This is a genomic window from Candidatus Pedobacter colombiensis, from assembly GCA_029202485.1.
GTDB lineage: Bacteria > Bacteroidota > Bacteroidia > Sphingobacteriales > Sphingobacteriaceae > Pedobacter > Pedobacter colombiensis.
Genome location: CP119313.1, coordinates 57,672 through 288,357, shown reverse-complemented (window position 1 = coordinate 288,357; position 230,686 = coordinate 57,672). Strand labels below are relative to the sequence as shown.

The following is a 230,686-nucleotide window of genomic DNA, read 5'->3' as shown; positions in this document are numbered from 1 at the left end:
GCAAAGCCATAGCAAAAACAGGGAAGATATTATAGGCTAAAGCATAAAACAATGCTCCGCAGACCCCTCCTGTCAGATATACAAAATGAAACTGACGTGGTTTTAAGAAATCAAGAAAAATATTCCCTAGCCAGAACAGCCATAGCATGTTAAAAAGCACATGAAGCAATCCGGCATGAAAAAACTGATAAGTAATTATTGTATAAAATCTGTATGGCAACTTATCCAGTGAGGCTGGAAAGCCAAAATATTCTCTGATCAGACTATCATATGCAATACCACCTTTACCTGATAAAAAGAAAGGAATATTTAAGAGTGCAAAAACAACAAAAATAAGGACATTGATCCCTATATAGAAAAATACAGGATTGCCAGATTGAAATACTTTATACTTTAAGTCTTTTAAGAGGTTATTATTCATAGTAGGTATAAAATCTATCGTTATTTTTATCTCCCCAAAGCTTCACAAGGATGAAGCCAATTAATGCACCACCAAGATGCGCATAGTGGGCTACTGAATCCCCAGGCCTGTTTGCCACCCCCATAAACAATTCAAAAAGAATATACAATGGAATGAAATATTTTGCCTTAACAGGAATGGGTATAAACATAATGTATAGTTCTGTATTCGGATATAACATACCGAAGGCAACCAGCAATCCGAATATCGCACCCGACGCACCAATCATTGGGGAACCATAAATGCCAAATAAGGTCATCTGATCAGCCTGTGATAAGTTTACAGGCATTTGAACATGATTTGCCGCCATGTCAATCATAACCGGGTTGTGCAAAATTGACCCCGTAATGTGATAAACCTCATAAGCCTGTACGCCCATTTGCAGGGCTACTGCTCCCAGACCTGTAATCAAGTAAAAATTAATAAACCTTTTTGCCCCCCATCTTGCTTCTAATACACCCCCAAACATGAATAACCCAAACATGTTAAATGCGATATGCCAAAAATCTCCGTGCATAAACATGTAAGTGACCAATTGCCATACTTTAAAGTATTGCGAGTCAAAATAAAAAGCGCCTAACAGCTGATCCAAATCTATGTTTGCATTTCTAAGCACATATTTTGCAGCAAAAAACAGTGCATTAATGATCAACAAATTCTTTACTACAGGAGGTATATGGATATTATTCATTTATCTATTTGTCAAATTTTTTATCTAGCTCGGCCAAACCAATGGTTTGGATAACAGGTTTGCCACTAATACTAAAGTTAGGACTTTTGCAGGCAAAAAGCTGTTCAATCAATGTGTTCATCTCTTCCTGCCCCAAAACTGTACCATTTTTTATAGCACTGTTTCTAGCCATGCTTCTAGCCAGTGCATCTCTTTTATCTAATTTCAGTTCTTGCTGTGAGTTCTTAAAACCTTCTATTAAATGCTCAAAAAGCTGTGTTTCGTTCACATTCCCCCCTCCCAAATCAACAGGGATACCTTCAATTACAAGGGTGTTTTTGCCAAACTCTCTGACTTCAAACCCCAAACTTTTGATATCTTCCAGTAAACTTTTTGCCAGCTCGTAATCATTTGGACTTAAAGTAACTGTTTGCGGAAACAAACTTTGCTGCGATGCACCCTTTCTATCTTCCAGATGTACGGTAAAACGTTCATATAAAATCCGTTCATGTGCTGCTTGCTGATCAATAACCATCAAACCAGATTTAATTTGGGAAATGATATAACGGTTATGCAATTGCATCAATTGCTTTTGTACTGGACTAAACTGGTGCTCCTTCTCGTCTGCCGGTAAATCAAGTGCGGATTGCTCTGCCGGAGCATGATTGGCAATCTCATACAGTGATCCCCAGTTTTTTGTGCTGGGTGACATATTTCCACCACCGCCATAGCTTTTTGGGAAGCTTGCATAAGCAGATTCTCTTGTAGCTACCGGTTTATCTCCCGAAAAAGGGTTAAAATCAGGATTAAAGCTGATACTTGGCGGCACAATTTCTTCCGGTGCTTTATGGGTAATCATCCCACTAAAACCTGTTTCCTGATCAAAGTCTATCGTTGGACTGATGTTAAATCTACCTAATGATCTTTTTACTGCTGAATGTAATATAGCATAAATTGACTTCTCATCTAAATACTTGATCTCTGTTTTAGTAGGGTGTACATTTACATCAATATTGGCCGGATCTATGTCTATAAACAGCACATACATTGGATAATGATCTTCTGCCAGCAACTCTTCATAAGCTTTGCTTAGGGCATGATTTAAATAAGCGTCTTTTATAAAACGGTTATTTACAAAAAAGAACTGCTCTCCCCTCGTTTTCTTGGCAAATTGCGGCTTTCCAATATATCCTTTTAAATTGATGATGCTGGTTTCTTCTTCTACCGGTATCAAACGCTCATTGTAATTATTGCCAAACAGATGGACAATGCGCTGTTTTAAAACAGATGATGGTAAACGGTAAATCTCGACCCCATCATGATGAAGTGTAAAAGCAATAGATGGATGTGCAAGCGATACCCGCTGAAACTCGTCGAGAATATGACGCATTTCGGCCGGATTACTTTTCAGGAAATTACGTCTTGCCGGTGTGTTGTAAAACAGATTTTTAATACTGATACTGGTACCTTCTGAAGTAGCAACAGGCTCCTGCTTTAGAAAAACGGAACCTTCTATTTCTATAACAGTCCCAAGCTCTTCGTCATGTTTACGGGTTTTCATTTCAACCTGTGCAATGGCAGCAATAGAGGCCATTGCCTCTCCTCTGAACCCCATCGTCCGGATAGCGAACAAATCCTCTGCCTTGCGTACTTTAGAAGTAGCATGGCGTTCAAAGCACATTCTGGCATCGGTTACACTCATTCCGCTACCATTATCTATGACTTGTATCAAAGCCTTTCCGGCATCTTTAACAATCAATTGAATTTTATTTGCCCCCGCATCTATCGCGTTCTCCAATAACTCTTTTACTGCCGATGCCGGCCGTTGTACCACCTCACCTGCGGCGATTTGGTTGGCTACACTATCGGGTAGAAGCTGTATAATATCTGACATCTATATATCTTCGGTAAAGCTGCTAATTTAGGCAAAATAAGCCTCATCCTTTGTTTCATTCCAGAATATTTTGTCGTTGAATGGTTAAAAAATTACCACACACTTATTTACCGTCCTTTATATCCTTTTCCTATCTTTAACCTTATGAATAAATTGATCATAAGTCTGCTTATTTTGTGCTCATTCAATGCATGTGCACAAGACCATAAACAAAACGAACAACAACTTGCCATATCCAATGGCATTAGCAAGAATACTGTTCTGCTAAATAATCAAGATGCTATTGTCCCCTTGTTGAAACTCGACAAAAGAACGATCGCAAGTGTCTCATTAGGCTACAACTACCAGACAGCCTTTGATAGCCTATTAAATAAATACGCAAAAATAACCAGCTATTCCTCAACGCAATACAAAGGTGATGCTACACTAGACAATCTGGAAGATGACCTTAAATATTTTAACACAGTTATTATTACCGTGCCATCTACTGAAGCAGAAAGTGTAAGGAATATTGATTTTATTTTAAGCCTTTCAAAAAGCAAACAGGTTATCGTGGCTCTTTTTGGTGACAAAGGAGCGATTCCGGTTTTTAACCCGCTTACCTGTCCATTAATCTGGACCGAACAAAACACACCAGCTGCTGCTACTGTTATTGCGCAGGCTATATTTGGGGGCATCGGTTTAAATAAAACATTAGCCACTACACTATCAGCAAAATACACAGCAGGCTCAGGTTTCAGCACCAGTAGTACCCGATTAAAATATACTGTACCGGAAGACGCCGGAGTGAACACCAATAACCTAAAGGAAATTGATGCCATTGCCAAAGAAGCTATTGATGCTCATGCTACCCCGGGCCTTGTAGTCCTGGTTGCTAAAGATGGAAAGGTAATATTTAACAAAGCTTATGGAAATCATACATATAGCAATGAAGCTCCCGACAAGCTAACCGATATTTTCGATCTGGCTTCCTTAACCAAAACTACTGCTACCACTCCTACAGTAATGCGACTGGTTGAGGAAAAAAAGCTAAACCTTGATACCAATATCGGCGCTTATATCCCGAAGGCCAGAATGTCGCCAATGAACAACATTAAGGTCCGTGAAGTAATGCTTCATCAGGCAGGCTTTATCCCCTATATCCCTTTCCACAATTTTATACAACCGGGCGACTACAGTCGTGATTCGAGTGCAGCATACCCGACCAAAGTAGCGGACAACTATTACATCAAAAAAAATTATTTTAAAGATGTGATGTGGCCAAAAATGCTAAACTCACCGATAAAAACAAGGGGGACTTATGTATATAGTGACATCAGCATGTATGTAATGAAGGAAATTGTAGAACGTATTACCGGCACTCCGTTGGATCAATATGTACAGGAGAATTTTTATAAACCACTGGGTATGCAAACAGCCGGTTTTTTACCTAGAAACAGATTTCCAAAGGATCAGATTGTCCCTACGGAGGAAGATACTTACTTCAGAAAAACATTACTGCAGGGCTATGTTCATGATCAGGGAGCTGCACTCGCAGGCGGTGTATCTGGTCATGCAGGCTTATTCGCCAGTGCGAATGACGTGGGTATCATTTATCAAATGCTATTAAATAAAGGCAGCTATGGCGGCGAACAGTACTTTACACCACAAATTGTAGATATGTTTACCGCTAAGCAATCCAATGTGAGCAGAAGAGGTTTGGGTTTTGATAGATGGGACCCTGATTTGACAAAAAAATATCCTTCAGAAACCGCATCCCCACAAACTTACGGACATACAGGCTATACCGGAACCTGTGTTTGGGTTGATCCATCAAGAGGATTGGTATATGTATTCCTATCCAACCGCGTTTACCCTTCGGTAACAGATAAACTAAGCACCCTAAAGATCAGAGGACGCATACAGGATGTAATCAATAAGGCTATTGACCAGAAATAATCTTCATGCCCTTCCGGAGGCTATTTTGCTTTAAGAAGGGCATGATCTATTTACAATTGATTACGGGTGACTTTACCTTTTATCAAAAACATCTTTTGAATAGAAGCTCTGTCAATCACAGTATCTCCCTTGAAATTAGGATTTGAGGAACGAAGGATAATCTTTTTTTGATCGGGATGCTCAAAAATCAATTTCACTGTAGTCATATGATTAGCACGTTCATCAGCGACTACCAGGTAGGCCTCTCCCCATTGAAGCACATTAAAGTTTGTAATCTCCCGGATGGCAATAATTTCACCACTTGCATATTTGGGATACATACTATCCCCATATATCGGCAAATAGGCATCACAGTCATTGAACGGCCTGAAGTTAACGTAATATTCGGGAGCTTCACCCAACACGCCATAAGTACCAAAGGATATTTCGGACAGGTTTACATTAAAGAAAGGAACACCTTTCTCTTCTGGTTCAACAACCAACCCCACTTCAGCAGCCTGAGTTTCAACAAACACCTCTCCCTTACCTGTTCGTATCCATTCCGGATTAATATGATAATAGTCCGAGACCTCTTTTATTAGTCTTGGACCAATTGACCGTTTACCATGTTCAATGGCCACATAATTACTGACATTCCGATTAAGTGGACTATAATACTCCTTTGGGCCTTTCCCTGTAAGCTCACGCAGCTCTTTTAAACGCAGGCCAATTTTAATCGACTGAGGATCAAGTTCTTTCAAAATAATATTATCTTTAATAGTCTTTTGACTTCTTTATATAGTCAAAAGACTGTAAGTTTGTTTTATTAGTTGCGGCAAGATACAAAACTTACTATAAGTAAAATACTAACCAAATCCAGATTATGAATTACGGCCAATTTTGTTGTTATGGGAATCATGTTAGCTCGCTAACAAAACAGGAAATCAAAAATCCACTATCCGTACTTGAAGCTATATACAAGAAAAGAGGCCTGAAAAGCTTTAAGGAAAACCTATGGCATTTTTTCCAGAGCATCTACAATGACCAGCAATGGAGAAAAGCCGGAGCAGCTAATTTTAACCGGATCTATATCGATTTAATCAGACTAATAGATGCTCTATGGTTGATTAAGACTTACCAGCCCGAGCTTTGTGTTGCCCTCCATACCCCTCATTTATCAATCAAAACATCCGGCGGGTTAATGAACAATTTTAACACCATGCTTAACTGCAGACAAAGCATTCATAAAGTCCCAGCAAAAAACAATGTAAAATCCTTCTACAAGTCCAGATCGCTATCCTTTATTAAATACAATATTCAGGGTTATCTGCAACTGGCCTTAAATGCATCCTATATGAGTGGTAATAAGTTTACCTATTTTACTTTACCCGAATATAATGTAGTGGATGATTTTCTGAAGCTTGAATGCTTAATCGAACATGGGTCAAGTATTTACATTAACCATTCAAATCAAAAATCCAGGCATTGCAAGGCTATTAAATTCGCGACTAACACGGATCATACCACAACACTAAGTAAGGAATCTATTGCAAACCCGGCTGCTTACATTAGAGGCTTATATTTCTATGATCTCAGGTTTGAGCGAGTATACGAAAGTGTAAAAATATTGGAGAAGAGTTTTTATGATAAAAACTTTTGGGTTAAAGCTGACAATCCTGGCAACATTCTCTTTTTCACTGAGTGTTTAAAGCAGTTAATTGATTGCATCTGGCTTTTGACACGAAAGGATGAAATTGAAACTGCCGCTAAGAAGAGAGCACTAAGCAATGGCAAGAAAAGACGAATCGTAACCTTAAATAAACAGGAGCTTAATCATCCATTTTTAGCCATAAGTAACTTTTTCGAGCATAAAAAAATGCATGAATGGAAAAAACAAGTTGATGAATGGACAGCGATCTGTTTAAGCTCAACAAAAACCATTAAAGCAAAAAACAAGATGGAGACATCTGAAAATCTCAAACATCTTTTAAAGTTCATCGAGGCTTCACACCTATTAACATGTTAAAACTTAAAATCTAAACAAAGTATGGAGAACCGGAAACGCTAGTTACCAGAATTGGGCAAATATTGAACGCTGCCAATATCCTATGCCCAAAAAAACTTACACTCATGAAGCAAGGCAGCATACCACATACTCCATAGCCCTATGGATAGGTGGCCCTACATATACCTATAGAAAATCCCACCGCTTGCTTGTAAGAAAAAAAGAGTGCCCATTGCGGGCACTCTTTTTTAATATTATTTCTTAAGACCGATCTCTCTTAACCGTTCATCCAAATATTCACCGGCAGTCATATCTGCATATACTTTCGGATGTTCAGCATCAATACAAGATGACAAACTTGTTAAATCCATATCGCTTCTTGGATGTAAAAAGAAAGGTACAGAGAATCTTGAAGTTTTCATCAACTCGCGTGGGGGGTTTACAACCCTGTGGGTAGTTGAACGTAATTTGTTATTGGTTAAGCGTTGCAGCATATCACCTACATTCACCACAATATCTGTATGATGAGCCTTAATTGGCAACCATTCATTACTTCTGGTCAATACTTCTAAACCATCAGCACTGGCACCAATCAACAAAGTGATTAAGTTAATGTCTTCATGCGCACCGGCACGAACCGCATCATCAGGTAAAGCTTCAGGATGTTCAATAGGGAAATAATGAATACCTCTTAATATAGAGTTCCCATTGTGAACATGCTTATCAAAATAATCAATCGGTAAGTTTAAATAAGTAGCGATAGCACGAAGTAAATGTTTACCGTTACCTTCCAAACGCTGATAAATCTCTCTTGTTACCGCATTAAATTCAGGAATTTCTTCCAGATATTCATTATCCGGATACTGCGCTTTTATCGGATCATTATCCATTACTTCCTGACCAATCTGCCAAAACTCTTTTAAATCAGCAGTTTTTGCTCCTTTTGCAGTTTCTTTACCTGGACTGGTATATCCGCGCTGTCCTGCAAGTTCAACTTTTTCGTATTTCTTTTTTTGTTCAGGAGAAAGACCAAATGCAGCTTGTATATTTTGATACAGCTTATCGATCAACTCCTGACTCACGCCATGATTGGTAATCGTTACGAAGCCGGAATCATTGAACGCTCTGCCCAATTCATCAGAGAATTTTTTACGCTGTGATTCATTTCCATCGATGTACGAACCCAGGTCTAAACAGGGAATATAAGGTGTAGACATAATCTTTAATTTATATAGCTAATAACCACTAATTTAAGAAACAATTGTTAATAAACATTAAATATACAAATGCAACCCACATAAAGAACTGCAAATAAAAAACTTAAGTTACTAACACTTCAAGCTTGAAATCCATAAATTATCAGCAGATTGTAAAGTTAGCCATGTATTTACAGACAAAAAAACTAAAAGCCCTTGTCTTGCGTAACTTTATAGGAGGGATAAATCTCATTTTATTCATTACGGTTATGAAGTATTTATCAATTATGATTATAGTTCTCTTATCAGCATTTGGTGCAGATGCACAGTCTAAGAATTTACAGAAAGCAACTTTTGGAATGGGTTGTTTCTGGTGTTCGGAAGCTTTATTCCAAAAACTTAATGGCGTCGTGAATGTACGGTCAGGATATGAAGGTGGCCATGTAGCCAATCCATCTTATGAAGATGTATGTACCGGAACCACCGGCCATGCTGAAGTGATAGAAGTTACATATGATCCGCTCAAAATCAAGTATGATGAGCTACTCGAGGTTTTTTGGAAAAGCCACGACCCTACTACCTTAAATCGTCAGGGTGCTGATGTAGGCACACAGTACCGTTCCGTAATATTTTATCACAATGATGAACAAAGGCGAATTGCTGAAAATTATAAAAAAGAGTTGAATGACACCAAGGCTTTTGACAGGCCTATCGTGACCGAAATCAGTAAAGCTGGCCCATTTTATGTAGCAGAAAGTTATCATCAGGATTATTTCAACAAAAACAGGAACCAACCCTATTGCCGCCTGGTGATTTTACCAAAGATGGAAAAGTTAGAGAAGTTGTTTAAATCCAAGTTAAAGCACTAAAATAAAACTTATAAACCATTATTTTGTTTTCATAATCGGGTTGTAATCTGGCAACCTCGCTAGTATATGATCATGGAAAAGATCCTGCAAAAACAATGGGAAGAAAAGGATAAAAAGCTCTATAAAGTTGTCATTTTTAAAGATTTTGAAGAGGCTTTTAGTTTTATGGTTCGCGTAGCCTTTTTAGCAGAGAAGCACAACCATCATCCTAAGTGGACCAACGAATGGAACAAGGTAGAGATCTGGTTATCGACCCACGATGCCGGAGATGTAGTTACGGAAAAGGACCGAAGCCTTGCAACAGAAATAGATAAGCTACTTGGTGTAGATTAACCAACACTCATAAAAAATGCCCCAAAAAGTGTCTAACTTTTTGGGGCATGTCCACAATTGATGAAATTGCGGACTTTTTATGTTAAGGATATTTAACTCCTCTATACCTGGTAACATCTACAATTGGAATACTTGAACCATATTTAGCGTTAATGGCCGAAATAAAAGCATTAGCTGTTATCGCATAGCCCAGTGGTGTTAAGTGTATCCCATCCAATGAGAAAAGATTGCCCTGAATAAATGCCCCGCTAATCGGAATACCATTCACCTCTCTACCTTTAGCGTATTCATTTAACAAAGCATAGGCATCCATTATCGCCAGGCCTTTTGCATTAGCTATACTCTTAATGGTATTGTTGTAAGACGCGATGTAATCATTTACAATCAGTACCTCGCCCATATCCAGCACATATTTACTTTCCACCGGATTGCGTGGGTCCAGACCATAAGGTATGCCTAAACCATTTGGCACACCTATTACACCAGCAGAACTTAACGGTAAAATAAACAAGTCACCAGCCGTAGCAGCTCTGGGTGTGCCCACGCCTGGCTGAATATAAATATCTTTTACATTTGCGCCTGCCGGAGTAGCATTAATAGCAGCAAGCAGAGTTTGTAAAGTAACCGTATTAAAATATGCCGTTGAGGTAACATTGGGAATAGTAGCTACCACCCCTTTAGCTCCTGTTGAAGTCAGTTTATCGATTACTGCATTGTACTCACGCGTAAATAAAGCCTTATCTGTTGGTGGCGTCCCTGTTGCTCCTGCAGAAGCATAACCCAGGATATCATTGTTACCTAGCCAATTGCTAAAAAATGTCCATGGCTTAGCTGTTGCAAAGTCAAGATAAGCTGTAGGATTAGTACCATACGCTCCAGTTAGCAACCGTTCATAAAGACCGTTTGCATTCGCATATCCGGGTGTCCTGGCATCGACCAATCTAATCCCTGGCACACCATAATTGTTAATCTCACCTGTATACTTGGTATATAACGTTACCGCCCCCACTTGTCCAACTATGGCCAAATTAGATGTTTCCGTGGTAATAGTAGGTACTCCATTAACTAATGCCGTTAATTTAAGATAACCTGTACCATTTGCTTTATCGGCAGGAAAGAAGGGCGTACTAAAACTACCGCCACCAACAGCTTTCATTTGCTCGGCAATCATCCCCGGAAAAGAATTCTGTTGTCCTTCCAGATATAAGCCGCCATCTGCATAGCCGGCAGTAAGTGAATTTCCAATTGCAATATAACGTGTAAAATCAGCGGTTCCCTTACTTGGTGTAAAGGTCTCAATGCTAGGTTTGCAGGATGCCAATCCCAGAATGGCTAGTGCCAGCGCACTTTTATAAAAGTATGTTGAGTTCATGATATTTCTATTTGAAAATTAGAATTTATAAGATAATGCCACACCAGGGATGTAGGCCACAGTTTTAAATGTGCCGCTAAGTTTGGTTTCGAAATTGGTTTCGGTTCTGGATTTTACGTTCTCGTATAAGAAAGAAAAATCAACACCAAATCTTTCTGATGGTTTTAAACCAACACCGGCACTTAATAAAACACGGTTGGCATCAGGTACTTCAGGTGTAACATAGCCTTTGCTAACTGGGGATAATGCGTAGCCAACACCTGCCCTAAGTGTTAAAAAAGAACTCGTTTCATTCTGTATACCTAGTCTAAAAGTTGCAGCATCATGATAATTACGTGCTGATATTGTAGAATTACCATTGTTATAATAAAAGGCCAGATCTTTATAAGTATGCCACCATACCCAATTCACATCGAGTGCCATGGTAGTCTTTTCAGAGGGATAAAAACCAAAACCCACAGTACTGGTAGCAGGCAATGGTAAAGTTGCATTAAATGTTGCCGGCAGCAATGGTTGTACAGAAGAAGGTATGTTAGCAAAGGTTGCATCTCCGTTCTCTACTTTTGCTGATACCTGAGAGCGGTGAGTAACACCGATTGACACTCCGGAAATTGTTTTAATAAAGATACCTGCATTCCAGCCAAAATCTTTCGAAGTGCCTTCAAGTCGCACAGTCCCCTGCTGCCCATTATTGCTATATGGAACAGCCATTCTAAGATCTACTTTCCCTAAAGCATACACCAAACCACCACCAATACCAATTCCATCCGTAATCTTTAAACTCACCGTTGGCTGAATATAGATCGCCCGCAAATCGAGAGAGGTTACAGTAAACTTTCCCGTCCAATCTTCCTTCCAGTGCATCGCACCCCCAAATGGAGTATAGACACCAAGGCCAAATCTTAAACGGCTTTCCGGAGAACCAAAAACGGCATAGGCTGCAAAAGGGGTAGGCACCTTATTTTTATTATATTCAGTAATTGGGGAGCCGGTTTCATTAAAAGCCGTTTTAAGCCAGATACCATTGATACCGGCCTGTACTCCATTTTTTTTGAGGAACGAAACTGCTCCCGGATTAAAAAACACAGCAGCTTCGTCTAAGGCTAGTCCAGCGCCGGCACCGCCCATGGCAGTTTGCTTCTGCCCCTGAAGGTTAACCTGAAATGACTGTGAAAATCCCAATACAGGAATAGCCAGTAAAAAACTTAATAAAATCTTTTTCATTGGTATTTGATTTTTAGGGTTGATGATTTGGTTAGTTGTTTTGTTATCAAAATTCTTGTCGTTTTAATTCATAACAATCCTTGATGAATGTAAGTTTTAGCTAATATATAACTATGCATGCATAATAAAAAGACATTCTTCATTTAAAAGTCAAAACCTCTTGATTTTTTTTACAGAATTTATAACATCAGTACATTTGCTAACACTGTTATTTTTTTAAGGTAAAAAAAAAGCAGCACCCTGATAAAATTTGATTTAACTATTAGAATATGAGCTTAATAGAAGCATTAAACTGGCGTTATGCCACAAAAAAAATGAATGGTGAGAAAGTTTCTCAAGACAAAGTTGACCAGATTCTTGCTGCAGCACGTCTTGCCCCTACATCATCTGGATTGCAGCCATTTAAAATCATTGTGGTAACCAACCCTGAATTAAAGGAAAAAATTAAAGCTGTAGCTTATGGCCAACAGCAAATTACAGATTCATCACATGTATTGATCTTTGCTGCATGGGACAACTATACTGAAGAACGCATCAGATCTGTCTTTGCCTATACTAATAATGAGAGGGGTGTGCCTGATTCTGCAACCGCAGATTATGTAAACAATCTAATTGGAATATACACCAACAGAACGACTGAAGAGAATTTTCACCATGCTGCTAAGCAAGCTTACATCGCTTTTGGTGTAGCGCTTGCAGAAGCTGCGATTTTAAAAGTTGATGCTACACCAATGGAAGGATTTGAACCTGAGAAATTAGACGAATTACTCGGTTTAAAGCAACTTGGTTTACGTAGTACCACCATATTACCACTTGGCTATAGAGATGAAGCCGGTGACTGGTTGGTAAACATGAAAAAAGTCAGGACTCCTTTGGAAAACTTCATAATCGAGTTTAAGTAAAAAATTTTTCAAAGAAGAGGCCGTCTCATAACCAGTTTATGAGGCGGCTTCTTTTTTACTTCACCTCCCAACTGTCAAAAAATGTTAAACATGTGTGGTTGTTAACCTATTCAGTTCATAAATGAATATATTAGCAATATTAATTAGCATACAACCATATTGATGAGATTTATAAAATTTGCGATTGCCCTAATATTACTTTCAACTGCGGTGCAGTTTTCAGCCTTTGCACAGCAGGACAGTATCGTTTTAGATAACATTTTAAAGAAAACTAAAAAGTTAAATGACGAACGGCCAATAGAAAAGGTATACCTGCATTTCGACAAGCCATATTATAGCGTTGCAGATACCATGTGGTTTAAAGCTTATTTAACAATGGAACAAAATCTTCCCTCTTTGTTAAGTAAAATAGTATACGTTGATGTCATCAACAACAAAGACTCACTGGTACAAACGATAAAACTTCCTGTAGTTGGTGGCGTAGCTAGTGGAAACATTCCACTCACTCCCGGCACTTATCAACAAGGCAATTACTATGTTAAAGCTTATACGGTATGGATGCTAAACTTTAGTGAGGATTATTTCTTTAGTAAAACGATTCCTATTGGAGAGGCTATTGAAAAGCAAGTCAACACACTACTTAGTTACAAAACTACAGAAACTGATAAAACCCAGGTTATTGATGCTGTCATACAGTTTAAAAACCGCGACAATGTGATTCAAGCTAATAAAACAGTAAACTGGAGAGTTTTATCAAATTACGACGTGGTAGCTAAGGGCAAGGGAACTACTGATCTAAATGGTTTTTTAAGGATAAAAATAGACCCACGAAAAAGCGACAAAATTAAAGAGGGGGAATTGATTACAGATATTAACATGACGGATAAGGATATCGTCACTTCTTCTTTTAAACTTAAACCGACTACTGCCGCGGCTTATGATGTTCAGTTTTTTCCGGAAGGGGGTGAACTAGTTGCCGGAATTGCATCTCGTATTGGCTTCAAAGCCATTAATGGGAATGGCGCAGGTATTGACTTGAAAGGCTCGATAGTTGACAACAATGGCACTAAACTAATTGATTTTAGCTCTACTCACCTGGGTATGGGGTCCTTTTATATGAATGCTGAAACGGGAAAGGCTTATAAAGCCAATGTCACTTTTAATGATGGTACCACTAAAAGTTTTGACCTGCCAAAAACACTTGAATCCGGAATAGTTGCCCAGGTTAACAATACTGATTCACTAACATTCAACTTAAAAATAGTGGCTAATGGTCCTTATTTTGAGGCCAATAAAAATAAAAACTTATTTATAGTAGCCACGAATGGAACAATGGTCTATTATGCTGCTAAAACAAAATTAATTAATCAGGTAACCGCAGCAAAAATTCCTAAAGACAAATTTCCGGAAGGCATTGTTCAAATCACACTATTCTCTGAAACGGGCGAACCTATAAGTGAAAGGCTTGCTTTTAACTATCAGCCAAATGGGATAAAGCTTTCATTAAAAACTGATCTCCCAACCTACAAGCCACGCCAAAAAGTTAAACTGGCAGTAACCGCTAAGAATGCTACTCAATTTGCAGATGGGAATTTCTCCATCGCAGTAACTGATGAACAAAAGGTGCCGGTAGATGAAAATTCGGAAATTACAATCTTAAGCTCATTATTACTTACTTCGGACTTAAAGGGTTATGTAGAAAAGCCTAATTATTATTTTAATAAAACCAACGCTAAAAAACTAGCGGACTTAGATGTTTTGCTACTTACACAGGGCTTTCGCAGATATGCTTATAAAGAGATTATTGAAGGTAAATTTCCTCCGGTTAGCTTTATACCTGAACAGAGTATGGTACTAACCGGAACTTTAAGAGACCGTACAGGTATGCCTGTAAGAAAGGGTAATTTACGCTTAACTGTTCCCGGCACAAGAATTGGGGTTGAAACCATCACCAGCCCATCCGGAATTTTCGCTTTTCAAAACCTTAATTTTCCTGATTCATCAGAAGTGGTTATCAGTGCAAAATATAATCCTAATGGGAATAACCTGATGGTTTTATTGGATGGACAGCCTTCTCCACAGATCACCAAAAACCCTTATCCTGCCCAAGAGGTAACCAATATCGACAGTACTTTATCTGCATATCTAAACAACAGTAAAAGACAGTACAGCTATTTACGTCAGCTTAAGGAAGTAAAAATTGAGGGTGCTAAAGCGAAAAGACCAAGTCACGCTGATTATCCGGCTCTTGCAGGTTTAAGCTCCATTTCGGGTACATTAATAGAAGGCGATCGCTTTAAGGATTGTAATATGCTAACCATGTGTCTCCAAACTATGGCTACCGGACTTATTTTTTACGAGAACAACTTCTATGTAAACCGAGATTACCAGCAAGGTAGCCGCGTACCAGTACAAATTTTTCTAAATGGTATGCCAATAGATTATTTTGGGCTTGCCAGTGTACAATCAGCTGATGTAGAAAACGTAGAGGTATTTACCAAAGATGAGTTGGGTACTGTAAACAGAATGTACAATACCAATGGAGTATTGGTAATTAATACCAAAAAAGCACCTAAAGGTACCAAAATGAGCATGGAAGAGTTTAAAAAATTAATTCCGGATCCAAGTGTGCTTAAGATTAGACCTAAAGGCTTTAGTAAGCAACGTGAATTCTACTCACCTAAATATGTTAATGCTGCGGCAACTTATAACTTTAACGATTTACGCAGTACTATTTATTGGAATCCTAACGTAATCACAACTGCTGCTGGTGGATTATCATTAGAATACTATAATGCGGATGGGAAGGGCACTTACAAAGCTGTCATTGAAGGGGTAGACAAGAACGGAAACATTGGCCGCTTTGTCTACCGCTATACAGTGAAATAGACTTATTCTTCCTCGTTGTCCTTTTTGAGTGTTTTTACACATTCCAATCCATCTTCTGTCATGATCCATTTGGTCATTTTATCACCAGAAGCTTTTTCGTCACATCGCCAGTAATTGTGACTGGCGATGGACCATTCAAACTCTCTTTGGATCTTCAATTGAGTCCCTACCGGTACTTTAAGCACCAGTTCTACCCGCTGATTTCGCCAATTAGCATTTTGAAGAAATTGTAACCGTGGACTAAAAGTAAGTAGTGAATCCTGCTGCAGAAAATCGTAATGTATATTCTGAGCGTTCTTTAATGCAATTTCGAAAGTTTTCCCATCTGACCTATAATTTTGGCTCAAGGATACGGTCTTATTATCACTCTTCTCTATTCTTAGTCTAATATTTGCAGGCATGTCAAAAGCCCCTCTCGTCTTATTTAAGATTTTCTTCCCCCTGTAATTCTTAGGATCGATTTGAAAATTAAGACTATCTTCTTTGGTAAAAAACCTGGATCTGTTGATTTCGAGGGTATAGGCTGGATAAGCTTTAAAGTTACTTACCTGAGTAAACTCAGCTGTTTCTTTGAATTCAGACGATATTTTTGCGATATAAAAAATGCTAAAAAACACTCCGACAAGCCAAACAATTAACATTCCAAAAGAGAATGCCTTAGAAATCGCTTTACCATTAAAAGCAACTCTTACAGAAAACAGAACAAGGGCAAAAACAGGAATACCGAAGACAACAAAAAAGGCGATTACGATTGCAGGAATGGAACCCCGGTCTACCATGCTTAAAGGGAAATAAGTAAAGATATTACCATCCCAAAAACCAAATAAAGCTGCTATGGCAACAATGAATGCCAGTAACAACAGCGAGCCAAAAAGTGCAATCCCACCGGCTATAGTTTTAAGGATTATTTTACCGGCACCTTGAAGAAAGTTTCCAATCACCTCAAAAAACTCAGCTAAAAATCCACGAGAATGCTTTACAAGTGGATGGAAATGACTATTGGCAAATCCGCGCAGGGTAGGTTCCTCACCATACATAGCCATTTTTTCAAATCTGGTTTTTGCTTTGGGTACCATAATCCAGAAGATGATATAAATCAACACTCCAGATCCGAACAGAAAAATGGTAAGGAGCGTGAATAATCTTACCCATTTAGCATCAATGTCCAGATAATGCCCCAAACCTGCACAAACACCTGCCACCATAGCTTGGTCTGTATCTCTGTATAATTTTTTAATCGGATCATATTCAGGGACCGATATGTTTTCTTCTCCAGATCCTTCCAACGTTTCAAAATCCCTTACAGAGCCCATCTGTTGCATAACAGATTGAACATCTTCCATATTGATTACTTGTTTTTGTTGGGCAGAAAGCTTTTCTGCAAACATTTCTGCAATCCGGTTCTCAATGTCTGTTACAATTTCAAAGTCATCTGCATTTTTTGAAAAATGCTGTTTCACCTCATTTAAATAAACGGTGAGCATTTCGTAAGCATCCTCTTCAATGTGAATGATTGAGTTGCCGATATTTATGTTGTGAGTCTTCTTCATAATTCGGTTTGATTAGTTGGTCTTTTAGATTCCTGATCTGCTACTTTTCTGGAAGTAGTAATGGCATAAGCCAATTCTTCCCATGTAGTATCAAGTTGTTTTAAAATAGTTTTCCCATCTTCAGTAAGTACATAATACTTACGTGGTGGTCCTGAAGTTGATTCTACCCAATTATAGCTCAACAAACCGTTGTTCTTTAAACGGGTAAGCAATGGGTAGAGCGTCCCCTCTACCACAAGCAATTTTGCCTGTTTTAATTCCGCGATAATATCTGAAGCATAGATCTCGCCTCTCGATATAATAAGCAGCACACAGTATTCAAGTATGCCCTTTCGCATTTGCGTTTGCGTATTTTCTGCTATCATAATACAAAGTTATATGTTTTATATAGTAATATGCAATACATAGTACTATAAAAAGAACAAATAAAACTTTATCAATCTGATTATCAATACAATAATTTATTTACAATTTGAGGATTAAAAGAGAAAATTAACAGAAAAGAAGAAAAAATGAAAGTTATTAACAATTCCACATTTTCTAACAATCATGGCGCACAGTTTGCCTATTTATAGAGACATCTACAAATTACATTACCTATGTTAATCAAATTGAGTTCAATTCTTCACACTTTTGCCAGGCAAAAAGAAGAAAAAGCAGAAAGGCCTTTAACCAGAAAAGAATGGATTAATATAGATCGTATTGTTATGATCATACTGTTCCTAAGCGTCATAATCGGTGCAATTATTTTCTCTTAAAGCTTATTTTAAAGTAGTAGCGTATCTATCCGATGTGCCTGAACCCGGCGTTGTTCTGAAGACCAGGTATAAATGGTAAAATGTCCATCTTGCGAAGCCACAAGCGCAGTAGCATCTCTCTGGTCATGAACAAACTGGGCAGCCGAAAGATGCCTGGTGCCTCCTACTTTTGCAGGATGCATTACAACGGCCGAACCTCCATAAATTGGCTCTGAAAACGACAGCTCATCAATATTCTCTTTTCCCTTGGCCCGACCTATTTTGGCTCCAAAAGCCAGCAATTCATATTCATTGCTGATAATGGTTGCACCATCCACTGCCGTTAATCCGGCGAGATGTTCAACTTCTCGTTTTAATGCTGTTTGCCAAAAAATCTGACTGGCTTCTTTCCTGTCTTGTTGCAATAATTTAGATAAGCCCGTAAATGATGGCTGTATACCATATTGGATCGGCTTTATAATAGATTGGAGCCAGTTTCTTGTTTCAGTTGGGACAACCAACAGGGTTCCTCCTCTGCCATGTGCTCTCATTGAGACTGCCAGCTGTATCAATACATTAACAGAGTCATTCCAATAAGATGGTACGGTAAGATCAAGAAGTGACATGAGCATTGGCGGACAATCGGGTACATTGGTATGATTCCCATCTACCATTTTTACCTGATCGCCCTTAAGTACTGCAATATTTGTAAACTTTCCGAAGCCGTAAATTCTACGGTGTTTAATCACCAATAATGCCGGCTCAGAAACATCCAGTACGAAACAAAAATTAGGGATACTCACCGTAGTTCCCCATACATATAATTCACCTTCCTCTATCCAAATCCCCAGGTGGATACCTGCACGTTCTACTCCAGGAGCAATTTTGGTAAGTGTACCAGGATTTAAAGGTAACCGATGCTTAAAAAGCAAGGGATTACCGGCTTGTTCGGGTGGCAAAAAGGCAAGAGATATTTTTGGAGAGTGCCCCTCCTCTTTGCGTAAACTTGCCCAAAAAGTAGCATCAATAATTGCCTCAACAACATTTGCAGTAGGCAGTGGTGCAAGATCTTCTTCACCGCTCTCGGTAGCAGCAGCAAGGTGTTGTGCAAAAATCGCTTCCACTTTCGGAGCGATAATTTTTGCTGCCTGATACGTTGTACGGTAAATCATGCCATAAAGTTAATTGATTTCCAGAAACATATTAAAAACTATTTATCTAAGTTTGCAGGATGCTATCTTATACAGAAGAAAACTATTTAAAAGCGTTATTAATGCTCAGCTTTCAAAACGAAGAAAAACCGGAAGTCGGCACCAACGAAATGGCAGCCTATTTAGGTGTAAAACCTGCTACAGCTACTGATATGCTTAAAAAGCTGAAAGAAAAAGAGCTGGTTATTTACCAGAAATATGGTAAAATTTCACTCTCCGAGCTAGGTAGAAAGAAAGCAACTGCTATATTGAGAAAACATAGACTTTGGGAAACCTTCTTATACAAAAAACTAGATTTTAGCTGGGATGAGGTACATGAGGTAGCGGAACAACTGGAGCATATTCAATCTGAAAAACTGGTCAACAGGTTGGAAGAATTTCTTGATTTCCCGGAGTTTGATCCACATGGAGACCCAATTCCGAAAGCCAATGGCGAGATTCCTTCCATCGACAAAACTTTATTATCAGCAGTAACAATTGGCGAGGTATGCAAGGTTGTTGCTGTTAAGGATACCTCTACCCCATTTCTTCAATATCTTGAAAAACTAAGCATCACCATCGGCACCAAAATCAAAGTATTAGAAGTGATAGACTTTGATGGCTCACTAAATATCCAAATTGAAGAGGAAGAACCAAGAAGTGTGTCCATGAAATTTGCAGAAAGCTTGTTTGTAAAGAGATAGTAGTAGATTTGTACTGCTCCATTAAACTCCAATACCCCAAAATATGTCTACAGAAATAAAATGCCCTAATTGTGCCCACACTTTTCCAATTGAAGAAGTAATGGCCGAGGAGTATAAAAAAGATCTTCGTGAGAAGATGGTTTCTTTTACCAAGCAAAAGGATGAGGAATACAATAAAAAGCTTACTGAATTTGCGCAACAGCAAAAGCTGCAAGAGCAGACTTTTGAACTTCAAAAAAAGGAGCAGGCCAAAGCTTTTGAACTAAAACTTGAAGAAGAGAAAAAGCAGTTACAGGGTGTATTGGAAGAAAACTTACGTAAAAGCATCTCTTCTGACTTTGAGAATAAGTTGCAAATGCTCGATAATGCCAATAAAGAAAATGAAGAGAAACTGAAATTGGCGCGATCTAAAGAACTGGACTTTATGAAAAAAGAACAGGCTATGAAGGACAAGGAAGCAGAATTGGAGCTCGAAATCCAACGTAAGTTACAAGAACAACGTGCGGAGATGACGGAGCAAATCCGTAAACAGGAAGCTGAAAAAACAAATTTAAAAGACACGGAACATCAGCTAAGGGTAAAAGAGCTAGAAAAACAACTTGACGATCAGAAGAAACTCGCAGAAGAAATGAAGCGTAAGGCAGAACAGGGATCTATGCAACTTCAGGGTGAAGTGCAAGAACTGATTCTGGAAGAGCTATTGCGGAATGCCTTTCCTTTTGACCTGGTTAGCGAAGTTGGAAAGGGGGTGCGTGGAGCTGACTGCGTTCATCACATCAGAAACCAATTTGGCCAGGATTGCGGTAAAATCATTTACGAGAGCAAGCGTACCAAGGATTTCTCTATGGAATGGATTGAGAAGCTGAAAAAAGACATGCGCAGTATGGGGGTTGATGTGGCTGTAATTGTAACTCAGGCCTATCCAAAAGGAATGGACTCTTTTGGGGAAAAGGACGGGGTATGGATTTGTTCATTTGAAGAAGTGAAAGCTGTTTCTTATATCCTTAGAGATGGTATCGTTAAACTATTCAGCGCAACGAAATCTCAGGAAAACCGCGGCGATAAAATGTATATGCTTTATGATTATCTAACCAGCAATGAATTTTCCGAGCAGTGGAAAGCCATTAGGGAAGGGTTTATGAGCATGAAACTATCCATACAGCGGGAACGCGATGCAATGGAGAAATTGTGGAAGGCCAGAGAAAAACAACTGGAAAAAGTGATGCTCAATGCAACACACATCAGGGGATCTATTGAAGGCATAGCCGGTACAGATAGCATCCAGCTAAGCCTTACAGATGACGATGATGAACCTTTATTACTGGAATAAATATTTTCTATTATTGGGCAAGATACCCACCATCAGCAACATAATAAGCTCCTGTAACAAAAGAAGCCTTATCAGAGGCTAACCACAATACGAGCTCTGCAATTTCCTGCGCTTCGCCTAAACGCCCTATTGGATGTAATTTCACCAATCCCTCCATCTGTTCTGGGCTAAGGTGTTCCTCTAGCAAAGGCGTTTTAATATAGCCCGGACCGACAGAATTAATGCGGATTTTCTGATCGGCATATTCAAGTGCAGCAGATTTAGTTAAGCCCACTACACCGTGTTTAGCTGCCACATAAGCAGGAGAGAATTTTGTACCAACCTGTCCCAAAATAGACGCCATATTAATAATGCTACCACCTCCGCTTTTCAAAATGGCAGGGATCTGATAACGCAAACCATAAAATACACCACTCAGATTAATTCCAATTACTTTATCCCAGCTTTCAACAGGATATTCACCTGTAGGCGCTGCTTCTCCCCCAATTCCGGCATTGTTTACACTAATGTGTAAAGCTCCATAATGGGCTACAGCCTTCTTTACCAAACTATCATTATCAATTGCTTTGGAAGTATCCGCTTTTATAAATACCGCCTCACCACCTTTTTGTTTGATCTCCACTACCACAGCGTTTCCATGCTCCTCATTAATATCCGAAACAACAACTTTTGCACCTTTAGCAGCAAAGATAAAGGCAACAGCTTTACCAATACCAGAACCAGCTCCGGTAACAACAGCAACTTTATTCTCTAAACTTTTCATATGACATATTTTATGATAATGGTCAGTCTTTAAAAAGGCCTAACCTTCTTTAAACATATAATTACAACGCATCATTAATCAATAATGTTTGTAAATCAAATGTCAGTTCTACAGCTAATCATATTGGATTTGAACTTTGAGCTGCGTTACTTTGTATTGTCAAATTAAAAAAATGATCTACGCCAAAAAGAAAATACAGAACAATGCAAACCTTGCCGCACAAACCGCAAAGATCATTGCCAATGTAAATGAACTGGAGCAAAAGAATTTAGTAAAGATTGAAGGGAATGAGGTTTTTCTTTATCCGGAAATCTGGAAAGATAAAGCCACTGCCTTAAACTGGATAAAATGCCTGCATTTATACTGCATGGTAAAAAAACGCTTTAAGGAAAGTGACACGCTTAATTTTAAGCATTTTGTTACCGGAGAACTGATCGGCACTTTTAAAAACAAAAAGGCAAGCGTAAGTATTTTCTAGTGGCGCCATTTTTCTTTCTCAGCGGCATTCAGATAGGTCCAGGCTACAAAACGGCTGATCTTCTGTCCTTGTGCCATTTCAACCGTTTTAACTTCTACCACTCCTGCGCTTTGCAATGCCTTATAAATAAATGGCAAATTACCGCTTTTTGAAACCAGACTAGAAAACCACAAACATTGATCGGCTATATCCGCGCTTTCATTGATCATATTCCTGATAAAAGACACCTCTCCACCTTCACACCAAAGCTCAGTATTTTGTCCGCCAAAATTCAACACTCCGTGACTTGCCTTACCTTTACCAAGATTACGGGTTTTCTTCTTTGAGCCCGCAGCGGCTTCTGCAGCTGAAGCATGAAAAGGTGGATTGCAAATCGTAAAATCGAATAACTCACCCGGTTTAACAATCCCTTTAAAAATATGAGCTTTATGTAGTTGATGTTTTAAGGTTATCGCATCTGACAAAGGCTTATTAGCCGCTACAATGGTTTTTGCCGCTTTAATAGCTAGAGAATCAATATCCGACCCAACAAAACTCCATCCGTACTCCTGATGCCCTATAATTGGGTAAATACAATTAGCACCCACACCTATATCCAGCCCTTTCACCATTTTTCCTTTTGGAACAACACCACCGTTGTTTTGCGCAAGCAAGTCAGCTATATAATGAATATAATCGGCCCTGCCTGGTATTGGTGGACATAAATAGTTTGCCGGTATATCCCAATGATCAATCCCATAAAAATGCTTCAACAAAGCTTTATTTAACATTTTTACGGCAACAGGGTCAGCAAAATCTATCGATTGATCTCCATAAACATTTACAGCAACAAATGGAGCTAAGCCAGGCAAGCTTTTAATCAATTCAGGAAAATCGTACCTGGAGCGGTGTTTATTTCGGGGATGAAGGATATTTTTTTCTACCATGAAAACAAAAAAGCCGGATATTAATCCGGCTTTGTGGGAGATACTGGGTTCGAACCAGTGACCCCCTGCTTGTAAGGCAGGTGCTCTGAACCAGCTGAGCTAATCTCCCCTTGGTTCTACTCTTTTTGTTTTAAAACAGCTGAGTTGCTGTTTTTGGTGGGAGATACTGGGTTCGAACCAGTGACCCCCTGCTTGTAAGGCAGGTGCTCTGAACCAGCTGAGCTAATCTCCCCTTGGTTCTACTCTTTTGTTATAAAAACCAGCCGAGTTAAGCTGTAACATTCGATCAAGGATCCCCTCGATTTGGGATTGCAAATATACACCCTAAAATCATTTTTGCAAAAAAAGATGTGTTTTTTTTATGAAAGGACATCTTCTAATACTTGATGAGATCGAATATCCCCAAAAGAGGCTGTATGTAATGTATAGTAAACCAGTATTTTATCCAAAATCAATCGCCGGGTCTGATTCTCAATATTTATTTCATTTATTTTTTCAAAAGGCAAAGAAAATAAAGAAATGAATAACGAAGCTTCAGATTTATGGAGAAAATTAGGATGCACAGGAATAGAGGATCTGAATTCGCCCTCCTGCAAATCAAAATAACTTTGGTCACTTTTAGTTTCTGTACTTGGTGCAAATCCTAAAAAACGGGACAGCTTCAACAAAAAAGCAAGGTGAAAATTTACGTTCATCTCTTCCGCTTCGTCGAACCAGCTCACTGCACTAAATATAAAATCAAACAAATACTCATCGGTGGTTTGCTGCCTGATGCTTTTGTATAAAACTTCATTTAAAAAAAGAACAATGGTACTCTTAATAATGTCGTAAGGAATACTGCGAAAAACTGGAGATGGCCTAAGTTCAGAAACACGTTGTATACTCGTGTTCACTTTATGATAAACCACCATATCTACCAGGTGCAGTGGCTGCAACATATTCATACTTATTTTGGCTCTCGGCTTCTTTACACCATTGATCATATAAGACTGAATACCAAATTTTTCCGTAAAAATCTGCACAATTACACTGCTTTCGCTATACAATGTAGTTTTTAAAACTATGCCTCTGGTTTTATGTAGCACAGTTAAATATTTTGGGAACAAAGATGATCAAACCAATAATTACAGCGGCAATAGCTATCATAAGTACAGCAGCAGCAGCAGCATCTTTAATGATCTTAGCTTTGGGGTGAATTTCAGGAGAAACCAGATCAACCAATACTTCTATAGCCGTATTGAACAATTCTGCCATCAATACCAATCCACTCGCTGCAATGATCCAAAGCCATTCGCTGACCGACAGCTTAAACCACCAGCCTGCGATACTTACTACAACCAAGGCAAAAACATGTATTTTAAAATTGAATTGGCTCTTAAAACTATAGCCCAATCCGGAAAATGCGTAGCCAAAACTTTTTATAAACCTACCCATACTTATCATTCTGTATCAATTACAAATATACAAAGTAAGTTAGGATTGCAGCGTGGGGGTTACCCACGCTCTACTACACATTGCGGTTCATGTTTAATTGGAAAATTACAGGAATTAGCAATAAAACACATCTTATGTGCCTGATCGTGCAGTGCATTTGCCTTTTCAATATGTTTCTCATCTGTAATCACTACAACCGGATTAAGCACAACCTCGTTAAAATGGCCACTTCCATCAGAATTTTCAGTCATCTTACCTATTGGATTGTCCTTGTAATCCATTACAATAATTTCATTTTGCGAGCATAAGTGCAAATACCATAGCATGTGGCAGGACGATAAAGAAGCTAATAAAAGATCCTCGGGGTTATGTTTTGTTTTATCACCAAGAAATGCGGAGTCAGAAGATCCAAATATATCAGGCTTATTGTCAATCGAGATAATATAATTTCTGTCGTAAGACCTATAATCCATTGTTCCCGAGCCTTTATTGCCCGCCCATGTAAGTTTCGCTTGATATTGATGTTCTTTAGCCATAACTAATCTCTTTTATTGTTTCTACCAATTTAAACAAACTTATTTATCATTAGTAAATAATCTAAACAATTCCACCCATCACCGGATCACTAAAGCCGGCAAGTCCGTCTTCAACTCTTCCGGCATATCTTTGCTCAAAACGCTCTGCTCCTGCAACCATGAGAATAAAATCATACCAGCTATGACTCTGTTTTAAATCCAGCACCAACTCCTGACTACTTCCTGCAGCTACTTTCTTTCTAACATCATTTTTATGATAGCCAACATCTTTAATAGTTACCTCATAATCCTTCGAAGCATCTGTATTCACCAGCTTCAACAACACATTACCCGTTGGCTTACCGTTTGCCACATTGCGTTCGTAGGTGCAAAATACATTGAGTCGCGGATTATTAACAGTTCCCTTAAATTCCCGATAGTAACCATTAGGCCCATTTACCCTAAGGTGATACTTCCCGTCCTCAAAAGCATCAAGCGGCCAACTGTAAGCTAAAATATCACCTGCTTTAACTGCAAATGACCAGTTTCTACAAACCTGAGTACCTATATTATCCGAAGTATCAGTAAACTTCTCCGGTGCATAAACCGTAAATGGAGCACCTGCAGCATTTTTGCCAAAAACAGCGTCTCCAGCTTTTAGTTTTATTTCAAAATGCTGCTTATTATCCTGCAATTTACCATCGGTATACAATTCATACGGCAAAGCACAAGAAGGACGAATACCTTTCTCCTGCGTCGACATTAACCCACTAGCCTGTGGATTTGCTCCATACCTACCTAAGTCCGCATCCGTTATCTTTTTAAATCCGGACGGATCAGCTTTAAACCTGGCATTATAAATTGTTTCAACAGTATTATTGCGGTCAAGGAAATTGATTTTATCCACCTTCTCCCCATTAAAAGGAGTAAATACCGAGGTCAGATCGCCACATATCGTTCTACGCCATTCACTAATGTTATCGATTCTTATATTTTTATTGAGTTTCTTACTAAAAAACACTTCCAGAAATTGCAAGGTAGAGGTATGATCAAAAACCTCTGAGCAAACCCGACCACCTCTACTCCATGGCGAAGCAATCAGCATAGGCACTCTAAAGCCCAATCCAATAGGCGCTTCCCGTGCTGCCTTTTCGGGAATTCCTTGTTTCAATTCATTAGCAAGCCTGACATACTCTATCTCTGTATCAATTCCTTTTGAGACCAAACCTGTTGCCGGAATTTTAGCATCCGGAATAGAGAACGGGGGGACATGGTCAAAGTAGCCATCATTCTCATCATAAGTCGTGATAAAGATTGTCTTTTTCCATACTTCAGGGTTTTTGGTCAGAATATCCAGAACTTCCGAAACATACCATGCGCCATACCATGGTGCACTTGGGTGATCAGAAAAATTCTGAGGACCCGCCAGCCAGGAAACAGCAGGCAGTTTACCCGTATTTACATCTTTTCTGAATTGATACAATACATCCCCTTTAGGCACAGTCACCTCCCGCTTAGTATTACCCTCTTCATAAGTCAACGTCGTAATATCCCTGAAATCAGGATCACCGGAATTGATCACAAAAGCCCTTTTAAACAGAGACTTTTGCTGATCTGTTAATTTATCATATGCTTCCTTGCTCCATTTTTTTAATTCTGAAGCCGCATTATCCAGTGCTTCCAGTTTATTTTTCAGATCAGCTTTTATTTTCCTGGCGGCAGCATCACTTGAAGGGCTCGCTTCCTGCAGTTTATTTATTTCACCCGGAAGGGTTTCTACCAGTTTTTGCAGGTTTTTAATATATCTTGATGAAAACTTCACATTATAAGCAGCAAAAAACTCTAACAAGTTACAGCCAAAATTGCTTAACCAGGCACGTTCTTCGCCTTTATATCCACCCCCACAACTCAAATCATTCTGATAAAAGCCCCATGTCACATTGTTTTCTTCGAGTACTTCCGGGAAAGCTTTCCAGGGTAGTTTTCCATAACTAAAATCATCATTTCTGATGTTTACTTTTTGCAATCCATCCAAATCATAACTAATCTTACCCGTCCAAAAGAAAGAGCGGTTAGGTGTGGTACTCGTCATGCCTGAACAAAAGTTCTGATCGCATACCGTAAAAGCATCTGCCATGGCATAATTAAAAGGCAAATCTTCACGGGTATAATGCCCTAGAGTTAAAGGCATGTCACTATACTTTTTATTCCCTGATCTTTTCGCTGTCAACCATTGATCATATTTTCCATTATGATAAGCATCAACCTGACTAGCCCGCGAATGCGGCAAATCACCCATCCAGGTAACTTTAGAATCTTTAATATTTAAACGAAATGGGACGTAAGTATCTCCAAGCGCATTGGTTTGCATCCATACCGGTTTTTGGTTTGGAAGTGTTATGGCCCGAGGATCATTAAACCCCCTTACACCTTGCAGGGTACCAAAGCAATGGTCAAACGACCTGTTTTCCTGCATTAAAATGACAATATGTTCAGCGTCAAGAAAGCTACTCCCCAATTTTGGGTCAATAGCCAGTGCCCGCTGTATCGATGCCGGAAGCATGGTCGACAGTCCGGCAGCACCAGACAATAACAATGATTTTTTAATAAATGCTCTTCTTGATTCCATAATTGAAACTTGTGTGTATCGGTAACCTAATGTATTTAATCAGGCTTCGAATTTCAAGTTTTTAAATTACGAATTCGGGCATTCAATATGAAATCCTTGTTAATTATTTAAGCTGGTATGCCATTACCGTCTTTTTATAAAAAGTAGGAATGTATAAAATCTTTTTTACCGGATCATACCCAAGATCGGCAGTATTCTTTTTCTCTAAATGTGTATCCAGCATCAAGTCATATTTACCATCCGCATACACATAATATACATAGCCTGCCCAGCTGGTAAACAAGAAGTCGCCATTTCCAACAGGTTCTAATCCATCACCTCCATTTGGTAATTCTGCAATTCTAGTCATCTTCTTTTGTGCATCAGCTTTCCATATTGTTTTCCCGCCCACAATAAATAGATCAGTACCAATAGCCTTTAGCCCATTTACACCACCAATATTTTCCATGTATACGGAAGGCTTACCATTTTCTATTTTGTGAATACGTTTGGTTTTCGAGTCCGAAACATATACAATTCCCTTATCACTAACCGTAATATCATTCAAAAACTTCGCGCTATCTATCGGTATTATCCGTGTCACTTTACCTTTTGCAATATCTATCACCACCACATCAGATAAATCTGCAGCATACATCACGTTACCAATCCTGCCCAACCCTTTTGGCGAGTTTAATCCCGTTATCCAGTTCAGGTCAATTATTTTTCCATCCATTCCAATTTTAGCTACCCCTCCTATCCCGTCCTTATCATTAGGATTATTACCCATTTGTGAAGCATACAGTATTTTATTTTTTGTATCAGGCAACACCGACTCGGGCAGATCAACCACACTGTCAGTTTCCCAAAGCTTTACAAGGCTATGTTGCGCCTTCGCACTTACAGATAAAGCAATTATAAAAACCAAACCAAGATACTTCTTCATAATGTTAATTTTAAGATTAAGGTTAACACACTAATTTACTCATGCAATTGAATAATAATCAACTAAAAAATACTGTTCCAATTTAGCTAAGTTCTAAGCGATTTTACCATTAACACCAAATTATGGCTCAAAATGCCACAATGCAGCTCTACCAGCGATCCGCACATTTTTAAAGCATCAAATAAAAGCTAACTTTAATTACACAATCAACCAAATAAAAGCTTATTTACGAAGCCATAATTATGAACAAAAACTATATTTTAGGTATAGCCTGTCTTGCATCCACCATCATGGTAACAGGGCAAGGCGACCTTTACGCTCAATCTAAGGATGCTGATTTAAAAAACTGGCCAAAGGGTGCTTCACCAAAAGAAATTGGGACAAAAGTAGCTGACCATTTTATTGAAACCCCGCATACCAATTTTAACAGACCTGGTCCACCAAAGGTGATCACCTACCCTGAAACCTGTACCTGGTACGGTGCATTAACTTTTGCTAAAGAAAGTAAAAACGGTAAACTCTTAGAAAAACTGAAAGAACGTTTTGAACCATTATTTGGCGTCGAAGCTAAAATGATCCCTGTACCTGATCATGTAGATTACAGCGTATTTGGTTCTGTTCCATTGGAATTGTATATGCAAACCAAAGACAAAAAATACCTGGATTTAGGCATTTCAATAGCCGACAAGCAATGGGGACCACCCGAAGGGCCTAGAGTGGTAAAAGAATCGCAAGGGTTTTACGATCAAGGTTATACCTGGCAAACCCGTTTATGGATTGATGATATGTTTATGATTACCGCTTTACAAGCGCAAGCCTACAGAGCCACCGGCGATCAGAAATATATAGACCGTGCAGCTAAGGAAATGGTATTTTATCTGGATCAATTGCAAAGACCTAACGGATTGTTTTATCATGCTCCTGATGTTCCTTATTATTGGGGACGTGGAGACGGATGGATGGCTGTGGGAATGGCCGAACTATTGAGGTCTGTACCAAAAACAAATCCTAATTACGCCAGAATCATGAAAGGCTATAAAGATATGATGGCTTCACTCCTAAAATATCAGGCAGAGGATGGCATGTGGCGCCAGTTAATTGATCATCCGGAATCCTGGCCGGAAACTTCAGCCACAGGAATGTTTACTTTCGCCATGATTACCGGTGTCAAAAATGGCTGGTTAGATAAGGAGATATATGGCAAGGCCGCACGTAAAGCCTGGCTTAAGCTGATCACTTATATCAATGAGAACAACGATATTACTGAAGTATGTGAAGGTACAAACAAGAAAAACGATTTACAGTACTACTTAGACCGTAAAAGAAATGTTGGCGATTTACATGGACAAGCGCCTATCCTTTGGTGTGCAACTGCTTTATTACGTTAACTAATGAGAAAGTCGGAATAGAAATGGTATTTTTAAGTAGTCAATTATAAAATTATTCCGGCATCTTAACTTTTTTAAATAAACAACTGATGAAAAAAATACTGTTAATACCTGTTTTACTTAGCGCGCTGGTGTTTTTCACATTATATGCATTTAAGGACATATCCACTCTCGGCGGCCCTAAATCTGATGCAGACAATGCAGGTTTAAAACTCACTGAAGGATTCGGTGCTCTAAAGGTTGCTGATATAGGTGCAAAAGCAAGACATCTTGTGGTTACACCTCAAGGCACCATCTATGTAAAACTGGCCAAAGTAAAAGATGATAAGGGGATCATTGTACTTAAAGAAAATAGTGACGGCAAGGCCCAGATCACCGGAGGATTTGGCAACTATGGTGGCACTGGCATCTACATGAAAGATGGGTATTTGTATGCTTCTTCAAACAAAGAAGTATTTAGATATAAGCTAAACGATAAGAATGAAGTAATTGATCCAAATAATCCTGAAACCATCGTTAAAGGTTTAAAAATGGGTCGCCAACACGAAACTAAATCACTTGTACTGGACAACGATGGGAACCTGTATGTAAACATAGGTGCACCTTCAAACTCTTGCCAGCAACAAGATCGCGGTTTAAGATCACCCGGTATTCCAGGATGCCCTCTATTAGACTCCGCAGCTGGAATCTGGCAATTTAAAAAAGATAAACTGAATCAAAGCTATAGTGAAGGTGTACGTTATGTTACCGGAATGAGGAATGTAGTGGGCCTTGACTGGAACCAACAAAACAACCAATTATTTGTAATGCAACATGGCCGGGATAACCTGAACAGCTCATGGCCGGAAATTTACAACGAAAAAGAATCTGCAGAGTTACCGGCAGAGTGCTTATATGCCCTAAAAAAGGGAGACAATGCAGGCTGGCCTTTCATGTACTATGATGGCTTACAACACAAAAAAATTGTAGCTCCGGAATATGGTGGCGATGGTAAAAAAGAAGCTGATGCCAAATACCTGGATCCGATTGTTGCTTACCCTGCACACATGGCTCCTAATGGACTATTGTTTTATACTGGTAAAATGTTTCCTGAAAAATATAAAAATGGTGCTTTCATCGCTTTCCATGGCTCATGGAATCGCGCGCCTGAGCCCCAAAAAGGTTTCTTTGTAGTATTCCAGCCATTTAAAAATGGCAAACCATCTGGCAATTGGGAAGTCTTTGCTGACAACTTTGCAGGCACACCAGAAAAAGCAGCGATGGGCAGAGCGGATCACCGTCCATGTGGACTAGCACAAGGTGCTGACGGTTCTCTTTACGTAACGGACGATCTGAAAGGAACCATCTATCGTATTGTTTACAACAAAAAATAACAAATAGAATGAAAAGATTCTTAATGATCTTAATGATCTTAACGGCGGGAGGGATAAGGTTATCTGCTCAAACAAAAGGGAAAAAGGCCACTGTAACGAAGCCTAAAGTGACTACAGGTGCAATAATGGCCAATGGAAAAAAAATTTATGGCCAGCAGTGTTTAGTATGCCATATGGCAGATGGTGGTGGGGTTCCAAACATGAATCCTCCGCTTATTAAAACATCTTATGTATTGGGTGATAAGACAAGGTTGATCAATGTAATCCTTAAAGGACTTACTAACGGTGAGGAAATAGACGGAGAGACTTATACCAATATTATGCCTGCGCATAATTTCTTGAGTGACCAGGAAATTGCAGATGTATTAACATTCGTTAGAAATAGCTTTGGAAATAAGGCTGAGGGCATTTCCGTAGCAGAGGTAAAAGCAGAAAGGAATAAAAAATAGCTTCTTAAATAAACATTTTAAAACCTGCCTTACCCGGTAGGTTTTTTTATGCCCTAAATTTATCCTCATGCGGTAAACACATGGTAATATAAACCCGATATGCAAGTCATAAACTTAATTATTTTTATATTTGGAAGATGATGAAGGTATCTGAGGATTTTTTGGTTAAGGCAGATGAGAAGGCCTTTGATTTAGGGCATCGCACAACTATTAATTATAATATCGGCAAGTATAATACTGCCGTTGAGCGTGGCTTATCTAAATTCGAAAACCTGGAGAACTCCAAAAAGAAGGCTCATGTGATTAAATGGCGGGTAATGGAGAACCTGGATAAATATTTACCTGAGTTCGAATCCAACTTCCAGCGTAGAGGAGGTAAAGTAATATGGGCCAATACGACCGAAGAAGCGCAAAAAGAAATCCTCAACATCATCAACAAAAGTGGTGGCAAAACAGTAATTAAATCAAAATCTATGACTACCGAAGAGATTCACCTCAATGAATTTCTGGGAGAACATGGGATAGAATCATTGGAAAGTGATCTGGGAGAATATATTGTTCAGCTACTTGGACAACCTCCGTATCACATTGTAACGCCTGCAATGCACCTCAATAAAGAGGACATTGCAAAACTGTTTCATGAGAAATTTGGTACTCCACTAGACTATACGCCACAACAACTTACCCAAAAAGCACGTGAGCTTTTAAGAGAAAAATACCTCAATGCAGATATTGGTATCAGCGGTGGAAACTTTCTGATTGCCGACACCGGAAGCATTGCACTAACTGAAAACGAGGGAAATGCAAGACTTTGTACGACCTTCCCTAAAATTCATATTGCTATTGTTGGTATTGAAAAGATCATTCCTTCAATGGCCGACCTTGATTTGTTCTGGCCACTTCTTGCCAGTCACGGCACCGGACAAAACCTTACTGTATACAATACCATATTAAGCGGCCCTAAACGTGGTGAAGAAACCGATGGCCCTGAAGAAATGTATGTGATCCTGCTAGACAATGGCCGCACCAATTTATTGGCACAGAAAGACCAGCGTCAGGGCCTGTATTGCATCAGATGCGGGGCCTGCTTAAATGCCTGTCCTGTTTACAAAAACATTGGTGGGCATACCTACAACACTACTTATAGCGGCCCGATTGGTTCCATCATCACTCCCCACTTAAAAGGGATGAAGGAGTTTAAACATTTGAGCTATGCCTCCAGCTTATGTGGAAAATGTTCTGAAGTGTGTCCAGTTAAAATCGACATTCACAAAATGCTTTTGCTAAACCGAAGGGATGCCGCTGCAACGCATCAGAATACAAAAACAGAAGAAATTGGCTGGAAGCTTTGGAAAACCGGTATGCTAAAAAGGTCAAGAATGGACAGCTTTGGCGGAAAATTCAAGAATTTCCTGCTTAAATTCCTCTTTAAAAAAATATGGGGAAAATATCGCGAAATGCCTACCGTTGCTCCTAAATCTTTTGCTAAATTATACGAAGAAAAAAATAAGGGAAATCAAGACCTCTAACCATGACCTTCGACAGAAAAGACAAGGATAATGCAACGCTGCTAAATTTATATTTACGTTTACTTTATCCTCGAATGGTTGAGGAAAAGATGCTTATTCTACTTCGTCAGGGTCGTATAGGGAAATGGTTTTCAGGTATTGGACAAGAAGCGATTGCAGTAGGCAGTACACTGGCAATGCAAAATGAAGAATACATCCTCCCAATGCACAGAAACCTGGGTGTTTTTACTTCCAGAAATATTCCGCTAACAAAATTAATGGCCCAGTGGCAGGGTAAGATCAGCGGCTTTACCAAGGGCAGAGACCGCTCTTTTCATTTTGGCACACAAGAACACCGGATTATCGGGATGATCTCTCATCTTGGCCCTCAAATGGCCCTTGCCGACGGCATTGCACTGGCCGATCTGATTGGAAATAAGAAACAGGCAACTTTAGTTTTTACAGGCGAGGGAGCTACCAGCGAAGGTGATTTTCATGAAGCCATAAATGTTGCCGCGGTATGGAACCTTCCGGTCATCTTCTTAATAGAAAATAATGGTTATGGACTTTCCACACCGATCAGCGAACAGTTTAAATGCAAAGATCTGGTTGATAAAGCCATTGGCTATGGAATTGAAGGCTTTCAGGTAGATGGCAACAACATCCTTGAGGTTTATGACCTGATTGATCAGGTTGCAACAAAAATGAGGGAAAACCCTAAACCTGTACTCATCGAATGTTTAACATTCAGAATGCGTGGCCATGAAGAAGCCTCTGGAACAAAATATGTACCTCAGGAGCTATTTGAAGAGTGGTTCGCCAAAGACCCTGTCAATAATTTTGAGCAATACCTTAAGGAACAGCGCATTCTCAGCACCGAGTCCATAGCGGAAATAAAAGCCAGGTTTAAAAGCCAGATTGAACAGGATGTGGAAAATGCTTTTAACGAAGATGAGCCTGAGGCGAATACAGAAAGGGAGGTTAACGATATGTATTTTCCTTATGTTTCGACAGCCATCCCAGCTACCGGAGCAACAATTGAAATGCGATATCTAGATGCCATATCTGATGGGCTTAAAGTTGCCATGCACAAGCACAACAACCTGGTATTAATGGGTCAGGATATTGCTGAATATGGAGGTGCTTTTAAAATTACCGATGGTTTTGTACAGGAATTTGGAAAAGAAAGGGTACGCAATACCCCAATCTGCGAATCGGCAATTGTTGGAGCAGCCTTAGGCCTATCTATCAATGGCTATAAAGCCATGATGGAAATGCAATTTGCTGATTTTGCTACCTGTGGGTTCAATCAAATCGTAAATAACCTTGCCAAGACCCATTACCGATGGGGTGAAAAAGCCGATGTTGTTATTCGTATGCCTACCGGTGCAGGTACAGGTGCCGGCCCCTTTCATTCACAAAGTAATGAAGCCTGGTTTACAAAAACACCCGGCTTAAAGGTGGTATATCCTGCTTTCCCTAATGATGCCAAAGGTCTTTTACTAGCTGCAATTGAAGATCCAAATCCAGTCCTATATTTTGAACATAAATTCTTATATAGAAGCCTGAGTGGCCCTGTTCCACAAGGATTTTACACCCTGGAAATCGGCAAGGCAAATGTTTTAAAACAAGGCGAACAATTTTGCATCATCACATACGGCTTAGGTGTGCATTGGGCTTTATCTTATTTGACTGAAAACCCTGACCTTTCGGCCACTTTAGTAGATTTAAGAAGCTTGCAGCCATGGGATAAAGAAGCTGTCGCCAATGCCGTTAAAACAACAGGAAGGACTCTTATTTTACATGAGGACACCTTGAGTTCTGGATTTGGTGCCGAACTTGCTGCCTGGATCTCTGAGCATTGCTTTCAATATCTGGACGCCCCGGTAATGCGTTGTGCCAGCATTGATACGGCAATTCCGATGAGCAAAGTTTTAGAAGACGATTTTCTCGCAAAAAGCCGTCTGCAAGACACCATTAAACGACTATTGGCTTATTAACAATTAAGTCCCTGTAGCCTCTAATGTAACCTCTGCAAGCGGATTAAATAAGTAGATGTTCCCATTATCCAGACAAACACAGCGGTACCTTTTTCTCAGCTTTTCACCCTTCTTAAACTGACGCCCATCTTTAATGGTAAAAACAGCATGTAAGGGTAGCTCTTCCAGCCTTGAAACATCAAGCAGCTCATCGTATTTTTTTAAGGCTCGTGACAACTTTAAATCTGTGCAGCTGGCGGCAGTAGGATTATTTAAATAACTAATGATGGCCAGCTTAACATCTTCAGGAAAAATGCTTTGCTCCAAAAAAGGAACCATCATTCTTTTAAAATTATACTTCCACTCATTTCCATGAGGTTTCACCTTATTCTTATGATCGTTCCAGGTGAGTAAGTGTGCAAATTCATGAACTGTAGTCACCAGAAATGCATAAGCATTGAGGTTATTGTTCACAGAAATTTTATGCCCGGCTCCTTTATAAGGATGCCTGTAATCACCCAGCTTTGTTGCCCTTCCTTTAGCTATTTTAAATTCACATTGAAAATAATCGATCCATTTAGCTATGACCGGTGCCGCACCTGCAGGCATATATTGTGATAATATTTGCTCCTTTTCCACAATCACAATATAGCTAAATTACTTTAAAAGCTGATAAGCGATCAAACTTGCTACATAAGCCAGGGAGGTCATATAAACCAACTGCGTAACCGGCCATCTCCATGATTTTGTTTCCCTATAAACTACGGCCACTGTACTCATGCACTGCATGGCGAAAGCATAAAATAACATTAAAGAAAACGCCGTTGCAAATGTAAACACAGGCAATCCTGTTTCTGCATTCTTTGCGCCTCTCATTTTATTTCTTATCGTAGCTACACCATCTCCTCCATCAACACTATAAATAGTAGCCATAGTACCCACAAAAGCCTCTCTGGCTGCAAATGAGGTGATCAGGGCAATCCCGATCTTCCAGTCGAATCCCAATGGTTTAATCACAGGCTCGATTGCATGCCCCAATATTCCGGCATAAGAGTTTTCAAGCTTTTCAGCAGATTTATCCCTTTCCAGCGTCCTGATTTGCACACTATCCTTCTGTGCCTCTATCGCTGCATATTTTTTTTCTATTTCCTCAAAACGCTTAGAAGGTCCGTAAGTAGCCAATACCCACAGAATAATCGAAATGGCGATAATTACTTTACCAGCTTCAAAAACAAATGTTTTAGACTTCTCGTACATCGTATACAGCACGTTGCTCCAACGTGGTTTCCGATACACCGGAAGTTCCATAATGAAATAAGATTTCTCCTTCGCCTTGATTAAAAAGTTCATCACAAATGCCACCAGGATTGCCGTAACAATACTGATCACATACATACCCATCAATGTTAAGCCCTGCAAATTGATAAAGCCCCAAACCATTTTCTCAGGCACTACCAATCCAATCAACAAAGTATATACCGGTAATCTGGCCGAACAACTTACCAGGGGAGAAACCATAATGGTAATGATCCTGTCTTTCCAGCTTTCGATATTCCTTGCACTCATGATAGAAGGAACGGCACAGGCCAAACTACCTATCATAGGCACTACAGATTTACCGCTCAATCCAAACCTCCGCATAACCTTATCCATCATAAAAGTAACCCGGGCCATGTAGCCTGTATCTTCCAGAATAGAAATAAATGCAAAAAGAATAGCAATTTGCGGAATAAAGATCACTACTCCCCCTAAACCCGCAACAACCCCATCCAACAATAGGTTGGTCAATATCCCATCAGGAAGATGCTGATGACCATATTCTGTAAGCCAGACAAAAGTATACTCAATCAACTCCATAGGGTACGAAGACCAGGAGAAAATGGAATTGAAAATAAAAAATAATATGCCTATGAAAATAAAGAAGCCCCAAAAACGATTGGTCAGCACAGCATCAATTTTATCGCTAAAGACAAACTTTTTCGCTGCGCCTGTATCTTTTACGATGCCAGTTAGTATCGTTCCGAGATAGCGATAACGGGCTATGGTTTCTGCAGCCTGTAATTTTGACGATTCAAAATGATGTTCCTTCTTAATCTGAGCAAATACCTCTTTGTCTTCGGCAGAAAAAACATCAAGCGTTTCATATTGATGAAGCACTTGCAATGCAAAATAATCGTTGTTTGTTTTTAACTGTTTTTTGGCTAGGTCTATTGCTTCAGGTGCAAGTACATGTACATCAGTACCCTCAACCTGTGTCGGGATAGCGGTTGTATTAGCAATCGCTTCCTTCAGCTCAAGCAAGCCTGAATTACTTCTGGCAGATATAGCAACAACCTGAACCCCCAATCTTTGCGAGAGCTTATCTACATCTACTTCTATCCCCTCCTTTTTCGCCATGTCTGTCATGTTCAAAGCCAGGACAACAGGAAGTTTCAAATCAGCTACCTGCAAATAAAGCAGTAAATTTCTTCTGAGATTGGTAGCATCAGCGACCAGCACAACTACATCGGGATGGCTTGAATTACTTTGATCTGCCAATACCTGAAAAACAATACTCTCGTCTCTACTTTTTGGATATAAACTATAAGTTCCCGGCAAATCTATTACCTGAGCTTGTTTATCACTGCTCAACTTGCAGTAACCTACTTTTTTATCTACTGTAATCCCCGGAAAGTTTCCAATCTTCTGATTTAATCCTGTAAGGAGATTAAAAAGTGTAGATTTTCCGGTATTGGGATTACCAACTAAAGCAATTTTTATATCTCTTCCCAAATCACTATTGTATTATAATAACAGATGCTTCGCTTTTACGCAAACAAAGCTGATAGCCGGCCACCCGAATTGCAATCGGACAACCAAGCGGTGCAAACCGTTCAACTTCTACAATCTCGCCAGGCAAGCAACCCATTTCCATTAATTTTACAGACATTTCTAAATCTGTAAATGCTACAATAGTTCCTTGTTCTCCCGGATTAAGCTGTGAAAGTTTCATCTATATTAAGGTTTGTATAAATCAACCATTGAGCTTCATTTTTAACGGAAAAATCCATTGATTTACTTAATGGTATGATACGGGCGCAATTTAGAGTTAATTTATAATAATTCCAAATAAAGACGGTATAGGAAAGTGATCCTATACCGTCTTTATTTAGTCATTTTATGCAGACTTGCTGTGAAGCTATAGCGTGAACTACCGCTGAGGATAATTGTTATAACTCACCTTTGGACATTTGCAGCCTCCTTTAAAAACACTACAACTGCCTATCAGGCAAACCAACAGCAATATGCCTAATTTAATAACCAGTCTTTTCATTTATAATTTGATTTATGCAGCAGCACAAAACTGAATACCCCCATAAATACACCAATCATATCACAACCAAAATCCCACCATTCGGCAGACCGGTAAGTGAATACCTTCCATTGTAACAATTCTATTCCGCCGCCCAAAACAGCAGTAATTACAATAATTTTAAAGATGGTTAAGGAGCTAAAACTATAATTGTGCTGATAATTAATCTTGCCGTAAAACAAGAGTATGGTTAGTACATAAAAGAATCCCAGATGGACAACTTTATCAAAGCCTTCAAAAAAGAAGCCTCCACCAGCGCCGGAAGGCATCCTCATGAAACACATCGCAACGATGATAATCGTCCATATCACGGCCCAGATCTGATATTTTAATTGTCCAAATATGTTCATCTGCTAGGCGCCTACAAGGGCTTTATAAGCATCAGCGCTTAACAAACCATCTACTTGAGACGCATCTGCAACAGCAACTTTTACCATCCACCCCTGACCATAAGGATCAGAGTTTACCAATTCAGGATTATCATTTAAAGCAGCATTGATTTCCAATACGGTTCCAGTTACCGGCATAAATAAATCAGAAACAGTTTTAACTGCTTCTACAGTACCAAATACATCATCTTTACCTACTTCATCACCTACAGTATTGATGTCAATATATACAATGTCACCTAACTCACGCTGTGCAAAATCAGTAATGCCAATATAAGCTTCATTACCTTCAACTCTAACCCATTCGTGGTCTTTTGTGTACTTTAATTCTGATGGAAAATTCATTTTTTTATTTTATTTGTTAGTTGCTATATTAAAACAAAATCAGGTAAGCTTATACCAAATCCGCATCAAAGGTAATTAAAACTCATCATTTAAAACAACTCTAATTCAGCGTAATCCTTAAGCTAAAACCAAAGTTACTAAACGAAGTATTAAACGTTTGAGAGGTGTATGGCTTGGTAACATTTGAATCATAAAATACCTTCACATTAAATCGTTGATTTAAGATATAATCAACACTTGGTCGTAAGGTAATGTTTTTAGCACCCGAAGAAACCTCAGCTTCGGCAACATCAGCCCTATAAATAACCGTCTTATTATCCCTTATAGCTACATCCAGCTTAAAGTCCATATTGTTATCCGTTTTCAAGCCTTTAAACAACCCAAAAGGGAACCTGAATTTTGTTGTACGGTATCCCAGGCCAAAAACCATATTATTTTCAGACAATTGCGCAAGTTGGCTATTCGCCAGACTCAGTCCTAACATCCGTGTTCTGCCAAGTTCAAAGTTAGCTGTCATGTTGTTTTTTAACCGTGTATCTACACCGATCAGTGGAGAAAACTGCTCGGCAATCGTAACCTGGGCATACTGATAGTAAGGCAAGAAGTTTTTGTTTTCATCCCTGCTCACTACATAACCATTATCTTCCTTATAACGAATCAAGGAATTAAAGCCATTGATGCTGTATACTGATCGGTATGAATGCCTGATGTCTATTGAACTGAATTCTTCTGCAAGGAAAGAAATTCTGGTAAGGCCCCTATAATTCAACCGCCAGTTTGGCAATGGAATCTTTGGCTGAGAATTTAAATTAATTGTTGACGCGCTCTTCCCGCTATAAGCAGCCAAAAAAGCGGAGACAATCACATCCTGCGAATTCTTATCATAACCGTCTGCATAACCCGATGATGAACTACCAACAGAGTTGACATTCTGCTCTCCCAAACGCTGAGAAATCACCTGCCTGTTGGACATAAACTGGTTAAATAATTTAGAGACTACACTGCCTTGTTTTTCGGAAAATGCTGTCCCAATAGAAATGTAGGAAATGCTATAATCTCCGGTTGTAAAAGGGCTCAGGTTTTGAAAATCCCGGATTGTCTGATCATACCTAAAATTAGTAGAATAATTTAATGTCCTGTTTTTATTTGCCGTAAGCGTAATACTCAAATCCTTTATTGGCTCAACTAAACCTGTTACACTTAAATCCTCTCTTAAGGTATTGATGTAAAGTTGTGTCTGCAAAGTGTCTCGGGTAATCCATCCATGACTTAAAGCCATTTCTCTGATATCACGCTGACTTCCAAATACAAAGCCCAGACCCGGAGCTCCGGTAACGTCGTCCAGACCAAAATAACTTGTCCTCGGTAGATAACCGGGTAAAAATGTACCCTTGGTTTGAGTAAAGGCCGCATTTACATTCTTTATACTGGTTAACAAACCAACAAAAAAAGAACCGCTGGTTTGGCTATCCCCACCTGCATTTGCCCGTCTGATAAAACCGAACTTATTGTACAAACCAGCAAGGTTAAAAGTTGGATTCAATTGTATCGTCCTGGAGTTCTGTATGGTATTACCTAAATTAATCAATGGATCTCTTAAGGTCGATAAAGCTTCAGTCTGCCAGTTAAAATTAGTCCCATATCTGGTTGCCACAGTTACCCAATCCATGCCCGGAATCTTATTGAATGGCAGAGAATAAGTAATATTCATATTGTGGTTATAGTCCGTCGTTCTACCCAGTTGCTTTAAATTTTGCCATACAGTATCTCGCTTCAATCCCTCAATCTTACCATCAGGTTCATCAATAATGGAATAGTTTGTGGCATCAAAATCCAATGTTAATGATCTCGTTAGGTTCCAGGAAATACCATAAACCCGGGTAATCAAAAAATTCTTATTATAAGTTGTATTGATAGGAATGTAATTATTAGGGTCGTTATTTCTTAATGTGTTTTCCGAATAATAACGATCCACATCAACTCTGAAGTTTAAGGCATTTGGCAATACATTTACGTTAAAATCCTTTAACAAAGCAAGCGTATTTGTCTTGATGATTTTCGCAAAAGGTTCAACAGTTTTCGACTGTCCCGAATAATTATACCCCAGGGATCCTCTGTAAGTCTGCTGGATATTCTTTTCGTTTATAAAATCACGGTGTGCAAACTTCGTATAAGCATAACTTACATTAAAGTTCTCAATATCCCATACCTGAGGTTTCTTATCAGGATTAGTCCGTTCCTTACGTACATTGGTGAAGTTGATACTGTTCCTTGTAGTATAATCCTGAGCATACTCTAAAATCGCTTTCTTCTCAGATTTAGATGCATTATCCAAAGCATTACTCAATTCAATATCAGGTGTTTTAGGATCATACTGAGGCGTGCTCACCTGGCTCGAATAACTCACAAACATAGGAATCTTAATTCCTGTTTTTTGAGGGAAGAACTTTCCAAGTTCCATACTTGATGAAACATCAAAAAACACATTATCTGCACGGTTCCTTTCACTAACCCGTTTTTCTAATGATCCAAAACCTATTGTCGATTTACTACCCGATATATTCACATCTGCAAAATCAGCCAGTTTAGCATTCATCCTTGCTGTAGCTGCCCAACCACCACGTTCATCAAACTCGGTTAGCCTCATTTCATTAAACCAGACCTGCGCATTCTTCTCCAGCCCATCATCATTGATACCATTTGCACTATTCCGGTATGGATTCAGGATCCCAAGCATATATACCCGCACCTTGCTCATATCAGGTTGTCCCTTTACAACAATCGTTCTCCCGTCCACCACATACTTAAAAGGCTTACTAATGTTCCATGGAGATCCATCTACATCAAGTGCCTTGTTCCTGGCTAATTTTGCTTTCTGGAACAGCTCCAGCTCAATGTCCATTTTATTCTGATCCGGCCATATCGCATAAGGATCACTTGTACCCGGTCTGGTAACTTTCAAAGGCAATGAATATTCGTAATAGTTATCCTGATTATCCGTTCCAATCCTTAAAAAAGCATTCAGGTCATTGTCATTTAATATCGAATTGCCCAATGCCTCCAGGTGAATAAATAGCTCCAGGTGCTTGTACGACCTAAAGTCGTTTAATGCCGTTTTAAATGTTGCCCTTCCATAACCATCACGTAGGTTCTTTATCGTTACAGCCAGTGATTGCTCATTCTGTCTCGTGTCCCCACGGTAATTGCTAAAATCACGTTCACGCTCAATACCCGGTGGCACTACATAAGGGATAGGAGTTCTTTTACCATTCTCCTCAATATTTACAGTTGATACTTCAATAGTTGAATTATCCGGTCCTAAATTTTGTAATGGCGGATCAAGAATAACCTGTGCGGCCTCATTATTTGCATTGTACTGCCTCCATTCTCCTCTTACCAGCTGAATCTTTGCAAATCTCAAAACTGTAGTATCCGCATAATTTGTCAGAAACATTCTGATAAATCGAATAGATTTAAAATCCTGAATGCTTCCGATTTTTTGCTGGTACTGCGCCAATGGGATACGGATCTGATACCAGGTTACAGGTTGTGTTTGACCATTAGCCAGTTTAACCTGTGAAGTAACCTTGTCTGTAACAAAATTCTGCCCAACCATTAAATCCCCTGGACGCATAGAAACTTTATACTGAAAATACTCATCAGTCTGGTTCATGTTGTTGTCCCTATTGATATCCTCCCCGTCGGGCAAAGAGGTAGATGCCGAATTGTCCACACCAAAGTCTTCCATCGATTGTTGCGAGGTCTTCGAATTTCCTTCAGTACCATTATACTTCTCATAGCGTTTTAAGATACCAGCATTAATCTGATCCTGTTGTCTGCCTCTAAAGTATACATAGTCATCTGATGAAGGATCATTGTCAAACTCAGCCGCTGCATCAGGATTTAACTGCCCTTTAATCTGACTAATCAGTTTAGCAAACTTTACCCGCTCATCCGCATTTGCCAATCCATCCAGTCCCACATCCTGTGCTTTTCTGGCAGCAGGGTCATTATCAAATGCCTGTACTACGGGTTGCAGCTTCGGTACCCTACCCCAGTTGGTTTCATCATAAGCATTTGGATCGCCATTTGCAGGCAAACCATTTTCCAACGATTTACGCCCATCTTTTAAGATATCTTCTGAAATGTTTCCAAGGTTAAAATATAAATCACCACCAGTCGAATTTGGCTTATAAATATTTGGGTCCATTACCCAAAGTTCAAGATACTCAATATTTAATGCTTGGAAATCGGTGGTTTCAATTTTCCTGAACAAACCGCCCCATCTTGATTTAGGGTTGGTTAATGTTCCGTTGGCATTAAATCCAGTAGTTGTATAATTATAAGGACCTCGGATATTAGGATAAAATGCGACATCAAGCGTTGGCAAGGTATAGGCCTGCCCGGTACTTGTTTCTTTAAAAGGAAAAACCTCTTGTTCAATAATCTCACGCACATAATGATTAGAACGCTCATTTATGTTATTCCTTAAACTTGCAGGAATATCTGTAGAATTCCGATTATAAAAAATAGGATCTATATTATAAAATGCAATTCTAGCCCGGTTAAAACCGTAGCTCAAGTCATCCATTCTGCTCGCTTCCGGAAAAAGCTGCGGAGTTCCCGATATCTGCCAGGCAACAGCACTTTTTAAATCTATCACCGAACGTGTGGCCTCAAAATCATCCAGATAACTTATCCCGCCTTTCTGACCACCAAAATTCAGTGCACTTGGATGTCCCGGAATCAATTGCGCAAACTCCCCCGAAAAAGTAATGTTAGATGGTGCTTTGGTAGATATGAACGGTAGCTTGTCCACAAGTTTAGTCAGAAATCTTGACGGCGAACTGTAGTTCATATCCAATCCCCACATTGTATTCGAAATAGGTTCCTCACCAATATTTACCTTAGGGGTAAGGGGTTTCTCTGTAAGGTTCATAAAAGTACCCCCCAGATTCAGTTTATTGTTAACCCTATAATCAAGTCGAGTACCAAATAAAGACCGCTGCTGTAATCCAAACAACTCATTGTTTTCTGTAGTTATTCTTATTGGTTGCCCGGAACTTAACAAGGCCGGATTGATAATCCTTACCCTGCCACCCTGATAGTCTACGGTAAAGTCAATGCCTTCCTGCAAAGGAATGGTTCCGGCAAATACTTTCACTGATCTCTCTGGAACATTGATTGCGTTTAAACTAAACTCTGAAGCAATTTCCGACTGGTAAGCTCCTTTAATGATGTACCTATTTTGATTACTAAACAATTGTTGAGCAACAACCTTAGTGGAATCATAAAGCGCAGTAAAAGTATATTTATCGATGAGCGATTGTTCCGTAGGTAAAAACTGATTGGCAAGATCCTTACCAAAAGGTTCAATAACAGGGAATATAATACGTCCATTTAATGGATCTATCGTGATGTAACCATTGATCGTGTTCGTAGAGAAATTTACCAGGCTATTAGTAGATCCGCTAACGTTGCCTGCATTACCAAATGAAGCATTCTGGCCATTACTTCCATTAGAGCCAAATGGTTTGTTCTCTGTCTGGAAATCAAATACCCCATCCGGTTTACGTTCATTTTGCTGGTTCAACCTGTCAAGCCCCGTTACTTGAATCCACTGCTTGCCATTAAGTGGCTTACGATCAGCGTCCAGTTTCTCACCTTCTTGTATCAATGGTTTTTCAACGCCAGTTTTCTCATCGATCCTAAAAATATCCAATTTAAAATTCTGCGGACTAATCTGATAACCACCAATAGAATAGATGTTTTTCATCATCAATCCCCATGTAGGCAAATTGGTCTTTATTGTCTCATTTTTCAATAATTTGGTATATAAGACTTTTGGGGTTACCGGATCAAAAGGAACATCTGTTGCAAACTCTCCGACCTGATACTCCACACCATTATAGGTATATCGGAACGCCACGGTAAGTACCTCATCACCATTCAAGGCATTATTTAAGGATAGATAGCCCAACTGAGGATGAAAACTATATTCTCTCTCTGATAGCTTTCGGGCATAAGTTAATTTTGCATAGTTATCTGTAGCACCACTACCTGCAAAAAAAGAAATGATTTCATTAGAGTTTGTGAGCCTCGAATTTTGTGGAATTTTCGTCAACAGGTCATTAGAGTTTCTTGGGAATACAGGGTTGGTAAAACCTGATGGGAGTACAGAAGTCCCGCCGGCGATACCGGAGTTAAAAGGTTTATTTTCACCAAGGTCAATAAAACCCAATACATCTCTGGAATCCAGCGTACTCCCGGCCCTATTCGTAATCCATACCTCGATTTTAGTGATCAACACACCTGAGGTGATGGTTGGCGGATTAGATTGTGATTTATTGTAATTATCTCTGAAATACTGAGCTAGAAAATAATGCTTATTTGCTTCATAATTATCTGCACTTAACCTAAACTCATTTTGCTGCGCACCATTGTTGATCTGTATTTGACGCGATTGCGACTTTTGTTGCGTAAAAACAGTAGCGACATTCAATTTGCCAAACTTCAACTGCGTTTTTATCCCAAAAAGGGCCTGTGTACCATTTATCAGCGTTGTATTTAGCGGCAAACTTACATTACCGGCTTCTATTTTTTGTATAATATCGTCTTCACCACCAGTGTAATCCAGTTTAACCTGATTTTCAAAATCAAACTGAGCTTCGGTATTGTAGTTCATGTTGACCTTTAAATTGGTACCAATATTACCAATCACATCCATCTGTATCCGTTGGTTAAAATCGAAGTTCCCTTGTACCCGCTGACGCTGGTTAAATAAAGGGTTTTCGTTTTTATTGATTCTACCTAAAAAGGTAAGTTCAGCTTCACCACGGGGCTGAATATCAATCGTTGTGCCACCAAATATCCGTTCAAAAGCCTTACTGTTAATTTTCAAACTGGGAATAATCCCGGTTTTTCTTACATCATTTACTTCCTGATCAGAAAGCACGCGCCAGTTATCGCGCTTAATTTCACTGTTTACTAAACGAAGGTACTCCTCTACGGTCAGGTATTGTACCGGACCAAAAGACTTATCGCCGATCAGCTCCTGAATTACATATCTTTTATTTACAGCGTCGTACTCAACTTTTCTATGCACATTATCCGGCAGTGGTGAAAAGGAATTGGACATAGACCTGATGCCAAGCCTCTGTTTCTCTTTCAACCCGAAAGAATTTTTTATAGTATCTTGTTTCGTTTTCTTAGGTGCAACCTGTGAAAAAGCTTGTTGTCCACCAAAACAAATAGTCAGGAAGAGAAATAGCGTCAATAAAGTTTTCAATGGCAGGTCTTATAAATTCTTCAATGCTATTTTTATCATTTGTTCAACAGACAAGTCCTGTCCACCAACTTTCACCGCATTGTCTATTGCCTTTTCGGAAGCAGGCTTAGCAAATCCAAGCATCATTAATGCCGATAGCGCCTCTTCTCTTGTTGTATTGTTCAGTGGAGCGGCCATTAATGAGCCCGACCCCTCTTTCTTCAATTTATCTTGTAATTCAAGTACCAGCCGTTGTGCAGATTTAGCACCAATCCCTTTAATTCTTTGGATCAGTGCCAGATCAGCATTTACAATTGCTGTTTGAATTTCTACAGGTGTTATAGACGACAACATCATCCGTCCTGTATTCGGCCCTATCCCGGAAACCGAAATTAAATGTAAAAAAAGCCTGCGCTCCCCTTCATCGGCAAAGCCATAAAGGGTATGCGCATCTTCTTTTATGTGCAACCAGGTATAAATCTTACACCTTTCAGTATTCGCCAGATTGCTATAAGTATTTAAAGATATATTGAGATGATAGCCAACACCACCAGCCTCCACAACAATATAGGTAGGGCATTTAAATGCTAACTTACCATCAATATATTCGAACATAATTATTTCTTAGCTATTCTTTTTAATAAACCGCCTGTTTTGGCATTTGCTTCTTGTTCCTTGCCCTGAACATCTAAAACAGCTAAGGTAATCATATTTACGATTTCCCTTACAGAACTACCAAGTTGAACAATATGAACAGGCTTATTTAAGCCTAGCAAAATTGGTCCTATAGCCTCCGCTTCGCCCAATTCTTGTAATAACTTGTACGCGATATTACCCGATTCCAGATTAGGGAATATCAGCGTATTTGCCGGTCCATCTATCAGTCTGCTAAAAGGGAAATTATCCTTCAGCAGTTCATGATTCATTGCAAAATTACCCTGCATTTCACCATCAACTACAATATGAGGGTGTTTCTCATGTAATATTTTCACCGCTTTTCTTACTTTCTCAGGGATCACTCCCTCATTAGAACCAAAGTTAGAATATGATAACAAAGCAACACGTGGATGAATATTGAACTTACTAACCGATTGCTCTATAAGCAAAGTTAAATCAACAAGTTCCTCAGCAGTAGGGTCTACATTTACTGTTGTATCTCCAAAAAACACAGGCCCTTTTTTGGTCATCATCATATACATACCCGCAACACGGTTTATTCCGGGAGCAGTACCAATCACCTGCAAAGCAGGTTTAATGGTCGAAACATAGTTTCTTGTCAAGCCTGAAATCATTGCATCAGCCTCACCAAACTCCACCATTGATGCACCAAAGTAATTTCTGTCCCGCATTAACTTAGTAGCTTCGAATAGTGTTAAACCTCTACGTTGTCTTTTTTCGTACAAGAACTGACCATATTTTCGCATCAACTCTGGCTCTTTAAACGGATCAATGATGGTCACACCTTCCAAATCCAGCGCACTTTCTTCAATAATACGTTCAATTACCTCTCTATTTCCAAGCAAAATTGGGATCGCAATGTTCTCATCTTTAACAATCTGAGCAGCCTTTAAAATTTTATAATGGTCAGCTTCTGCAAAAACAACCCGCTTAGGGTCAGATTTAGCCTTATTCGTAATTGCACGCATAATGGCATCATCCATACCTAATCTGTGTTTCAGTTCCTCTTCATAAGCATCCCAATCAGTAATGATCTTACGCGCAATGCCTGAATCAATTGCAGCCTTGGCCACAGCACTAGACACATTGGTCATCAACCTTATGTCCATTGGCTTTGGAATGATATATTCCTTACCAAACTTAATATTTTTCTCGTTATAGGCCATATTTACAGCCTCGGGAACAGATTTTTTAGCTAGCTCGGCAATGGCTCTAACTGCAGCAATCTTCATTTCTTCATTGATCGCAGTCGCCCTTACATCAAGTGCTCCCCTAAAAATGTATGGGAAACCCAATACATTGTTCACCTGATTAGGATAATCAGAACGGCCAGTAGCCATAATGATATCCTTACGGGACTTAATCGCCAGGTCGTAAGCAATTTCCGGGTTAGGATTAGCCATTGCAAATACAATTGGATTTTTGGCCATTGATTTCAACATATCCTCTGTTACACAATCTGCAGAGGATAAACCAATAAACACATCCGAATCCTTCATCGCTTCTTCCAGCGTATTCAGTTTTCTTGAAGTAGCAAACTCTGCTTTTATAGCATCCAGATTCGCCCTATCAGATCTGATTACGCCCGAACGATCGCACATCACAATGTTTTCTTTCTTTGCACCTAAAGAAACATATAAACGGGAGCAGGAAATTGCCGCAGCACCTGCACCATTTACCACGATTTTAATCTTATCCATTTTCTTTTTCTGCAGCTCGCAGGCATTTAACAATGCTGCGGCAGAAATAATGGCGGTACCATGCTGATCGTCGTGCATTACAGGAATATTCATTTCCTCTTTCAAACGGCGTTCAATTTCAAAGCACTCAGGTGCTTTAATATCTTCTAAATTGACCCCACCAAAAGTAGGTTCCAATGCTTTTACTATTTTAACAAAATCATCAACGTTTGTGGCATCCAGTTCAAGATCAAAAACGTCAATATCTGCAAATATTTTAAACAGTAGCCCTTTTCCTTCCATTACCGGCTTACCCGCCTCGGGGCCAATATTGCCCAGTCCTAAAACTGCTGTACCATTACTAATTACAGCTACCAGATTACCTTTGGCTGTATATTTATAAACGTCTTCTTTATTTTCTGCTATGCTTAAACAAGGCTCCGCAACCCCTGGCGAATAGGCAAGTGTCAGATCCCTTTGGGAATTTGTTGGCTTGGTTGGTATCACCTCAATTTTTCCCGGCCGCCCTTGAGAGTGGTAGTCTAATGCATCCTGCTTTCTATTAATCTTACTCATAAAATGATCCTATGTGAAGGGTCAAAGTTACAATTCTTTTGATAAGCCATAAATAAAAAAAGATCAGAAAAAAATTAGCCTCTCATTGGGCTAGCAGCGATGTGCTTCCCTTCACTATGAGGATAAATTTTTAACCGTTGCCCGGGAACAATTGCGGATCCCTTTAAATTATTCCAGACCTTCAAGTCTTGTACCTCAACATTATATTTGTTGGCTATGGTACTCAAATTCTGTCCAGAGGCAACCCTATGGTATAAAACAGAAGATTTATTTGCAACGGCCTTAGCTTTTCGCTTTGTACTGCCATCATTAGCGGCCAACACAATATGCCTATCCACTTCCAACTCCTCTTCATTCAGCAATTGGTATACCCGTGTAAAACTAGGAAGATCCACCTTGGGTAAGATCACGCGCTTAGGCGAATGTGTCGTACCATTTATAATCTTCTTCTTATAAGAAGGATTTAAACTCCATAATTCTTCTACATCAATGTTCAGGGCTTCAGCCAATGACGGAAGGGAAACAAAACGATTTACCTGGATGGTGTCTGTACTCTTAAGAAAAGGTGACCGCTGAGCCTTAATCTGATGATTGCCCGAATAATTCATCACATAGACTGCAGCAATGAAAGCAGGAACATAATTGCGCGTTTCTGTAGGAAGGAATCTTCTTATCTCCCAAAAATCTCTGGAATCAGCTTTGGCAATAGCCCGGTTTACATTGCCCATTCCGCAATTATAAGCAGCTATAGCTAGCAACCAGTCACCCAGCTCTTCATAAGCATCTCTAAAATAGGCGGCAGCAGCATAACTGGCCTGTATAGGATCTTTACGTTCATCCACAAAATTATCCATGTTCAAACCGTAATCCTTCGCTGTCGCAAACATAAATTGCCATAAGCCTGTAGCCCCAACCCGGGAAACCGCATGGGGATTCATAGAAGACTCTATAATTGGGAGATATTTAATCTCTTCCGGAATATTATAACTTTTAAGCGCCTTTTCAAAAATCGGGAAGTAATAACCAGAGAGGCCGAGCATCTTCCCCATCATGTCTTTACGACTGGCATAAATATCTATATAGTTCTGAACAAACTCGTTATAACTAAGTGGTACAGTTTTCTGAATAGAGTCCAGTCTGGCCTTATAAATATAATTATGGTTATGAAAAGTTGGCGTTTCTTCTACAACAGGTACATAGGTTGTGTCGGTTACATTGAGCTTTTGCGGCTGTTGTGCTGCTGCAGAAAAGCCGGTAAAGGCTAAAGCACATACAAAGCATACTAATATCTTCATAGGCATATTATTTCCTTTTTATAGGTTAATAAAATCTATTTCAGGCTGTAATTAAAAGCGGTGATGGTTTAGTTCGCCTGGTTGGTTAATTGCTCAACATTTTTTCTGCTTAAAAAAGCATGGGATAGAGACAACAGTTCCTGTTCCCCGAAGTGTCTGGCCATCAACTGTATACTTAACGGCAAACCGTTTGCATTATTGCCCAAAGGAATAGCAATTGCCGGAATTCCAGTTAAAGATGCCAATACGGTAAATATATCAGCCATATACATGACCAGGGGATCATCAATATTTTCACCAATCTTAAAAGCCGGTGTTGGTGTTACAGGACTAATTATGACATCAAAACTGCTCAGCATTTCTTCCATCTTCTCCCTGATCAGCCTTCTTACCTGCTGCGCTTTCTGGTAATAAGCATCATAGTAGCCGGCACTCAAAACAAATGTTCCCAGCAAAATACGACGTTTTACTTCCTCGCCAAAACCTTCGGCTCTGGATAGTTTGTAGAGTTCATTTAGACTGGATGCTTCCAGATTACGGTGTCCGTAATGCACTCCATCATAGCGAGACAAGTTAGAAGAAGCCTCAGCCGTAGTCAGTACATAATAAGCCGGCACTAAGTAATCAAGTAAATCAAAAGAAACGTATTCTACCGTATGACCCTGACTTTTAAGCTCCTCAATAGCTTTTAATATAGCTTCCTTTATATCTACATCAAGCGCTTCACTTTCCAGCGTCTCTTTCAAAACAGCAATCCTTTTAGGTGTACTATTTTTCAATCCACTTAAATACTCAGGAACTGCATGTTTAGAAACTGTACTGTCATGGTCATCCGCTCCTGCTAATACCTCCAGTAAAACTGCTGCATCGCTAACAGAAGAAGTAATGGTACCCACCTGATCAAACGACGAAGCATAAGCAATAACCCCATATCTTGAAATCCTGCCATAAGTAGGCTTTAAACCAATGCAACCGCAAAAAGCAGCGGGCTGTCTTACTGAACCACCTGTATCAGTGCCTAGAGCAGACAAGCATAAATCAGCCTGCACAGCGACAGCCGAACCACCGGAAGAGCCACCAGCTACCTTTTCATGATCAGCTGCGTTTTTAACCGCTCCATAATAAGAAGTTTCATTAGAGCCCCCCATAGCAAATTCATCACAGTTGAGCCTACCAATAATTATGGCATCCTCACTGATTAGTCTTTCTACGACAGTAGCAGAGTAAGGAGAGACAAAACCTTCCAGCATTTTAGACGAAGCACTTACCTGATGATCTTTATAGCAGATGTTATCTTTTATGCCAATCACCATCCCCGCCAACTTACCTGCTGTCCCTGCATCTATCTTTTCCTGTACAAGTTTAGCCTGAGTAGCCGCAGAATAAAAAAACACCTCATTAAACGCATTGAGGTGTTCATGTTTTTCTATTTGCTTAAAATAATAGTCTAATAACTCTGGCAAACTAAGCTTTTTATGCTCAATAAGAGTTTGTATCTCTTTTAGGGAGTTATACTTCTTCAAACTTCAAGAATACATTAAATTAAAAAATCGGGTTCGTAAACCTACAATGGTTTGTTTTGGTTATTACGGTTCTGTCCAACAGAATCATCATTACCATCTTTTCCATCTTTAAATTCTTTAATCCCTTTTCCAAGGCCATGCATTAATTCAGGAATTTTTTTACCGCCAAAAAGTAGCAATACTACTACTACTATGACAGCAATCTCTCCGCCGCCTAATCCAAAAGCTAATAATGATGTGTTAAACATGATATTTTAATTAAATTTTAGTTTTATCTGTGTGTTCGCTATCTGCAGTCGGCTCAATGTGCGTTGCAGACTCAATCTTTTCGCTGGTATTCTCCTCAGGTTTATATTCATAAGGATGATGTCTGCTGTTATCAGCATCGTTAATGGCAGACTTAAAATCATTAATCTCGTCGGTGATACCTACTGAATTTATATTCCTGTGAATTTCACGCTTGACTCCTTCAGATGCGTCTTTAAAATCTCTCAAACCTTTTCCTAGTCCGCGGGCCAATTCTGGTAATTTTTTACCTCCAAATAACAAAAGTACCACTACCAGGATCAGCATAATCTCGCCGCCCCCCATATTTAAAAACTCTATTAATGTCCCTGTATACATCTTAATCTCTATTTTTACTTCTTTAAAACAAATATAAACAATTAATTGCAATAGTTTATTTAGCGATCCACGATGCAGGATTTTGCGCAACAGCTCCTCGGTAAATTTGGAACTGCAGTTCTGGCATATCGCCCGACGAAGCAACCGTCCCAATATTCTGTTTTGTACTTACATCATCACCGGCACTTACGCTTACGGTCCTTAAATTCTGATACACAGTAAAGAACTGACCATGCTTAATCAGCACATAATATCTACCCAATGCATTTCCTACTTTAGTTACCTTGCCATTAAACACCGCTCTTACTCCTGCACCGTCCGCAGTTTGAATCGTAACCCCGGCATTATCGTAACTTGCCTGTCCTTCCTTATGTTTTCCGAAACTTTCAGTAATTGATCCTGATGCTACAGGCCAAGGTAAAGAACCCCTATTGCTTTCGAATGCAGCCGACAATTTTGCGGCTTCGGGCGTTGCGGCCAAATACTCACTGTTACTTGCCTTTGGCTTTGCAGCAGCTACAGGAGCTGGTGCAGGTGGTGCTGGTTTATTTTCAGCCTTCGCTTTCGCAGCGGCAGCAGCAGCGGCGATGGAAGCAGCTCTTGCCGCTTTTGCTGCAGCAACCCTTGCGGCTTCCTCAGCACGTTTTCGCTCCAGTTCAATCTCACGAACAATCGCTGCTCTGATGCTCCGGTCAAGCTGGGCCTGTTGCTTTTTACGGGTAGCAATATCCTGACGGAATTGTTTTTCCTCCTTACTATATCTATTCAACACAGCAGATTGCTCTGTCTTATTCTTACCCAGCTTATCTTTTTCATTCTCCTGCTCATGCAAAAGATTACTTTTTTCTTTCAGATTCTTATCTAAAATAACAATTTTATAATTCAGATCTTTCTGTGTCCCTTGTATATATCCAGCCTGTTTTTTGCGGTACTGTCCAAATTGTTGCAAATATTTAATCCGTTTGTAAGCCTGATTGAAATCCTTTGCTGCAAAAACAAACATCATCTTATCATAGGCATTTTTATTTCTCTGGGCAAATCTGATCATCCCGGCATAGTCCTTTTTCAGCTGCCCCAATTGTCCTTTAAGGATAATTACAGTATTGGTATTTTCATGGATCTGATTGTCCAGGTTCTTGATTTCAGAATTGATTACCGTAATCTTATCTTGCATTAATTTGATTTTGGCATTTAATGCATTGATTTGGCTTAAGGTTAACTTTTTATTATTGGCCGTTTTATTCAGGTTTCGCTGCAACAGCTCAATCTCTCTTTGTATAGCCTCTTTTTTTCTTTTAAGTTCCGAGCTACTTTGGGCAAAGGCAACCGATGCGGATAATATAAATAGTAGGAGGAAAAGAAATTTGCTTAGCTTCATTGGGTCAAAAGTATAAAAAAAATCAGTTTATTACTTCATACTTCCCAGGAACACTAAACGGGAAATCAAGTGGGACATTGCGTTCTACATTGTAGTATTCCAGTTCAATGTTTACAATTTTATTTCCTGTCATCGAATTTATCGTGAGCCCACTGGGAAACAATGAGCCGCCCAAATCCTGATAAGCGCCACTATACAGCACCTTTAAAGCTTGCCCGGCAGTTACATCATTAACAGTGCTTTCACTAACCTTCATCACACCGTCAAAAAGCACCTTATAAACCAGTGCTTCTTTTTCACCCTGCAATATCCACTGGCCATTTAACTGCTCAATTTTTGCCTCATCATTAAAAAAATACGGGATTGTATTACCTGATAAAATAGATTCCAGCCAATCAAAACTCACCTGCTCATTGGTAAATTTATGAATGTAATCAAATGGCTGCTTCAAGTATACATTCTGAAAGTTGTTCCGCACTTTAATGCTATCTGGTGTAATCAAAGCTCTTGCCACCTCAATACCTGCCAATGCAGTTATGCTCACCCAAATCCGGCGGCCTTTCTCCATCCGGATATTCATCGTAGCATTGTTCTTACTGCCTCCAAGGTCTAACTTAGCCTTTGCCTTAACAGACAATGTACTAAAAACCAAATCCTTAGACTTCAACAATTGAATATTTTCGGCATTTTCACTACTTAACTCTTTTACTATCGCTGGTGGTGATGCCACAACTACAGCTTTCTTAATTTTACAAGCCAACAAGGTTGCCGACAGCAAACCTGCCCACAATAAATTATTCCAAATATTTCCGCTCATTGATCTTTCTAGTTAATTTTTCTGAACCATTTCCTGCTGCTTTAGCTTTCTTCCACTGTACCAAGGCTAATGCTGTATCGCCCCGAACAAACAAAACATCACCGTACAACTCCAAATAAATTCCATTATCAGCATCCAACTCCAAAGCCGACTTAACATTCGTAAGCGCCAAATCATATTGATGGTCCTGATGTAATGCCAACGCCATAAAGTAATATAAGATGGCCTGATTGGGATAAATAGCCAGTGCTGCATCTGCAGTTTTTATAGCATCTTTATACTGCTTGAGAAGCAGTTGTATATTTAAAGCTTGCTCCCAGGCTCTGTAAGGATGTTCATCGCCCTGCAACACCAGCTTAAACTGAGCCAGTGCCCCATTTAAATCACCTTTTTTATATAAACTTTCAGCAAGTTGCATCCCCTGTTCAGCTACAGCAGGCTCAACACCAGACTTTCCGTCATCATGTTTACGCCCCTCTTCGCCTGAGATGTTCACCGGACCTCCAGACACAACCCGTCTTCTTGCACGAGTAAGCTCATCGGATGGGCCAAACTTTTTTTCCAACTCATCATACCCCTTCATCGCCTCAGGGATTTTACCAGCCATCAAATAAGCATTGGATCTGTCGAAATAATAATCACGTTTATCTGGCGAAAGTCTGATCAACTGATTCAAAACCCCTGCCATAGCATTCATATCGCCTTTACGTTTATACAGTTCGGCCATCAGCATCCAGTACCAGGTGTTATTAGCTTCTAGCGCTGTAGCTTTTTTAATAGCCATTTCAGCTTCATAAAGATTATTCTGCCGATAATTTACAATAGCAATTTCATAATAAACGGCAGCATTCTTAACATCCAACTGAAGTATTTTGTTAAAACTCTCGTTCGCCCTACTGTAATCTTCATTCAGCTTATCGCGCAAACCAGCAAAAAAAAGTACTTTTACCATGGCTGTATCTGCCAATAGCGCCATAGGCCTTTGAGCAAACAACGTAGGGACATAGCCCAAAAACACCAATAAAAGTACTTTAAACTTCTTCATTTATTTACCGGTATGTCCATAACCGCCTGCACCGCGAGCGGTATCACTTAATTCTTCAACTGCATTCCAGACAATGGTCTCATGCTTTGCAATCACCATTTGAGCTATCCTATCTCCATTATTCACTACAAAGTCGGTATCCGATAAATTAACCAATAACACTTTAATCTCCCCGCGATAATCCGCGTCGATAGTACCCGGTGAATTCACAATACTGATGCCATGTTTATAAGCCAAACCACTACGCGGACGTATCTGCGCTTCAAAACCAACTGGAAGTTCAATGTATAAACCAGTTGGAACCAATACCCGTTGCAAAGGTTTAATGGTGATTTCGGTTTCTATAAAAGCCCGCATATCCATACCTGCTGCATGTGCCGTTTCATATTGTGGCAATGGATGTCCAGAATTGTTAATGATATTTACGTTCATCGTTTCTTCAATATAAGTTTCAATTGATCCTTTTCAAAATAAACCACACCTGCCAAAAAGGTCAATAGCAAGGCATTACCAATATAAATATTCCTATTAAATACCCAAAAAGAAAGCACGACCAGGATAACCGAAGCAAACAGGTAAATCAGCATCCTTTTCAAATCATAAGGTATAGGATAATGTTTTTGTCCAAGCACGTATGAAATCAACATCATCACAAGATAAGCTAACATAGATACCCATGCTGAGCCCATATAACCATATTTCGGCACAAGAACAATGTTCAACACAATGGTGGTTATTGCGCCGACAACAGAAATATACAACCCAAATTTTGTTTGATCTGACAATTTATACCAGATAGACAGGTTTACATAAATCCCTAAGAATACATAGCCGAGCAGTAAAAAAGGCACAGCGTTTAATCCCACCCAATATTCTCTGGCGATAAAATGCTTAAGGATATCAATATTTGCGATCAGACCAACAAAAATAACCGCTAAGGCGATGACAAAATAATTCAAAATCGTAGCATAAGTCTGTTTCGCATTTACATTTTTAGCATGACTGAAAAAGAAAGGTTCTGCACCTAATCTGAATGCTGTAATAAACAAACTTAAAAACACTGCAATTTTGCAAACAGCACCATAAATCCCTAGATTATATTCAGAAACCCCCAATTGGTTAATAATCATTTTATCCAGATTTTCATTAACTACAAAAGAAAGGTTAGCGACTAAAACAGGCCATGAATAGGATACCATTTTACTAAAAAGTTCTTTGTCAAACTTAAGCTGCAGCTTTATCAGTTCGGGAAGGAGCAAGATCAAAGTCAGCACACTTGCAATCAGATTTGAAATGAACACATATCCTACCCAACCGGTCCTGTACCATGATTCAAACCATTGTCCTACCGGACCGCCAAATTTAATAATTGCAGGAATAACAAATAAAAAGAACAAGTTGAAGCCAATAAAACTGCCAATGTTCAGAAATTTGATCAAGCTAAACCTCATCGGACGTTCATCAGCCCTAACTTTTGCAAATGGAATTACGCAAATCGCATCTATAAAAAGTAACCATACAAAATAGTGCACATACTTTACATAATCAGCCATTTCTTCTGGTCCATTGGCAAAATAAGCTGCTATTGGTGACGAGAAAACAATACCTGAGATTAAAAAGAGTGTGGAGATAAGCGCTACACAGAAAAATGTATTGTTATAAACCTCTTGTTTTTTATCTTCATGCTTATTCAGGTATCTGAAAAATGTACTTTCCATACCAAAAGCAAGAATGGCATTGATCAATGATGCAGAAGCATACATCTTCGTAAAGATCGCATAAACGCCGGGTTGAAATACCCCCGTAAACAACGGTGTAAGTATAAAATTAAATAGCCTTGAAATTACCGTTGTAACCCCGTAAATAGCTGTCTGTCCAAGAAATTTCTTTATTGCCGACATCTACTTCTTAATGATTTCAAAATTCTGATAGTTTTTAAGTTCTCCCGGGGTAACCTCGACATTTTCAATCTTGGCCCGATCTGTCCCCTCATTACACCAATCCATAAAAACTTCCAGTAAAGTATCGTCTCCTTCAGCTTCTATATAAACGCTGCCGTCCTTTTCATTTCTGATCATCCCCCTAATCCCCATTTGGTCGGCCACAACTTTCGTAACAGCCCTGAAAGATACGCCCTGTACTTTCCCGGTAATCTTAATTTTTATATGTTTTATTTCCATGTGTACTTTTATAATTTTATCAATGCAATCCGCTCTTTCTCCCGCAAAAACTCTTCCCAAACCGATGCCAATATATCAGCAGCAGGTCTTATCTCTTTCAGCATTGCTGAGACCTGTCCAATTTCCAGTTCTCCCTGCTCAATATCGCCCTCAAACATACCTAATTTAGCACGCGCTCTGCCTAAAATTCTCACCAGTGTATCCTTATCTGCTCCTTCAGCCTCTGCTTGTGCTATTGCATCAGCAAATTCATTTTTAAGTAAACGAACGGGAACAACCTTCTTCATGCTCAATTTTGTATCCCCTTCTGCTGCATGTATAATCTTGTTTTTAAACTGAGGGTGTGCCGAAGATTCCTCAGCAACAGCAAATGCTGAGCCGATCTGAACTCCTTCAGCCCCCAGAGCCATTGCGGCCAACATTGCTCTACCGCTCCCAATCCCACCAGCAGCAATCACAGGTATTTTAACTGCATCACATACCATAGGGATCAGACACATCGTAGTGGTTTCTTCTCGTCCATTGTGGCCACCAGCCTCAAAACCTTCGGCAACGATAGCATCTACTCCACAAGCTTCTGCCTTCAATGCAAATTTCGTATTGGCAATTACATGCACAACAGTGATACCTTTCTCTTTTAAAAAGCTTGTCCATATGGCCGGATTACCCGCAGATGTAAACACAATACGAACCCCTTCATCAATAATGATCTTCATCACATTCTCCACATTCGGATAAAGCAAGGGCACATTTACCGCAAAAGGATTTTTGGTAGCCGCTTTACACTTCCTAACATGCTCCAGCAAAACATCAGGATACATAGAACCCGCACCAATAATACCCAAACCTCCTGCATTGGAAACAGCCGAAGCCAATCTCCAACCACTACACCATACCATTCCAGCCTGGATGATCGGGTATTTCACTCCAAATAGTTCAGTAATTCTATTCGCCATATTGCTGATCACCTTTCATTAAAACAACCGTTTTACAACATCTCCTAAAATCACTTTACCATCCCTTTCCGCAAACTCAATCAGGTTTATGCCCGGCTGCTTCCCCAGTTCAAAACTGCCAAAACGCCGATCAATTTCCAAAAATTCGGCTCCATTAAGGGTACCCCATTTCAACAACTCTTCAGTAGGGACATCAAAGCGTTCCTGCAACAAATTCATCTCAGCAAGAATACTTAAGCCATCATTACTAGCCAGGCTATCTGTTCCCAGGGTAATTCTTAAGCCCGCAGCCCTCATCATATTTACATCAGGCAGCATATTCTCTATATATAAATTTGCATGTGGGCACAAGCACCAATATAAATTGGGGTGAATGCCGGTAGCGTAAGCTACATCTGCAGCTGAAGTATAGGTATTGTGCACCAGTAAAGTTTTTAAATCCGGTGATAACAAGGGTAAATAGGTCTGTAGAGAAGTTTTTCCTGACGGCTTAAAGAAACTGATATCCTGTCCTAAAAATTTAAAGAGTTCTAAAAACCCACCGGTTTTTTGCTCAAAGAAAGCATTTTCATCTGCTGTTTCCTGATTATGTATCGTCACCGGCCCATCTTGGTATTCGGCATATGCATTAAGCTCATGAAACAATTCAGGAGATACTGAATAAGGAGCGTGGGGAACAATAGAAACCGGCAAAGGACTCAGCTCATCTTTAAACTGCTTGGCCCTTTTCATCGCTTCCTTAGCCAGATCAGGATTAAAGCCCATGATCTCTAAAAAGGTATGATAATAAACCGGGGTATTTACTTTCATGATCTTTGATATGAGCTGGTTGCAGATGTCACCAACTGCCACAATTCCATTCTCATACATTTCAACATCCGCCTTTAACATAGCGAGATTTAGCTCATACTCATCAGAGGTACGCAATTTAATTACCGACTTCACAAAGTCGGGCAATCCGGTGTGCTTCGGAATTAAGCCCTTGAGATTCGATAACTCAATATGGCAATGTGTATTTACAAAACCAGGGACCAACAAACCGTCATGATATTCAATATCATTTAATTGTCTTTCTTCCGCTTCCTCGGGTGTATAGATACCCTTAATAGTACCTATCGAATCAATCGAAAGAACTCCATTTTTTATTGGTGCGCCTACTACCGGATAAACATACGTTGCTGAGATATGAGAAATCATACGCAAATAAAAGATTTTTCCACCTAAAAACTACTATCACACACTTGCTCCCAACGGTATTATTACTTTCAAACCTTATTGCCTACTAAGATTATTAGCAGCAGATGGATTATATTTGTGCTAACAACAACCTGTAAACTCAAATGAACCGAATAGACCGGCTTTTTGGCATTCTTCTATTGCTACAAACCAAAAAATATGTTTCTGCTGATAAAATAGCAGCTCAATATGAGATCAGTACGCGAACCGTATATCGGGATATTAAAGCATTGATAGAACAAGGCATTCCGATTAGCTTCGAACAACCAAAGGGTTATTTCATTGTACAAGGTTATTTTTTGCCTCCCGTTTCTTTTAATTCTGAGGAAGCCAATGCTTTATTAATTATGGAAAGACTGGTTGCGGGTTTTGCTGATAAATCCATTTCTACGCACTATAATACCGCCTTAAACAAAGTCAAAGCCGTACTAAAACATTCGCAAAAAGAAAAGCTGGAGTTTTTAAACAACAACATCAAATTGCAGCTGCCAGAGTCTATTAAAAATGAGTTTGATCATTTATCGGCCCTGCAAAATGCCATTTCGGTGCAATCCATTATTGAAATAGCTTATACCAACCAAAACAGCGACAGCAGTAAGCGCGAAGTTGAGCCTATTGGATTGATCTTTTATGCATTTAACTGGCACTTGATTGCCTGGTGCCATCTGCGCAGTGAATACCGCGATTTCAGGGTATCGAGAATCGATCAAATCAGAATACTGGATATTCCTTTCAAAAAAACTGCTCACATGTCACTCAATGAGTACATGAAATTGCTGCCGGTAAACTATTAATAAACTTTTCTACCAAAGTCTATGTTATGTCCATGTTTTCCAGATAAAAGAACTTATTTATACTTTTTAAATACAGACTGACATAAGGTTGTCAGTACCTCCTATTTTCTTTGTGCTATTAAACAATAATAAGCTATGAATAGAATAAACATGTACTTAAAAGAGTTAGAGCAAGAAGCACTAACTACCCGCAAAATGTTAGAAAGAATTCCAACTGATAAATTTGACTGGCAACCACATCCAAAAAGCATGAGCATTAAAAAGCTTGCTACACATATTGCCGAATTACCAACCTGGATTACAATGGCCATTACTACAGATGGACTTGATTTCGCAAACAATCCTTATACACCTGAGGATATCAACAGCACAGAAGAATTACTGGCTTATTTTGAGCGTTCGCTGGCTGATGGCAGGACGGAACTAAAACCTGAAAATGAAGCAGTGCTGGATAAAATATGGACCTTAAGAGAGGGTGAGCAGATTTACACTGCAGAACCAAAAGCTGACATTATACGCATGACCATCAACCAGATCATTCATCACAGAGCACAGTTGGGGGTATATTTGCGATTGCTAAACATCCCTATTCCGGGTAGTTATGGACCGAGCGCCGATGAAATGTAAGCTTAAATAACAAAGCTTTAAAATATTTTGATAGTTTATATGGGTATAAATTGATTTCTTTGTAAATAATTTCAATTTATACCCATATCCATGTCTGACTCTACCGTACGGTTAAATAAATACATTAGTGAAAGTGGCTTATGCTCAAGAAGAGCGGCCGACAGATATATTGAGCAAGGAAATGTATATATCAATGGCAAAAAAGCCAAAGTAGGTGACAAGGTGTTTTTTGGTGACATCATCACTGTTAACGGACAGACTATAGAACCAAAGGAGGTTGAAAACTCAATTTTAATAGCCTATAATAAACCTGTGGGAATAACCAGCACAACTGAAGCTGGTGTCAAAAGTAATATTGTAGACCATGTGAACCATAGCGAAAGGGTATTCCCAATCGGACGCTTGGATAAAGATTCACAGGGGTTGATCTTCCTGACCAACAATGGCGATCTGGTAAATAAAATCTTAAGAGCCGGCAATAATCACGAAAAAGAATACTTGGTAACGGTAAATAAACCTCTTACTGAATCCTTTATAGCTGGTATGGCTAAAGGCGTTCCGGTATTGGGGGTGATGACAAAAAAATGTAAGGTAAAGCAAGAGAGCACTTTTGTATTTAGAATTATATTGGTTCAGGGTCTAAACCGACAGATCAGAAGAATGTGTGAGCATTTTGGATTTGAGGTTACAAAACTTGAACGGGTAAGGATCATGAATATTAGCCTGAAGGGTATCCCTGTAGGCGAATGGCGGGAACTTACACCGGAAGAGCAAACAGAGATATTTAATCTGGTTGCGAAATCAAGCGCATTGGAAGCGGCTTCGGCTCCTAAACGGGTAAATAAAAAACCTAAGACATATGCTGAGGAAGATTTCTCAGAAAATGTTACCCCGGGAAGATCAAGAGGTGCAGCGCCTAAGGCTCCGGGAAAAAGACCGGCGAAGAAAGCTCCAGGTTCTGTAAGCAGAGAAGACCGTCCGGCTGGCGGAAAGGGTAAATCTTTTGGTAAAGTTCCGGCAAGCAAATCAAGAGGTGGTGCTGCCAGCAATGATTGGTTTAAAGCAGGTGGCCCTAGCAAACGACCTGTTAAACCGGGCAACGGAAGATCGGGTACCCCGGGTGCTAAAACCAAAAGTCCTAAACGATAGCCTTTTATACCTTTACCCCGCGATTACAATCCGTATTGCAATTTTTTGGTAACTTTGCATTTAAATGCCTGCTACAAATAGAATAGATATCCGTTCATTAGACCTTACTCAGCTTCAACAGCACTTTACTGCGATGAAGGAACCTGCCTATAGGGCAAAACAGGTTTATCAGTGGCTTTGGGAAAAATCGGCACGTTCGTTTGCCGAAATGAGCAACCTTTCCAAAGACCTTAGAAATAAGCTTGATGAACACTATGCCATCAATGTTGTAGCCGTAAACAATTCGCAGTTCAGCAACGACCATACCATCAAAAATGCCTTTAGACTTTATGATGGTAATATTGTGGAGGGCGTTTTGATTCCAATGGATGACCGTATGACGGCTTGTGTAAGTTCACAAGTAGGCTGCAGTTTAACCTGTAAGTTTTGTGCTACCGGCTATATGGATCGTAAAAGGAATCTAAATGCAGACGAGATTTATGATCAGGTTGTGCTTATCGATCAGCAGGCCAAGCAAAACTACAATGCCCCACTTACCAATATCGTTTATATGGGTATGGGCGAACCATTGCTCAATTATGCCAATGTGATGAAATCTATTGAGCGCATTACTGCTCCTGATGGATTAAACATGTCGTACAAACGTATCACCGTTTCTACAGCCGGCATCTCTAAGATGATAAAAAAGCTTGCCGATGATGGGGCTAAATTTAACCTGGCCTTATCACTTCATGCGGCGAATGACAAAAAACGCAATGAGATTATGCCTATTAATGAGCACAATTCATTAAAGGCACTTTCAGAATCGTTAAGATATTATTTTGCCAAAACCAAAAATCCGGTAACCTACGAGTATATCGTTTTCAACAACTTTAATGATGAAATTGAGGATGCAATGGAGCTGGCGAAGTTCTGTAAGCACATCCCATGTAAAGTAAATCTGATTGAATACAACCCTATCCAATTTGCTGATTTCATTAATGCTGAAGGCGATAAGATAGACGCATTTTCGAATTACCTGAAAAGTCAGGGCATCAACACAAATATCAGACGCAGCCGCGGTAAGGATATTGATGCTGCTTGTGGACAGTTGGCCGTTAAAGAACAAAATTAACTTCTTTTTAACCAGCATAAGCTTAAAACAAATTAGATTGACAGCATGATGCTGTTTAAACGTTTTTTAAGCGATCTGGTAGCCCTCTTGTTTCCCAACCTATGTTGTGGGTGTAGTACTTCTTTATATCATGGCGAGGAACAGCTGTGTACAAAATGTATATACTACCTTCCCTATACCGATCATCATCTGCATACAGAGAATGCGGCCGCACGACAGTTGTGGGGCCGTTTACCTTGTCATGCCGTCATGTCCTTACTTTATTTTAAAAAGGGAGCCCGCACACAAAATATCATTCACAATTTAAAGTACAGGGGACGCAAAGACCTGGGGATAAAACTGGGCAACATGATTGCTCAAAAGCTATTGTTGAGCACAGCTTACGATGGCATTGACTTGATCGTTCCTGTACCTTTACATCGGCGTAGGGAACACCAAAGAGGGTACAACCAAAGTTTATGCATAGCGCAAGGGATTTCATCGGTATTAAAAGTCCCGGTAAACACGTATTGCTTATTGCGCAAACGCTCAACCACAACTCAAACTAAAAAAGGAAGATACAATCGGTTTGAGAATATGCTGGGGGTATTTTCAATTACAGATCCAACAATGCTTAAAGGCAAACACATTTTACTGGTTGACGATGTCATTACAACAGGCGCTACATTGGAAGCTTGTGGGATAGTTTTGTTTGAAGCTAAAATCAGTAAACTCAGCATTGCCACGGTCGCTTTTGCAAAGTAAGCATTCGTTAAAAAAATTAGCATTCATAAAACAAATCGCCACGCTTATCGTTTATACAATCGAGAGCGTTAATTTAGATGGTAAGGGTCGATATTTTCTACACAGAAATATCGGCCCTTTACTTATTAAAGGCAGTTTTTCACGAAAAAACAATTATTTGACAAAAAAATCTACCGAGATATTTGGCAATTCAAAAATAATTCCCACCTTTGTTGCGAGAGCGTTAATTTAAGGGTCGATAAACTCATCTCTGAGTTATCGGCCCTTTATCTTTTACCCAAAAAAGAGAGTTAAAGCGCCCTATTTCAGATCAATGCCAGAAGTTCCGGAGCTGGATGTATTTTTTATTTTTAGCCAATTCAAAATTACCAATCAAACAGGTAGCTACTTATAATTTATAGTGAGACGGTGTATTATTACGTCTGCTCCGCTACTGCTATTCGACTGCTATTCGACTGGTATTGGACTGGTATGATACTGCTTTTACCAGTTTATACGCAATTTTATAGCAGTCTTATTTTAGCTTCTATAAAAAACGAGGAACAGTTGATTTTCCCTGAGAAAATTACTGATACAAATGCAAGGAAAGCAATTCTCTGATTTCTTCAGGTTTGAATGGCTTTAAGATATGTCCATTCATCCCGGATTCTTTAAACTTGCTGTATTCGTTATGAAGAGTTGAGGCCGTTAAAGCGATAATTGGAACCATTTTAAAATAATCCTCAGGCAAACCCCGAATGATTCTTGTGGTTTCAAAACCGTCTATTCCGGGCATTTTAATATCCATGAAGACCAGGTCATAAGTCTGTTCCTTAATCTTAAGTATGGCTTCATCTCCATTAAAAGCAAAATCAATATGCAATCCGAATTTACCCAGGATTCTTCTAGCAATTAACAGATTGATTTCATTATCGTCAACGATAAGTATCTTTTTACCTGTAAACACTTCAGGTTGAACAATCAGATTATCTGTATTAGCAAGTGCAGGAGATTTTGAAAAATTCAAGGTAAAAGAAAAACATGTCCCTTCCCCTTCTACACTTTTAACCTCGATTTCAGAATTATATAACTGCAATAACTTTTTGGTAATGGCTAACCCTAAGCCTGTACCGCCATATTTTCTTGAAATATCAGTTTTGGCTTGGGTGAAGGTTTCAAAGATATAATTGAGTTTATCCTCAGGAATGCCTATTCCATCGTCATTTACCTCAAAGTAAATCCCTACATTTTCCTGATCATTTGCTATAAGTTTAAGGAGCAAGATTATTTTACCATGATCGGTAAACTTAATGGCATTGCCCAATAAATTCATCAGGATCTGGTAAAGCCTGGTCTTATCTCCCGAAACAAGCTCCGGGATTTCATCATCGTAAAGCAGTACCAGTTCATTGCCCCTCTTGCTGGCATTGACACTTAAAGAGGTAACAATATCAGTTGTTAACGCCTTCATACAAAACGGTACCGACTCAAGGTGCAAGTTCCCTGTTTCTATTTTTGTGAAGTCGAGGATATCATTAATGATGTTCAGCAGATTTTCCCCTGAAAACTTCAGGATATTCAAATCTTCAATTTGTGATGGTTTAGGATCATTATCCATCAAGAGATGAGTCATTCCTATTACGGCATTGAGTGGAGTTCTGATCTCGTGGCTCATTACAGAAAGAAACATTTCTTTAGCTTCACTAAGTCGCAACGCTTGCTCTTTGGCCTCTATTATCTCCCGCTCTACCTGCTTGCGTTGGGTAATATCTGTGATCAGATCAATCTGCCGTTCCAATTTACCCGCATCACCCACAATAGGTGTAGTGGCTACAGAAAGCCAAACCATTGTTCCATCTTTTTTCTTTGCCTGAACTTCTATGGAATAAGGTTGTTTATTTTGTGCCTTTTCTCTCGATTCATTAATTAGCTGGTACTGAACAGTATCACTCTGTGCACAAAGCACATCTCCAAGTTTAAGCCCTTGCAGTTCGAGGGCTGTATAGCCTGTTAATCGCTCCAAAGAATGATTAACCCAGGTCGTGTAGCAGTTTGCGTCAGAAATATTTACACCCGTATTGGTTTCACTGGCAACTAAAGACAATACCTGCAGCTCCTCTTCGGCATTTTTCTTGTCGGTAATATCTATAATGATCTCGACTTCTGTTTCCACCTTTCCCTCTTCATTAAATACTACAGTATTATAAATAGAGATCCAAATGGGCTGTTTATCTTTACGATAAGCCAGAAGATCAACCGTAAAAGATTGGTTTCTTTTAGTGAGGGCTCTTGCTTTTTCCAACAGCTCCATATCCGTTTTCGGACCGGCAATTAAATCTCCAAGACGTTTCCCTTTTAGGTCATCCAGGTTAAAGCCGGTAATTTTTTCGAAAGCTTCATTTACCCATGTCACATGGTTGTCGGCATCATTTATAACAACTGCATTGTTTACCTTACTGGCAACAAAGGAAAGTTTTACCAACTCCTGCTCTACCTTTTTATTTTCAGTAATGTCTCTACCATAAGCATACCATCGCTCATTTTTGACAACCATAGTCCAGCTTATCCAGCGAATCAAACCGCTTTTGCTGACAACCCTAAAATCAATAGCGAATTGTTTAATTCCTTTCCCAAGCCCATCCTCAATAGTTTTCACAACCCTATTGAGATCATCTCTATGGCAAAAACCCCAAATATTTAGTCCTAAAGCTTCATTAACGCTATATTCCAACAGATTGGTAATGGCATCGTTAATAAACAAAACGGTTCCCATCTTGTCCAGAATGCAATGTATTTCGGGAGATACTGCAGAGATATTAAGCAGTTCTTCAAAGCGTTGGGTATTGGCGGCAAGTTCCTCACTTTTCCTCTGTAGGGATATGTGAGTCATGACTTCCTTTGCCAGGGTCTCCAATCCTTCTTTCTGCGTGTCGGCAAATTGCCGGGGCACGGTATCAAAAACGCAAACTGCACCTAACTTAAAACCGTTCTCATCTATTAAAGGAGCGCCAGCATAAGCTCTGATATGGGGTTCTTCTATTACGAAGGGATGATCTTTAAACCTGTCATCCAGCAGCGCATTATGTACTTCAAAAACATCATTCCTTTCATTAAGGATGGTGTGATCACAAAAAGATATTCGGCGAGGAACCTCATTAAAAGGGATGCCTATTGAAGATTTAAACCAGACCCTTCCTTCATCAACTAATGCAATTAATGCAATAGGCGCATTACATACGAGTGATGCAAGCCTGGCGATATTATCGAACTGATACTCATTCGGTGTATCAAGAATATTATAGCCATGCAGCGCGTTAACGCGATTACCTTCATTAGTTGATGAATGCTGGTCTTTAGATAACATTTAGCTTTTTGTAAAGCCGTTATTTATACAATGGAAAACGACTTACTAAATTTATCACTTTTTCCTTTACTTGCATTAAATTACTTTCATCTTCTGCATTTGTCAATACCTGATCAATCAGATCAACAATTTCTTCCATTTCGGTTTCCTTAAAACCTCTGGTTGTGATGGCTGCAGTACCAACCCTAATTCCTGAGGTTACAAATGGAGATTTGTCATCAAAAGGAACCATGTTTTTATTTACAGTGATCTCTGCTTTTTCCAATGCACTTTCGGCAAGTTTACCGGTGATGTTTTTATTGCGTAGATCGATCAGCATTAAATGGTTATCGGTACCACCTGAAATGATTCCATATCCTTTAGCCACAAAAGCTTTAGCCATTGCCTGTGCGTTTGCTTGTACTTGTTTTACATAAGCTAAATACTCATCACTTAGAGCTTCACCAAAAGCGATGGCTTTAGCAGCAATAATATGTTCTAACGGACCACCCTGAGTACCCGGGAAAACTGCCATATCTAAAACTGATGACATCATCCTTGTCTCTCCTTTTGGAGTTTTTAATCCGAACGGGTTTTCAAAATCTTTACCCATCATGATCATACCACCACGAGGGCCACGTAAAGTTTTATGGGTAGTTGTAGTAACGATATGGCAATGTGGAAGTGGGTTTTGTAATAATCCACGAGCAATTAAGCCCGCCGGGTGAGAAATATCGGCCATTACCAATGCACCAATTTTATCAGCCACGCTGCGTACGAATGCATAATCCCATTCTCTGGAATAAGCCGAAGCACCAACGATAATTAATTTAGGACGTTCTGCAAGGGCTACTTCTTCCAACTTTGCATAATCGATCCTACCATCTTCTTTTGATACACCGTAAAATAAAGGGTGATACAATTTTCCTGAAAAGTTAACCGGAGAACCATGTGTTAAGTGTCCGCCATGTGAAAGATCAAAACCAAGAATTTTATCACCTGGCTTAATCACCGCAAGCATTACTGCAGCATTTGCCTGTGCTCCTGAATGTGGTTGTACGTTTACCCATTCTGCACCAAAAAGTTTTTTAGCACGCTCAATAGCTAAGCTTTCTATTTTATCAACCACCTGGCATCCACCATAATACCTTTTACCTGGTAGTCCTTCAGCATATTTATTGGTTAAGCAAGAACCTGCAGCCTCCATCACCTGTTTGCTCACAAAGTTTTCAGACGCGATCAGTTCCAAACCATTTTCCTGACGGGCCAATTCTTTGTCAATCAAATCAAAAATTAATGTATCTCTAGTCATTTATCAATGTATTTTTTTGTAAAATTAGCGATTTTCCTTCTTAGTTTAATAACAAAATACCTTACTTTGTACTTTCTATTCTATAAAGCCTGCATGGAAGATATTAACGGTCCGTTTTTACCCAACATAAATTATCCTGCTGATTTAAAGCGGTATAAAGAACAAGATTTAGAGCAAATAGCCCAGGAACTTCGCCAATACATCATTGATGTAGTAAGCGTAAACGGGGGACATTTTTCATCCAGTCTTGGTGTTGTGGAACTAACGGTTGCTTTACATTATGTATTAAACACCCCTTACGATAAGCTGGTTTGGGATGTTGGTCACCAAGCCTATGGTCATAAAATATTGACCGGAAGAAAGTCTGTATTTCATACAAACCGAATCATTAATGGAATCAGTGGGTTCCCTAAAATAAGTGAAAGTGAATACGATACGTTTGGCGTAGGCCACTCTTCTACCTCGATCTCTGCTGCATTAGGTATGGCTGTCGCTTCGCATTACAAAGGCGAAACAGATCGTCAGCATGTTGCGGTTATTGGCGATGGCGCTATGACTGCAGGACTTGCTTTTGAGGGACTAAATCACGCGGGTATTGAAAATTCTAACCTACTGGTGATTTTGAACGACAATTGCATGTCAATTGATCCTAATGTTGGTGCTTTAAAAGAATATTTAACGAACATTACCACTTCGAAATCTTATAACCGCTTTAGGGATGACATTTCGCAAGTGTTGATTAAACTTTCAGAGCTTGGGCCAAATGCGCACAAGTTTGTAAAGAAAATAGAAAAAAGCATTAAAGGTACTTTGCTTAAACAAAGCAATTTATTTGAAGCACTAAACTTCAGGTACTTTGGTCCGGTCGACGGGCATGATGTGCAACGTTTGGTGCAGGTGATCAGGGATTTAAAAGATATCCCTGGGCCTAAGCTTTTACATATTGTGACTTTAAAAGGCAAAGGCTTTGCTTTGGCCGAGAAAGACCAGACCAAATGGCATGCACCGGGTTTGTTCGATAAAATCACTGGTGAAATCAAGAAATCGGTATCCGATAAACCTCAACCACCAAAATACCAGGATGTTTTTGGACATACGCTGGTAGAACTTGCTGAGGCTAATAAAAACATTGTTGGGATTACCCCTGCTATGCCTTCTGGCTCATCGATGAATATCATGATGAAAGCTATGCCAAACCGTGCATTTGACGTGGGTATTGCAGAACAACACGCCGTAACATTTTCTGCGGGTTTAGCTACACAAGGGCTTGTTCCTTTTTGTAACATCTACTCTAGCTTTATGCAAAGGGCTTATGATCAGGTGATACATGATGTAGCCATCCAGAACCTGAATGTGGTATTTTGTTTAGACCGTGCCGGTCTTGCCGGATCAGACGGTGCTACGCATCACGGAGCTTATGATCTTGCCTATATGCGTTGCATCCCGAACATGACCGTTGCAGCTCCAATGAATGAAGAAGAGCTCCGTAACCTAATGTACACCGCTCAGCTCGAAAATGCAGGTCCTTTCTCCATTCGTTACCCGAGAGGAAACGGAGTGATGCCCGATTGGAAACGTCCATTTAAAACTATTGAGGTGGGTAAAGGCCGAAAGATATGTGACGGCGAGGATGTTGCTATATTAACGATTGGCCATGTTGGCAACTTTGCCGTTGAAGCTTGTAAGGAGCTCAACAGTGAAGGCATACATCCCGCACATTACGATATGCGTTTTGTGAAGCCTTTGGACGAAGTCATACTACATGACGTGTTTAAGCGCTATAAGTATGTAGTAACAGTTGAGGATGGTTGCCTGCAAGGTGGAATGGGAAGTGCTGTGCTAGAGTTTATGGCAGATCATAATTACAATGGTCAGGTGATTAGATTGGGTATTCCTGATGAGTTTATAGAACATGGTGAACAACCAGAATTATGGGCTCTTTGTGGCTATGACACCAATGCAATCATTACAACCATAAAGAAAATTGCTGTTGGCAGAACCACTGCCACGATCGCATCATAATTAACAAATTATACGATAAAAAAGCGCCCAAACTGTGAAGTTTGTGCGCTTTTTTTATATGCTAAAATTTCGTAAATGGGTCGCTCAACACCAAAAAAATCATCAATCAGCAAATCAACAGGTTAAGCAAAAACAGCCTTGTAATGACATTAAGCTGACATTTTTAATTCTTTTAAGGCTAATTTTGCGGCCTTATTATTCAAAAAATCAAACACTGATGAAAAAATTATTACTATCATTAAGCGTTGCTATGTTAGGTTTAGCAGCACAAGCACAAAATTTCAAACCTGTTAAAGGTGACGTTACTACTGAGTTCGGTTTAACAGGTGGTATCAACAACACAAACTTCAATTTAAATGATGGCGCTGGTTTATTGCGTTTCCGTTATTTCCAAAAAAACGATGTTGCTTTCCGTTTAGGATTCAACGTTGGTAGCACTAACAAAACAAACAATGTTTATGGAACAGGTGCTAATGAAGGTAAAGAAGGATTTGGAAAACTTAAAGCAACTGAAATCCTGATCAACTTAGGTATCGAGAAACACTTCGCTGGCACAGACCGCCTGTCTCCATACGTAGGAGCAGATATCCTTTTCGGAACATCAACTAGCAAAGCAAATTTAGAAAATGCTACAGGAACTGTTCAATTACCTGTTTTTACAGATGGTACTAACATTGAAACTAAATTCCCAAGTACAACATCAATTGGCTTACGTGGCGTAGTTGGTGCTGATTACTATATCGCTAAACGCTTATTCTTAGGCGTTGAAGCTGGTTTAGGTTTCGCTTATAAAACTAAAGGTAAGTCTGAGCAAACTACAACTATTAACAACGTTAGCGTTACTACTAAACATAAATCAGCTGGAAACAGCTACGAAATTAACCCAAGTGTAATCACTGGTGTTCGTGTTGGTTTTGCATTCTAATAAAGCGCTGATTTAACCAGCAATTATTATAAAAAAGCTGAGCATCTGCTCAGCTTTTTTTATGTCTAAAATTAACTATAAGGAAGCCCTTAAGGTTAAATGAAATGGAACCTCCAGATGTTCTTTAGAGTTCTCCAATATAAGCTTAGCCGTCATCTCTCCCATCTGTCTGAAATCTGTAGAGATTGTTGTTATTCCATTTAAAATGATCTTCTTTAGTGGCGTTTCATTGTAGGAAATCACGCCTACATCTTTACCTAATTTCAATTTCATATTGATGAGCCTTTCAATCAGGATTACCAGATCATCCTCCATCAGGTTGATATAAACCTCTCCTTCCGCAATGTCTTCTGTAAGGATTTGATTGATCACTTTCGGTGTAAAGGCATATTGCTGACAAAAGCGATAAAACCCTTTCAGAATTTCAACAGGATAATAACTTCGATTAGGCATGATCATCTTAATCGTATGATACTTCTCTAAATGCCCCCTGGCCTGATCCAGCGCATTATAGATATCATTCTCAAAATTTTCATACACCGCAGCATATTCACCACTCACCCCCGGAACCAACTTGTCCAATATCACTAGTTTTTCTTTGGGAATCAGGTTAATCACTTCATGCACATGATCATGCCCTTCCATAAAATGTGGGATAATCACATAATGAGAATAATCTTCTTTTCTATTGGAAATGAGTTTTTTAAAGAGGTTAAAATCGTTGTTATAAATATAAAAATCTACAGCAACATGATCCCCCAATGCCTTTATAAAAGCATCGTAGATGATCTTTTTATGCGAGCTGAGTTTATTGAAAAGTAAAAATATTTTAAGCGTCCGTCTAAAATCGGTACTGATGATGTAGTAGCCTTTGCCGGGCACAGAGCCTACTACACCAATCTTTTTAAGGTACTTATACCCCTTTTCTGCAGTATCTCTGGAAATCTCCAGTTCGTAACTCAACTCATTAATAGAGGGCAGCAGGTAATCTTTCTGAATCTTCCCGGATTCTATAGCACTCAAAATAGAATTGGTTAACTGTAAGTACTTTGGCGTTGAAGAATACTCATCAACATGGATATAGTCAAAAAATTTCACCGGCTTCATCAGGTTAAGATAGTACTATTTAATGCAAAACAGTCCCTCCCGCATAATATTTTAATTCAATAATATCGTTAGGTAAAGGTTTTGTATTCCATGATTTATGTATCGCAAGCGCAGCCCCAACAGCAGTTGCCTGAGCCATATAGGCAGCAAACACCTCCAACTCCGGAAAAGCGGCAGCCAGTAAATTCATAAATATCACATTCTTACTAAATCCACCATCTACAAATATGCGTTTTACGGTCGTTCCATGCAGTACTCTGCCCGTCGAAATGTATTGCTGGTTTACCAGATCAAAGATCAACTGGTGATAAGCCATCACATCGGTAGGATAATCATGGAGATCGCGTTTAGAGAAAGGAGATTCTTTCAAACCTTTAGTTGTGTCCGCTTCAAGATTGGCTCCTTTATCCATTTGCTGTAATTCCTCTATTATTTTAGGATCGAATGGAACTGAGCGGTAAGCGATTACATCCGTGCCAAAATGGGCTGCAATGCGCTTTACTTGTTGCTCATGCTCATAGCCTGCAAAAAGACGTGAAGCCTTAACAGGCTTTCCTTCGTACTGTAAATAGCAAAGGCAATCGTTTTCAAGTTCTTCTGTCGTAAGTGGAGTAGAATTGAATGGATTTAAGCTGATACACCAGGTCCCTGTAGACAGCAATATAAAGGGTTCATGGAAATTAACCAAATAAGGCACCAATGCTGCTGAGCTATCATGAAAACCCGGACCTACCGCATAATTGTTCCCCGGAAAAGCAGCAGGAAGCACACTATCCGAAGGAACGATAGGCGCAAGCTTATCAATTATACCCTCTTTCCGTACCCATTCGTGGTAATCATTTTTAGTAAAATCCCACAAATTGGTGTGACAGCCTATACTGGTAATGTCCGAGTAAGCTTCACCTGAAATCAAGTAGCTTAAATATTGTGGCAGGTGAAGCGCGTACTTAATTTGCTCAAACAATTCAGGTTTCTCATACTTGATGCGGTAAAGTTGCATCCCCGAGTTTAGACTTCCTAAAACCGGAGAAGCAGTACGATTAGAAAACTCTTCCATCCCCCCATAAGTATTGTAAAACTGATCTTTTAAAGCTTCTGGGTACTCTTTAAGGTAATTGTATAAAGGAGCCAATGGATTTCCATTGGCATCAATATATACAAAACTTGCTCCATAAGTAGCAAAATTGATGGATTTCACTTCGAAAGCCGGATTTTTAAACACTTCTCTTAGCGAATCAAAAATAGAGAGCCTTAAGCTTTCCAGATTTTCGCAGGGATCTCCATCCTCATCAACAGTCTCCAGAAACCTGGCTGATCTTTCGAAAACAATTTTATACTGTTCATCAAAAAGGAACAATTTTTTATTTGTCTTACCTACATCAAACACAGCTATTACAGGAGTTGCCTTCATTTTTAATCCCATTAATTATAATCCAGTTGCTACAGTTTTTAAACCACGGCTTTTAATCAACTCTTGTCTAACATTACTTGCTCTAAACAATTCAAGCGGAGCCAAAGCTGCACCGGCACGTAAACGAGCTTCAGCTACGAGCGGACGCAAATCTGTACGGAAGGCCTGCTGCAAGATTTCCTGCGCACGGGCTACATCATTTTCGTCCTGTGCCTTTTGTAAAGCTCCACGGTCTACAGATAAGGCCTGTGCGTAAGCCAGCATAATCGCTTCCACTGATTGTAAAAGATCTTCAAGCGGATCTTTAACGTTATGCGAGGCATCAATCATCCAGGCTAAATCTTCTCTGTGGTTCATACCACGTGCATCCATTCCTTCAACCAGTTCATTAAAGATCAGGAACAACTGATAAGGCTTCATGCTGCCCGCAGTTAAATCGTCATCTCCGTATTTTGAATCATTGAAGTGGAATCCACCCAACTTCCCTTCCATCAGCAATAAAGAAACAATTTGCTCGATATTCGCATTTGGCAGGTGGTGACCAAGGTCGACCAGCGTAAAGGCTTTAGGGCCCAGCTTGTTTGCATATAATAAAGACTGACCCCAATCTCCTACCGTTGTAGAATAGAAATTTGGTTCGAAAGCTTTGTATTCTACAAACACTTTCCAATCGGCCGGCAAAGCGGCATATATTTCCTGTAAACTTTCCAATGTGTTTTGGAAAGCTTTTCTAAAGTTTAATTGTCCCGGGAAGCATGATCCATCGGCCAGCCATACGGTTAATGCTTTAGACCCCAACTCAACTCCTTGACGGATTACTTCAATATTGTGTTCAATGGCTTGTTTTCTTACTGCTTTATTTACATGCTGCAAAGAACCGAACTTATAGCTATGTGCCGAACCAGCCTGATCCTGAAAAGTATTGGAGTTCATCGCATCAAATGTTAAACCATGCTGCGCAACCAGTGCTTTTATAGCAGGTACATTTTCTGCGGTATCCCATGGAATATGCAGCGAAATTGCACCACTTGCTGCATTTAACTTATGCAACAAGCCTATATCTTCGATCTTTTCTTCAATGTTACGAGGCTCTCCACCTGAAGAAAAACGTCCGAAACGTGTTCCCCCTGTACCTAAAGCCCAACTTGGAATTCCGATCTGAAAATCGATCAACTTTTGTATGATACCTTCTGCATTTGCAACTTCATCTTTGACAAAAGCAAGCTTACGCTGATGTTTAGGCAAAAGCTCGCTATTATGTGATTCAATCTGATAATTTTCTAAGTTCATAGTTTTAGTTTTTTAACGGACAAAGGCGTTAGCTACGCCGCCATCCACATTTAATACATTCCCGGTTGATTTGTTCAACAATCCGCCCACAAAAGCAAAACAAGCATTGGCAATATCATCCGGTAAAATTATTTCATTTAGCAAGGTACGTTTTGCATAGTAAGCAGGCAACTCTGCAACAGTAATTCCATAAGCTTTTGCACGGCCTTCAGCCCATCCACCAGCCCAGATATTGCTATCACTGATTACTGCATCCGGGTTAACTACGTTTACACGGATACCATCAACACCCAGTTCAGCAGCATTTAATCTGCTCAAATGTAGCTGAGCAGCTTTAGCGCTACCATAACCTGCATTGTTTGGTCCACTAACCAGCGCATTTTTACTCACAATATTCAAAATATCACCCCCGATTTCTTGCTTCTGCATCGTTACCACTGCAGCCTGGGTAATAAAAAACTGGCCTTTTACCAATACATCATACAGCAGGTCCCAATCTTTTTCGGTATGATCGGCTATCGTTTTTGAGATGGAAAGACCAGCATTGTTGATCACAATATCTACTCCCCCAAAAGCAAGTGCAGCAATGTCAAATGCACCAGCAATTTCTTCAGCATTGGTTACATTTAATACTGCTGTAGCATAGCTGTCCTTACCAAATTTACTTTCAAACTCATCGACAGCACCTTGCAAACGCTCGGCATTCATATCATTTAGCACTACTACAGCACCTTCCTCAACAAACTTACGAGCAATAGCCTTTCCAATACCGCCAGCACTACCGGTAATCAAGGCAATTCTTCCTGAAAGCGGTTTAGGCTTAGGCATTCTTTGCAGTTTTGCTTCTTCCAACAACCAGTATTCAATGTTAAACGCTTCCTGTCTCGGTAAAGAAGTGTATTCAGAAATGGCTTCTGCGCCTTTCATCACATTGATGGCATTGGTGTAAAACTCGGCAGCTACTCTTGCGGTTTGTTTATCTTTTGAGAAAGAGAACATTCCGATACCAGGATAAAGGATAATTACCGGATTGGCATCACGTATTGCAGGGCTATTGCTGTGTTTGCATGAATTGTAGTATTCAGCATACATTTTTCTGTAAGCTTCGAATTCAGGCGCTAATCTTTCTTTCAGCGATTTAACATCACTAAGATCTTCAGTAGGCTCCAGTTTCAGTACCAGCGGACTGATCTTGGTGCGTAAAAAGTGGTCAGGACAGCTTGTACCCAATGGTGCCAAGCGATCAAGATCATTCGAGTTGATGAACTCCAAAACTCTTGCATCATCTGTAAAATGTCCTACCATGTGTCTTTCGCTAGAACAGAAGCCTCTCAATACAGGAGCAATTGCTGCAGCCTGTCTAGTACGTTGCTCTTTTTCTGCACTTCCTATTTTCTGTCCGCCAAATACCGGACCTTTTTTACCATAATTTTCTTCCAGGTACTCAGCACACCTTTCAATTACCTCAAGGGTATTCATATAGCTTTCATATGCTGTATCACCCCAGGTAAATAATCCATGCGAACCTAACATGATCCCCCTGATGCCCGGATTTTCATCTAAACATTTGCGCAGCATTAAGCCCAACTCAAAGCCTGGCTTTTGCCATGGCACCCAGCCAATTGTTCCATTAAACAGCTCTTTGGTAATGCGCTCACCATCTTTAGCTGCCGCTAAGGCAATTGCTGCATCAGGATGCAAGTGATCGATATGCGCAAAAGGCAGGAAGCCATGCAAAGGCGTATCAATAGATGGCGCTTTAGAGTTCAGGTCGTAGATGCAGTGGTTAAAAAGCTCAACCATTTCATCTTCGTGCGCCAAACCTCTGTAAATATTTTTAAGATCACGCAGACGGTCTACATACAAAGCTGCAAGACCACTGCTTTTTAAAGTACCCAAATCTCCACCAGATCCCTTGACCCACATGATTTCTGTTTCCTGCCCTGTTAATGGATCTTTAGCAATAGCCTTACATGAAGTATTGCCACCTCCATAGTTGGTTAAGCGCAAATCTGCACCTAATAAATTTGAACGGTAGATTAACAGTGCAACTTCATCACCGGCCATTTCAGCAGCCTTTGCATCATCCCACAAATAGCTTACATGTTTAAAATCGGTTGTTCGAGTACTCATAAAAATATTTAAATTAATTGTTTTTGTTTTTTATTTGATTGAATTTCCATAGCCCACAATGAGTATGGATAGAATAAGGATTACAATTCCGCTGATTACGGTTCCAAAAGTTTTCTTTTTTACACCACTCCATTCCTTAAAGAACAGGCCCCATCCATTAGCAACCAGAATGATACAGGCCATGTGTAAGATCCATCCACTTGCTCCGTTACCCAGCTTACTTTCGCCCATTCCGTAAAAGAAGAACTGTAAAAACCAGGTGGTACCGGCAAGGGCACAGAAGATATAATTTTTAAGTAAAGGCGCTTTTTTATCTGTATAATCACCAAAAGTTTTATTGCGGGAGTTCAGCAGCATACACCAGAATAAATTGGTAGTTAAGCCCCCCCATAAAATAACTACATAGGTTACATTGTTTTGAAAAAGAAACTCTCCCTGTTCAGGATTAAGAACCTTCCAGGCTTCGTTAGCATGATGTGCCATGTCTTTACCGGCATCAATACCAAAAGCAAAACAGGCACTTAAAATACCTGATATAATAGATACAACGAGTCCAATTCCCAGCTTATATTCTTTATTAGAAGGATCTGCCTTTCCCGAAGCTACAAGATCTTTCTCTTTCATGTTACCGGCTAACCCGCATACGATGATACCGATTACACTAACCAGCAATCCAAGCAAGACCATTTGTCCCCAATGACTACCAGCCATATCAGATAAACTATCTTTACCTGGGGTTGGATTAAAATCATAATAAAGAGAAGGAATCAAAGCACCGAATACCGAGCAAAGTCCCAGAATGATGGTACTACCTAACGATATACCGAGATAGCGTACCCCCAAACCATAGGTTAACCCACCAATCCCCCACAACAAACCAAAGAAATAAGTCAGCAATAAAATTTTACCATCCGTCTGGGTAATGATATCCATAAAGCCAGGAATAGTTAACCAGGCAGCCAATGGCGGAACGATTAACCACGAAAACAATCCACCAATGATCCAATAAGTTTCCCAGGACCAGCTTTTTACTTTTTTGAAAGGGATGTAAAAACTACCGGAGGCAAAGCCCCCGATGAAATGAAAAATAACTCCGAAAAGAATGTGCATGTTTTAGGTTTTTAAATTTGGTTCGCCTAAAATAGAGCAATCACAGTACACTTCTGTCATGTACTGTCATGCCTAAGCCTATCCCAAATTTTTTATATTACCTTATTATATAGCAGACCTTAAAAAAGCGCTTTATTTTTGAAAGGATAGTGGCCTATCATTTTATATAACCCTCCACTGCAAATAAAATCCTGAAGTGCTTTTAAATGCTTTTGATGATGCAAGTCTGTCCCTGCAAAATCGTAGTAATGTTTTTTTAAAAGATATCCTGCTGCCAATTTCACCTCAGGCCCATAATACCCGCTTAATGCCAATAAATTTAATTGAAATAAAACACCCATATCTTTTAACCTTTCATACCGTTCTGGCTTTTTATGGTAAAAAAAATAGCGTTCGGGGTGCGCAAGAATCACTTTAAACCCAGCCAGCTGAAGATCAAAAATAACCTGTTCAATTTGTGGCATTTCTGATAAGTATGACATTTCAATCAGGATATGCTGCCCGGGTAAGCACAATAAATTTTTAGTTAACTTAAATGTTTCGTCTACCATATATTCTGCAGCGGCATTCACTTCAACATTTAATTCCGTTTTAGCCAAAGCAGCTTTAACATCCATTAAAGCCTGTGTAATGGTTTCGGTGGTATTGGGATACAACTCTGTAAAAATATGTGGTGTGCATATAAATTTATGGAAGCCCAGCTCATTCAATGCTTTGATAAAACTGATAGATTGTACAATATCTATAGCCCCATCATCAATACCGGGCAATAAATGATTATGCACATCAACACCTAGCCACTCCACTTCACTTATATTTTTTTTTGTACTAAAAAACGAAATCATGATCTGCTCATTAACCTGTTAAACTGCCCTACCTTCCTTAACGGTTTTAACACAAGACTTAGGAATGGCATATTTATATGATTATTGGTCATTGCTCTAAAATCACATTTCCAGGCTTTAATTCGATTTATAAAATTCCGGTTACTTACTCCCCCCATGGTCATATTAACTATTACTTTATTTAAGTAAAAAACCTTAGCCTTATTTAAGTACATAAAACGGAGCATTAGTTCATAATCAGCAGCAGTACCGTACCCGGAATTATACAAACCCAGATGCTCAAACATTTCTCTTTTTGCGTAAAAAGTTGGATGTGGTGGCATCCAGCCCCAATTAAATTTACGATGCAAATAATTGCCAGATCTCCACCTGCGCATTACCTTGCCGTTTTGGTTTACATAATCCAAATCGGCATACAAAAGATCGGCATTATTTTGCGAAAAAGACGCAGCTATTTCACTTACTACATTATTGTTAGCAAAATAGTCATCTGCATTTAGCAGTCCTACCACATCTCCTGTCGCTTGTATAATTCCTTTATTCATGGCATCATAAATCCCATCATCTTCCTCTGATTTAAAATAGTGAATATGCGCCTTATTTTTAAGGATAACATCCCGGGTGCCGTCGCTAGAATTACCGTCAATAATGATGTATTCAACGTTTTTATAGGTTTGGCTTGCGACAGAATCAATGCATTGTTGTATTGTTTTTACCGAATTATACGATATTGTAACTAACGAAACTTTTACATTAACCATAGCAACGAATTTAATAATTAATCACATTTTTTTATAATTAATATGTACTTTTGGCACTTCGGCATATTGCTATGGGAATCAAGGTAGGTTTTTAATATGGGTTTTGTCAAAAAAATCATCAATTTATTGATCGTTATGAGCATCCTATTTGCTAGTTTTTCTTGCTCAAACAGACAAAAACAGGCGCTTTTCGAAAATAAATCAGCTATTAATACCACCCAAAATAACGGCTACAATCCTCCGGATTATCTGATAAAACCTGAGGATCTGCTACAGATAAAAAACTTACAAAACAGAAACCTAATTGTTAATGAACCCATTACAAAAGAAAAAGAGGGGTCAAATAACAACACTGGACAAACTTACCGGGTTGAACAAGATAGTACGATTGGGCTACCTATACTGGGACGTGTAAAGGTTGGGGGACTAACCCGCAGGGGGGCAGCAAATCAGATAGAAATGCTTTACCGGAGGGAACTGAAAGACCCAATCATTGAATTGAAAATTATTAACTTAAAAGTAACTTTACTAGGAGAAGTCAAAAATCAGGGCACCTACAACCTCTTAAAAGACCATACTTCTTTGGTTGAAGTTATTGGAGAGGCAGGGGGACTTACCGATAAAGCGAATAGTAAAAATATAAAAATAATCCGGGGCGGGATGCAAACCCAACAAGTAATAGACCTCGACCTTACCGACCTCCGCACACTTTCTGATTCCAGAACTATGTTGCAAAATAATGACATCATTTATGTGGCCCAAAATAAGCGGGCCATACGATCTGAAAAATTACAAACCATGTCAGCCATTTTACAGCCGGTTATTGCCTTATTAAACACAGCATTGCTCATCTATACAATTACCCGTTGATGCAGGAAATGGAAAAAGTTCAAAAAAGAGGCAGCGTCAGGGAAATTGACTATTTAAAAATAGCCCGGATATTACTTAGTCGTTGGTATTTACTGGTTGCATCAATTTTAACAGCTCTATTAATTGCCTATGCTTATTTATGGTATACACCAAAAACTTATGCCACATCAGGTATTCTAAAGTTTGAGGAAAAAAAATCAGAACTATCCGATCTTGTCAATGCGATGAGCAGCTCGGGCCGGAGCCCCGCTAATTTACAAAGTGAAAAATTCATATTACAGAGTAGAAACTTACTGTTGAGTGCCATTAAGCAACTAGACTACAACATTAGCTTTTACATTTCGGGCCGGATGCGCAATTATGATTTGTATCCACAAAAGCCACTTCAGATCATGATATCTAAGTTTGACAGTCTGAATTTTTATCCGGGCCTCATTACATTTAAACCAATAGATCGAAAAACATTCAGCCTTAGCTGGAATGCCTCCGGTAAGGAGATGCAAAAGACCTGCACTTACAATACCCCGCTAAACATTGGGCATGTAGGATTTACCATTAAATACGCCGGGCTAATACCCCCCAATATTGTTTACTTGTTTAGGTTTAACACGCCAGAAACTCTTCTGGAAAGAGTCAACGAGGGCTTAAGGACGAGTGAAGCCGCCAAGAACTCCAATATCGTCAACTTGCAACAAACAGACTCCAATCCTCGCTTTGCAGCAGATATATTGAACGCCATCATGACCGGTTATCTGAGTTATGACCGGAATCAAAAAGCGCAGTCAGCCACCCAAATGATCCGCTTTATCAACGAACAGCAGGAATACCTTTCTTCAAAGGTAAAAAGCTCCGAAAGCTCTTTAGAAAAATACAAACAGCGTTCGGGCATCATGAACGTCAACTCATCCGCAGGTATTGCCTTATCAAAAGTGAGCGATCTGGAGTCACAACGTTCCCTATTAAAAATACAACTGATGGCCATTGATCAGTTAAAAAAGCAAGTCACAGATGATAAGCACCATGCAAGTCTAAATTTCAACCTGGAAGGCAATATAGATCCCCTGCTGGGGATGTTGATCAGTAAGCTGAATGATCTGCTTAATGATAAAAATATATTGCTAAAAACATACAACAGCACATCCGAGACTGTAGAAGAGGTAAACCGTCAGATTACTCAGGTCAAAAATGCCGCATTACAAAATATTAGTGCCTCAAACCAGCGAATTCAAAAGAATATAGCCTATATCAATACGCAGCTATCACAGGCTGACCGGCAAGTATCCGCTTTTCCCGCTGCCGAAAAAGACATGATCAGTTTACTTCGCGACTTCGAAATCAATGAAAAGGTGTATTCCTTTTTATCTGAGAAAAAGCTTGAAGCACAAATCAACAGGTCTGCAATTCTTCCGGGTGCAACAATTATTGAACCTGCACAGGTTAACTACACTCCAATATCGCCTAATGTGGCAAAGATTTACCGCAGCGCCATTATTCTTGGATTGTTGATGGGATTGGGAATCATCGTGTTCGTCAGAGTCTTAAATCCATTTATCTATGATAAAGAATCTGTTGAAAATATGACTACAATACCTATTGTAGGTATGATCAGAAAATTTCCGGACCCAATCGATGAAGACAGTTCACAAATCCTGGCTTTAACAAAGCCCAGGTCTATTTTTGCCGAATCGGTACGATCGGTACGTACCAATCTTAATTTTTTGGCTTCGGAAAAGATGAGCAAAGTGATCTGTATTACTTCGGACGTTGCCGGAGAAGGGAAGTCCTTTGTTGCCCTTAACCTCTCCAGCACACTTGCCCTGATCGATAAAAAGGTAATATTGATCGGTGCCGATCTGCGACGTCCAAAATTACACCGGGCTATAGGCGGCACTAATGACAAAGGGCTCAGCAATTACCTCGTCAACCAAAGTACGATTGATGAGATTATTCAGCATACGGACCATAAAAATCTTGATTTTATCAGCTCTGGACCAATTCCGCCTAATCCGGCAGAATTACTACACAACGAACGGCTTACAGATTTGCTTGCTGAGCTTAAAAAACGATATGAAGTTATCATGATTGATACTGCACCTGTTGGTTTGGTATCTGACTCCATTCCGCTGATATGCAGGAGCGACATCAACCTTTTTGTGATCCGGTATGGAAAATCCAGACACAATTCGGCTATGATACCACAGGCCCTGGCACAGGAATACAATTTAAACAATATGGCGATTGTACTGAATGCCTTTGAAGAGAACATTCTGCAATCGGGTTATTATAAGCACAACACCAGCCAGGGCAGGCTTCAATATTATGCTGATTACAATGGCTATCAGGGTTCAGGTTATTTCGAGGACGAAAAAAAACTAAAATGGTGGAGCATCAGAAGATAAAGAAATGGCTGCCGGTTTACACCAGCTCGCGCGCTGAAAAGAAAGCGTACCAAGCTTTATTGGGCAAAGATATTGAAGCCTACCTGCCGCTTCACCGTCAACTAAAGCAGTGGAGTGACAGAAAAAAGTGGGTTGATGAGCCATTGATCAAATCATACTTATTTGTTCGTATTGCTCCGGAACAGCAAACAGATGTGCTCATGACCAAAGGCATTTCCCGCTTCATTTATTTTTCGGGAAAGATTGCGACTATGCCCGACAAGCAAATTGAAGACCTTAAATTACTACTGGCCAGCCCTTATGAACTGGAAATTACGGAAGAACGGTTGCAACCGGGCGAAAAAATAGAGATTAAAGCTGGTCCTTTAAAAGGGATTAGAGGAGAAATCATAGCATACAGATCTCAACGGCAATTGCTTTTGAGATTGGGAGACCTACAGCATTCCATCATTGTGAATGTTGCAGCATCCTTAATTGAAAGAATACCTTAAAACTTAAACGCAGTTACAAAGGCGTTTAGCATCTGAAAAACATAAAACGGCAATAAGTCAACGAAAATGTGACTTAAGGAGCGAAGCTATGGGTTAACCGCAGCTTCGGGGGATAATGTTATGCCGAAAAGAATACTCTTCTTAACACTGGAAACATTCAGCGCAGCTGGTGGCATCCAAAGCATGAACCGGACTTTGGCATATTCATTACATGAGCTATGTAAAAAAAATAACTGGGACATTAACTTATATTGTTTAAATGATCTTTCTTCCGATGTGATGTCACAATATTTACCATCTGTTTGTTTTAAAGGATTCGGCAAAAACAAGACCATATTTGCTTTAAACAGCATAATGAATGGAATGAACACAGACCTTGTGCTGCTGAGTCACGTTAATAGCGCTGTAATTGGCCTTGTTATACGCTTACTCAATCCCAAATGCAAGATATGGTTGGTGGCACATGGCATAGAGGTTTGGCAGCCTTTAAGGGGATGGAAGAATAAAATCTGGAAAACTGCAGACCGATTTATATGCGTAAGCCGATTTACAAAATCGAAAATCATAAGCCTACACCATGCAAATCCATCGCAATGCCTCGTTTTAAACAATGCATTAGATCCTTTTATAAAACTGCCTGAAAATTTCGACAAGCCTGCATACCTTTTAGGACGGTATGGACTCAGGGCCGAAGATCGGGTGCTTTTTACGTTAACACGTATCGCTTCCACAGAAAAATTTAAAGGTTATGAGCAGGTAATAGCTGCTGTTGGTCGGATTAAACAACGCATTCCAACGATCAAATACATTTTGGCAGGGCCATGTGAGCTCACTGAAAAAAGGCGTTTGGAAAAATTGGCGGCAGACCAGGGGCTCAGTGATCATTTTATCCTAACCGGATATATTGAAGAAAAAGAACTTGGGGATCATTACCTACTGGCAGACCTGTTTGTATTGCCCAGTAAAAAGGAAGGTTTCGGAATTGTGTTTATAGAAGCGATGGCATTTGGTCTGCCGGTTATTTGCGGCAATGTGGATGGCAGTGTTGATGCAGTCCGCCATGAAGATATGGGACTGGCTATCGATCCGGACGATATTGAAGCGTTAGAAATGGCCATCATTCAGAAATTAAGCCTGAGTTTAACAATTGATAACAGGAAAAGTATTCAGAGCCAATGCTTAAAACACTTTAATGAACCGGATTACAGGCGTGTTTTAGCACAATTGATAAAAGATGAAACCTTTGATTGAAGAAAATTGGGATATTGAGATTAAACCAGCAAACAACCTGCTGGACCTAAAACTGAAAGATGTCTGGCATTACCGTGATTTGCTATGGTTATTGGTAAAACGGGATTTCGTGTCGTTTTACAAACAGACGATATTAGGGCCGTTGTGGTTTCTTATACAGCCCATTTTTACCATGCTCATTTATACCTTTATTTTCGGCAACCTGGCCGGGATCTCCACGGATGGTCTCCCCCAGCCGCTATTTTATATGGCCGGAATTACCACCTGGAACTATTTTTCAGAATGCCTGAATAAGACCAGTACCGTATTTAAAGACAATGCAAACCTGTTCGGAAAAGTTTATTTCCCAAGACTAATCATGCCTTTAAGCATTGTAGCCTCCAACTTAGTTCGCTTTGGTGTGCAGATGCTGCTATTTATCCTGATGATGTTGTTTTACCTAAGTACAGACGTGCATTTTAGTCCAAACCGGTATCTTCTCCTATTTCCCTTTCTTGTTATTTTAATGGCATGTTTAGGTTTGGGCTTAGGGATGATCATCTCGGCCATGACGACTAAATATCGCGACCTTTCATTTCTGGTCACCTTTGGCGTCCAATTATTGATGTATGCCACAACAGTAATTTATCCTTTATCTACGGCTTTGGATAAATACCCCACCTATGCCTGGGTCATTGAATACAACCCAATGACCCCAATTATTGAAACCTTCAGGTACGGCTTTTTGGGCAAAGGCGGCTTCAGCTGGCAAAGTCTGGGCTATTGTACGGGCATAACCTTCTTAATTACGGTTATAGGTGTGATCATTTTTAATAAAGTAGAGAAAACATTTGTGGATACGGTTTAATGTTGGTTTGGCCAATTGATTTATGAATAATATCGCCATCAAAGTAGAAAATCTTTCAAAAGCCTATCAATTGGGCGAAATAGGAACGGGCACGATATCCCGCGATCTGGAACGCTGGTGGGCAAAACTACGTGGTAAAGATGATCCGTTTTTGCGCATTGGCGAAATAAACCGCACTAGAGATAAGGGTAAAAGTGACATCATTTGGAGTCTAAAAGATCTTCATTTCGAGGTTGAACAAGGGGATGCTGTCGGCATTATTGGTCGTAATGGCGCAGGAAAAAGCACCTTATTAAAAATATTGAGTAGAGTAACGGCTCCTACCACAGGCCTGGCGAAGATTAAAGGCCGCATTGCCAGTCTACTGGAAGTTGGCACAGGCTTCCATCCTGAGCTTACAGGGCGAGAGAATATCTTTTTAAATGGCGCTATCCTCGGAATGCGAAAAGCGGAGATTAAACGGAAGTTTGAAGAGATTGTTGATTTTGCAGGTGTAGAAAGATATATCGATACACCGGTAAAGCGATACTCCTCGGGCATGTATGTGCGACTTGCCTTTGCGGTAGCCGCACACCTGGAATCTGAAATCCTGATTGTTGATGAAGTCCTGGCAGTTGGCGATGCGGAGTTTCAGAAAAAGTGTCTGGGGAAAATGGGCGCGGTGAGCAAGGGAGAAGGAAGGACGGTGCTGTTTGTAAGTCATAATATGGCAAGCATACACGCACTTTGTAAAAAAGGCATCGTACTAAACAATGGTGTCTCAACCCCCGTTCTTTCGATTAAAGAAGCCATTGATTCCTACACACAGCTATTAAACAAGGTAGTGATCAACGATATGGAATTTGCCGGAAACCTTAAAGATCGCATCATATTTAACCAGGTCCTTGTTAATGAGCGTTCAGGCCATAACAACACATTAAACCCATCCGATCCCATCTCTTTCACAGTAAAGGGTATCTCAAAAACTAATTTTAAAAGAATCGTTTTTATAATAGGCCTGTCCCATAATGGTATCAGGCTGTTTACCCTTCCTGAGCATATTAATGGGCGGACATTAACTGCTGGCGATTTTAAGGTAATCTTTAACCTCAGTGCCGGCTTTTTACGTCCCGGCAAATACACCATAGCAATAGGTGCCTGGGGCGAAACTGATCATGATTGGATATGGGGTCCGGACTTATCCATGTTCGAAATAGGAGAAATGTGGACTGAACATATTAGAAAACAAGATGAAGGCATTATAAATGGTGATTTTTTACGCATTAAATAAAATTGAAAATACTTTTTATACTTCCTGAATATCTTCCACACTCAGGTGGTGGAATATCCACTTATTACCAGCATTATATTCAGGCTATGAAGCCTCATTGCGAAAAAATAAGTGTGATTGTAGGCAGTGGTTACTTGCAGTCTTATGATCATTTTGATGATGATGGCGTAGCCGTTGAATACCTTAGGCCGGATTTATTTCTTCAATATTCAACTCAGTTTAGCAAGTACGATTTATTGCCTGATTTTAAAAACAATATAGCCGCTGCCTGGGCGATGTGGCAACAAGCCCGGCAGGGAGATGATTTTGACATCATCGAATGTACTGACTTTGGTTTAGGTTTTATTCCTTGGGCTATTCATCACCAAAAACCTGTAATTACTCGCTTACACGGAAGCTCAGGGCAAATTGCCTTGCATGAACATCCCATTAACGGGGGACTGGTGGCCGAGATGTATCGGCAAACCGAATTGGCTTTGTTGCCATTAAGTGATAGCCTGATTACCTATAGCCAGGCCAATCAAACTTTCTGGAACCAGATGCTGACTTCAAAATCCGTCCATCATTTCCACCCCATTTACACAGTTTCCAATCCTATCCTACCTTATAAAGAACGTGAAAACTTTGGTTTGGTTACCGCCAGGATGCAGCAATGGAAAGGCCCTGTACAACTATCTGCAGCATTACAGCTCATGGAAAACCCACCATTAATTAAATGGATTGGACGCGATATGCCTTTTAATGATGAATTGGGGACCGATGCTTACCTGAAAGCAAAGTTCCCAGGCATTTGGGGCAAAAAAATCATCCCGCAGCGGCCCCTAGCAAATGAAGAGATAAAGCCCTTACAGCAGCAGGCAAAATTTGGCATTGTTCCCTCCTCCTGGGATATGTTTAATTTCAGTTGTCTGGAATTTTTAGCCGCAGGCACCCCTGTAATTTGCGCTGAAGAGGCCGGGGTATCCGAATTGATTGAACATGGTAAAAACGGATTTAAATACCCTGCAAATGATCTTGAAGCGCTGGCTCAATGCATCCAAACAATAACTGAATCAGATGAAGAATCGTACCATCAAATCGCCTTGTCGGGATTGGAGACCATCAGTACTTTGCTTTCGGCAACAATGCTAATTCCCGGTTACCTCGAACATTACCAATCCGTTGTCAGTAATTTCAATCCAGGCTCATCTAATGTGTTTTTAAATGAATCCTACAGCCCCTCAGCTCATGAATACCCCATTGCCTCTATCCTTGACAAACAGTCCTTAAAAAAACTGATGATTTACATTTACAACAGGCTAAAATCAAAGTTTTTGTAGCAACGATCATGAACACGCTTGCGCTTTGCATACCTGCCTACAACGCAGAAGAATACCTTCCCAGGTTGCTTACATCGGCCAATCATCAACAAATCCCTTTTGATGAAATCCTTGTATATGATGATTGCAGCACGGATAAAACGGCCGAAATAGCTGCGCAATACGGTGCAAAAGTAATTTCGGGTACCATCAATAAGGGATGCTCTTTTGGCAAAAATGCTTTAGCAAAACACACAACCTGTACCTGGATACATTTCCACGATGCAGATGATGATTTATTACCCAACTTCAGTACAAAGGTCCATCAATGGATCAATGATTATGGCAATAACTATGAGGTGTTATTGCTTAACTTTAAATACATAGATGCAGCATCCGGGGAATTATTGGGCTCTGCCAATTATGACATTAAAGCATTACAGGAGGATCCACTTAAATATGCTATAAAAACCAAGATTGTAAATTTCGGAGTATACAAACGGGAAGCTTTTCTTAATGCAGGCGGTTTTGACCTTGATCCTGATGTGCTTTACAACGAAGACAATGCCCTGCACCAGCAACTGGCTAAACATGGTTTAAAGTTCGATTACCTACCGGAGCTGACCTGCATCAATTATAGAAACCACAATAGCATGTCGCAAGCCAACCGATTAAAATGTGCCCGAGCCAATTACCATGTCCTGAAAAAAACAGCCATAAGTCATGGCAGCATTTATCCCCGCTTGTTGTCGGATCAACTATACAACTGCATTGCCATTTTAGCTTCAGTAGAAGATTGGATCTACGTTAAAAAAGCACTGCAACTTTGTAAGGCTTTGGGCCATTCACACAGTACAAATGGAAATAAAAGCTTCAATTTCTTAACAAGGATACATCCTTACCTGGCGGTTTGGTTAAGAGAAAAAATGATACGTGTGTTTAAACCTCAATTACGCAAATGACGATGCCCTTAATTTCGATATGTATGCCCGTGTATAATGCGGCCAGCTACATTAAAGATTCCATACAATCCCTATTGGTTCAGACTTATACCAAATGGGAGTTAATTGTTGTAAATGACGGCTCTACAGATGGTACAGACCTAATCCTTAGCGCATTTATAGATGAAAGAATAAAAGTATTTCATCAAAAAAACAAAGGTCAGAGTGCAGCTGCCAACCAGGCCTTTAACCTATCACAGGGTGACTATATAAAGTTCTTTGATGCAGATGATCTATTGTCGCCAAAATTTTTAGCGTCACAGGTTAACCGGATAACAAAAAATCCGGACTGTATAGTTTCAGCACAATGGGGACGTTTCTACGATGACAATATCAACACTTTTAAATTAAATCCTGAACCAGTCTGGATGGATATGCCACCCGACGAATGGCTGGTGACGGCCTGGATGAATGCACAACCCATGATGCAATGTGCTTTATGGCTAATCCCACGAAATACATTGCGCTTGTCGGGATTATGGGATGAAAAATTATCCTTGATTAATGATTTTGAGTTTTTCACCAGGGTATTGCTCAACAGTAAAAAGGTATTATTTGAGCCTGAAGCCACACTATATTACAGATCAGGCTTAACAGGGAGCATATCAGGGGCTAAGACAAGAGCTGCCTACGAATCCGCTTTTTATGCGATAAAGGGTGCCTGCGACAGGCTCTTAAATTACAGAAACGATACTAAAGCACAACTGGCCTGTTCAAACATCTGGCAAAACTTTATCTATGAGATTTACCCCAAGCATACTGATTTAATTACGAGTGCCAAAACAAACATAGGCCAATTGATAAAACCAACCCTTAGCTATCCTTGCGGGGGATGTACCAAAATAGCTAAGCAATTAATTGGCTGGAAGGCCACCAAAAGATTAAAAAATAAAATTGAAAATAGCCATCACCGCTGACCCTCAAATTCCAGTACCTCCGGTTTATTATGGTGGTATAGAACGAATAATACACCTCTTAGTAACTGAACTTTGCAATCAGGGGCATGAGGTTACCCTATTTGCACATTCCGATTCAAAAGTGTGCGCCAAATTGATTGGTTACCCAAGTCCAGGCGGTAATGGCAGAATTGATCATCTACAAAACAGCTGGACTATTAACAAAACAATACTCAGCAAGAAGTTCGACCTGATCCACAGCTTTGGGAGGCTGAGTTACCTATTACCGATGTTACCCTTAAGCATCCCCAAACTCATGAGCTACCAACGTGAGCCAACCATTAGCCAGATCAAAAAAGCGACTTATCTTTCTCAAAAAAACAGCTTATGGTTTACCGGCTGCAGCAATTATATTACTGATAAAATTAAGCCACATGCACCTGCTTATGCCATATACAATGCAGTGGAAATGAACAAGTACATTCCGCAGTTTGAATTACCTGCAAATGCACCATTGGTATTTTTAGGCCGTATCGAGCCCATCAAAGGCACACATATCGCCATTCAAGCCGCCATAAAGACTGGTAAAACGCTGGTGATTGCGGGCAATATCTCCCCTGAACATCAGGATTACTTTGATCAAAAAATAAAACCATTTTTAAATGCATCCATCACTTATATCGGCCCCGTCAATGATCATCAAAAAAACGAGCTACTTAGAAATTCGTCAGCTTTATTAATGCCCATTGAATGGGATGAACCTTTCGGAATCGTTATGGCAGAGGCTTTAGCTTGTGGAACACCTGTAATAGGCTTTAAAAGAGGCGCTGTGCCCGAAATCGTAAAACATGGGATAAATGGCTTCATCTGTTCCACAGTAGATGAAATGGCAGTTTTTATCAACCGGCTACCCGAAATAAACAGGATAGCAGTCAGGATGGATGCAGAGGCTCGTTTTTCGTCCGAAGTTATGGTTAGCCAATACCTAAAAATTTATGCAAATCTTATTAATTACAAGCGGTCAGCCTTCCTTAAACCCTAGACTGGTAAAAGAGGCCGATGCATTGAGCTCCGCAGGACATGATGTGAAGGTACTTTATGCCTACCGTAATGAATGGGGGACTAAATTTGACGAGGCCTTGTTAAAATCTAGAAAATGGAAAGCCATACGGGTTGGCGGGGCACCTAAACAAAATAGAGCAACCTATTTTCTCAGCAGGCTTATACATAAATTAGCAACGATAGGGGCTAAAAAAGTAAGCATCCCCTTTTTTGCAGAAACAGCCATTGCAAGAGCTAGCTTTATGCTTACAAAAGCAGCAATAAAGCATCAGGCCGACCTTTATATTGCGCATAACCTGGGTGCACTTCCCGCTGCTGTAAGGGCCGCAGCATACCATCTTAAACCTTGCGGATTTGATGCAGAAGATTTCCATAGAAATGAAGTGAGTAATGATCCAAATAGTTTTGATGTACGATTAAAAACCTATATAGAGCAAAAGTACTTCCCTAAAGCCAACTATTTAACTGCAAGCAGTCCACAAATTACGGCTGCTTATCAAGCCTTATTCCCATCCAAAGACATCCTGACCATCCTGAATGTTTTTAATCAGACATCTGCAATCAACACCGCTAAAACAGGCCCTACTTCAGCTGTAAAACTCTTTTGGTTCTCTCAAACAATTGGCACCCGGCGTGGCATTGAAGAGGTAATTAAAGCACTAAACATTTTACCTCCCGGGAATTTTGAATTGCACCTACTGGGCGATTTCCAGTATCAAACCAGCAAGGAATATTTTGAAAAATTAGTAAGCCCAAACTTATATCCCTTGCATTTTCATCCGCCTGTTGCGCCTGATGAGTTGATTACTTTTTCAGCTCAATTTGATATCGGACTGGCCCTTGAACCTTCATTTTGCAAAAACAACGACATTGCCCTTACGAATAAGATCTTCACGTACCTACAAGCGGGATTAGCGGTAATTGCCAGCAATACCACTGCGCAGTGTAGCCTTTTAACCACCCATCCGGAATTTGGGTACTTATACGAAACCGGCAATACGCAATCTCTTTCTAAAGCGCTTTTACACTATGCCAAAAACCGGGGTCAGCTTGATCAAGCCAAACAAGCATCCCTAACACTTGCAGGTACAAAGTTGAACTGGGAAACTGAACAGGTAAAATTCTTAACGCTCATTCAACAGACATCCACATTTTGAACCGAAAAGTCCTTATCATTTCGCCTTACTTTGCCCCCTCCAATGCCGCAGATACACATCGGATACGAATGAGCTTGCCTTATTTTGCACAAAACGGCTGGGACGCGGAAGTCGTTATCGTGAACCAGGAGCATTCGGAACTGATGAAAGATGAATTGCTAATGCAAAGCATTCCTGCAGGTATCAAAATTCATACGGTAACAGCTTTTAATAAAAAATGGACCTCCAAATTGGGTTTAGGAAGTCTGGCTTTAAGGTCAATATGGTTCTACAAACAAAAGGTCGATCAATTACTCAAAGCGCAGCAATACGACCTGATCTATTTTTCAACAACCCAATTTCCGCTTTGCATTTTAGGCGCCTACTGGAAGAAACGTTTTGGAATTCCTTATGTGATCGATATGCAGGACCCCTGGCATTCTGACTATTACCAAAATAAGCCCAAACACCATCAACCTCCTAAATATTGGTTTTCCTATCGCTTAAACAAGTACATGGAACCACTGGCTATGAAATATGTGGATGGCCTGATTAGTGTTTCCGCAGCTTACCTCAGTACTTTACAAAACCGCTATGCCCGTATTGCCAGCATTCCTTCTGCAATGATTACATTCGGGGTGCTTGAAACAGATTTTGTGATCGCAAAATCCAATAAGCATCAATTTAAAGAACTGCTGAACCCCGGAAAAGTTAACATTCTGTACGTCGGGCGTGGAGGAGCAGATATGCAAACTGCAATAAGCCTGGTGTTTGAAGCTTTACAAAAAGGCTTACAGCAAGAGCCCAGCTTGTTTAACCAGCTTCATTTTTACTTTATTGGAACCAGTTATGCACCTTCCGGACAAGGCGTATCCACGATATTGCCTATCGCTAAAACATACCAGGTCCAGGATCATGTGACAGAAATCACCGATAGAATCAGTTTTTACCATACCTTGCTCAGTCTTCAGCAGGCAGATGCGCTGTTTATCCCAGGTTCCGACGATCCGCAATATACGGCTTCGAAGATATATCCATATCTGCTCAGCAAAAAGCCACTATTGGCCATATTTCATCAAAATTCCAGCGCTATTGATATTATCAATGAGTGCACAACCAATACCGCTTTAATTAAATTTTCTGATGAGGGCATCCACAGCAAATTGACCGGGATTTTAAGCGACTGGGCAAACCTGTCTTTAGCGCCACTTAAGCTTACGGAACACATAAAAAAATATAGCGCAGCCCACATCACTTTGCAGCAAACCGAGTTGTTTAACAGGGTTATCCATCAACAGTGAAGAAACTAGCCATCATTACTACACACCCTATACAATATTACGCCCCGGTTTTTAAACTGCTGGCTACAGGTGGGCAATTGAACATTAAAGTCTATTATACCAGAGGCGAAGAAACGACGCAACAATTCGACCCAGGTTTTGGCAAAGTCATCAGCTGGGACATTCCCTTACTTGAGGGTTATTCCTACCAATGGGCACAACACCATAATTTAACAACACAGCTAGCCACCTGGCAACCGGATGCCATACTGGTATATGGCTGGGCCTTTAAGGGGCATTTGAAATGCCTGCGTTATTTCAAGAACAAGATCCCGGTATATTTTAGAGGTGACTCGACGCTATTGAATGAGCCTGCTGGCTTAAAAAAGCTATTGAAAAAGCTGTACCTAAGCTGGGTATACAGACACGTAGATCATGCTTTTTATGTTGGAACGAGCAACAAGGCTTATTTTAAAAGGTACGGCTTAAAGGATCATCAGCTCAGCTTTGCACCGCATGCAATAGATAACGAACGTTTCGGGGCAAACCATGAGATCGCAGCACAAGAATTAAGACTTTCCCTTAACGTTGGTAAGAACGACATATTGATCTTATATGCGGGAAAATTTGAGCCTATAAAACAGCTCATGTTACTGCTATCCGCATTTATTGCGCTTCGTAAACCCCATGTCCACCTCTTGCTGGCCGGGAATGGCATTGAAGAAGCCGATCTTAAACATAAAGCTCAGCAAAATGCCTTATCAGCAAATATTCACTTCTTAACATTCCAGAACCAATCCCGCATGCCAATACTTTACCAGGCGGCTGATTTATTTTGTCTGCCCTCCATAAGCGAAACCTGGGGGCTCGCAATAAACGAAGCCATGGCTTGCGCTAAGGCAGTTTTAGTATCTGATAAAGTAGGCTGCGCTGTTGATTTGGTAAAAGACGGCTATAATGGACGCATTTTTAAAGCCCAATCTTTAGCCGATTTAGTCTGGCATTTAGAACTATTGGTAAATAGCGGTAAAAACGGCTTGGCACAAATGGGTATGCATTCAAAACAAATCATCAACCATTGGACCTTTCAAAAGCAAGTTGCTTCGATTAAAGCCACAATAACACATGGATAATCGATTGTCTATCGAACGATACATCATTCTATTTATTCCCTGGATATTGGCATTGCTATTTATGGATCACGATATATTATCCTATTTGCTAGCCTGGTCGGGATCCTTTTTTATCTTCTACCTGACTTTAACCGGGCGGATAAAACCCTTGCCCGACGACCGCTCCATAGCAGAACAACTGATGCGGCCAATTTTTCTGGTACAGCTCATTTTTGCCGGATATATGTGCTGCACCTCTATATTCTATTTCTTTGACGTGCTGGGCTATGTTGATTTTAATAAAATAAGTGATTCCTTTTTCGTCGACCCGGAAAAGTTAAAGCTTACCGCTCAATGCCAGCGGTACTATTGCCTTGCACATGCTTCCTTCGTGAGTGGGTTACTTATTTTTATGGATGCCTCCATCAAGCCAAGGTACACGTACAACCGATCCAACCTGAGTAGACTGATCTTTGCCATTGCCTTAATTACCCTTACCTTATCCTATTCACTCACCCTTTTTGATGGGTTATCCCAATTTTCTCATCAACTCAATACATTGAGCTTTATTGCAGGTACTTTGGCGCTTGCTTTTGCCATCCCAGAAAGAAAAATATGGAGCACCTGCTTTTGCCTGCTCATCTATGGGTTCAATGCTTACCAAGCATTGATTTCCGGCTTTAAAGAGCCTATAATTCTAAGTGTCCTCATATTGGGTATTTTTTTATACCCCAATTATAAAAGATTCGTGTTCTTCACTTTTGTCCCTTTATTGCTCCTGCTTTTTATCCTGTTACCGACCTATAATCGCATTTTTCGGGAGCAGGCCTGGTCGGCTAATGTTGCTGCAGATCAAGCAGGAATGCTTGCACTTGAAGCTACGCTTGACCAGGATGACACAGATGGCAACTGGTCCTTTTTCACTTCCCGCTTAAGCGAAATTGAGATGTTTACCAGATATGTTCAATCCACACCAGCTCACATTGATTACTACGGATTTGACCTGGTTCAGCAATCTTTGCTATCTGTGATCCCTCGTGTGCTCTGGCCATCGAAACCCATTACTGAACAGGTGGTGATGGAGCGTGTTTATAAGGCAGGCGTCATACATCGTGGTTCAAAAGCATCTGCCAAACCGGCCTTTATCGTAGATGCTTACCTCTCTGGCGGTGTAATTGGCATTTTCATCTGCCTGTTCATCTACGGTGCCGTATGCCAGCTGATCTCCAACAAAGCTGAAACCTTATTTGGGGGCTATATTTTGGGCACAGCCCTCTTGTTTACAGGATTATTTCAAATTTTCTGGCGTGGACAAAGCTTTGAATTTTTAATCAACTCCGTGTTCTGGAGTTACCTGAGCATGCTCTTGTTTTTTTGGGCATTCCGCTTTACAAATATCTTAAAACCTATCTATTGATGAACATTTTACAAATTAATGCATCTTACAAACCCGCTTACATTTACGGCGGACCAACCATGTCTGTGTCCAAACTTTGTGAACAGCTGGTTAAAAATGGTTGTGCAGTTCAAGTATTTAGTACAACAGCCAACGGACCTACAGAATTGCAGGTTGTTAGCGGCATTCCACAAAATGTGGAGGGTGTTTTTGTGCGGTATTTTAAACGAATCACTAAAGACCATAGCCATTTCTCTCCTCAACTACTCCTTACCCTCTGGAGAGAAGTCCGCAGCTTTGATGTCGTCCATATCCATGCCTGGTGGAACCTCGTTTCTATATTTTCATGTTGCATTGCCCTATTGCGAAAAGTACCGGTGATCTTATCGCCGCGTGGTACCCTGAGCGACTATTCCTTTACAAACCGGAATATTCCTATAAAAAAACTATTCCATACAACTGCAGGCAGGTTTTTGCTCAATCGCTGCCATTTACATACCACTTCGGAAAGGGAGCAAGAAACCATTGAGCGACTGATTAAACCCAAAAGCATTTTTACCATACACAATGCGGTAAGCCTGCCTGTTTACATTCCTATTGCTGTTCAGGATTACAGGGTGATGAAACTGCTCTTTCTTTCCCGGATTGAGCGAAAAAAGGGACTTGAGTTGTTGTTTGGGGCATTGGCTGAGCTCAGCATCCCATATCAACTGACCATAGCAGGAAGTGGTGAAACCACCTATATCGAAAAGCTAAAAGAACTCAGTCGACAATACCGGATCCATAATAACATCGATTGGGTTGGTTTTAAAAGCAAAGATAAATTTGAACTCATTGCTCAGCATCATCTGCTAGTCCTTCCCTCCTATGATGAAAACTTTGGCAATGTGGTGATCGAAAGCCTATGTGTCGGCACAGCAGTCTTAGTTAGCGGAGCCGTCGGATTGGCTAAATATGTAACCAAAAACAACTTAGGCTGGGTTTGCGACACCAATGTAAACTCAATTAAAGAGCAGCTCCATAAAATATACCACAGTCAAGGTATGCTTGCGGTTATCAGAGAATTTGCCCCTGTCATTATTGTCAATGAATTTAATGGGGATAAGCTTATCGGGCAGTACCTTAAAATGTATCAGCAAATAGTTAACCCAACCTTACAGCTCCATGGTTAATCCTCATTTCACCTTCATTATCTTAACCTATAATGAAGAACGGCATCTGCCCCGCTTATTGAGCTCTATTTACAGCCTTCGGGCCATAGTTTATGTATTGGACTCCGGGAGCACCGATCAAACCGTAAGCATCGCCAAACGATATGGCGCCAAGGTTAAGGAGCATCCATTCTTAAATCATCCGCACCAGTGGCATTATGCACTCAAAGTTTTCGATATTAAAACTCCATGGGTTATTGGTCTTGATGCCGATCAGATTGTATCTGCTGAGCTCAAACAACGATTGCTGGAATTTAAGGATGAAGACCACCCCAATATAGATGGGATCTATTTTAACCGTAAGAATTATTTTAAAAGTAAATGGATTAAGTATGGCGGACTATATCCCTTTTACCTGTTAAAAATGTTTAGGTACAACACAGGGTACTCCGATCTGAATGAGTTGATGGACCACCGTTTTATTGTGCCCGGAAAAACGGTTATCTGGAAAGATGGACACCTGGTGGAAGAAAACTTAAAGGAAAACAGCATTAGCTTCTGGATAGAGAAACATAACGTTTACAGCGACCTATTGGCAAGGGAAGAGGTAGAGCGCAGAAAACTGCTAAGGGCACAAACGGTAAAGCCCTTATTTTGGGGTAGCCCGGATCAAAGAACGGCATGGCTTAAAAAACTGTGGTGGCGAATGCCCTTATTCATTAGGCCGGCTATGTACTTCATGTATCGTTATATTTTCAGATTGGGAATTCTTGACGGCTACCAAGGCTTTCTTTTCCACTTCTTACAGGCCTTTTGGTTTCGTTTGATGGTGGATGTCAAAATAAAAGAAATCATAGATACGGATGAGAAAGACTGATCTTTCACTGTACAACAACTCATCTTATGACCCGGGAGGAAGCATTGCCAAGCGAATATTATGGTATTACATCAATGCGTTTTTGTTTAAAACATCTTTTATTCCATCAAGCTTATTAAAAGTATGGTTATTGCGTTTATTTGGCGCCTCTGTGGGTAAAGGTGTAGTGATCAAACCCTGTGTAAATATTAAATATCCCTGGTTACTTCAAATCGGTGATCATTCCTGGGTTGGCGAAAACGTTTGGATAGATAACCTGGTTAGCGTACATATTAACAACCATGTCTGCATTTCACAAGGTGCTTTGTTACTCACAGGAAGCCACAATTACAAAGACCCCGCTTTTGGCTTAACTACAGGAAGTATCATTTTAGAAGACGGGGTATGGATTGGCGCAAAGGCTATAATAACCCATGGGGTCACGGTAGGGGCTCATGCAGTACTCTGTGCCGGATCTGTAGCCACAAAAAATTTAATAGCCTTTGCTATTTATCAGGGAAATCCGGCAACGGAAATCAGACACCGATCAATTGATCTATCATGACCTTGTATTTTTTTATCTTGATTACCTCTACTTTGATTACCTTACTGATCATCCCTTCAATTATCCATGTTGCAAGGACGCGACATCTATATGATGATTTGGGTCACCTCAGGAAGATTCATAACCCAGGTATTCCACGTTTAGGCGGTGTAGCTATATTTATGAGCTTTACCATCACTTTATTGCTTTTTGGCAGTACAAATCCTGAATTACCGGTCAATTATCTACTTATAGCCTGTATGATGCTTTTTGCCATAGGCATTAAGGATGATCTGGCTGGCGTAGGTCATCGCAGCAAATTTTTTATAGAGTTTATTGCCGGATTGATTCTTGTTATTCCGGGTGATATCCGCCTCAGCAACTTGCATAACTTATTCGGCATACATGAATTGTCTTATTTCCCCAGCGTGGTTTTATCTGTGCTGATTATCATGTTTATCATCAATGCCTTTAATCTGATTGATGGAATTGACGGCTTAGCAGCCATTACAGGAATTATCGTAAATAGCGTGTTTTCAGCGTTGTTCATCAATCTCCATCAATATGAACTGGCGATGGTTTCTTTAACGCTTGTTGGTGCAATTTTAGGATTTCTGAAGTTTAACATTACGCCAGCCAAAATATTTATGGGTGATACAGGCTCCTTATTAATCGGATTGATATCCGCTGTAATGGCATTAAAGTTTATTCAGGTAACTGATGCTTTAGAAATTGAATCTACTTCGCAGGTACCTTCATCTTTAGGGATTGTGTTGGCAATATTGATTGGACCCATTTCTGATACATTGAGGGTATTTATCATTAGGCTTGCAAAAGGGAAATCTCCATTTGTGGGAGATCGGAACCACATTCACCACCAGATGCTAGAATTGGGTTTTACGCATTTGCAAACCACGCTTATTTTAACCTTATTGAATGGAGTTATTATTTTGTTTGCATTCGCACTTTCTGATTATGGGAATACAGCAATAGTATCAGTTGTTACAATATCCTTATTTATATTTAACCAAATGCTGACTGGCTTTGTAAATGCTAAAAACCGAAAGCTCGCGAGTAAATGACATAACCAGCTACCCCTTACAAGGCTTCAATCTCTTCAATAGAGAGTTCAGTGTAAACTGAAATTTTCTCAACAGGTTCATTAAACCCCTTCATTTTGCGGGCCATTTCAACAACTTTTTCTTGTTTGCCTTTGGTTATCCCTTTTGCCTCAGCTGTTTCAACAGCATAATCCAATACGTTTTTATTGTCCCACTTGTATTTTAAACTTGCATTATACATATCTCTTTCTCCCTTAGTTAGGTTGGCATATTTAGCCAGGTTAAACAATTGATCAAATTCCGGTCCGGACAAATACTCAGGACGTATATCAAACTCTGTTAAATGCTTCAATGCATATAACCACTTGTCCAATTCTGTAACGAGTTCGTCCTGCTTCTTCACAAAGTTAAGCATCTCGATGAAAATAAAGCCCAGCTTATCATAGAATATTTCCCCTGTATACCTGTTAGCCAAACAGATATCCTGCACATACTCAGATCTGGAACTATCCGGCAGATTAAAGTTCTCCAGAAATACAACCTGGTAAACCTCTGTTAAATTGTATGCCCAATCTTTTCTACTTCCTTTTGGGGCTTGTTCACTAATAACCCTTGAAGTATAGAACAAAGCCCGCTCTTTAAAGTATTTCTGATAGCTCCTCTGGACTTCAATTATGAATTTATTCTCATCAGCATCCGTGCAGATTACATCAAACACAACACCACCTTCGTCATTAATTTCTCCAGGATGCTCATTTTTGCCGTATTGAATGGCAGCAATGTATTTTCTTCCTTTAAGCACCTGATTCAGAAACCCTATCAAGATGGGTTTACTTTCATCAGTAGCAAATAGCCGCTTAAAGGCGAAATCTACAAAAGGATCGATATAAGTTGCCTTAGCCATTGCCTGGTGAATTCTAATAGCAAAACTAGACAGATCACAATTGTGAACCCCAACTTATCTGAAATTCAGTGAAAACTGTCGAATTACATGATCTAACACAATAAAATACGGTTGAGTGGCATACTCATAAGAAAAGTTATAAGTATACTTATAACTTTCACCAAAAAAGGCAAAAATTATAAGTATGATTATAATTCTTATACATTATCGGCTTGAAAATGTAGGGTAATTAAAAATCCTGATACAGGTTTCTGAACGTACTCCGTAAGCCAAAAGTAAACAATGCAGTATTTGTGTTCCCAATTACATTTGTTTCCTTTCTCCATATCCCCCCTACCTCTAAGCGCAAATTATATTTTGGATTGATCAGATAAGCGACTTTTCCTTCTGCAAAATAAAGGTTAGTACCTATCCCCTGACCAATATGACTGCCATACTCTACAGATCTAGTAGCGTAGCTCTTAAAAATATCTTTGCCATAATTCATACCATCCGGATCAAGACCATATCTGGCATACATCAGCTGCCCCTGCAGATCAAATCTTTTATAGCTATAATTTAAAATCCCCAATACTTCTCTAAAATTCGCGCCCATTGGATGCGCCAATGGTTGATTCATCTCAGCATAATTAGACACTCTATCAAAATGGGCATATGTATAAGGTCTTGCCGTATTGAACTCTGCCAGATAATTCAGGTTTTCTACTTTAAACAAATCTGATCCCCTAAAACCAAGTTGCAACGCCCATTTATTTGCCCAATAACCTTTATTGCTAAAAAACTCCTTAGCCGTAAATTCATCAATCATAAACTGGCTATATACCGTTGTTTTATTCAGAACCTCATATTTGGTATTGATTCCTAAACGCATTTTGTCAGGAGAGGTGGTATTGGCACCTTCTACCGACCTTAAGAAGATGAATGGGTGGACATAGTTAAAATCAAACCCTCGCTTGCCTTCAGGCTCCGCATCAGCCCAGGTTACGGCCTGAAAAAAGCCAATAGAAAAGCGATTGGTAGCATTCCAATCTACATAATGCATGGCTGCCCATTTACCCCTATCACCTAAGCGTCTATCTTCGGTCAGTCTTTCTGCTCCGGGGTCCAGCATATAACCAAATATAGTCTGGTACTGCACGTTACCCAAAGTAGCTCGTACCCTTAAAAAAGAATAGTTAGCTGCTAAATCAGACAACAACATCGAACGATACCCATCACCAATAAAGTTTTTATCGTATCCTAAAGCAATATTCAAATGCTTATTAGGTGTATAAGACAACAAAGCAGTTACATAGGCCCAATCTTTTGTTTTCTTATCCAACTTACCAGTCATCTCACTAGGCACTACACCATTGGCATTGATAAAATCAGTAATGTAATTCGCAAACACACCCTGATTTTCAAAACCATTGGTATAAAAAGAGAATTTATCTCCAACTGTGCCTCCTATCTGAAAGCCACGAGTGTTTTTCCACACAGTCGTATTGTTCTTAAAATCGCGACCTATCAACAAGTCAGGGAGATAATCTGCATAAACTGTATAATCATCCCCTTTAAAATTCAACAAATGTTCTTCAGTGAGTTTTCTACGAACCCATGAACGTTTGTTTAAGGAATCTACTCCCATTTGCATTAAATCCTGGTACCGGTTTACCAGCAAAGAGTCATCGGCATAAAAACCTTTAATAGCAGAATGTGAACGGTTGTTTACATCATATACTGATTTATTCAGCTTCTGATAAAATTGATAAGAATAAGGGATGTTTACATTAGGTGTCTGGGCCTTTAAACCATTAAAAGCTAAAGCTAGCGCACCTAGCAATAAGTATTTCTTCATTTTTAGGGATTTTCCTCTACCTGTACCGGGGCATCTAATTCTTCATAAATAGAATTATTACTGATAAACTCTGGTACAATAACTTTCATTTGTTTAACCACCTGTCTTGTATTATTCGAGGCAGCATGAACTAGCAATTGGTAGATTTGGGCTTCAATATCATTAAATATATATTCTCTTACCTGTCCAATCATAATTTTCTCATGATGGGTAGGTATAGTATTCTCACTATCGTTTAGCAGTTCTTCAAACAATTTTTCCCCAGGTCTTAAACCGGAATAAGAAATTTTGATATCCTGATTAGGTACCAAACCTGCTAAACGGATCATTTTCTTGGCCAACTCAACAATCTTTACGGATTTACCCATATCGAAGATGTAAATCTCTCCACCTTTCCCCATACAGCCTGCCTCAAGCACCAAGCGACAAGCTTCAGGTATAGTCATAAAATAACGCGTAATTTCAGGATGCGTTACGGTGACCGGCCCACCATTTTCTATCTGCTGCTTAAAGCGAGGGATTACAGAACCATTGGAACCCAATACATTTCCAAACCTTGTAGTGATGAATTTCGTTATTGGTTTTACATTGTTATCATTTAAATAACTTAGACCATTGGTAAAGATCAAATCCGGATTATTTAATGAATTGTTCAATGATTGTACATAAATCTCTGCAATTCGCTTAGATGCGCCCATAACATTGGTCGGATTTACTGCTTTATCTGTAGATATCATCACGAACTTTTGCACACCATATTTAACGGATAAATCAGCGATGGTCTTAGTGCCCATCACATTCGTTTTTATGGCTTCTGCAGGATTACCTTCCATCAAAGGAACATGCTTATAGGCAGCGGCATGATAAACATAATGTGGTTTATAAGTATCAAACAAATGCTGCATACGTTTCTGATCTTTAACATCGCCAACAAAAGCATGGAAATTGGCTTTTGTATGGTGCTCCTCCAGCTCAAGATAAATATGATGCAGGGCAGTTTCACTCTGATCACAAAGGATAATCAATCCACTTTCGAATTTCAATAGTTGCCTTACAATCTCGCTACCAATAGAACCAGCGGCCCCCGTTATTAAAATCCGTTTACCTTTCAACTGATTTTGAATACCCTCAATATCAATCTCAATGGTCTTTCTATTGAGCAGATCTTCAATATTAATATTCTGAATTTGTGCTGTTGTTACCTCACCTCTAGCCCAAACCTCTGGTGATGGAATATTTAAAATCTTAACTTCATTTTCCAGACAAACATCTACCACCTGGTTTTTACGCTCCAAAGGGATCGTGTACGAAGCAAAGATGATTTCATCTACTTCATGTTTCACAATCAGATGCTCCAGTTGATTTGCATCTAGTATTCTTACCCCATCAATTGTTTTTCCAACTTTACGCAAATCATCATCTACAAAAGCGATAATTGTTTTATTGACTTTTGCATCATGGTCAAAAGTTCGTTTTGTAGCCACTCCTGCTTCACCAGCGCCATAAATGATAATTCTTCGCTTATCCAGATTGGCATTCTTAATGTACATAAAAAAGTACTTTACAATTACTCTATAGGTAATCAGTAACAGAAAACTAAATAAAGTATATATAACGATAACCACATTGCTCACCACATGCTCACCAGTTATTACAATAGCAATTGCATGTGCAAAAAATAGAATTAAAGAGCTAAGAATTACTGCAAATAGAATTCGAAATGAATCCTGGGCTGAAGTATATCTTACAATGCCAGCAAATGTTTTCACACTATAAAATACCAGTGAGTTGATAATCACCACCATCACCACTGCTTTATAAAAAGCAAGGAAATCTATCCCATCGATTTTAAAATTGTGCTGCAAAATAATTGAAAATAGCAGCGCGAAGATGCTTAAGCAAATATCAATGGTAAAAATAATCCAGCGAGATACAATTTGTAGTTTTGTAAACATACACATTACGTTAAAATGGCCTCAACAAAACTAACAATAATTAAACCAAAAAGGAATCTATGTTTTTATTGGTCACCTAATAAAAACACAGATCGCTTGTTAATCAATCTTAAACATCAATTTTGGCTTCAAATAAATATAAACCAGCGCCAAAGGCACCGTAGTTAATAGAAATAAAAACCCAAAATTAAGTGGCACTAAAACAACTATAATCACAATAACCAGTTGTATCACTGCATAAATTGATGAAACCCAAATATGTTCCCAATTTTGGTCGTTGGCCAGAATCTGGTAAAAATGCAGACGATGCGCTTCAAATATATTCTCTTTAAGCATCAATCGATGAATAATGGTAAAGACTGCATCAACACCATACACCGTAAGGAACAGAATGTAAGTATAATTTCCTGTTTGGATGATGAGCTTTAAAAGCAGGAAAACAATCCAAAATGCAATGGTTACACTTCCAACATCTCCAGCAAAACACTTTGCCTTTCTGCGGAAGTTAAAAAACAAAAAGACCAAACTAGCAAGAATCGGTAACCAGATCATATCTGACTCAATAAATTCGACAATATTATAATTTACATATTGCAATCCTCCTAGTACAACCAGGCTATATACACCAGTAATCCCATTAATTCCATCCATGAAATTATAGGCATTGATAATTCCAATAACAAAGATGTAAAGAATTATACTCATCCAAATTGGGAAGATCTGAAATATATTTAAAAAGATAAAGAGCAAAGTAACAGCAGTCAAATGGAAAAAAAATCTGATTTTATTGGATAAGGAAATCCTATCGTCAATAAAACTGATGGTTCCGATGAGCAGCATCCCGAGAACAGGCAACCAGAATTCAGTATGAAGTATCACTGCAAGCAATCCCGCAAAAACATAAATGATTCCTCCTCCCCGAATCGTAATTTCAGTATGTGAACTTCTCTCATTGGGATGGTCAATGATATTATAATGATCTGCAATGCGGAAATAAATCAGCATAACTGCAAATAATGAAATTGTAATTATAAGTGTTAGGAATATTGACATAAAAAAATTAAACCATATAATAAATTAACATTGAATTTTAAACCCGTTTAAAACCGGTGTTGGATTCCATTGAAAAGATTCGACAGCTTTCGTATCGTCAAATGTTAAATCACTAGTGATCTTAACTAATTTATTACTATTTATTGGAGCATTTTTTCCTAATATATCTCCAATTCTTGCCAAACCTTGTGCCATCCATAACGGTATATTAAATGGTTTTGATTTCCCCAATTGATTAGATATACTTTCTGATAATTCTGAAAAGCTAGGATGACATCGATCTGTTAAATTATAAATACCTCCAATTTTAGCAACCAAAGTTATAATAGATGCAACATCTTCTGCAAGAACAACACTTTTTCGAGCTTTTCCGCCAGCAATATCAAAGTAATATCCTTTAGCAATCCCCCTTATCATGGATCTCAAATTTCCAGGAGGATTTGATCCTGCGAGTAATGGAAGGCGGAGAACTGTACAAATTATATTATGTTGATTACACCAGTCCTGGATGGTTCGCTCAGCTAAAATCTTGCTTAATCCATAAGCATCCTTTGCTAGAAGAGCGGATTCTTCATTGATTAAATTTGCTGTTACTCTCCCATATACCGCTACTGTGCTTATAAACACGAAATATTTAGGTCTCGATCTCATTAGCTCAAGGGCTTTTAAAAGATTTTTCGTACCTGTAACGTTAACGTGAAAGAAAGACTCCTCATCTTTGGTCGTTTTAGGTACAATATGGGCCTTTCCGCTACAATGAATTATGCAACTGAAATCATCCTTTAGTTCAGGAATACTCAATGACAGATCACAAAGAATATCATTTTTTATGCCCCGACCTAAAGTTCTTACAAAACAATCACTTGAAGTTAATGACCTTATGATAAACTTTCCTAAAAAACCAGTAGCTCCTGTTAGTAAAACCATACTTAATAGTTCTGCAATATGTTATTGTATTGTTCCAAGACTAAACTCTTTGTGAATTTATTTTCTACCACTAATCGGGCATGAATGCCCTTTTCTTTAATCTGATCAATATCCGACATATTAAGATTTTTCAAGAACAACTCTATTTTATCTAAATCGTCCCAAGTAAAAGCCCACCCTATTTTATGCTCGGTTATATACCGAGATACTTCCGAATTGTAATCTCCAATATACAATACGGGTTTTCCAGCTGCAAAAATGTTATAAACTTTTGAAGGAACCCCTAATCCATACATTCCCTCGCTTAATGTAACTAAACCAATATCACATGCGTTCAGAAATCTATTTTGTTCAGACCTAGGCTTTGAATCAATAAATTTTACTGAAGCTCTGTAATTTTCAGGTTTCATTTCCAATAATTTATCTTTAAAGGCACCATCTCCAATGATAACGAATGCCAATAAAGGGTGATCCACTTTTAAAAAGACCTCCATAAATCGATCTAATCCCTGAACCCGCCCAATATTTCCTGCAAATTCCAAAACAATTTTATTTGCAAAATTCTCTTCAAAATACTCATCTCTATCTATAGATTGAGGATAAACATCCTTATGATCAGCCCAATTTGTTATCACCGAAATCGGCATAGATGACCTAACTTTTGAGGTGAATATGTCTTTCATGTCACTACCACATGCAATTAGATGATCAGCCTGGTTGTAACAACAATTAAATAATTTCAACAACACCTTATATAAAAAAGAATTTCGGCTAATAATTCCAGTGACAGCTAGGTTCTCAGGAAAGATGTCATGTAGAATTATAAACATTCTAAATCTTTTTATCTTTTTAATCATTGCAACCAAAATGACTAAAGTTGGAGGATTAGTAACAAGGATTATCGTATCATCTTTTTTAACTTTAAATAGAATCTTCCAAGATAAACTTATCGTGACAATGACAAAGCCCAAAATCCGAAGAAATAAGTTGTTTTTATTCCAACTAGGGGAATTAACTCTGTGAATCTTAATCCTTTCATCTATCTCGAGAGCATTGGAAAGTGCTTCAGAGTGATAAGAAGCTGAGCCGCAAATTACATTTACCTCACCAATATTTAAAATTTGCTCCGCTATCTTGGTCATAACAAATCCTGTTGAGGTTTCATCGGGATAAAACAACTGAGATACAATCCAATATTTTCTTGGAGCTGAATTCATAATTACAATTTAAAACTTATAATGTGAGTATAAATCATTGAATTTTAACATCCACTCTTTCATTTCTTCTATCATCAATTCGTAAGACGGCACGAAGTGTTTGAAGGTATCATCGGTTTTGAGTAGTGATTTATCTACTTTATAATCGTCATACGGCTCGATTGTGATATCATTTTTGTGAAAAACAATCCTGAATATATTAGTTAGATCATATTTATTGATTTTCATTCCATTCACAAGGTGATGTAGCCCGGTTAAATTCTGATTAATAGCAGCCACAATAGCTTTGGCTAATTGAATTGTGGTAACTCCTGTCCAGAAAGCCTGTCGATAGCCTTTTATTTGTCCACTCTGTTGCATAAACCAATTAAACAATCCGATACCATCAGATTTCAGCTCAGGCCCTATAATTGAGGTTCTTATTGTTAGATTATTTCCATAGGCTATTTCGCCAAGAGCTTTGCTCTGTGCATAAAATCCAATTCCATCCTTTTCACTTGTTTCATCATATCCCCCCTTTTTTCCATTAAATACACAATCAGTGCTGATATGAATTACTCTAAATCTTAATTCATTGCCACATTTAGCCAAAAAATGAGGAAAATAACTGTTGAGCAGAACAGCTTTATCTGGATGATCTTCCGCATCCTTATTTAAAACACCAATACAATTAATTACATAGTTAGGTCTCTCTTTTTCAAAAACTTTGCTCAATGCAAAGAAGTCTGTTATATCCAATTCATAATTGGGGATATGGAATTCAGATCTACGTGCGATGTCAATAACATCAAATGCCGTATTAATTTTTAGAAAATTATAAATGACATGCCCAGCCATCCCCTTTGATCCAATGATCAATACTTTTTTCACTTGTTCCATGTAACGCGGTTGACAATTGAGGTATAACTTTGAATGGCTCTAACCACTCGGTCAGATGTATTTATCACTTTGTATTCCCATGGCAGGTCGGGTTGATCATGCTGAGTTCCCTTTACAAGCTCGATTGATTGTAAAATCTGGTCAGGTGTAATACCGCCAAGCACAATTGTCCCTGCGTCAATGGCCTCTGGCCGCTCTGTGCTGGTCCTAATACTAATGGCAGGGAAATTCATCATTGCAGACTCTTCACTTATTGTTCCGCTATCTGATAGAACTATAAAAGAATCTTGTTGAAGTCTCACATAGTCAAAAAAACCTAATGGTGCCACATTAAAGATCAATTTATTAAACTTAATATTTTTTTCCCGAATTCTTTTTTGAGTCCTTGGATGGGTAGAAAAAATTACCGACATTTGATATTTTTCGGCGACCATATTCAAACTATTAGCAAGGGCTTCAAAATGGTCTTTAAGATCAATATTTTCCTCGCGATGAGCACTGACCACAATGTACTTACCCTTTTGCAAGGATAATTTATTCAAAACATCAGAAGATTCAATCTGGATAGTATACCTAGACAATACTTCTCTTAATGGAGATCCTGTTACGAAAACATGATCTTTTCTGAAACCTTCACTTAAAAGATATCGTCGACTATGTTCAGTATACGTTAAATTGATGTCACTAATATGATCAGAAATTTTTCTATTAATCTCCTCAGGTACATTTTGATCAAAACACCTATTCCCAGCCTCCATATGAAATATTGGAATTTTTAAGCGCTTTGCAGATATTGTGCATAAAACACTATTTGTATCCCCCAATACGAGCAGGGCATCTGGCATCTCATCTTTAAGCACCTCATATGATTTTGCTATAACATTCCCAATCGTTTCACCAAGATGTTTCCCAGCAACATCCAAAAAGTAATCTGGTTTTCTTAACTCCAAATCCTCAAAAAATATTTCATTGAGCTCATAATCATAGTTTTGACCAGTATGTATTAAAATGTGATCGAAAAAAGAATCACACTTTTTAATACACTCAGCTAACCTGATTATTTCAGGTCTTGTGCCCACTATGGTTGCTACTTTTATTTTTTTCATATTGCAAATAATAGGAATTTATTCCTTATTAAATTATTACCATTTATACCATAAACTCTTATCGAATCTAAAATCATCATTTCTTGACTCTTCTAAAGAAAAATCGGAAAAACAATCATTTTTGAATTCGGCTCAACCGCATTAAAGCCTGAAACATAGCCACCAGGCAAGCAAATTATTTTATTTTCTTTCTCGCTTAAGATAAATTCATGATAAGGGAGTTTAACTGAGGGGTTCAGCCAATTATCAGGTTGTATAAATACGAATTTAAAAGAGCCTGAAGTTACAAAAAACCACTTTCGTTCTCTCTGATGTCCCTGCCAGGCTCCTACAACCGATACATCATGATGTGCAATGCTATAAATACGCTTTACACTCTCTAAATCAAATTCATTAAAATGACTTACTTTACCTCTAAAATCCTCATGCGTCTTTCCTTTTATAACATTTATCTCTACCATATCCTGTAAATGACAATATCCTATCCGAAATATTGATTAACATCTATTTCCCCGAAAATTTCCTTTCTAATATATGGTAATTTAGTAAGCAACAGTTTCATACCCTCAATGTCCTTTTGCTGGGTATTGTGCGAATGATAGTCTTCAACTTTGGACATATCCTGTTCTCCTTCTGAAAAATATTGATTATAGTTTAAATCCCTATTATCGGCAGGAATACGGTAAAACTCTCCCATATCTTCCGCTTTAAGCATTTCCTCCCTGGTGCATAATGTTTCATATAATTTTTCACCATGACGGGTACCAATAATTTTAATTTCGTTAGTTGATCCACAAAGTTCTTTTAAAGCTTGAGCTAAATCTCCAATCGTTCCGGCAGGAGCTTTATTTACAAATAAATCTCCTTGCCCACCATGTTCAAATGCAAATAGAACGAGATCTACAGCTTCGTCCAGTGACATTAAGAATCTAGTCATTCGAGGATCTGTAATTGTAATGCTTTCCCCGCTTTTTATTTGCTGTAAAAATAATGGAATAACAGATCCTCTCGAAGCCATTACATTTCCATATCGTGTAAGACATACCGTTGTAGCATTAGCAGTAATATTTCTCGAAGCGGCAATAGCAACTTTTTCCATTAGTGCTTTTGAAATTCCCATGGCATTAATAGGATATGCGGCCTTGTCAGTACTTAAGCAAATCACTTTAGTCACCTTATTAACTACGGCTGCATCTATAACGTTTTGAGTTCCAAAAACGTTTGTTTTAGTCGCTTCTAAGGGAAAGAATTCACAAGATGGAACTTGTTTTAATGCTGCCGCATGAAAAACATAATCCACACCACGCATTGCCTGCTCAATACTGGTATAATCCCTAACATCACCAATATAAAATTTCAATTTAGGATTATTAAGAGCCACACGCATGTCATGCTGTTTTTTTTCATCTCTTGAAAAAATTCGAATTTCTTTAAAATGATCGGTATTCAGGAATCTACTTAAAACCGCATTTCCAAAAGACCCAGTACCTCCGGTAATTAATAGAATTTTATTTTTGAGCATATATTTTTTTCTTTGTTTTACTATATAACAAATAATTAATAAATAGGCCTAATAACACTTGAAAAACCGTCACTAAGCTAAAAAAGAAGTCTGTAAATACGCACAAGGCAAGCGCATAAAACAAACATGAAAAAGCCAACATACTTCCAATTTCAAATTGGCGTGCAGAAAAAAAAAATCTCAATATGATGACCTGAATAATTCCACCTATTATTAATGCACCGTATATTCCAAAATCTTTTAAATAATTAGCAAAGTAACTTGACACGTTAAAAGCTTCATCATACAATTCAACTGAATATTTTTCGTCTTCCTGCACATAGATTCGATCCCGGATCACAGAAGGGATTAAGCTCGCAGTTGTATATCTTAAATTATACTTAGGTTCAACTTTATCTATATTCCAAACGATGTTGTTAATTGGTGTCGTTAAATACAAATATACCCAAACAAATCCCGTTGGGATATAATCAGAGACATCTTTATACTCATCCTTTATGAAATTGTCAGTAAATTTAGTTTCGGAGACTTCTCCCCTGTTATCTCCTATAAAGCCAAATATGTATATAAAAGCAAATACATAACCTACTGTTTTTAAAATCCTTGTAAGGTTTAACTTAAAAAAAATCAAATAAATACAAAAAACTTCTATCAAGGCCCAAAGTATTAGAGCTCTCGACATTAACAGAACTGGCCATAGCAAAAAAACTACTATATAAAGCAGGTATTTTCTTCTCTTTTCGCTATAATAGAGGATTGCATAAGAAGATACAATTGTTAAATAACAAGCGTTTAAAAATCCATGTACTGTTGGCAATCCAAACGCTTTATAATCTAAATCATATTGGCCTAATATAACAACTGATATTAATGGAATACCTTTAAAATAAACTATTTCAAAAAAAGTAAAAATGAGCCATATTGTTGTAAGTATTCGGATAATATTTTTAAAATAATCAATCTTGGAAGCCGGATTTTTTTGCGGGAAGGGCATTTTTAAGTTGCTTACAACATTAGATCCAAATAATCCTTGTATAGACATGTAAAGATAAATCATCCATATACTTAGAACAGAACCAGATATTAATACTATAGTCTTTTCATTTAGTCCAATAATGTTATTAGTAAACTCTAAAGAATAAAGGATAAAGCTAAATATCCACAATAATGTATATATTATTGTGGGATTCGCTAAATCAATCTTAAAATTTGAAAAATAACCCTTTCGTCCCATATCACGTTCTGTTCCTAAATTTTAAATGAACTAAATCCCATAAACGTTTGGGCGTTAAAGTTAAAAGAGTTAGAGCAAAATAACTCTTACTAACAAAACTTGTTGGCACCATCATTTTAAAAGCTTTAAACTTCTGGTTGCTAGAAATCAGCCACCGTGTATCGTAGTAATTTGCCCGGGCATAGGCCTCCTGAAAGCCTTTTTTATGTTCCGATAGTAATTCAGGGTTATTTTTAAGAATTCGATTTAAGGTATAGCGTCTTTCATAACCAAGCTTGTGCAGACTTTTTGATGTCAGAGAATTTTCATGTACCCTATACTTGGCCAAAATCGCTTTTATAACACCTATTTCATAAATACTTGCAAGTTGCATAAATAAGCAGTATTCCTCTGAAGCAGTTATTTCGGAATCAAATTTCAGTCCAGACTCCCTTAATAGAGGCATACTAATCATACTTGTTAATATATTCACATCATATTGAAAGAGTAATTGATCTAAAATAAAGCCGCTATCATATTTATTTAATACATTTCTGAAATGCTGACCATTTAAAAAAACTTCCTCAATACTACCGTAGCATAATATGTATTGTGGATTCCTTTCCATCAGATCAACCTGCATTTCCAATTTATCATTTAACCATATATCATCACAGTCAATAAAGCATATATATTTCCCCTCTGCCTTTTCGACAGCATAATTTCTCGCTTGTCCAAGTGGTTTGTTCTCTTCTGCCTTATAGTATTTTAGCTTTTCTCCATAGGAGGTTGCGATTTGGGCACTATAATCCGTCGAACAATTATCCCAAAAAATAATTTCCCAGTTAGTATAAGTTTGAGAAAATACAGAATCAATTGCTTCCTTTAAATATTCTTCGCCATTGTAACAATTAATAATTACGCTAACCAATGGTAATTTGTTATTTACTCCAGTCATATTTTATTAAACTTGTATCCAGAGGTAAATTCTCTGATTCTCCATAAAAATGAGTTTGGTCAATTATATTTGCCAATAAAGCAAAATTCTTAGATACACATTTAAAACTATACCACAGACCAGGAGGCATGCTTAAAAGAGAATAATTTAAATCATCGTTCAAAATAATTTCATCTATACAACCCTCGCTAACCGACCCTGCCCTATTGTCATATATCACTAATTTTATCGCGCCATACGGTACGCAAAAATTTTGATACACGCTTCTATGCAACTTCCATCCCTTAATAACGCCTTCATTTATTTTAGAATAATAGGCTTCTCCAAAGCCTTTAAAAGAAGGGTCCGTCGATCGCAAGTAATGAAATACAGCTCCCCGTTCGTCACGAATCTGTTTTAAACCGGAAATGATTAAACCGTCAATTGTCAATCCTTTATCCATTATTTCAATGCCCAGAGAATATTCTGTTCCTTCGCCTTTTTTGTATAAAAATTTATTTGCTCGTTGGTATATTCAAAAACATTTAAACCTTTTTGATAGAAATTCAAATACCATTCTGTAGTAAATTCAATCGTTTCTTCAAATCCCATCGTAGGATACCATTTTAACATGATATTAGCTTTATCACAGCTAAGCTTTAACAGATTCGATTCCTTCTTCCCGTCATCCACATTTTCGTTAATCCAACCTGGAGAATTAACCCAAAGTTCTTTCATCTCATCGAGTAATTCACCAACATTTTTGTTAACATGTGAATCAGGCCCAAAATTAAACGCCTGATTGCGATATGATGAACTCTCGTTATATAATTCCGCTCCCAGACATAAATATCCGCTTAGAGGCTCTAAAACATGCTGCCATGGTCTGGTACTATTAGGGTTCCTGATTTCAACTGTTATATTTTCAGACCAGGAACGAACAATGTCTGGTACAATCCTATCTTTAGCCCAATCTCCTCCACCTATTACATTACCAGCTCTCGCCGTAGCAATATTAGGATATCCGGATTTAAAAAAAGAATGCATGTAAGACTTAGAGATTAATTCTGCAGCTCCTTTAGATCCACTATACGGATCTTCCCCGCCTAATTTATCATCTTCCCGATAACCATATACCCATTCTACATTGTCGTAACATTTGTCGCTAGTAATAATAACCCCTACTTTTATGACATCCTTCATTTGCTTAATGACTTCCAAAACATTAAGGGTACCCAACATGTTTACCTCGAAAGTTTCCTTGGGATCCGAATATGACTCTCTTACCAGAGGTTGAGCGGCAAGATGAAAGATAAACTCCGGCCTAAATTCATCACAAACTTTCTTAAAGCTGTCGTAATCACGTATATCCCCCAAATAATGCTTAATCTTCGTATCAAGTCCTAGCTCTTCAAAATGCGAAGGTGAGCTAGGTAAGCCAACAGAATAACCTGCTACATCAGCTTCAAGATTTAAAAGCCATGTTGTCAGCCATGATCCTTTAAATCCTGTATGACCTGTAATTAATACTTTTTTATTTTTATATATTTCTCCAAACATTATCTACCATTTTTTCCAAGGAGCTGTCTTTTCAGCCCAAATTTCATTCAAATTATCTCTATCTCTTATTGTATCCATGCAGTGCCAAAAACCATCGTGTCTATACGCCACTAACTCATTATCCTTCGACAGGTTTTCTAAAGGATCTCTTTCTAAAATTGTCTGATCATCTTTCAAATAGTCAAACACCCTATAATCAAAAACAAAATACCCTCCATTAATCCATCCCTCTCCAACCTGAGGTTTCTCTTTGAACTCCAAAATATGTCCTGAATCTTCCATCAGTATAGACCCAAAGCGAGCCGGTGGCCGTACGGCTGTCAAGGTAGCGATTTTCCCATGAGACTTATGAAAATCGACTAGTTTTGAAATGTCTATATCTGCTACACCATCCCCGTAAGTAAGCATGAAAGTCTCACCTGGCTGGAAAAGTTTTTTAAGATTGAGCAACCGACCACCAGTCATACTATTTGCCCCTGTTTCATGTAACCCAACGGTCCAGTCCTCTGATTGATCATTTTCAAATTTTAAATCACCTGTTTTCAAACTGACGATCATATCGCTTTTATGGAGCTTATAATTGAGGAAAAATTCTTTAATAACATCTCCTTTATAACCCAGGGCAACAGCAAAATCATTAAAACCATATGCCGCATAAGTTTTCATAATATGCCATAAAATAGGCATACCACCAATCTCAACCATTGGTTTTGGTTTTAAGGTAGTTTCTTCGCTTAAACGAGTCCCAAGACCTCCAGCTAACAAAATTGTTTTCATTTATTAGTTAAGTAATTATTTATAATTAAGCATATTTCCTGTACATCTGCTGAATCCAATTCAGGGTGCAAAGGCAATGTAAGGATCTCACCGTATAATTTTTCAGTAACAGGTAGTTTTACACCTGAATTATCATAAAATGATAACAAGTGGTTCGGCTTATAATGAACTCCAGTTTGTATTTGGATACTTTCAAGATGTTGCTTTAAATCATCTCTTTTTCCATCCAAAACCCTTATACAAAAAATATGAGGGATAATATCAGAAGTATCAAGGAAACTTTGTAGTACAATATTACGATTACCTGAGAGTAGGCTGCGATATTCGGCAAATAATTTTCTCCGTTTTGGAGCAAACTCAGCCTCAAACCTGTTTAATTGAACCCGACCAATTGCAGCAAAAATATTGCTCATATGATACCTATACCCCTGCCTTTTAACATCAAAGTCCCAACTCCGTTGACCAGCATATCTCTTAGCCGAATCGTTTTCTATTCCAAGCAGGCGCGCATCTTTAACTATTGAAAGAACTTCTTTATCCGATGTAATCAGAGCTCCTCCTTCTCCTGAAGTAATGTTTTTTATTCCATCAAAAGAAAAGCATACAATATCACCAAAAGAACCGATTTTTTTTGACTTGTAAGTACAGCCAAAAGCATGTGCCGCATCTTCAATAACCCTTAGCCCCTTTTCTTTCGCAAAATTATATATGTTATCAAGATTAGCTGGATTACTGGCGTAGTGAACTGCCATTATAGCTTTAGTTTTTGGAGTTATTCTCTTTTCCGCATCCTCTAAATCCAATGTAAAAGTATCTTCATATATATCACATGAAACTGGAATAATCCCTGAAGCAGAGATAGCTTGATAAGACGCTAAAAATGTAAACGAGGGGACTAAAATTTCATCTCCTCTTTCCATTATAGATTCAACAGCAAGATGCAGTGCGGATGTTCCCGTATTTACGCAAACTACATTTCCCACTGGAATTTCTAAGTAATCTGCTATATCCTTTTCAAAAAAACCTACTTCCGCTCCCATGCCCAAATAGCCATCCTCAACAATTATTTTTGAAACGGCCTCTGCTTCTTTAATACCTACTACTGATTTTGACAATCGTTTTATCATCTTATACCTTATAATATCGCTTTTGAAATTTCTTTAAATATAATAAATAAAGCCTCCTTATAACACTCAGGCTTTTAAGGTCTGCTGGTATTTCAGTGTAATAATAATGGTTATTTTTAATCAATTCTATTAGTTTTGCTGTAATCTTCTCCACCGAATGATTTTTCATATAATATTCTAATACCTCATTTGATTTTATCAAATAATGATATTTCATTTCAAAAATCATATTCTTTAAAGAAACGTTATCTGGCACAAAATCAATCGCAGTAATTGGATGCCCTAAATCAAATCCGGTGGCATGTTGTAGATAGCGGAAGTTGTAATCACCAACAATTTTCGAATAGGAATAATCCAACAACACAACAGGAAGCCCTAACCTTGCTCCATCTAAAGCCGAAGTTCCCATAGCAAATAAGCAATGTATATTCTTTTCCAAATATAGATCAACATCCGCTTTTGAAAGGGACCCAATATTTTTCAGACAGAAGAACTCATTGTCACCATCAAATTCAATTGAATTTCCATATTCGCCATCTCCTATAATATGAAAATTTATCCGGAGCCCCTCATTAGTTGCAATCTGTTTTATCTTTTTTATGCTGTAATTCAAAATGCTGATTTTAAAATCGGCAATTCTTCCTAGCCAAGCAATTTCCATGCATTGTTTAACTTCTTGGCTTTTTCCTTTTAATCTTTCAGCATTATATAATGAATTTCCAGTTCCTAAATTAGGCAGATATACAGGTTTGACATTCTGTGAGCCACCTAAATATTTCTGCGTAGTTTTAAATATAATCTCTGTCATGAAGGCTATAGCCCCCCTTGAAATTAGTTCTTCGGTCCATTTTGAAAGTATTATATTTTTTTTATAATCAAATACCCTAAGCAAATTATAGATTACACTACTTTTCTCCTGCAAGCGCCGAACAGCGCCAATTCTTGATAAATTGGGCACCAAATTATATTCAAAAGCTGCCCACTCAAATATCCTCACGGATTTCCCTATTTTAAGCTCATTCCTAAGCTTATACGGTAGTCCTGCCTGTAATATCAGAAATGTATCTAAATCTAAATTACAAGGCTCAAAATCTTTAAATTCTATAAAATTAAGGTTGTCATGCTTTATGCAACTCCTTATTAAAGCTCCGTCTTTATAATCAATAATATTGACTTTAATGTCCGTTGTGCTCAGTAAATAGTTTGCAACATTTGAAAACAGAACCGGAATTCCACTTATATATGGATAGGGGAAGAAAAAAGTTATGTTCATTTTGTTAATCGAGCATGTGAAGTCAGACATTCATATTTATACAACAAATATTAATTCCCTAACAGAGCGTTTCTTAATTCAAGTATTACTGTGTCAATATCTTCTTGTTTCATTGGAACAAATAGCGGGATAATAATGCTATTATCAGACGCGTTTTCCGAAATGGGGAGAGATAGATTGCTACATTTTTCATGATAAGCAACTTCCCTATGTATAGTCATTACACCTCGTCTAGTTGCAATCCCTTTATCAAGCAAACACTGCATTAATTCATTACGAGCTATCAAGCAATTATCTTTCAAATAAATGCTAAAAGATTGATAGTTGCTAAAAAACCCGTCTTGTTCATATGGAAGCCTAATTGATTCAATATCCTTAAAGGCTTCTAAATATTGAAAGGCAATTTCTCTCCTTTGACTAACAATATCATCTAATTTTTCCAACTGTTTAATTCCTACAGCGGCTTGAATATCAGTTAACCGATAATTATACGCTAATTCTACGTGTTCTTCAAAAAGAACATTTTTAGACTCATGCCTAACCCGATCATTTATTGACATTCCATGCTGACGTAACAATTTAAGGCGATCGTAATAATCTTTTCTATTTGTAGTTATCATACCCCCATCTCCGGTAGTAATAACTTTTCTAGGATGGAAAGAAAAACAAACTAGTTCGGAATGACTTCCTATTTTTTCCCCTTTATAAGCCGATCCAATAGCACAAGCCGCATCTTCAATCAACTTTAAATTATACTTTTCGCATAACTCTTTAAAAGCATCAATATCAACAGGCAGTCCTATTTGATGAACAATTAAAACAGCTTTGGTTTTAGGAGTAATTTTACGTTCAACATCCTTAACATCAATATTATAAGTTAATGGATCAACTTCTGCGAAAACAGGTATAGCTCCAACATATTGAATGCAATTGGCTGAAGCTATATAGCTCAACGAAGGACAAATAACTTCATCTCCCTTTTCCACTCCCGCTACAATCATTGATAAGTGAAGAGCTGTCGTACAATTTGATACCGCTACTGCATACTTTGCATTGGTATATTTTGCAAATTTCTCCTCAAAATCCAGAACTTTTGGCCCCTGAGTAATCCAGCCTGTTAAAATGGTATCGTAAGCGGATTGAGCTTCTTCGACTGTTAAATATGGTTTTGCTATAGGTATCATATTAATTCCAATTTGTATCTTTTACCTCCGATAGAAGGTTTTTATTTACCGATAATTCGCTATAATATTTAATTGTGTTCACTAATCCCTCTTTGAAGGAAAATTTGGGGGTATAATTTACCAATTGCTTGAACTTAGTGTTATTAACCCATAACCTCGGAACATCTGCAGGCCTGTCGGGCAAAAATCTTATACCTAAACTTTCCTTATCCATTTCCAAAAGTAATTGTTCAATCAATTCCTTCATTGAAATTTCCTCTCCGGTCCCAATATTCATCGTAACACCTATAAGGTTATCCCTTAATGGAATTAGAGATGCCAGAGTAGCAGCTGTATCTTTTACATAATAGAAATCCCTTGTGATATTACCAACACCAAAAACTATAGGTTGCTCATTATTTAATATCCGTACTATTGAGCGTGGTATAACCTCTCCTGCATCTCCTTCATAATGGGCCCTTGGCCCATAATTATTAAAAATCCTTAAAACAGTTGAGTTAAGCCCAAAGCATTCTCTATAAGAATGCGCGTAATGCTCACCAACAAGTTTAGAAGAGCCATATACTGTAAGTGGTATAGTAGCCGAATTCTCATTTATGGGAAAACTAGTTGTTTTTCCGTAAATCTCTGATGTTGAAATATAAAAGAAATGCTGAACTTTATTAACCGATGCTGCCTGTAGCATATTTAATGTGCCTTCGGCATTAACCCTGTGGTTTTCAAATGGACTATGCAAAGAATGACGGACACCCAAACATGCCAAATGAAATACATAATCTACCCCTTCACAAGCCTTTTCACAACTTTCCTGAGAAAGAATATCCCCATTAATGAAATTAAATTTTTCACTTTCAAACGCATTTTTAAGATTATCCAGTTTACCGTTTGCTAAGTTATCAACAACTGTCACAAAATAGCCAAGGTCAATCAAATGATCTACCAAATGAGATCCTATAAAACCAGCGCCTCCTGTAACAAGTATATGTTCCATTTTTTTCATATTAATTTTATTAAAAATAAAGTTATTCAATTAAACGAGCTGGATTACCTACAGCTTTGGATTTTACATCTAGGGACCTAATTACATTACTTCCCATTCCGATTAGTGTTTGAGCACCAATATTAACATTGTTAATGATACTTGTTCCACTTCCAATATAACACGAATCCCCTATTTTAGTATTGCCGGCAATTGTAACATTAGAACCAATCAATGAGTAATTTCCAATTGAAGAATCATGATGTATCACTGTATTTGGCAATACACACACATGATTGCCAATAGCAGCATTACTTGTAATAACAACTCCGGCCATTAAAAGAACGTTGAAGCCTATACTCGAAAGTTTAGACACACTTGCGCCTGGATGTATAACCCTCGCAAATCTATCTGATCTGATTTTAAGGGATTTAATTATTCTTTCCCTCTCGCTATAACTGGTAGGACTCCCAGGAACGGCTAATACAAATGCTTCGGGATACTTGTCAATAAGTTCTCTTGAATAAACTTTAAAATACTGATTCTCGATACCCTGTTTTTCTTTCAGATCATCAGCAAACCCTATTAATTCATATTGCCCTTGAATGCAGTCTAGTGCTTCAAGCCCGTTCCCATTAAAGGGAAATATGATCAGTTTATCCATTATAACTATTTACAACTTCTATCACCTTTAAAACATCTTCATCTGTTAGTTCTGCAAACATCGGAAGCGAGACGCAGTGACTTGCTAAATACTCTGAATTAGGAAAATCACCCTCCTTGTAGTCCAAATTGCTGTAAGCTTTTTGCAGATGACAAGGAACAGGATAATGGAAAGCCGCATCAATACCATTAACATCTAAATGCTTAACAAATTTATCTTTATTTTCTGTCGTGACAACAAAAATATGGTAAACGCCATCAGCCCATTCGGGCTTCAACTGCATTTTTATTTTAGGGTTATTAATACCTTGTTGATATTTTGTGGCGACTTCCCTTCTTCTATTATTCCACTCGTCAAGGTATTTTAACTTTACAGACAAGGAAGCACCTTCAAGTCCTCCCATTCTAAAATTATATCCTATTTCATCATGATAATACCGCACTGAACAGCCATGATTTCTTAGTGAGTGTAAATGTGTTTTGTAAGCCTGGTTATTAGTAGTAATACCTCCAGCCTCTCCACATGCTCCTAAATTTTTTCCCGGATAAAAGCTGTAGCAGGCTATATCCCCAAAAGTTCCTACAGTTTTTCCTTTGTACCAGGCTCCCTGAGCCTGGGCTGCATCTTCAACTAAAAAAATATTATGTTTATCACAGATTGCTTTTACCGCGTCAATATCAAAAGGCTGTCCATACAGGTGTACACCAATTACCGCTTTAGTTTTCGACGTAATTGCTTCTTCTATCTTGCTGGCATCAATTTCCCAGGTATCCGCATCACAATCAACAAAGACAGGAGTTGCCCCAACATGTGATGCCCCCCATGCAGTTGCAATAAAAGTATTAGCCGGCATAATGACCTCATCACCAGGTCCAATATTTAGTGTTAACATAGCCAACTGCAATGCAGTAGTGCCATTACTCACTCCTATAGCATATTCCGCACCGATATAAGTAGCAAATAAATCTTCAAATTCCTGAACAAATGGTCCTCCAGAAAATGCCGTTTTAGCATAAACTTTTTCAAATGCTTCAAAGATTTCACTTTTTATTTTTTGATGTTGACCTTGAAGATCAAGACAAGGGATTCTTTTCATCTCTTTATTCTAAATTTCTTTAATAATTTTAGCGGGATTTCCAGCTACAACAGAGTTAGCTGGTACATCACGAACTACAACGGCGCCAGCTCCGACCAGTGAATTTTCGCCTATCGTGATTCCACATAGTATAGTAGCATTACTACCTATTGATGCCCCCTTTTTTACAAATGTTTCTATTAAATTCCAATCCGTTTCGGATTGTGGTGTTCCATCTGAATTTGTTGCTCGTGGAAATAGGTCATTTGTAAACATCACACCATGTCCTATAAAGCAATTATCTTCTATATGCACGCCTTCACAGATAAAACTATGACTAGAAATCTTACAATTTTTTCCAATAGAAGCTCCTTTTTGGATTTCCACGAAGGCTCCAACCTTTGTCCCATCAGCAATGCTACATCCGTATGCATTAACAAAATTGAAAATTTTAACATCTTTTCCAACTTTGACATTATTTAAACTCTGTTTATCGTTATTCAGGGTTAAGTTTTCCATTCTAAAATTATTAGATTAATATTTCCTTGCCGCCGTTTTTAAGAGATTTATCAGATGCTTCAAGAATCTTCACTACATCAAGACCAATATTAAAATTTGATATAGGCGTACCGTTCTTTTCTATCGCAGCAACAAAGTCAAGGGCCATGTTTTGAAGTGCTTCAGTTGTACTTAACTTAGGAACAAAAATATCTCCTGATCGATAGTCTACCATAATTCGGTTTTTATCTTCATCTGTTTTATGTTCGTAACCAGTATCATAGATTTTGATTTTTTCAGTTGGCTCTAAGTCATTATAAACAACCATTTTTTCATCTCCTCCAATAAGCATAAGCCTTACCTTAACGGGAGATGACCAAGAGCAATTAAAATGTGCAATAAATCCAGATGAATAATTTAACGTCAGATAAGCAATATTCTCAATTCCATTATTTGTATGCGTAACACCTGTTGCATTTACACTAATCGGTTTTTCATCTATTAAAAAATTAAGGATAGATATATCATGAGGAGCAAGGTCCCATAGTACATTTATATCTGGTTGAAATAAGCCCAGGTTGATTCTTGTAGAATCTAAATATTTAATTTTACCTAAGCCCTGCGAAGTAACCAAATCTTTCAACTTACGCACTGCTCCAGTATAAAGAAATGTATGATCTACCATTATTAGTAAATTCCACCTAGCTGCAAGATCTATCAGTTCCTGCGCTTCAGATACAGAAGCCGTCATTGGTTTCTCAATAAGTACATGTTTGCCATTTTCCAATGCCTTTTTAGCAATGGCATAATGGGTAAAAACAGGTGTAGCAATAATAACCGCATCTATCCCTGGGCTGGTTAGCACATCGTGTGCATCCGTTACGCACTCGACATTTGGATGCGATTTACTTATTAATTGTAACCGCTCAATTCTTGAGTCAGCTACCATTTTTACTTCACAATTATTCAGATTTGAAAAATTCCTTAAAAGATTCGGTCCCCAGTAGCCATAACCGATCAGCGCTATTTTAATCATTAATTACTATTTATCATAATTTATAAAAACTCATTTTAATCATATTGGCAAATATAACTTTTAATGAGTTACATTATCCATTTCGATTTCCACCAGGTGGTTATCATTCATAATAGCATTGCTCGCCTAACACTTTTTCAATATGAGCAATGCCATCCATATTATTACTACTTTTCCAGAGACCTATATTCTTCATGGAAAGTTCCGGTTTAAAAAACCGGCCTTTATTATTATGTACTTCTTTTGTTTCCCCTAAAAAAGCATATATTTTTTCTAGAACAGACTCATAATTTAATACGATATCTTCAAATCTTAACCGTAAAATATTAATGTCACTTCCAGCAACAACATGATTGTAACAAACCAGTTGTTGTTCACAAAAACGATCCAGGTCATTAACGACAAGCATACTCTGCTTTAGTTTCCAATGTTTCGAAGTTTCAAATTTTGGAACATACCCACCATGATTATTTGTCACACTTGCATAAATATCCCTGGGGTCTCGCTGAACTACAATTAATTTAGAATTTGAAAAAAAATTCATTGCCGAAACTGGATTGTAGGGTTCAAATGCATTATGCATTACCACCGCAGTATCTCCTGGGTTTTTAATCGCATCAAACAAAGACGACAAATAATTTTGTGTCTCTAAAATAAATTGCACTTTATTAAGTGAGGTAACGCTAATTTCAGTTAGATGCTGTGATTTAAATTTAAGCTTAGTTTGCAATCGGGCCACAAACTGTTTTAAGGGTGGATCATCTATCAATTTATAGGGCCACTCACTTATATATTTGTAATTAACAATTCTTTCTAAATATTGTTGACTTATTTCGGTAAACATACCATTGAAGGCCGCATCATAATTCATACCATTAGCATAAAAAAGAGTGTGGGGTTTTCTTATGTTTGCACTTGGCCCAATCCTCCTTATTAATTTCTCAAATCTTCTGATGGCTGAATCCGATCTTATGGGTGACCAATTATCTATTAACGCATGTTGCAAATCAATAAGTCCTCCCTGCAATCGTAATAAATTAAACTCAAAGTTATAATGGGGTACATTGTACCCTTTAAACTCCTTTAAGAGATCTGTTACAACGCTTTTTCCAGAATGTCCAAAACCAGAAATATCAACAAATTTCATAATTATGGCTTTTTACAGGTAATCATCATATGCGAACTTAGGCCTGCGTTTGCAATGAACAACTGCATTTCATCCTGTTCATCTTGTGTGGCATACTTAAAATAATTCTGCCAAAAATTATCTTTTATAAACTGAGTATTATTCTTCAAAATATCTACATCAAGTTTACCTGGTGTTTTCGCTTCAAGTACGTTAAAACCAACTTTCTCTAATAGTTTAGAAACAGACTTGGGATTAAGAAAATTTAAATGATGAGGAGGAGAAATGGCTTTAGCATGTTCACCCAAAATCTGAATATCAAGCCCCATTCCACTCAATGTAGTAAAAATAAATAAATCATCTTTTTGCATCCCTTCCAATACATTTTTTAAAAAAACCTCGGGATCATACAGATGCTCAAAAAGTTCGAAACTCACAAAACACTTTCTACCATCTGGCAGTTCGTTTGGCAAGATATCTTCCATGAATTTTTCTATAACTACTAATCCTTTGTCCCTACAAATTTGAGCTAAATGCATAGAAGGCTCAATAACAATGGCGTTAATATTCATTATTTTCTTTAGTTCCTCATCAAATACACCGTAACCACCACCAATATCTATTACCGTATTGATTTTTGAACTAACCTGGTTCTTTTCAATTATATCCTTAACCATCTGGGCCTTTGGTTTCCACAATTTCTCCCTTCTTGCAGCCTCAGTAACCTTATAAAAAGTTGTAGCCCAGTATTTAGTAGATGGGGAATCAGTATAATATGCATCAAAAGCATCCCTGGCCGGCCTAGGGCTAACATAAATAGAAATGCAATCATTACATTCTCGGTAAGAAAAACCAGACTTTGTTGCCCAGATCTTACCGGTACCGCCACAAGCGGGACATACAATTTCACTTGTCGGGACATTTGAAAAATAAGTAACAACGTCCTTATTTGTTAATTCCAAATACTCGGCAAAGATCTTTTCCGGCCTGATTTCTTCTTCTGTTACTTTCATCTAATTTTCAAATAAATTGTCTTTTCCTAAAATACCATTCGGGTCAAAATGTCTTTTCACAGATTTCATAAATTGAACATTTGGATCGCCAAACATATAGATTAAATATTTCTTTTTTAATTTACCCGTTCCATGCTCGGCTGAAAATGTTCCCTCTCTCTTAATTGCCTCCAAACACAGGTAATCATATATTTTTTTGCTCTCGACCATTTGCGATGGGTTAGACGGCAGCATATTCAGATGTAAATGGGAATTGCCAAAATGGCCAAATGCGACATATTCAATTTCTTCAGCTTCGACTTGTCTTATTGCCATTTTATAAAAATTCTTAAATTCACTGTCTGGAATAGCAATATCTGTACCTAGTTTTCGAATTCCCCTTGAAGCGATCAAATCATTAATAATTATTGGTAAATAATGCCTCATACCTACAATCTTAAGTCTGTCACTTTCATCCGCACCAAGCCATATATTCTCCAATTTACTGATGAAGTTACTTAAAAATGCCTCCCATAAATCTAATAATTCATTGTACTCTTGCCCATTATTACACTCTTGTTCGATCCAATAGGCCGCCTTAGCCTCTTCCGGAATATCAAGGAACTTTGTCCTTAATAACTTTAAAGCCTGTTGATCATAAAATTCGATTACACGCGCAGCAATTTTAACCTCATATCCAATTGCTTCACTTCTCGACATTTCTCTTACTTTATCTAAAAAATCAAAGCTTAAGTCAAAGTCATCGAAAAACACAACGAGTGAAATGCAGTGGACAGGTATTGCAGCCAACTTTAATCTTAATCTTGTTATTATCCCCAAGGTTCCCTCAGCCCCAATAAATAAATCCAATGGGTCCATGTTCTCTTTTAAATAATACCCCACGTTATTTTTTACTTCAGGTAGGATATAAGATTCGGGGATTTTAAAATCAATAGCTTCATTATGATTGATATCAAGCGTAAACTGCCTTCCATCGATGGAATTTCCTCTTTTTAATACGATTGTTTGTCCCTGAGGAAGAGTTATTTCCAGTTGCGTTACAAATTCCCTTACAGCCCCGTACTTAAACGATCGGGCGCCTGAAGCATTTGTACTTATCATACCTCCAACAAAACAAGAATCCTCTGTCGGGTCCGGAGGAAAAAATAAATTATGTTCTTTTAATGCTAGTTGCAGGTCCTTTAATGTAACCCCCGGTTCCAAATCAACGTAGCGTTCTTCTACATTAATTTCAATTATCCGATTGAGTTTTTCTGTAGAAATTACCCATCCTGTTGATGGTAGCGACGCTCCGGTTAAGCTGGTATGATTACCACAAACCGTAACCGGAATATTTAAGAGATTTGCTTCAACAAGTATTTCAGAAACCTCAAAGCTATTTTCAACTATTATCACTTTATCACAATCTCCAACCAAATTTGCCTGGTCTCTAAGATATTGCTGGATCTCATCCTTTGCCGTCTTAATTACCATATTTAATTAGCATTAAATAAAGCAACAACATTACAAGGCACACCATCTGCCCCACTGATCAGTAAAGGGGAAACAATCACCATATCAGGACATTCATCTAAACCATCTAATTTCATATCTTCAATAATGAGTATATCATTCTCAATCAGAAACTGGATATGCGCTTCTTTTCCCTCAGCCCTATCCAACTTGCTGGTTAAAGAAATCATATCAAAACCAAATGCCCTAAGATTTGAAAATCTGCATCTAAACAGATCAGCAAACCCGGCCTTAATAACAGGCTGTTGCTCCCAATATTCTTCGAACTCTCTTTTTGAGCCAAATCCTGTTTTTAAAATCAAAAGCTCAATTTCGCCAGGTAAGTTAACAATAGCCTCTTCAATTTTGTCTACCGAACATTTAATAAAACCGATACGCTTAAAAATCCAAAAAGAAGGATCATAATCTTCACATTTCTTACCATCATTGGAAAAATGATATGGAAAATCTATATGTGTTCCAGCGTGATTTGGAAATGAAATTTGCAAGTTATTAGCAGTATCTCCATTATTTATACTCGTTACTTGTTTAATTTCAATAACATCTTTTCGTCCACCATATACTGGTGTATCCTTGTTAAGGAAATATGAAAGGCCAATTATTTCCATGGATCTAATTATCAATACTGTTGACTATAATCTAATAATGATGTTTTAAATGCATCATCCATCTCCATAAAGCACTTCTTCATTTTGCCTGGGCCCTCAGTTAAGATACAACCAAGTTTTGCACCTACATTCTTTTTATCTTTAGAGAGTGCTCCACAATAGATGTCAATATTATCATTTGTAATCTTAAATTCAGGCATATTTAATTTAAGCAGTTCATACATCTTCAGAAAGACTTCTTTTGTAATCATACCTTTTTCTAAAGAGAAATAATTCGCAATATTCATACCTATAGAAACAGCCTGTCCGTGCGGAATTGCATAATTAGTTATGGCTTCTATTGCATGGCCAAAAGTATGCCCGTAATTAAAAATATGTCTGATGTTTGTGTCAAACTCATCAATTTCAATAATGGCCTTTTTCACTAATAAACTCTCTTTTATAAAGGGAACAATTATACTGACATCCTTTAAAATTTCCTGATGAACGGCCATTAATCTTTCTGCTTTTTCCAGATCATCATTTAAAAAATAATGCATAATTTCCCCAATACCTGACCTGATTTCACTTTCCGACAATGATTTTAAAAATACAGGGTAGATGTAAATATGGTTCGGGGGATTAAATGTACCGAGAAGATTTTTGTATTTTTTAAAGTTAATTGAACTTTTGCTACCAATACAACTATCAGCTTGTGCTAACAAAGTAGTTGGATAAAAAACCCAATTTACCCCCCTAAAAATAATGCTGGAAATAAACGCAACGATATCTTGTGTAATTCCACCACCAATAGCAACCAGAGTATCAGTTTTTCGTACTGTACAGTCCAGTAACTTTTCAATTATCTCTTGCGCATAATCAACTGTTTTTGCCGATTCCTCAGGTGCCAAAAAAACAGTTCTGAACTTTTCAGTTACGGCAGACAATTCATTTTTATAAATAGCATAAACATGTGAGTCTATCACTAAAACAGCACTTTCATCAAAGTTATTTAGCAGATGGTCTGTTAAATCATAAATAAATTCAACATCATATTCCTTAAACTTTGATTTAATTACAATCTTATCAGACATTAACAAATCCTCCATCAACTATAATATTTTGCCCAGTAATATATGAATTCAGGTCACTTGCTAAAAATGCCACCACATTGGATATATCTTCCACCTTACCCATTCTTTTAGCGGGAATCTGCGATGCAAGCTGTTCAATTTCTTCCGGACTTAGATTAGCGCGTGTCATATCAGTCATAATAAAGCCTGGTGACACAGTATTTACGAGTATATTATACCTGGATAGATCATTGGCTACAGCTAAAGTTAATCCGTTTATACCAAATTTAGTTGTGGTGTAGCAAGTTCTTCTTTCTTTACCAATTTTACTAAATATAGAAGCAATATTAATAATTCTGCCATAGGCATTATTAATCATTCGCGGACTAATATCTCTGATAAGCTTAAAAGGAGCCGTTACATTCACAGCCATCATATCATTCCATTCTTCGGTAATAATATCCTCAACACTATTATGTTTATTAAGTCCTGCGTTATTAACTAAAATATCAATTTTAGGAAATTTTTTCAGGTTCAAAAGGAAATTATCGATGCTTATGTCCGACCTTAAATCCACACAAAAATAATGCTTTCTCTCTCCAGCCTCCAGGGCTGTTTTATTCAAAGCTTCTATTTGCTCTTCGTGGGTCCCTGTAATAATCAAGGTTCCTCCAAGCTTATGAAGATCATCTGCAATTTGCTTGCCGATGCCCCTGGTAGCTCCAGTAACCAGAATTATTTTATCTTCAAAATTTAAGTTCATATTGTTCCATCTTCCTTCATGATATGGAATTGCATCCAGGTAACGATAATATGATTGATAATCAAATGAATATCTTCAACAGGTGCATATTCCCCCTTAGGCGTAGTCACTACCAGCGGAATTTGTGCGATTTCACTTAATTTACCACCATCAAACCCTAACCAGCCCATTACAATTCCGCCTTTTTCTTTAAACCATTGAGCCGCTTTAACTAAATTAGGAGAGTTTCCACTTGCTGAAATCACTATTAATTTATCACCCTTTCTGTAATGTACTTTAAGTTGATCAAGAAATATATCATCGTAAGAACTATCATTTCCTATAGCAGAAATTACCGAAATATTATCCGTTAATGCTAAAGCTCTGTAAGATTTGTTGTTTGGATTTGTAGTTTTTTTAAGCACAGCAAGTCCAAAATCATTTCCGATATGAGATGCTGTTGCCGCCGATCCACCATTACCAATTACAAAAATTGTATTTGAATTTTGTCTGGCTTCTTCAAGTTGCTCGATGCATTCAGCAATCCGTTTAGTATCTAATTGTTGTAATAGGGTGATTAAATAATTAGTGTACCCATTAATAAACGCCTCTGTTTGAAAGCCGCTGTCCGTATAAAGTTTGTCTAAATTGTTCATTGTTGTTATATATTGGGATTTAAAATATTATACTTATTACTCCATTCGGTATCACTGAAATAGATACTATATACCAGCTTCATCGTTTCCAATGCATCATTACTAGTACCAGATTCTATTGGTTTGTCTTCGAGGATTGCGGTAGTAAATTCGAATATCTCATCTCTCCAGGAATTATCCTGTAAAAACTTAATAGTTCTACATTCCATCTGGCCATTGTCCGAGTCTTCATCACGATAGCCTAAAACTATTTTTTCTTCACCATAGCTTTTTGAGCCGGATAAAATCCCATGCAATTCGATATAGCCTTTCGACAACGAGATCTCTAATGCAAATTTATGTTGCCATTGCGTAGCAGAAGAATTCAACATTGCAACGCAATGCTTACTTTTTAACAATGCATAAGCATTATCCTCCACATCATGTTTCCAGTAATCATTTGAAATAAAGCTTTTGACTTCGCTAAACTCGCCACAAAAAAGCCGCATTAAATCTAGCATATGGATACCCTGATCTAACAAAATCCCACCACCAGCTAATTCTCTTTCAGATCTCCAGCCACCTGAAAAGGGTATGATTCTACTTTTTCCATATACCCCCCTAAGATTTATAATTTCCCCTAACTCTTTAGTTTTTAAGATACGTAAAGCCTCTCTTACAGAGTCATGATAACGATGGTTGAAACCATACTTTAATTTTAGTTTAGGATATTTAGATTCTACAGCAATAACATTTCGAATATCTTCAACGGTCCTACCAGGAGGTTTTTCACAAAAAACATGTAACCCCCGTTCTAATCCAGCAATTGTTACTTCCGCTGCTATATTGTTGGGTAAACAAACAAATAAAATATCTAAATCTTTTGTTTCTAATAATTTATGATAGTTTGTATAACAATGAACATTTCCATCGACGAAGTCATGGTCATAGTTTTGGTCACAAACGGCCACAACCTCCAGATTAGGATGCTGATCTATATAATGGTGTCGTCTTTTACCTACAATCCCGTAACCAGCGATTGCAACTTTTAATTTATTCATTATTCAGTAGTTTATTTCTATAGTTTAATAAGTGATCAATCGCCGACAAGCCCATTGCAACAACAGCTTCATAAGAATTGCCCCCAGTGTGGGGCGTACAGATTAAATTTTCCAGCTGGAGTAATTCTCTATCATTTGGTGGCTCAATTTCAAAAACATCCAGTGCAGCACCTGCAATTATTCCATTAGAAAGTGCATGCTTTAGATCGTTCTCGTTTACTATCCCACCTCTTGCAGTATTAATTAAAAAAGCAGTTTTTTTCATCATTTCAAAAACTTCGGCATCAAATAAATTTCGCGTATCATTATTTAATGGCGTATGCACTGAAATGATATCAGCCTCTTTAAAAAGGTATTCTTTATCAACTACATCTAAGTTGTTTTCCAAAGCATAATCACTTATATCTAAGATGTCGTTTATCAAAACCCTGCATTTAAACGGCTTTAATAAATTAATTAATGTCTTACCTATATGGCCAACACCAATTATTCCAATAGTTTTACCTACTAATTGCGAGCCTCCGTTTTTGTTCCAGGTACCACTTTTAAGTTGATTTGAAGTTACATAAAGATTTCTGCTTAAGGCCAGCATAAACCCAACCACCATTTCTGCAACAGAATCCTTATTTACCCCACCTGTCCATCCTATTTTCACCCCGCGCTCTTCACAGGCAGGGATATCAATGTTGTCCAGGCCAACTCCATACTTTGCAATAGCACGTAAATTGGGCAGTTGATCTAAAACTTCAGGTGTGATCAACTCCAATCCAACAATGGCAGCATCAGCATCAGAAAAATAATCAATTAACTCCCTATCAAGATATCTTTTCCCTTCAATATTAATAACCGCATCCGGGAAAAAGGTTTTAAGCTTTTCCACCAAAAATTGATTTTTCGAAAAGGCAACATTTGAAACTTTTACCTTCATTAATTTTTATATTTTGTAAAAAGACGATCAGTAGCCATTTTCAAATCCACCCGAACTAAATCTTCAGGAGTATCTACAGAGTCAGCCTCAAAATTTGTAATTGCCGATTGTATTGGCACTCCATGCTCCAAAAACCTATTCATATCTACCGACTCTATAACCTCTAAGGGTGTTGGTTCCAGGGACACAAATTGCAAAAGAGCTTCCTTAGTAAAAGCGATCAATCCTAATTGCCTGAATGCATCAATTTTACCATTGTATTTTTGTTTGGAAGGAATAGCCTCTCTAGATAAGTATAAAATCCTACCGTTAAAATCTTTTGCAACTTTAACATTGTTTGAATTGTCCCTTTCCTGTTGCGTTGGGAGTGCTGCAATTAAATTAGAAACGGGAATCGGATTAGCAATCATGGGCTGTAATACCTCTTTGATCATTTCAGGATAAATTAAAGGTTCATCGCCCTGAATCATTACAACGATATCAAATTTTTGACCAGTTAATTTTTCTATGTTTAGCAATGCTTCGGCCGAGCGTTCAGTAGCTCTTTCATGTACATCAGATGTCATAATAGCCTTACCTCCTATGCCTTCAACATAATCTTTTATTTCCTCATCACATGTAGCTACATATACCTCATCCAGTAAATCACACATTTTACTCCTTAGGTAACAATGTCCAATCATAGGAATACCTTGAATTATAGCTAAAGGTTTATTTGGGAAACGTGTAGCGGCCATCCTTGCTGGCAAAACTCCTAAAATTCGCATATTATTTTTTCCTTTTTGATAATTCTTTTCTTATGCTGTTGCCTAAAAAGTAGGCGTCAAAACTAAAAGCAATAAAATTGTAACCTGCAGCAATTTTATCTTCGACCAAATTAAATTCAGGTTGCACAACATGATATCCGATCCACTTATTGTATTTCTTTGCTATTAATTCGTAACTGGCAAGTGCTTCTAAAACATCTTTGTCATTATATTCTCCAGGTTTGCCCATGGAACCAGATAGGTCATATGGTCCAATAAATGTTCCATCAATGCCTTCTGTACTAATAATTGCATCCAATTCTTTAATCGCGTTAATATGCTCAATCTGAACAATCAATTTTATCTCTTTTGACGTAATATCTCTGTAATTCTCAAAATCAAATCCATACCCCTGGGCCCTTGCCAGGCCAACTCCACGTTTTCCCATTGGCGGGTACTTAACTGAATCTACAGCTAATTTCGCCTCTACAGCAGAATTAACAGAAGGCACTATAATTCCATCCGCACCAGCATCTAACACACGCTTAATTATTCTGGCATTGTTATTACCAACCCTAACATAAGCTTTTAACCCCTTACTTTGAATTGCCATTATTAAGAGTTGTGCTTCAGAATAATCCGTTACCGAATGTTCCATATCTATGCATAACCAATCAAAACCAGTATCAGCCATTATCTCTGCAATAGATGGATGATTTAAGGTTATCCAAGAACCTAAAAGTATTTTCGAGTTAATCATATATTGTTAATTAAAAAATGTCTCCAAATGTTCTATTTTATAGTCAAGATTCTATTGATAGTTAACCGTTCATTGTTGGTTAACCAAAATTTATATAGCAAAAACAATGTTAAAAAAAACATAGCAATGGACCACATTAAACTATCAAAAAAATAGGGGTAAAAATTAAATGCAAATAAAATTAAAACTAGCGCTAATGTCGGTATAGCTAAACGCCTCCACTCTAGACTAACTTTAAAAAATCGAGATGAGAATAAAAAAATCAAGGTAGTTGTCAACAAATAAGTGAACATAGTTCCATAAGCAGCAGCCTTGTAACCGAAGATTGGAATAAATGTATAATTTACGACCACATTAAAAATAATTCCTATAATTGAAGTAATAATATAATAATGTAGTTTTTTGTAATAATTAATTCCAAAATCTAGAATATTTTGCAGTCCAAAAAGGAAGATGCCAATTATTATAATAGGGACTATCTGAACTGATTCTTGGAATTCTTTCTTTTTAAAAAAAATAGGCATCAAATTCCTACTAAATAGCATTGCCATTAAAATAATAATAAAGCCAGTAATAAAAAAGTAAGAAGTAACCTTAACCATTAAGATTCTAGTCGCATTGAGATTATTTGCATTTTTCATCCTCATAGGTGCCCAGATTAATCCAAAGGGCATAATTAACACAACATTGATTAACGACCCTATTTTATAACCTAGAGAATAAATCCCTACAGATGCTGTGCTCAATAAACTCTTTATTATAAATCTGTCAGCTAGGTCCAATATATAGAATAACAATCCAGAAATTAAGGTTGGTATCCCAAATTTCAATAACACTTTTAAGTATTTCAAATTAAGGTTAAATGAAAGGTACTTGCGGATGTATAAAGACAATAATAAAAAACAAGTAACATTTGCACTCAAGAACCCAATTAACGGGGCCTTGATCCCATAATCATACTTAGCTAATAATATAAAAGTTATAAGGAAGTTAAGTACTACACCAAATATTGAGATCATAAAAAATATCCTAGACAGATTATCATACCGCAACACTAAAGTTAGAAGATTTAAGAGAAATGTAAAAGCGACTCCATAAAAAGCCAATCGAACATGTAAAGAATAAACTTCTGTGTTAAATGCAATAGATGATATATAGTCGGAGAATAATGTTGACAGTACTATTAATAATATTGCACCAAAGCCCGTAATCTGAATAGCAGAGGAGATGATATCTCCTCTATATTTTTGACTATCTTCTTCGTAATAATAGCGTCCAAGCGCTGAGGATGCCCCTAAATAAAATACAGCACTTGCAAAAGATCCCATGATTAACAACAAACTATACACTCCAAACTCTTCTGTTGTATAATAACTAGTTAAAATTGGTAATAGTATGAATCCTAAAAGACTTTGCAAAGAAGATGTTAAACCATAAATCAATCCATGCTTTAGTATTTGATTAATTTTTTTTGCTATTGAAACTTCCATTGATATACTTAAATACAATTAACGATTGATAGCATTGATAAAAAATCGCCTAAAGCATAAAATAAAGATTGAAACAATAGAGAAACACATAAAAAAAACAAGAAAATAGCCAATACGCGAGGTAGTTTCTTGTTTTAAAGGGAAAACGGGCTGATCCACAATTTGTATTAAAGGAGCCTCTTTTAACAAACTCATTTTTGACATTTCAAGATTCTTAACTAACTCTGTTAGAACTGCTTTATTTGCTTCTGCTAAGAATTGGGACCGTTGAATTGGGGCTATTCTCTGAGTTTGTCTTGTTGGATTTAGATTAGGGGTAGCATCAGCCACTTCTGCGGCCTTATAGATAGCACCACTCATCCCGGCACGAACCGAATCAGCTTTCCCTTGTAAAATAGATATGTTTTCTAACGATTTCTTAGTCTTCGTTTGTATATAAAAATCGTTTACATTTTTAACTATTTGATCATCAAAAGCCTTTGCAAAATATTCATCTTTTGATTTAACTTCAACCTTTATAAGGCTTAGTTTTCGATCTGGTTTGACTACACTCAGATAGTTTTTATTTATGTCATTAACTATTAAACCTATAATACTATCCTTTAAGCGAGTATGCTTAATACCCTCGTTATCTTTTTTAATAAACTGAATATTTTTCAATTCAGGCACTTCAGACCACTTTTCTCTAAATCCATTAAAATCTAAATACCTATCTATAAGTAATTGACTCTTACTCTCAAACTCAATGGTTGTTAATAAAGTTTTTTCAATCATCGTCCTCGATTTATACAACTCAAGAATATTATCACCTTGAAAAATCCCACCACTATTGCCACCCACATCAATTCCAACCATAGAAGCCAATCCACCCAGATTACCTATTCCGTTCCCGCCTGAACCTCCATCTTCCAAAACAAAAGTTGTTGTTGCCGTGTAAATTGTTTTTTTTAAAGACGCATAACCAAATCCTAAAAGCCCACCTACGATACCACAGAATAAAATGATTAGCCATTTCGACAGCAAAAACCGCCACCATCCCCTGACCTTAAGGAGAAGTTCTTTTAATGAAATCTCACTAAAATCATTTTGATCATTAATTATATTTTCTGGATTCATTTTTGTACAAAAGTGATTCAACTTAAACTATCTCAACAAACTAACTATAATCGCCCCCAAAGAAGCAACTGCAGTCCCTAATCCAACCCATGCCTGCGCACTCATCCGCTCTCTCTCGGCTCTCTTCGGCACCAAAATCTCCGCCCCAGGTTTCACCTTAGGATAATTGCTAAAAAACAAAAACTTACTACCTGCTTCAACAGAACCATTGGCATATTTAATATATGCACCTCTTTTCAAAGCACTTGAAGTAAACCCTCCAGCACCATTCACATACTGCTTAAAGCTTTTACCAGGTAAGTAAACAATGCTATTCGGATTTAAAACTTCTCCGGTCACTTTAACCGTTTGCAACTGCCTTGGCACACGAATCACATCACCATCCTCTACAATCAAATCATATCTTGAATAAGGCTTATGTAAAATATGTTCTAAGCTAATCCCAACCAGATCAGATTGGATCAACTTCTGCTCAATATCCGCTTTAATCGTATCCTTAACACCAGCCTCCTGTGCACGTTTTAAATTTAAAAGCTTCTTATTTTCCTCCTCCTTATTGTCAATTGCGTTCTTATCATTCGGATTTACTTTTTCAGCCCCCGGTCTTTTTAATGAAGCCCCTTCCGCATAAGCATAGGGGGTTAGCCCACCCGCTCTTTTAATCAAATCAGAGATCCGCTCATCCTTTGAGTTAATCGTATAAATACCTGGATAAAGTACCTCTCCTTCCAACTTAACCTGCTTCTGTGCTGAATAACCAGCCGAATTACGAACGGTAACAATATCATAAGGTTTAAGGATAAAATCACCTCCCTGCAGCTTTAAATTCGGGTCTACATTAACGGTGAACAACTCCGCGGTAATAGCCGATTTCGATAAAGAATCACTATTCTTTACTCTCCTGGAAATTTCAATCCGATTTGGTGTCGCTCCTTCTTTAAAACCACCTGCCATTTGTATAATATCTGATAGCGTCATATTATCCGCATATTCAAAAGTACCCGGTTCCCTCACTTCTCCCTGAATGCTCAGCTTATACTCATCTCTTAAATCAAACAAAGAAGAAATAGTTACCTTATCTTCTCTTTGCAGTGCGACATCACTATCCTTTCCAGCCAATACTTTCGCCACATCAAAGGAGATTAATGCAAGTGTATTATCAGGATTTAAACGATTGATATAGCCACGATTTAAAAATGCATCTTCTCTTAATCCATCAGCTTTAGCAATTAAGCCTTTTAAAGTTAAGCCCTTATCCAACTCAAACTTACCGGGACGAAAAACCGCTCCTGATATCTCTACCCTATTTTCAAAGCGATTCAAAATGGTTTCTACAATATATTTATCACCATTTAAGGGACCATAAGTCGCGAATTGCTCGGCACCAACATCAACGATTTTGCGTTCTCTATTCGTATTCCGTAAAACCTTGATCTGTGCCGTATAAGCCAGATTGGTAAAACCACCAGCAAACCGGATCACATCCTGCAAACTTTCACGACTTAAAACCTCAAACAAGGCCGGACGTTTAACCTCACCTACTATTTCTACCCGGCTTTGGTAAACCGGAACATTAATCACATCCTGATCCTGCAAGCGAATGTTATTTTGCTGAATTCCATTCAAGAGAAAATCATAAACATCAATGGTAGATACAACTTTATTACCCCTGATCACTTGAATCTTACGGAATGACCCATTAGTATTCGGTCCTCCGGATGCATTTAGTGCATTGAAAACAGTCGACAATGACGACAAAGTATAAGAGCCTGGTTTTACCACCTCTCCCACCAATGTAATTTTAATGCTTCTGATGTTTCCTAAATTAACAGCCAAACTGGTACGTCCGCTTTTTAAAGATGGATAAGTACCGGCTAATTTTGTGCGTATTTTTGTAATTGCCTGTTCTATAGATAGCCCCCCAACCGAAACCGGGCCGGCATACTGCAAATTAATAATACCCTCAGGACTAACCTTTAACTTATAATTGGCCTCATTATCGCCACTCAGATCAATCAACAATTCATCATCCGGACCAATCACATAACTCTTTGGTGTTGCCATTCTTAAATTCGGTTCAAAAGTAATGTTGCTGTTCGCGAACAATTCTGCACCAAACACTTTAGGACGCAAATCCTCAAATACATCCACCCTTTTTACTAATGAGCTATCTCTTTTGTTATTTTTAGCACCTTCAACTTGTCTTTCTTTAGGTTGGTCATCTACCCTGACAGATTCTCCACCAGTGCTTTTTCTTACTTTCTCTACCCTGGCACGCAATTTCACAACCTCCTCAGGCTTCATCCCCTGCGCTTTCGCCATTTGTTCTAACTGAGCATCATTATATCCTATCGACTCTGCCTTTTTAATCATTTGCAAAATCTGAGCATCAGACAACTCGTCAACGTTTACATTGGAATAGTTGGTTTGTGAAAAAGCTATTTGTGTGATCAAAACAGCAAATACAAATAATATTGCTGTGATCGTTCTTTTAAAATTCATATATTGTGTGGAGAGGTCAATGTTTATGTGCTAAAATTTCGCCCTAAAAAAGCTTAGAATCGGCATGATAATTTAAGAATTGAGAGGTCATCGCATAAAATATTGGTCAACTTAACTTTCATAGGGCAGATGTAGGTTTAGTGTTCGGTGCAAATATATCAATTTAATTGAATTGTGATGAAAGTATGACATGAAGAATCCATTATCTGTTACTCCCTATATTCACCTGAATTCCAATCGACACAGGAGTCAACAAAAACTCTGTCTTATTGTACTTATTAAAAGTCCTGGTACTACTAATATCGTCCGCAACAGTCTCCTGACGCTCATAAGAATAAAAAAAGTCGAGACTTCCCTCTGCGAACAGGGTGACTTGTGGTATTGGATTGATCTTAATGCCAATTACCGGTGAGGCAACAAACCCGGACTTACTGGCCTCAACACTATTGGGTTCCATAATAGAAGTCGCTCGCGCAACCGCTAAACTCTTGGAAACCATTGTGCCCAGAAATTTATTATACCGATACCCGATATCAAACCCAAAATATGGTTGTATTGTAGAGAAATTAAGGTTCTTCTCAAACCCAATCTTGAAACTATAATCAGTCATTTTCCCATTAGCTACATCACAATTCTCGCAATTATTGATCACCGACACATCTTTTTTAAGATAACTACCACTCAGCCTATAGCTAATCTGCTTGTCGTTAAATTTTAGCATACCACTTTGAAAAGCAGTTCCAATAAACCTTCCGCCCCCAACCTGATTTAAAACCTTAGGCATCTGCATCAGGCTATAGCCCCTAACAGCAATACTGTAATTATAGTCATCACTTGACTGTGAAAACACTGAATTATAAAGTAAAAGAGAGAGCACAATTAGTAGATATTTTTTCATTTATCGTTCTTTTGGGCTTATTTTATTTCTAATCAAATGTAAAATAATAAAATGCAATTTCAATTAAATCTCAATATTCATTCTTATTCATTTTCTGTGCCACACTATTAGAAACACCTTGTCTTTTTATAAAAAATAAAACTTAACCAAACATGTGGTTTCTTAATTGGCTTTTCAATATCTTATAAAGAAAATGACATGAACGAAATAAGTAAAAACATTAAGAAGCTTCGCAAGCAAAAAGGTTGGAGCCAAAGGCAAGCCGCTGAGCAGTTAGCAATCTCAGTGCCTGCTTTTTCCAAAATCGAAACCGGCACAACAGACCTAAATATCTCCAGGTTAAATCAAATTGCCCGGCTATTCAAAGTAACCCCAATGGAACTCATGGCAAGCGAAGAAGCAAACCCGCAGGTATTACATACCTTAAAAGTAGGGCAGTTAAAAAAACAACTTGCAAAAAAAGAAGCGGAGGTGATTCAACTTCAGGATGAAATCATTGATCTTTTTGAGAGAATAAGAGCGAAGAAAAAGGGCCATTAAGAAAAACTTCTTAAACTGTTGTATTTACTCAAATACGACAGTTTTATTCTTATAGACAAATACGCGATCATTCAACACTAAATGCAGCGCCTTTGCAAGCACAGATGTCTCAATCTCCTTTCCCGATTTTACCATATCAGTAGCTGTAAAAGAATGGTTTACAGGAATAATCTGTTGTGCAATAATCGGCCCTTCATCCAAATCATCCGTCACAAAATGGGCAGTTGCTCCGATGAGCTTAACCCCTCTTTCAAATGCTTGTTTATAAGGACTGGCACCTGCAAATGCAGGTAAAAAAGAATGATGAATATTAATTACCTTATTAGGGAAGTTGGCTACAAACTGGGGAGAAAGGATACGCATAAACTTAGCCAGCACCACATAATCCGGATTATATGCTTTGATTTTAAGAACAATATCCCGTTCGGACACCGCTTTGTCCTCATGATAAGGAATCAAGAAGAATGGGATATCAAACCGATCACAAATCTTTTGAAGAACGCTATGATTGCCGATTACACAAAGCACTGTAGCCCCCAGTGTACCGAAATTATTCCGAACCAGAATATCGGCCAGACAGTGATACTCCTTCGTAACCATCACTACAATCTTTTTATCAGGAACAGGGTTAACCCGGATAATTGCTCCCTCAGGCAAAATCTGTTGCATCTTTAGCTCAAGAGCAGTTTCATCTGCAAGCCCATCCACTTCCAAACGCATGAAAAAGCAGTCTTCAACCTTATCTACATGTTCCCGCATAGAAACAATATTAAGCTGGGCTTCCGATAAAATTCTGGAAATATCTGCAACCAGGCCCACCCGGTCTTTGCATTGTATAATAACGATCATTTCCTGCTATTCGAAATAATTTAGGGTTCTAAAACCACCCTGTTTCAGGTACTCGTCCTTTTTCATCAGATGCAAGTCCGACTGAATCATATCTTGCACCAATGCTGGCAAATCATACTTAGGTTTCCAGCCCAATTTGGTATTGGCCTTAGTTGGATCACCCAATAAAAGATCCACCTCGGTAGGGCGGAAATATTTCTCGTCTACCTGTACCACAACAGTACCTGGCTTTAGGTTCGTATCGTTCAGGCCAAGCTTTGCAACCATATCCTGATCAACATCAATGATTACTCCACGCTCGTGCTCATCCTTACCACTAAACTCAACCTCTATGCCCAGCTCTGCAAAGCTCATCTTTACAAAATCTCTAACAGTGGTGGTTATTCCGGTGGCGATCACATAATCTTCAGGCTGCTCTTGTTGAAGAATCAACCACATTGCTTCAATATAATCCTTAGCATGTCCCCAGTCCCTTTGTGCAGATAGGTTCCCTAGATATAAGCAATTTTGCAGTCCCAAAGCAATTTTACAGGCTGCCCTGGTAATTTTACGCGTTACAAAGGTTTCTCCCCTAAGCGGACTTTCGTGGTTAAACAAAATCCCGTTGCAGGCATACATTTGATAAGCTTCTCTATAGTTTACCGTAATCCAATACCCATACATTTTGGCCACCGCATAAGGTGAGCGTGGGTAAAACGGCGTAGTTTCACTTTGTGGAACCGCCTGTACCAATCCGTATAACTCGGAAGTGGAGGCCTGATAAACCTTTGTTTTTTTCTCCATACCCAAAATCCGTATGGCTTCCAATAACCTTAAAGTACCAATACCATCAGCATTGGCAGTATACTCAGGCATTTCAAAGCTCACATGAACGTGGCTCATAGCCGCAAGGTTATAGATTTCATCCGGTTGAGTTTCCTGGATAATTCGAATTAAATTGGTGGAGTCAGTTAGATCACCGTAATGCAATTTGAATTTAACACCTTGCTCGTGTTGATCCTGATACAAATGATCAATCCGCTCGGTATTAAATGATGAAGCTCTTCTTTTTATACCATGTACAAAATATCCCTTTTTAAGCAAGAACTCTGCTAAATACGCACCATCCTGTCCTGTAACACCGGTTATTAAAGCTACTTTCATCAATTTAAATCTTTTAATTTGTAGCCGTAAACATACGAAATTATTTAATTCCGCTACAGCCTCGCGTCGGCAAACCTACGATCAATGAAGGATTTCGTATCGAAGATAATCGCTCCATTTTGCTTATATGCAGCATAATCCAGATTCAGGAATTCATTATGCGCAACCGCGATAATAATGGCCTTATAATCTTTTTCATCTAAGTTCTGCTCCAGCATAATGCCATACTCTTCCTGCACTTCATCAGCAATGGCCCATGGATCATAAACATGAACTTCCATACCAAACTGCTGCAGCTCAGTATAAATATCTATGACTTTAGTATTCCTGACATCCGGACAATTCTCCTTAAAGGCAAAACCCAAAATAAGCGCCTTCTCCCCCTTTACAGAAGAGCCCTTGGCAATCAGCATTTTTACGACTTTACTCGCCACAAAAACACCCATATTTTCGTTCACTCTCCTACCAGATAAGATAACCTGTGGACTATAGCCCAGTGCATTTGATTTATAGGCAAGATAATAAGGGTCAACGCCGATGCAATGTCCCCCTACCAATCCGGGTTTATATTTTAAAAAGTTCCATTTCGTTCCGGCTGCAGCGATTACATCAGCTGTATCAATATCCATTTTATCGAAAATCAATGCTAACTCATTTACAAAAGAGATATTCACATCGCGCTGCGCATTTTCTATAGCCTTTGATGCTTCTGCAACTTTTATACTTGGTGCTTTGTGGGTACCTGCAGTAATGATGCTCGAATACAGTCCATCAATCCAATCTGCCACTTCAGGAGTAGAACCCGAAGTCACTTTCATGATTTTTGTCAGCGTATTTACCTTATCGCCAGGATTGATCCTTTCCGGTGAATAACCACAGTAAAAATCTATGTTATATTTTAGACCGGAATATTTTTCCAGTACCGGAACACAATCCTCTTCGGTACAGCCTGGATAAACGGTAGATTCGTAAATCACAATATCGCCTTTAGACAGGTGCTTTGCCAGCATTTCTGTAGCCCCTAAAAGTGGCTTTAAGTCGGGAGCTTTATACTGATCAATCGGTGTAGGAACCGTAACAATATAAACATTACAATCTTTCAATAAGCTGACATCAGAAGAAAGGGTAAGTCCCTTACCAAGCACTTCCTGCAATGCAGTTAAATCTGCTTCTTTGGTAATATCCTTATTTTCAGAAAGATCTTTTATCCGGGTTTCATTGATATCAAAACCAAGTACTTGATATTGCTTGGCAAACTCGATGGCTAAAGGTAACCCAACGTACCCTAAACCGATGATGGCAATGTGTGGCTTTTTTGCTGCTGACATGGCCGCAAACTTACGAAATAATTTAAATTAATACTTTGGAGGGCGGCGGTTCCCTACTCCTAATACCTTACCTATTCCATCAATATTATATTGCTCCAGGTTCTCCATAAAGAAATAACTTTATGTGCGGTTAAATACGATCCTATTTGCAGCCTTTTTATATAGAATTATAATCCTGTATTTATTAAATAAGATAATTTATTATTTTATTAGTGAAAAAAATTAGTTTTACAGCTTAAACCAAATTTTAATTCACATAAGAATTATATGAAGAAACAACTACTTTTTTTACTGGTTTTTTCCTTTATTTTTTTATCATTCGTAAAGGTTAATCCTCCGGGAGTTAATTTATCGACTTCCCCGATTTTACATTTTTCAAACACTTCAGGACTAGGCGATCACATCATCAACGATGGCGATGCCGGATCCACCCTAATTAATGATCTCGACTTACAAATTTATCCGATTAATAATACTGGGACAATGTTAACCGCAGCGCCACTTGAATACCATGATGGTACACAAAGCAACTGGTTTGGTTATCCACCAATAATTACTTATGGCACAGTATCTAACTACGGCTGGACAATTAAATCTACCGGAGGCACCAATTTTTCACTAAAATCCTTAAACTTCCTCGATTGGGGATATGCGGATGGCAGGCAATATACCATTGAATGTTTTAATGGAGGTATTTCCAGAGGATCATTTGTATTTAATGGAAATATAGGTGCGAGCTATTTAGCCTTATCCCAAACCAGCGCAGTTACCGCATTAAAACTCCCTCCTGCATTTGGGAATGTTGATGAAGTGAGAATCTCTTCAAAAAACGGTGACAGTTATATCACACTCAACGACATTCAGGTTGCTCCCGCCGTTTTCTCAGGGTATGATTTTGAGAACATTACACCTAACGCTCAGGCATTCACTCATGCCGGCCATCAATTTACCCTGACAGGTGATTTTGTAGGTCAAATTGTTTCCAGCTACGGATCTGCAAGCCCTCCTTCCAACGGATATAGCGACACTGGAAATGGTACAAGATCCGGCAATGTAGGTGGGATCAAAACAGCAAATGGTGAAACATTTCGCTTGGTTTCTTTAGATATCTGGCCTTCTGCCAACGGAGGAAGTAATGTTCTGCCCTATGGTGCTCAGGTTAAAGTAATAGGAAAAAAGAATGGCGTACAAGTCGCTGCAGGCACATTTACCTCAACGACTTTTAATCAAACCCCTATTGCAACCGGAGGAGCATGGCACAGATTAACCATTAGTGGAGTACTGGCCACCACCGATATTGATGCTTTTGAAATTGAATTGCAAGGCACTCAAAATTACATGGCTATCGATCAATTTGATTATAGCAATTTTACGACAGCTCCTGTAACTCCTGCTCCCGCTATCACAAGTCAACGGCAACACTTACGCTCACCGGAACAACAACCGGCATGAATGGTTATCTATATCGCTGTGTAGCAACAGGAACCACAGCCCCCGCTGCTACTTCAAATACTGTGACACTTACTATAACCACCCCCGTTGCCATCGCAAGTCCGGCTTCTCCAACAATCAATAGTGGGACCACAACAAGCATTGCACTCACTTCAACCCCAACAGGAGCCACCTTCGCATGGATAGCCGCCACCGTAAGCGGAACAGTAAATGGAGCTTCTGCTAATTCTGGCACTTCAATTGCGCAAACACTTACAGGCTCAGGCGTAGTGAACTATACTGTAACACCAACCCTCAATGGTTGCACCGGCAGTCCAATCACTGTAACTGTTAAAATTAATGCTATCCCAACAGATATTACGCTTTCCTCTAATACCATAAATAGCGGAGTCCCTGCAAACTCAGTTGTTGGAAATTTAAGCACGACAGATGCTGATGTTTCAGACACCTTCACCTACAGCCTTATTGCCGGAACTGGCAGTATAGACAATGCCTCATTTATAATTACCGGTAACCAACTAAAGATCTTGGCCATTCCGAATTATAGTACAAAATCAAGCTATAGCGTCAGAATTCGAACCACGGACAGCAATGGTGCAACCTTTGATAAAGCATTTACCATTGGTGTAAATGACATTACTCCACCTACAGTTGTTTCCCTGAACCGCAATAGCAGTACACCAACAAATGCTACTGTTATTTCTTACACCTTAACTTTCTCCAAAAACGTTACAGGTGTAGACATCACTGACTTTACCATAATTTCAACGGGCAGCAGTTCTGGATTTATTAGCAGTATTTCCGGTACAGGAAATAGCTATCAGATTACAATACAAGGTGTTTCAGGAAACGGAACCATCGGGCTTAATTTAAACAATTCCGGTACAGGAATCATGGATACTTCATCAAACCCACTTACGGGTGGTTTTACGGGACAAGAATATACCATAGAACAAGTTGTTCCAACAATTACTTCAACAGGCACATTAACGGCACTAACCACTGCTTACGGTACCGCATCAAACTCTACAAGCTTTACGGTTGCAGCTTCAAACATGACTAGCGGGGTATTAGTTACAGCTCCTACCGGTTTTGAGGTTAGTATTGATAATGTAAATTTTGGGAACTCCGTAACTCTGGGTACATCCGGATCCATATCAGGCACCATTTACGCTCGATTGAAAAGCTCAAGCAATGCCGACAATTACTTCGGAAACATCCAGTTAGCAAGTCCAGGAGCTACAACACTTAATGTGGCTATACCATTAAGTAACGTAAATACAGCTCCATTAACCATTAGGGCCGATAACCAAACCAAAGTATATGGGGCAAGTATGCCTACGTTAACCGCCAGCTACAATGGTTTTGTAAATGGAGATACACAAGCCAGCTTAATCACGCAACCAATACTGACCACAACAGCAACTTCAGCTTCATCAGTTGCAGGTAGCCCATATACAATCATAGCAAGTGGCGCAGTAAGTAGTAACTACACCATTAGCTACATTCCAGGCAATTTGTCAATTACCGCAGCGCCTTTAACCATTACTGCGGATAACCAAACCAAAGTATATGGTGCAGCTGTGCCTATATTAACTGCCAGTTATTCCGCTTTTGTTAACGGTGATACACAAGCCAGCTTAATTACACAACCAATACTGACCACAACAGCAACCTCAGCTTCATCAGTTGCAGGTAGCCCATATACAATTACGGCAAGTGGCGCAGTAAGTAGTAACTATGCCATCAGCTACATTCCAGGCAATTTGTCAATTACCGCAGCGCCATTAACCATTAGGGCTGATAACCAAACCAAAGTATATGGGGCAAGTATGCCTACGTTAACGGCCAGCTACAATGGTTTTGCAAATGGAGATACACGAGCCAGCTTAATCACGCAACCAACGCTAAGTACAACAGCAACTGCAGCCTCTCCAGTTGCGGGTAGCCCGTACCTGATTATCGCAAGTGGCGCAGCAAGTAACAACTACACCATTAGCTATGTCCCTGGTGCTTTATCAGTTACCGCAGCACCTTTAACCATTAAGGCGGATAACCAAACTAAAGTATATGGTGCAAATGTGCCTACATTAACTGCTAGTTATTCCGGTTTTATAAATGGAGATACACAAGCCAGCTTAATTACACAACCAATACTGACCACAACAGCAACTTCAGCTTCTTCGGTTGCAGCAAGCCCATATACAATTACAGCAAATGGTGCAGTAAGTAGTAACTATACCATCAGCTATGCGCCAGGTGTTTTATCAGTTACTGCAGCACCTTTAACCATTACCGTAGATAACCAAACTAAGGAATATGGCGCAGCTGTACCTACATTAACTGCTAGTTATTCCGCTTTTGTTAACGGTGATACACAAGCCAGCTTAACCACGCAACCAATACTGACCACAACAGCAACCTCAGCTTCTTCGGTTGCAGGTAGCCCATATACAATTACCGCAAGTGGTGCAGTAAGTAGTAACTATGCCATCAGCTATGCGCCCGGTGCTTTATCGGTTACTGCAGCACCATTAACCATTAAGGCAGATAACCAAACTAAAGTATATGGCGCAGCTGTGCCTACATTAACTGCTAGTTATTCCGGTTTTGTAAATGGAGATACACAAGCAAGTTTAACCACGCAACCCACACTAAGTACAACAGCTACCATAGTTTCTTCGGTTGCAAGTAGCCCATATACAATTACAGCAAGCGGTGCAGTAAGTAGCAACTACACCATTAGCTATGCACCCGGTGCACTATCTGTTACTGCAGCACCATTAACCATTACAGCAGACAATCAGGAAAAATTTGTCGGAGCAGCCAATCCTACATTAACCCCAAGCTATAGCGGTTTTGCACTAGGCGAAACCAGTGCAGTAGTTAGCACCAAACCAGTGTTGACCACTACGGCAACAACAAGCAGTCCTATTGGCAATTACCCAATTAAAGCTGCCGGTGCAATAGCGGCCAACTACACCATTAGTTATGTAGAAGGGGTTTTAAAAATAAAACCTGGTGCACCAACCAGTATTACATTAGCTGCAATACCACTATTTGAAAATAGGCCAATAGGAACCAATGCAGGTACTCTGAGTAGTACTTCTGATGATCCTTCTGCAACTTTTACTTATACCATCGTTGCAGGAGCCGGAGATACTGACAATGCTTTATTTACCATTAGCAATGACAAAGTCAACACCAATGCGATCCTTGATTATGAAACCAAGGCCATTTACAGCATCCGCGTAAGGAGTACAACTCAATATGGCCAGAGTCTGGAGAAAGTCTTTACCATCGCTGTAATTGATGTAAACGAAGCGCCAACATTGGCAACAATCAACAATCAAAATATCTGCTACACTACAGCAACGCAATCAATAGCCTTAACTGGCATCAGTGCCGGTCCTGAGACTTGGCAAACGACCATGCTAAGTGTAAGCAGCAACAATGCCGGCTTATTTGAAAGCTTAACAGTAACCGGTACCGGTGCTACAGGTATAGTCAACTATAAAGCTAAAACCGGCACATCAGGAACAGCTTCAGTTACAGTAACTGTTAAAGATAATGGCGGAACAGCTAACGGTGGTATAGATACCTACAGCAGAACTTTTGTGATCACCATAAATGCGCTGCCGGTTGTGTCTATCAACAGCGAAAAAGGAGCTCAAATCAGTAAAGGTGAAAAAGCACTGCTAAGCGCTACCGGTGGAGCTACCTATCAATGGACACCTAATAACAGCATCCAAAATGGTCAAAGCACAGCCACTATTGAGGTAAGACCAAAAGAAACCACAACCTATACGGTAACAGTGACCAATGCAAGTGGATGTACGGAGACTAAATCCTTTACTTTAACGGTACTCCATGATCTGGTTAAAATTAAGGCCAACAACATCCTCTCGCCAAATGGTGATGGGTATAACGATAAATGGGTGATTGACAACATTGACATGTACCCGAATAACGAGGTTAAGATCTTTGACAAGTCTGGTCGCTTTATCTATGGTAAAAAAGGCTATGACAATAGCTGGGATGCCACACTCAATGGCTTGCCATTAGCTGAAGGAACCTATTATTACATTATTGATTTTGGAACCGACAGGCGTATATTCAAAGGTTACATCACTGTAACAAGATCAGAACAAACCCGTTAAACATCACTTAAGAATTAAATAAATGAAACCAATATATAAGACACTGGCACTAATCGCTTTTACTGTCATTGGTAGTTCCGTTAGGGCACAATTAAACCCCTTATCGTCACAATACTATACCAATCAATATTTGATCAACCCGGCCTTTGCCGGTGCGGGACAAGGTCTAAAATTAAACGGCGCTTACCGCAAACTATGGAGCAATGTTCCAGGTTCTCCACTAACCCAAAACCTTACAGCAGATTATGGTTTTAACAAAGTAGGATTAGGGCTATCAGTGAACAACGAAAGTGCTGGTCTGCAAAGACAAACACGCGTGGTAGGTAGTTACGCCTATCACCTGCCATTAAATAGCGAAGGTCAGCAATTACACTTTGGGGTATCGTTTGGCTTCATGACCCAACGTTTAGAGAATGCAGATATTTACGGCAATCCCAATGATCCTAGCGTAGGACAATACAATGATCGTAAAACTTACCTCGATGGTGATTTTGGTGTAGCTTATACCTCTGGTAAGCTAAATGTACAGGCTGCAATTCCTAACCTTAAAAGCGTGTTAAAAAAAGATGTGATTCAATTGGCTGATGTCGCTACTTTTTACACGGCAGCCAGTTACCAAATCAACATCAGCGAAGGTGCCGAAGGTATGGATCTGGAACCTAAAGTAGCTTACCGTGGCGTGAAAGGATTTGACAACATCTGGGATGCAGGAACGCAGTTGAGCATTGCCAATAAACAAGTGATGTTGTTGGCCATGTACCACAGTACAAAAAACACCACTTTCGGTTTGGGTATGGATTATAAAAAGAAATACCTGATCAGCGGAACTTACACCACACAAACCTCGGCTTTGAGTAGTTATACCAATGGTAGTTTTGAATTGAACCTTAGGTTAAATCTGAGCAAGTAACAAAGACAGCCCCTTACACTTATTACAATAAGCTCGAGGGGCTGTTCCTACTCTTTTTTTATCTCTAGCATTTATTTTGATTCTGACATCAAACTAAATTCATTCTGTTGTTTACAATAAGCTTGAGGGCTTAGTCCAACGCTCTTTTTAAACTCTGTAAAAAAGGAGCTGTTTGAGGCGAAACCTGCGTCGCTTCCCAGGCCATGTAGACTGTATTGTTTTAAGCAATCCTGATTTTCCAATTTGCTCAACACAAAATTAATACGATAGGTATTTACAAACTGATTAAAGTTTTTCTTAAAATAAAAACTCAAGAGATGCGACATAGTATGTGCGCGAACGCCGAATTGATCCGCAAGCTGCAACAGTGTAAGTTTCTTTTGTAAGAAGGGCTGTTCACGCTCCATATAAATTTCAATACCGCCCTTTGTCAGCTCAACATTTTTAGACAGCTGTTGGCTAACGATCTTTTTAAGGGTATTGATTTTGATATTCAGAAAAGAGGCTGTTAGCTCTAAGGGTATACGAGGCGCATGATCAGGATAGGCATTTAGAAAAAAATCATATTTATCAGTCGCCGTTCCTATCCTAAAAAACACAGAACGATGGTGAGCTAGTTTATAATGTAATTCCATCACCTTTCGCATAATGATATTCATTTCAGGATAATCCCTTATAACTTGATCCAGATCATCCACATGCAGACCAATAAGTAAAGCAGACTCTTCTACTTTGATATCCTCAGTAGCGGGACAAACACCATATAAACCCTCAATTGCGGTCACTAATTCTCCTTTTACAGAAATGAAGCTGGTAATCGCCTTACCATTTAAGGTAGCTACACCGGTAACAATCCCCTCCATAATAAAATAAACATAATGACTGTAATCTCCTGCCCTTAAGAGATACTCCCCTTTATTCATTTCAAACTCAAAACAACGCTTATCAAATTCAATTTTGACTCCTTCACTCATGGGATAAAAAAGATCCAGGCATTCAAAAATGGCTTGTAAATTTTTCGGATCTGCCTTTCTGCGAAGAACGTTACTCAAAGTCATAAATTAAGAATATCCAATTTGGAAACAATTTTACCCATCAATCTATACAGGATTATATCATTGCATTATTCAACGCTACATTTTACACAAAAACTAAACTATTTTTGAGACAAAAAACATTAAAATCACAATGGTGTGGCTAATCTAATACATTAACACCAAATACTTACCAGATTTCGATAGAATTTCATTCCAGCAAAACCAAATCAAATTTAAAAATGAAAAAACTACTACTCTTTTTTAACTTAATGTTAAGGAAAGGTATGATCGCATTTGCGTTATTATTTTTCACCTTAGCGGTAAACACAGCGGCGAAGGCCTCTGGTGACATTGATCCTCCGGCACCCCTGATTTCAAAAGTAAAAGCTGTTCCAGAACCAATAACAACATCCCCTGCAACAAATATTGGTGCAGTAAGTGCAAGGTTAGGGGGCACTACAACTAATAATTTTCTTTCTTTCTTTGAAGAAAGAGGTATAGTCTGGTCATTGACTGCCGATCCAACGGTTAATGACCACAAAACACAGATCGGAATTGGACCGGGGATTTTCAGTGCTGTGATTACAAATTTACCAAGTGGCACCCTCATTCACTTCAGATCGTATGCGTTTGAACAATTCAATCCAGATATACCCGTTTATGGAGATGATTTAACTTTTACCACAGGTCCTGTGCTGTCAGCAAGTCCGGACTCACAAACGAATATAGCTTGTAACGGCGGCAATACTGGCTCAGCAGCTGTTTTTGTAACTGGTGGTTTAGGACCCTATACTTATTCGTGGTCGCCTTTAGGGGGAACGGGGGCGTTGGCTTCCGGATTAACGGCAGGCACTTATACTTGTACCGTTACAGATAGTGAAAATAACACAAAACAAGTAACCTTCAATCTGGTGCAACCTTCTGCTCCCATAACGGCTTCTACGGCTCAGTCGAATGTTGCTTGTAATGGTGGTTCAAACGGTTCCGCTTCCGTTTCCAATGTATCCGGTGGTACTGGTTCATACACTTATTCATGGTCACCTTCAGGAGGTACAGCTGCAACTGCTTCTGGTTTAACAGCAGGTACCTATACTTGTACAATTACAGATGCGAACCTATGTTCAACCACCAAAACATTCACGATCACGCAACCTTCTGCTCCCATAACAGCTTCTACGGCTCAGTCGAATGTTGCTTGTAATGGTGGTTCAAACGGTTCCGCTTCCGTTTCCAATGTATCCGGTGGTACTGGTTCATACACTTATTCATGGTCACCTTCAGGAGGTACAGCTGCAACTGCTTCTGGTTTAACAGCAGGTACCTATACTTGTACAATTACAGATGCGAACCTATGTTCAACCACCAAAACATTCACGATCACGCAACCTTCTGCTCCCATAACAGCTTCTACGGCTCAGTCGAATGTTGCTTGTAATGGTGGTTCAAACGGTTCCGCTTCCGTTTCCAATGTATCCGGTGGTACTGGTTCATACACTTATTCATGGTCACCTTCAGGAGGTACAGCTGCAACTGCTTCTGGTTTAACAGCAGGTACCTATACTTGTACAATTACAGATGCGAACCTATGTTCAACCACCAAAACATTCACGATCACGCAACCTTCTGCTCCCATAACAGCTTCTACGGCTCAGTCGAATGTTGCTTGTAATGGTGGTTCAAACGGTTCCGCTTCCGTTTCCAATGTATCCGGTGGTACTGGTTCATACACTTATTCATGGTCACCTTCAGGAGGTACAGCTGCAACTGCTTCTGGTTTAACAGCAGGTACCTATACTTGTACAATTACAGATGCGAACCTATGTTCAACCACCAAAACATTCACGATCACGCAACCTTCTGCTCCCATAACAGCTTCTACGGCTCAGTCGAATGTTGCTTGTAATGGTGGTTCAAACGGTTCCGCTTCCGTTTCCAATGTATCCGGTGGTACTGGTTCATACACTTATTCATGGTCACCTTCAGGAGGTACAGCTGCAACTGCTTCTGGTTTAACAGCAGGTACCTATACTTGTACAATTACAGATGCGAACCTATGTTCAACCACCAAAACATTCACGATCACGCAACCTTCTGCTCCCATAACAGCTTCTACAGCTCAGTTGAATGTTGCTTGTAATGGTGGTTCAAACGGTTCCGCTTCCGTTTCCAATGTATCCGGTGGTACTGGTTCATACACTTATTCATGGTCACCTTCAGGAGGTACAGCTGCAACTGCTTCTGGTTTAACAGCAGGTACCTATACTTGTACAATTACAGATGCGAACCTATGTTCAACCACCAAAACATTCACGATCACGCAACCTTCTGCTCCCATAACAGCTTCTACAGCTCAGTTGAATGTTGCTTGTAATGGTGGTTCAAACGGTTCCGCTTCCGTTTCCAATGTATCCGGTGGTACTGGTTCATACACTTATTCATGGTCACCTTCAGGAGGTACAGCTGCAACTGCTTCTGGTTTAACAGCAGGTACCTATACTTGTACAATTACAGATGCGAACCTATGTTCAACCACCAAAACATTCACGATCACGCAACCTTCTGCTCCCATAACAGCTTCTATGGCTCAGTCGAATGTTGCTTGTAATGGTGGTTCAAACGGTTCCGCTTCCGTTTCCAATGTATCCGGTGGTACTGGTTCATACACTTATTCATGGTCACCTTCAGGAGGTACAGCTGCAACTGCTTCTGGTTTAACAGCAGGTACCTATACTTGTACAATTACAGATGCGAACGGATGTACGTCAGCCAAAAGCTTTACAATAACTCAACCTTCTGCTCCCATAACAGCTTCTATGGCTCAGTCGAATGTAACTACAGCGGGAGGTGCTAATGGTTCGGCTACTGTTACTGTAACAGGGGGAACTGGCAGTTATCTTTATTCATGGTCGCCTTCAGGCGGCACTGCAGCTACAGCTTCTGGTTTAACAGCTGGTTCATATACCTGTACCATTACTGATGCAAACCTATGTTCAACCACCAAAACTTTCAGTATTATCCAGCCAGCAGCATTGACTGGATTCCAGAACATCAATAAAAATTATGGTGATCCTACATTTCCACTTACTAAACCTAACAGTGCCAGCACTGGTGCATTCAGCTATAGCAGCAGCAACAGCAGCATCGCATCTGTAAGTGGAGCAAATGTAACTATACTTACACCAGGTACTGTAACCATTACTGCAACACAAGCTGCCAGTGGCACTTATAATATCAGCACAACTACAGCAACATTAACTGTTGCAAAAAAAGACATCAGTCTAACTTTAAATCCAGCCCCTGCAATTAGCAAAACTTACGATGGAAACACCAACATTACATTGGTTCCAGCGAACTATAGCTTAACTGGCCTGGTAACTGGAGATATTTTATCAGTAACCTCCACTACTACCTATCAGAATAGCAATGCTGGTGCCGGAAAAACGATAACAGCAAGTAACTTCGTGCTTAACGGTACGCAAAAAGATTATTACAACCTTACTACAGCCACTGCAAATGTTACAGGTTCCATTACTCCAAAAACACTTACGGCTACAGCCGCAACAGTGACTAAAGTTTACGATGGAACTGATGTTGCTATTGTTACCTTTAATCCATTAACTGGAATCATAAGCGGTGATATTGTAACCCTGACTCAGGGTACAGCGGTATATGACAATAAGAATGTAGGCGTCGCTAAGCCAATCACAGCAAACGGACTAACACTAAACGGCTCTAGCGCTGCCAATTACACCCTAGCTCCTGTTAGCTTAACAGGTACGATTACGTCTAAACCATTAACGATCACTGCCGACAATAAGGATAAATTTGTGGGCACTGCAAATCCAACATTCACTGCAAGTTATACAGGATTTGTTCCGGGAGAAAGCAGCTCAGTATTGACCACTCAACCAGTGTTAACTACCTCGGCTAACTTAAGTAGTCCAATTGGCACTTACGACATCAATATTGCTGGTGCTGCTGCTGCCAATTACAACATTCAATATGCAAAAGGAACCTTGACTGTAAAACCAGGTGCACCAAAAAGCATTGCGCTTGCCGGAGTAACCTTGTTTGAATACAGTCCGATAGGAACCAATGCGGGAACCCTTACCAGTACTTCTGATGATCCACAAGCGATCTTCACTTATAGCTTAGTACCTGGCATTGGTGACACCGACAATTCCTCTTTTAGCATCGTTGGCAATAACATCCAGACCGCAAAAAGCCTGAGTATGATCACCAAAACCAATTACAGTGTATTGGTAAGAAGCACCACACAACATGGTTTGAGTCTGGAAAAATTCTTCACCATTAATTTAACTACAACTGCACCTAAAGCAACCAATATCATGTCACCAAATGGTGATGGAGTGAACGATAAATGGGTGATTGACGATCTTCAACTGTATCCGAACAATGAAGTGAAAATCTTTGACAAAACAGGAAGAACAGTGTATAGTAAGAAAGGATATGACAACAGCTGGGAAGGTACACTTAATGGTGCACCATTAGCTGAAGGCACTTACTTTTATGTGATCGACTTTGGTCCTGGCAAACCTAAAACCAAAGGTTATATAACCATTACCAGATCGAAATAGTACAACACGCGATCGTTTAAAAAATATAATCATCAAAAAAGATAAATGAAAACCATATACAAAACAGCCCTGCTACTTGCTTTTTCAGCAACTATAGGTTCGGTAAAAGCACAATTAAACCCGCTATCAGCACAGTACTTTACCAATCAATACCTGATCAATCCGGCTTTTGCCGGTGCCGGACAAGGTTTAAAATTAAACGGCGCGTACCGCAAACTATGGAGCAATGTTCCGGGATCACCCTTAACCCAAAACCTTACAGCAGATTATGGTTTTAATAAAGTAGGCTTGGGTCTATCAGTAAACAACGAAAGTGCTGGTCTGCAAAGACAAACACGCGTAGTGGGTACTTACGCCTATCACCTGCCATTAAATAGCGAAGGTCAGCAATTACACTTTGGGGTATCGTTAGGCTTCATGACCCAACGTTTAGAGAATGCGGATATTTATGGCAATCCCAATGATCCCAGCGTAGGACAATACAATGATCGTAAAACTTACCTCGATGGTGATTTTGGTGTAGCTTATACCTCCGGCAAGTTAAATGTACAGGCTGCAATTCCTAACCTTAAGAGCGTATTAAAAAAGGATGTGATTCAATTGGCTGATGTGGCTACTTTTTATACTGCGGCAAGTTACCAAATCAACATCAGCGAAGGTGCCGAAGGTATGGACCTGGAACCTAAAGTAGCTTACCGTGGCGTGAAAGGATTTGACAACATCTGGGATGCAGGAACGCAGTTGAGCATTGCCAACAAACAAGTGATGTTACTGGCCATGTACCACAGTACAAAAAACACCACTTTCGGTCTGGGTATGGACTACAAAAAGAAATACCTGATCAGTGGCACTTACACCACGCAAACCTCAGCTTTGAGCAGTTATACCAATGGTAGTTTTGAGTTGAACCTGAGGTTAAATCTGAGTAAATAAAGACCTCCGAATATCATATAAAAAGGTCCCTGCGAAATCTTTTCACAGGGACCTTTTATAATTATAATCTACCACAACACCTTCAATCAGCATTTGCTGATTTTTAACTTGCATTTTTTTTCCTGCCGGAACGCAAACCAAGACTACAGATTGCTGAGCAGGAATAGCCACTTTAGCACCTTTAGCTAAATTACGCGCAACAAACCGTTGCGCAACCGCATCATAAACATCTGTTTTTCCTTTAGCCTCCTTTGGCACCCTAAACAAAATTGTTTTAGCCGAGGAATAAGGGTTATAAAACAAATAAGTTGGATAAGCCTTTTGGCGATAAAAATCAGTGGCAAGTAAGTCTAAACCGAGTATTCCTTTAACCGCTGTCTCTTTCGCAATCCCTCCAAAAATACCGGCGTGGGCACTACCATATACACTAAACTGCGATACTTCAGGGTTTTTACCGGGCACCCATTTTGGTCCATCACCCTGCGCTACCGGTGCTTTTAAAGATTGGTATAGCGTGTCAAAAGTAGAAGCTTTTGCAAAACCTTCGTAAGCAATTACGCCCTTTGTTACCGAGGCAAACTGGGGTATAGTTTGATGGGCGGCAGCCATATACTGCGGATAAAACAACCGGGAGGCATTGACTGCATTCAACATCCATTTACCTATCGCATTGGCATATTCCATTTTATACCTAACCATGGGTACCAATGGCCAGGCAGCATCAAACGTATTCATTAAAAAAGCGTAACCTCCATGATCAACCGTACTGCCTACAGTTCCGGAAATGTCAAAACCATTCCAATTGCCGACCAAAAAGCCCCAACCTTCGCGGCAAACAGCAGTCCCATCAAAAGTCCAGTCCAGCATCTTCCCGGTGTCAAAAGAAGTCCCTTGCTCTGCATTTATCCTCGCTGCCAGATAAGCCCCAAAAGGCATCAACAGTTCGTAGGTCGGGTTAATTTGCTGACTTCCCAATGCTTTCATGGCACTGATTGCACCCTTTAAATAACGCGGATCGCCAAACTTTTTATAGGCAGCATACAATACATAGGCATGCCCGGCCGCAGCATCAGGTTGCGCACAAATCTGGTTAGTCATCGGTTTCATCTGCCCATAATCAAAATAAGAGTAATTGTAATTGCCATTTAAGATAGAGTCGGCTTTATAAAACTTTTCGGCGATACTTCTGGCCATCATTTCAAAATCCGGTTCCGAGGGGTACTTGTCGTAGATGGCATAAAACAGCACATTCGGATATACATCATACCACCAATCCCTACCATATCCGCCACCCAGCAAGGCAACCTCGGGGGCCGTATTATTCATCATAATACCCCAACCATTGTCTTTATTAAAGTAGCTTTTCAGCATACTTACATAATTCAAGCCCTGCTGTTTGCTTTTATCCAGTCCAACCAATGTAGCTCCCAAAACGGAGCCCATATTCGCCAGCGACTCGTGGAACATCCCTTTGTTGCTTTGTGGCCCCTGCCTTACATCACCAACGGCAGTATACATCCCCAATGTGGGCTGGTCAAAATTCTTCCCGGTGCTGTCCATCCAAACCACTGGCCAGTATTGGCCTTTGGCATTAAAATCATAAATGGTTCTGTCAAAATCAAGTGCCATCGCTTTCCAATCGATAATCTGCAATGGCTTAGGCAAATCTGCCATGGCTGCTACGCGGCCAATAGGAACCTGTTTAACCTGGGCATGGCAAAGCGCAACAATAAATAAGGAAAGCAGTGTAAATCGTGCAGTCAGCTTAAACTTCATAAGCATTGGGTTCTTTTAAAGGTATCAGTTCTAGCTCTTCATTCATAATTTTCCCCTGTTTAAGGATCCCTTTTGCTACCCAATAAGAGCTCAACTGCAATACGGCCACAATAATAATGGCATAGCGCAACGCGACCTCATTGGAGAAACAATAGGCCAATAATAAAAATGTTCCGGCACCGGTTAACCGACCTATGTATAAACCTGCCTCGTGATTTAAAATATAGGCAAACTCACTCCTATTCTCCTTTTTGGTCAAAATATCAATCACACTGAATTGGATCGGGAAATAAGCCAGGTCTAGCAGTGGTTTAGCCAGTAGCAAAAACAACATAAATAAAATCACCCCGGTTTCATTAAACAAAACCCCATTGATAAGCGCAGCAATGGTAAATAAGACCAAGCCAGTCCCAAATACATAAATTCGGTGCTCGGGTTTGGTATTGCGACCGATGATATACATCAATATGGCTGCAAATACCGCACCTACAGACTGTGCAGTTCCCAATGCGCCCTCTTTCCCCAACAGCAACATGATCAGCATAGCCGGAGCAGTAACCAGGAAGCCTTGCACCAGGCCCTTTAACACAGCCAGAAACATCAGTCTGTACCAATAAGGATTAAATTTAAAGTAGATAAACTTCTTATTGAGGGGATTGGTAAACTTACCCGTAAAGCACATTATAGAAGCGCCAATGGTCACGACAAATACAATCCCCGTCACAATTTTATAGCCGAATTTCGCATCACCAGTACCTGCAAGCCCCTCTATAAACCACCCGATCATCACGGGAATAACTACTGCAATAATGGTATAAAAGAAGGTCTCCAATCCGTAATAATAATTGCGGTTGTTATCATTTGTTGTCGCCAAAGCCAGAAAATCTCTATTGGCCCAGTAAAACCCGAACGACATCCCCATTACAATACCGGCGATTGCAATTCCTGTGATATCCAAGGTGGTTAATGACATCATGATCATCATAGAAATGGCGCTCAATACCATCCCCAGGGAGTACAATACCTTAATTGGAAAACGATTTAACAGCCATCCATTGATTAAAAAAGTTAAAGGAATTCCGGTATAAATAGTCAACTGGTACACGACCACCTTTACCGGATCATTGGAACTCCGCATTACATAAGCCGCGACAAAAATATCAATCACCGGCAACACAATGCTGTAGATCAGATTGGTTAAGGTAAGTACTTTGAAATTATGCGACTGCGCCTTAAAATGCGCAATCTCTGTTTTTAATTTACGAATCATGATGGTAGGTTAGAGAGTTGAGGATTTCAGCAATTGAAAATTTAGCGCCACATACAAACTCATCCGCAGCACCGTAATAAATGGTCAGCTCATCGCCATTAACCACATGACCATTGGTAAATACCACCTGGCCAAAAAAACCGGTTAATTCATAATCTGCTGTCGGCACCATAATGGGGTCTGTGGTTCTGGCAAGTACAATGGAAGGATCGTTTAAGTCGAGCAAAAAGGCACCCAGGCAATATCGATGTGCAGCATTTGCACCGTGATAAATCTCGAGCCAGCCCTTTTTTGTTTTGATAGGCGCAGCTCCCGCACCAACCCTTGCACTGTCCCAGCTGTCCTTTCGGGTAGTAATGATACATTGATGCTTGCCCCAATGTATTCCATCGGGCGACTCCGCAATCCAAATGTAATTACCCCCAATATCAACGCTGCTTGGACGGTGCAGGGCATAAAATTTGCCATTTACCTTTTCTTCAAAAATGGCGCAATCTTTATTGTGCGGCGGAATGATCATCCCCTCTGACTCAAAGTTCTTCCAGTCTTTTGTTTTACGTAAACCCACGCCTACCCCATCTTTGGAAACAGCAGTATAGGTTAAGTAATAAGTTCCATCCAGCAAGGCTACCCGACAATCTTCAACTCCAAAAGCTTCCTCCCCGGTTTCTCCCTGTAATAAAGGGTAACCTTCGGGCTCATAAAAGCGAATGCCATCGTCACTGCAAAGCAGCCTTAAATGAGATAAGGTGGTTAAATAATCCACACCCTTATACCTGATTACCCGCGGGTCGCTGGCACTCAGCTCCGGATCATTGGCCAATATTTCTATAATTTCAATCCCATCGCCCTTCAATACCGGAAACGAAATTACCCCCACCTGCTGCTCCGGCCTTTCGGCAACACGTACCAGCAACCAGGTCTTTTCCTGAAAGGTAAAAACACCCGGATTTAAAAGGCAGGTAATTTTCAATCCCGCTCTACTGGGTTTTAAATCCCCTGGCGATAGTAAAGGATTTTGTGTAAATCTTTGCGCTTGATCTGTCATCGGTATATATCCTTCTTAATGAATTAATAATTAGGGTTCTGAGTAATTGTACCACCGGAATTAGAAACTTCTCCCTGAGGAATGGGATACAAATAATTGTAATCCTGAAAGTTCTTGCCTAAAGCCGATAAAACCTGTTTTGCCATTTTCCATCTTTTCAAATCAAGAAAGCGTTGTCCCTCAAAACCAAGTTCAACCCTTCGCTCATGAATCAACCAGTTCTTGATTTGGGCTTTGTCGGTAGATACCGGACGATCTGGTAATGTCCCGGCTGGAGGAGTACCACCAGTGGCAATTACCGTATTTCGCGCACGGGCTCTGATTCGATTAATCAGTATAATTGCGTCTCCCGTACTTCCGGTTTCATTTAAAGCCTCAGCTTTCCACAACAACACATCTGCCCAACGAATGTATATTTTGTTGCCGGGTGCATCTTCATTTCCTTTATGAGTGCCATTTAATGTACCCAGAATTTTATTGACATTATGATCAGGAACATTTACAGTATACAAAAGTCGTGGGTCATTGGTTTCAAATTCGGCTAAGAAATTAGCGGTAGGCGCAATAAACCCCCAATCCAATAAAGCACAAAGACCATTTCCTGCGGGTGGAGTTTTGCCCGACTGATGATCAAAAGCAAAAATCACTTCCTTGTCCGTAAATTCGCTCTCCACCCTAAAGTTGTCGAAATAATTGGTGTTTAAGTCATAGAAGTTAAGCGTTTCCATCTCATTGATGATTGAAACTACATCAGCCCATTTTTGATTATACAACGCCACTTTAGCCTGCAAAGCCATAACAGCGCCTTTAGAAGCCCGCCATCTTTCTGAATCAGAAGAAAATTTGCTATTCGGCAGGAGGCCTTTTGCATTGGTAAGATCAGAACTTATTTGTGCCCATACATTCTCTGCACTCTCCCTTTTAGCTACGGCATAAGCATCCTGGAAGTTTTTAAGTGGCTTTAACAACAGCGGAACACCACCAAAATTATTGACCAGGTCAAAATAGTAAAAGGCTCTTAAAAAATAAACCTCTCCCAAAAGCCTCACCCTAAGCGCTTCATTCAGTCCAACTTTAGCCACTACATCCATATCCGTTAAATAGCTAATCGCCAAATTTGCCCTTGTAATCCCTTCATAATCATAGCTCCACTGACCATTAAAGGCTGCATTCCCGGGGGTAAAATTAAAACTGGCAATATCATCCATCCAGGGTTGATCCCCATCAGGGTTCCATTTTTTTTGCACATCACCCGATGCCATATCTTGTAAAACAAAGTCATTACGTGTTACGGTACCATCATCCCAACGCCAATTCCCAAGAATATTCAAAGTACTGGAAAGCAATTGATAGGAAGAGGAAACGGAATAAGTTACAGTACTCAATTTGGGGTCGGTATTGATTTGATCCGGTGTTAATTCCCCTATTGGTTCTTTATATAACTCCTTCTTGCAGCTGGCTCCTACTAAAATCAGTAAGATTGCCAATATTTTATAGATCGATTTCATTATCACATTCTTTAAATAGTTAAAACTTAACATTTACGCCAAATAGAAATGCCCTGGATTGCGGGTAAGTCCCCTGATCCATTAGATTGGTACTTTCGTTGGTAGATTCGGGATCTAACCCTGTGTACTTCGTAATGGTAAAGAGATTTTGAGCAGAGGCGTAAATGCGCAGCCCTTTAACTCCGATCACGTTAAAAAACGCCGGATTAAATGAATACCCCAATTCCACATTCTTAAGGCGCAAATAAGAAGCATCCTCTACAAAAAGGCTGGACGCTTTACTACTGCCATTGTCATTAAAGGTAGTACGAGGCATGGTATTGCTCGTTCCTTCGCCATGCCAGGCCTCCAGAACCCGGGTACTGTGATTAAAGGGACGTGTATCAAAATCGGTAATCTTTTTCAAGTCGTTGTATTTATCAACGCCTTGCACCCCCTGAAAGAAAATGGAAAGGTCAAAACCTTTAAAGCTACCGCCCACATTTAAGCCATAAGAGAATTTAGGAATCGAATTCCCCAGATAGGTCTGGTCATCATCGGTTATTCTTCCATCCCCATTCAAATCGGCGAACTTCACGTCACCCGGTTTAACAGCATCCAGCGGGTTTGGCGTACCAAATAAATAATTAATTATTTCAGCCTCATTTTGGTAAATTCCAATCATCTTCCGGCCATAAAACGAGTTGATTGGCCTTGTTCCCAAACCCGGGAAATTAGGATCCAGCATCGCGACATTCTTCACCGTTGCCATATTGGCATCTATATGATATTTAAAAGCATTTGCATTATTTTTAAAACCCAGCGTAAACTCAAATCCTTTATTGGTGACTTCACCTGCGTTTACAATCGTTGGAAGCACATCTCCCGCAATTTTAGGTAAGAAGACGGGCAATAAAATACCTGTAGTTTTTTTCATAAAGTAATCTGCCGAAAAGCTAAACTTGTCATTCAAAAAACCAACATCAAAACCGACATCGTTTTGCGTTGTGGTTTCCCATTTCAAATCCGGATTTCCATAGCGTTTTACCACATACTTATCCCCATCCTTTTTAAGGGTAGTCAGATAAGCGAAGTCATCTATCTCCTGGTTACCCAACTTTCCGCTGCTAACTCTGAGTTTTAAATTTGATATCCAATCGACACTTTTCATAAAGCGTTCCTGAGAAATAATCCATGCGGCAGAAACGGAAGGGAAGTATCCCCATCTGTTGTTTGGACCGAAACGGGAGGAACCGTCTGCTCTTAAATTACCAGTAAGCACATAGCGGCTATCATAAATATATGTTGCCGAACCAAAGAAGGATAAAAGTGCCCACTCCGATGCAGAACCTCCATTCCAAAGGTCGTTCACTACCGTGCCATCTGCTAAAGTAGTTGATGTAGAGCCATAATCAATATACTGAAAGGTTGAGCGGTCATACGCGTACCTTGTTCTTGAAGCGGATATCCCGGACGCATAATTTGAAATATACTCGCTTCCCACCAATGCACTGATTTCATGTTTATCGATTTTTTTATGATAATTCAAGGTATTGTTCCATGTGAAAGTGAACGACTGAGCCCGCTCTTCTGCCAATTGATTTGGGCGATTTTGACGACCTAAGCCAGCATCGACAGAATTTCCGCCACCATCAGGGTCTCCAAAGTTTTTAAAGAATGCTTTATTATGACTCATATTTAAATCAACCCCTATCATTGTCCTGAACTTAAGCTCCTTATCGCGTAGAAAGGAATACTCTCCAAAAAAACTACCAAAGGTTTTATAATTTGATCTTTTGTCGTTAGCATACTTTGCCAATGCAATCGGATTGGCGCTAAACTCATAGTGGTTAGCATCGCTATTCCATGGCGTAGTATAAAAAGGCAAATCAGTAAAAGGATCGTCCGGATTATAGGTAGGATCAGTTACACTTTTATAAACCGGAATGATTGGCGGCCTGATCATGGCATGGCGCATAATTCCAGGTGCATCGCCCTCAGAAGAAAGTTTGTCCTGAATGGTATAAGAAAGCTGTAAATTGGTACCTATTGCCAGGCGGTTTGTTAAATTGGCATTGATATTTGTCCTGAAGTCTATGCGTTGAAATTGGTCATTATCATAGATTACAATTCCATTTTGCTTGTAATAGGCACCCGAAATCAGATACTGCACCTTTTCACTGCCACCGCTTGCTGTTAACTGTGAATTTTGCGAGTGTCCCAATACAAATAATTCATCTAACCAATTCGTATTCGCAAAATCTGCCCGCCCTTTATCTTTTGTATATGGATTCTGACCTGTAAAATTTGAATTGTTCCAGGCCTCCTCCATTTTATCCATGTATTGAGTGGCATTCAGCATTTTTGGCAGATTCACAGCCTGCTGGATGCCATTGTAATAATTAACATCCAATTTACTGGTTCCGATTACCCCCATTTTGGTCGTAATGACAACCACTCCCGCAGCAGCTCTGGAACCATACATAGCCGCCGAGGATGCATCCTTTAACACGGTCAGTGTTTTTATATCTGCAGGATTCAAAAAAGTAATGTCCCTTGATGGAATTCCATCCACGATAAACAATGGATTGTTATCACCATTAGTAGTTACACCACGAATTCGAATACTGATGGGATCGCCCGGAGCACCAGTACTTTGGGTAACCTGAACCCCTGCCACCTGTCCCTGCAATACCTGAGCCACATCAGCCACACGTCGCTTTTCTGCATCTTCCATATTCAACGTACCAACTGCACCGGAAATAATTGATTTACGTTGCGTGGTATACCCCATGATCACTACTTCATTTAAATCAGAAGCCAGTGGTTTCAGTGCGGTATTTAAAGCGCCCGCACCATCATAAGGGAGTGTTAAAGAAGTATACCCCACATAACTGAACACCAATGACTTTGCACCATCATGTAAGGTAAGCACATACTTTCCATTGGCATCAGTAGCTGTTTTGTTCTGCGTATTCAATTGCTGAACAATAACACCCGGAAAAGGCTGATTATTTTCGTCTCTAACCGTTCCAGACACCTTAGTCTGAGCGTGGAGGCTTTGGCTTGAAAATGCTATAACTAGCAAGATGAGCCACACATGGTTGATTTTTACTTTCATTTGGTTAGAATTTGTAAAAGTTTAATTCATTAAAAATTATTTCATCAATTCAATTATTTGCTATAATCAGGATCCATATCCGGTGTTCGAAGTCCCGCAACTTCATTGGCCATCAGGAGAAACACATTCCAGCACAAGCCCTGGGTGGATGGCCACCAGGAAGCTGTTGTTGTCCATTTTGTGGGGATAAACTCCTTGCTAAAGGGCCACTTTGGATTTAAATTAATTTCTGCCCAAACCCGGTTCTCCATCAGTTTCGGAGCTTTTTTCCAACCGTGTTTAAGGCCTGCTACATAAGCGCAATATTCGCCCCTCAACCAACTGCCCCCGTTATAATAAAAACCATCGCTTTTACCATCGGCATAATTAGCTGCACCAAATTCGGCGAATGGCTGATAATCAGCGCTCAGATAAGCATACCCTTGCTTATCATTGGTTAACCTTACACATATTGGCGCTGTGGTTCCGTATTCAGGATGTGGGGCATTGGCAACTTTATTGAGCAAAGGCATTTGTTCCAGGTGGTTAATCACCATCTCATCTGTCAGCAACGGCCGGTTAAACAACCATAGCGAATAGAATTCCGGTTCCAGATCGGTAAGACTGATGATATCAGGATAATTACGATCAAACAACAGGTGCTTCCTTTTCGGATCATAAAATTTTCGGTATTCCTGCTCCGCTTTTTGGATATAAGACTCTTCTATTGGGAAGCCCAGTTCTTTGATGGTTCTTAATGCAATGGCCAGCATCCCCTGATTTACTGCCAGGCGGTCGGTTTTTGGCTTATAATCCACGATATCAACCTGGCTCATAGAAAAATGTGAACGGCATATTCCATCCTTGCCTCCATCAAATTCATTCAAGACATAATCAACAGCCTTTCTGATCTTATCTTCCGGCGGCGTAACGTTAAATCTTCTTTTATTCAGCATCGCCCAGATCAACCATTCTATAGTCGCCTCATTATCTTTGGCCTCCACAGAGCCCATATAAGGTGTGATGATCGTACCTATCCCCCCTTTTGGAGTTTGGGTTTTAGCCCATTGATCCCAAATACTTAGGTTCAAAGTCTTGTTATATGTGGCAACAATAGAAAAAAAGGAGTCCCGGTTATACATGTCCGGCGAATAATTCATGTTCGGCACATTAAAAGGCTTAAAGTCATTCACCCCATTAATCCAGGTCAGCATATTCATATTGCCGTACAACATTTTTTCTATCTGCGATCCTCTAAAGCCCATGCCTTCAGCCAGTCGGGTTTGCGAAGAAAGCATAAACGCATGGTGATCTTTCCAGGGCTCAACAAACAGGTAACTTGTTTTTTCCGCAGCTTCTCCCATAGGAAGCACATTGTAAGGCTCGGAAGCCGGCTGATGTGCTACAATTTGCAGGTCTTTGATTTGCAGCTTACTTGCTTTATTAGCCGGTGTGCCTATAAAAAGTGAAACGCTATCATCTTGTATATAAGGCACCAGAATGCTCCCCTTAAACAAGATCCAGTCGTTTTCTTTAACCTTAAAATTGTCAATATACTTCAAGCCATGCTCCAGCTCTATCGTCTTTTTCCCGTTCTTAACTCTAAATAATTTTAAGGCTAAAGCGGTATCCCCTTTACACATAAAGGAGATGGTGTAAACCTGCTGCCCTTTTAAGGGGACAATCATTTCCATACCGCTTTGTGCTGAAGGTATACTGGTGACTACCGTTTCTTTTCCTGCATCCAGGTTATACATTTCGCCGAATGTCATCTGCACATAATCATGATCCGCAGCTTGTTCCGCAAGGGTGGCTACAGAGAGCAGTTGCGGGTCGGGTAGTTTACGCATGCCTACAAAACCTCCCCCACGACCACTAAATCTACGGCGGGTAGTACGCGTATATTGATTTTTATATCCCGCATCCACCAAAAAGCCAACCAGCGTATTGTTATGGTCCACATAGCCCAGGGCAGGAAACATTTCGTGTGCAAAGCCTCCCGGGAAATGATCATACTCAAAGCTTACGTACTTAGCCGGTTTTTCGGCAGGTACAAATTTCTCCTTCAAAGTATAGTACATCAACGGCATTCCCGGCTGAAACAACTGGATGGTTTTCTTAACTACATGCTTATTGATCACCTTATAAGTTACCGCTACATGGAGATTTACATCAAATTCGGGTATATAGCTTGCTCTTGTTAAGGTAATGGTGCTGTCATTGCCGCTCCATTGTCTGCCCTTCCAGCCCGATATTAAGACCTCTTCGCTTAAGTCTGTATTGGAGATCAAGAGAGAGAATTCATCCTCATTATTTAAGACCTGTCGCTCAGCATCGAAAAGACCAACCTTAAATCCATTGACCGTATCCCCTAAAGCTTTTAGATGTAACCTTTGTCCGGAAGCATTAAAGTTCCAGGACAAAAAAGTAAAGAGTATTAACGTGAAAGTTACCGGAGAAAAACGGCTTGATAATTTACGGTTCATCGTCTGACTATTTGGTTATCACAAATTTATGCCGGACTCGCTCTGAACTAGTGCACTATAATTACATTTTAGTTCACTATAGTTACAAAGTAGTTGGATTCTCTTCGTATTGCTGCTGCCGATACTCATTTGGCGCGCAATGGTAAATCTTTTTAAACTCTCTGAAGAAATAAGATTTATTGTTGAAACCGGTGCGGTAAAAAATTTCAGAAACGGTATACTGTGAGGCAATCAGCATATCTGCGGCATGCTTTAAACGGATCCTTTTGATGAACTCTGCAGGTGTCATTCCGGCCAGCGATTTTAATCTGCGATACAATTGCATTTTACTGATCGCTAATGCATCTTCTATGGTCGAAGCATTCAGTTCAGGCTCATTTAAATTATTTTCAATCACCTTTAGCAGGCTTTCCAGAAATTTCTTATCCGTATCTGCAATATCAGCATCCATAAACTGGTTGGTAATATGCTGATCTTTAATCAAGCTTTGCATTCTGGCCCGGTAGTCTAACAACTTACGAATCCTCACATGGAGGTAATTGATCTGAAAAGGTTTAGGAATATAGGCATCGGCACCCAGTTCATAACCTTCCGCTTTATTGTCTTCAGAGCCCCTTGCCGATAAAATTACAAAAGGAATCTGCGCCCATGCTGGCGTTTGTTTCACTACCCGGCAGAGCTCTAGCCCATTCATATCGGGCATCATCACATCGCTGATGATCAAGGCTGGCAGTGTTTTCTGTAAAAAAGCCTGCGCTTCCACACCCGTACCCGCCTCGTAGATTACATACTGATCTTTCAATACGTTTTTAATCAGGTACCGGAGCTCTGGTTCATCCTCGACCAATAAAATACTGGGCTTATCCGACTGCTGCAGGTCATCAATCAGGCTATTTTTATTTTCTGCTTCCGCAGTACTCATTTCTGGTTGCTCATAAACCTGCACCAATGATTCATACAATGCAGAGGGAGCAGAGGTAATGACCTTTGCATCCTTACCTTCAACCGTGGCCAGCTGTAGCTTTACCCTAAAATCTATCCAGTCATTTTGTAGACTAACCTTAATATCTGCCCCCATCAAAGTAGCCAGTTCTTTCGTAAAGGCCAGACCTATACCTGTACTAAACTTTTCTGTTTGCTGCTCATTGCTGACATAGAACTTATTGAAGATTTGTTCCAAATGTTCCGCTTTCAGGGTACAACCAGAATTGGAAACACTCACGCTCAGGATGCTTTCTGCTGGATCGAAGGTCACTTCAAACTTAATCGTTTCATCGCGCCCCACGTGCTTAAAGGCATTAGACAAGAGGTTAAACTGAACCTTTTCAAACTTATCCTTATCAATAAAACCCGCAATTCCCTCCTGAATCGTTCTGATATATTTTTGATTGTTTTTGTTGCTGGCAGGGACAAACAGTTCAGAAAGACTATCCAACATCTTGCTGATGTCGACATAATCATCATGCTTTTTCAGGTAACCGGCCTCCGCCTTCCTAAACTCCAGCAGCTGTTGCACCAGGTAGGTTAACCGGGCTGTGTGCTGATGGACAATAGAAATAAAATAGTTGTGCTCTTTATTTTTGAGCAATTCTACAGAACCCATTATCATTGTTAATGGTGTCTGGATTTCGTGTGCAATATTGGTAAAGAAATTTAAACGCTGTTGATGTTCTTCCTCATCCTTTTCACGTAACAAATGCTCCATCTGCAATTGGTATTTCATCTGCAGTTTGTTTTTACGGTATACGTGAAAAGCATAGCCAGATGCCCCGAACACCAAAAGGTAAGCAAATAAGGCCGGGTAGGTTAGCCAAAAGTATTGCTCAACATGCAATTTAAATACACTTATTCCGGCTGTCCAAACGCCTTCCCCATTGCTCCACCTCACCTGAAGCGTATAATTACCCGGCGGTATGTTGTTGTATAGAATTGTACCCACGGCCCCCGAATAGTTCCATGTCTTATCCAGGCCCACCAGTCGGTATGCAAGTTCATTCTTAGCTTCATTCAAAAAGCTCATTGGCTTCAGACTTAACTGGAAGAAATTGCTTTTACGCGCCAGCGTATATTCAGGAATTTCTGATCGGGTAGTTTTTATCACCTCCAACCTATTTTCATCCAGATTTTTACCGCCCATCTGGATTCCAGAGATCAGTAAATTGGGTTGCTGTTTATTACCTGTAATCCGTTCGGGAACAAAATAATTAAAGCCATAAATCCCCCCAAAAAAGAGCAAGCCCTGGGACGATTTCCAAACTGCACCGTCACTAAACTCATTACTTTGTAAGCCATCACTCTCCCTAAAGTTGGCCACGGCACCATTATCGGGGTTTAACCGAGCCAGGCCCCTATTCGTGCTGATCCAAATACTTCCGGAATTTGCACCCTCAATAGCGTGAATGGTATTATTTGGCAAGCCCTCATTCATCGTAAAGCGCTTAAATATGGGCTTGCCTTTTAAAGACTCTTCATAGCTCAACATATTTAAACCGTAACTGGTCCCTATCCATAACCTTTTTTGTGCATCCCTATATAAGGATAGCACGTCATTATTAGAAAGGCCGTTTGGTGAGGAAACCGCTTTGAAGGTTTTAAACCGGCCGGTCTTCTTATTCAGCATACTTAATCCCCCATACCTGCAAGCGATCCAAAGGTTCTCCTCATCACCATTGCTCAAGGCGTAAATAATATCATTAGCAGGCCCATTTGCTGTCCCAGAAAGATATTGACGGAAGTATTTTACGCTTAAGACACCCTGGTTATTTTGGGTTAATTTTAAATGAATAAGCCCACTTCCGCTGGTCCCCAGCCACAAAGAGCTATCTCTATCCTGTAAAATAGCATATACAGAGCCAAATGCAGGTAATGCCGCTGTGCCCAAAACATCAGACCAGCTCAGGCTACGCTTTGTTATCAAGTCATAAATCCCTATTCCACTTCCATCTGTACCTATGTAGACATAAGGTTCAATGCCTTTTTTTAAAGCATAAACGGAATTATTTTCAAGTCCATTGGTTGTATTTAGGCCCTCTTTGGAAGGCTGTAACGCAAAACGAGCTAAGAAATCATTTAAGATCACAATCCCCCTGCCTTTGGTTCCTACCCATAAATTTCCATCTACCTCGGCAAAAGCCCTGACAGGCTTATTTAAGTCATTGAGGTTATTCTTATTGACCAATCCAAAGTAATTGATCTTTGGATAAATCTTAATCAATCCATTACCATCAGTTCCAATCCACAATACGCCATCTTTTGCAGATTCAATTGTAGTTACCCTTGTATTGGCCAATTGTTTTACCTCTTGCTCCATCAGCGCAGCCGGCTTAAAGTTTTGATCGAACACCCCAATCCCCTGCCCGTCCCAGGCGATGATATAATTGGATTGGTAATACTTCATGGATTTAATACTTCCCGGCGAGCTACCTACTTTTTGGAGCACAAACTGACGCTCGTCCACAGTCCACAAATTTCCTTCGTCATCAGTAAAGAAAATCCTATTGTTTACAGGAAAAAAATTGCTGATCAGACTTTGATGTTTTATTTTTTTGACCAGACTTAATCCTGATGGATTGGTTTTGCAGGCCATCAATGTCCCATCATTCTGAAGAAACCACATCAATCCACCTTCAGTACTTTCCATTTTTACAACCTGGTTGTTCCCCACCGGGGAAGAGATCCGCTTAAATTGGTTTGCAGCTCTATCAAACCGGCTTAAACCATAGGTTTTACTATAGCAAAAAACAGTTCCATCTTTAGCTACTGCCAGTTCATACTCCTTTTCAGCGATACTTCTTTTTGTAGCCTGATTATAAAAATATGGAAAAAACTTACCTGTAACTTTTTCAAAACGGGTAATCCCACCAATGGTACTGATCCAGATATTTGCGCTTTTATCTTCCTTAATGTCCTGTATCACATTATTCCCAATGCTACCGTTGGGGTTTTCGCTATTGTAATTAAAAACCCTGAAGTCTGTTCCATCATACATATTTAAGCCATCCCAGGTACCAACCCATAACAGCTGGTCTTTATCCTGAAAAACCACATTTACAGCGCTGTTCGACAAACCATTTCGGTTATCAAATTGCTGGAAGTAAAACTGTATGGGACCCTGACGCTCGAAGGCATGACTGATGTTTGCCGTAATGATTAAAAGAACCGTGAAATAAAACTTACAAAGGCACTTCATCGATAAAATTATGGAAAGGGGTTCGCTACTCCAATATACGATTAAATTGCAAAGATTAATCGTAACTATCGCTTAGCCTCTTCAAGCAAAATATCTTCTTTATCAAATCAATAAAAAATCTTCCAAATTCTCCGGTGTATATTTCTCTTAATCATTTTGGATTCAGATTCTTTAAAAACATAATATTTCGGGATTCAAATCCAAAAAAAACATGTAAAAATGGATTTCGCAAATGCAAAAGAATAAATTCATAGCTTTGCATATATACTTATTGCATAAAAAAACTGACTATGACTTATCAGGAAAAACTAGCGCAAATACGGCATCAAATGAAGGCCGATAACGTACAGGCTTACATTATTCCATCTGCCGACCCTCATATTAGTGAGTACTTGCCGAAACATTATAAGTGCATCCCTTTCACATCCGGTTTTAGGGGATCAGCAGGAACATTAGTGATTACTCATGATCATGCGGGTTTGTGGACCGACTTCCGCTATTTTGAGCAAGCCGTTGATGAACTAAAGGATAGTGGCTTTGAGTTGATGAAGCAAAAAGTTCAACACGCCCCGGAATATATTCAGTGGTTAGTTGAAAAGTTAGATAAGGGTGGTGTAGTGGCTGCTGATGATAAATTATTATCTATTTTGCTGGGTGATCTGCTTACTCAACAGTTCGCTGTTAAAGAAATTAGTCTGACCAGCAAAGATTATTTAAGCCCTATCTGGGAAAACCGCCCGCCATTACCTTCAGAAAAAGCATTTCTAATTGACGATAAGCACATCGGTCAGTCTGTCAAATCTAAACTGGCACAGGTAAGAACTACTTTAAAAAAACAGGGCGCAAGCCATCACCTGATCTCCTCTCTGGACGACCTGGCATGGCTGTTTAACATCCGCGGAAAAGATGTTAACTATAATCCTGTTGTATTAAGTTTCGCGCTGATCAACCAGGATCATGCGACTCTATATATGGATGTAGATAAACTTAGCCACGAAGAAAAAGAAAACCTATTGAATAATGGTGTTGAGGTATTGCCTTATGCAGCTATTGAGCAGGCCATCTCAAATATTCCAGCCAATAGTTCAATCTTTATAGATCCAAAAAGAAATTGCTTTGCCTTTTATAAATTAATTCCTGCTTCTGTTAGGATTATCAAAGACACCAATCCTACAACAAACTTAAAGGCTGTTAAAAATGAGACTGAGTTAGCCAATACCAGAGCAGCAATGCTTAAAGATGGAGTAGCCATTACCCGTTTCTTAAAATGGCTTTCAGAAAACATCGGAAAAACAACGATTACAGAACTTTCTGCCGCTGCTGAACTACGTAAGTTTAGAGAACAACAAGAAGGTTTTATAGGGGATAGCTTTAACACCATCAGCGCTTATAAAGCACACGGAGCCTTACCACATTATGCTGCATCAGCAGAAAGCAATGTTGAAGTAAAAGCGGAAGGCTTATTCCTGGTAGATTCAGGAGGTCAGTACTTTTATGGAACAACCGATATCACCCGTACCATCCCTATGGGAAACAATACAGAAGAGGAAAGTACGGATTATACTTTGGTCTTAAAGGGTATGATTGATGGTTGTAAAGTACGTTTCCCTAAAGGTACTTGCGGTTATCAGATTGATGCCATCACAAGAAAGCCATTATGGGATTACGCCATTAATTACGGACATGGAACAGGCCACGGTGTGGGTTATTTCTTAAATGTACATGAAGGACCTCAGGTGTTTAACCCTACTGCTAACCCTGTAGCGGTTGAATTGGGGATGATCACTTCTGTTGAACCTGGCGTTTACCGTCCGGGCAAACACGGTATTCGCATAGAAAATCTGGTAAATACCATCGCCGATGTAAGCAATGAATTTAATGAGTTCTATGCTTTTGAAGCTTTAACCATCGCGCCTATAAGCACTAAAATTGTAAAGAAAGAATTGCTGGAGCAATCACAAATTGATTGGTTAAACGGCTACAATGCTTTAGTATTTGAAAAACTAAGTCCATTATTGAATGCGGATGAAACAGCCTGGTTGAAGGCAGAAACAGCACAAATTAAGTAATCTGCTCCAGGGCTGCATTAATTCCGAAGAAAAACAGGGAAGAAAGTTAGGCCTTATCCTAGACACTGAATTTATATTCACAACAAGGAAAGCAGCATATATTATGCTAAGTATATTCCGCTTTTCTTGTTGTGATAGTTTATCTGTTTCATCCTTCATTTGGTTAAAAACTACGGCATCTTGATTATGGTATCGTCACCAACCGCTTCCATAATATCTTACCATTATTGTTTACCAACTGTATTTGATATTTTCCACTAGGTAAAGCTGTCGCACCCCTCTTGACTCCAGCTGTTATTCTAAATTGATCAACAGGAATTCCATTGTCATCTTCGTATTTAAAAACCTGCAATAAATTTCCTGCATCACTTTCTTTCAAGTCAATCATATTAATTTTAGTACCTGTCTTTTGCAGCATGTAATCACTACGCCCAAACCTATTTTCAGGGGTAGGCCAAGCTACAAGCAGATCATAATTGCCTTTTCTGTCTGCCTCTGAAACATCTGGTAAATTTAAACTATCCAAAACTACAAAAGGCATACCCGTAGATTTCAAGGCTAGGGATCTATCAAGTCTCGCAGTAAACTCCTCATCGTGCAACACGCTCTGGTTGATAGTTAATGGATCAATACCCGATATCACTTTGAAATATTCAGCCATATACATCCCTTTATTAGTTGTAGCCTGCTCCCATATATGTGCAACACCAGCATGCACAAGAATTTTGGCTTGTGGATCTTTCACGATTATTTGGTATAAATTTCTAGCTTGAAGTAATTCTCTCATGTTCCGTCTATGACTGGAAAAATTAGGATTCTCTGGAGTATTATCTTCACTTTCATAGGCAATCAGTTGAAAACCTAGCCTAAGCGCCTCTCTAATTAGATTTGCCATATTTGGTTCATTAGCGTAAATTGATGATTTATCTCGCTTAAGACTAATAGTATCTCCAGGTGTTAAAGCCTCTAACGCCAAGTATCTATATCCAATATCATAGAATTGTTGAAGCAAATTGTAAGTTAGAATCCGGTGTTTGGGGATATAGTGATTTTCATTAATCATCACTACTCTTCGGCCTTTTGCCAGATTAATGATATATGGTATTGCAGGAGTAAAGCTTACTTTATGATTCTTCAACAGGGAATTGTCATCATTAAATTTATATGGATAATCTTCACCAATAAATGAGCTAAATAAGTTTATGGCCTGGTCGTAACTAGAGGTCGATAAATTTCCAGCGTCGGACGTATGGGACTCATCATATTTTTTTTTAAGTACCTTAATGGTATCAATTGCCTTTAGATAATGATTTTGCTTTATACAATTCAAACCTAAATCATAGACGTTAATTGCCTGGGCGAAACTACTTACAGCATAAAACACAAAAAATGTAGACAAAAAGATTTTATTCATAGATATTATTCAATAAGATTCGAAGTAATTTGTTCATAATACTCACGATAAGTATCTTAACAACAAGTTAAAAAACAAATCCCAAATTATTTTTTAATAAAAAAGCAATTACTCCTTTTTTCTTACAAAATAAAACCAAAGAACACAATATACCACAAACGGCGCTCAAAATGAGGAAATTACTATATCTTATTATCGCATTAAACATCCCATTATTTTCAATTGCCCAGAATGCCGCAAAGGTAGATCAAGAAAAATTGCTGGATTTTTATCAAGCTCAACGTTATATGGAGGCAGCAGATTACCTCAAATCTGTTTACAACGACGACACTGAAGTTCCAAAAGAAATTTCTCAGCTTGCCTATACCAATATGATGGCAGGTAATCTCCCGCTTGCAGAGAAATATTATCTTAAACTATATAACTATCAGCCCAATAATTTACCGGTCCTATTTAACCTCGCTAACATCAGCCATCGACGAGGTGATGATGCCAAAGCAAAATCCTATTATCTTGAAATCATTAAAATAGATAGTACAAATTTCAATGTTTATAAGCAATTAGCTGATATGGTAGCTTCCTCGTCAAGTCCTGAAAAAATCAGCTATCTAAAAAAAGCAAATGCGATTCAACCCATTCATCCGGATGTAGCATTTGACTTATCTTTTAGTTTAAATTTAATCAATCAAAAAGATTCGGCTTACACAGTTATACAAACTGCTTTAGCAGCGGATACATCAAATATGACATTGCTAAAAGCCAAAATGCCTATATGTATCGCCTTATTGAAAATTGATGAAACGATTCAGACCGGCAATCAACTAATGACCTTTGGTGATAGTTCAAATTTCGTCCTTAATAATCTGGGTAAAGCTTATTTTATAAAGAAAGATTATCCTAAAGCATTAGCCCTGTTTAAAATCATTGAAAAATTGCAGCAGCAAAATGAAGCGACATTATACTATACAGCTGTGTGTTATCGTGAATTGAAGGATTATCCCAATTCAATTGAGTATATGAATCTCGCCATTAAAGAAAGTATTTCCCCCTATACCTCTAAGTATTACAAGACTTTGGGAGAGGTCTATGAAGTTAATTCCATGATCCAAAAGGCCAACGATTCCTATCTGAGAAGTCTTTCCTTTGAAAACGACGGCAGTGTATTTTACAATTTAGGCCTGATTAATGATTTCAAAACTGCTCATAAAAATACTGCAGTTAAATATTATAAGCTTTACTTAGCGAGCAAGCCTGACCCTGTGAAATATAAAGAGGTGATCGATTATATAAAACTAAGGATCGCCAATTTAAAAGATACGAAATAAACCTAAAAATCGGACGTACTATGTTAAGTACACCCGATTTTTTAGGTAGTGTTTCCGAAATATTTTATAAAACTATGCGGGGCTAATCGACCTATCCAGGTGCACATATCCCCCATCTACATAGACCAATTGCCCAGTAGTGTGACTAGATGCATCAGAAAGCAAAAATGCCGTCGCATTTGCAATCTCTTCAGCCGTTGTCATTCTTTGTCCGAAAGGAATCTTAGCTTTGATAGCGGCAAGTTTTTCTTCCGAATTTGGAATAGAATTGATCCAGGTCTGGTACAAAGGTGTATAACACTCCGCTACGATAACAGAATTCACTCTAATCCCATAAGGCAATAATTCTACCGCCCATTCGCGTGTTAACGCATTCCTTGCACCATTTGACGCCGCATAGGCAGAAGTTCCACCTTGCCCTGTATCCGCTACCTTTGAGCCAATATTTACAATTGAACCATTAGAAGCTTTTAGCGCCGGCAAAGCATGGTGCGCCATTAGATAATAATGGATTACATTTTTATGCAAGCTCTCCACGAATTTATCATAATTGCCACTTTCCAGTCCAACACCATCATTTACACCGGCATTATTTACCAGTCCATCAATACGACCAAACTTCTCCAAAACCGTTGCGATTGCTTTTTCAGCATCCTTCGGATTCGTCAATTCAGCTGCGAGCTGAAAAACCTGTCCACCGTTTGCGATGACATCATTCGCAAGCTTCAAATTATCCTGCTCGTTTCTGCCAACAATTACAGGAATTGCGCCTTCCTTTGCCAGTACCCGCACAATACCTTCGCCAATACCCTTGGCACCTCCGGTAACAATAACCACTTTATCTTTTAATTGCAGATCCATAGATTGCTTATGATTATAAATTATAAAATTTTGTTGCATTACCTCCCCAGAAAAGCATCTGCTCATCCGGAGAAAGCTTTGAAGTATATCCCTCCATTAAACCGAGTGTCTGTTGATAAGAGGCTGCCACCAGGCAAACCGGCCAATCCGATCCATACATGACGCGTTCGATACCAAAAGCATCAAAAACTACATCCAGGTAAGGTCTAAAATCAGCTTCCTTCCAGTGCTTCCAATCGGCTTCGGTAACCATGCCTGACACTTTACAGTACACATTTTCATGCTGCGCCAGGGCTATAATATCCTTTTTCCATTCTTCAATTGCACCAGCCTTGATGCCAGGCTTGGCAATATGATTCAATACAAAAGGCTGATCCGGGAATTTGGCTGCAAGCTCGGCAGCATACTTTAGCTGATCAGGAAAGATCAAGACATCATAGGTATAACCAAATGATTGCAGCTTACCAATTCCATTTACGAACTTCGGCTTTAACATTAATGCGCGGTCATTTTCACCCTGCAGGATATGTCTGAACCCTTTCAGTTTGTGGTACTGTTGTAAATCTGTCAGCTGCGCTTCAATATCATCAGCCTGTAAATCTACCCAGCCAACAATCCCCTTAACAAATGGATGATTCTCAGCATTTTTAATCTGAAAAAGATTTTCGGCGGGAGACTGATCCGATTGAATCACCACACTCCCATCAAAATGATGTTGTTGAAGTGTTGTCAGCAATGTTGAGGGCATATAATCTGCCCTCAATACCGCCATTTCATCTGTTATCCAGCTGTCCCTAACCTCATCATAAATCCAGAAATGCTGATGAGAATCAATTTTTAGCATAGTTTTTTACTTGCTGTTTAGAAGCTCCCAAACCGTCAATACCTAGTTCCACAACATCACCATCTTTAAGATATACAGGCGGGTTAAAACCTAAACCTACACCTGCAGGTGTTCCCGTAGAAATCACATCGCCAGGCAATAATGTCATAAACTGACTTACGTAAGCCACAACAAAAGGAACATTAAATATAAAGTTGGAGGTGTTACCATCCTGCATTTTCTGACCATTTACAGTCAACCAAAGGCGCAAATTATTCACATCCGAAATTTCGTCCTGGGTAGCCAAAAATGGGCCTAGAGGGGCAAACGTATCACAACCTTTTCCCTTATCCCACGTACCATTTCTCTCCAATTGAAATTCCCGCTCAGATACATCATTATGTAAAGCATATCCTGCTACATAATCCAATGCGTCTGCCTCTTCCACATAAGAAGCTTTCTTGCCAATGACTACGGCTAGTTCTACTTCCCAGTCTGTTTTTACAGAGTTTTTAGGGATGACAACATCATCAAAAGGTCCAACCATTGAAGTGCTTGCCTTCATAAATATAACCGGCTCCGTTGGAATTGCAGCATTAGTTTCTTTGGCATGATCGGCATAGTTTAACCCGATACAAACTATTTTTGAAGGACGGGCAATCGGAGATCCTAATCTTGTTCCGGCAGGAATAACAGCTAAGTTACCTTCATTTGCTTTCACAAATGCTGCAAGTCTTTCCAATCCATTGTCATTAAAAAACTGTTCGTTATAATCTCCGCCAAAGGCTGAAGTATCATACCAAATATCGTTTACAATTACACCGATTTTCTCCTGATCGGCAGCTCCCCATCTAATTAATTTCATCTTTTTATACCTATTTATTTTAGTTATTCAGCTTAATAAAACCTCCATCTAATGGATAATCATTTCCGGTGACAAAACCGGATTCATCAGCACACAGATAAAGTGCCAGCGAGGCCACCTCTTCCGGTTTTCCCATACGGCCTATAGGCTGACTTTTCGACAATTTCTCGAACATCTCAGCTTCCTGCCCTGCATAATTTTTAGCAATAAATCCATCTACAAAAGGTGTATGTACCCTTGCCGGAGAAATGCTGTTGCACCTGATCCCTTCAGCCATATAATCTTTGGCTACCGACATCGTCATGGCAAAAATCGCTCCCTTACTCATAGAATAAGCAAAACGATCCGACAAGCCAACTACAGCACCAATAGAGGCCATGTTGAGAACAACTCCTGAACCTTGCGCCCTCATTACCGGAATAGCTGCATACAAGCAATTATATGCACCTTTAACATTTACATCAAATACCTTAACAAAATCTGCTTCGCTGGTATTATCAGCTCTTCCAACATGGGCAATACCAGCATTGTTCACTAAAATATCAATCTTACCAATCTGCTTAAAGACAGTCACAACGGCTTCCTGATTACTTACGTCACAACCGTAAACATCAGCTAATCCTCCTTCTGCTTTTATTTCATTTACCGTTTGCAAACCTGCATCTGCATTCAATTCTATAATATGGACATGAGCACCTTGTTTGGCAAAAAGCGCTGATATTGCTTTGCCAATTCCACTTCCTCCTCCTGTAATAATTGCTGATTTTCCTTTTAAACTAAACATTTTTTATAATTATAATGAAACTCCTCTTTTCCACGGAATAAAATCATCCTGATTCAACAACACTGCTTTAGGAATTTCTTCTCCACTTGCAGCTTTAATGCAGTATTCCAAAATCTCCGTACCCATTTCTGCAATGGTTTTCTCACCACGAATAATCGCACCAGTATCAATGTCAATAATATCACTCATCCTTGTCGCCAGTGATGTATTGGTAGCGACTTTTATAACCGGACAAACAGGATTCCCTGTTGGTGTCCCCAATCCGGTTGTAAATAAAATTAAAGTAGCGCCACTTGCCGCCTTCCCTGTTGTAGCTTCTACATCATTTCCAGGCGTACAAACCAGGCTAAGCCCCGGTTTGGTTACCGGCTCTGTATAATCCAATACATCAACTACAGGTGAAGTACCTGCCTTCTTTGCAGCTCCTGTACTTTTTATTGCGTCTGTAATTAAACCATCCTTAATGTTACCCGGAGAAGGGTTCATGTGGAATCCAGAGCCTACAGCATGTGCCTGCGCATCATATTCCTGCATTAACCTGATGAATTTCTCTGCGGTCGGTTCATTTACGCACCTGTCTATTAAATTTTGCTCAGCACCACAAAGCTCCGGGAACTCCGCAAGTAAAACTTTTGCTCCTAAAGCTACTAATAAATCAGAAGTATAGCCAACTGCCGGATTTGCAGATATCCCGCTAAATCCATCACTTCCGCCGCATTTAACACCAACACATAATTTACTTAAAGGTGCGGGCTTCCTTTCTACCTTGTTGATTTCCTCCAATCCAATAAATGTCTTCAGAATCGCATCTTTAATCAACTGCTCTTCACTCTGACTTTGCTGTTGTTCAAATATCAAAACCGGCTTATCAAATGACGGATTTCTCTTTTTAACATCATCCAGCAAATTCTGTGTTTGCAAATGCTGACAACCCAGACTTAATACGGTTATCCCCGCAACATTAGGATGATCTGCATAAGCAGCCAGCAATTGGCTAAGCAATGCAGAGTCCTGTCTTGTTCCACCACATCCACCCTGATGGTTTAAGAACTTAATGCCATCAACATGCTTAAAAACCCGCTTTTTAAGCGGCTCTACAGGAGCAAGCTCATCAATTTTAAATGAGGTAATGTCTACCCCACCTTGATAAGCATCGAGCAATTGTTCAGCAAACTGTTTGTATTTATCCGTTACGGTATAGCCCAAAGTATTGTATAAAGCCTCCTTTATCACATCAAGGTTCCTGTTTTCGCAGAAAACAGTAGGTACAAACAGCCAATAATTTGCCGTTCCAACTCTGCCATCAGCACGATGGTAGCCATTGAAGGTCCTGTCCTTAAATTTTGTAACATCAGGTACCTGCCATTCATAGTTTACTTTCCGATAAGCATAATCCTGCGAAGCATGATGTACATTACCGGTAGTCATCAATCCACCTTGTGGGATAAAAGCTGTTGCTTTCCCAACAAGCACACCATACATCAAGACCTCCCCACCAATGGAAAGGTCTTCAATAAAGAATTTATGTTTAGCATGTATGTCATCCTTTAATTTGATGACTTGGCCATTCCACTCTACGATTTGTCCTTTAGGCAAATCCTGCAAAGCCACCAGTACATTATCATCGGGGTGGATTTGCAAAAAACTTTTTACTGTATTTATTGACATTAGGCGTTTAACTCAAATATTCTATCCATCATTATCCATTTCTCTCCAGGCTTAGCTCCAGGTACAGCTTGCTGATATTTCCACATTAAGGTTTCCCATTCCTGTACCTTCTCATTGCCTGCATCCATTTCCGACTTACGATCAAAGCTAAATGTATCATTTACCTCCATAATCATAAACAAGCGATTGCCTGTCCTATAAATCTCCATATCTTCAATTCCGGCAGTGGTTATACTTTCTATAATCTCTGGCCATACTTTACGGTGCATCTCCTCGTACCCAGCAATCAAATCATCGTTGGGTATTAAATCCAGCGTCAGGCAATATCTTTTATTCATAATTTACGCTTTAACAACTTTATGTCCTTTTAATCCGAATAAGAGCACCACTACAAAACAGATGAGGGGCACCACATATCCGATCTGAATATTTTCGGCTACATCACTAATATAACCCATTACTGGTGGCAATATAGCGCCACCTACGATTGACATGATGATCAGGCTACTCCCCAACTTGGTATCACTGCCAAGGTCTTTGATGCCAAGGGAGAAAATGGTTGGGAACATAATTGACATAAAAAAGGCAATCCCAATTACTGCAATCAGCGCAAGTGTACCTCCAGCAGTAATGGCTACACCACATAAAATGACGTTGATCAATGCATAAATAACCAGCAATTTTTCTGCTTTAATAAATTTCATAAGGAAAGTTCCAATTACCCTTCCCAGCAGAAAAGCAAGTCCCACTCCATACCCGGCATAGTCTGCTGCCGTTTGCTGATCTATACCAGCAGCCTTAGTTGCATACAAGATGAAGAAGCTAAATACACATACCTGCGCCCCAACATAAAAGAATTGTGCCACTACAGCCCAGCTTAAATGACGGTGTCTTAAAGTGTGTAAGATCCCACTTTTCTCCCCTTTTACCTCTTCTTCTTTGATTGTAGGCAATTTTAAAAAAACAAATATCACTGCGATCACAACGATAATCCCCCCCAAAATCAGGTAAGGTGTTTTTACAGAAGAAGCTTCTGAAGCTAATGCCAACTGCCTGCCAGACTCGGACATCTTACTCAATTCCTCATCCGAGGCCCCCTTGATTAAAATTACCCTTGCCCCAATCATAGGCGCTAGTGTAGCTGCCAGGCCATTAAAAGTTTGTGCAAAGTTTAATCGAAAGGTTGCTGTCTCCGGAGGGCCTAACAAAGAAGCATACGGATTCGCTGCCGTTTCCAGTATGGTCAACCCGCAGGCAATAATAAAAAGTGCCCCCAGAAAGAATACATACAGCTGTGTATTGGCAGCAGGAATAAATAAGAATGATCCTATAGCAAAGAAGGCCAGTCCAATAATAATCCCTGTCTTATACCCATATTTTTTCATGATGAACCCAGCAGGTAATGCCATCACGAAATAAGCAATAAACACGGCCGAATCTACCAGTGAGGCCTGTAATGTAGTGAGACTAAATGACCGCTTTAGGTGCGGAATAAGGATCGGATCCAGGTTATGTACAAATCCCCACATAAAGAACAGTGAGGTGATCATGATAAAAGGAAAAAGGTATTTATTTTTCGTCATCTGGTTGAATAATTTGGTTATTCAAAGGACGCGAATTCTGGCAGTAATTATTTTATGATATTATCATATCATTAAACGATTTTAGCATATAAAGTGACCATTCTCCTCTAAGGCTGGAATCTTTGCCTGAAGAAGGCAAATTTCCGAGGCCTTTTCGGAGAAGGTAACTTTATTCCTAACAAAGCGCAAAAACCAAAAAAGCCTCGGTTACCCGAGGCTTTAAATCTTATACAACATAAACTTATCTATGCACCATGCTTTAAATCGTTTATATAGGAATATGCTTAAAAGTAAAACTACCCTTTTCTGTGCATCATGCTTTAAAATAAAATTACCTTCTCAGAGAAGACCTAGGAAATTTTGCCTTCTTCAGGCAAAAGATTCCAGACTTCGAGGAGAATGGTTATTTTATCATTTAAACATTTTTAGCAAATACTCCCCATACCCACTCTTCACTAATGGAGTTGCAATTCTTCTTAACTGTTCTTTATCAATGAATCCCATGCGATAAGCAACTTCTTCAATACAGCCAATTTTCAATCCCTGACGCTCTTCTATCACCTGCACAAACTGACCTGCCTGCATTAACGAAGCAAAAGTCCCTGTATCTAACCAGGCTGTCCCCCTGCTCAACACCCCTACCTTTAACTTCCCTTGCTCCAGGTAAACTTTATTTACATCTGTAATTTCGTATTCTCCCCTTGGTGAAGGCTTAATATTTTTGGCAATCTCTACCACACTATTGTCGTAGAAATACAAACCTGGTACCGCATAATCAGACTTTGGATGAGCTGGTTTCTCTTCAATAGAAATCGCCACATTCTGATCATCAAATTCTACTACCCCGTACCGTTCTGGATCAGAAACCCGGTAAGCAAATACAACACCACCTTCAGGATCTGCACTGGCTTGCAAAAGTTTTGACATTCCATCTCCGTAAAAAATGTTATCACCCAATACCAGGGCTACTTTATCATTGCCGATAAAATCAGCACCGATCACAAATGCCTGAGCAAGACCATTAGGTTGTTCCTGTACAGCATAAGAAAACTTACAGCCCAATCCTGAACCATCCCCCAAAAGCTTCTCAAAGTTTGGCAGATCATGGGGTGTAGAAATGATCAATACTTCTTTGATCCCTGCCAGCATCAGAATAGATAATGGATAATAGATCATTGGTTTATCATAAACAGGCATCATCTGCTTGCTCATTACCAGGGTTAAGGGATGTAGTCTTGTACCACTTCCTCCGGCTAGAATTATTCCTTTCAAGGTATATTGTTTTTGAGGTTAATATTTAGTGTTGGTTTGTTCAGTTATTACTTACCCGAAGATACACTATTTTCGAGTTCAGCAAACCATTCTGCCCCATATTTTCTAATCAGCGGACCTTTTAGAAACTGGTAAACAGGAACTTTCAGCTCTCTTCCGAATGAACAGGCATCATGGCAAATGTGCCATCTGTCATAATTCAACACTTCAAATTCAGGATATTGGGTGATCCGGATTGGATACAAATGACAGGAGATCGGCTTTTGCCAGTCTACCAGACCTTGCTCATACCCTTTCTCTATCCCGCATTTCGTGATCCCATTTTCAAATGTTACATAGGCACATTCTTTATTTCCATCTACACAAGGAGTTGTTAAATCTCCATCTGCATCAACCACTGATGTGCCTTGCGCCTCTATGGCAGCTACACCCTTTGGTTCAAGCAGGTGCTTGATCTTTGGGTAAATATCTTTGAGAATAGCGGTTTCAGCTACATCAAGCGGCGCACCCGCATCTCCTTCCACGCAACAAATGCCCTTGCATTTGTTCAGGTTACACACAAAGCTCTCCGTAATGACGTCTTCATGAACCAGCGTATGCTGTACTTCTATCATTTTCTTATTGTACTATGGCCAGTGGATATTTCAATCCATCCGCCGATTTAATCTCCATGGTTACAGACCCAACTATAATCTCCACCTGAGCCTTTACAGGCACCCTGTTTCCATCATCTGTTATCCAAAGGTATAATTTACTATCTTTTCTAAAAACTCGCCCAGGCTTTATAGAAGGGCTAAATTTCAAGCATTTTATTTTGCCTAGTTTAGTTTTAATAACTTCTCTTCCTACAAACTGAATTTCAAGCTGACTAATTTCATTACCAAGGAAATAATTCAACTTCACAAAATCACCTGATTTCATTTTTGAGATATCCAGACTCCGGGCAAAATAATAAGCCGATACCAGGTCAAAAGTCTGTGTGGTCGGGGTTGACAACGTGCCCTGTGTAGCCACAACTTTCTTCTCTTCCTGCTGAAACCTTGCCTTATCCTGCCTGCGGTATCCACCTTCACGTATATTTTCCTGATAGAAATAAGGCTTTAAATTATCCTTATCTATAAATGAATCATAATGATCCCTTATTTTGTAAAAAATATCAAATGTCCCTGATGTTCCACCATCAACCAACAATTTGTAGGTGGGCTTCCCATCAAATTTCAGGTCCGATTCCTGCACCCGAATTTCTCCTTCGGCAGCAGTAATAAAACCATATTTCAATTTATACTTCAATACTTCGCCCGCCTGAAAAACAGGTTCATCTACAAAAGGCAGCTCCTGGGCTACCCCCTTAAAACTTAGAAATGCAACAATTGCAAACAATAGGGATATTCTCATAATGGAGCTAAAACAAAAAGCAAACCAATTAATCTTTACGCTTGTAAATTGGCACGGTAGAGCATGGCTCACCGTACATGATGCTCTTCACAACAGGGGTCAATAAATTGGTTATTTCTACATAAGCAGCAACAGTAACATCTATATCTGCACAGCCTTTAATGACTACGCGCTCTCCGGCAAAAGCTTCCAGATTTATTTTAGCCAGGGCTTTGGTAAATAACACCGACTCCAATGTTTCCAGACTTCCAAAAACGACCTCATTGGCATAAGGTTTCATTTTATTGGCCAGTAGCATATAAGCCCATGTTGGAACGATCGCATCTGCACTACAAATGATGGCTACATTTTTGCCGGTATAGACAGACCAGTCATTATTCTTTATAAACTCCCTAAAATCTTTCTCTCGTAACATCAGGCCGTGGAAAAGATTCTCTTTTATATCGTAAACAATACGCTCACCATGATGGAAATAATCCTCAAGGTTGAGTGTAATCAAACCACTTGCCGCTACTTTGTTAACGAAATTTTCCTGAATATCCATATTCCTAATATCATTAAATATAAAAAAAGCCGGAAGCGATAAGGCTTCCGGCTACAAAATTACGTAAAATAAGATTAATAGAATTTCACCCTATTGTCTTTTATCTTGCTTTTATCTTGCAATGCCTGGAATGCCGCACCTAAAGAACGTTGTCCGTTAGCCTGCATCATAGCTTCTTTTTGCTTGTAAGTATTGGCCAGAGGAGCCGGATTACTAAATCCATCTACTGAAAACACATATACACCCATGTTGCCATCTATCGCTTTTGAAAGTTTTCCTGGTTGAGAACCAAATACACTTCCAACCAATTTATTTTCCTGGGATGCACCTGGGATAATTGGGTTAGCAAATACAATATTCTCTACAGGGTTCACCGGCTTACCTAATTTTTGAGCTACCTGATCAATCTTAGCTGCGCCTTCTAATGCTTTGTTTGCTTTTTCTGTAAGCATTTTAGCTTTAACTGCATTGCGAACCATTGGCTCTATGTCTTTTTTAACGGCTTCAAGAGAAAGTGTTCCTTTTGGCTTAACATCAGTTACACGTGCAACCACATAAGAATTGTCCATTTGATAAACATCCTTAAGTACATCACCTTTATCTGCTGCATAAGCATCACGGATCAATTGACGTGGATTGTCTAAGCCAGGAGCAAAACCTTGAGTTGGAGTAACTTTATCTGCTACGCCAATGGTATAGCCATTTTTCTGTGCCAGTTCTGCAAAATTATTGCTGTTAACTTCGTTCAGGAAGCTGCTCGCTTTTTTATAAGCTGCATCTCTCGTTTTGTTACTTGAAACCAATCCTTTTTCTACATAGGCAAGCTTCGCTACTTTTGAAGAACCAACTTGCTTCTCGATTTTAATTAAGTGTACCCCAAATTGAGAAGTTACCACTTTAAGATCACCAGGTTTACCATTAAATGCAGCTTCTTCAAATATAGGCACCATTTGACCACGGCTAAATGTACCAAGCTCGCCACCTTTATCTTTAGAACCATCAATGCTATATTGCTTTGCAAGTGTAGCGAAGTTCGCACCGTTTTGAACCAGTGTTCTTAATGAATCAGCTAGTTTTTTAGCTTTATCAACACCACCCAGTTTAGATGGATCAATTAAGATGTGACTTGCTTTCACTGAATCAGGTGAAAAACGAGTATCAATAACTTTAACTAGTTTATAAGAATTACCTGAAAATTTAGGACCATAAAAGCTCCCTGCAGGAAGGTTAAATACTACTGAATCAACCGCAGGGTCTAATTTACCTTTAGACATATAAGTGTAAGGAACTTTCACATCAGAGTTAACCGCTGCAAATAGAGAGTCATTCGCTGCAGTTTTGAAATCAGCAGCCAATTTGTCTACCTGAGCTTTAACAGCCGCAGAATCTGATTTGGTTGGACTTACACTGAAAGCAACATATTCGAAAGACCTTGTTTCTGTAGGGTTGTCGAAACGCTTTTTATTTTCGTTATAATAATCAGCATAATCTGCTTCAGTCGGCTTTACTGTTGCATCAGGTATAGATGCATAATCCAATAGTGTATACTTGAAACTTGCCAGTTTATTACGGTTCAGATATTCGTCATTTGCTTCCAAAGTGGTCACATAAATAGAATTACTGATTAAGTTAGCATATTTCTTTTGTAGCGCTTGCTTTTCAATCTCATGTTGCAAAAGACCCCATTGTTGTTTTAACTGAGGGTTTTTGTCTTGTTGTTTCAATGAGTTTATAATTTCAGCACGGTTTACCTCACCTGTTTGAGGATTACCAAAGTATTGAACAATCAGTGGGCTTGGATTTTTTCCTTGAAGCAAATCAAACAGCTCATCACCTGAAACTGTTAAACCCAAACGAGCATACTCCTTACCTAAAAGGATACCTGCCACTTCACCTTGCCATACATTATCTACGGCCATAGCCTGCATTTGTGCATTGCCGGAACCGCCATATTGTTGTTTAAACTGAGCTAAACTTTGGTCTACCTTCGGACCAAATTGATCTATGCTAATTTCTTCACCATCAACTGATCCTACAACTTTCTGAGATTCGGCCCAAAAAGGCTTACCTACTTTAATTGCATCACCAACTAAAAATGCAACAATTGCAAAACCGATGGTTCCTATCAAAATATAGCCTGCACGATTCCGCAAAAATGTCATTAATCCCATAATATTCTTATTTATAATTCTTTTTTAAGAGCGCGCAAGATACAACTTTTGCGAAAAAAAGAAAACATTAAATTATTCGCCAAATTTTTCTTCAACATAAGTCTCTCCATACCCACTTCCGGAGTTGTAATAACTAAAGTCCTGGGGTGCGCTAAAGTTAACCGCATTGATAAAAGAACCATCAGGTTTTGTTACAATCCCCTTAGGTGAAAAAAACATTTGTTTATTCTGATCCCAGATCAGCTCTTCAGTATTAAAAGTCAGTGATTGGTTCACTACAACTACATTTTTTTTAAAAATGGTCAGCTTCTCAGTCTCCTTCATAATTGCATAATCCGAAGTAATAGAGCCCGTAACATTCAGCTTATCATCCAGAAACTGAATCTTTACGCCTTTGGGCATTTCCTGAAACATGATGCCACTTGAAGGTGTGATCTTATCCAATACCGGGGCAAAACCTTTGGCCTTAACTTTTGCAGAATCGCTGTAAATAATTTCTACGCCAAGTGTTCTATTTGTATCCAGGCTGACTTTTTTTGAAAGTTTTGCAGCCTTCTTCAGATCATCCTCACCACATGAACTCAGCGAAAGCTGGACCACACAAAGCATAGCTATACAAAAAATCATACCCGGACTTTTAATCCAGGTATGTGTATTTCTTATTGCTGATAAAGTTGCCATAAACTTATTATGAGCCCATTAGTCAAACTTAAATCGTCTAAACCAGGTATCGTTAAGTGTAATTCCTAAGTGAAAATTAATATAATTTTCCTGAACCAGGCCATTGGTCAATGTACCTCTTCTACCTAGCTCCGCAGCGAAATTAAGCTTATTCACCGCAAACCTGGTGTATCCCAGAGGAAGGCCTAAACCAAACGTAACCGCCATTTGGTTAATGTTCTGGTCGTTTATTTTAATATAAGTCTTGTCATAAGTAAAACCTAACCTATAGTCTACTCTATTAAAATAACTTCCGATCGAATTCATATCCGGCGTAAGTTGTCCACCTATTGAAGCACCCCAGCTATTATCAAGTCCACTGTTCACTCCATCAATACTCAATTTAGACCAGTTTCCCATTCTATAATCGGCACCAATTAACCATTTATTGTCTTTCTGCACAGTAATACCAAAATTATGCACCAAAGGAAGTTTTAACTTTGCAGACGCATTTTGATGAAGAATTGGAGTATCAATAGCAAGACCTTCATCTCCAGAGCTCTGCGTCATATATCTGGTTACCAAAAAAGTTCTTTTGGAGTTTATTGAAGAAGGAGAAGAACCTGAATAACCAATCGTAATACGGCTTTTAAGACTTAATGGGATTTCATATTGAGCACCATAAGAGAAGCCAATACCACCAATACTATTTTTATCCTGTTGCTTGGTGTTGACAGCTGCAGCACTTTGCAATTCTACGCCCTGGTTTTCAATCAGGTTTCCAAAAATGTATTCTACGTTTGCACCAATCCTAAAGTGTTCACCAAACTGCTGGCCAATTCCCATATAAGCTTTTGTTAAGCCACCTTCACCTGAAGACAAATTTCTCACTTTATTCGTATCATTTGGCAGTGTACTGACTTTGCTATAACTATAACCCAAATCAGTATACGGGAGAATGCCAAAGCTTAATCCTGTACGTCCTGGTTTAATTGGAAAAGCAAGCGCCAAATGACTGAAACTGCCATTAAAATTACCCTCACTTACGCCTCCTTGCTTTAGGTCCTTAAATGTCCCGGTCAATCCCATATCAACCGTAGTCAATGTAATACCGGAATAAGATGCCGGATTTTGCATGTTAATACTGCTGTAATAATTACTAGGCTTGTAAACGGCAGTAGAGATGCCCCCCATTGCCCTAAGCTGAGGCAACAACAACCCGTTAACATTTCCAAGACCATATCTCGAATATGGTGATTGTGAAGTAACCTGTGCCTTTACAGTAACACTAGTTAACAAGATCATTACCGCTACTATATAATTAATTTTTTTGTACATATTCAAATGCAATAACTTCATTTAATCCTTTTAATACCAAATACGGATCGTGTATAATTTGAGGCGCAAAGATGCTGTTTTTTAATTGTTCTAGCAAAAAAGCAGCGTTACCCCCTGTTAACAATACCGTCAGGCCTTTATTTTCTTTATTATATGAGGATATAAACCCCTCAACTTCGTTTATTACTCCCTGTAAAACACCATTTTTAATCGCCGAATTGGTATCTATACCCTTCGGTATATCGGCTTCCTGATCCCATTTCACCAATGGCAATCTACCTGTAAAATGATGTAGCGCTTTAAAACGCATATCTATGCCTGGACTAATGCTCCCTCCAAAATACTCGCTCTTGCTGTTCAGCAAATCATAAGTAATACAGGTCCCAGAATCGATCATCAAACAGTTTTGACCAGGGTAACAGCTGTTTGCAGCTATTACTTTAGCCCATCTATCTAAGCCCAGCGTAGAAAGTGTCTGATAATTATTCTTTATTCCGGTATTAATGCTTGTAGAAAATGGAATGTAATTTGTGTTTGACTCCAAAACATGAATTACGTCCAATAAATCTGCACTAACACTTGAAATAGATGAATTAACGATATGGTATTGTTTTATGACGTTGATTAGTTCAGCAGGCACAATCTGTTTAAGAACCTGGTAGTTAACCAATGTTTTTTCATCAAAAACAGCCAGTTTACTATTTGTATTACCTATATCTATAACCAGATTATGCATTAACGGCTCCAAACTTCATTGCACAAAGCTATCAATCTTTAGCTAGTTTCAAGGTCTCAATTTGTTAAAAAAAGTTAAACAAACAAAAAGTACTGTATGGCGAAAACCAGGATAAGGAACAGACTTTCATAAAACCACCTCTTTTTTGCATTTGAAAAATAATATGCGAGCAAAACGGCACCCGGGGGTACGCATAACAAGAAATGATATAACCGGAAATCAGGCTTGGTATAAAAGCTTGCAATACTAACGATAAACATAAAGAAAAGCATTTGAAAAGCTTTCCTGGTGCTGATAAAGCTTCTGAAGAAGTTTTCCCGCAATTGCAGAAAGGCCAAAATCATCATGACCAAAACAGGGACGAGAACCAGATAATCGTTATAATTAATTTTAAAAACGGATGGGAATTTATTGCCAAGTGGTAGCCATATTTTATAAAACATGGATAAACTATCATTCCAATAATAAAATACCCCAACAAAGAAGAAAATAGTCAAAAAGCCAACCAAACCGGATATCCATTCCCGCCAGTTAAAGGATCTGTACAGCAACAATGCCAGCCAGATCATCACCAACATCACGATAAAAGGAAAATAGATAAGCGTCCCTATAGCGATGATCATCCCAATATCAAACATAATCATGATGGCATTCGGCGATTTACCAATCTTCAAAAACTTATCCATCATCCAGATCACCAGAAAATTACAGATCAATGTTGGGCTCAATACCAGGAAAGGCATAAATAAACTTGCACCGGTAATGTACATCAAAGCCGGCAAAAAACCCGGACGGTTCAATAAGCCATGGTTATTTACCACGCGATTAAATAAAATGGCTTGCACATAAATCAGAATCCCTGCAAGAAAAACATTGCTGGCAGGAGAAAAGAAACTTTGTACCGGAATCTGAATAAAGAATCGCGTATAAGACTCTAAAAACTCGAAATTCAAGTGAGCTGGAAGATCTGCAAAAATAGCCATGCGCATAAAAAAGGTATATGCGAATAACAGAAGCAGGTTTATAGGATTTAAATTTCTAAATTGATTGATCATGCCGCTTTACAAAAGCAAAGTAAAGCAAATTATCTGGCAAACTGCTTTACAACTTTATCAATTACAGCGGCTGTTTCATCAGGGAAATAAAATTGATGCTCCTGCGGACTGTTCACCCAATTTTTTATGATCGGAAGCCAGTTCTTGTTGCTACTCCAAACTACGGGCAACCCAAATTGCTTTAAAGCATAGGCATTGCATTGTTGTTCGTACTGAAATTTCATTGGCGCAACCAACAATTTTTTACCCAGATAAAGTGCCTCAGCAGGCCCTTCAAAACCGCCACCGGTAAACAAACCTTCGCAGGAAGCCAAGCTGTTATTAAACAATTCGTTATTTACAGGTCTTACATTTACATTTCCATCTACATAGCCCTGTTTGCAGTGCTTAGAAAACACTTCCCAGTTCACATTAGATATTTGTTTGAGTATGGGAACAAGATATTGATCATCTATTGCAGGTAGATATACAGTATAGTGTCCCAGATTACTGGTCAACATGTTTCTGATCTCAGCCCTGATCACCGGTGTATGAATAAAATCATCATACCTGTCAAAATGAAAACCTACATAGTGGGTAGCCGGCGCATAGTACTTCATAACCAGCTGTGCCCAGTCAATGCTTTTAGGCTTTGGAACTTTCCGGGATTGAAAAGATGCCTGGTGACTAAGGCCAACACTTTCTATTCCCTTAGTTTTACAAGCCCAGGCCGTTACCGGCTCAAAATCATTAAGAATAAGATTATAATCTTTAAGGGGCATTTGACGCATATCTTTTACAAAGCGCGGCAAGTTCATTGATTTCCAGGTTTCGTAATGATTTACACCTCCCTTTTTCCCAAAAATAAAGCTAAAGCCATGCAGTTGATACTTCACTGTTTGTGTCAATTTCACATCTGCCTGCGTCCCGCTGATTAATAAGTCTACATCGCCATATTGCTGTAATAAGGGCACAATCTCCCTGGCCCGGCTAATATGCCCGTTACCCGTACCTTGTATGGCATAAAGTATCTTCATCCGCACCGAATATCTGTAATTTTTACGCCTTAGACAATTTCTAATTTAATCTTTTGCAATAGAGTATTGATATCGAGTTTACTATGCAGATCTTCTCCATCCGACAATTCGCCCTCTTCTATCTCATCTTTCTGAAAGTTTTGTTGTTCGTATTTAAACACTTTCCAGGATTTATCATAATATTCAAGGGCCGTAAGGTTCTCCACCCAATCACCACTATTTAAATAAGTTACATCACCATTCTCAGTAATGATCGTTCTCATTTCGGGCTGATGAATATGTCCGCAAACAACATATTCGTAGCCTTTTTCTGCGGCCAACTCAGCAGCTGTATTTTCAAAGCCATTGATAAACTTTACCGCATCTTTGAACTTCGCTTTAATCCGTTTCGAGAAACTCATTTTTTCCCGCCCCATAAGTGCCAGACACCAATTCACAAAACTATTGATCAAAATGAGTGTATCGTAACCTACCGCGCCTAGTTTGGCCAGCCATTTGGAATGTTGCATGGTTACATCAAATATATCTCCATGAAAAAACCAGGCTTTTTTGCCATCCAGCTCTACAACCAACTTATTCTGCAGGTGAAACGTCCCGATATGCATATCTGCGAATTTCCGCAGCAGTTCATCATGGTTACCTGTAAGATAATAAACAGGAACGCCTTCTACCACAAACTTCATCAACTTTCTAACTACTTTCATGTGGGTTTCAGGCCAGTATCTTTTGCTAAATTGCCAGATATCGATGATGTCACCGTTTAAAACCAACATTTTAGGTTTAATACTTTTAAGGTACTTCAATAATTCCTTAGCGTGGCAGCCATAAGTACCTAAATGTACATCAGAAATTACGGCAATATCAACTTCTCTTTTAGACGTCATCCTGTTCAAGCAATGCTTTTTTACTTTACAAAAGTGCAACACACAAATTAACAACATGTTAAGTAATCGTTAAATTCTTAAAACCCGTCATTATCATTACTTACCACAACTTTTATCTTCTCAAAAACCACTGATTTTTTTCGATTTTGAAGTGGCATCTTTGCGGCCCGGTTAGGACGACTTAATGCTACTTTACTAAAGCACATCTACGAGACTTATTTCAATTGGATTTTTCCGAACCAGAGACGAACCCAAGACGAACCAGAGTCGAACCAGATACGACTTAGTAATTAACCACAGTACTGCAATTTCGCAAGCACAATCCAGAACCGAAAACGAGCCTAAAAGATTTTTTATCACTGCTATTTTTACTTCCATCAACTAAATGTAACAGGAATAAAAATGTGAATATGCGTATGATGCACTTTCCTGCATTTCTTTGCGTTTATTACACCATCCACGCGTTAGATGCAATTTAAATGGCAGAAATATTACCTATCAGTACATAAAAAAAGAGGTTGACCATCTTTTTACCAATGATACAACCTCTTAAATCTGGTTAACAACTAAAATCTGCTAGGCAGCTTTTTTCTTTTTGTTTTCCGTATAAAATGCAAAGCCTAAGCCCACAACCAATAAAATTGATCCGGCTAATGAGATCTTCTCTCCCAAGTAGTAAGATACAGGCTCAAACTTAAATTCGACTTTGTGGTTACCTGCTTCAAGCTGCGCTGCACGTAACACATAGTCAGCTCTGAAATAAGGTTTCTTCAGCCCATCAATGTACATGTTCCACCCTTTATCATAATAGATCTCAGAAAATACAGCGATAACGTCTGTAGGTGCGCTATAAGTGTAAACAAGGTGATCCGGATTATAACTCTCAAGAGTAATCAATGCACCTGTACCCGGACCTAATCGTTTCTCATCAATCAGTTTTTTATACCTTAAATCAACTATCGCCTCTTGTTTTGGATCGAAACTGCTAATCGCCTTCATCTCCTCATCAGCGTCTTTTGCAAACTGAATATGGGGCACGATCCAGGCATGTCCCGCAGCAGTAGCATTACGTTGCATTTTGTAAGAACCATTTTGAGGATCTTGAGTAATGATGTACTTGGTATTTAACATATCCAGCACATCCTGATTAACACTTTTAGAAAACTGGTGATCAATCAGCTCCTGGTAACGTTTTAACTTCGCAGCATGATATCCACCAATTGTTTTATGAAATGCTGAAGGACTAGCATCCATAAAAGTATTTACTGTCAAATCCAACACCCTAAAATCAGGATCTTTATCCGCACTAATAAAAGTATCTACATCTCTAGGCTGATAATGATTGGCTAAGTCACTTTTACTTGAAAAATTACTATTATTCAAATAACGACGATCCACCTGCCACATATCGATTAATACTGCTAAGGTTAATAAACCAAATGCCAGTTGCATATTCATTTTTTTAGTAATGAATGCCCAAATCAATGCAAAACCTATGGCGATAAAAATGAATGAACGGAAAGCATCTGCACGAGCAATAGCGATCCTGTCTTCGATCAGTGCATTTACGATTTTATGTGCAAGTGCTGCGTTATTTTGTAAGGTCTGAGTTAATGCCTGCACAATCTGCTGATGGTTTTCTGTTGTAAAACTGAAAAACAAGGTCGGTGCTATTGCTACGATTAATGCAAAACCACCTGTGATACCGGCAGACCATTGCAATTTTTTAACAAGTATTTTTTGGTCAATCTTACCATCCTGCACTTCTTTTAAAGCAAGTATAGCCAGCAAAGGCACCATCAATCCAACTACAGCTAAAATAGATTCAACTGCTCTAAACTTGTTGTACAATGGGAAATAATCGAAGAATAAGTTTGACAACAGCGGGAAGTTTTTACCGAATGACAATAGGACAAACAATACAGTTGTAGCCAATATCCACCACTTTAAGTGACTTCTTACAATAAATAATCCGAATATGAACAAGAAGCAGATAATGGCACCAAAGTAATATCCACCAGAAGTTCCGGGTTTTTCGCCCCAATACTGCTGCATGTTTAAAGGTTGCTGTGCCAATTGCTGGATAGCTTGCATCGTTTGATTAGGATCACCTCCTGTAACCTCCGACAAAGCCTTATACATATGGCTTTCAGGCTTAACCAATTCATTTATACTGGTCGCCCCTCCATATAAATCTGGAATTAGAAAGGTAAAACTTTCCCCAATTCCCTGGCTCCAGCCAAAAGCATAATCCTTAGCCTTAGCATTGCTCTCACTACCTTCTCCAGCCGCAGCAGTTAAATTAGATTTCCCTCTATTCGTTTCATTGGCATATTCTGCAGTAGTCCACAATACACTTGCATTTACCATTAAGGCCAAGACCAATGCACCCGCCAGAACTCCGAAAGCCTTACCTAGTGCAGGAAGTGTTTTTGCCTTATAAGCCTGATAAATTTCGATCCCAGCAAAGATAAGGACAGATAAGAACAGATAATAAGCCATCTGTATGTGATTTGCCCTGATCAATAATGCCAGAAACAAAGCGGTCAACGTTCCACCAACCCAGTATCGTCCGCGTAAGGTTAAAATAAACCCGGCGATAATCGGCGCAAAAAAGCCTATTGCAAGCACCTTATTGTTGTGTCCGGCACTTATTAGCACAAAATTATACAGTGTAAATGCAAATGCGATTGCACCTGCGGCGGCCAGCCATGGATTGACCTTTAATACGATAAATAAAAAATAAGCACCGGTTAACAGCAATAAAACTGTACCTACAGGGCTCGGCAATGTGCTTGTTACAAACTTGATACCATAAGTAGCTCCATTATAAGCATATTGAGCCCAAATCTGGTAAGCCGGCATACCACCAAACATTTGATTGGTCCATAAAGGAGCCTTACCGTCTTTATCTTTGTAATGCATGATCTCCGTTTGCATGGCCTTAGCCTGCAATACGTCGCTTTGAGCAGGAGCTTTGCCTTGTAATACAGGACTGAAATAGACGAAACAGATGATTACAAAAAATCCAAATATGGCAAGATGAATGCCATTCGCTTTTAACCAGTTATTCATTAAGGTTTGTTTAAGATTAAACTAACCCCAAACTTAGATAAAATGATTTATTTTTATCGGCCTCTGAGAACTTTTTTAAAAAAAATCTTTAGCGTAAAGAAACAGGGCTATTTCAGCTCTTCGTAATCTACAAAATCGCCTAGATTATCTGTTTTACCTGTTTTAGGTTTTGGAGGCATATAGTCAATTGAAATTGATCCTTCGGGTTTGGTATACTGTTGTCTCGCCTGGTTTTGTGCTTGCTGCTGTACCTTGCTGAATAAGTTCCTCAATACCAAAGGAAATATCAAACGAATGATAATACGTATGATGTAAAGTATTAGTACAGTGATTAATATGAATTTTATAAATCCCATGTTATTATTTTAACTTTTATAATATAGACGGAGTTGAAATCTTAATATTACAGCACCGTTCAGTTTATTGCATAGCAATTACAATACCATTGGCTTAATTGTCATCTACAATAGCAGCCACCCTGCCGATTTGTCCGTCTTCCAACCGCACTTTAATACCACGTGAGTGAAATGATGCCGAGGTAAGCAAATTTGCAACAATACCTCTTGTTAGTTTTCCACTTCGCTGGTCTTTCTTAAGGATGATATCCACTTCTAACCCCGGGTATATATCCTTTCTGCTCTTTCCGTCCATTTTACAAACTTACGACTTAGCAAATCGTTCTTCAAACATTTTTTCCATGGCAAACATTTCATCCCGCAAGCGGGCAGCCAATAAAAAGTCCATATCCTTTGCTGCTTTACTCATGTCCTTACGCGTTTTATCAATTGACTTCTGCATTTCGGCCTTAGTCATATATTGAACAATCGGATCAGCAGCCATGCTCACCTGATCAACCTCAATGTAGGGTTTAGCGCGTTTCGTTTCACCCGAAGAGAAGTCGAGCACCGAAGTTTGCTCCAGAATCGCTTCACGGCTTTTCCCTACAGTTTTAGGTACAATACCATTTTCGAGGTTATAAGCAACCTGTTTATCCCTACGTCTGTTGGTTTCTTCTATAGTACGTGCCATGGAGTCTGTCATCTTATCGGCATACATGATTACCCTACCCCTATCATTTCTTGCGGCCCTTCCTATGGTTTGGATTAAGGCCCGATCCGAACGAAGGAAACCTTCTTTATCGGCATCTAAAATAGCAACCAGCGACACCTCTGGCAAATCCAATCCTTCCCTTAGCAGGTTGATTCCGATCAACACGTCAAATTCGCCTAAACGCAGGCCACGTAAAATCTCTACACGCTCTAATGTTTTAACTTCAGAATGGATATAACGCACTTTAATGTTCAACCGATCCATATATTTGGTCAACTCTTCGGCCATCCGCTTAGTTAACGTAGTTACCAATACGCGATCTCCATTTTTTATCGTTTTATCGATTTCATCCAGTAAATCGTCTACCTGGTTAATGGCCGGACGCACTTCAATTAAAGGGTCCAGTAATCCTGTTGGTCTGATCACTTGCTCAATAACCACACCTTCTGATTTTTGCAACTCGTAGTCTGCCGGCGTAGCGCTCACATAGATCGTTTGCGGTGCAAGGGCTTCAAACTCATCAAAATTCAGCGGCCTGTTGTCCAATGCCGAAGGTAAACGGAAACCATATTCAACCAGCGACATCTTCCGCGACCTATCACCACCATACATGGCCCTGATTTGAGGTACGGTAACGTGACTTTCGTCGATTACCATTAAATAATCATCCGGGAAATAATCCAGCAAACAGAAGGGGCGCATACCTGGTGATCTCCCATCGAAAAACCGGGAATAATTTTCAATTCCTGAGCAATACCCCAGTTCTTTCATCATCTCGATATCGAAATTAACCCGTTCTTCCAACCTTTTTGCCTCCAGCAGATGCCTATCGCCAATCAACTGATTTTTGCGTACCTCTAATTCTTCTTGTATACCCCAAATGGACGAATTAAATCTATCCTTAGGTGTAACAAACAAATTGGCCGGGTAAATAGCCATATCTTCCAACTTCTCGAGCGTTTTCCCCGTCACCGGATCTATTACACTTAGCTCTTCAATATCATCACCGAAAAAAGAAATGCGATAGGCACTATCCAGATATGCGGGAAAAATATCTACGGTATCTCCTTTTACCCTAAATGTTCCACGTTTAAAGTCAGTGGTGGTACGTGCATATAAAATCTCGACCAGACTATGTAAAAAGGAATTTCTGGAAATCCGAGTCCCTACTGAAAAGCGGAATACAGACCTCGAAAAATCCTCGGGATTACCCATACCGTAAATACAGGAGATGGAAGAAACAACGATGATATCCCTCCGACCGGACATTAAAGCCGATGTGGTACGCAATCTGAGTTTTTCTATTTCCTCATTGATGCTTAAATCTTTCTCTATATAGGTATTGGTGCTGGGCATAAATGCCTCAGGTTGATAGTAATCGTAATAGGATACAAAATAGTTCACTGCATTTTCGGGGAAGAATTGTTTAAATTCTCCATAAAGTTGAGCAGCAAGTGTTTTATTATGACTCAGAATTAGTGTTGGTTTTTGAGTTTCCTGAATGACGTTGGCAATGGTAAACGTTTTTCCGGATCCTGTTACACCTAATAATGTCTGATAATGCTCTTCGTTGTTTACACCTTCAACTAGCTGTTTAATGGCATTGGGCTGGTCTCCAGTGGGACTGTAATCGGAAACAATATTAAATTTCATCCGTAAAGTATATTTAAGACAGGCGCTCCTGTTCTGAAGAACCTGGAACTATCAAATGTAAGGATTATTTATTTCAGTGATCCATAAGGTCCAGGGATTAAACACTGGGATGACAGAGCTTTGGAATAAAAAGCTCCTCTGAACAATCGTAAAACACTAATTAAAAACCACAATAATATTGTCGGTTAAAACCAGCAATATTATTGTATTTTTGCATACTAGAACCGACAAAATAAAATTATGGAACCTTTATCAATATCAGGATAATTTATTGATGAAGCGCATAAATATCCCGCCTGGCCAAGAGAACTGAAAAATATTTAGATGCCCCACTTTGGCTGTTTGGGTTTCTGTATTAATATACAATACTGAATATCAAACATAAGAATATTTTTAAAGCCATGTGATTTGACTATTTATATGTTAAATTTATGTTATGAAACTTTTGGTTTACGTTCCGCAGCTTAGTCCGCGCATAAAGTACATCTTCAGCTTTATATTTAACGATATACTGAAGACAGAGGTAGGTTTTACCCTAAAGCCTGAAGAGTTTATACAATCCAAACTGCCCAAACTCAGCTATGCCCCAAAACCCATTGGGGACGAACTGTTTTTTAAAAGCACAAGCCTGCTGCTGGACCATAAAATAACTGATCAGCAGATTAAAACGACAACCTTCGGAGAGCAAAAAGTCCCCTTCCCGGTTCAAGGAAGTACACTCCCGTTCGATGTATTTGCAGCCGCTTTCTACTTTTTAAGCCGATATGAGGAATACCTCCCATCGAGCCCTCATCCGCATAAGCTATTTCCTGCTGAAACCAGTTTACAATATCAGCTTGGTATTTTAAAACTACCTATTATAGACGGCTGGGCTTTAATTCTTAAAAACATTCTGGCAAAGCATTTCCCTTCCCTATTGTTTGGGGACAAACATTTTTCTTTTAATCCCATTTACTCCATTCACCAAGCCCCTAAACCAAAAGACAAGAACATCATCTCCAATACCATTACTTACATTAGGACTTTTATTGACAGAACACGAACCAAAAAAAAAGAAAGACTGGCAGATATCGGTCGTCTGATAGCCGATATGGAGCAATATGGTTTTGTGCAAAATTCCCGTTTTTTTATCCCTCAAAAGAATGAACACCATTTTGAACCAAACATACAAATACCCAAAAGCTATGTTAAACTAACAAAGCACAAAGCCCGGAATGATTACAGTATGCATTATCCTAATTATTCTGGCTTCAGGGCGGGCACATGCACTCCTTTCTATTGGTATGATTTACAACTGGATACCAATACTCAACTACTCCTGCATCCTGTTGCCGCTACCGATATCACTTTGTTAAGCAACAAAACAAGAGAAGACTTGTTATTACAAATAAATGAGCTGATAGACAGTGTTAAACTGGTTAACGGTAATTTTTATTTTTTATCTTTATGCAATGATATTCGACCTCAGTAAAACCAATTCTATTGCAAATGTTTTTATCGCTGAGATCAGGGATGAACAAATTCAAAAGGATCCGATGCGTTTTCGCACCAATATGGAGCGGATAGGAGAATATTTTGCATTCGAGATTAGTAAAACCCTTAATTACCAGGAAACAGAAACACAAACTCCATTGGGCGTTGCTAAAACCGTGCAATTGACTGAACAACCTATTCTGGCTACGATTACCCGTGCCGGAATACCCATGCACAAAGGCATGCTCAATATTTTTGACCGTGCAGAATGTGCATTTGTCGCGGCCTATCGAAAAGCACATAAAAGTGGTCACTTTGAAATCGCTATAGAATATATTTCATCCCCTGATCTGACAGATAGAATAGTCATCATGGTTGATCCAATGTTGGCGACGGGCATGAGTATGGTACTCTGCTGTAAAGAATTGATGGGCAGGTATAAAGTTAAAGAACTGCATATTGTTTCTGCAATTGCCAGCGCAGAGGGTATTAGGCATGTAAGGGCAAATTTACCTAAAGCAAAATTATGGCTGGGTGCAATTGATGAAGAAATGACGAGTAAATCGTACATTGTGCCCGGATTAGGCGACGCAGGAGATCTGGCTTATGGAGCCAAGGTTTAGTAGGTTGCCAGCCTTTTAAACATTATTAAAATGATCAAACATATATTCTTCGACCTGGATCATACCATTTGGGATTTTGACCGAAATGCAGAAGAAACCTTAAGAGAGCTATATCAGCTGTATCAGCTTGAACAACTGGGCCTCCATTCATGTGAGGAATTTATTGCTACCTACACCGAAAATAACCATCGCCTGTGGGCAGAATACCATGTAGGCAGAATCACCAAGGAGCAACTGAGGTCGGAAAGGTTTCATAAGACTTTCAGACAGCTGGGTGTTAAACCAGATAAAATACCCACACAGTTTGAGGAAGATTATGTGCGCATCAGTCCTACTAAAACCAATCTTTTTTGGGGTTCGGAAAAAGTGCTGGGCTATCTTTACGAAAAATATGCACTTCATATTATCTCTAATGGTTTTAAAGAAACTACACTGACTAAAATGAATGTTTCGGGTTTAAATCCTTACTTTCAGAATGTTATCATTTCTGAAGATGTAGGGGTAAACAAGCCACACAAAGCTATTTTTGAATATGCTTTAAATAAAGCTTCGGCCAAAAAACATGAGAGCATCATGATTGGTGATAGCCTGGAAGCTGATATTCGTGGAGCACAGGATTATGGAATAAAAGCCATTTATTTTAACCCATTAAAAAAAGAAAAACCCAGTGATGTGGAATGGCAAATCTCTAATCTGGAAGAGTTAATGCTACATTTTTAGGACATTAATTTATTGTAAAGCTCAATATGCTGCCGGGCAATAACCTGACTACTGAATTTCGAAACTGCCCAGGATCTGGCCTGAAGGGAAAGGGCTGTGCCATCAGCCTCATTTAGTATCCATTGAACGCCCGCGGCAAGTGACTTGGTATCGTATAGTTTTGCCAGGTAACCATTTTCTTTATGAACTACCACATCCGGAACACCGGATGTATTAAAACCTGCTACAGGTGTTCCACACGAAAGACTCTCTAATGCGGTATATCCCATACTTTCTTCAATTGAAGGAAATAAAAATACATCTGCAGCGCTATAAAGTTTAATCAGCAAATCGTCATTATCTATTCTTCCTGCAAATTTATATGGGATGGGAATGTTGAGGTCTATTCCTTCTCCGTTACTCCCATAAAACAACAGCAGCAGCTTATCTTTATCTACACCAGGGTCAGCACATAAATACTGAATCGTTTCTTGAAGCTCCTTCAGCCCTTTATGTCTGTCATCCGTTGAAGGCATATAACCTGCAAGTATAACCTTAACTCCCAAATCAATCCCCAACTCCCTTCGGCTTTCTCCTTTATCTGCAGGCTTAAAAAAATCTGTATCCAGCGCATTCGAAATCACGTGACCTGTATGATTTTTAGTCAATGAAGCCTCGCTTGCACATTTCCCCATCCAGGTACTTGGCGATATGATACTGAAATTTACTTTTGAGTAGGCTTTTTGTTTTGACTTCCAGGTTTTATGAGAAAAATCATTTTTATTACTGTTTTTTAGCACGGGACAATTGCCACATTCATATAAGTACTGCTGACAGGTATAACGAACATGACAGCCCCCGGTTAAAGGATTACTATCATGAAATGTCCACACAATTGGTTTATTCAGTTGACCCAACTCTCCAATAAATTTCGGCGATAAAAACCCATGATTAATCCAGTGCAAATGAATAATATCAGTATCTTTAACCAAAGGATGATTAACAATCGAACTCCCAAACCATTGCAAGGAAAAAGGAATTTTAACAGCCTTAGTTACGGCTTTAGAAAGATACCTTTCTGCCAGAATATTTACGATGGCTTTAGCTTTTTGAAAAGGACTTTTACTAAATACTTCCGTTACAGCGCTCTCTTTAAATTTAAAGTAAGTCATTATTCTGGAATCTATCCCATTAGCATTTAGCGCATCATTTAACCGCAAACATGCTCTACCGGCTCCACCATTGCCTTCATATGTATTTATATGTAGTACCTTAATCATTAGTTCTTCTATGCCTGATGTAATACTGCGCAAGATTAAAGGATATAAAAATATGGTTAATAAGATTTGGGATCAGCCCATAATATTTTGTAAATATCCGAAACCTTTCTTTTAAACTCGCCAGTTGCTTTTTCTTGGAAATGCCTCCAACAAGATATTTTGCTACATAAGTATGTGTATTTACGATACTAGATGCATTTTTGGCTGCACTGATGATCCAGTCGATATCTCCACTATATTTATATTGCAAATCAAATTTGCCAGCAATACTTCGCTTAACATATATAGCCTGATGACTGATATTCATCCCATACTTGAAACTTTGCCAGTTGAAATTTTCTGGTGCACGATGCCTTCTTTGTCCCAGACTTTCCCATTTTTCATTAAACATTTCGGTTTCACCGTAATAAATATCAGCTGAGGCTGCAGTTTCAAATACCTCTGCAACCGTTTCAGGAGCATAGATCTCATCCCCGGAATTCATAAACAACACATAATCACCGGTTGCCAGTGAAAGTCCTTTGTTCATCGCATCATAAATACCCTTATCAGGCTCAGAAATAAATTGTGCCAACCTCGATTTATGATTATAGATCAGGTCCTTCGTCCCATCATTAGAGGCTCCATCAATAATAATATATTCTATATTACCATAGGTTTGGTTCAGGACAGAAAGCATGGTCCGCTCAATATCCTTTACATTATTATAAACGATGGTGATGACGCTTAACTTTGGCTGCATGGGGCTTAAAAACTATTTATTTCGGTTGGAGATCAATAAGTGACTGATACAATAATAAGTGTTTTTCTGCAATAACAGGCTCTGAGAATTCAGTTAATATCATTCTTCGGGCTTCTTTTTGTATATCAGGTGTATTTTCATCATGATACAACCATTCCACACCGGTTGCAAGATCTTCTGTAGAACCACATTCAGCCAGGTAACCATTCTCCAGGTGTTTTATCATCTGTTGAACCTCACCTTTTTTAAAGGCAACCACAGGAGTGGCACAAGAAAGACTTTCTATTACCCCATTTGGCAGCTGCTCTGTTACCGAGGAAACCAAAAAGATGTCTGCTGCAGAATAGCATTTAGCCAAATGTTCATCGTTACTAATCTCCCCTAAAAATGTTGTTTTGAAAGGGAATTCGACATTGGTCTTATTCCTCAATACAACCAGCTCAATCTCCCCTTTATCAAGTCCGGGCCTACTTGCCAAATCATTCAATGCTTCCATCAGATAGGATCTATCGCTAAATATATCATCCTGAAAAGACATAGAACCAATCATGACAACAAACTTATCAGGACTTATCTTTAAAACCTTTTTTGCTTCAGTTTTAAGGTAAGGCTTAAATACATTTGTTGCTATTGAATTCGGAATCATCGTCACTTCCCTAAACCCCATTAAACTACTCAATTTCACTGCTCCTGCAATCAGGTTATCTGATGCAACAATATGACAGTTTAATTCAGAGTAGGCTTTCTTTTTACGCAGCCAGGTTTGATGAGAAAAATCATTCTTTCCACTTATTTTTAGCATCGGGCAAAGGCCACATTCCTTGTGATAGTGTTCGCAACCCTGATGATCATGACAACCTCCTGTAAAGGCGCTACTATCGTAAAACGTCCATACAATAGGTTTTTCAAGTTCATCTAGCTGCGCCAAAAATTTAGGTGATAAGAACCCATCATTTATCCAATGAATATGAATAACATCAGCATTTTTTATTAGGGGGTTCTGTACGACAGCACAGCCAAACCTTTGTGCCGAAAACCCAATTTTAGTGCGCTTTACTAAAGCCTTAGATAAGTATCGTTCTGCAAAAGTACTTAATGTAGCCTTTACACGGCCAAGAATTGTACCTGATATTGCTTTTACATTAGGCTGAGCATCAAACTTATGAAGGCAAATTGCAACGGAATTGGCACCCAGCTGTTTTAAACTTTTATTCAACCTTAAAACTGCAGCGCCTCCTATTCCGTGTCCATCATAAGTATTTAGATGTATAATCTTCAATTCAGCTCCCCCTTCTGCACCTTACATGCGTTTCAATTTTGTAAATACATGATTTAAATACCGTACACCACGTTGCCAATAAGATCCCTTGCGGTGTTTTAAGAAATGTCTTACGGCCTTATAACCTGGCTTGTACTCTTCTAATTGATCCGGAAATTCTGTTATCCTGAAATTGTTGATTGCTCCTTCATAAATGGTACTGACACCGGAATGAACCCCAGAGCCATCATGTCCTATATTTTCTATTAAAGATAAGGCCGGATTTACTGAAAGTCCTTTATTTAAAAATACAGACGAATACCATCTTATTGCCCATGAGTTATTTCTTCCATGTTTAAACTCCATAACGTGCTTCCAGAAATTCATCCCACCCTCAAGTTCAAACTGATACTTCGACTGTTCATCAAATCTGGCGATGATTTTATCGATATCCGGTTCAAAGTTTTTCCATGCCCTATCCCAGGTAGCCCAAGCCTGACTACTGGCTATCCTCAGGAAAAATGTCTGCGGAAGGTTTGCATCAGGAATCGGATACATGTAAGCCGTAACGTGCATCACCTTTTCTACATCATTGTATTTATTTAATGTATCATTAAAATACTGAAGTGTATATGGTGAAGTGAGTACATCGTCTTCCAAAACAATAGTTCTTCCATATTCCTTAGACAATCTGCTTACTCCTTCAATAACGGAATTGGCAAGTCCATAATTACGTTCCCGCTCTATTACTTCGACAGATTTGAAACCGGTAATGCTGTGTGCTAAATCCCGCACTGCTTTTACATTTTCATCTTCGCCACTGTTGCGTGCGCCATCAGAAAAGATAAACAGCCGGGAATCTTCCGCAAGGTTATTCTTTTGAAGAGCATTGAGTGTTCTGCGCGTATGATCAGGACGATTGTAAACAAAAAGAGCAATAGGAGCAAAGTTTTGCATTTGCAATGGGTTAATTAATTATAATATGAACGCTGACAATGGTTAAGAAATTGTATGCTCAAATCTAACTATATTTTTCTGGATTTACCATTCCCAACTTCCCTTCCAGTCCATCCTGAATAGCCCCCAAAAGCTTCTTATAGTTTGTTTGTTTAGCCGTAAGCTTACTTATCAACCATTGTTTCAGTAAAAAAAGTCTCTTGTTAATACCATAAATAGTGTGGTTAGTAACATTAAACCTTGAATAAAAGTATATGCTATTCCGCACCTGATAATAAGTTCTAAAACTCCACAAATCTAAATACATCGACCGCCAGAAATGCTTAACATACTTAATACCATAAGACTTATCGACATCGGTAATCTGACTGGCTGGGACAAGCCATATCGTACTTCCCTTTTCTGTCATTCTATAGGTATATTCCGAATCATCAGCATATACAAAAAAACGCTCATCCGGGTAGCCAATCAAATCAACCATCCGCTTATGAAAAAACATACCACCATAAGGTGCATAAGCCATAGCGGCCTTTTCTTTAAAATCTCTTTGCTTATTAAAGCTATCCCTAAATTTATAATACTGATTAACCGGCACTCTAAATAAATTAAAGCCCATAAAACTATTCTTAACCAGTAAAAATCGATTTGCATCTTCGCCCTGTCCAATCTGCACATGCTGTTTTCGATCTAAACGGAGGGAAAATAAGGCTTTCTGATCGTCATCGGCTTGTGTTGAAGCCCATACATCCGTAAGCTTTTCAAGTGCATCCGGAGCAGGAAGATTATCATCATCCAGTAACCACACAAAATTGGCTTCAGTTTCTTTCATAAAACACTCCAATCCAGCCTTATAGCCACCGGAAGATCCTAAATTCTCTGTATGGGTAAGCACCTTAATCCGAGAATCCAGCAGCAGTGCACAGTTTTGCGCCACGTTGTAGGTAGAAGCATTATCTACGATTATGACATCTGTTACATTTTCCAAGGCAGTAACACCCTTCAGCACCTGTTCTAAAAATTGCCACCTATTACTATAGGTAACAATTAACACACAAATATTATATGTTATCTTTGCCATCTTATCCAGACAAGTTTACAACATATATACACATATTACAATATAAGGCGATATTTAATTGTAGAAAAGGATAAGTAATTTAAGTTAAAAACGATCTAAGTAACGGATGGGCATTATTCAGCAACAAACATTAAAAGGAACCTTTTATTCATATCTCGGTATTTTATTAGGTTTTTTTTCCAGTTACCTTATACAACCTCATGTCCTTACCCCGGAGCAGATAGGTTTAATTAGCATACTTACCTCATTTTCAATTCTGTTTGCCCAGGTTGCCGTACTTGGGTTTAATGCAACAGCAAGGATTTTCCCATATTTCAGGGACTCCAAAAACCATAACAATGGCTATCTTGGATTAGCCTGTTTAATTTCTATTACCGGCTTTATCGTCTTCTGCATAGCAGCATACTTCCTAAAAGATCAAATCATTCAACAAAAGGGCTCCGAGAACAATCTTTTTGAAACTTACTACTGGTATTTAATTCCTTTAACATTCTTTACCATGCTGTTCAATATTCTGGAATTATACTCCAGAATGCTCTACGATACCATCGCAGGAAGAGTATTAAAAGAATTTACCCAACGTATATTTCTACTGGCCGCCTTATTGCTCTTGCTCTTTAAATCGGTAGACTTTGAGACTTTTATGTGGATATGGCTCCTGTGCAATATCATCCCAACAGGAATGATCGCCTTTCGGCTATACAAAAGAAATCAACTATCATTCCGTCTGAACTTTCAGTTTCTAGATCCTTCGATAAGGAGACAAATAATTCACCTGTGCTTTTTCGGAATCCTCACCGGAACCTCCCCATATATTATTGAAAATATTGATAAATATATGATCAATGAGAAGTTTGGACTTGGAGACGCCGGTGTTTATTCACTCGCATTTACATTTGGAACCATCATTAGCTTACCCAGGCGATCTTTGTATAGCATCGCCTATACTGTTATTGCTGAAGCCTGGAAAAACGAAAACATTCAGGAAATTAAATCCGTATATAAAAAAAGTTGTATCACCCAACTCATAACCACACTTTTCTTGTTTTTACTGATCTGGGCCAATATTCATAATATTTATTATACCCTACCGCCGGAGTATGCCTCTGGAAGATACGTGATCTTTTTCATTGGGCTAGGCTATCTGATCGATTCGGCAACCGGTGTAAATGGAGTAATTCTGGCTACATCCAAATTTTATAAATACGACTCTTTCTTCAATGTTGCCCTGATAGGGGTCGTTATTGCAGCAAACCTGATATTCATCCCACGATATGGCATAACAGGGGCCGCTATAGCATCAGCAATCACCCTATTTATTTTTAACCTATCCAGGTACCTATTCATTTTAGTCCTGTTTAAAATGCAGCCCTTTACTTACAAAACGCCACTTACCATATTTACCGGCATAGTGATTTATTTTTTGGTAAACACCATCCCCCCCCTCGCCAACTTTATTGTAGATGGCGCATTGCGTCTGACATTGATCACACTACTCTTTGGAGGAACCATTTACATCCTTAAATTGTCTGAAGACATCAATGGATTAATTGACGACCTCACCAAAAAATATCTACTGAATAAAAAATAAGTTGAGGCTAGTTTAAATTACCCTTATCATTTGTAATAAATTTATTCTCAGGCCTTCCAAAGAGCCTTCCTTTGATCTTCATCCATAGGGATTCTTTTTTCAATTCAGGAGGAGTGTAGGGTGCAATCACTTTTTTGCCCTTTCTGATGTGAAAAGCATTTGGACGTTTTAGTTTTTCAAAAACAACTACACTATCAAAGAAAGAAATACAATTGATGTGATCTGTTATTTCATTTAAAGTCAGCTTATCCTGCTTCAGAATATGATCCCTATATAAAGAATCGATCAGGTTTTTCGAGTACTCAATAAAGGTACTTGGTTTCTTCAAACCACCATGAAATTCATACCAGTAAGAGGTATGTGTATCTTCAACAAGATATACACCGCCTTCCTTAACTTTTAAATACAGCATTTCAAATGAAACCTTTTGTTGTATCATAGTATGCCCGCCATCATCAATAACAATATCCAGATCAGGCAACTCCTCGATAACTTTGCTTAAAAATTTAGGATCACTTTGAGAACCAATGAACACCTTAGTATTCTCATCTTCAAACTGCTTACATTCCGGATTGATATCCATGGCGAAGATATTTATATCATCACCAAAATATTTCTTCCACATCTGAAGCGAACCACCATGGGAAATCCCAATTTCAAGAATATTGACCTTCTTACCTTTAAATTTAGAGAAGTACCTTTCGTAAATTTCAAAATAATGATCCCACTTATGAATCAAGCGACCATCATGCTGATAAAAAATATCTCTTAAATTATTATTTTCCATGTTTAAAGTTGTTAACATTCTCAAATGTATTAAAACTTTACAAATATGCTCGGTGTTTTTGCAGAATGTTAAAGCAGATACGGTTCGTCCTGAATCAGTTTTTAAACAAAAAAAATGCCCTAATTTACTTAGGGCACCTTCATTTATTAGATCTTACGAATTATACAAATTTCTTAGCGTTGATTTTACGCTCATTCTCAGTTAAATAGATTTTACGTAAACGCATGCTTGCTGGTGTAACCTCGATGTACTCATCAGCCTGAATATACTCCATAGCCTCCTCCAATGAGAATTTAATCGCTGGAGCAATACGAGTGTTGTCATCAGTACCTGAAGCACGCATATTGGTTAAAGCTTTACCTTTAACAATATTGATCACTAAATCGTTATCACGGATGTGCTCACCAAGGATCTGACCTTCGTAAATATCTACTCCCGGATCAACGAAGAAACGACCACGATCCTGTAATTTATCAATTGAATAAGCAGTAGTAGTACCTTTATCCATAGAAATCAATACACCGTTTAACCTACCAGGGATAGCACCTTTCCAAGGCTCGTAAGCTTTGAAACGGTGAGCCATAATGGCCTCTCCTGCTGTTGCAGTTAATACGTTATTTCTTAAACCGATGATACCACGTGAAGGAATCTCGAATTCTAAGTGCTGTAAATCACCTTTAGGTTCCATGATCAGCAACTCGCCTTTACGTTGAGTAACCAATTCAATAACCTTACCGGCAACTTCACCTGGAACATCAACAATCAAAGTCTCAACTGGCTCACATTTCTTACCATCAATTTCTTTAACGATAACCTGTGGCTGACCTACCTGAATTTCGTAACCTTCGCGACGCATAGTCTCGATCAATACTGATAAATGGAGGATACCCCTTCCATATACCAAATAAGAATCAGGAGATTCTGTCTCAACCACTTTAAGGGCTAAGTTTTTCTCCATCTCTTTATATAAACGCTCTCTGATACGTTGAGAAGTAACGAATTTACCTTCTTTACCAAAAAACGGCGAGTTATTGATTGTGAACAACATGTTCATCGTAGGCTCATCGATTTTGATAACAGGTAATTGTTCCGGAGCATCAAAATCAGCAATGGTATCACCAATCTCAAATCCTTCAATACCTACAACTGCGCAGATATCACCTGATTTTACTTCAGTTGTACGAATTTTACCTAATCCTTCGAAAGTATATAATTCTTTTACTCTTGACTTCACAACCTTACCATCACGTTTAATTAACGTAACTGGTTGGTTTTCTTTAATGCTACCTCGGTGTACACGTCCAATTGCAATACGACCTACGAAAGATGAATAATCCAAAGAAGTGATTTGCATTTGTAAAGTTCCATCATTTGTTGGTGCAGGAGGAATATTAGCAACAACTGCGTCTAAAAGCGCAAAAATATCAGTAGTAGGTACTTTCCAGTCAGTACTCATCCATCCTTGTTTAGATGAACCATAAATTACAGGGAAGTCTAACTGGTCTTCTGTAGCCTCTAAGTTGAAGAACAATTCAAAGATTTGCTCATAAACTTCCTCAGGGCGACAGTTTTCTTTATCTACCTTATTTACAACAACAATTGGCTTTAATCCTAAAGCTAGAGCTTTTTGCGTTACGAAACGTGTTTGAGGCATTGCACCTTCAAAAGCATCACACAACAACAAAACTCCATCAGCCATTTTCAATACACGCTCAACCTCACCACCGAAATCGGCGTGACCAGGGGTATCGATAATGTTGATCTTAACATCCTTGTATTTAACGGAAACATTCTTTGAAACGATCGTGATTCCTCTTTCACGCTCCAAATCATTATTGTCAAGTATTAAATCTCCCGATTGTTCATTATCACGGAAGATTGAACAAGAGTGTAAGATCTTATCAACCAGTGTAGTTTTACCGTGGTCAACGTGGGCTATGATAGCTATATTTCTAATTTTTTGCATAAAATGCGTCTGATTTTTGGCGCAAAGATAAGGTTTATTATCGATATATCAAGCAATTAGCTAGAACAGAATGTTAGAAGGCCAGCAAAAAACACTTGGTCACATAAATATGTTTATATGTCATTCAAAGCAATCTAATTTTTTCATTATGGAGGAAGTACATAAAAAATGGTATAGTCATAACCTGAATGCCGATTTTGAACTCCTCGCTTTTGGACATAGTGGTTATCCTATACTGCTTTTCCCCACAGGCACGGGCGGCTATGCTGAGCACAAGGATTTAAAAATGATAGACTCCATCAGCTGGTTCATTGATGAAGGAAAGGTTAAAGTCTATTGTGTGGATAGCATTGACCGGCAAAGCTGGTATAATAAAGACATCGAGCCAGCCGACAGGGTAAAACAACATATCCGATACGACAAATTACTCTTAGAGGAGGTGTCAACCATGGCCAGAAAAGAAACAGGGCATTCAAAAATCATTACTGCAGGTTGTAGTTTCGGCGGGTATCATGCTGCAAACTTTGCCTTCAGACACCCCTGGCTGGTCAGCCACATGTTTAGCATGAGTGGATCATTTGACATCAAAAGCCACCTTGATGGCTTTTACAATGACGAAGTATATTTTAACAATCCAGTTGATTTTGTCCCGAACGACGACAATCCTGAACTATGGCAGATGAAGATCATATTAGGCACTTCGGATAAAGACATTTGCCGTGGAGACAATGAGCGATTCTCTCAAACTTTAAATGAAAAAGGAATGACCCATTGGCTGGACCTAAGACACAATGCGGATCATGACTGGCCGATATGGCGACAGATGCTCCCTGAATATCTTGCCAAATTGTGAGAATTCCCTACCTTCAGGTCATAAATTATTGCAAGCCATCCATGGCCATGTTTAAAAAGGGAAGATAATGAACGATTTTACACTCGGAATTGAAGAAGAATACATGGTGATAGACCCGATAACCAGGGAACTCACATCGCATGACCAAAAAATAGTTGAAGCGGCTCAAAAGATCTATAAGGATCAGGTAAAAGCAGAAATGCACCAGGCTGTAGTAGAAGTAGGCACTGGGATTTGTAAAAATACAGAACAAGCCCGCGAAGAGATATCACAATTGCGGTACACCGTTTCACAACTAGCTGGCGAACTGGACTTGCAAATTGGTGCTGCAGGTACCCACCCTTTTTCACATTGGGAAAAACAATTGATTACAGAACATCCACGATACAGCGATATTGTAAATGAATTACAGGAAGCTGCCCGTTCTAATCTGATTTTTGGTCTGCATGTACATGTAGGCTTTCAATCAAGAGAGCTAGCCATACATATTGCCAACCAGGTACGTTATTTTTTACCGCATGTGTTTGCCCTATCTACCAACTCCCCTTTTTGGGAAGGCCGGAATACTGGCTATAAATCTTACAGAACCAAAATATTCGACAAATTCCCACGCACAGGTATCCCTGATATTTTTAACAGCATTGAGGATTATGATAACTATGTGAAATTGTTGATCAAGACCAATAGTATTGACAATGCTAAAAAGATTTGGTGGGACATCAGGGTCCATCCTTATTTTCAAACCATAGAGTTTAGAATCTGCGATTGTCCTATGCTGATTGATGAAACAATGGCTTTAACAGCCCTATTTCAGGCATTGTGTGCCAAACTTTACAAGTTACGTTTGCAGAATATGGAATTTATCACCTATTCAAGAGCATTGATCAATGAAAATAAATGGAGGGCTGCCCGCTATGGCATCGACGGAAGCCTGATCGACTTTGGTAAAGAAATGGAAGTGAATTGCCGTAACCTGATATTGGAATTATTGGATTTTATTGATGATGTAGTCGACGAGCTGGGTTGCAGAAATGAGATTAACTATCTGCTGAAAATGCTGGAAAATGGAACCGGAGCAGATAGGCAGCTGGCTGTTTACAAAGAATCTGGCACCTTCGAAGCGGTAGTAGATTATGTGACTTCGCAGACATTAGTGGGCGCAAAACAATGATATGACTGATAAGAACAAGATAAAAATTGCGGTTATCGATATGAATAACGGGACTGCCAACGAGGGGATGCGTTGTATTCAGGATATCTTGTTGCATTATCAGAAAGAGACGGAGACCGCCTTATCATTTGATGTTTTTGATTTGAGGCAGAATGGTGAAATACCGGACTTGAATTATGATATATACATTTCTAGCGGCGGACCAGGCAGTCCGTATGAAGGTGAAGGCTTACAATGGGAAAATGACTTTTTTAACCTGCTTAACCATGTTGAATCGTTTAATGAAAATAATAAACAGCGTAAAAAATATGTTTTCTTAATTTGCCATTCTTTCCAAATGGCCTGCCGAAAATTTGGCTTTGGCCATGTTACCAAACGACAATCAACCGCTTTGGGCATCTTCCCTGTGTCTTTAACGGAAGAAGGCAAAAAAGACTCCTTATTCAACAACTTGCCTAATCCCCTTTACATATTCGACAGTCGCAATTGGCAAGTCACCGAGGCTGATAATGCCTCCTCTAATGTAATAAATGCTAAAGTTCTGGCTCTTGAAAAAGACAGGCCGCATATTGATCTGGAACGTTGCGTGATGGCTGTTCGTTTTACTAAAGAAATTGTTGGCACCCAATTCCATCCGGAAGCTGACCCCATCGGGATAAAACTATATATGCTACAGGAAGACAAAAAGAATGCTATCATAGAAAATCATGGTGAGAAGAAATATAATGATATGCTCAATAGCCTTGATGACCCTAAACGCATTGCTTTGACACAACATGCCATTTTGCCAAATTTTTTAAATGAAGCCTTAAACACTTTACGGGAAATTTGACATGATAGAACATTATAGAAGCAGTTTTAACACTTTATTTTCTGAAAAAAAATACAACGCCCTCATAAAAAATCTGGAAAAAGGTTTTGTAAAGATCCCATTTAGGGTTGCAGAAACCCCTGTATTTATACCTGAAGATTTAAAAAAGCAGTTAATTGCTGCAGGAGCAGAAATTATAGCGCTTATTAAACAGCCTGATTTTAAAACCCTAACAAAAAATGCTATCCCTGCAGAATGGAATGTAGCAGATGAGAACGATCATCCACATTTTCTGGCCTTCGATTTTGGCATCTGCAAAGATCCTCAGGGGAATCTGATACCGAAATTAATTGAGATGCAGGGCTTCCCTTCCCTTTATGGCTTTCAGGCTCATTTAGCCAAAACTTACAAAACAACATTTCACTTATCCAATCGTTTAACTCCCTATTTTAGCGGGCTTAATGAGCTTCAATATATTGATTTACTGAAAGAGGTCATCTTAGGAAAGCATCAACCACATGAGGTTGCAATAATGGATATTGATGCCCCGAAACAAAAAACACTTATTGATTTCTTAATCACCAGTTCATTTCTTGGCGTAAAAGTACTGAGCCTAACCGATATCTTTAAAGAGGGCCGCAATCTATTTTATGAGGAAAATGACAAAAAGGTAAAGCTAAAAAGGATTTACAACCGGCTTATATTTGATGAGATTGCTGACCAAACCGGGTTGTTTAAAGATAGCTTTGATCCGCGCGAACCACTAAATATAGAGTGGATTACTCATCCTAACTGGTTTTACAGAATCAGTAAGTACACCATACCCTTCCTCAAAAGTAAATTTGTTCCTGAAACGCATTTTCTAAATACGATAACCGACATCCCTTTTGATCTGGAGAATTATGTGTTGAAACCTTTATTCTCTTTTGCCGGAATTGGTGTAATTATTGATGTTACACCAGCTGATATCAGTAACATAAAAGACCCTCAGAACTGGATTTTGCAGAGGAAGGTGATTTATGAACCTGTAGTAAAAGCTCCTGATGATGGTATAAAAGTAGAAATCAGATTAATGTATTTATGGGCAGATGGCCAGGAGCCCAAACTTTGTATTAATCTGACCAGGTTAAGCAGAGGTAAAATGATTGGCGTAAGGCACAATAAAGATTTTGACTGGGTAGGTGGCACTATCGGTTTAATGGAAGACTAAATTTACATTTAACAGACCCCATTTGCGCTGGGGCTTATTATTTTTGCTCTATGGATATTCAAACCATTTTAGTGATTTTACTATTTGTTGGAGCCATATTTTATGTGGGTCGCATCATTTATCGTGCTGTATCTCCTAAAAGTGGAGGTTGTGCCTCGAATTGCAAATGCGGGGTTGATTTTTCTAATATCGAACCCAACAAAAAATAGATTTCATCTATAAATATATGCTGGAGCAGTTTAAAGCCTATTTACAGAACAAAGTAGCCATAACAGATGAGCAGTTTGCGCTTATTTCCGGCAAACTAAAGATAAAGACCTTTGAAAAGAATGAAATGATCCTGATGAAAGGTGAAGTTTCGGCGCATGGTTATTTTGTAATGAGCGGGTTATTGCGCAGTTACTCCATAGATAGCAAAGGAAAAACACATATCATTCAGTTTGCACCTGAGCAATGGTGGCTCTCCGACCGTAATGGTATGCTTTTTAATGAGGCATCTGACTTTTTTATTGACGCCATAGAGCGTACTGAAGCTGTGGTCATACCCAAGGACTACATCAATGACTCGGCGAAGATTGTTCCCTGCATGCATGATCTAAACCATACCATTCTCAACAATTCAATCAGGTTCATGCAGAAACGGATCAATATGCTCCTGAGTGCAACTGCCGAAGAGCGCTACCTGAACTTCATTAAGCTCTACCCAAACCTTACCTTAAGGGTGCCACAATGGATGATAGCCTCTTACCTGGGCATCACACCTGAATCGCTAAGTAGAGTTCGCAAAGACCTGGCACATAAGCATTTTAAAACTTAACACTTTCTTATCATACATCAATGTCCTGCTAAACATATCGTCTTAATTTTGTGTTGTTAATTAAAGAAATATATAAAACAACAATATTATGGCAACTACAACCTGGGCATTAGACCCTACCCACAGCGAACTACAGTTTAAAGTAAAACACTTGATGATCACTACTGTAACTGGTAGCATGAATGTGTTGACTGCAACATTAACCTCTGAATCAGACGATTTCCAGAACGCCCATGTTAAGTTTGAAGCTGAAACAGGATCAATTGACACTGGAAATGCAGATCGTGATACACACTTGAGAAGCGGCGACTTCTTTAATGCAGATGAATTTCCAAAAGTTAGCTTTGATTCTACTTCCTTCATTAAAGATGGAAGTGATTATACACTAGAAGGCAATTTAACCATTAGAGATGTAACCAAACCTGTTAAGTTGGATGTAGAATTTGGCGGTATCGCGACTGATCCATGGGGAAATACTAAAGCCGGATTTACCCTAAGCGGAAAAATCAAAAGAACAGATTTCGGTTTAACCTGGAATGCTGCATTAGAAACAGGTGGTGTAATGGTAAGTGAAGATGTAAGGATTTTAGGTGAGTTACAATTCGTAAAACAAGCCTAAAAAGAATAAAAAAATGCATCCAGCCGTAAAGAGAAAGGAGACAAAGATGGAAGCAAATATTAAACAGGTGTCGGCCGTACTAAATCCGCCGGCACCTCATATGGTTGGTGATGGATTTAGGGTGCATAATTTTTTCCCTGGCGGGTACAAGATAAAAATGAGCCCATTTTTTCTACTCGATTACAATGCTAAAATAGGATTTTCAGCTAGAAATGAGCCTAGAGGCGTGGGTGTGCATCCACATAGGGGATTCGAAACCGTAACCATTGCCTATCATGGTGCTGTTGCGCATCACGATAGTGCGGGCAATAGTGGTATCATTTATCCCGGTGATGTACAATGGATGACTGCAGCTAGAGGAATATTGCATAAAGAATTCCATGAAGCAGAATACAGCAAAAAAGGAGGTGATTTTCAGATGGTGCAACTATGGGTTAATTTACCTGCAAAGGATAAAATGAGTCCACCAAAATATCAGGGCATTAAACATGAACATATTGCCAAACATGATTTACCTGATAACGGCGGTACAATTGAAGTAATCGCCGGATCATACCAGGGCACAAAAGGCTCTGTCAGCACATTCTCGCCCATTAACGTGTTCAATGCACGCCTGAATAAAGGCGGAAAGGCTGAGTTTAGCTTTCCAGCAGACCACAATACAGGGTTTGTAATTATTGAGGGCAGCATAAAAATAAATGGTTCAGAAGTAGCTGACACAGATAAGTTTGTTCATTTTAAAAATGAAGGTACTGAGATTAAAATTGAAGCTTTAGAAAACAGCATAATCTTAATCCTTAGTGGTGAGCCAATTAATGAGCCCATTGCACAATACGGCCCTTTTCTGATGAATACAGCTGAAGAAATACAACAGGCCATAAGTGATTATAACCAAGGTAAATTTGGGTACCTGGAAGAATAAGAAATAACCGTTTTCTTTGAAGAGAACGGTTATTTTTCCCCTTTTTCCTTTTGGATTAAACACACGGCATAAGCGACAACACCTTCTTCTCTACCAATGAAACCCATTTGCTCATTGGTTGTAGCCTTTATAGAAATATCTTCAGTAGAGATCCCGGCAGCTTCAGCAATATGCTGCTGCATAGCAGGAATATAAGGATTGATTTTAGGTGCTTCGATACAAAGCATAGCATCGATATTGCCAATTTCGTAGCCTTTATCCGTTAATAGTTTAACTGTTTCTTTTAGCAAGATCAGACTGCTGATGCCTTTCCAACGAGGGTCTGTATTTTTAAAATGAAAACCAATATCCCTTAAATTCGCTGCTCCAAGTAATGCGTCGCATATTGCATGTAGAAGTACATCGGCATCCGAATGCCCAAAGGCCCCACTATGATGTTCCAGATTAACCCCTCCAACTATAAATGGATGATTTTCCTTTAACTGGTGTACATCAAACCCAAAACCTACTTTAATTTTCATTAGTATATAATTTGTTTTTAATTGTTATGAAGCTTATTTATTAGTTCCCTGCCATTCCAAAATTAAAGAGCATGGTAAATCTTAGGGTATTGGCCAAAGGACTTTTCTGCACATTGGCAACCAGGTAGGAAATATCTATATTAAATACATTATACTTTAAACCTGCCCCAAGGGTAAAATAACGCCTGTTTCCTTTAGTGGGACTTTCATAAAAGTAACCTGTTCTTAAAGCAAATTGCTGATTGTACCAATACTCCATGCCAGCAGCGATGTTTATTTCTCTCACTTCTTCTTTAAACCCTCCCGGGGCATCGCTAAAAGACCCAAAAATTCCGGATGGAACTGAACGATTGGGATCCTTTCCCGCTATAATCTTCCCATTTTCATCATAGATAGGTTGGGTTGGCACTAACAGTTTATTAAAATCCAGTGCAAAAGTAAACTGATTATAATCATCAATAAGAAAGGTCGAAGCTCCACCTATTTTAAGGTTTGTTGGCAGGAAATAACTATTCCCCCTTTCCGAATAACTAAGTTTTGTACCAACATTCGAAATGTTAATTCCGGCAGCTAAAATAGCATCAGAGCCTAAAAAAATTGTTGGCTTTTTAAAATATGCAGAAACATCTACAGCGACGGCATTAGCAGCACTGGTCTGCTGTCCAGATGAAAATTGCCCTGAAGTAAGATTTGAATAAATATATCGCAAGGTGGTTCCTAAGGAAAAAGAAGCATCCAGCTGTCGTGCATAAGTAATATCAGCAGCCAGTTCATTAGGCGTATAGATCCCCAAATCCTGTTGATTGATGTCTGTCAACTGAATTTCCCCGAGATTAAAATAACGCAAGGAGCCACCTATAGTTGTTTTTTCATTAGGCTTATAAAAGCCACTGATGTAAGTCAGACTTACATCGGGAACAAGACTTTTTAACCAAGGGCTATAAGAAACCGCAAAACCATATTTTTTATCTAAAAAAGCTAGTTTAGAGGGATTTATAACCATTGCATTTCCATCCGGCTGCACAGCTACCCCCACATCCCCCATACTTCCGGAACGTGCATCAGGAGTGATGAGCAAAAAAGGTACGCCCGTTATGATATTGCTTGCCTCACTACCATTGGTTAGGGTACCGGATTGTACATCCTGAGCAGACAGTCTCGTATAAACCACCAGCAAAGAAAAGATACATAAAGTAGTTTTAATGAGGCACCCTAAATTCATCAGCCGTGAATAATTTAACAATTATTGAACGCAAGTTAACATAGTGTTGATTAATTTCAAAGGATTGTGCCTTTAACCTCGGTTTAAATTAATCGCTTATTTTAAATTATTAATTATGTTCTTGCAGCATAATCCTTTTTTTGTGTAATTTTAACTCTTAGTAGTGTTAAAGGTTATTTTACCTCATGCAATAACGCTTAAAAATAGATTTATACCATATTAAATGAAAAAAACATCCTTATTTTCACTTATTTCTGTAATGGCTATTGCCTCTTTTGTATCCTGTAAATCTAAGTCAGGATCTTCAGATAAGACGGGCATGGCCTACAACAAGCAGGAATATGGTGGTTTTGTGGTAAATAATAGATACAAACGTGGGCCAGGTCCTGGTTTGGTTGAGATTGAGGGTGGTGCCTTTGTCGTTGGCGGTAGTGCAATTAATGTACCCGGACAAGAATTGGGCAATTATAACCATAAAAGGGAAACCACTGTTAACTCTTTTTATATGGACGAAACAGAGGTTTCTAATACCAACTGGTTAGAATATCTGAACTGGATACGTACAAATTTCCCAAAAGACTACGAATATTACTATAATGAATTACCGGATACACTGGTTTGGCGTAGACCGCTTTCTTATAATGAGCCATATGTAGATAATTATTTAAGGCACCCAGCGTATCAGGACTATCCGGTAGTTGGCGTTACCTGGGAGCAAGCAGGACGCTATTGCGAATGGAGAACTGACAGGGTTAACGAATTATTACTTCGTGAACGTGGCTACATGACCAGCTTTAAAGATCTGAACGGTGGTACTGCAAAAAATAATGCTGCAGCTGGCGCAAAATCTACCGGACCTTTTAGTACCGGAACTTATCTAAATGACCAGATCGATGATAAGGGTAAAAGAGCAATGAAAGACTTAAATCCTTCCAATTCAGGATCTGCCGGTGCCGGTAAAAATGCAGCTACTAGAAATGTAAGGCTTGAAGACGGTATTTTAAAGCAACCTTATCGCTTACCTACCGAAACCGAGTGGGAATATGCCGCGTTGGGACTTATTGGGAATACCCAATATGAAAATATCAGCGACTATAAGATCTACCCATGGAGTGGTTTAGGCTTAAGCTCTGCCAAGAAAAGTACCAGAGGTTTAATTCTGGCCAACTTTAAAAGAACTAAAGGCGATTACATGGGTGTTGGCGGTTCCTTAAATGATAAGGGAGCAATAACTGTTGCAGTAAGGTCATACACACCAAATGATTTTGGACTTTACAACATGGCAGGAAACGTAAATGAATGGACAGCAGACACCTACCGTGCTGCTACTTTCGAATCAGCTGAAGCCTTCAATCCATTTAGGGGAAACCTTTATCAGGATAAAAAAGTGCTTGATCCGGTTACAGGAAAAATCGCAGTTGACAAGTACAATAGGCCTATCATGACAAATGCCCTTTATGCTAAAAAACAAACCTGGGCTGAGAAACAAGCAGCGGCGGCAAAGCCAGCTGATTCAGTAAAAAACACTTATGCTGATCAAAGAGGTTATAGAGACCCCCAAAGTGAATTCTATGGCGAGATCACATTGGTAAATGATAAATCTAAAGTATATAAAGGTGGTTCATGGAACGATCAGGCATTATGGCTTAATCCTGCTACCAGAAGATTTATGCAACAGGATGAGTCTTCTGCAGATGTTGGTTTCCGTTGTGCAATGACCATGCTGGGAGCTCCGGAGGTTAGATCGAGTGGAAAGCCTCAGTTTAAAAACAAACCATCAAGAGGATTTAAAAGCAGATAATATAATCAGATCATAAACAAAAAAGGCGCATTTCATGAAATGCGCCTTTTTTGTTTATGAAAACTGTATCAATATCTCGTTCTTCTCAACTTTAATTCCCTTATTAACCAGGATCTTCTTAACCTTGCCACTGCTTGGTGATTTAAGGATATTCTCCATCTTCATCGCCTCCAATACCAATAGGTTATCTCCCTTATTCACTTCCTGCCCTTCCTCAACCATAATATTTAATACCAGTCCAGGCATTGGAGCTTTAATTTCCAGCATTTTATTAGCCTTACTATTGTCAAGGCCGAGTTGCTTAAGCAGTAGATCGTATTGGTCTTCAATAGCTACCTCGTAAAGCGTCCCATTCACCTTTACCATACTTGTCTTCTCTGTCCTATCCTCAGAAACCAATTCTATATTGTAAGATTTGTTATTGTGTATGACATGTGTATGGCCATCTGCTAACGTTGTAGAATCAATCTGCAACTCCACACCATCTACTTTCAATAGCTTTTGCTCAAGTTCTACATCAAAATTATACCGGTCATTTACTTTTACATTCATAGTTATTGTGTTAATGCATACTGAATTAAATTTGCACCCATTTTAAGTGCACTCATCCGCTTTTCCTGACTATCTTCAGGGTAAGTACCGAAGTCTTCCCAACCATTACCCAGATCGCATTCAAATGTGTAATAACAAACAATCCTTCCCTGCCATGTCAGCGCATACCCTTTGGCCGGTTTACCGTCATGTTCATGTATTTTAGGAAGTCCATTAGGGAATTTAAACTTTTGGTTGTATAGGCTGTGATTAGTTGGTAATTCGACAAATGATAATTCCGGAAAAACCTTCTTCATTTCAACACGAATAAACTTATCGAGACCATAATTATCATCAATGTGAAGAAAACCTCCCCCTATTAAATACTTACGGAGATTAGCAGCCTCAGCATCACTAAAAACCACATTACCGTGCCCGGTAAGGTAAATAAAAGGATAATTAAAAATGTCGGCACTGCCTACTTCTACAATTGCTTCTTGTGGAGCAAAATTGGTTTTAAGATTTTGATTGCAAAATTCAATCAGATTTGGCAATGCCGTACGATTGGCGTACCAGTCGCCGCCCCCATTGTATTTAAGCTTAGCCATTTTATAGGTAGGCACGCAAAAACTGCTCAGCAGCACAACCAACAAAAGAAGTAAAACCCGAACCCTCATCTATTTAAATAATTCACTTCAAAACAAGCAGCCAAGGCAGCGGTTTCTGTTCTTAATCGTGTATTACCTAAAGTTAATGGTTTATAACCGTTTTGCAAAGCCAATTCAATTTCAGCACCTGTAAAATCACCTTCGGGGCCAATAAGAATGGTATAACGCTCCTTTGGTTTGGCCAGCTCAGCAATAAACTGCCGAGGTTCATTATCCAAACAATGGGCAATCATTTTAATGCTGTCGTTAGACTGTTTTAAAAAAGCAGACAAAGTAGTTTGGGGATTTAACACAGGGTGATAAGCCTGCAACGACTGCTTTACAGCAGATGTGATCACCTTGTACAAACGGTCCTCTTTAACGATTTTCCGTTCCGACCGGTCACAAATAACAGGTGTAATTTCTTCAATACCAATTTCCGTAGCCTTTTCCAGAAACCATTCTAATCTGTCTATATTTTTGGTAGGTGCAATTGCAATGTGCAGGTGATGATTGCGCTTATTGTATTCATACTGCGCTTCTACAACATGAAGGTTAACATGCTTTTTATGCTCAGCCGTGATTTCGGCCTTATAAAGTCCGCCTACACCATCAATGAGATAAACCATTGCACCAATACCCAGGCGCAAAACTTTAGTACAATGCTTGCTCTCCTCCTCATTTAAAACATACTCGTTGGAGCTGATATCCGGGGTATAAAAAACATGCATTGGTTTGATTTTAATGTAAGTCTATCGCGTCGCTTTTATTGATCACCAACTCCAGCTTAATGGTCTCTATATTTTGTTCTGTTTTCTTTAAAATAGTAAACAAGTAGCCATAGCATTCCTCGCTATCTCCAACCTCTGGTATTTTACCAAAAGCATGAGAAACCAATCCACCTACGGTATCAAAATCTTCATCTTCCGGTAGGTCATGAGGCAGATGCTCATTCACATCGTAAACAGTAGCATAAGCATTAATGATAAATTCAGTATCAGATATCTTTTCAACTGTAGGCTTCTCCTCGTCATACTCATCCTGTATTTCGCCAACAATTTCCTCTACAATATCTTCCAGAGTAACCATACCGGCAGTCCCACCAAACTCATCAATTACAATAGCAATTTGAATGCGTTTTTGTTGAAGCTCACTCAACAGATCATTGATCTTTTTAGTTTCAGGCACAAAATAAGGCTTTCTAATGATATCACTTAATGTCCAGTCCTTATTTTCAGCCAATAACGGAAGGATGTCCTTAGCATGCACAATACCGATAATCTTATCAATAATATCATCGTATACAGGCAGGCGTGAATATCCTTCCGATATAATTTTTTCAACGACTTCCATTTTAGGCGTAGAAAGCTCTATACCAGAAATTTTGGTCCTCGGAACCATAATATTTTTTACTACACGCTCATTAAAATCAAAAACGTTTTTAATCAGCTCATGTTCATTAGTATCTAATGCGCCACTTTCTTTTCCTTGATCCAGCAAATAATAAAGCTCCTCGGTACTGTGGACAGAATCATGTCCGCCAACACTAGAGATACCGAATACTTTCAACACGATATTGGCAAAGCCGTTCAATACCCATATAAAAGGTCTAAACATCCAATAAAATGCCTGAAGTGGTACAGAGATAAATAAAGTAGTAGCCACAGGTCTTTGGATAGCTATCGACTTAGGTGCCAATTCTCCAAAAACAATATGCATTACCGTAATGAACATAAAGGCTATTCCGGTAGAAATAGAAGTTATATATACCTCAGAAAGTTGGAAATTGATCAGCAGGTCATGCACAATATTATGCATAACAGACTCACCCACCCAACCTAAACCAAGTGAGGCCAGGGTAATTCCCAACTGTGTTGCGGCAAGATAACCATCTAAATGCTGAGTAATGTGTTTTGCGATATTCGCAACACGGCTCCCGGATTTAGCTTTTATCTCAATCTGGGAAGCCCTAACTTTTACAATTGCAAACTCTGCAGCAACAAAAAAGCCATTTAGGGCTACCAGAAAAAAGGTAAAAAATATTTTAAATGCTTCCATTTAAGATTTATTTCTAAACTCCTTATCGTAAAGCTCAAGGCTTTCTTGTATCACTTTGTGTGCATAGCGTACACCTAGTAAATGTTCAATAGTTACTTTCTTTTCTTCCAATGCTTTGTAATCCTGGAAAAACTTCACGATTTCCTTCATCGTATGTGGAGGTAATTCTGCAAGGTCATTAATGTAGTTCACCGACATATCGTTTTTAGCTACAGCAATGATCTTATCATCTTGCTCACCATTATCTACCATATGCATTACACCAATAACTTTGGCTTCAATAATGGTCATAGGATAAACATCCACAGAACATAATACCAGGATATCCAACGGATCATTATCATCGCAGTAAGTTTGCGGGATAAAACCATAATTTGCAGGATACATCACTGAAGAAAAAAGAACACGGTCTAATTTAATCAGATTTGAATCCTTATCGATTTCGTATTTCGCTTTTGATCCTTTAGGGATTTCAATAATTGCATTCACTATCTCCGGCACATTGTGGCCTGGAGATACACTGTGCCACGGGTGATGGTCGTCTTTACTCATTTTTATTGTTCAGTATTTGATAATTCATCAATGTCATCTTTAACCACTCTCTTTTTCACAAAAGTGTAAATCAGTGGAATAGTAGTAATAACAATGAAACCTATAATTATATATAATAAATAATCGCTAATTTCTTTTTCAAATCTTTTGCCCAGAAAATAACCAAGCAAAGTTAAGGAAGCTATCCAAATTAATCCACCTGCAATGTTATATAAGGCAAATTTCTTAAAGTCTAACTTTACAACCCCCGCAAAAATCGGTGCAAAAGTTCTAACTATTGGTACAAATCTACCCATAATCAATGCAAATGCCCCTTGCTTATTGTAATATTCCTCAGCAGCTTTTAAATAACGTCGCTTAAAGAAGAGTGATTCCTTCCTTTGGTACAATACCGGCCCCGTCTTCCGACCAAACCAATACCCTACAAAATTCCCGGAAACAGCACAAGCACACAGACCAAAAATCAAGACATAGATATTTACATCTAATTTACCTGTGGCGACAAACATTCCGGCAAGAAACAAGAGATAGTCCCCAGGAAGAAAAAATCCAAAAAACAAGCCAGTCTCGGCAAATATCACGAACATTACAACGTAAAAACCACCTTCTCTAAGTAATTTTTCGGGATCAATGAAGTGCTGTAATGAGGTCCAGAAATCGTGCATATTTCAATTATTCGTAAAACTACAAATAATTATCTATAGAACCCGACATGATTAGAATAATTATTAAGCACATAAGGCCATAATTATTCTAGTCATCAAGAGCCATTTAACAATAAATAATTAGATGAAATGCCCCTATATCAGATTTAAAATTACAGCCGGATACACCCCTAAAAATATGGTGACCAAGGCTGAGAATACAAGCACAAACTGATATTGAACAGGTGTTTGTAATTCTGTCTCGCTACCTTCTTTGAAGTACATCGCTACAATAACTCTAAAATAATAATAGAATCCCACCAATGCATTTAAAATAGCAAAAGCAACCAGATATATCTGATACTCCTTCATTACATTTAAAAACATCAGATACTTCCCGATAAATCCAGCTGTAAGCGGAATACCTGCAAGCGAAAGCATCGCTATGGTAAGTATCAATGCTATAAATGGATTTCGTTTAGCTAAACCATTAAAACTATCGAAATGATCGTTTCCGGTCTTCTGTTTCACTAAGATCAAAACTGCAAAGGCAATGATCGTTGCAAAAGTATAAGCAGCAGCATAAACCAATACATTGTTAGCAGAATTTGCTGTTAAAGTGATCAGTGAGAACAACAGATAACCTGCATGGGAAATACTGGAATAAGCCAGCATTCTTTTAAAGTTCTTTTGGAATAAGGCCGTTACATTTCCGATTAACAATGTTAAACATACAATGCCCATTAATGGTGCCATCCAGAAATCATGTAAAGGCGCAAAAGTACCGGCAAACAAACGAAGGAATGCAGCAAAACCGGCAGTCTTAACGATGGTAGACATGAAAGTAGTAATCAGCGTAGGAGCGCCTTCATAAACATCCGGTGTCCAAAAGTGAAATGGAGCTGCACCGATCTTAAAGCTCAGTCCAATCATCAGCAATATGATCCCCGGATAGAACATCGGAGAAATTGTTTTATAGTTCGTCACCAGATACTGATTGATCACACCAAGATCAAAAGATCCTGTTGCACCATAAATCAGCGTAATTCCAAATAAAAGAAAACCTGTAGAGAAAGCACCCATCAGGAAATATTTTAATGACGCCTCATTGGAAGCAAAGTTGCTTTTACGAATCCCTGCAAGAATATATAAACTTACCGACATGATCTCTATGCCGATAAACAACATTGACATGTTTGTATAAGAAACCATGATCACGATACCTGCAAGTGCAAAAAGGATCAGGGTAAAGTATTCCGCAATATTTTCACTGTTTGCTGCAAAGTAATTTTGAGTAAGTAAAAATATAAGTATTGTCCCTAAAACTGTTATTCCTGTAAATGCCAATGCAAAATTATCCATATGCATCATACCGTAATAGCTCTGATCGGCATTCCAGCCGGTAGCCACAAAAGCCAGCGAGGTAAGCAAACCAAGTAAGGTAATGGGTAATAACGCTTTTTTAGCTTTAAACAAACCTGCGTAAAGCACCACTAAAGCTGTAACAGTTATTGTTATAATGATATTCATTTCCTTAGTTTACCGATGTTAATTTTTGTGTTACCTGTTCTATTAAATGTTGTACTGAAGCTTCAGAAAGCTGCAAAATTGGTTTTGGATAAAAACCCAAAACAATAACCAATGCACAAATCACGTACAATACAACCTGCTCTGATCCTTTTATATCTGTAAAGCCAATGGTTAGTTCATTCGTTTTGCCCAGCATTACATTTTGGTACATTCTGAACATATAAACCGCGCCGAAAATGATGGTTAATCCGGCAAATATTGCTGCCCATAAGCTATATTGATAAATACCTATCAGTAAAAGGAATTCGCCTATAAACCCATTTGTTCC

195 protein-coding genes and 2 tRNA genes (2 of these 197 only partly in view) are annotated in these 230,686 nt (G+C 39.0%); 60 read left to right on the top strand and 137 right to left on the bottom strand.

The window, feature by feature from the left end; genetic code table 11:
* The 3 genes in view from P0Y49_01210 to mutL are tightly spaced (at most 4 nt apart) and all read right to left on the bottom strand, a layout consistent with a single transcriptional unit that may run on beyond the window.
* A protein-coding gene (locus tag P0Y49_01210; GenBank protein ID WEK19773.1) for a rhomboid family intramembrane serine protease crosses the window boundary here: on the bottom strand, positions 1 to 421 show its beginning. Its footprint begins 443 nt before the window's first position; only the first 421 of its 864 coding nucleotides appear in the window; the start codon lies at positions 419 to 421; its stop codon lies beyond the left edge, outside the window.
* The gene (locus tag P0Y49_01205) at positions 414 to 1,151 is read right to left on the bottom strand and encodes a rhomboid family intramembrane serine protease (GenBank protein WEK19772.1); all 738 of its coding nucleotides are present in this window, start codon (positions 1,149 to 1,151) and stop codon (positions 414 to 416) included. The genes P0Y49_01210 and P0Y49_01205 overlap by 8 nt, the downstream gene beginning before the upstream one ends.
* 4 nt (positions 1,152 to 1,155) lie before the next feature.
* A complete protein-coding gene (mutL, locus tag P0Y49_01200) occupies positions 1,156 to 3,024 on the bottom strand; it encodes a DNA mismatch repair endonuclease MutL (protein WEK19771.1) in 1,869 nt (622 codons plus the stop codon).
* Between the two features lie 144 nt (positions 3,025 to 3,168).
* On the opposite strand from mutL, the gene P0Y49_01195 reads away from it, so the two are divergent.
* Positions 3,169 to 4,962 (top strand): serine hydrolase, encoded by a 1,794-nt coding sequence (locus P0Y49_01195; protein WEK19770.1) that lies wholly within the window; start codon positions 3,169 to 3,171, stop codon positions 4,960 to 4,962.
* Positions 4,963 to 5,012: 50 nt separating this feature from the next.
* Here the strand turns inward: P0Y49_01195 and P0Y49_01190 are convergent, their stop codons facing one another.
* Entirely contained in the window at positions 5,013 to 5,702 is a 690-nt protein-coding gene (locus P0Y49_01190) for a S24 family peptidase (protein ID WEK19769.1), read from the bottom strand.
* A 122-nt stretch (positions 5,703 to 5,824) separates the two neighbouring features.
* Here P0Y49_01190 and P0Y49_01185 point away from each other — a divergent pair, with 122 nt between their 5' ends.
* Positions 5,825 to 6,967 carry a hypothetical protein gene (locus tag P0Y49_01185; GenBank protein WEK19768.1) on the top strand — a complete coding sequence of 381 codons (1,143 nt, stop codon included), beginning with the start codon at positions 5,825 to 5,827 and terminating at the stop codon, positions 6,965 to 6,967.
* A gap of 233 nt (positions 6,968 to 7,200) precedes the next feature.
* Here the strand turns inward: P0Y49_01185 and P0Y49_01180 are convergent, their stop codons facing one another.
* Positions 7,201 to 8,163 carry a 2-oxoglutarate and iron-dependent oxygenase domain-containing protein gene (locus P0Y49_01180; protein ID WEK19767.1) on the bottom strand — a complete coding sequence of 321 codons (963 nt, stop codon included), beginning with the start codon at positions 8,161 to 8,163 and terminating at the stop codon, positions 7,201 to 7,203.
* Positions 8,164 to 8,411: 248 nt separating this feature from the next.
* Here P0Y49_01180 and msrA point away from each other — a divergent pair, with 248 nt between their 5' ends.
* Both msrA and P0Y49_01170 read left to right on the top strand, forming a co-directional pair.
* Positions 8,412 to 9,011, top strand: a complete 600-nt coding sequence (gene msrA / locus P0Y49_01175; GenBank protein WEK19766.1) for a peptide-methionine (S)-S-oxide reductase MsrA — start codon at positions 8,412 to 8,414, stop codon at positions 9,009 to 9,011.
* Between the two features lie 72 nt (positions 9,012 to 9,083).
* Entirely contained in the window at positions 9,084 to 9,344 is a 261-nt protein-coding gene (locus tag P0Y49_01170) for a 4a-hydroxytetrahydrobiopterin dehydratase (GenBank protein WEK19765.1), read from the top strand.
* Between the two features lie 82 nt (positions 9,345 to 9,426).
* Here P0Y49_01170 and P0Y49_01165 read toward each other — a convergent pair whose 3' ends face one another.
* Both P0Y49_01165 and P0Y49_01160 read right to left on the bottom strand, forming a co-directional pair.
* The gene (locus P0Y49_01165; GenBank protein ID WEK19764.1) at positions 9,427 to 10,716 is read right to left on the bottom strand and encodes an SGNH/GDSL hydrolase family protein; all 1,290 of its coding nucleotides are present in this window, start codon (positions 10,714 to 10,716) and stop codon (positions 9,427 to 9,429) included.
* A gap of 18 nt (positions 10,717 to 10,734) precedes the next feature.
* Positions 10,735 to 11,940, bottom strand: a complete 1,206-nt coding sequence (locus tag P0Y49_01160; GenBank protein WEK19763.1) for an outer membrane protein transport protein — start codon at positions 11,938 to 11,940, stop codon at positions 10,735 to 10,737.
* Between the two features lie 269 nt (positions 11,941 to 12,209).
* Here P0Y49_01160 and P0Y49_01155 point away from each other — a divergent pair, with 269 nt between their 5' ends.
* Together P0Y49_01155 and P0Y49_01150 are read left to right on the top strand one after the other, a co-directional pair.
* Positions 12,210 to 12,842, top strand: coding sequence for an NAD(P)H-dependent oxidoreductase (locus tag P0Y49_01155; protein WEK19762.1), 633 nt, complete (start codon positions 12,210 to 12,212; stop codon positions 12,840 to 12,842).
* Positions 12,843 to 13,004: 162 nt separating this feature from the next.
* Entirely contained in the window at positions 13,005 to 15,731 is a 2,727-nt protein-coding gene (locus P0Y49_01150) for a carboxypeptidase-like regulatory domain-containing protein (GenBank protein WEK19761.1), read from the top strand.
* A 2-nt stretch (positions 15,732 to 15,733) separates the two neighbouring features.
* On the opposite strand, the gene P0Y49_01145 is transcribed toward P0Y49_01150, so the two are convergent.
* The 3 genes from P0Y49_01145 to P0Y49_01135 all read right to left on the bottom strand — a co-directional run bounded on the left by P0Y49_01145 (position 15,734) and on the right by P0Y49_01135 (position 19,190).
* Complete coding sequence (locus P0Y49_01145; protein WEK19760.1) at positions 15,734 to 17,281, bottom strand: PspC domain-containing protein; 1,548 nt, start codon at positions 17,279 to 17,281, stop codon at positions 15,734 to 15,736.
* Entirely contained in the window at positions 17,278 to 17,646 is a 369-nt protein-coding gene (locus P0Y49_01140; GenBank protein ID WEK19759.1) for a PadR family transcriptional regulator, read from the bottom strand. Before P0Y49_01140 ends, P0Y49_01145 begins: the two co-directional genes overlap by 4 nt.
* A gap of 401 nt (positions 17,647 to 18,047) precedes the next feature.
* Complete coding sequence (locus tag P0Y49_01135; GenBank protein ID WEK19758.1) at positions 18,048 to 19,190, bottom strand: hypothetical protein; 1,143 nt, start codon at positions 19,188 to 19,190, stop codon at positions 18,048 to 18,050.
* Between the two features lie 59 nt (positions 19,191 to 19,249).
* Here P0Y49_01135 and P0Y49_01130 point away from each other — a divergent pair, with 59 nt between their 5' ends.
* Together P0Y49_01130 and P0Y49_01125 are read left to right on the top strand one after the other, a co-directional pair.
* Positions 19,250 to 19,912 carry a metal-dependent transcriptional regulator gene (locus P0Y49_01130; GenBank protein WEK19757.1) on the top strand — a complete coding sequence of 221 codons (663 nt, stop codon included), beginning with the start codon at positions 19,250 to 19,252 and terminating at the stop codon, positions 19,910 to 19,912.
* A gap of 43 nt (positions 19,913 to 19,955) precedes the next feature.
* The gene (locus tag P0Y49_01125) at positions 19,956 to 21,242 is read left to right on the top strand and encodes a DUF2130 domain-containing protein (protein WEK19756.1); all 1,287 of its coding nucleotides are present in this window, start codon (positions 19,956 to 19,958) and stop codon (positions 21,240 to 21,242) included.
* Positions 21,243 to 21,252: 10 nt separating this feature from the next.
* On the opposite strand, the gene P0Y49_01120 is transcribed toward P0Y49_01125, so the two are convergent.
* Positions 21,253 to 22,005 carry a glucose 1-dehydrogenase gene (locus P0Y49_01120; protein ID WEK19755.1) on the bottom strand — a complete coding sequence of 251 codons (753 nt, stop codon included), beginning with the start codon at positions 22,003 to 22,005 and terminating at the stop codon, positions 21,253 to 21,255.
* Between the two features lie 172 nt (positions 22,006 to 22,177).
* On the opposite strand from P0Y49_01120, the gene P0Y49_01115 reads away from it, so the two are divergent.
* Positions 22,178 to 22,483: a hypothetical protein gene (locus P0Y49_01115; GenBank protein WEK19754.1), complete on the top strand. Its 306-nt coding sequence runs from the start codon at positions 22,178 to 22,180 to the stop codon at positions 22,481 to 22,483.
* Here the strand turns inward: P0Y49_01115 and rlmF are convergent.
* The 8 genes from rlmF to P0Y49_01075 form a co-directional block, all read right to left on the bottom strand.
* The gene (gene rlmF, locus P0Y49_01110) at positions 22,480 to 23,409 is read right to left on the bottom strand and encodes a 23S rRNA (adenine(1618)-N(6))-methyltransferase RlmF (GenBank protein WEK19753.1); all 930 of its coding nucleotides are present in this window, start codon (positions 23,407 to 23,409) and stop codon (positions 22,480 to 22,482) included. The two genes, P0Y49_01115 and rlmF, sit on opposite strands and share 4 nt — an antisense overlap.
* Before the next feature lie 34 nt (positions 23,410 to 23,443).
* Positions 23,444 to 23,518 (bottom strand) — tRNA-Val (locus P0Y49_01105).
* Between the two features lie 45 nt (positions 23,519 to 23,563).
* Positions 23,564 to 23,641, bottom strand: a tRNA-Val gene (locus tag P0Y49_01100).
* A 127-nt stretch (positions 23,642 to 23,768) separates the two neighbouring features.
* Positions 23,769 to 24,494, bottom strand: a complete 726-nt coding sequence (recO, locus tag P0Y49_01095; protein WEK19752.1) for a DNA repair protein RecO — start codon at positions 24,492 to 24,494, stop codon at positions 23,769 to 23,771.
* Complete coding sequence (locus tag P0Y49_01090) at positions 24,484 to 24,843, bottom strand: diacylglycerol kinase family protein (protein ID WEK19751.1); 360 nt, start codon at positions 24,841 to 24,843, stop codon at positions 24,484 to 24,486. The genes recO and P0Y49_01090 overlap by 11 nt, the downstream gene beginning before the upstream one ends.
* A gap of 59 nt (positions 24,844 to 24,902) precedes the next feature.
* Positions 24,903 to 25,379 carry an OsmC family protein gene (locus P0Y49_01085; GenBank protein ID WEK19750.1) on the bottom strand — a complete coding sequence of 159 codons (477 nt, stop codon included), beginning with the start codon at positions 25,377 to 25,379 and terminating at the stop codon, positions 24,903 to 24,905.
* A gap of 61 nt (positions 25,380 to 25,440) precedes the next feature.
* Complete coding sequence (locus tag P0Y49_01080) at positions 25,441 to 27,987, bottom strand: phospholipase C, phosphocholine-specific (GenBank protein WEK19749.1); 2,547 nt, start codon at positions 27,985 to 27,987, stop codon at positions 25,441 to 25,443.
* Positions 27,988 to 28,090: 103 nt separating this feature from the next.
* A complete protein-coding gene (locus tag P0Y49_01075) occupies positions 28,091 to 28,912 on the bottom strand; it encodes an ATP-binding protein (protein WEK19748.1) in 822 nt (273 codons plus the stop codon).
* A 242-nt stretch (positions 28,913 to 29,154) separates the two neighbouring features.
* Here P0Y49_01075 and P0Y49_01070 point away from each other — a divergent pair, with 242 nt between their 5' ends.
* From P0Y49_01070 to P0Y49_01050, 5 genes are all read left to right on the top strand, one after another.
* A complete protein-coding gene (locus tag P0Y49_01070) occupies positions 29,155 to 30,300 on the top strand; it encodes a glycoside hydrolase family 88 protein (protein ID WEK19747.1) in 1,146 nt (381 codons plus the stop codon).
* Between the two features lie 89 nt (positions 30,301 to 30,389).
* Entirely contained in the window at positions 30,390 to 31,673 is a 1,284-nt protein-coding gene (locus P0Y49_01065; protein ID WEK19746.1) for a PQQ-dependent sugar dehydrogenase, read from the top strand.
* 8 nt (positions 31,674 to 31,681) lie between these two features.
* Positions 31,682 to 32,122 carry a cytochrome c gene (locus tag P0Y49_01060; GenBank protein ID WEK19745.1) on the top strand — a complete coding sequence of 147 codons (441 nt, stop codon included), beginning with the start codon at positions 31,682 to 31,684 and terminating at the stop codon, positions 32,120 to 32,122.
* 137 nt (positions 32,123 to 32,259) lie between these two features.
* Positions 32,260 to 33,651, top strand: coding sequence for a LutB/LldF family L-lactate oxidation iron-sulfur protein (locus P0Y49_01055; protein ID WEK19744.1), 1,392 nt, complete (start codon positions 32,260 to 32,262; stop codon positions 33,649 to 33,651).
* 2 nt (positions 33,652 to 33,653) lie between these two features.
* Positions 33,654 to 35,630, top strand: coding sequence for a dehydrogenase E1 component subunit alpha/beta (locus P0Y49_01050; protein WEK19743.1), 1,977 nt, complete (start codon positions 33,654 to 33,656; stop codon positions 35,628 to 35,630).
* 3 nt (positions 35,631 to 35,633) lie between these two features.
* On the opposite strand, the gene P0Y49_01045 is transcribed toward P0Y49_01050, so the two are convergent.
* From P0Y49_01045 to P0Y49_00950, 20 genes are all read right to left on the bottom strand, one after another.
* Positions 35,634 to 36,248 (bottom strand): sprT domain-containing protein, encoded by a 615-nt coding sequence (locus P0Y49_01045; protein WEK19742.1) that lies wholly within the window; start codon positions 36,246 to 36,248, stop codon positions 35,634 to 35,636.
* Between the two features lie 18 nt (positions 36,249 to 36,266).
* Positions 36,267 to 38,381 carry a ferrous iron transport protein B gene (gene feoB / locus P0Y49_01040; GenBank protein ID WEK19741.1) on the bottom strand — a complete coding sequence of 705 codons (2,115 nt, stop codon included), beginning with the start codon at positions 38,379 to 38,381 and terminating at the stop codon, positions 36,267 to 36,269.
* A 4-nt stretch (positions 38,382 to 38,385) separates the two neighbouring features.
* The gene (locus P0Y49_01035) at positions 38,386 to 38,601 is read right to left on the bottom strand and encodes a FeoA family protein (protein WEK19740.1); all 216 of its coding nucleotides are present in this window, start codon (positions 38,599 to 38,601) and stop codon (positions 38,386 to 38,388) included.
* 317 nt (positions 38,602 to 38,918) lie between these two features.
* Positions 38,919 to 39,311 carry a glycine cleavage system protein H gene (locus tag P0Y49_01030; GenBank protein ID WEK19739.1) on the bottom strand — a complete coding sequence of 131 codons (393 nt, stop codon included), beginning with the start codon at positions 39,309 to 39,311 and terminating at the stop codon, positions 38,919 to 38,921.
* Between the two features lie 3 nt (positions 39,312 to 39,314).
* Positions 39,315 to 39,695, bottom strand: a complete 381-nt coding sequence (gene gcvH / locus P0Y49_01025; protein WEK19738.1) for a glycine cleavage system protein GcvH — start codon at positions 39,693 to 39,695, stop codon at positions 39,315 to 39,317.
* Positions 39,696 to 39,795: 100 nt separating this feature from the next.
* On the bottom strand, positions 39,796 to 46,983 hold the full coding sequence (gene sprA, locus P0Y49_01020; GenBank protein WEK19737.1) for a cell surface protein SprA: 7,188 nt from the start codon (positions 46,981 to 46,983) through the stop codon (positions 39,796 to 39,798).
* 9 nt (positions 46,984 to 46,992) lie between these two features.
* Positions 46,993 to 47,577 (bottom strand): Holliday junction branch migration protein RuvA, encoded by a 585-nt coding sequence (ruvA, locus tag P0Y49_01015; protein WEK19736.1) that lies wholly within the window; start codon positions 47,575 to 47,577, stop codon positions 46,993 to 46,995.
* A 2-nt stretch (positions 47,578 to 47,579) separates the two neighbouring features.
* Complete coding sequence (locus P0Y49_01010; protein WEK19735.1) at positions 47,580 to 49,895, bottom strand: NADP-dependent malic enzyme; 2,316 nt, start codon at positions 49,893 to 49,895, stop codon at positions 47,580 to 47,582.
* 74 nt (positions 49,896 to 49,969) lie between these two features.
* On the bottom strand, positions 49,970 to 51,190 hold the full coding sequence (locus P0Y49_01005; GenBank protein WEK19734.1) for a transglycosylase SLT domain-containing protein: 1,221 nt from the start codon (positions 51,188 to 51,190) through the stop codon (positions 49,970 to 49,972).
* 68 nt (positions 51,191 to 51,258) lie between these two features.
* Entirely contained in the window at positions 51,259 to 52,713 is a 1,455-nt protein-coding gene (gatA, locus tag P0Y49_01000; GenBank protein WEK19733.1) for an Asp-tRNA(Asn)/Glu-tRNA(Gln) amidotransferase subunit GatA, read from the bottom strand.
* Between the two features lie 41 nt (positions 52,714 to 52,754).
* Entirely contained in the window at positions 52,755 to 52,961 is a 207-nt protein-coding gene (gene tatA / locus P0Y49_00995; GenBank protein ID WEK19732.1) for a twin-arginine translocase TatA/TatE family subunit, read from the bottom strand.
* 10 nt (positions 52,962 to 52,971) lie between these two features.
* Positions 52,972 to 53,337, bottom strand: a complete 366-nt coding sequence (gene tatA, locus P0Y49_00990) for a twin-arginine translocase TatA/TatE family subunit (GenBank protein ID WEK19731.1) — start codon at positions 53,335 to 53,337, stop codon at positions 52,972 to 52,974.
* Positions 53,338 to 53,392: 55 nt separating this feature from the next.
* A complete protein-coding gene (locus P0Y49_00985) occupies positions 53,393 to 54,715 on the bottom strand; it encodes a peptidoglycan DD-metalloendopeptidase family protein (protein ID WEK19730.1) in 1,323 nt (440 codons plus the stop codon).
* 22 nt (positions 54,716 to 54,737) lie between these two features.
* A complete protein-coding gene (locus P0Y49_00980) occupies positions 54,738 to 55,532 on the bottom strand; it encodes a DUF4292 domain-containing protein (GenBank protein ID WEK19729.1) in 795 nt (264 codons plus the stop codon).
* Positions 55,510 to 56,577, bottom strand: coding sequence for a tetratricopeptide repeat protein (locus P0Y49_00975; protein WEK19728.1), 1,068 nt, complete (start codon positions 56,575 to 56,577; stop codon positions 55,510 to 55,512). Before P0Y49_00975 ends, P0Y49_00980 begins: the two co-directional genes overlap by 23 nt.
* Positions 56,578 to 57,009: a dUTP diphosphatase gene (gene dut, locus P0Y49_00970; GenBank protein WEK19727.1), complete on the bottom strand. Its 432-nt coding sequence runs from the start codon at positions 57,007 to 57,009 to the stop codon at positions 56,578 to 56,580.
* Positions 57,006 to 58,478, bottom strand: a complete 1,473-nt coding sequence (locus tag P0Y49_00965; protein ID WEK19726.1) for a polysaccharide biosynthesis C-terminal domain-containing protein — start codon at positions 58,476 to 58,478, stop codon at positions 57,006 to 57,008. Before P0Y49_00965 ends, dut begins: the two co-directional genes overlap by 4 nt.
* Positions 58,479 to 58,751, bottom strand: a complete 273-nt coding sequence (locus tag P0Y49_00960) for an acylphosphatase (protein ID WEK21761.1) — start codon at positions 58,749 to 58,751, stop codon at positions 58,479 to 58,481.
* Positions 58,752 to 58,765: 14 nt separating this feature from the next.
* A complete protein-coding gene (locus tag P0Y49_00955) occupies positions 58,766 to 59,713 on the bottom strand; it encodes a nitronate monooxygenase (GenBank protein ID WEK19725.1) in 948 nt (315 codons plus the stop codon).
* A gap of 18 nt (positions 59,714 to 59,731) precedes the next feature.
* Positions 59,732 to 60,910: an amidohydrolase family protein gene (locus tag P0Y49_00950; protein ID WEK19724.1), complete on the bottom strand. Its 1,179-nt coding sequence runs from the start codon at positions 60,908 to 60,910 to the stop codon at positions 59,732 to 59,734.
* A 143-nt stretch (positions 60,911 to 61,053) separates the two neighbouring features.
* Between P0Y49_00950 and P0Y49_00945 the strand changes: the two genes are divergently transcribed.
* From P0Y49_00945 to P0Y49_00925, 5 genes are all read left to right on the top strand, one after another.
* Positions 61,054 to 61,743, top strand: coding sequence for a YafY family protein (locus tag P0Y49_00945; GenBank protein ID WEK19723.1), 690 nt, complete (start codon positions 61,054 to 61,056; stop codon positions 61,741 to 61,743).
* 135 nt (positions 61,744 to 61,878) lie between these two features.
* Complete coding sequence (locus tag P0Y49_00940) at positions 61,879 to 62,370, top strand: DinB family protein (protein ID WEK19722.1); 492 nt, start codon at positions 61,879 to 61,881, stop codon at positions 62,368 to 62,370.
* A gap of 90 nt (positions 62,371 to 62,460) precedes the next feature.
* Positions 62,461 to 63,519, top strand: coding sequence for a 23S rRNA pseudouridine(2604) synthase RluF (rluF, locus tag P0Y49_00935; protein ID WEK19721.1), 1,059 nt, complete (start codon positions 62,461 to 62,463; stop codon positions 63,517 to 63,519).
* A 64-nt stretch (positions 63,520 to 63,583) separates the two neighbouring features.
* A complete protein-coding gene (gene rlmN / locus P0Y49_00930) occupies positions 63,584 to 64,633 on the top strand; it encodes a 23S rRNA (adenine(2503)-C(2))-methyltransferase RlmN (protein WEK19720.1) in 1,050 nt (349 codons plus the stop codon).
* A gap of 45 nt (positions 64,634 to 64,678) precedes the next feature.
* A complete protein-coding gene (locus P0Y49_00925) occupies positions 64,679 to 65,377 on the top strand; it encodes a phosphoribosyltransferase family protein (protein WEK19719.1) in 699 nt (232 codons plus the stop codon).
* Positions 65,378 to 65,942: 565 nt separating this feature from the next.
* Here P0Y49_00925 and P0Y49_00920 read toward each other — a convergent pair.
* The gene (locus tag P0Y49_00920) at positions 65,943 to 68,720 is read right to left on the bottom strand and encodes a PAS domain S-box protein (protein ID WEK19718.1); all 2,778 of its coding nucleotides are present in this window, start codon (positions 68,718 to 68,720) and stop codon (positions 65,943 to 65,945) included.
* Between the two features lie 19 nt (positions 68,721 to 68,739).
* Positions 68,740 to 70,011, bottom strand: coding sequence for a serine hydroxymethyltransferase (locus P0Y49_00915; protein ID WEK19717.1), 1,272 nt, complete (start codon positions 70,009 to 70,011; stop codon positions 68,740 to 68,742).
* A 93-nt stretch (positions 70,012 to 70,104) separates the two neighbouring features.
* Between P0Y49_00915 and dxs the strand changes: the two genes are divergently transcribed.
* Complete coding sequence (gene dxs / locus P0Y49_00910) at positions 70,105 to 72,033, top strand: 1-deoxy-D-xylulose-5-phosphate synthase (GenBank protein ID WEK19716.1); 1,929 nt, start codon at positions 70,105 to 70,107, stop codon at positions 72,031 to 72,033.
* Between the two features lie 217 nt (positions 72,034 to 72,250).
* The gene (locus P0Y49_00905) at positions 72,251 to 72,958 is read left to right on the top strand and encodes a hypothetical protein (GenBank protein WEK19715.1); all 708 of its coding nucleotides are present in this window, start codon (positions 72,251 to 72,253) and stop codon (positions 72,956 to 72,958) included.
* Between the two features lie 75 nt (positions 72,959 to 73,033).
* Here P0Y49_00905 and P0Y49_00900 read toward each other — a convergent pair whose 3' ends face one another.
* The 7 genes from P0Y49_00900 to P0Y49_00870 all read right to left on the bottom strand — a co-directional run bounded on the left by P0Y49_00900 (position 73,034) and on the right by P0Y49_00870 (position 81,615).
* Positions 73,034 to 74,065: a GntR family transcriptional regulator gene (locus P0Y49_00900; GenBank protein WEK19714.1), complete on the bottom strand. Its 1,032-nt coding sequence runs from the start codon at positions 74,063 to 74,065 to the stop codon at positions 73,034 to 73,036.
* Between the two features lie 19 nt (positions 74,066 to 74,084).
* Entirely contained in the window at positions 74,085 to 75,476 is a 1,392-nt protein-coding gene (locus P0Y49_00895; protein ID WEK19713.1) for an FGGY family carbohydrate kinase, read from the bottom strand.
* A 15-nt stretch (positions 75,477 to 75,491) separates the two neighbouring features.
* The gene (locus P0Y49_00890) at positions 75,492 to 76,766 is read right to left on the bottom strand and encodes a TIM barrel protein (protein ID WEK19712.1); all 1,275 of its coding nucleotides are present in this window, start codon (positions 76,764 to 76,766) and stop codon (positions 75,492 to 75,494) included.
* 12 nt (positions 76,767 to 76,778) lie between these two features.
* Positions 76,779 to 78,899, bottom strand: a complete 2,121-nt coding sequence (locus P0Y49_00885; GenBank protein WEK19711.1) for a bifunctional aldolase/short-chain dehydrogenase — start codon at positions 78,897 to 78,899, stop codon at positions 76,779 to 76,781.
* A gap of 30 nt (positions 78,900 to 78,929) precedes the next feature.
* Positions 78,930 to 80,009 (bottom strand): L-rhamnose/proton symporter RhaT, encoded by a 1,080-nt coding sequence (rhaT, locus tag P0Y49_00880; GenBank protein ID WEK19710.1) that lies wholly within the window; start codon positions 80,007 to 80,009, stop codon positions 78,930 to 78,932.
* Between the two features lie 119 nt (positions 80,010 to 80,128).
* Positions 80,129 to 80,854, bottom strand: a complete 726-nt coding sequence (locus tag P0Y49_00875) for a histidinol phosphatase (protein WEK19709.1) — start codon at positions 80,852 to 80,854, stop codon at positions 80,129 to 80,131.
* Positions 80,851 to 81,615: a glycosyltransferase family 2 protein gene (locus P0Y49_00870; protein WEK19708.1), complete on the bottom strand. Its 765-nt coding sequence runs from the start codon at positions 81,613 to 81,615 to the stop codon at positions 80,851 to 80,853. Before P0Y49_00870 ends, P0Y49_00875 begins: the two co-directional genes overlap by 4 nt.
* A 135-nt stretch (positions 81,616 to 81,750) precedes the next feature.
* Here P0Y49_00870 and P0Y49_00865 point away from each other — a divergent pair, with 135 nt between their 5' ends.
* From P0Y49_00865 to P0Y49_00780, 18 genes are all read left to right on the top strand, one after another.
* Positions 81,751 to 82,485 (top strand): polysaccharide biosynthesis/export family protein, encoded by a 735-nt coding sequence (locus tag P0Y49_00865; protein ID WEK19707.1) that lies wholly within the window; start codon positions 81,751 to 81,753, stop codon positions 82,483 to 82,485.
* A gap of 8 nt (positions 82,486 to 82,493) precedes the next feature.
* Positions 82,494 to 84,884 carry a polysaccharide biosynthesis tyrosine autokinase gene (locus tag P0Y49_00860; GenBank protein WEK19706.1) on the top strand — a complete coding sequence of 797 codons (2,391 nt, stop codon included), beginning with the start codon at positions 82,494 to 82,496 and terminating at the stop codon, positions 84,882 to 84,884.
* The gene (locus tag P0Y49_00855; GenBank protein ID WEK19705.1) at positions 84,863 to 85,375 is read left to right on the top strand and encodes a UpxY family transcription antiterminator; all 513 of its coding nucleotides are present in this window, start codon (positions 84,863 to 84,865) and stop codon (positions 85,373 to 85,375) included. Before P0Y49_00860 ends, P0Y49_00855 begins: the two co-directional genes overlap by 22 nt.
* Positions 85,376 to 85,495: 120 nt before the next feature.
* The gene (locus P0Y49_00850) at positions 85,496 to 86,626 is read left to right on the top strand and encodes a glycosyltransferase family 4 protein (protein WEK19704.1); all 1,131 of its coding nucleotides are present in this window, start codon (positions 85,496 to 85,498) and stop codon (positions 86,624 to 86,626) included.
* Positions 86,610 to 87,473 carry an ABC transporter permease gene (locus P0Y49_00845; protein ID WEK19703.1) on the top strand — a complete coding sequence of 288 codons (864 nt, stop codon included), beginning with the start codon at positions 86,610 to 86,612 and terminating at the stop codon, positions 87,471 to 87,473. The genes P0Y49_00850 and P0Y49_00845 overlap by 17 nt, the downstream gene beginning before the upstream one ends.
* Positions 87,474 to 87,495: 22 nt before the next feature.
* A complete protein-coding gene (locus P0Y49_00840) occupies positions 87,496 to 88,743 on the top strand; it encodes an ABC transporter ATP-binding protein (GenBank protein WEK19702.1) in 1,248 nt (415 codons plus the stop codon).
* 2 nt (positions 88,744 to 88,745) lie between these two features.
* Positions 88,746 to 90,062: a glycosyltransferase gene (locus P0Y49_00835; GenBank protein WEK19701.1), complete on the top strand. Its 1,317-nt coding sequence runs from the start codon at positions 88,746 to 88,748 to the stop codon at positions 90,060 to 90,062.
* A gap of 8 nt (positions 90,063 to 90,070) precedes the next feature.
* On the top strand, positions 90,071 to 91,003 hold the full coding sequence (locus P0Y49_00830; GenBank protein WEK19700.1) for a glycosyltransferase: 933 nt from the start codon (positions 90,071 to 90,073) through the stop codon (positions 91,001 to 91,003).
* A 23-nt stretch (positions 91,004 to 91,026) separates the two neighbouring features.
* Positions 91,027 to 91,959, top strand: a complete 933-nt coding sequence (locus tag P0Y49_00825) for a glycosyltransferase family A protein (GenBank protein ID WEK19699.1) — start codon at positions 91,027 to 91,029, stop codon at positions 91,957 to 91,959.
* The gene (locus P0Y49_00820) at positions 91,937 to 92,980 is read left to right on the top strand and encodes a glycosyltransferase family 4 protein (protein ID WEK19698.1); all 1,044 of its coding nucleotides are present in this window, start codon (positions 91,937 to 91,939) and stop codon (positions 92,978 to 92,980) included. The genes P0Y49_00825 and P0Y49_00820 overlap by 23 nt, the downstream gene beginning before the upstream one ends.
* Positions 92,934 to 94,157 (top strand): hypothetical protein, encoded by a 1,224-nt coding sequence (locus P0Y49_00815; protein ID WEK19697.1) that lies wholly within the window; start codon positions 92,934 to 92,936, stop codon positions 94,155 to 94,157. Before P0Y49_00820 ends, P0Y49_00815 begins: the two co-directional genes overlap by 47 nt.
* Positions 94,154 to 95,437, top strand: coding sequence for a glycosyltransferase (locus P0Y49_00810; GenBank protein ID WEK19696.1), 1,284 nt, complete (start codon positions 94,154 to 94,156; stop codon positions 95,435 to 95,437). Before P0Y49_00815 ends, P0Y49_00810 begins: the two co-directional genes overlap by 4 nt.
* Positions 95,434 to 96,549: a glycosyltransferase family 4 protein gene (locus P0Y49_00805; GenBank protein WEK19695.1), complete on the top strand. Its 1,116-nt coding sequence runs from the start codon at positions 95,434 to 95,436 to the stop codon at positions 96,547 to 96,549. Before P0Y49_00810 ends, P0Y49_00805 begins: the two co-directional genes overlap by 4 nt.
* Complete coding sequence (locus tag P0Y49_00800; protein WEK19694.1) at positions 96,542 to 97,945, top strand: hypothetical protein; 1,404 nt, start codon at positions 96,542 to 96,544, stop codon at positions 97,943 to 97,945. Before P0Y49_00805 ends, P0Y49_00800 begins: the two co-directional genes overlap by 8 nt.
* Positions 97,945 to 99,096: a glycosyltransferase gene (locus P0Y49_00795; GenBank protein ID WEK19693.1), complete on the top strand. Its 1,152-nt coding sequence runs from the start codon at positions 97,945 to 97,947 to the stop codon at positions 99,094 to 99,096. The genes P0Y49_00800 and P0Y49_00795 overlap by 1 nt, the downstream gene beginning before the upstream one ends.
* Entirely contained in the window at positions 99,089 to 99,952 is an 864-nt protein-coding gene (locus tag P0Y49_00790) for a glycosyltransferase family 2 protein (GenBank protein WEK19692.1), read from the top strand. The genes P0Y49_00795 and P0Y49_00790 overlap by 8 nt, the downstream gene beginning before the upstream one ends.
* A complete protein-coding gene (locus P0Y49_00785) occupies positions 99,939 to 100,496 on the top strand; it encodes a putative colanic acid biosynthesis acetyltransferase (GenBank protein WEK19691.1) in 558 nt (185 codons plus the stop codon). The genes P0Y49_00790 and P0Y49_00785 overlap by 14 nt, the downstream gene beginning before the upstream one ends.
* The gene (locus P0Y49_00780) at positions 100,493 to 101,557 is read left to right on the top strand and encodes an MraY family glycosyltransferase (GenBank protein WEK19690.1); all 1,065 of its coding nucleotides are present in this window, start codon (positions 100,493 to 100,495) and stop codon (positions 101,555 to 101,557) included. Before P0Y49_00785 ends, P0Y49_00780 begins: the two co-directional genes overlap by 4 nt.
* A 16-nt stretch (positions 101,558 to 101,573) precedes the next feature.
* Here P0Y49_00780 and P0Y49_00775 read toward each other — a convergent pair whose 3' ends face one another.
* The 38 genes from P0Y49_00775 to P0Y49_00590 all read right to left on the bottom strand — a co-directional run bounded on the left by P0Y49_00775 (position 101,574) and on the right by P0Y49_00590 (position 141,448).
* A complete protein-coding gene (locus P0Y49_00775; protein ID WEK19689.1) occupies positions 101,574 to 102,440 on the bottom strand; it encodes an Rpn family recombination-promoting nuclease/putative transposase in 867 nt (288 codons plus the stop codon).
* Between the two features lie 229 nt (positions 102,441 to 102,669).
* Positions 102,670 to 104,277 carry a gliding motility protein RemB gene (locus tag P0Y49_00770; protein WEK19688.1) on the bottom strand — a complete coding sequence of 536 codons (1,608 nt, stop codon included), beginning with the start codon at positions 104,275 to 104,277 and terminating at the stop codon, positions 102,670 to 102,672.
* Between the two features lie 2 nt (positions 104,278 to 104,279).
* Complete coding sequence (locus tag P0Y49_00765; protein WEK19687.1) at positions 104,280 to 106,232, bottom strand: nucleoside-diphosphate sugar epimerase/dehydratase; 1,953 nt, start codon at positions 106,230 to 106,232, stop codon at positions 104,280 to 104,282.
* Between the two features lie 99 nt (positions 106,233 to 106,331).
* The gene (locus tag P0Y49_00760) at positions 106,332 to 107,285 is read right to left on the bottom strand and encodes a glycosyltransferase family 4 protein (protein WEK19686.1); all 954 of its coding nucleotides are present in this window, start codon (positions 107,283 to 107,285) and stop codon (positions 106,332 to 106,334) included.
* Positions 107,286 to 107,309: 24 nt separating this feature from the next.
* Entirely contained in the window at positions 107,310 to 108,212 is a 903-nt protein-coding gene (locus P0Y49_00755; protein WEK19685.1) for an NAD-dependent epimerase/dehydratase family protein, read from the bottom strand.
* Between the two features lie 2 nt (positions 108,213 to 108,214).
* The gene (locus tag P0Y49_00750) at positions 108,215 to 109,429 is read right to left on the bottom strand and encodes a glycosyltransferase family 4 protein (protein WEK19684.1); all 1,215 of its coding nucleotides are present in this window, start codon (positions 109,427 to 109,429) and stop codon (positions 108,215 to 108,217) included.
* Positions 109,430 to 109,438: 9 nt separating this feature from the next.
* Positions 109,439 to 110,308, bottom strand: a complete 870-nt coding sequence (locus P0Y49_00745; protein ID WEK19683.1) for an SDR family oxidoreductase — start codon at positions 110,306 to 110,308, stop codon at positions 109,439 to 109,441.
* Complete coding sequence (gene wecB, locus P0Y49_00740; protein ID WEK19682.1) at positions 110,296 to 111,414, bottom strand: UDP-N-acetylglucosamine 2-epimerase (non-hydrolyzing); 1,119 nt, start codon at positions 111,412 to 111,414, stop codon at positions 110,296 to 110,298. Before wecB ends, P0Y49_00745 begins: the two co-directional genes overlap by 13 nt.
* A gap of 92 nt (positions 111,415 to 111,506) precedes the next feature.
* Positions 111,507 to 111,875 carry a hypothetical protein gene (locus P0Y49_00735; GenBank protein ID WEK19681.1) on the bottom strand — a complete coding sequence of 123 codons (369 nt, stop codon included), beginning with the start codon at positions 111,873 to 111,875 and terminating at the stop codon, positions 111,507 to 111,509.
* A 20-nt stretch (positions 111,876 to 111,895) separates the two neighbouring features.
* Entirely contained in the window at positions 111,896 to 112,936 is a 1,041-nt protein-coding gene (locus P0Y49_00730; protein WEK19680.1) for a polysaccharide biosynthesis protein, read from the bottom strand.
* Entirely contained in the window at positions 112,923 to 114,170 is a 1,248-nt protein-coding gene (locus tag P0Y49_00725; protein WEK19679.1) for an O-antigen ligase, read from the bottom strand. The genes P0Y49_00730 and P0Y49_00725 overlap by 14 nt, the downstream gene beginning before the upstream one ends.
* Before the next feature lies 1 nt (position 114,171).
* A complete protein-coding gene (locus tag P0Y49_00720) occupies positions 114,172 to 115,107 on the bottom strand; it encodes a glycosyltransferase family A protein (GenBank protein WEK19678.1) in 936 nt (311 codons plus the stop codon).
* Positions 115,091 to 115,549 carry a dTDP-4-dehydrorhamnose 3,5-epimerase family protein gene (locus P0Y49_00715; protein WEK19677.1) on the bottom strand — a complete coding sequence of 153 codons (459 nt, stop codon included), beginning with the start codon at positions 115,547 to 115,549 and terminating at the stop codon, positions 115,091 to 115,093. The genes P0Y49_00720 and P0Y49_00715 overlap by 17 nt, the downstream gene beginning before the upstream one ends.
* Positions 115,549 to 116,646 (bottom strand): CDP-glucose 4,6-dehydratase, encoded by a 1,098-nt coding sequence (gene rfbG / locus P0Y49_00710; protein ID WEK19676.1) that lies wholly within the window; start codon positions 116,644 to 116,646, stop codon positions 115,549 to 115,551. The genes P0Y49_00715 and rfbG overlap by 1 nt, the downstream gene beginning before the upstream one ends.
* 3 nt (positions 116,647 to 116,649) lie before the next feature.
* Entirely contained in the window at positions 116,650 to 117,423 is a 774-nt protein-coding gene (rfbF, locus tag P0Y49_00705) for a glucose-1-phosphate cytidylyltransferase (GenBank protein WEK19675.1), read from the bottom strand.
* A complete protein-coding gene (locus P0Y49_00700) occupies positions 117,420 to 118,550 on the bottom strand; it encodes a DegT/DnrJ/EryC1/StrS family aminotransferase (protein WEK19674.1) in 1,131 nt (376 codons plus the stop codon). Before P0Y49_00700 ends, rfbF begins: the two co-directional genes overlap by 4 nt.
* A 1-nt stretch (position 118,551) precedes the next feature.
* On the bottom strand, positions 118,552 to 119,823 hold the full coding sequence (locus tag P0Y49_00695; protein WEK19673.1) for a hypothetical protein: 1,272 nt from the start codon (positions 119,821 to 119,823) through the stop codon (positions 118,552 to 118,554).
* 50 nt (positions 119,824 to 119,873) lie between these two features.
* Positions 119,874 to 121,007: a DegT/DnrJ/EryC1/StrS family aminotransferase gene (locus P0Y49_00690; protein WEK19672.1), complete on the bottom strand. Its 1,134-nt coding sequence runs from the start codon at positions 121,005 to 121,007 to the stop codon at positions 119,874 to 119,876.
* Position 121,008: 1 nt separating this feature from the next.
* A complete protein-coding gene (locus P0Y49_00685) occupies positions 121,009 to 121,998 on the bottom strand; it encodes an SDR family NAD(P)-dependent oxidoreductase (protein WEK19671.1) in 990 nt (329 codons plus the stop codon).
* A gap of 31 nt (positions 121,999 to 122,029) precedes the next feature.
* Positions 122,030 to 122,650, bottom strand: coding sequence for an acetyltransferase (locus P0Y49_00680; protein ID WEK19670.1), 621 nt, complete (start codon positions 122,648 to 122,650; stop codon positions 122,030 to 122,032).
* Positions 122,643 to 123,746, bottom strand: a complete 1,104-nt coding sequence (locus P0Y49_00675; GenBank protein WEK19669.1) for a DegT/DnrJ/EryC1/StrS family aminotransferase — start codon at positions 123,744 to 123,746, stop codon at positions 122,643 to 122,645. The genes P0Y49_00680 and P0Y49_00675 overlap by 8 nt, the downstream gene beginning before the upstream one ends.
* Before the next feature lie 9 nt (positions 123,747 to 123,755).
* A complete protein-coding gene (locus P0Y49_00670) occupies positions 123,756 to 124,244 on the bottom strand; it encodes an acyltransferase (protein ID WEK19668.1) in 489 nt (162 codons plus the stop codon).
* Between the two features lie 10 nt (positions 124,245 to 124,254).
* Positions 124,255 to 125,259: a Gfo/Idh/MocA family oxidoreductase gene (locus P0Y49_00665; GenBank protein ID WEK19667.1), complete on the bottom strand. Its 1,005-nt coding sequence runs from the start codon at positions 125,257 to 125,259 to the stop codon at positions 124,255 to 124,257.
* Positions 125,260 to 125,362: 103 nt separating this feature from the next.
* The gene (locus tag P0Y49_00660) at positions 125,363 to 126,406 is read right to left on the bottom strand and encodes a sulfotransferase (protein ID WEK19666.1); all 1,044 of its coding nucleotides are present in this window, start codon (positions 126,404 to 126,406) and stop codon (positions 125,363 to 125,365) included.
* Between the two features lie 2 nt (positions 126,407 to 126,408).
* Positions 126,409 to 127,398 carry a class I SAM-dependent methyltransferase gene (locus tag P0Y49_00655; GenBank protein ID WEK19665.1) on the bottom strand — a complete coding sequence of 330 codons (990 nt, stop codon included), beginning with the start codon at positions 127,396 to 127,398 and terminating at the stop codon, positions 126,409 to 126,411.
* Positions 127,399 to 128,871, bottom strand: a complete 1,473-nt coding sequence (locus P0Y49_00650; GenBank protein ID WEK19664.1) for an FAD-binding oxidoreductase — start codon at positions 128,869 to 128,871, stop codon at positions 127,399 to 127,401.
* Between the two features lie 2 nt (positions 128,872 to 128,873).
* Complete coding sequence (locus tag P0Y49_00645; protein ID WEK19663.1) at positions 128,874 to 129,518, bottom strand: cyclase family protein; 645 nt, start codon at positions 129,516 to 129,518, stop codon at positions 128,874 to 128,876.
* A gap of 11 nt (positions 129,519 to 129,529) precedes the next feature.
* The gene (locus P0Y49_00640) at positions 129,530 to 130,606 is read right to left on the bottom strand and encodes a hypothetical protein (GenBank protein ID WEK19662.1); all 1,077 of its coding nucleotides are present in this window, start codon (positions 130,604 to 130,606) and stop codon (positions 129,530 to 129,532) included.
* Positions 130,584 to 131,333, bottom strand: a complete 750-nt coding sequence (locus P0Y49_00635) for an SDR family oxidoreductase (protein ID WEK19661.1) — start codon at positions 131,331 to 131,333, stop codon at positions 130,584 to 130,586. The genes P0Y49_00640 and P0Y49_00635 overlap by 23 nt, the downstream gene beginning before the upstream one ends.
* Positions 131,330 to 131,968, bottom strand: a complete 639-nt coding sequence (locus P0Y49_00630; protein WEK19660.1) for an SIS domain-containing protein — start codon at positions 131,966 to 131,968, stop codon at positions 131,330 to 131,332. The genes P0Y49_00635 and P0Y49_00630 overlap by 4 nt, the downstream gene beginning before the upstream one ends.
* 5 nt (positions 131,969 to 131,973) lie before the next feature.
* Positions 131,974 to 133,008: a Gfo/Idh/MocA family oxidoreductase gene (locus tag P0Y49_00625; GenBank protein ID WEK19659.1), complete on the bottom strand. Its 1,035-nt coding sequence runs from the start codon at positions 133,006 to 133,008 to the stop codon at positions 131,974 to 131,976.
* A complete protein-coding gene (locus P0Y49_00620; protein ID WEK19658.1) occupies positions 133,001 to 133,936 on the bottom strand; it encodes a phosphoglycerate dehydrogenase in 936 nt (311 codons plus the stop codon). Before P0Y49_00620 ends, P0Y49_00625 begins: the two co-directional genes overlap by 8 nt.
* Positions 133,936 to 134,703 carry a 3-deoxy-manno-octulosonate cytidylyltransferase gene (gene kdsB, locus P0Y49_00615; protein ID WEK19657.1) on the bottom strand — a complete coding sequence of 256 codons (768 nt, stop codon included), beginning with the start codon at positions 134,701 to 134,703 and terminating at the stop codon, positions 133,936 to 133,938. The genes P0Y49_00620 and kdsB overlap by 1 nt, the downstream gene beginning before the upstream one ends.
* A 1-nt stretch (position 134,704) precedes the next feature.
* Entirely contained in the window at positions 134,705 to 135,442 is a 738-nt protein-coding gene (locus P0Y49_00610) for an aldolase/citrate lyase family protein (GenBank protein ID WEK19656.1), read from the bottom strand.
* Between the two features lie 32 nt (positions 135,443 to 135,474).
* On the bottom strand, positions 135,475 to 136,932 hold the full coding sequence (locus P0Y49_00605; GenBank protein ID WEK19655.1) for an oligosaccharide flippase family protein: 1,458 nt from the start codon (positions 136,930 to 136,932) through the stop codon (positions 135,475 to 135,477).
* An 18-nt stretch (positions 136,933 to 136,950) separates the two neighbouring features.
* The gene (locus P0Y49_00600; protein ID WEK19654.1) at positions 136,951 to 138,048 is read right to left on the bottom strand and encodes a lipopolysaccharide biosynthesis protein; all 1,098 of its coding nucleotides are present in this window, start codon (positions 138,046 to 138,048) and stop codon (positions 136,951 to 136,953) included.
* 27 nt (positions 138,049 to 138,075) lie between these two features.
* The gene (locus tag P0Y49_00595; GenBank protein WEK19653.1) at positions 138,076 to 140,550 is read right to left on the bottom strand and encodes an SLBB domain-containing protein; all 2,475 of its coding nucleotides are present in this window, start codon (positions 140,548 to 140,550) and stop codon (positions 138,076 to 138,078) included.
* Between the two features lie 202 nt (positions 140,551 to 140,752).
* A complete protein-coding gene (locus P0Y49_00590) occupies positions 140,753 to 141,448 on the bottom strand; it encodes a hypothetical protein (protein WEK19652.1) in 696 nt (231 codons plus the stop codon).
* A gap of 198 nt (positions 141,449 to 141,646) precedes the next feature.
* On the opposite strand from P0Y49_00590, the gene P0Y49_00585 reads away from it, so the two are divergent.
* Positions 141,647 to 141,988, top strand: coding sequence for a helix-turn-helix transcriptional regulator (locus P0Y49_00585; protein ID WEK19651.1), 342 nt, complete (start codon positions 141,647 to 141,649; stop codon positions 141,986 to 141,988).
* A gap of 24 nt (positions 141,989 to 142,012) precedes the next feature.
* Here the strand turns inward: P0Y49_00585 and purU are convergent, their stop codons facing one another.
* Genes purU through P0Y49_00570 form a run of 3 tightly spaced genes read right to left on the bottom strand, consistent with a single transcriptional unit; the run spans position 142,013 to position 145,308 of the window.
* The gene (purU, locus tag P0Y49_00580) at positions 142,013 to 142,837 is read right to left on the bottom strand and encodes a formyltetrahydrofolate deformylase (protein WEK19650.1); all 825 of its coding nucleotides are present in this window, start codon (positions 142,835 to 142,837) and stop codon (positions 142,013 to 142,015) included.
* Between the two features lie 6 nt (positions 142,838 to 142,843).
* The gene (gene gmd, locus P0Y49_00575; GenBank protein ID WEK19649.1) at positions 142,844 to 143,980 is read right to left on the bottom strand and encodes a GDP-mannose 4,6-dehydratase; all 1,137 of its coding nucleotides are present in this window, start codon (positions 143,978 to 143,980) and stop codon (positions 142,844 to 142,846) included.
* Between the two features lie 53 nt (positions 143,981 to 144,033).
* Positions 144,034 to 145,308, bottom strand: coding sequence for a nucleotide sugar dehydrogenase (locus P0Y49_00570; protein ID WEK19648.1), 1,275 nt, complete (start codon positions 145,306 to 145,308; stop codon positions 144,034 to 144,036).
* Between the two features lie 267 nt (positions 145,309 to 145,575).
* On the opposite strand from P0Y49_00570, the gene P0Y49_00565 reads away from it, so the two are divergent.
* The 3 genes from P0Y49_00565 to P0Y49_00555 are packed head-to-tail and all read left to right on the top strand — an operon-like array spanning position 145,576 to position 151,830.
* Positions 145,576 to 146,760: a hypothetical protein gene (locus P0Y49_00565; protein ID WEK19647.1), complete on the top strand. Its 1,185-nt coding sequence runs from the start codon at positions 145,576 to 145,578 to the stop codon at positions 146,758 to 146,760.
* Complete coding sequence (locus P0Y49_00560; protein WEK19646.1) at positions 146,757 to 150,920, top strand: MBG domain-containing protein; 4,164 nt, start codon at positions 146,757 to 146,759, stop codon at positions 150,918 to 150,920. Before P0Y49_00565 ends, P0Y49_00560 begins: the two co-directional genes overlap by 4 nt.
* A gap of 22 nt (positions 150,921 to 150,942) precedes the next feature.
* Complete coding sequence (locus tag P0Y49_00555; GenBank protein ID WEK19645.1) at positions 150,943 to 151,830, top strand: type IX secretion system membrane protein PorP/SprF; 888 nt, start codon at positions 150,943 to 150,945, stop codon at positions 151,828 to 151,830.
* Positions 151,831 to 151,901: 71 nt separating this feature from the next.
* Here P0Y49_00555 and P0Y49_00550 read toward each other — a convergent pair whose 3' ends face one another.
* The gene (locus tag P0Y49_00550; GenBank protein WEK19644.1) at positions 151,902 to 152,882 is read right to left on the bottom strand and encodes a helix-turn-helix domain-containing protein; all 981 of its coding nucleotides are present in this window, start codon (positions 152,880 to 152,882) and stop codon (positions 151,902 to 151,904) included.
* A gap of 224 nt (positions 152,883 to 153,106) precedes the next feature.
* Here P0Y49_00550 and P0Y49_00545 point away from each other — a divergent pair, with 224 nt between their 5' ends.
* Positions 153,107 to 157,465: a YDG domain-containing protein gene (locus tag P0Y49_00545; protein ID WEK19643.1), complete on the top strand. Its 4,359-nt coding sequence runs from the start codon at positions 153,107 to 153,109 to the stop codon at positions 157,463 to 157,465.
* Positions 157,466 to 157,510: 45 nt separating this feature from the next.
* Complete coding sequence (locus P0Y49_00540; GenBank protein ID WEK19642.1) at positions 157,511 to 158,398, top strand: PorP/SprF family type IX secretion system membrane protein; 888 nt, start codon at positions 157,511 to 157,513, stop codon at positions 158,396 to 158,398.
* A gap of 42 nt (positions 158,399 to 158,440) precedes the next feature.
* Here the strand turns inward: P0Y49_00540 and P0Y49_00535 are convergent, their stop codons facing one another.
* From P0Y49_00535 to P0Y49_00505, 7 genes are all read right to left on the bottom strand, one after another.
* On the bottom strand, positions 158,441 to 160,174 hold the full coding sequence (locus P0Y49_00535) for a hypothetical protein (protein ID WEK19641.1): 1,734 nt from the start codon (positions 160,172 to 160,174) through the stop codon (positions 158,441 to 158,443).
* Complete coding sequence (locus tag P0Y49_00530; protein WEK19640.1) at positions 160,164 to 161,444, bottom strand: MFS transporter; 1,281 nt, start codon at positions 161,442 to 161,444, stop codon at positions 160,164 to 160,166. The genes P0Y49_00535 and P0Y49_00530 overlap by 11 nt, the downstream gene beginning before the upstream one ends.
* The gene (locus P0Y49_00525) at positions 161,434 to 162,492 is read right to left on the bottom strand and encodes a glycoside hydrolase family 130 protein (GenBank protein ID WEK19639.1); all 1,059 of its coding nucleotides are present in this window, start codon (positions 162,490 to 162,492) and stop codon (positions 161,434 to 161,436) included. Before P0Y49_00525 ends, P0Y49_00530 begins: the two co-directional genes overlap by 11 nt.
* Positions 162,493 to 162,515: 23 nt before the next feature.
* Positions 162,516 to 164,000 (bottom strand): RagB/SusD family nutrient uptake outer membrane protein, encoded by a 1,485-nt coding sequence (locus P0Y49_00520; protein ID WEK19638.1) that lies wholly within the window; start codon positions 163,998 to 164,000, stop codon positions 162,516 to 162,518.
* A 19-nt stretch (positions 164,001 to 164,019) separates the two neighbouring features.
* Positions 164,020 to 167,100, bottom strand: coding sequence for a TonB-dependent receptor (locus tag P0Y49_00515; GenBank protein ID WEK19637.1), 3,081 nt, complete (start codon positions 167,098 to 167,100; stop codon positions 164,020 to 164,022).
* A gap of 53 nt (positions 167,101 to 167,153) precedes the next feature.
* Positions 167,154 to 169,565 (bottom strand): hypothetical protein, encoded by a 2,412-nt coding sequence (locus tag P0Y49_00510; protein WEK19636.1) that lies wholly within the window; start codon positions 169,563 to 169,565, stop codon positions 167,154 to 167,156.
* An 82-nt stretch (positions 169,566 to 169,647) separates the two neighbouring features.
* Positions 169,648 to 173,754: a two-component regulator propeller domain-containing protein gene (locus P0Y49_00505; GenBank protein ID WEK19635.1), complete on the bottom strand. Its 4,107-nt coding sequence runs from the start codon at positions 173,752 to 173,754 to the stop codon at positions 169,648 to 169,650.
* A 290-nt stretch (positions 173,755 to 174,044) separates the two neighbouring features.
* On the opposite strand from P0Y49_00505, the gene P0Y49_00500 reads away from it, so the two are divergent.
* Positions 174,045 to 175,823: an aminopeptidase family protein P gene (locus tag P0Y49_00500; GenBank protein ID WEK19634.1), complete on the top strand. Its 1,779-nt coding sequence runs from the start codon at positions 174,045 to 174,047 to the stop codon at positions 175,821 to 175,823.
* Between the two features lie 184 nt (positions 175,824 to 176,007).
* On the opposite strand, the gene P0Y49_00495 is transcribed toward P0Y49_00500, so the two are convergent.
* Positions 176,008 to 177,237: a hypothetical protein gene (locus tag P0Y49_00495; protein ID WEK19633.1), complete on the bottom strand. Its 1,230-nt coding sequence runs from the start codon at positions 177,235 to 177,237 to the stop codon at positions 176,008 to 176,010.
* A 170-nt stretch (positions 177,238 to 177,407) separates the two neighbouring features.
* Between P0Y49_00495 and P0Y49_00490 the strand changes: the two genes are divergently transcribed.
* The gene (locus P0Y49_00490) at positions 177,408 to 178,562 is read left to right on the top strand and encodes a tetratricopeptide repeat protein (protein ID WEK19632.1); all 1,155 of its coding nucleotides are present in this window, start codon (positions 177,408 to 177,410) and stop codon (positions 178,560 to 178,562) included.
* Between the two features lie 72 nt (positions 178,563 to 178,634).
* Here P0Y49_00490 and P0Y49_00485 read toward each other — a convergent pair whose 3' ends face one another.
* From P0Y49_00485 to uvrB, 22 genes are all read right to left on the bottom strand, one after another.
* On the bottom strand, positions 178,635 to 179,423 hold the full coding sequence (locus P0Y49_00485) for an SDR family oxidoreductase (GenBank protein WEK19631.1): 789 nt from the start codon (positions 179,421 to 179,423) through the stop codon (positions 178,635 to 178,637).
* A gap of 13 nt (positions 179,424 to 179,436) precedes the next feature.
* On the bottom strand, positions 179,437 to 180,267 hold the full coding sequence (locus tag P0Y49_00480; GenBank protein WEK19630.1) for an amidohydrolase family protein: 831 nt from the start codon (positions 180,265 to 180,267) through the stop codon (positions 179,437 to 179,439).
* Positions 180,254 to 181,111: a fumarylacetoacetate hydrolase family protein gene (locus P0Y49_00475; GenBank protein WEK19629.1), complete on the bottom strand. Its 858-nt coding sequence runs from the start codon at positions 181,109 to 181,111 to the stop codon at positions 180,254 to 180,256. Before P0Y49_00475 ends, P0Y49_00480 begins: the two co-directional genes overlap by 14 nt.
* Before the next feature lie 19 nt (positions 181,112 to 181,130).
* Positions 181,131 to 181,895, bottom strand: a complete 765-nt coding sequence (locus P0Y49_00470) for an SDR family oxidoreductase (GenBank protein ID WEK19628.1) — start codon at positions 181,893 to 181,895, stop codon at positions 181,131 to 181,133.
* A 9-nt stretch (positions 181,896 to 181,904) separates the two neighbouring features.
* A complete protein-coding gene (locus P0Y49_00465) occupies positions 181,905 to 183,563 on the bottom strand; it encodes an altronate dehydratase family protein (protein ID WEK19627.1) in 1,659 nt (552 codons plus the stop codon).
* Positions 183,563 to 183,901: an L-rhamnose mutarotase gene (locus tag P0Y49_00460; GenBank protein ID WEK19626.1), complete on the bottom strand. Its 339-nt coding sequence runs from the start codon at positions 183,899 to 183,901 to the stop codon at positions 183,563 to 183,565. Before P0Y49_00460 ends, P0Y49_00465 begins: the two co-directional genes overlap by 1 nt.
* 3 nt (positions 183,902 to 183,904) lie before the next feature.
* A complete protein-coding gene (gene fucP / locus P0Y49_00455) occupies positions 183,905 to 185,146 on the bottom strand; it encodes an L-fucose:H+ symporter permease (GenBank protein ID WEK19625.1) in 1,242 nt (413 codons plus the stop codon).
* Positions 185,147 to 185,557: 411 nt separating this feature from the next.
* Positions 185,558 to 186,418, bottom strand: a complete 861-nt coding sequence (rfbA, locus tag P0Y49_00450) for a glucose-1-phosphate thymidylyltransferase RfbA (GenBank protein ID WEK19624.1) — start codon at positions 186,416 to 186,418, stop codon at positions 185,558 to 185,560.
* A 47-nt stretch (positions 186,419 to 186,465) separates the two neighbouring features.
* Positions 186,466 to 187,032 carry a DUF3109 family protein gene (locus tag P0Y49_00445; protein WEK19623.1) on the bottom strand — a complete coding sequence of 189 codons (567 nt, stop codon included), beginning with the start codon at positions 187,030 to 187,032 and terminating at the stop codon, positions 186,466 to 186,468.
* 4 nt (positions 187,033 to 187,036) lie between these two features.
* Positions 187,037 to 187,813, bottom strand: coding sequence for a DUF3108 domain-containing protein (locus P0Y49_00440; GenBank protein ID WEK19622.1), 777 nt, complete (start codon positions 187,811 to 187,813; stop codon positions 187,037 to 187,039).
* Between the two features lie 28 nt (positions 187,814 to 187,841).
* Complete coding sequence (locus P0Y49_00435; GenBank protein WEK19621.1) at positions 187,842 to 188,357, bottom strand: DUF2480 family protein; 516 nt, start codon at positions 188,355 to 188,357, stop codon at positions 187,842 to 187,844.
* A 74-nt stretch (positions 188,358 to 188,431) separates the two neighbouring features.
* Positions 188,432 to 190,528 (bottom strand): peptidylprolyl isomerase, encoded by a 2,097-nt coding sequence (locus P0Y49_00430; GenBank protein ID WEK19620.1) that lies wholly within the window; start codon positions 190,526 to 190,528, stop codon positions 188,432 to 188,434.
* A 72-nt stretch (positions 190,529 to 190,600) separates the two neighbouring features.
* Positions 190,601 to 191,209, bottom strand: coding sequence for a hypothetical protein (locus tag P0Y49_00425; GenBank protein ID WEK19619.1), 609 nt, complete (start codon positions 191,207 to 191,209; stop codon positions 190,601 to 190,603).
* A gap of 18 nt (positions 191,210 to 191,227) precedes the next feature.
* On the bottom strand, positions 191,228 to 192,547 hold the full coding sequence (locus P0Y49_00420; GenBank protein WEK19618.1) for an outer membrane protein transport protein: 1,320 nt from the start codon (positions 192,545 to 192,547) through the stop codon (positions 191,228 to 191,230).
* Entirely contained in the window at positions 192,510 to 193,262 is a 753-nt protein-coding gene (locus P0Y49_00415; GenBank protein WEK19617.1) for a type III pantothenate kinase, read from the bottom strand. Before P0Y49_00415 ends, P0Y49_00420 begins: the two co-directional genes overlap by 38 nt.
* A gap of 74 nt (positions 193,263 to 193,336) precedes the next feature.
* On the bottom strand, positions 193,337 to 194,317 hold the full coding sequence (locus tag P0Y49_00410; protein ID WEK19616.1) for a DUF6427 family protein: 981 nt from the start codon (positions 194,315 to 194,317) through the stop codon (positions 193,337 to 193,339).
* Positions 194,318 to 194,346: 29 nt separating this feature from the next.
* Positions 194,347 to 195,333, bottom strand: coding sequence for a glycosyltransferase family protein (locus P0Y49_00405; protein ID WEK19615.1), 987 nt, complete (start codon positions 195,331 to 195,333; stop codon positions 194,347 to 194,349).
* A gap of 29 nt (positions 195,334 to 195,362) precedes the next feature.
* Entirely contained in the window at positions 195,363 to 196,217 is an 855-nt protein-coding gene (locus P0Y49_00400) for a UDP-2,3-diacylglucosamine diphosphatase (protein ID WEK19614.1), read from the bottom strand.
* Positions 196,218 to 196,793: 576 nt separating this feature from the next.
* Positions 196,794 to 199,292 carry a hypothetical protein gene (locus tag P0Y49_00395; GenBank protein WEK19613.1) on the bottom strand — a complete coding sequence of 833 codons (2,499 nt, stop codon included), beginning with the start codon at positions 199,290 to 199,292 and terminating at the stop codon, positions 196,794 to 196,796.
* Positions 199,293 to 199,399: 107 nt separating this feature from the next.
* Positions 199,400 to 199,648 (bottom strand): DUF4834 domain-containing protein, encoded by a 249-nt coding sequence (locus tag P0Y49_00390; GenBank protein ID WEK19612.1) that lies wholly within the window; start codon positions 199,646 to 199,648, stop codon positions 199,400 to 199,402.
* A gap of 94 nt (positions 199,649 to 199,742) precedes the next feature.
* Entirely contained in the window at positions 199,743 to 199,943 is a 201-nt protein-coding gene (locus P0Y49_00385) for a YwbE family protein (GenBank protein ID WEK19611.1), read from the bottom strand.
* Positions 199,944 to 199,952: 9 nt separating this feature from the next.
* Entirely contained in the window at positions 199,953 to 201,995 is a 2,043-nt protein-coding gene (gene uvrB / locus P0Y49_00380) for an excinuclease ABC subunit UvrB (protein WEK19610.1), read from the bottom strand.
* Between the two features lie 436 nt (positions 201,996 to 202,431).
* Between uvrB and P0Y49_00375 the strand changes: the two genes are divergently transcribed.
* Genes P0Y49_00375 through P0Y49_00365 form a run of 3 tightly spaced genes read left to right on the top strand, consistent with a single transcriptional unit; the run spans position 202,432 to position 204,811 of the window.
* Positions 202,432 to 203,466 (top strand): hypothetical protein, encoded by a 1,035-nt coding sequence (locus P0Y49_00375; protein WEK19609.1) that lies wholly within the window; start codon positions 202,432 to 202,434, stop codon positions 203,464 to 203,466.
* Positions 203,447 to 204,091 (top strand): uracil phosphoribosyltransferase, encoded by a 645-nt coding sequence (upp, locus tag P0Y49_00370; GenBank protein ID WEK19608.1) that lies wholly within the window; start codon positions 203,447 to 203,449, stop codon positions 204,089 to 204,091. Before P0Y49_00375 ends, upp begins: the two co-directional genes overlap by 20 nt.
* Before the next feature lie 30 nt (positions 204,092 to 204,121).
* Entirely contained in the window at positions 204,122 to 204,811 is a 690-nt protein-coding gene (locus P0Y49_00365) for a YjjG family noncanonical pyrimidine nucleotidase (protein ID WEK19607.1), read from the top strand.
* On the opposite strand, the gene P0Y49_00360 is transcribed toward P0Y49_00365, so the two are convergent.
* The 5 genes from P0Y49_00360 to P0Y49_00340 all read right to left on the bottom strand — a co-directional run bounded on the left by P0Y49_00360 (position 204,808) and on the right by P0Y49_00340 (position 210,105).
* Positions 204,808 to 206,070: a glycosyltransferase gene (locus P0Y49_00360; GenBank protein WEK19606.1), complete on the bottom strand. Its 1,263-nt coding sequence runs from the start codon at positions 206,068 to 206,070 to the stop codon at positions 204,808 to 204,810. The two genes, P0Y49_00365 and P0Y49_00360, sit on opposite strands and share 4 nt — an antisense overlap.
* Positions 206,063 to 206,812, bottom strand: a complete 750-nt coding sequence (locus P0Y49_00355) for a glycosyltransferase family 2 protein (protein WEK19605.1) — start codon at positions 206,810 to 206,812, stop codon at positions 206,063 to 206,065. Before P0Y49_00355 ends, P0Y49_00360 begins: the two co-directional genes overlap by 8 nt.
* Before the next feature lie 16 nt (positions 206,813 to 206,828).
* On the bottom strand, positions 206,829 to 208,091 hold the full coding sequence (locus tag P0Y49_00350) for a glycosyltransferase (protein WEK19604.1): 1,263 nt from the start codon (positions 208,089 to 208,091) through the stop codon (positions 206,829 to 206,831).
* A 21-nt stretch (positions 208,092 to 208,112) separates the two neighbouring features.
* Positions 208,113 to 209,027: a glycosyltransferase gene (locus P0Y49_00345; protein ID WEK19603.1), complete on the bottom strand. Its 915-nt coding sequence runs from the start codon at positions 209,025 to 209,027 to the stop codon at positions 208,113 to 208,115.
* 64 nt (positions 209,028 to 209,091) lie between these two features.
* Complete coding sequence (locus tag P0Y49_00340) at positions 209,092 to 210,105, bottom strand: glycosyltransferase (protein WEK19602.1); 1,014 nt, start codon at positions 210,103 to 210,105, stop codon at positions 209,092 to 209,094.
* A gap of 106 nt (positions 210,106 to 210,211) precedes the next feature.
* Here P0Y49_00340 and P0Y49_00335 point away from each other — a divergent pair, with 106 nt between their 5' ends.
* Positions 210,212 to 211,696 (top strand): polysaccharide biosynthesis C-terminal domain-containing protein, encoded by a 1,485-nt coding sequence (locus P0Y49_00335; protein WEK19601.1) that lies wholly within the window; start codon positions 210,212 to 210,214, stop codon positions 211,694 to 211,696.
* A gap of 7 nt (positions 211,697 to 211,703) precedes the next feature.
* Here P0Y49_00335 and P0Y49_00330 read toward each other — a convergent pair whose 3' ends face one another.
* Both P0Y49_00330 and typA read right to left on the bottom strand, forming a co-directional pair.
* On the bottom strand, positions 211,704 to 212,483 hold the full coding sequence (locus tag P0Y49_00330; GenBank protein ID WEK19600.1) for a class I SAM-dependent methyltransferase: 780 nt from the start codon (positions 212,481 to 212,483) through the stop codon (positions 211,704 to 211,706).
* 160 nt (positions 212,484 to 212,643) lie between these two features.
* The gene (gene typA, locus P0Y49_00325; protein WEK19599.1) at positions 212,644 to 214,449 is read right to left on the bottom strand and encodes a translational GTPase TypA; all 1,806 of its coding nucleotides are present in this window, start codon (positions 214,447 to 214,449) and stop codon (positions 212,644 to 212,646) included.
* Positions 214,450 to 214,597: 148 nt separating this feature from the next.
* On the opposite strand from typA, the gene P0Y49_00320 reads away from it, so the two are divergent.
* From P0Y49_00320 to P0Y49_00285, 8 genes are all read left to right on the top strand, one after another.
* Positions 214,598 to 215,302: an esterase gene (locus P0Y49_00320; GenBank protein WEK19598.1), complete on the top strand. Its 705-nt coding sequence runs from the start codon at positions 214,598 to 214,600 to the stop codon at positions 215,300 to 215,302.
* Positions 215,303 to 215,369: 67 nt separating this feature from the next.
* Entirely contained in the window at positions 215,370 to 216,473 is a 1,104-nt protein-coding gene (locus tag P0Y49_00315) for a carboxylate-amine ligase (GenBank protein ID WEK19597.1), read from the top strand.
* A gap of 1 nt (position 216,474) precedes the next feature.
* The gene (locus P0Y49_00310; GenBank protein WEK19596.1) at positions 216,475 to 217,305 is read left to right on the top strand and encodes a GMP synthase; all 831 of its coding nucleotides are present in this window, start codon (positions 216,475 to 216,477) and stop codon (positions 217,303 to 217,305) included.
* A gap of 1 nt (position 217,306) precedes the next feature.
* Positions 217,307 to 218,494 carry a hypothetical protein gene (locus P0Y49_00305; protein WEK19595.1) on the top strand — a complete coding sequence of 396 codons (1,188 nt, stop codon included), beginning with the start codon at positions 217,307 to 217,309 and terminating at the stop codon, positions 218,492 to 218,494.
* A gap of 50 nt (positions 218,495 to 218,544) precedes the next feature.
* Positions 218,545 to 218,703, top strand: a complete 159-nt coding sequence (locus P0Y49_00300) for a FeoB-associated Cys-rich membrane protein (GenBank protein WEK19594.1) — start codon at positions 218,545 to 218,547, stop codon at positions 218,701 to 218,703.
* A gap of 17 nt (positions 218,704 to 218,720) precedes the next feature.
* Positions 218,721 to 219,311, top strand: a complete 591-nt coding sequence (locus P0Y49_00295) for a Crp/Fnr family transcriptional regulator (protein ID WEK19593.1) — start codon at positions 218,721 to 218,723, stop codon at positions 219,309 to 219,311.
* Positions 219,312 to 219,399: 88 nt separating this feature from the next.
* A complete protein-coding gene (locus tag P0Y49_00290) occupies positions 219,400 to 219,930 on the top strand; it encodes a YceI family protein (protein ID WEK19592.1) in 531 nt (176 codons plus the stop codon).
* Positions 219,931 to 219,976: 46 nt separating this feature from the next.
* Positions 219,977 to 220,852: a pirin family protein gene (locus tag P0Y49_00285; GenBank protein WEK19591.1), complete on the top strand. Its 876-nt coding sequence runs from the start codon at positions 219,977 to 219,979 to the stop codon at positions 220,850 to 220,852.
* 29 nt (positions 220,853 to 220,881) lie between these two features.
* On the opposite strand, the gene ispF is transcribed toward P0Y49_00285, so the two are convergent.
* Positions 220,882 to 221,373, bottom strand: coding sequence for a 2-C-methyl-D-erythritol 2,4-cyclodiphosphate synthase (gene ispF, locus P0Y49_00280; protein ID WEK19590.1), 492 nt, complete (start codon positions 221,371 to 221,373; stop codon positions 220,882 to 220,884).
* Between the two features lie 40 nt (positions 221,374 to 221,413).
* On the bottom strand, positions 221,414 to 222,595 hold the full coding sequence (gene porV / locus P0Y49_00275; protein ID WEK19589.1) for a type IX secretion system outer membrane channel protein PorV: 1,182 nt from the start codon (positions 222,593 to 222,595) through the stop codon (positions 221,414 to 221,416).
* 223 nt (positions 222,596 to 222,818) lie between these two features.
* On the opposite strand from porV, the gene P0Y49_00270 reads away from it, so the two are divergent.
* Entirely contained in the window at positions 222,819 to 224,396 is a 1,578-nt protein-coding gene (locus P0Y49_00270) for an SUMF1/EgtB/PvdO family nonheme iron enzyme (GenBank protein WEK19588.1), read from the top strand.
* Between the two features lie 54 nt (positions 224,397 to 224,450).
* Here the strand turns inward: P0Y49_00270 and P0Y49_00265 are convergent, their stop codons facing one another.
* The 8 genes from P0Y49_00265 to P0Y49_00230 form a co-directional block, all read right to left on the bottom strand.
* The gene (locus tag P0Y49_00265) at positions 224,451 to 224,948 is read right to left on the bottom strand and encodes a biotin/lipoyl-binding protein (protein WEK19587.1); all 498 of its coding nucleotides are present in this window, start codon (positions 224,946 to 224,948) and stop codon (positions 224,451 to 224,453) included.
* A gap of 2 nt (positions 224,949 to 224,950) precedes the next feature.
* The gene (locus P0Y49_00260; GenBank protein WEK19586.1) at positions 224,951 to 225,604 is read right to left on the bottom strand and encodes a DUF4159 domain-containing protein; all 654 of its coding nucleotides are present in this window, start codon (positions 225,602 to 225,604) and stop codon (positions 224,951 to 224,953) included.
* Entirely contained in the window at positions 225,601 to 226,305 is a 705-nt protein-coding gene (locus tag P0Y49_00255; GenBank protein WEK19585.1) for a 16S rRNA (uracil(1498)-N(3))-methyltransferase, read from the bottom strand. Before P0Y49_00255 ends, P0Y49_00260 begins: the two co-directional genes overlap by 4 nt.
* A gap of 10 nt (positions 226,306 to 226,315) precedes the next feature.
* The gene (locus tag P0Y49_00250) at positions 226,316 to 227,632 is read right to left on the bottom strand and encodes a hemolysin family protein (GenBank protein ID WEK19584.1); all 1,317 of its coding nucleotides are present in this window, start codon (positions 227,630 to 227,632) and stop codon (positions 226,316 to 226,318) included.
* Positions 227,633 to 228,184, bottom strand: a complete 552-nt coding sequence (locus P0Y49_00245; protein WEK19583.1) for an inorganic diphosphatase — start codon at positions 228,182 to 228,184, stop codon at positions 227,633 to 227,635. It lies immediately after the preceding gene.
* A gap of 2 nt (positions 228,185 to 228,186) precedes the next feature.
* A complete protein-coding gene (locus P0Y49_00240) occupies positions 228,187 to 228,849 on the bottom strand; it encodes a DedA family protein (protein WEK19582.1) in 663 nt (220 codons plus the stop codon).
* 135 nt (positions 228,850 to 228,984) lie between these two features.
* Positions 228,985 to 230,358, bottom strand: a complete 1,374-nt coding sequence (locus tag P0Y49_00235) for an NADH-quinone oxidoreductase subunit N (GenBank protein ID WEK19581.1) — start codon at positions 230,356 to 230,358, stop codon at positions 228,985 to 228,987.
* Between the two features lie 4 nt (positions 230,359 to 230,362).
* Positions 230,363 to 230,686 carry the 3' end of an NADH-quinone oxidoreductase subunit M gene (locus tag P0Y49_00230; protein WEK19580.1) on the bottom strand. 1,143 nt of this gene lie beyond the right edge of the window, so the window shows 324 of its 1,467 coding nt (coding positions 1,144–1,467); its start codon lies off the right edge, out of view; its stop codon occupies positions 230,363 to 230,365.

Coding starts and splice junctions, on each gene's coding strand:
- P0Y49_01205 (WEK19772.1), bottom strand. CDS start 1,151: ATGAATAATATCCATATACCTCCTGTAGTAAAGAATTTGTTGATCATT.
- mutL (WEK19771.1), bottom strand. CDS start 3,024: ATGTCAGATATTATACAGCTTCTACCCGATAGTGTAGCCAACCAAATC.
- P0Y49_01195 (WEK19770.1), top strand. CDS start 3,169: ATGAATAAATTGATCATAAGTCTGCTTATTTTGTGCTCATTCAATGCA.
- P0Y49_01185 (WEK19768.1), top strand. CDS start 5,825: ATGAATTACGGCCAATTTTGTTGTTATGGGAATCATGTTAGCTCGCTA.
- P0Y49_01180 (WEK19767.1), bottom strand. CDS start 8,163: ATGTCTACACCTTATATTCCCTGTTTAGACCTGGGTTCGTACATCGAT.
- msrA (WEK19766.1), top strand. CDS start 8,412: ATGAAGTATTTATCAATTATGATTATAGTTCTCTTATCAGCATTTGGT.
- P0Y49_01170 (WEK19765.1), top strand. CDS start 9,084: ATGGAAAAGATCCTGCAAAAACAATGGGAAGAAAAGGATAAAAAGCTC.
- P0Y49_01165 (WEK19764.1), bottom strand. CDS start 10,716: ATGAACTCAACATACTTTTATAAAAGTGCGCTGGCACTAGCCATTCTG.
- P0Y49_01160 (WEK19763.1), bottom strand. CDS start 11,940: ATGAAAAAGATTTTATTAAGTTTTTTACTGGCTATTCCTGTATTGGGA.
- P0Y49_01155 (WEK19762.1), top strand. CDS start 12,210: ATGAGCTTAATAGAAGCATTAAACTGGCGTTATGCCACAAAAAAAATG.
- P0Y49_01150 (WEK19761.1), top strand. CDS start 13,005: ATGAGATTTATAAAATTTGCGATTGCCCTAATATTACTTTCAACTGCG.
- P0Y49_01145 (WEK19760.1), bottom strand. CDS start 17,281: ATGAAGAAGACTCACAACATAAATATCGGCAACTCAATCATTCACATT.
- P0Y49_01140 (WEK19759.1), bottom strand. CDS start 17,646: ATGATAGCAGAAAATACGCAAACGCAAATGCGAAAGGGCATACTTGAA.
- P0Y49_01135 (WEK19758.1), bottom strand. CDS start 19,190: ATGATTTACCGTACAACGTATCAGGCAGCAAAAATTATCGCTCCGAAA.
- P0Y49_01130 (WEK19757.1), top strand. CDS start 19,250: ATGCTATCTTATACAGAAGAAAACTATTTAAAAGCGTTATTAATGCTC.
- P0Y49_01125 (WEK19756.1), top strand. CDS start 19,956: ATGTCTACAGAAATAAAATGCCCTAATTGTGCCCACACTTTTCCAATT.
- P0Y49_01120 (WEK19755.1), bottom strand. CDS start 22,005: ATGAAAAGTTTAGAGAATAAAGTTGCTGTTGTTACCGGAGCTGGTTCT.
- P0Y49_01115 (WEK19754.1), top strand. CDS start 22,178: ATGATCTACGCCAAAAAGAAAATACAGAACAATGCAAACCTTGCCGCA.
- rlmF (WEK19753.1), bottom strand. CDS start 23,409: ATGGTAGAAAAAAATATCCTTCATCCCCGAAATAAACACCGCTCCAGG.
- P0Y49_01090 (WEK19751.1), bottom strand. CDS start 24,843: ATGGGTAGGTTTATAAAAAGTTTTGGCTACGCATTTTCCGGATTGGGC.
- P0Y49_01085 (WEK19750.1), bottom strand. CDS start 25,379: ATGGCTAAAGAACATCAATATCAAGCGAAACTTACATGGGCGGGCAAT.
- P0Y49_01080 (WEK19749.1), bottom strand. CDS start 27,987: ATGGAATCAAGAAGAGCATTTATTAAAAAATCATTGTTATTGTCTGGT.
- P0Y49_01075 (WEK19748.1), bottom strand. CDS start 28,912: ATGAAGAAGTATCTTGGTTTGGTTTTTATAATTGCTTTATCTGTAAGT.
- P0Y49_01070 (WEK19747.1), top strand. CDS start 29,155: ATGAACAAAAACTATATTTTAGGTATAGCCTGTCTTGCATCCACCATC.
- P0Y49_01065 (WEK19746.1), top strand. CDS start 30,390: ATGAAAAAAATACTGTTAATACCTGTTTTACTTAGCGCGCTGGTGTTT.
- P0Y49_01060 (WEK19745.1), top strand. CDS start 31,682: ATGAAAAGATTCTTAATGATCTTAATGATCTTAACGGCGGGAGGGATA.
- P0Y49_01055 (WEK19744.1), top strand. CDS start 32,260: ATGATGAAGGTATCTGAGGATTTTTTGGTTAAGGCAGATGAGAAGGCC.
- P0Y49_01050 (WEK19743.1), top strand. CDS start 33,654: ATGACCTTCGACAGAAAAGACAAGGATAATGCAACGCTGCTAAATTTA.
- P0Y49_01035 (WEK19740.1), bottom strand. CDS start 38,601: ATGAAACTTTCACAGCTTAATCCGGGAGAACAAGGAACTATTGTAGCA.
- P0Y49_01030 (WEK19739.1), bottom strand. CDS start 39,311: ATGAACATATTTGGACAATTAAAATATCAGATCTGGGCCGTGATATGG.
- gcvH (WEK19738.1), bottom strand. CDS start 39,695: ATGAATTTTCCATCAGAATTAAAGTACACAAAAGACCACGAATGGGTT.
- ruvA (WEK19736.1), bottom strand. CDS start 47,577: ATGTTCGAATATATTGATGGTAAGTTAGCATTTAAATGCCCTACCTAT.
- P0Y49_01010 (WEK19735.1), bottom strand. CDS start 49,895: ATGAGTAAGATTAATAGAAAGCAGGATGCATTAGACTACCACTCTCAA.
- P0Y49_01005 (WEK19734.1), bottom strand. CDS start 51,190: ATGAAGATATTAGTATGCTTTGTATGTGCTTTAGCCTTTACCGGCTTT.
- tatA (WEK19732.1), bottom strand. CDS start 52,961: ATGTTTAACACATCATTATTAGCTTTTGGATTAGGCGGCGGAGAGATT.
- tatA (WEK19731.1), bottom strand. CDS start 53,337: ATGTATACAGGGACATTAATAGAGTTTTTAAATATGGGGGGCGGCGAG.
- P0Y49_00985 (WEK19730.1), bottom strand. CDS start 54,715: ATGAAGCTAAGCAAATTTCTTTTCCTCCTACTATTTATATTATCCGCA.
- P0Y49_00980 (WEK19729.1), bottom strand. CDS start 55,532: ATGAGCGGAAATATTTGGAATAATTTATTGTGGGCAGGTTTGCTGTCG.
- P0Y49_00975 (WEK19728.1), bottom strand. CDS start 56,577: ATGAAGAAGTTTAAAGTACTTTTATTGGTGTTTTTGGGCTATGTCCCT.
- dut (WEK19727.1), bottom strand. CDS start 57,009: ATGAACGTAAATATCATTAACAATTCTGGACATCCATTGCCACAATAT.
- P0Y49_00965 (WEK19726.1), bottom strand. CDS start 58,478: ATGTCGGCAATAAAGAAATTTCTTGGACAGACAGCTATTTACGGGGTT.
- P0Y49_00955 (WEK19725.1), bottom strand. CDS start 59,713: ATGGCGAATAGAATTACTGAACTATTTGGAGTGAAATACCCGATCATC.
- P0Y49_00950 (WEK19724.1), bottom strand. CDS start 60,910: ATGATTTCTCATATCTCAGCAACGTATGTTTATCCGGTAGTAGGCGCA.
- P0Y49_00945 (WEK19723.1), top strand. CDS start 61,054: ATGAACCGAATAGACCGGCTTTTTGGCATTCTTCTATTGCTACAAACC.
- P0Y49_00940 (WEK19722.1), top strand. CDS start 61,879: ATGAATAGAATAAACATGTACTTAAAAGAGTTAGAGCAAGAAGCACTA.
- rluF (WEK19721.1), top strand. CDS start 62,461: ATGTCTGACTCTACCGTACGGTTAAATAAATACATTAGTGAAAGTGGC.
- rlmN (WEK19720.1), top strand. CDS start 63,584: ATGCCTGCTACAAATAGAATAGATATCCGTTCATTAGACCTTACTCAG.
- P0Y49_00925 (WEK19719.1), top strand. CDS start 64,679: ATGATGCTGTTTAAACGTTTTTTAAGCGATCTGGTAGCCCTCTTGTTT.
- P0Y49_00920 (WEK19718.1), bottom strand. CDS start 68,720: ATGTTATCTAAAGACCAGCATTCATCAACTAATGAAGGTAATCGCGTT.
- P0Y49_00915 (WEK19717.1), bottom strand. CDS start 70,011: ATGACTAGAGATACATTAATTTTTGATTTGATTGACAAAGAATTGGCC.
- dxs (WEK19716.1), top strand. CDS start 70,105: ATGGAAGATATTAACGGTCCGTTTTTACCCAACATAAATTATCCTGCT.
- P0Y49_00905 (WEK19715.1), top strand. CDS start 72,251: ATGAAAAAATTATTACTATCATTAAGCGTTGCTATGTTAGGTTTAGCA.
- P0Y49_00900 (WEK19714.1), bottom strand. CDS start 74,065: ATGAAGCCGGTGAAATTTTTTGACTATATCCATGTTGATGAGTATTCT.
- P0Y49_00895 (WEK19713.1), bottom strand. CDS start 75,476: ATGAAGGCAACTCCTGTAATAGCTGTGTTTGATGTAGGTAAGACAAAT.
- P0Y49_00890 (WEK19712.1), bottom strand. CDS start 76,766: ATGAACTTAGAAAATTATCAGATTGAATCACATAATAGCGAGCTTTTG.
- P0Y49_00885 (WEK19711.1), bottom strand. CDS start 78,899: ATGAGTACTCGAACAACCGATTTTAAACATGTAAGCTATTTGTGGGAT.
- rhaT (WEK19710.1), bottom strand. CDS start 80,009: ATGCACATTCTTTTCGGAGTTATTTTTCATTTCATCGGGGGCTTTGCC.
- P0Y49_00875 (WEK19709.1), bottom strand. CDS start 80,854: ATGATTTCGTTTTTTAGTACAAAAAAAAATATAAGTGAAGTGGAGTGG.
- P0Y49_00870 (WEK19708.1), bottom strand. CDS start 81,615: ATGGTTAATGTAAAAGTTTCGTTAGTTACAATATCGTATAATTCGGTA.
- P0Y49_00865 (WEK19707.1), top strand. CDS start 81,751: ATGAGCATCCTATTTGCTAGTTTTTCTTGCTCAAACAGACAAAAACAG.
- P0Y49_00860 (WEK19706.1), top strand. CDS start 82,494: ATGGAAAAAGTTCAAAAAAGAGGCAGCGTCAGGGAAATTGACTATTTA.
- P0Y49_00855 (WEK19705.1), top strand. CDS start 84,863: ATGGTGGAGCATCAGAAGATAAAGAAATGGCTGCCGGTTTACACCAGC.
- P0Y49_00850 (WEK19704.1), top strand. CDS start 85,496: ATGCCGAAAAGAATACTCTTCTTAACACTGGAAACATTCAGCGCAGCT.
- P0Y49_00845 (WEK19703.1), top strand. CDS start 86,610: ATGAAACCTTTGATTGAAGAAAATTGGGATATTGAGATTAAACCAGCA.
- P0Y49_00840 (WEK19702.1), top strand. CDS start 87,496: ATGAATAATATCGCCATCAAAGTAGAAAATCTTTCAAAAGCCTATCAA.
- P0Y49_00830 (WEK19700.1), top strand. CDS start 90,071: ATGAACACGCTTGCGCTTTGCATACCTGCCTACAACGCAGAAGAATAC.
- P0Y49_00825 (WEK19699.1), top strand. CDS start 91,027: ATGCCCGTGTATAATGCGGCCAGCTACATTAAAGATTCCATACAATCC.
- P0Y49_00815 (WEK19697.1), top strand. CDS start 92,934: ATGCAAATCTTATTAATTACAAGCGGTCAGCCTTCCTTAAACCCTAGA.
- P0Y49_00800 (WEK19694.1), top strand. CDS start 96,542: ATGGATAATCGATTGTCTATCGAACGATACATCATTCTATTTATTCCC.
- P0Y49_00795 (WEK19693.1), top strand. CDS start 97,945: ATGAACATTTTACAAATTAATGCATCTTACAAACCCGCTTACATTTAC.
- P0Y49_00790 (WEK19692.1), top strand. CDS start 99,089: ATGGTTAATCCTCATTTCACCTTCATTATCTTAACCTATAATGAAGAA.
- P0Y49_00785 (WEK19691.1), top strand. CDS start 99,939: ATGAGAAAGACTGATCTTTCACTGTACAACAACTCATCTTATGACCCG.
- P0Y49_00780 (WEK19690.1), top strand. CDS start 100,493: ATGACCTTGTATTTTTTTATCTTGATTACCTCTACTTTGATTACCTTA.
- P0Y49_00775 (WEK19689.1), bottom strand. CDS start 102,440: ATGGCTAAGGCAACTTATATCGATCCTTTTGTAGATTTCGCCTTTAAG.
- P0Y49_00770 (WEK19688.1), bottom strand. CDS start 104,277: ATGAAGAAATACTTATTGCTAGGTGCGCTAGCTTTAGCTTTTAATGGT.
- P0Y49_00765 (WEK19687.1), bottom strand. CDS start 106,232: ATGTTTACAAAACTACAAATTGTATCTCGCTGGATTATTTTTACCATT.
- P0Y49_00760 (WEK19686.1), bottom strand. CDS start 107,285: ATGTCAATATTCCTAACACTTATAATTACAATTTCATTATTTGCAGTT.
- P0Y49_00755 (WEK19685.1), bottom strand. CDS start 108,212: ATGGTTTTACTAACAGGAGCTACTGGTTTTTTAGGAAAGTTTATCATA.
- P0Y49_00750 (WEK19684.1), bottom strand. CDS start 109,429: ATGAATTCAGCTCCAAGAAAATATTGGATTGTATCTCAGTTGTTTTAT.
- P0Y49_00745 (WEK19683.1), bottom strand. CDS start 110,308: ATGGAACAAGTGAAAAAAGTATTGATCATTGGATCAAAGGGGATGGCT.
- wecB (WEK19682.1), bottom strand. CDS start 111,414: ATGAAAAAAATAAAAGTAGCAACCATAGTGGGCACAAGACCTGAAATA.
- P0Y49_00735 (WEK19681.1), bottom strand. CDS start 111,875: ATGGTAGAGATAAATGTTATAAAAGGAAAGACGCATGAGGATTTTAGA.
- P0Y49_00730 (WEK19680.1), bottom strand. CDS start 112,936: ATGCTCAAAAATAAAATTCTATTAATTACCGGAGGTACTGGGTCTTTT.
- P0Y49_00725 (WEK19679.1), bottom strand. CDS start 114,170: ATGGGACGAAAGGGTTATTTTTCAAATTTTAAGATTGATTTAGCGAAT.
- P0Y49_00720 (WEK19678.1), bottom strand. CDS start 115,107: ATGACTGGAGTAAATAACAAATTACCATTGGTTAGCGTAATTATTAAT.
- P0Y49_00715 (WEK19677.1), bottom strand. CDS start 115,549: ATGGATAAAGGATTGACAATTGACGGTTTAATCATTTCCGGTTTAAAA.
- rfbG (WEK19676.1), bottom strand. CDS start 116,646: ATGTTTGGAGAAATATATAAAAATAAAAAAGTATTAATTACAGGTCAT.
- rfbF (WEK19675.1), bottom strand. CDS start 117,423: ATGAAAACAATTTTGTTAGCTGGAGGTCTTGGGACTCGTTTAAGCGAA.
- P0Y49_00700 (WEK19674.1), bottom strand. CDS start 118,550: ATGATAAAACGATTGTCAAAATCAGTAGTAGGTATTAAAGAAGCAGAG.
- P0Y49_00695 (WEK19673.1), bottom strand. CDS start 119,823: ATGAACATAACTTTTTTCTTCCCCTATCCATATATAAGTGGAATTCCG.
- P0Y49_00690 (WEK19672.1), bottom strand. CDS start 121,007: ATGATACCTATAGCAAAACCATATTTAACAGTCGAAGAAGCTCAATCC.
- P0Y49_00685 (WEK19671.1), bottom strand. CDS start 121,998: ATGGAACATATACTTGTTACAGGAGGCGCTGGTTTTATAGGATCTCAT.
- P0Y49_00680 (WEK19670.1), bottom strand. CDS start 122,650: ATGGATAAACTGATCATATTTCCCTTTAATGGGAACGGGCTTGAAGCA.
- P0Y49_00675 (WEK19669.1), bottom strand. CDS start 123,746: ATGAAAAGAATCCCTTGTCTTGATCTTCAAGGTCAACATCAAAAAATA.
- P0Y49_00670 (WEK19668.1), bottom strand. CDS start 124,244: ATGGAAAACTTAACCCTGAATAACGATAAACAGAGTTTAAATAATGTC.
- P0Y49_00665 (WEK19667.1), bottom strand. CDS start 125,259: ATGATTAAAATAGCGCTGATCGGTTATGGCTACTGGGGACCGAATCTT.
- P0Y49_00660 (WEK19666.1), bottom strand. CDS start 126,406: ATGAAATTTGTTGATATTTCTGGTTTTGGACATTCTGGAAAAAGCGTT.
- P0Y49_00655 (WEK19665.1), bottom strand. CDS start 127,398: ATGAAAGTAACAGAAGAAGAAATCAGGCCGGAAAAGATCTTTGCCGAG.
- P0Y49_00650 (WEK19664.1), bottom strand. CDS start 128,871: ATGGTAATTAAGACGGCAAAGGATGAGATCCAGCAATATCTTAGAGAC.
- P0Y49_00645 (WEK19663.1), bottom strand. CDS start 129,518: ATGGAAATAATTGGCCTTTCATATTTCCTTAACAAGGATACACCAGTA.
- P0Y49_00640 (WEK19662.1), bottom strand. CDS start 130,606: ATGGAGGATTTGTTAATGTCTGATAAGATTGTAATTAAATCAAAGTTT.
- P0Y49_00635 (WEK19661.1), bottom strand. CDS start 131,333: ATGAACTTAAATTTTGAAGATAAAATAATTCTGGTTACTGGAGCTACC.
- P0Y49_00630 (WEK19660.1), bottom strand. CDS start 131,968: ATGAACAATTTAGACAAACTTTATACGGACAGCGGCTTTCAAACAGAG.
- P0Y49_00625 (WEK19659.1), bottom strand. CDS start 133,008: ATGAATAAATTAAAAGTTGCAATCGCTGGTTACGGGATTGTAGGTAAA.
- P0Y49_00620 (WEK19658.1), bottom strand. CDS start 133,936: ATGAAGGTAAAAGTTTCAAATGTTGCCTTTTCGAAAAATCAATTTTTG.
- kdsB (WEK19657.1), bottom strand. CDS start 134,703: ATGCGAATTTTAGGAGTTTTGCCAGCAAGGATGGCCGCTACACGTTTC.
- P0Y49_00610 (WEK19656.1), bottom strand. CDS start 135,442: ATGATTAACTCGAAAATACTTTTAGGTTCTTGGATAACCTTAAATCAT.
- P0Y49_00605 (WEK19655.1), bottom strand. CDS start 136,932: ATGGAAGTTTCAATAGCAAAAAAAATTAATCAAATACTAAAGCATGGA.
- P0Y49_00600 (WEK19654.1), bottom strand. CDS start 138,048: ATGAATCCAGAAAATATAATTAATGATCAAAATGATTTTAGTGAGATT.
- P0Y49_00595 (WEK19653.1), bottom strand. CDS start 140,550: ATGAATTTTAAAAGAACGATCACAGCAATATTATTTGTATTTGCTGTT.
- P0Y49_00590 (WEK19652.1), bottom strand. CDS start 141,448: ATGAAAAAATATCTACTAATTGTGCTCTCTCTTTTACTTTATAATTCA.
- P0Y49_00585 (WEK19651.1), top strand. CDS start 141,647: ATGAACGAAATAAGTAAAAACATTAAGAAGCTTCGCAAGCAAAAAGGT.
- purU (WEK19650.1), bottom strand. CDS start 142,837: ATGATCGTTATTATACAATGCAAAGACCGGGTGGGCCTGGTTGCAGAT.
- gmd (WEK19649.1), bottom strand. CDS start 143,980: ATGAAAGTAGCTTTAATAACCGGTGTTACAGGACAGGATGGTGCGTAT.
- P0Y49_00570 (WEK19648.1), bottom strand. CDS start 145,308: ATGTCAGCAGCAAAAAAGCCACACATTGCCATCATCGGTTTAGGGTAC.
- P0Y49_00565 (WEK19647.1), top strand. CDS start 145,576: ATGAAGAAACAACTACTTTTTTTACTGGTTTTTTCCTTTATTTTTTTA.
- P0Y49_00560 (WEK19646.1), top strand. CDS start 146,757: ATGAATGGTTATCTATATCGCTGTGTAGCAACAGGAACCACAGCCCCC.
- P0Y49_00555 (WEK19645.1), top strand. CDS start 150,943: ATGAAACCAATATATAAGACACTGGCACTAATCGCTTTTACTGTCATT.
- P0Y49_00545 (WEK19643.1), top strand. CDS start 153,107: ATGAAAAAACTACTACTCTTTTTTAACTTAATGTTAAGGAAAGGTATG.
- P0Y49_00540 (WEK19642.1), top strand. CDS start 157,511: ATGAAAACCATATACAAAACAGCCCTGCTACTTGCTTTTTCAGCAACT.
- P0Y49_00535 (WEK19641.1), bottom strand. CDS start 160,174: ATGAAGTTTAAGCTGACTGCACGATTTACACTGCTTTCCTTATTTATT.
- P0Y49_00530 (WEK19640.1), bottom strand. CDS start 161,444: ATGATTCGTAAATTAAAAACAGAGATTGCGCATTTTAAGGCGCAGTCG.
- P0Y49_00525 (WEK19639.1), bottom strand. CDS start 162,492: ATGACAGATCAAGCGCAAAGATTTACACAAAATCCTTTACTATCGCCA.
- P0Y49_00520 (WEK19638.1), bottom strand. CDS start 164,000: ATGAAATCGATCTATAAAATATTGGCAATCTTACTGATTTTAGTAGGA.
- P0Y49_00515 (WEK19637.1), bottom strand. CDS start 167,100: ATGAAAGTAAAAATCAACCATGTGTGGCTCATCTTGCTAGTTATAGCA.
- P0Y49_00510 (WEK19636.1), bottom strand. CDS start 169,565: ATGAACCGTAAATTATCAAGCCGTTTTTCTCCGGTAACTTTCACGTTA.
- P0Y49_00505 (WEK19635.1), bottom strand. CDS start 173,754: ATGAAGTGCCTTTGTAAGTTTTATTTCACGGTTCTTTTAATCATTACG.
- P0Y49_00500 (WEK19634.1), top strand. CDS start 174,045: ATGACTTATCAGGAAAAACTAGCGCAAATACGGCATCAAATGAAGGCC.
- P0Y49_00495 (WEK19633.1), bottom strand. CDS start 177,237: ATGAATAAAATCTTTTTGTCTACATTTTTTGTGTTTTATGCTGTAAGT.
- P0Y49_00490 (WEK19632.1), top strand. CDS start 177,408: ATGAGGAAATTACTATATCTTATTATCGCATTAAACATCCCATTATTT.
- P0Y49_00485 (WEK19631.1), bottom strand. CDS start 179,423: ATGGATCTGCAATTAAAAGATAAAGTGGTTATTGTTACCGGAGGTGCC.
- P0Y49_00480 (WEK19630.1), bottom strand. CDS start 180,267: ATGCTAAAAATTGATTCTCATCAGCATTTCTGGATTTATGATGAGGTT.
- P0Y49_00475 (WEK19629.1), bottom strand. CDS start 181,111: ATGAAATTAATTAGATGGGGAGCTGCCGATCAGGAGAAAATCGGTGTA.
- P0Y49_00470 (WEK19628.1), bottom strand. CDS start 181,895: ATGTTTAGTTTAAAAGGAAAATCAGCAATTATTACAGGAGGAGGAAGT.
- P0Y49_00465 (WEK19627.1), bottom strand. CDS start 183,563: ATGTCAATAAATACAGTAAAAAGTTTTTTGCAAATCCACCCCGATGAT.
- P0Y49_00460 (WEK19626.1), bottom strand. CDS start 183,901: ATGAATAAAAGATATTGCCTGACGCTGGATTTAATACCCAACGATGAT.
- fucP (WEK19625.1), bottom strand. CDS start 185,146: ATGACGAAAAATAAATACCTTTTTCCTTTTATCATGATCACCTCACTG.
- P0Y49_00445 (WEK19623.1), bottom strand. CDS start 187,032: ATGATAGAAGTACAGCATACGCTGGTTCATGAAGACGTCATTACGGAG.
- P0Y49_00440 (WEK19622.1), bottom strand. CDS start 187,813: ATGAGAATATCCCTATTGTTTGCAATTGTTGCATTTCTAAGTTTTAAG.
- P0Y49_00435 (WEK19621.1), bottom strand. CDS start 188,357: ATGGATATTCAGGAAAATTTCGTTAACAAAGTAGCGGCAAGTGGTTTG.
- P0Y49_00430 (WEK19620.1), bottom strand. CDS start 190,528: ATGGGATTAATGACATTTTTGCGGAATCGTGCAGGCTATATTTTGATA.
- P0Y49_00425 (WEK19619.1), bottom strand. CDS start 191,209: ATGGCAACTTTATCAGCAATAAGAAATACACATACCTGGATTAAAAGT.
- P0Y49_00420 (WEK19618.1), bottom strand. CDS start 192,547: ATGAAGTTATTGCATTTGAATATGTACAAAAAAATTAATTATATAGTA.
- P0Y49_00415 (WEK19617.1), bottom strand. CDS start 193,262: ATGCATAATCTGGTTATAGATATAGGTAATACAAATAGTAAACTGGCT.
- P0Y49_00410 (WEK19616.1), bottom strand. CDS start 194,317: ATGATCAATCAATTTAGAAATTTAAATCCTATAAACCTGCTTCTGTTA.
- P0Y49_00405 (WEK19615.1), bottom strand. CDS start 195,333: ATGAAGATACTTTATGCCATACAAGGTACGGGTAACGGGCATATTAGC.
- P0Y49_00400 (WEK19614.1), bottom strand. CDS start 196,217: ATGACGTCTAAAAGAGAAGTTGATATTGCCGTAATTTCTGATGTACAT.
- P0Y49_00395 (WEK19613.1), bottom strand. CDS start 199,292: ATGAATAACTGGTTAAAAGCGAATGGCATTCATCTTGCCATATTTGGA.
- P0Y49_00390 (WEK19612.1), bottom strand. CDS start 199,648: ATGGGATTTATAAAATTCATATTAATCACTGTACTAATACTTTACATC.
- P0Y49_00385 (WEK19611.1), bottom strand. CDS start 199,943: ATGGACGGAAAGAGCAGAAAGGATATATACCCGGGGTTAGAAGTGGAT.
- uvrB (WEK19610.1), bottom strand. CDS start 201,995: ATGAAATTTAATATTGTTTCCGATTACAGTCCCACTGGAGACCAGCCC.
- P0Y49_00375 (WEK19609.1), top strand. CDS start 202,432: ATGAAACTTTTGGTTTACGTTCCGCAGCTTAGTCCGCGCATAAAGTAC.
- upp (WEK19608.1), top strand. CDS start 203,447: ATGATATTCGACCTCAGTAAAACCAATTCTATTGCAAATGTTTTTATC.
- P0Y49_00365 (WEK19607.1), top strand. CDS start 204,122: ATGATCAAACATATATTCTTCGACCTGGATCATACCATTTGGGATTTT.
- P0Y49_00360 (WEK19606.1), bottom strand. CDS start 206,070: ATGATTAAGGTACTACATATAAATACATATGAAGGCAATGGTGGAGCC.
- P0Y49_00355 (WEK19605.1), bottom strand. CDS start 206,812: ATGCAGCCAAAGTTAAGCGTCATCACCATCGTTTATAATAATGTAAAG.
- P0Y49_00345 (WEK19603.1), bottom strand. CDS start 209,027: ATGCAAAACTTTGCTCCTATTGCTCTTTTTGTTTACAATCGTCCTGAT.
- P0Y49_00340 (WEK19602.1), bottom strand. CDS start 210,105: ATGGCAAAGATAACATATAATATTTGTGTGTTAATTGTTACCTATAGT.
- P0Y49_00335 (WEK19601.1), top strand. CDS start 210,212: ATGGGCATTATTCAGCAACAAACATTAAAAGGAACCTTTTATTCATAT.
- P0Y49_00330 (WEK19600.1), bottom strand. CDS start 212,483: ATGGAAAATAATAATTTAAGAGATATTTTTTATCAGCATGATGGTCGC.
- typA (WEK19599.1), bottom strand. CDS start 214,449: ATGCAAAAAATTAGAAATATAGCTATCATAGCCCACGTTGACCACGGT.
- P0Y49_00320 (WEK19598.1), top strand. CDS start 214,598: ATGGAGGAAGTACATAAAAAATGGTATAGTCATAACCTGAATGCCGAT.
- P0Y49_00315 (WEK19597.1), top strand. CDS start 215,370: ATGAACGATTTTACACTCGGAATTGAAGAAGAATACATGGTGATAGAC.
- P0Y49_00310 (WEK19596.1), top strand. CDS start 216,475: ATGACTGATAAGAACAAGATAAAAATTGCGGTTATCGATATGAATAAC.
- P0Y49_00305 (WEK19595.1), top strand. CDS start 217,307: ATGATAGAACATTATAGAAGCAGTTTTAACACTTTATTTTCTGAAAAA.
- P0Y49_00300 (WEK19594.1), top strand. CDS start 218,545: ATGGATATTCAAACCATTTTAGTGATTTTACTATTTGTTGGAGCCATA.
- P0Y49_00295 (WEK19593.1), top strand. CDS start 218,721: ATGCTGGAGCAGTTTAAAGCCTATTTACAGAACAAAGTAGCCATAACA.
- P0Y49_00290 (WEK19592.1), top strand. CDS start 219,400: ATGGCAACTACAACCTGGGCATTAGACCCTACCCACAGCGAACTACAG.
- P0Y49_00285 (WEK19591.1), top strand. CDS start 219,977: ATGGAAGCAAATATTAAACAGGTGTCGGCCGTACTAAATCCGCCGGCA.
- ispF (WEK19590.1), bottom strand. CDS start 221,373: ATGAAAATTAAAGTAGGTTTTGGGTTTGATGTACACCAGTTAAAGGAA.
- porV (WEK19589.1), bottom strand. CDS start 222,595: ATGAATTTAGGGTGCCTCATTAAAACTACTTTATGTATCTTTTCTTTG.
- P0Y49_00270 (WEK19588.1), top strand. CDS start 222,819: ATGAAAAAAACATCCTTATTTTCACTTATTTCTGTAATGGCTATTGCC.
- P0Y49_00265 (WEK19587.1), bottom strand. CDS start 224,948: ATGAATGTAAAAGTAAATGACCGGTATAATTTTGATGTAGAACTTGAG.
- P0Y49_00260 (WEK19586.1), bottom strand. CDS start 225,604: ATGAGGGTTCGGGTTTTACTTCTTTTGTTGGTTGTGCTGCTGAGCAGT.
- P0Y49_00255 (WEK19585.1), bottom strand. CDS start 226,305: ATGCATGTTTTTTATACCCCGGATATCAGCTCCAACGAGTATGTTTTA.
- P0Y49_00250 (WEK19584.1), bottom strand. CDS start 227,632: ATGGAAGCATTTAAAATATTTTTTACCTTTTTTCTGGTAGCCCTAAAT.
- P0Y49_00245 (WEK19583.1), bottom strand. CDS start 228,184: ATGAGTAAAGACGACCATCACCCGTGGCACAGTGTATCTCCAGGCCAC.
- P0Y49_00240 (WEK19582.1), bottom strand. CDS start 228,849: ATGCACGATTTCTGGACCTCATTACAGCACTTCATTGATCCCGAAAAA.
- P0Y49_00235 (WEK19581.1), bottom strand. CDS start 230,358: ATGAATATCATTATAACAATAACTGTTACAGCTTTAGTGGTGCTTTAC.